Annotated in this window: 203 protein-coding genes, 3 tRNA genes, 1 other RNA gene, 4 pseudogenes and 2 riboswitches (2 of these 213 cut by a window edge); of the genes and pseudogenes, 120 read left to right on the top strand and 91 right to left on the bottom strand. The window is 64.5% G+C overall.

Features of this window, described 5'->3' with window-relative positions:
* The 3 genes in view from corA to FDW81_RS00250 are tightly spaced (at most 49 nt apart) and all read right to left on the bottom strand, a layout consistent with a single transcriptional unit that may run on beyond the window.
* A protein-coding gene (gene corA / locus FDW81_RS00240) for a magnesium/cobalt transporter CorA (protein ID WP_138131934.1) crosses the window boundary here: on the bottom strand, window positions 1–458 show its 5' portion. 538 nt of this gene lie to the left of the window's left edge; 458 of the gene's 996 nt are visible here — the first part of the coding sequence; it begins with the start codon at window positions 456–458; its stop codon lies off the left edge, out of view.
* Between the two features lie 49 nt (window positions 459–507).
* Complete coding sequence (locus tag FDW81_RS00245; protein ID WP_138131936.1) at window positions 508–933, bottom strand: DUF1761 domain-containing protein; 426 nt, start codon at window positions 931–933, stop codon at window positions 508–510.
* A 30-nt stretch (window positions 934–963) separates the two neighbouring features.
* A complete protein-coding gene (locus tag FDW81_RS00250) occupies window positions 964–1,443 on the bottom strand; it encodes an Lrp/AsnC family transcriptional regulator (protein WP_138131938.1) in 480 nt (159 codons plus the stop codon).
* 170 nt (window positions 1,444–1,613) lie between these two features.
* Between FDW81_RS00250 and FDW81_RS00255 the strand changes: the two genes are divergently transcribed.
* Complete coding sequence (locus FDW81_RS00255; protein ID WP_138131940.1) at window positions 1,614–2,870, top strand: MFS transporter; 1,257 nt, start codon at window positions 1,614–1,616, stop codon at window positions 2,868–2,870.
* A 15-nt stretch (window positions 2,871–2,885) separates the two neighbouring features.
* Here FDW81_RS00255 and FDW81_RS00260 read toward each other — a convergent pair whose 3' ends face one another.
* Entirely contained in the window at window positions 2,886–3,389 is a 504-nt protein-coding gene (locus FDW81_RS00260; protein ID WP_138131942.1) for an Lrp/AsnC family transcriptional regulator, read from the bottom strand.
* A gap of 150 nt (window positions 3,390–3,539) precedes the next feature.
* A complete protein-coding gene (locus FDW81_RS00265) occupies window positions 3,540–4,781 on the bottom strand; it encodes an MFS transporter (protein ID WP_138131944.1) in 1,242 nt (413 codons plus the stop codon).
* 137 nt (window positions 4,782–4,918) lie between these two features.
* Here FDW81_RS00265 and FDW81_RS00270 point away from each other — a divergent pair.
* A pseudogene (locus FDW81_RS00270) lies at window positions 4,919–5,706 on the top strand (LysR substrate-binding domain-containing protein).
* Between the two features lie 43 nt (window positions 5,707–5,749).
* Window positions 5,750–6,697 (top strand): N-acetylglucosamine kinase, encoded by a 948-nt coding sequence (locus tag FDW81_RS00275; protein ID WP_138131946.1) that lies wholly within the window; start codon window positions 5,750–5,752, stop codon window positions 6,695–6,697.
* A gap of 15 nt (window positions 6,698–6,712) precedes the next feature.
* On the opposite strand, the gene FDW81_RS00280 is transcribed toward FDW81_RS00275, so the two are convergent.
* A complete protein-coding gene (locus tag FDW81_RS00280) occupies window positions 6,713–7,729 on the bottom strand; it encodes a pirin family protein (protein WP_138131948.1) in 1,017 nt (338 codons plus the stop codon).
* Window positions 7,730–7,979: 250 nt separating this feature from the next.
* Between FDW81_RS00280 and FDW81_RS00285 the strand changes: the two genes are divergently transcribed.
* From FDW81_RS00285 to FDW81_RS00310, 6 genes are all read left to right on the top strand, one after another.
* The gene (locus FDW81_RS00285; protein ID WP_138131950.1) at window positions 7,980–9,077 is read left to right on the top strand and encodes an ABC transporter ATP-binding protein; all 1,098 of its coding nucleotides are present in this window, start codon (window positions 7,980–7,982) and stop codon (window positions 9,075–9,077) included.
* On the top strand, window positions 9,077–9,808 hold the full coding sequence (locus FDW81_RS00290) for an ABC transporter permease (protein ID WP_138131952.1): 732 nt from the start codon (window positions 9,077–9,079) through the stop codon (window positions 9,806–9,808). The genes FDW81_RS00285 and FDW81_RS00290 overlap by 1 nt, the downstream gene beginning before the upstream one ends.
* Window positions 9,805–10,548: an ABC transporter permease gene (locus tag FDW81_RS00295; protein WP_138131954.1), complete on the top strand. Its 744-nt coding sequence runs from the start codon at window positions 9,805–9,807 to the stop codon at window positions 10,546–10,548. Before FDW81_RS00290 ends, FDW81_RS00295 begins: the two co-directional genes overlap by 4 nt.
* The gene (locus FDW81_RS00300; protein ID WP_138131956.1) at window positions 10,545–11,507 is read left to right on the top strand and encodes an ABC transporter substrate-binding protein; all 963 of its coding nucleotides are present in this window, start codon (window positions 10,545–10,547) and stop codon (window positions 11,505–11,507) included. Before FDW81_RS00295 ends, FDW81_RS00300 begins: the two co-directional genes overlap by 4 nt.
* 140 nt (window positions 11,508–11,647) lie before the next feature.
* A complete protein-coding gene (locus FDW81_RS00305; RefSeq protein ID WP_138131958.1) occupies window positions 11,648–12,868 on the top strand; it encodes a pyridoxal phosphate-dependent aminotransferase in 1,221 nt (406 codons plus the stop codon).
* Window positions 12,869–12,920: 52 nt separating this feature from the next.
* Window positions 12,921–13,775, top strand: coding sequence for a polyphosphate kinase 2 family protein (locus FDW81_RS00310; RefSeq protein WP_138131960.1), 855 nt, complete (start codon window positions 12,921–12,923; stop codon window positions 13,773–13,775).
* 6 nt (window positions 13,776–13,781) lie between these two features.
* On the opposite strand, the gene FDW81_RS00315 is transcribed toward FDW81_RS00310, so the two are convergent.
* Together FDW81_RS00315 and xseA are read right to left on the bottom strand one after the other, a co-directional pair.
* Window positions 13,782–14,000: an exodeoxyribonuclease VII small subunit gene (locus FDW81_RS00315; protein ID WP_138131962.1), complete on the bottom strand. Its 219-nt coding sequence runs from the start codon at window positions 13,998–14,000 to the stop codon at window positions 13,782–13,784.
* A complete protein-coding gene (gene xseA, locus FDW81_RS00320) occupies window positions 13,997–15,328 on the bottom strand; it encodes an exodeoxyribonuclease VII large subunit (protein ID WP_138131964.1) in 1,332 nt (443 codons plus the stop codon). The genes FDW81_RS00315 and xseA overlap by 4 nt, the downstream gene beginning before the upstream one ends.
* A gap of 219 nt (window positions 15,329–15,547) precedes the next feature.
* Between xseA and FDW81_RS00325 the strand changes: the two genes are divergently transcribed.
* On the top strand, window positions 15,548–16,399 hold the full coding sequence (locus tag FDW81_RS00325) for a hypothetical protein (RefSeq protein WP_138131966.1): 852 nt from the start codon (window positions 15,548–15,550) through the stop codon (window positions 16,397–16,399).
* 9 nt (window positions 16,400–16,408) lie between these two features.
* The gene (locus tag FDW81_RS00330) at window positions 16,409–17,488 is read left to right on the top strand and encodes a 4-hydroxy-3-methylbut-2-enyl diphosphate reductase (RefSeq protein ID WP_138131968.1); all 1,080 of its coding nucleotides are present in this window, start codon (window positions 16,409–16,411) and stop codon (window positions 17,486–17,488) included.
* 99 nt (window positions 17,489–17,587) lie between these two features.
* Here the strand turns inward: FDW81_RS00330 and FDW81_RS00335 are convergent, their stop codons facing one another.
* Entirely contained in the window at window positions 17,588–18,778 is a 1,191-nt protein-coding gene (locus FDW81_RS00335; protein ID WP_138131970.1) for a DNA recombination protein RmuC, read from the bottom strand.
* Between the two features lie 101 nt (window positions 18,779–18,879).
* Between FDW81_RS00335 and ychF the strand changes: the two genes are divergently transcribed.
* The 6 genes from ychF to FDW81_RS00365 all read left to right on the top strand — a co-directional run bounded on the left by ychF (window position 18,880) and on the right by FDW81_RS00365 (window position 27,494).
* A complete protein-coding gene (ychF, locus tag FDW81_RS00340) occupies window positions 18,880–19,965 on the top strand; it encodes a redox-regulated ATPase YchF (protein WP_138131972.1) in 1,086 nt (361 codons plus the stop codon).
* Between the two features lie 97 nt (window positions 19,966–20,062).
* Window positions 20,063–21,826, top strand: a complete 1,764-nt coding sequence (locus FDW81_RS00345; protein ID WP_138131974.1) for an ABC transporter family substrate-binding protein — start codon at window positions 20,063–20,065, stop codon at window positions 21,824–21,826.
* Window positions 21,827–22,105: 279 nt separating this feature from the next.
* Window positions 22,106–23,776: an ABC transporter substrate-binding protein gene (locus FDW81_RS00350; protein ID WP_138131976.1), complete on the top strand. Its 1,671-nt coding sequence runs from the start codon at window positions 22,106–22,108 to the stop codon at window positions 23,774–23,776.
* Window positions 23,777–23,906: 130 nt separating this feature from the next.
* Window positions 23,907–24,836 (top strand): ABC transporter permease, encoded by a 930-nt coding sequence (locus FDW81_RS00355; protein ID WP_138131978.1) that lies wholly within the window; start codon window positions 23,907–23,909, stop codon window positions 24,834–24,836.
* Window positions 24,826–25,776 carry an ABC transporter permease gene (locus tag FDW81_RS00360; RefSeq protein WP_138131980.1) on the top strand — a complete coding sequence of 317 codons (951 nt, stop codon included), beginning with the start codon at window positions 24,826–24,828 and terminating at the stop codon, window positions 25,774–25,776. The genes FDW81_RS00355 and FDW81_RS00360 overlap by 11 nt, the downstream gene beginning before the upstream one ends.
* A gap of 11 nt (window positions 25,777–25,787) precedes the next feature.
* Complete coding sequence (locus FDW81_RS00365; protein ID WP_138131982.1) at window positions 25,788–27,494, top strand: ABC transporter ATP-binding protein; 1,707 nt, start codon at window positions 25,788–25,790, stop codon at window positions 27,492–27,494.
* 47 nt (window positions 27,495–27,541) lie between these two features.
* Here FDW81_RS00365 and FDW81_RS00370 read toward each other — a convergent pair whose 3' ends face one another.
* Complete coding sequence (locus tag FDW81_RS00370; RefSeq protein WP_138131984.1) at window positions 27,542–28,498, bottom strand: SGNH/GDSL hydrolase family protein; 957 nt, start codon at window positions 28,496–28,498, stop codon at window positions 27,542–27,544.
* Window positions 28,499–28,743: 245 nt separating this feature from the next.
* On the opposite strand from FDW81_RS00370, the gene typA reads away from it, so the two are divergent.
* The gene (gene typA / locus FDW81_RS00375; RefSeq protein WP_138131986.1) at window positions 28,744–30,672 is read left to right on the top strand and encodes a translational GTPase TypA; all 1,929 of its coding nucleotides are present in this window, start codon (window positions 28,744–28,746) and stop codon (window positions 30,670–30,672) included.
* A 155-nt stretch (window positions 30,673–30,827) separates the two neighbouring features.
* On the opposite strand, the gene FDW81_RS00380 is transcribed toward typA, so the two are convergent.
* Window positions 30,828–31,067, bottom strand: coding sequence for a hypothetical protein (locus FDW81_RS00380; protein ID WP_138131988.1), 240 nt, complete (start codon window positions 31,065–31,067; stop codon window positions 30,828–30,830).
* 137 nt (window positions 31,068–31,204) lie between these two features.
* Between FDW81_RS00380 and fdxA the strand changes: the two genes are divergently transcribed.
* The 3 genes from fdxA (at window position 31,205) to FDW81_RS00395 (ending at window position 34,208) form a co-directional block, all read left to right on the top strand.
* On the top strand, window positions 31,205–31,531 hold the full coding sequence (gene fdxA, locus FDW81_RS00385) for a ferredoxin (protein ID WP_013601705.1): 327 nt from the start codon (window positions 31,205–31,207) through the stop codon (window positions 31,529–31,531).
* Between the two features lie 14 nt (window positions 31,532–31,545).
* Window positions 31,546–32,694: a succinyldiaminopimelate transaminase gene (dapC, locus tag FDW81_RS00390; RefSeq protein ID WP_138131990.1), complete on the top strand. Its 1,149-nt coding sequence runs from the start codon at window positions 31,546–31,548 to the stop codon at window positions 32,692–32,694.
* Between the two features lie 227 nt (window positions 32,695–32,921).
* Window positions 32,922–34,208 carry a citrate synthase gene (locus FDW81_RS00395; RefSeq protein WP_138131992.1) on the top strand — a complete coding sequence of 429 codons (1,287 nt, stop codon included), beginning with the start codon at window positions 32,922–32,924 and terminating at the stop codon, window positions 34,206–34,208.
* 98 nt (window positions 34,209–34,306) lie between these two features.
* On the opposite strand, the gene galE is transcribed toward FDW81_RS00395, so the two are convergent.
* Window positions 34,307–35,320, bottom strand: coding sequence for a UDP-glucose 4-epimerase GalE (galE, locus tag FDW81_RS00400; RefSeq protein ID WP_138131994.1), 1,014 nt, complete (start codon window positions 35,318–35,320; stop codon window positions 34,307–34,309).
* A gap of 120 nt (window positions 35,321–35,440) precedes the next feature.
* Between galE and FDW81_RS00405 the strand changes: the two genes are divergently transcribed.
* Window positions 35,441–36,046, top strand: a complete 606-nt coding sequence (locus FDW81_RS00405) for a TetR/AcrR family transcriptional regulator (protein WP_138131996.1) — start codon at window positions 35,441–35,443, stop codon at window positions 36,044–36,046.
* A 97-nt stretch (window positions 36,047–36,143) separates the two neighbouring features.
* Window positions 36,144–36,755 (top strand): hypothetical protein, encoded by a 612-nt coding sequence (locus tag FDW81_RS00410; RefSeq protein WP_138131998.1) that lies wholly within the window; start codon window positions 36,144–36,146, stop codon window positions 36,753–36,755.
* Between the two features lie 33 nt (window positions 36,756–36,788).
* Here the strand turns inward: FDW81_RS00410 and FDW81_RS00415 are convergent, their stop codons facing one another.
* The gene (locus tag FDW81_RS00415; protein ID WP_138132000.1) at window positions 36,789–37,646 is read right to left on the bottom strand and encodes a hypothetical protein; all 858 of its coding nucleotides are present in this window, start codon (window positions 37,644–37,646) and stop codon (window positions 36,789–36,791) included.
* Window positions 37,647–37,653: 7 nt separating this feature from the next.
* Window positions 37,654–38,676, bottom strand: a complete 1,023-nt coding sequence (gene dapD / locus FDW81_RS00420) for a 2,3,4,5-tetrahydropyridine-2,6-dicarboxylate N-succinyltransferase (protein ID WP_138132002.1) — start codon at window positions 38,674–38,676, stop codon at window positions 37,654–37,656.
* Between the two features lie 50 nt (window positions 38,677–38,726).
* Here dapD and dapE point away from each other — a divergent pair, with 50 nt between their 5' ends.
* Complete coding sequence (gene dapE / locus FDW81_RS00425; RefSeq protein WP_138132004.1) at window positions 38,727–39,863, top strand: succinyl-diaminopimelate desuccinylase; 1,137 nt, start codon at window positions 38,727–38,729, stop codon at window positions 39,861–39,863.
* 91 nt (window positions 39,864–39,954) lie between these two features.
* On the opposite strand, the gene FDW81_RS00430 is transcribed toward dapE, so the two are convergent.
* The 4 genes from FDW81_RS00430 to FDW81_RS00445 form a co-directional block, all read right to left on the bottom strand.
* The gene (locus FDW81_RS00430; protein WP_138132006.1) at window positions 39,955–40,794 is read right to left on the bottom strand and encodes an amino acid ABC transporter permease; all 840 of its coding nucleotides are present in this window, start codon (window positions 40,792–40,794) and stop codon (window positions 39,955–39,957) included.
* A complete protein-coding gene (locus tag FDW81_RS00435) occupies window positions 40,791–41,441 on the bottom strand; it encodes an amino acid ABC transporter permease (RefSeq protein ID WP_013601695.1) in 651 nt (216 codons plus the stop codon). Before FDW81_RS00435 ends, FDW81_RS00430 begins: the two co-directional genes overlap by 4 nt.
* An 85-nt stretch (window positions 41,442–41,526) precedes the next feature.
* Window positions 41,527–42,414 (bottom strand): glutamate ABC transporter substrate-binding protein, encoded by an 888-nt coding sequence (locus tag FDW81_RS00440; RefSeq protein WP_138132008.1) that lies wholly within the window; start codon window positions 42,412–42,414, stop codon window positions 41,527–41,529.
* A 69-nt stretch (window positions 42,415–42,483) separates the two neighbouring features.
* On the bottom strand, window positions 42,484–43,239 hold the full coding sequence (locus tag FDW81_RS00445) for an amino acid ABC transporter ATP-binding protein (RefSeq protein ID WP_138132010.1): 756 nt from the start codon (window positions 43,237–43,239) through the stop codon (window positions 42,484–42,486).
* A gap of 105 nt (window positions 43,240–43,344) precedes the next feature.
* On the opposite strand from FDW81_RS00445, the gene FDW81_RS00450 reads away from it, so the two are divergent.
* The 4 genes from FDW81_RS00450 to FDW81_RS00465 all read left to right on the top strand — a co-directional run bounded on the left by FDW81_RS00450 (window position 43,345) and on the right by FDW81_RS00465 (window position 46,238).
* The gene (locus FDW81_RS00450; RefSeq protein WP_138132012.1) at window positions 43,345–44,127 is read left to right on the top strand and encodes a TIGR00730 family Rossman fold protein; all 783 of its coding nucleotides are present in this window, start codon (window positions 43,345–43,347) and stop codon (window positions 44,125–44,127) included.
* Window positions 44,128–44,175: 48 nt separating this feature from the next.
* On the top strand, window positions 44,176–44,577 hold the full coding sequence (locus FDW81_RS00455) for a DivIVA domain-containing protein (RefSeq protein ID WP_138132014.1): 402 nt from the start codon (window positions 44,176–44,178) through the stop codon (window positions 44,575–44,577).
* Window positions 44,574–45,839 (top strand): hypothetical protein, encoded by a 1,266-nt coding sequence (locus FDW81_RS00460; RefSeq protein ID WP_370278625.1) that lies wholly within the window; start codon window positions 44,574–44,576, stop codon window positions 45,837–45,839. Before FDW81_RS00455 ends, FDW81_RS00460 begins: the two co-directional genes overlap by 4 nt.
* A gap of 231 nt (window positions 45,840–46,070) precedes the next feature.
* Window positions 46,071–46,238: a DUF3117 domain-containing protein gene (locus tag FDW81_RS00465; protein WP_009357720.1), complete on the top strand. Its 168-nt coding sequence runs from the start codon at window positions 46,071–46,073 to the stop codon at window positions 46,236–46,238.
* A gap of 51 nt (window positions 46,239–46,289) precedes the next feature.
* Here the strand turns inward: FDW81_RS00465 and FDW81_RS00470 are convergent, their stop codons facing one another.
* Window positions 46,290–46,922 (bottom strand): O-methyltransferase, encoded by a 633-nt coding sequence (locus FDW81_RS00470; protein WP_138132016.1) that lies wholly within the window; start codon window positions 46,920–46,922, stop codon window positions 46,290–46,292.
* Window positions 46,923–47,148: 226 nt separating this feature from the next.
* Here FDW81_RS00470 and sigE point away from each other — a divergent pair, with 226 nt between their 5' ends.
* From sigE to FDW81_RS00485, 3 genes are all read left to right on the top strand, one after another.
* On the top strand, window positions 47,149–47,763 hold the full coding sequence (gene sigE / locus FDW81_RS00475; protein WP_138132018.1) for an RNA polymerase sigma factor SigE: 615 nt from the start codon (window positions 47,149–47,151) through the stop codon (window positions 47,761–47,763).
* 88 nt (window positions 47,764–47,851) lie between these two features.
* Window positions 47,852–48,667: an anti-sigma factor gene (locus FDW81_RS00480; protein WP_138132020.1), complete on the top strand. Its 816-nt coding sequence runs from the start codon at window positions 47,852–47,854 to the stop codon at window positions 48,665–48,667.
* A 69-nt stretch (window positions 48,668–48,736) separates the two neighbouring features.
* Window positions 48,737–49,150, top strand: a complete 414-nt coding sequence (locus FDW81_RS00485; RefSeq protein WP_138132022.1) for a Sec-independent protein translocase TatB — start codon at window positions 48,737–48,739, stop codon at window positions 49,148–49,150.
* A gap of 47 nt (window positions 49,151–49,197) precedes the next feature.
* Here the strand turns inward: FDW81_RS00485 and FDW81_RS00490 are convergent, their stop codons facing one another.
* The 3 genes from FDW81_RS00490 to FDW81_RS00500 are packed head-to-tail and all read right to left on the bottom strand — an operon-like array spanning window position 49,198 to window position 52,308.
* The gene (locus tag FDW81_RS00490; RefSeq protein WP_138132024.1) at window positions 49,198–50,340 is read right to left on the bottom strand and encodes an Mrp/NBP35 family ATP-binding protein; all 1,143 of its coding nucleotides are present in this window, start codon (window positions 50,338–50,340) and stop codon (window positions 49,198–49,200) included.
* The gene (locus FDW81_RS00495) at window positions 50,340–51,041 is read right to left on the bottom strand and encodes a DUF1003 domain-containing protein (protein WP_138132026.1); all 702 of its coding nucleotides are present in this window, start codon (window positions 51,039–51,041) and stop codon (window positions 50,340–50,342) included. The genes FDW81_RS00490 and FDW81_RS00495 overlap by 1 nt, the downstream gene beginning before the upstream one ends.
* Window positions 51,022–52,308, bottom strand: coding sequence for a magnesium transporter MgtE N-terminal domain-containing protein (locus tag FDW81_RS00500; RefSeq protein WP_138132028.1), 1,287 nt, complete (start codon window positions 52,306–52,308; stop codon window positions 51,022–51,024). The genes FDW81_RS00495 and FDW81_RS00500 overlap by 20 nt, the downstream gene beginning before the upstream one ends.
* 77 nt (window positions 52,309–52,385) lie before the next feature.
* Between FDW81_RS00500 and FDW81_RS00505 the strand changes: the two genes are divergently transcribed.
* A complete protein-coding gene (locus tag FDW81_RS00505) occupies window positions 52,386–53,345 on the top strand; it encodes a general stress protein (RefSeq protein ID WP_138132030.1) in 960 nt (319 codons plus the stop codon).
* A gap of 132 nt (window positions 53,346–53,477) precedes the next feature.
* On the opposite strand, the gene FDW81_RS00510 is transcribed toward FDW81_RS00505, so the two are convergent.
* Complete coding sequence (locus FDW81_RS00510; protein ID WP_138132032.1) at window positions 53,478–55,064, bottom strand: aminopeptidase P family protein; 1,587 nt, start codon at window positions 55,062–55,064, stop codon at window positions 53,478–53,480.
* A 147-nt stretch (window positions 55,065–55,211) separates the two neighbouring features.
* Here FDW81_RS00510 and FDW81_RS00515 point away from each other — a divergent pair, with 147 nt between their 5' ends.
* A complete protein-coding gene (locus tag FDW81_RS00515; protein ID WP_138132034.1) occupies window positions 55,212–56,060 on the top strand; it encodes a PHP domain-containing protein in 849 nt (282 codons plus the stop codon).
* A 12-nt stretch (window positions 56,061–56,072) separates the two neighbouring features.
* On the opposite strand, the gene FDW81_RS00520 is transcribed toward FDW81_RS00515, so the two are convergent.
* From FDW81_RS00520 to thiE, 4 genes are all read right to left on the bottom strand, one after another.
* Window positions 56,073–56,945 (bottom strand): site-specific DNA-methyltransferase, encoded by an 873-nt coding sequence (locus FDW81_RS00520; RefSeq protein ID WP_138132036.1) that lies wholly within the window; start codon window positions 56,943–56,945, stop codon window positions 56,073–56,075.
* Window positions 56,946–56,953: 8 nt separating this feature from the next.
* Window positions 56,954–58,654, bottom strand: a complete 1,701-nt coding sequence (locus FDW81_RS00525) for a DEAD/DEAH box helicase (RefSeq protein ID WP_138132038.1) — start codon at window positions 58,652–58,654, stop codon at window positions 56,954–56,956.
* A gap of 302 nt (window positions 58,655–58,956) precedes the next feature.
* Entirely contained in the window at window positions 58,957–60,474 is a 1,518-nt protein-coding gene (locus FDW81_RS00530; protein WP_138132040.1) for an RNB domain-containing ribonuclease, read from the bottom strand.
* 75 nt (window positions 60,475–60,549) lie between these two features.
* Window positions 60,550–61,332: a thiamine phosphate synthase gene (gene thiE, locus FDW81_RS00535; protein ID WP_138132042.1), complete on the bottom strand. Its 783-nt coding sequence runs from the start codon at window positions 61,330–61,332 to the stop codon at window positions 60,550–60,552.
* A 27-nt stretch (window positions 61,333–61,359) separates the two neighbouring features.
* Window positions 61,360–61,478: riboswitch (TPP riboswitch) on the top strand.
* On the opposite strand from thiE, the gene FDW81_RS00540 reads away from it, so the two are divergent.
* From FDW81_RS00540 to FDW81_RS00550, 3 genes are all read left to right on the top strand, one after another.
* On the top strand, window positions 61,471–62,865 hold the full coding sequence (locus FDW81_RS00540) for an FAD-dependent oxidoreductase (protein ID WP_138132044.1): 1,395 nt from the start codon (window positions 61,471–61,473) through the stop codon (window positions 62,863–62,865). (Overlaps the previous riboswitch by 8 nt.)
* Window positions 62,862–63,098: a sulfur carrier protein ThiS gene (thiS, locus tag FDW81_RS00545; protein ID WP_138132046.1), complete on the top strand. Its 237-nt coding sequence runs from the start codon at window positions 62,862–62,864 to the stop codon at window positions 63,096–63,098. Before FDW81_RS00540 ends, thiS begins: the two co-directional genes overlap by 4 nt.
* A 5-nt stretch (window positions 63,099–63,103) precedes the next feature.
* Entirely contained in the window at window positions 63,104–63,919 is an 816-nt protein-coding gene (locus FDW81_RS00550; RefSeq protein WP_138132048.1) for a thiazole synthase, read from the top strand.
* Between the two features lie 118 nt (window positions 63,920–64,037).
* Here the strand turns inward: FDW81_RS00550 and FDW81_RS00555 are convergent, their stop codons facing one another.
* From FDW81_RS00555 to FDW81_RS00565, 3 genes are read right to left on the bottom strand one after another with little or no spacing between them, the layout of a single operon-like run.
* Window positions 64,038–64,340, bottom strand: coding sequence for a hypothetical protein (locus FDW81_RS00555; protein WP_138132050.1), 303 nt, complete (start codon window positions 64,338–64,340; stop codon window positions 64,038–64,040).
* Window positions 64,341–64,367: 27 nt separating this feature from the next.
* The gene (locus FDW81_RS00560; protein ID WP_138132052.1) at window positions 64,368–64,592 is read right to left on the bottom strand and encodes a DUF3107 domain-containing protein; all 225 of its coding nucleotides are present in this window, start codon (window positions 64,590–64,592) and stop codon (window positions 64,368–64,370) included.
* A gap of 49 nt (window positions 64,593–64,641) precedes the next feature.
* Entirely contained in the window at window positions 64,642–65,307 is a 666-nt protein-coding gene (locus tag FDW81_RS00565) for a TetR/AcrR family transcriptional regulator (protein ID WP_138132054.1), read from the bottom strand.
* Between the two features lie 84 nt (window positions 65,308–65,391).
* Between FDW81_RS00565 and moeB the strand changes: the two genes are divergently transcribed.
* A complete protein-coding gene (gene moeB / locus FDW81_RS00570) occupies window positions 65,392–66,591 on the top strand; it encodes a molybdopterin-synthase adenylyltransferase MoeB (protein WP_138132056.1) in 1,200 nt (399 codons plus the stop codon).
* Window positions 66,592–66,800: 209 nt separating this feature from the next.
* Here moeB and FDW81_RS00575 read toward each other — a convergent pair whose 3' ends face one another.
* On the bottom strand, window positions 66,801–68,117 hold the full coding sequence (locus tag FDW81_RS00575; protein ID WP_138132058.1) for a glutamyl-tRNA reductase: 1,317 nt from the start codon (window positions 68,115–68,117) through the stop codon (window positions 66,801–66,803).
* Window positions 68,118–68,275: 158 nt separating this feature from the next.
* Between FDW81_RS00575 and hemE the strand changes: the two genes are divergently transcribed.
* The 10 genes from hemE (at window position 68,276) to hemL (ending at window position 79,490) form a co-directional block, all read left to right on the top strand.
* Complete coding sequence (hemE, locus tag FDW81_RS00580) at window positions 68,276–69,370, top strand: uroporphyrinogen decarboxylase (RefSeq protein ID WP_138132060.1); 1,095 nt, start codon at window positions 68,276–68,278, stop codon at window positions 69,368–69,370.
* A 4-nt stretch (window positions 69,371–69,374) separates the two neighbouring features.
* Complete coding sequence (gene hemG / locus FDW81_RS00585; protein ID WP_138132062.1) at window positions 69,375–70,835, top strand: protoporphyrinogen oxidase; 1,461 nt, start codon at window positions 69,375–69,377, stop codon at window positions 70,833–70,835.
* A gap of 112 nt (window positions 70,836–70,947) precedes the next feature.
* The gene (locus FDW81_RS00590) at window positions 70,948–71,907 is read left to right on the top strand and encodes a hypothetical protein (RefSeq protein WP_138132064.1); all 960 of its coding nucleotides are present in this window, start codon (window positions 70,948–70,950) and stop codon (window positions 71,905–71,907) included.
* A 125-nt stretch (window positions 71,908–72,032) separates the two neighbouring features.
* Complete coding sequence (gene hemQ, locus FDW81_RS00595; protein ID WP_138132066.1) at window positions 72,033–72,734, top strand: hydrogen peroxide-dependent heme synthase; 702 nt, start codon at window positions 72,033–72,035, stop codon at window positions 72,732–72,734.
* Window positions 72,731–74,008: a ferrochelatase gene (locus FDW81_RS00600; RefSeq protein WP_138132068.1), complete on the top strand. Its 1,278-nt coding sequence runs from the start codon at window positions 72,731–72,733 to the stop codon at window positions 74,006–74,008. Before hemQ ends, FDW81_RS00600 begins: the two co-directional genes overlap by 4 nt.
* Entirely contained in the window at window positions 74,005–75,003 is a 999-nt protein-coding gene (gene hemC / locus FDW81_RS00605; protein ID WP_138132070.1) for a hydroxymethylbilane synthase, read from the top strand. The genes FDW81_RS00600 and hemC overlap by 4 nt, the downstream gene beginning before the upstream one ends.
* A gap of 60 nt (window positions 75,004–75,063) precedes the next feature.
* Window positions 75,064–76,011 carry a uroporphyrinogen-III synthase gene (locus tag FDW81_RS00610; protein WP_138132072.1) on the top strand — a complete coding sequence of 316 codons (948 nt, stop codon included), beginning with the start codon at window positions 75,064–75,066 and terminating at the stop codon, window positions 76,009–76,011.
* A 64-nt stretch (window positions 76,012–76,075) separates the two neighbouring features.
* Window positions 76,076–77,059: a porphobilinogen synthase gene (gene hemB, locus FDW81_RS00615; RefSeq protein WP_138132074.1), complete on the top strand. Its 984-nt coding sequence runs from the start codon at window positions 76,076–76,078 to the stop codon at window positions 77,057–77,059.
* Entirely contained in the window at window positions 77,056–78,141 is a 1,086-nt protein-coding gene (locus FDW81_RS00620) for an LLM class flavin-dependent oxidoreductase (RefSeq protein WP_138132076.1), read from the top strand. Before hemB ends, FDW81_RS00620 begins: the two co-directional genes overlap by 4 nt.
* Before the next feature lie 17 nt (window positions 78,142–78,158).
* Window positions 78,159–79,490, top strand: coding sequence for a glutamate-1-semialdehyde 2,1-aminomutase (hemL, locus tag FDW81_RS00625; protein ID WP_138132078.1), 1,332 nt, complete (start codon window positions 78,159–78,161; stop codon window positions 79,488–79,490).
* 139 nt (window positions 79,491–79,629) lie between these two features.
* Here hemL and FDW81_RS00630 read toward each other — a convergent pair whose 3' ends face one another.
* The 4 genes from FDW81_RS00630 to FDW81_RS00645 form a co-directional block, all read right to left on the bottom strand.
* The gene (locus FDW81_RS00630; protein WP_138132080.1) at window positions 79,630–80,367 is read right to left on the bottom strand and encodes an amino acid ABC transporter ATP-binding protein; all 738 of its coding nucleotides are present in this window, start codon (window positions 80,365–80,367) and stop codon (window positions 79,630–79,632) included.
* Entirely contained in the window at window positions 80,364–81,128 is a 765-nt protein-coding gene (locus tag FDW81_RS00635; RefSeq protein WP_138132082.1) for an amino acid ABC transporter permease, read from the bottom strand. The genes FDW81_RS00630 and FDW81_RS00635 overlap by 4 nt, the downstream gene beginning before the upstream one ends.
* A 16-nt stretch (window positions 81,129–81,144) precedes the next feature.
* Window positions 81,145–82,080, bottom strand: coding sequence for an ABC transporter substrate-binding protein (locus FDW81_RS00640; protein WP_138132084.1), 936 nt, complete (start codon window positions 82,078–82,080; stop codon window positions 81,145–81,147).
* Window positions 82,081–82,405: 325 nt separating this feature from the next.
* Window positions 82,406–83,116 carry a 3'-5' exonuclease gene (locus FDW81_RS00645; protein WP_138132086.1) on the bottom strand — a complete coding sequence of 237 codons (711 nt, stop codon included), beginning with the start codon at window positions 83,114–83,116 and terminating at the stop codon, window positions 82,406–82,408.
* Between the two features lie 63 nt (window positions 83,117–83,179).
* Between FDW81_RS00645 and FDW81_RS00650 the strand changes: the two genes are divergently transcribed.
* From FDW81_RS00650 to FDW81_RS00660, 3 genes are read left to right on the top strand one after another with little or no spacing between them, the layout of a single operon-like run.
* Entirely contained in the window at window positions 83,180–83,596 is a 417-nt protein-coding gene (locus FDW81_RS00650) for an MGMT family protein (RefSeq protein WP_138132088.1), read from the top strand.
* On the top strand, window positions 83,593–86,970 hold the full coding sequence (locus FDW81_RS00655; protein WP_240719800.1) for an ATP-dependent DNA helicase: 3,378 nt from the start codon (window positions 83,593–83,595) through the stop codon (window positions 86,968–86,970). The genes FDW81_RS00650 and FDW81_RS00655 overlap by 4 nt, the downstream gene beginning before the upstream one ends.
* Window positions 86,967–90,644, top strand: a complete 3,678-nt coding sequence (locus FDW81_RS00660; RefSeq protein WP_138132090.1) for an ATP-dependent DNA helicase — start codon at window positions 86,967–86,969, stop codon at window positions 90,642–90,644. The genes FDW81_RS00655 and FDW81_RS00660 overlap by 4 nt, the downstream gene beginning before the upstream one ends.
* 23 nt (window positions 90,645–90,667) lie before the next feature.
* Here FDW81_RS00660 and FDW81_RS00665 read toward each other — a convergent pair whose 3' ends face one another.
* Window positions 90,668–92,017, bottom strand: a complete 1,350-nt coding sequence (locus FDW81_RS00665) for a macrolide 2'-phosphotransferase (protein ID WP_138132092.1) — start codon at window positions 92,015–92,017, stop codon at window positions 90,668–90,670.
* Window positions 92,018–92,158: 141 nt separating this feature from the next.
* On the opposite strand from FDW81_RS00665, the gene nudC reads away from it, so the two are divergent.
* The 3 genes from nudC (at window position 92,159) to FDW81_RS00680 (ending at window position 96,004) form a co-directional block, all read left to right on the top strand.
* On the top strand, window positions 92,159–93,181 hold the full coding sequence (gene nudC, locus FDW81_RS00670) for an NAD(+) diphosphatase (RefSeq protein WP_138132094.1): 1,023 nt from the start codon (window positions 92,159–92,161) through the stop codon (window positions 93,179–93,181).
* Window positions 93,182–93,263: 82 nt separating this feature from the next.
* Window positions 93,264–95,399, top strand: coding sequence for an ATP-dependent DNA helicase UvrD2 (locus tag FDW81_RS00675; RefSeq protein WP_138132096.1), 2,136 nt, complete (start codon window positions 93,264–93,266; stop codon window positions 95,397–95,399).
* Window positions 95,400–95,449: 50 nt separating this feature from the next.
* Window positions 95,450–96,004: a M48 family metallopeptidase gene (locus FDW81_RS00680; RefSeq protein WP_370278631.1), complete on the top strand. Its 555-nt coding sequence runs from the start codon at window positions 95,450–95,452 to the stop codon at window positions 96,002–96,004.
* 39 nt (window positions 96,005–96,043) lie between these two features.
* On the opposite strand, the gene FDW81_RS00685 is transcribed toward FDW81_RS00680, so the two are convergent.
* A complete protein-coding gene (locus FDW81_RS00685; protein WP_138132098.1) occupies window positions 96,044–97,513 on the bottom strand; it encodes a zinc-dependent metalloprotease in 1,470 nt (489 codons plus the stop codon).
* Window positions 97,514–97,656: 143 nt separating this feature from the next.
* On the opposite strand from FDW81_RS00685, the gene FDW81_RS00690 reads away from it, so the two are divergent.
* From FDW81_RS00690 to FDW81_RS00710, 5 genes are all read left to right on the top strand, one after another.
* On the top strand, window positions 97,657–98,859 hold the full coding sequence (locus tag FDW81_RS00690) for a PDZ domain-containing protein (protein ID WP_240719802.1): 1,203 nt from the start codon (window positions 97,657–97,659) through the stop codon (window positions 98,857–98,859).
* 168 nt (window positions 98,860–99,027) lie between these two features.
* The gene (locus FDW81_RS00695) at window positions 99,028–102,009 is read left to right on the top strand and encodes a UPF0182 family protein (RefSeq protein WP_171027072.1); all 2,982 of its coding nucleotides are present in this window, start codon (window positions 99,028–99,030) and stop codon (window positions 102,007–102,009) included.
* Window positions 102,010–102,133: 124 nt separating this feature from the next.
* Window positions 102,134–102,207, top strand: a tRNA-Met gene (locus FDW81_RS00700).
* A gap of 157 nt (window positions 102,208–102,364) precedes the next feature.
* Window positions 102,365–102,438: transfer RNA gene (locus FDW81_RS00705), tRNA-Met, on the top strand.
* A 142-nt stretch (window positions 102,439–102,580) separates the two neighbouring features.
* Entirely contained in the window at window positions 102,581–103,513 is a 933-nt protein-coding gene (locus FDW81_RS00710) for a cytochrome b/b6 domain-containing protein (protein ID WP_138132102.1), read from the top strand.
* A 6-nt stretch (window positions 103,514–103,519) separates the two neighbouring features.
* Here the strand turns inward: FDW81_RS00710 and FDW81_RS00715 are convergent, their stop codons facing one another.
* From FDW81_RS00715 to FDW81_RS00725, 3 genes are all read right to left on the bottom strand, one after another.
* Complete coding sequence (locus FDW81_RS00715; protein WP_138132104.1) at window positions 103,520–104,947, bottom strand: deoxyribodipyrimidine photo-lyase; 1,428 nt, start codon at window positions 104,945–104,947, stop codon at window positions 103,520–103,522.
* A 71-nt stretch (window positions 104,948–105,018) separates the two neighbouring features.
* The gene (locus FDW81_RS00720) at window positions 105,019–105,810 is read right to left on the bottom strand and encodes a PspA/IM30 family protein (RefSeq protein ID WP_138132106.1); all 792 of its coding nucleotides are present in this window, start codon (window positions 105,808–105,810) and stop codon (window positions 105,019–105,021) included.
* Between the two features lie 105 nt (window positions 105,811–105,915).
* Window positions 105,916–107,955, bottom strand: a complete 2,040-nt coding sequence (locus tag FDW81_RS00725; RefSeq protein ID WP_138132108.1) for a TPM domain-containing protein — start codon at window positions 107,953–107,955, stop codon at window positions 105,916–105,918.
* Window positions 107,956–108,268: 313 nt separating this feature from the next.
* Between FDW81_RS00725 and FDW81_RS00730 the strand changes: the two genes are divergently transcribed.
* The 4 genes from FDW81_RS00730 to FDW81_RS00745 all read left to right on the top strand — a co-directional run bounded on the left by FDW81_RS00730 (window position 108,269) and on the right by FDW81_RS00745 (window position 112,729).
* Window positions 108,269–109,915 carry a S1C family serine protease gene (locus FDW81_RS00730; RefSeq protein ID WP_138132110.1) on the top strand — a complete coding sequence of 549 codons (1,647 nt, stop codon included), beginning with the start codon at window positions 108,269–108,271 and terminating at the stop codon, window positions 109,913–109,915.
* A 262-nt stretch (window positions 109,916–110,177) separates the two neighbouring features.
* Window positions 110,178–110,978 (top strand): electron transfer flavoprotein subunit beta/FixA family protein, encoded by an 801-nt coding sequence (locus FDW81_RS00735; RefSeq protein ID WP_138132359.1) that lies wholly within the window; start codon window positions 110,178–110,180, stop codon window positions 110,976–110,978.
* Window positions 110,979–110,992: 14 nt separating this feature from the next.
* Window positions 110,993–111,946, top strand: a complete 954-nt coding sequence (locus tag FDW81_RS00740; RefSeq protein WP_138132112.1) for an electron transfer flavoprotein subunit alpha/FixB family protein — start codon at window positions 110,993–110,995, stop codon at window positions 111,944–111,946.
* A gap of 3 nt (window positions 111,947–111,949) precedes the next feature.
* The gene (locus FDW81_RS00745) at window positions 111,950–112,729 is read left to right on the top strand and encodes a PIG-L deacetylase family protein (protein ID WP_138132114.1); all 780 of its coding nucleotides are present in this window, start codon (window positions 111,950–111,952) and stop codon (window positions 112,727–112,729) included.
* Between the two features lie 81 nt (window positions 112,730–112,810).
* Here FDW81_RS00745 and FDW81_RS00750 read toward each other — a convergent pair whose 3' ends face one another.
* The 4 genes from FDW81_RS00750 to FDW81_RS00765 form a co-directional block, all read right to left on the bottom strand.
* The gene (locus FDW81_RS00750) at window positions 112,811–113,689 is read right to left on the bottom strand and encodes an anti-sigma factor domain-containing protein (RefSeq protein WP_138132116.1); all 879 of its coding nucleotides are present in this window, start codon (window positions 113,687–113,689) and stop codon (window positions 112,811–112,813) included.
* Window position 113,690: 1 nt separating this feature from the next.
* Window positions 113,691–114,299: an ECF RNA polymerase sigma factor SigK gene (sigK, locus tag FDW81_RS00755; RefSeq protein ID WP_138132118.1), complete on the bottom strand. Its 609-nt coding sequence runs from the start codon at window positions 114,297–114,299 to the stop codon at window positions 113,691–113,693.
* A gap of 243 nt (window positions 114,300–114,542) precedes the next feature.
* A complete protein-coding gene (locus FDW81_RS00760) occupies window positions 114,543–115,010 on the bottom strand; it encodes a tRNA (cytidine(34)-2'-O)-methyltransferase (RefSeq protein WP_138132120.1) in 468 nt (155 codons plus the stop codon).
* Window positions 115,011–115,045: 35 nt separating this feature from the next.
* Window positions 115,046–115,993, bottom strand: coding sequence for a J domain-containing protein (locus tag FDW81_RS00765; RefSeq protein WP_138132122.1), 948 nt, complete (start codon window positions 115,991–115,993; stop codon window positions 115,046–115,048).
* A gap of 316 nt (window positions 115,994–116,309) precedes the next feature.
* On the opposite strand from FDW81_RS00765, the gene FDW81_RS00770 reads away from it, so the two are divergent.
* Window positions 116,310–117,539, top strand: coding sequence for a cysteine desulfurase family protein (locus FDW81_RS00770; protein ID WP_138132124.1), 1,230 nt, complete (start codon window positions 116,310–116,312; stop codon window positions 117,537–117,539).
* Between the two features lie 131 nt (window positions 117,540–117,670).
* Window positions 117,671–118,801 carry a tRNA 2-thiouridine(34) synthase MnmA gene (gene mnmA, locus FDW81_RS00775; protein WP_138132126.1) on the top strand — a complete coding sequence of 377 codons (1,131 nt, stop codon included), beginning with the start codon at window positions 117,671–117,673 and terminating at the stop codon, window positions 118,799–118,801.
* Window positions 118,802–119,049: 248 nt separating this feature from the next.
* Here the strand turns inward: mnmA and FDW81_RS18265 are convergent.
* Window positions 119,050–119,295, bottom strand: a pseudogene (locus FDW81_RS18265) (ATP-binding cassette domain-containing protein); the annotation flags it as partial.
* Window positions 119,296–119,315: 20 nt separating this feature from the next.
* Here FDW81_RS18265 and FDW81_RS18270 point away from each other — a divergent pair.
* From FDW81_RS18270 to FDW81_RS00795, 3 genes and pseudogenes are all read left to right on the top strand, one after another.
* A pseudogene (locus FDW81_RS18270) lies at window positions 119,316–120,654 on the top strand (dipeptide ABC transporter ATP-binding protein); the annotation flags it as partial.
* An 88-nt stretch (window positions 120,655–120,742) separates the two neighbouring features.
* The gene (locus FDW81_RS00790; protein WP_138132128.1) at window positions 120,743–121,150 is read left to right on the top strand and encodes a chorismate mutase; all 408 of its coding nucleotides are present in this window, start codon (window positions 120,743–120,745) and stop codon (window positions 121,148–121,150) included.
* 2 nt (window positions 121,151–121,152) lie between these two features.
* The gene (locus FDW81_RS00795) at window positions 121,153–122,217 is read left to right on the top strand and encodes a hypothetical protein (protein WP_171027073.1); all 1,065 of its coding nucleotides are present in this window, start codon (window positions 121,153–121,155) and stop codon (window positions 122,215–122,217) included.
* A 30-nt stretch (window positions 122,218–122,247) separates the two neighbouring features.
* Here the strand turns inward: FDW81_RS00795 and FDW81_RS00800 are convergent, their stop codons facing one another.
* From FDW81_RS00800 to FDW81_RS00825, 6 genes are all read right to left on the bottom strand, one after another.
* Window positions 122,248–122,961 carry a DUF4166 domain-containing protein gene (locus FDW81_RS00800; RefSeq protein WP_138132130.1) on the bottom strand — a complete coding sequence of 238 codons (714 nt, stop codon included), beginning with the start codon at window positions 122,959–122,961 and terminating at the stop codon, window positions 122,248–122,250.
* Window positions 122,962–123,005: 44 nt separating this feature from the next.
* Window positions 123,006–124,298, bottom strand: coding sequence for a DUF58 domain-containing protein (locus tag FDW81_RS00805; protein ID WP_138132133.1), 1,293 nt, complete (start codon window positions 124,296–124,298; stop codon window positions 123,006–123,008).
* The gene (locus FDW81_RS00810) at window positions 124,298–125,293 is read right to left on the bottom strand and encodes a MoxR family ATPase (protein WP_138132135.1); all 996 of its coding nucleotides are present in this window, start codon (window positions 125,291–125,293) and stop codon (window positions 124,298–124,300) included. Before FDW81_RS00810 ends, FDW81_RS00805 begins: the two co-directional genes overlap by 1 nt.
* Complete coding sequence (locus FDW81_RS00815) at window positions 125,290–126,414, bottom strand: DUF4350 domain-containing protein (RefSeq protein WP_138132137.1); 1,125 nt, start codon at window positions 126,412–126,414, stop codon at window positions 125,290–125,292. Before FDW81_RS00815 ends, FDW81_RS00810 begins: the two co-directional genes overlap by 4 nt.
* Before the next feature lie 74 nt (window positions 126,415–126,488).
* Window positions 126,489–127,181: a DUF4129 domain-containing protein gene (locus FDW81_RS00820; RefSeq protein WP_138132139.1), complete on the bottom strand. Its 693-nt coding sequence runs from the start codon at window positions 127,179–127,181 to the stop codon at window positions 126,489–126,491.
* Window positions 127,171–128,223, bottom strand: a complete 1,053-nt coding sequence (locus FDW81_RS00825) for a hypothetical protein (RefSeq protein ID WP_138132141.1) — start codon at window positions 128,221–128,223, stop codon at window positions 127,171–127,173. The genes FDW81_RS00820 and FDW81_RS00825 overlap by 11 nt, the downstream gene beginning before the upstream one ends.
* 582 nt (window positions 128,224–128,805) lie before the next feature.
* On the opposite strand from FDW81_RS00825, the gene mtrA reads away from it, so the two are divergent.
* From mtrA to secA, 7 genes are all read left to right on the top strand, one after another.
* Window positions 128,806–129,480 (top strand): MtrAB system response regulator MtrA, encoded by a 675-nt coding sequence (mtrA, locus tag FDW81_RS00830; RefSeq protein ID WP_138132144.1) that lies wholly within the window; start codon window positions 128,806–128,808, stop codon window positions 129,478–129,480.
* 133 nt (window positions 129,481–129,613) lie between these two features.
* The gene (gene mtrB, locus FDW81_RS00835; protein WP_370278649.1) at window positions 129,614–131,392 is read left to right on the top strand and encodes an MtrAB system histidine kinase MtrB; all 1,779 of its coding nucleotides are present in this window, start codon (window positions 129,614–129,616) and stop codon (window positions 131,390–131,392) included.
* Window positions 131,392–133,125, top strand: coding sequence for an LpqB family beta-propeller domain-containing protein (locus FDW81_RS00840; protein ID WP_138132150.1), 1,734 nt, complete (start codon window positions 131,392–131,394; stop codon window positions 133,123–133,125). The genes mtrB and FDW81_RS00840 overlap by 1 nt, the downstream gene beginning before the upstream one ends.
* 123 nt (window positions 133,126–133,248) lie before the next feature.
* Complete coding sequence (locus tag FDW81_RS00845) at window positions 133,249–134,094, top strand: ComF family protein (RefSeq protein ID WP_240719804.1); 846 nt, start codon at window positions 133,249–133,251, stop codon at window positions 134,092–134,094.
* Window positions 134,095–134,310: 216 nt separating this feature from the next.
* Window positions 134,311–135,036 carry a ribosome hibernation-promoting factor, HPF/YfiA family gene (gene hpf, locus FDW81_RS00850; protein ID WP_138132153.1) on the top strand — a complete coding sequence of 242 codons (726 nt, stop codon included), beginning with the start codon at window positions 134,311–134,313 and terminating at the stop codon, window positions 135,034–135,036.
* Between the two features lie 32 nt (window positions 135,037–135,068).
* Window positions 135,069–136,340 (top strand): winged helix-turn-helix domain-containing protein, encoded by a 1,272-nt coding sequence (locus tag FDW81_RS00855; RefSeq protein WP_138132156.1) that lies wholly within the window; start codon window positions 135,069–135,071, stop codon window positions 136,338–136,340.
* Window positions 136,341–136,382: 42 nt separating this feature from the next.
* The gene (secA, locus tag FDW81_RS00860; RefSeq protein WP_138132159.1) at window positions 136,383–139,121 is read left to right on the top strand and encodes a preprotein translocase subunit SecA; all 2,739 of its coding nucleotides are present in this window, start codon (window positions 136,383–136,385) and stop codon (window positions 139,119–139,121) included.
* A 122-nt stretch (window positions 139,122–139,243) separates the two neighbouring features.
* Here the strand turns inward: secA and FDW81_RS18660 are convergent, their stop codons facing one another.
* Window positions 139,244–139,600, bottom strand: coding sequence for an Rv3235 family protein (locus FDW81_RS18660; RefSeq protein WP_240719806.1), 357 nt, complete (start codon window positions 139,598–139,600; stop codon window positions 139,244–139,246).
* A 283-nt stretch (window positions 139,601–139,883) separates the two neighbouring features.
* Window positions 139,884–140,309 (bottom strand): LysM peptidoglycan-binding domain-containing protein, encoded by a 426-nt coding sequence (locus tag FDW81_RS18275; RefSeq protein WP_240719808.1) that lies wholly within the window; start codon window positions 140,307–140,309, stop codon window positions 139,884–139,886.
* A 675-nt stretch (window positions 140,310–140,984) separates the two neighbouring features.
* Here FDW81_RS18275 and FDW81_RS00875 point away from each other — a divergent pair.
* Complete coding sequence (locus tag FDW81_RS00875) at window positions 140,985–141,554, top strand: hypothetical protein (RefSeq protein WP_138132162.1); 570 nt, start codon at window positions 140,985–140,987, stop codon at window positions 141,552–141,554.
* Window positions 141,555–141,610: 56 nt separating this feature from the next.
* On the opposite strand, the gene FDW81_RS00880 is transcribed toward FDW81_RS00875, so the two are convergent.
* The gene (locus tag FDW81_RS00880; protein ID WP_138132165.1) at window positions 141,611–141,826 is read right to left on the bottom strand and encodes a helix-turn-helix domain-containing protein; all 216 of its coding nucleotides are present in this window, start codon (window positions 141,824–141,826) and stop codon (window positions 141,611–141,613) included.
* A 155-nt stretch (window positions 141,827–141,981) separates the two neighbouring features.
* On the opposite strand from FDW81_RS00880, the gene FDW81_RS00885 reads away from it, so the two are divergent.
* The 4 genes from FDW81_RS00885 to FDW81_RS00900 are packed head-to-tail and all read left to right on the top strand — an operon-like array spanning window position 141,982 to window position 150,333.
* Window positions 141,982–142,623: a hypothetical protein gene (locus FDW81_RS00885; protein WP_138132168.1), complete on the top strand. Its 642-nt coding sequence runs from the start codon at window positions 141,982–141,984 to the stop codon at window positions 142,621–142,623.
* Window positions 142,620–143,927: a P-loop NTPase gene (locus FDW81_RS00890; RefSeq protein ID WP_138132171.1), complete on the top strand. Its 1,308-nt coding sequence runs from the start codon at window positions 142,620–142,622 to the stop codon at window positions 143,925–143,927. Before FDW81_RS00885 ends, FDW81_RS00890 begins: the two co-directional genes overlap by 4 nt.
* Window positions 143,928–143,984: 57 nt before the next feature.
* Window positions 143,985–148,838: an NAD-glutamate dehydrogenase gene (locus tag FDW81_RS00895; protein WP_138132174.1), complete on the top strand. Its 4,854-nt coding sequence runs from the start codon at window positions 143,985–143,987 to the stop codon at window positions 148,836–148,838.
* A gap of 28 nt (window positions 148,839–148,866) precedes the next feature.
* A complete protein-coding gene (locus FDW81_RS00900; RefSeq protein WP_138132177.1) occupies window positions 148,867–150,333 on the top strand; it encodes a sensor histidine kinase in 1,467 nt (488 codons plus the stop codon).
* Between the two features lie 169 nt (window positions 150,334–150,502).
* Here the strand turns inward: FDW81_RS00900 and FDW81_RS00905 are convergent, their stop codons facing one another.
* Window positions 150,503–150,751 (bottom strand): WhiB family transcriptional regulator, encoded by a 249-nt coding sequence (locus FDW81_RS00905; protein WP_003804966.1) that lies wholly within the window; start codon window positions 150,749–150,751, stop codon window positions 150,503–150,505.
* Between the two features lie 324 nt (window positions 150,752–151,075).
* Between FDW81_RS00905 and FDW81_RS00910 the strand changes: the two genes are divergently transcribed.
* Window positions 151,076–151,471 (top strand): hypothetical protein, encoded by a 396-nt coding sequence (locus FDW81_RS00910; RefSeq protein ID WP_171027065.1) that lies wholly within the window; start codon window positions 151,076–151,078, stop codon window positions 151,469–151,471.
* A gap of 22 nt (window positions 151,472–151,493) precedes the next feature.
* Here FDW81_RS00910 and FDW81_RS18280 read toward each other — a convergent pair whose 3' ends face one another.
* Both FDW81_RS18280 and FDW81_RS00915 read right to left on the bottom strand, forming a co-directional pair.
* Window positions 151,494–152,846, bottom strand: coding sequence for a hypothetical protein (locus FDW81_RS18280; RefSeq protein ID WP_240719810.1), 1,353 nt, complete (start codon window positions 152,844–152,846; stop codon window positions 151,494–151,496).
* Complete coding sequence (locus FDW81_RS00915; RefSeq protein WP_240719812.1) at window positions 152,846–155,491, bottom strand: FHA domain-containing protein; 2,646 nt, start codon at window positions 155,489–155,491, stop codon at window positions 152,846–152,848. The genes FDW81_RS18280 and FDW81_RS00915 overlap by 1 nt, the downstream gene beginning before the upstream one ends.
* A 177-nt stretch (window positions 155,492–155,668) precedes the next feature.
* Between FDW81_RS00915 and glf the strand changes: the two genes are divergently transcribed.
* The 5 genes from glf (at window position 155,669) to FDW81_RS00940 (ending at window position 162,597) form a co-directional block, all read left to right on the top strand.
* The gene (gene glf / locus FDW81_RS00920; protein WP_138132180.1) at window positions 155,669–156,856 is read left to right on the top strand and encodes a UDP-galactopyranose mutase; all 1,188 of its coding nucleotides are present in this window, start codon (window positions 155,669–155,671) and stop codon (window positions 156,854–156,856) included.
* On the top strand, window positions 156,853–158,877 hold the full coding sequence (locus FDW81_RS00925; protein WP_138132183.1) for a glycosyltransferase: 2,025 nt from the start codon (window positions 156,853–156,855) through the stop codon (window positions 158,875–158,877). The genes glf and FDW81_RS00925 overlap by 4 nt, the downstream gene beginning before the upstream one ends.
* Window positions 158,874–159,755 carry an ABC transporter permease gene (locus tag FDW81_RS00930; RefSeq protein ID WP_138132365.1) on the top strand — a complete coding sequence of 294 codons (882 nt, stop codon included), beginning with the start codon at window positions 158,874–158,876 and terminating at the stop codon, window positions 159,753–159,755. The genes FDW81_RS00925 and FDW81_RS00930 overlap by 4 nt, the downstream gene beginning before the upstream one ends.
* On the top strand, window positions 159,756–160,481 hold the full coding sequence (locus tag FDW81_RS00935) for an ABC transporter ATP-binding protein (RefSeq protein ID WP_138132186.1): 726 nt from the start codon (window positions 159,756–159,758) through the stop codon (window positions 160,479–160,481). It abuts the gene before it with no gap.
* 112 nt (window positions 160,482–160,593) lie between these two features.
* On the top strand, window positions 160,594–162,597 hold the full coding sequence (locus FDW81_RS00940; protein ID WP_138132189.1) for a DUF6541 family protein: 2,004 nt from the start codon (window positions 160,594–160,596) through the stop codon (window positions 162,595–162,597).
* Window positions 162,598–162,617: 20 nt separating this feature from the next.
* Here FDW81_RS00940 and FDW81_RS00945 read toward each other — a convergent pair whose 3' ends face one another.
* The 4 genes from FDW81_RS00945 to FDW81_RS00960 form a co-directional block, all read right to left on the bottom strand.
* Complete coding sequence (locus tag FDW81_RS00945; RefSeq protein WP_240719814.1) at window positions 162,618–163,673, bottom strand: polysaccharide biosynthesis protein; 1,056 nt, start codon at window positions 163,671–163,673, stop codon at window positions 162,618–162,620.
* 379 nt (window positions 163,674–164,052) lie between these two features.
* Entirely contained in the window at window positions 164,053–165,111 is a 1,059-nt protein-coding gene (locus tag FDW81_RS00950) for a glycosyltransferase (protein ID WP_240719816.1), read from the bottom strand.
* Entirely contained in the window at window positions 165,108–165,851 is a 744-nt protein-coding gene (locus FDW81_RS00955) for a glycosyltransferase (protein ID WP_138132194.1), read from the bottom strand. Before FDW81_RS00955 ends, FDW81_RS00950 begins: the two co-directional genes overlap by 4 nt.
* Window positions 165,848–166,819 carry a glycosyltransferase gene (locus FDW81_RS00960; protein WP_240719818.1) on the bottom strand — a complete coding sequence of 324 codons (972 nt, stop codon included), beginning with the start codon at window positions 166,817–166,819 and terminating at the stop codon, window positions 165,848–165,850. The genes FDW81_RS00955 and FDW81_RS00960 overlap by 4 nt, the downstream gene beginning before the upstream one ends.
* A gap of 193 nt (window positions 166,820–167,012) precedes the next feature.
* On the opposite strand from FDW81_RS00960, the gene FDW81_RS00965 reads away from it, so the two are divergent.
* Entirely contained in the window at window positions 167,013–167,894 is an 882-nt protein-coding gene (locus FDW81_RS00965; protein WP_138132196.1) for a glycosyltransferase, read from the top strand.
* A 58-nt stretch (window positions 167,895–167,952) separates the two neighbouring features.
* On the opposite strand, the gene FDW81_RS00970 is transcribed toward FDW81_RS00965, so the two are convergent.
* The 4 genes from FDW81_RS00970 to rfbB are packed head-to-tail and all read right to left on the bottom strand — an operon-like array spanning window position 167,953 to window position 171,514.
* Window positions 167,953–168,351 carry a DUF2304 domain-containing protein gene (locus FDW81_RS00970; protein WP_138132198.1) on the bottom strand — a complete coding sequence of 133 codons (399 nt, stop codon included), beginning with the start codon at window positions 168,349–168,351 and terminating at the stop codon, window positions 167,953–167,955.
* 8 nt (window positions 168,352–168,359) lie between these two features.
* Complete coding sequence (locus tag FDW81_RS00975) at window positions 168,360–169,091, bottom strand: glycosyltransferase family 2 protein (protein ID WP_138132200.1); 732 nt, start codon at window positions 169,089–169,091, stop codon at window positions 168,360–168,362.
* Window positions 169,088–170,512 (bottom strand): bifunctional dTDP-4-dehydrorhamnose 3,5-epimerase family protein/NAD(P)-dependent oxidoreductase, encoded by a 1,425-nt coding sequence (locus FDW81_RS00980; RefSeq protein ID WP_138132202.1) that lies wholly within the window; start codon window positions 170,510–170,512, stop codon window positions 169,088–169,090. The genes FDW81_RS00975 and FDW81_RS00980 overlap by 4 nt, the downstream gene beginning before the upstream one ends.
* 3 nt (window positions 170,513–170,515) lie before the next feature.
* Window positions 170,516–171,514 carry a dTDP-glucose 4,6-dehydratase gene (gene rfbB / locus FDW81_RS00985; protein WP_138132204.1) on the bottom strand — a complete coding sequence of 333 codons (999 nt, stop codon included), beginning with the start codon at window positions 171,512–171,514 and terminating at the stop codon, window positions 170,516–170,518.
* A 55-nt stretch (window positions 171,515–171,569) separates the two neighbouring features.
* On the opposite strand from rfbB, the gene rfbA reads away from it, so the two are divergent.
* Window positions 171,570–172,442 carry a glucose-1-phosphate thymidylyltransferase RfbA gene (rfbA, locus tag FDW81_RS00990; protein WP_138132206.1) on the top strand — a complete coding sequence of 291 codons (873 nt, stop codon included), beginning with the start codon at window positions 171,570–171,572 and terminating at the stop codon, window positions 172,440–172,442.
* Window positions 172,443–172,513: 71 nt separating this feature from the next.
* Here the strand turns inward: rfbA and FDW81_RS00995 are convergent, their stop codons facing one another.
* On the bottom strand, window positions 172,514–174,910 hold the full coding sequence (locus tag FDW81_RS00995; protein ID WP_240719820.1) for a lysozyme: 2,397 nt from the start codon (window positions 174,908–174,910) through the stop codon (window positions 172,514–172,516).
* Window positions 174,911–175,580: 670 nt separating this feature from the next.
* Here FDW81_RS00995 and FDW81_RS01000 point away from each other — a divergent pair.
* From FDW81_RS01000 to FDW81_RS01045, 11 genes are all read left to right on the top strand, one after another.
* On the top strand, window positions 175,581–176,804 hold the full coding sequence (locus tag FDW81_RS01000; protein WP_138132210.1) for a CpaF family protein: 1,224 nt from the start codon (window positions 175,581–175,583) through the stop codon (window positions 176,802–176,804).
* Window positions 176,801–177,658, top strand: a complete 858-nt coding sequence (locus tag FDW81_RS01005) for a type II secretion system F family protein (RefSeq protein ID WP_138132212.1) — start codon at window positions 176,801–176,803, stop codon at window positions 177,656–177,658. The genes FDW81_RS01000 and FDW81_RS01005 overlap by 4 nt, the downstream gene beginning before the upstream one ends.
* A complete protein-coding gene (locus tag FDW81_RS01010; RefSeq protein ID WP_138132214.1) occupies window positions 177,655–178,533 on the top strand; it encodes a type II secretion system F family protein in 879 nt (292 codons plus the stop codon). Before FDW81_RS01005 ends, FDW81_RS01010 begins: the two co-directional genes overlap by 4 nt.
* Window positions 178,534–178,543: 10 nt before the next feature.
* A complete protein-coding gene (locus FDW81_RS01015) occupies window positions 178,544–179,968 on the top strand; it encodes a recombinase family protein (protein ID WP_138132216.1) in 1,425 nt (474 codons plus the stop codon).
* Window positions 179,969–180,792: 824 nt separating this feature from the next.
* Window positions 180,793–181,872, top strand: a complete 1,080-nt coding sequence (locus FDW81_RS01020; RefSeq protein ID WP_138132218.1) for a recombinase RecA — start codon at window positions 180,793–180,795, stop codon at window positions 181,870–181,872.
* A complete protein-coding gene (locus FDW81_RS18035) occupies window positions 181,869–182,045 on the top strand; it encodes a hypothetical protein (RefSeq protein WP_171027066.1) in 177 nt (58 codons plus the stop codon). The genes FDW81_RS01020 and FDW81_RS18035 overlap by 4 nt, the downstream gene beginning before the upstream one ends.
* A gap of 329 nt (window positions 182,046–182,374) precedes the next feature.
* Window positions 182,375–182,578, top strand: coding sequence for a hypothetical protein (locus tag FDW81_RS01025; RefSeq protein WP_138132220.1), 204 nt, complete (start codon window positions 182,375–182,377; stop codon window positions 182,576–182,578).
* A gap of 2 nt (window positions 182,579–182,580) precedes the next feature.
* Window positions 182,581–182,817, top strand: a complete 237-nt coding sequence (locus tag FDW81_RS01030) for a hypothetical protein (RefSeq protein ID WP_138132222.1) — start codon at window positions 182,581–182,583, stop codon at window positions 182,815–182,817.
* A gap of 217 nt (window positions 182,818–183,034) precedes the next feature.
* The gene (locus FDW81_RS01035) at window positions 183,035–183,268 is read left to right on the top strand and encodes a hypothetical protein (RefSeq protein ID WP_138132224.1); all 234 of its coding nucleotides are present in this window, start codon (window positions 183,035–183,037) and stop codon (window positions 183,266–183,268) included.
* Between the two features lie 11 nt (window positions 183,269–183,279).
* The gene (locus tag FDW81_RS01040; RefSeq protein WP_138132226.1) at window positions 183,280–184,128 is read left to right on the top strand and encodes a hypothetical protein; all 849 of its coding nucleotides are present in this window, start codon (window positions 183,280–183,282) and stop codon (window positions 184,126–184,128) included.
* Window positions 184,129–185,266: 1,138 nt separating this feature from the next.
* Window positions 185,267–186,982, top strand: coding sequence for a glycosyl hydrolase family 28-related protein (locus tag FDW81_RS01045; protein WP_171027067.1), 1,716 nt, complete (start codon window positions 185,267–185,269; stop codon window positions 186,980–186,982).
* Window positions 186,983–187,030: 48 nt separating this feature from the next.
* Here the strand turns inward: FDW81_RS01045 and FDW81_RS01050 are convergent, their stop codons facing one another.
* The 3 genes from FDW81_RS01050 to FDW81_RS01060 form a co-directional block, all read right to left on the bottom strand.
* Window positions 187,031–187,210, bottom strand: coding sequence for a hypothetical protein (locus FDW81_RS01050; RefSeq protein WP_138132230.1), 180 nt, complete (start codon window positions 187,208–187,210; stop codon window positions 187,031–187,033).
* Window positions 187,211–187,797: 587 nt separating this feature from the next.
* Entirely contained in the window at window positions 187,798–188,034 is a 237-nt protein-coding gene (locus FDW81_RS01055) for a hypothetical protein (protein WP_138132232.1), read from the bottom strand.
* Window positions 188,035–188,114: 80 nt separating this feature from the next.
* Complete coding sequence (locus tag FDW81_RS01060; protein ID WP_138132234.1) at window positions 188,115–188,297, bottom strand: hypothetical protein; 183 nt, start codon at window positions 188,295–188,297, stop codon at window positions 188,115–188,117.
* A 271-nt stretch (window positions 188,298–188,568) separates the two neighbouring features.
* Here FDW81_RS01060 and FDW81_RS01065 point away from each other — a divergent pair, with 271 nt between their 5' ends.
* From FDW81_RS01065 to FDW81_RS01115, 11 genes are all read left to right on the top strand, one after another.
* Window positions 188,569–188,754, top strand: coding sequence for a hypothetical protein (locus FDW81_RS01065; RefSeq protein ID WP_370278651.1), 186 nt, complete (start codon window positions 188,569–188,571; stop codon window positions 188,752–188,754).
* Window positions 188,755–188,796: 42 nt separating this feature from the next.
* A complete protein-coding gene (locus tag FDW81_RS01070) occupies window positions 188,797–189,174 on the top strand; it encodes a TadE/TadG family type IV pilus assembly protein (protein ID WP_255467057.1) in 378 nt (125 codons plus the stop codon).
* Window positions 189,155–189,664, top strand: a complete 510-nt coding sequence (locus tag FDW81_RS01075; RefSeq protein ID WP_138132238.1) for a hypothetical protein — start codon at window positions 189,155–189,157, stop codon at window positions 189,662–189,664. Before FDW81_RS01070 ends, FDW81_RS01075 begins: the two co-directional genes overlap by 20 nt.
* The gene (locus FDW81_RS01080; RefSeq protein WP_240719822.1) at window positions 189,661–190,107 is read left to right on the top strand and encodes a pilus assembly protein TadG-related protein; all 447 of its coding nucleotides are present in this window, start codon (window positions 189,661–189,663) and stop codon (window positions 190,105–190,107) included. The genes FDW81_RS01075 and FDW81_RS01080 overlap by 4 nt, the downstream gene beginning before the upstream one ends.
* A 59-nt stretch (window positions 190,108–190,166) precedes the next feature.
* Window positions 190,167–191,282, top strand: coding sequence for a peptide chain release factor 2 (prfB, locus tag FDW81_RS01085; RefSeq protein ID WP_138132240.1), 1,116 nt, complete (start codon window positions 190,167–190,169; stop codon window positions 191,280–191,282).
* A 183-nt stretch (window positions 191,283–191,465) separates the two neighbouring features.
* Complete coding sequence (gene ftsE, locus FDW81_RS01090; protein WP_138132242.1) at window positions 191,466–192,248, top strand: cell division ATP-binding protein FtsE; 783 nt, start codon at window positions 191,466–191,468, stop codon at window positions 192,246–192,248.
* On the top strand, window positions 192,245–193,159 hold the full coding sequence (ftsX, locus tag FDW81_RS01095; protein WP_138132244.1) for a permease-like cell division protein FtsX: 915 nt from the start codon (window positions 192,245–192,247) through the stop codon (window positions 193,157–193,159). Before ftsE ends, ftsX begins: the two co-directional genes overlap by 4 nt.
* 26 nt (window positions 193,160–193,185) lie before the next feature.
* Window positions 193,186–194,634 (top strand): M23 family metallopeptidase, encoded by a 1,449-nt coding sequence (locus FDW81_RS01100; protein ID WP_138132246.1) that lies wholly within the window; start codon window positions 193,186–193,188, stop codon window positions 194,632–194,634.
* Between the two features lie 102 nt (window positions 194,635–194,736).
* On the top strand, window positions 194,737–195,210 hold the full coding sequence (gene smpB, locus FDW81_RS01105; RefSeq protein ID WP_138132248.1) for an SsrA-binding protein SmpB: 474 nt from the start codon (window positions 194,737–194,739) through the stop codon (window positions 195,208–195,210).
* Window positions 195,211–195,287: 77 nt separating this feature from the next.
* Window positions 195,288–195,656, top strand: a transfer-messenger RNA (tmRNA) gene (gene ssrA, locus FDW81_RS01110).
* 199 nt (window positions 195,657–195,855) lie between these two features.
* A complete protein-coding gene (locus tag FDW81_RS01115) occupies window positions 195,856–196,839 on the top strand; it encodes a S1C family serine protease (protein WP_240719824.1) in 984 nt (327 codons plus the stop codon).
* A 25-nt stretch (window positions 196,840–196,864) separates the two neighbouring features.
* Here FDW81_RS01115 and FDW81_RS01120 read toward each other — a convergent pair whose 3' ends face one another.
* The 10 genes from FDW81_RS01120 to FDW81_RS01165 form a co-directional block, all read right to left on the bottom strand.
* Window positions 196,865–197,242 carry a hypothetical protein gene (locus FDW81_RS01120; protein WP_138132250.1) on the bottom strand — a complete coding sequence of 126 codons (378 nt, stop codon included), beginning with the start codon at window positions 197,240–197,242 and terminating at the stop codon, window positions 196,865–196,867.
* Between the two features lie 31 nt (window positions 197,243–197,273).
* The gene (locus tag FDW81_RS01125; RefSeq protein ID WP_138132252.1) at window positions 197,274–197,681 is read right to left on the bottom strand and encodes a CrcB family protein; all 408 of its coding nucleotides are present in this window, start codon (window positions 197,679–197,681) and stop codon (window positions 197,274–197,276) included.
* The gene (locus tag FDW81_RS01130) at window positions 197,678–198,097 is read right to left on the bottom strand and encodes a CrcB family protein (protein ID WP_138132371.1); all 420 of its coding nucleotides are present in this window, start codon (window positions 198,095–198,097) and stop codon (window positions 197,678–197,680) included. Before FDW81_RS01130 ends, FDW81_RS01125 begins: the two co-directional genes overlap by 4 nt.
* Window positions 198,094–198,831: a metal-dependent transcriptional regulator gene (locus FDW81_RS01135; protein WP_138132254.1), complete on the bottom strand. Its 738-nt coding sequence runs from the start codon at window positions 198,829–198,831 to the stop codon at window positions 198,094–198,096. The genes FDW81_RS01130 and FDW81_RS01135 overlap by 4 nt, the downstream gene beginning before the upstream one ends.
* A gap of 49 nt (window positions 198,832–198,880) precedes the next feature.
* Entirely contained in the window at window positions 198,881–199,639 is a 759-nt protein-coding gene (locus tag FDW81_RS01140; RefSeq protein WP_138132256.1) for a class I SAM-dependent methyltransferase, read from the bottom strand.
* 86 nt (window positions 199,640–199,725) lie between these two features.
* The gene (locus FDW81_RS01145) at window positions 199,726–201,135 is read right to left on the bottom strand and encodes an aminotransferase class V-fold PLP-dependent enzyme (RefSeq protein ID WP_138132258.1); all 1,410 of its coding nucleotides are present in this window, start codon (window positions 201,133–201,135) and stop codon (window positions 199,726–199,728) included.
* A gap of 35 nt (window positions 201,136–201,170) precedes the next feature.
* Window positions 201,171–201,284: riboswitch (SAM riboswitch) on the bottom strand.
* 161 nt (window positions 201,285–201,445) lie between these two features.
* On the bottom strand, window positions 201,446–202,258 hold the full coding sequence (hisN, locus tag FDW81_RS01150; protein ID WP_138132259.1) for a histidinol-phosphatase: 813 nt from the start codon (window positions 202,256–202,258) through the stop codon (window positions 201,446–201,448).
* Window positions 202,259–202,304: 46 nt separating this feature from the next.
* Complete coding sequence (locus tag FDW81_RS01155; RefSeq protein WP_138132261.1) at window positions 202,305–203,420, bottom strand: ribosome small subunit-dependent GTPase A; 1,116 nt, start codon at window positions 203,418–203,420, stop codon at window positions 202,305–202,307.
* Window positions 203,404–204,792: a 3-phosphoshikimate 1-carboxyvinyltransferase gene (gene aroA, locus FDW81_RS01160; protein ID WP_138132263.1), complete on the bottom strand. Its 1,389-nt coding sequence runs from the start codon at window positions 204,790–204,792 to the stop codon at window positions 203,404–203,406. Before aroA ends, FDW81_RS01155 begins: the two co-directional genes overlap by 17 nt.
* Window positions 204,793–204,798: 6 nt before the next feature.
* Window positions 204,799–205,347, bottom strand: a complete 549-nt coding sequence (locus tag FDW81_RS01165) for a DoxX family protein (RefSeq protein ID WP_138132265.1) — start codon at window positions 205,345–205,347, stop codon at window positions 204,799–204,801.
* Between the two features lie 324 nt (window positions 205,348–205,671).
* Between FDW81_RS01165 and FDW81_RS01170 the strand changes: the two genes are divergently transcribed.
* On the top strand, window positions 205,672–206,466 hold the full coding sequence (locus tag FDW81_RS01170) for a sigma-70 family RNA polymerase sigma factor (protein ID WP_138132267.1): 795 nt from the start codon (window positions 205,672–205,674) through the stop codon (window positions 206,464–206,466).
* On the top strand, window positions 206,463–206,723 hold the full coding sequence (gene rsrA, locus FDW81_RS01175) for a mycothiol system anti-sigma-R factor (RefSeq protein ID WP_138132269.1): 261 nt from the start codon (window positions 206,463–206,465) through the stop codon (window positions 206,721–206,723). The genes FDW81_RS01170 and rsrA overlap by 4 nt, the downstream gene beginning before the upstream one ends.
* 107 nt (window positions 206,724–206,830) lie before the next feature.
* On the opposite strand, the gene FDW81_RS18665 is transcribed toward rsrA, so the two are convergent.
* The 5 genes from FDW81_RS18665 to FDW81_RS01195 form a co-directional block, all read right to left on the bottom strand.
* On the bottom strand, window positions 206,831–206,905 hold the full coding sequence (locus tag FDW81_RS18665; RefSeq protein ID WP_369299106.1) for a 50S ribosomal protein bL37: 75 nt from the start codon (window positions 206,903–206,905) through the stop codon (window positions 206,831–206,833).
* A 124-nt stretch (window positions 206,906–207,029) separates the two neighbouring features.
* Window positions 207,030–207,641, bottom strand: coding sequence for a PadR family transcriptional regulator (locus FDW81_RS01180; RefSeq protein WP_138132270.1), 612 nt, complete (start codon window positions 207,639–207,641; stop codon window positions 207,030–207,032).
* Window positions 207,641–208,468 carry a DUF4097 family beta strand repeat-containing protein gene (locus FDW81_RS01185; RefSeq protein ID WP_138132272.1) on the bottom strand — a complete coding sequence of 276 codons (828 nt, stop codon included), beginning with the start codon at window positions 208,466–208,468 and terminating at the stop codon, window positions 207,641–207,643. Before FDW81_RS01185 ends, FDW81_RS01180 begins: the two co-directional genes overlap by 1 nt.
* Window positions 208,469–208,553: 85 nt before the next feature.
* Window positions 208,554–209,153 carry a GDSL-type esterase/lipase family protein gene (locus FDW81_RS01190; RefSeq protein ID WP_138132274.1) on the bottom strand — a complete coding sequence of 200 codons (600 nt, stop codon included), beginning with the start codon at window positions 209,151–209,153 and terminating at the stop codon, window positions 208,554–208,556.
* 224 nt (window positions 209,154–209,377) lie between these two features.
* Window positions 209,378–213,190 carry a multifunctional oxoglutarate decarboxylase/oxoglutarate dehydrogenase thiamine pyrophosphate-binding subunit/dihydrolipoyllysine-residue succinyltransferase subunit gene (locus FDW81_RS01195; RefSeq protein ID WP_138132276.1) on the bottom strand — a complete coding sequence of 1,271 codons (3,813 nt, stop codon included), beginning with the start codon at window positions 213,188–213,190 and terminating at the stop codon, window positions 209,378–209,380.
* A 553-nt stretch (window positions 213,191–213,743) separates the two neighbouring features.
* Here FDW81_RS01195 and FDW81_RS01200 point away from each other — a divergent pair.
* From FDW81_RS01200 to FDW81_RS01215, 4 genes and pseudogenes are all read left to right on the top strand, one after another.
* Window positions 213,744–215,096 carry a hemolysin family protein gene (locus FDW81_RS01200; RefSeq protein WP_138132278.1) on the top strand — a complete coding sequence of 451 codons (1,353 nt, stop codon included), beginning with the start codon at window positions 213,744–213,746 and terminating at the stop codon, window positions 215,094–215,096.
* Window positions 215,093–216,163: a hemolysin family protein gene (locus FDW81_RS01205; protein WP_138132280.1), complete on the top strand. Its 1,071-nt coding sequence runs from the start codon at window positions 215,093–215,095 to the stop codon at window positions 216,161–216,163. The genes FDW81_RS01200 and FDW81_RS01205 overlap by 4 nt, the downstream gene beginning before the upstream one ends.
* A 138-nt stretch (window positions 216,164–216,301) precedes the next feature.
* Window positions 216,302–216,586, top strand: a pseudogene (locus FDW81_RS01210) (ABC transporter ATP-binding protein); the annotation flags it as partial.
* Window positions 216,586–217,464 carry a metal ABC transporter permease gene (locus FDW81_RS01215; protein ID WP_138132282.1) on the top strand — a complete coding sequence of 293 codons (879 nt, stop codon included), beginning with the start codon at window positions 216,586–216,588 and terminating at the stop codon, window positions 217,462–217,464. The pseudogene FDW81_RS01210 and the gene FDW81_RS01215, both read left to right, overlap by 1 nt.
* Here the strand turns inward: FDW81_RS01215 and FDW81_RS01220 are convergent.
* Window positions 217,461–217,925 carry a Fur family transcriptional regulator gene (locus tag FDW81_RS01220; protein WP_138132284.1) on the bottom strand — a complete coding sequence of 155 codons (465 nt, stop codon included), beginning with the start codon at window positions 217,923–217,925 and terminating at the stop codon, window positions 217,461–217,463. The genes FDW81_RS01215 and FDW81_RS01220 overlap by 4 nt on opposite strands.
* Window positions 217,926–218,018: 93 nt before the next feature.
* Between FDW81_RS01220 and FDW81_RS01225 the strand changes: the two genes are divergently transcribed.
* On the top strand, window positions 218,019–218,675 hold the full coding sequence (locus FDW81_RS01225; RefSeq protein ID WP_138132286.1) for an MBL fold metallo-hydrolase: 657 nt from the start codon (window positions 218,019–218,021) through the stop codon (window positions 218,673–218,675).
* Here the strand turns inward: FDW81_RS01225 and FDW81_RS01230 are convergent.
* Complete coding sequence (locus FDW81_RS01230; protein ID WP_138132288.1) at window positions 218,672–219,775, bottom strand: PLP-dependent cysteine synthase family protein; 1,104 nt, start codon at window positions 219,773–219,775, stop codon at window positions 218,672–218,674. The two genes, FDW81_RS01225 and FDW81_RS01230, sit on opposite strands and share 4 nt — an antisense overlap.
* A gap of 76 nt (window positions 219,776–219,851) precedes the next feature.
* Here FDW81_RS01230 and FDW81_RS01235 point away from each other — a divergent pair, with 76 nt between their 5' ends.
* Genes FDW81_RS01235 through FDW81_RS01245 form a run of 3 tightly spaced genes read left to right on the top strand, consistent with a single transcriptional unit; the run spans window position 219,852 to window position 222,360 of the window.
* Window positions 219,852–220,748: a sulfurtransferase gene (locus tag FDW81_RS01235; protein WP_138132290.1), complete on the top strand. Its 897-nt coding sequence runs from the start codon at window positions 219,852–219,854 to the stop codon at window positions 220,746–220,748.
* Window positions 220,745–221,935 carry an NAD(P)-dependent alcohol dehydrogenase gene (locus FDW81_RS01240; protein ID WP_138132292.1) on the top strand — a complete coding sequence of 397 codons (1,191 nt, stop codon included), beginning with the start codon at window positions 220,745–220,747 and terminating at the stop codon, window positions 221,933–221,935. The genes FDW81_RS01235 and FDW81_RS01240 overlap by 4 nt, the downstream gene beginning before the upstream one ends.
* Window positions 221,932–222,360: an HIT family protein gene (locus FDW81_RS01245; RefSeq protein WP_138132294.1), complete on the top strand. Its 429-nt coding sequence runs from the start codon at window positions 221,932–221,934 to the stop codon at window positions 222,358–222,360. The genes FDW81_RS01240 and FDW81_RS01245 overlap by 4 nt, the downstream gene beginning before the upstream one ends.
* 49 nt (window positions 222,361–222,409) lie before the next feature.
* Here the strand turns inward: FDW81_RS01245 and hrpA are convergent, their stop codons facing one another.
* Both hrpA and FDW81_RS18040 read right to left on the bottom strand, forming a co-directional pair.
* Window positions 222,410–226,381 (bottom strand): ATP-dependent RNA helicase HrpA, encoded by a 3,972-nt coding sequence (hrpA, locus tag FDW81_RS01250; protein WP_138132296.1) that lies wholly within the window; start codon window positions 226,379–226,381, stop codon window positions 222,410–222,412.
* Window positions 226,382–226,459: 78 nt separating this feature from the next.
* Window positions 226,460–226,627, bottom strand: a complete 168-nt coding sequence (locus tag FDW81_RS18040; RefSeq protein WP_171027068.1) for a hypothetical protein — start codon at window positions 226,625–226,627, stop codon at window positions 226,460–226,462.
* 81 nt (window positions 226,628–226,708) lie between these two features.
* Between FDW81_RS18040 and FDW81_RS01255 the strand changes: the two genes are divergently transcribed.
* Window positions 226,709–227,677, top strand: a complete 969-nt coding sequence (locus FDW81_RS01255) for a GlxA family transcriptional regulator (RefSeq protein WP_138132298.1) — start codon at window positions 226,709–226,711, stop codon at window positions 227,675–227,677.
* A gap of 30 nt (window positions 227,678–227,707) precedes the next feature.
* On the opposite strand, the gene FDW81_RS01260 is transcribed toward FDW81_RS01255, so the two are convergent.
* The 3 genes from FDW81_RS01260 to FDW81_RS01270 all read right to left on the bottom strand — a co-directional run.
* Entirely contained in the window at window positions 227,708–228,019 is a 312-nt protein-coding gene (locus FDW81_RS01260; protein ID WP_138132300.1) for a protealysin inhibitor emfourin, read from the bottom strand.
* Between the two features lie 60 nt (window positions 228,020–228,079).
* Window positions 228,080–229,132 (bottom strand): M4 family metallopeptidase, encoded by a 1,053-nt coding sequence (locus FDW81_RS01265; protein ID WP_138132302.1) that lies wholly within the window; start codon window positions 229,130–229,132, stop codon window positions 228,080–228,082.
* Window positions 229,133–229,365: 233 nt separating this feature from the next.
* Window positions 229,366–229,400: transfer RNA gene (locus tag FDW81_RS01270), tRNA-Arg, on the bottom strand; it runs 41 nt beyond the window's last position.

Genomic DNA, 229,400 nt, shown 5'->3' on the forward strand with positions numbered 1-229,400 from the left:
TCGTCCACCACGCGGTCCAACAGGGCGTACAGAACAGCTTCCGGCCCATGGCGGAGGAGGTCGGGCCGTGCTTCCAGGCGCCGGCGTACCCGTGCCACTCCGGCCATTTCGGCGTGGCGCACCGTGACCACATAGTTCTTGCCGGTGAAGACGTGGAGCTCACCAAATTCCACGCTCTCAGAGTCATCGAGGTACCGGGCGGGCCGAAGGACGGTAAACAGGCTATCTTCGTAGCGCTCCAGCTTGGGGCGCTGGTGGGCCGAGATGGCATCTTCCACGGCGAGTTCGTGCAGGCCGAATTCGCTGGCCACCGCAGCCATCTCCTCGGCAGTAGGCCGATACAGGCCGATCCAGGCCATCCCTCCATGGTGCGCCAGCGTCTCGAAGGTCTGCTCCAGGCTCTCCGGCTCAACGTGGCGTACACCGTTCACGTAGACGGCGTTGTCGATGATGGTCATGGGCAGGCCAGCCCCTTCACAGGGGCTGCTGCAGTCAGGATCGGCGGCATCAGGACATCGCTCCGATGATTACGCCGGAAACCGTCATGGCCACCAGGTCGTGCCCGGAATCGATCAGCGTCACCGCAGCGGGACGGCCGGCAAAGCCGTTGTGGATCACGTGGCCGCCTGCCCGGAACACCAGCCCCAGCACCAGGGCGAACGAACCGCCCGCCAGAGCGCTGCCCAGGCCGAGCCTGGCGATCAGGACGGCCAGCAGGATGGCGGTCAGTGCCGCAGCCGCCATCATGGGCAGCCAGAGGCCCGCGCCGCCGCTGATGTTCTTGAGGTCTTCTTCCGTCTTGCCGATGGCAGCCATCCACCGGTTTCCCAGCACTGGCGGCATGTACCAGACAAAGCCGATGGCCAGGCTGGCGACGAAGGCCAGCAGCACGCCGGGCCAGTTGATTTGCGAAACGTATGAGAGCCAATCCATTCAGAAATCCTAGCCGCCCAGGCAGGAACGTCAGGCCTGCGAAGCCTTGGCGAGGCCGCTGATCAAGGGCTCGGTGCGGTACGGGATGTGAGTGTGCAGGGCGAGAACAGTTTCCGTCCGGATCACACCTTTGATCCTCAGGACCTGCCGCAGCGAGGCCTGGAGGTTGTGGGTGTCCGTCGCCACCACCCGGCACCAGACATCCCCTCGCCCGGAAATCTCGTGGACTTCCAGGACCTGGGGGATGAGCCGCAGGGCGGCCACCACGCCGTCCAGTTCCCGGTGCGAGACCTCTATGGTCACGAAGGCCACCACATCATAGCCCACCGCTTCAAGATCCACTTCGCGGCCGCCTGGACGCAGCACTCCTGCGCGCAGGAGGCGCCGGATCCGGGCCTGTGCGGTATTCCGGGCGACGCCGAGCGATTCGCTGAGTTCGCCGACCTGGATGCGGGGATCCCTGATCAACGCCAGCAGGATATTGAGGTCCGTGGTATCCAGACTGCCCATATAGTCACTCCCGGTCTTAAAAAGCGGCGTCTTTTGATGATCCTGCGCAATTCTTGCACGCATTTCCGCGCAATAGGACAGCGGTCAAGCATTCTGGTGCCATCGGATTTCCACTCCGCGCCGGGCTCCCACAAGGACCACCCGCCGCGGTAGAACCAAAGGCGGCAAGAGTGACGGTTTTCAGCGAACTCCGGATGTGCCCTGCCCCGGCTGCAGGTCGGGCCGGCTGGGACGCATCCACCACTGCCCGGCTCGTGTTGGCAGGCGCGGTCATTTTCGTGCTGCTGGTCGGTGCCAACCTGGCAACGCCGCTGTACCCCCTGTTGCAGGCAGAGCTTGGCCTGTCCTCCCTTGGCGTGACTACAGCCTTCGCCAGCTACGTACTGTCACTGGTGGCCACGCTCATGCTTGCCGGGCACTGGTCGGACCATATCGGCCGCAGGGCGGCTCTTATCCTCGCTGTGGTGACCGGGCTGGGAGGCGGGTGGCTCTTTGCCGGTGCGCAGACACTCGCTGCATTATGCGTCGGGCGGGCATTGCAGGGGGCGGCCGTTGCCCTTGCAACAGGTGCCAGCGCCGCTGCCTTGCGCGAGCTCCTGCCGTCCCGCCCGGAGTGGGCGTCCCGGTTCACACTGCTGGCATCATCCGGGGGAGTTGCAGCCGGGCCGGCGATTGGCGGCCTGCTCTCGCTTCTCCCCGGCCCCACCACGGCACCGTACTACATCCATTCACTGGTCCTGGCCGCCCTCCTGGTACCGCTGTACCTGCTGCGTGCACGCCCGGCGATCAACCCACCTGCACCCTCCAGGCCGCTGCAGGCCCTGGCGCCGCGCCGTCCTTCCGTCTCACGCGAGGCGAGGGGCGCCTTCTGGCTCGCTGCCGCCGTCGGCTTCCTCAGCTTTGCCGTCTTTGGCTTCTGCCTTTCCCTGGCTCCCGGGTACTTCGCGCAGGTCCTGGATACGGAGTCCCGCCCGCTGGTGGGGCTGCTCGCCGGGCTTACCCTGGGCTCGTCCGCCTTGAGCCAGCTGCTGACCCTCCGGAGCCGCCGCTACGTGGTTCCCGCCGGACTGGGGGTGCTGGGAGTGTCCGTCCTGCTTTTGGGGGCAGCCGGGCAGTGGCAGAGCCCGGTGCTGCTGGTGGCGGCCGCCGTTGCCGCCGGCCTGGGGCAGGGCATTGCCTTCCGCACTGTCTTCAATGAGGTGGCCGCGAGGGTTGAAGCGGCCCGGCACGCCCAGATCGTCAGCACCGTCTACGTCATCACGTACCTCGGCAGCGCCGTGCCGGTCCTCGGCCTCGGCTGGGCGGCAGGCACCTTCGGCCTGGCCGCTTCGGTCACCGGTTTTGCGGTGCTGTGCGGCAGCGCGGCGCTGGTCCTCGCAGCCCTGACACTGGTGCACGCTCCCAGGGGGCGCCGCGACGCGGCGTAGCCCCCGCCGGGAGTATTAATCCGGCAACGGGCCGTGGTTGCCCTGGATGTGCTCGAACACGAGTGTGGTTTCGGTATGACCCACCACAGGGTCCGTTGCCAGGTTGTCCAGCACCCAGTCGCGCAGGTCCTCCGTGGTGGCGACGGCGATATGCAGCAAATAGTCCACCGAGCCCGAGGTGTGGAACGTCGACAGCACTGCGGGCAGGTGCGGTACCCGGGACGTGAAACGGTCGATCTGGTCGCGGTCGTGCGCGCGCAGGCGCACGGCTACCAGTGCCTGAACCGACCGGCCGATCGCGGAGAGGTTGAGCTTTGCCTCGTAACCCTTCACGATTCCCCGTTCGGACAGTGCGCGGGTCCGCATCAGGGCGGTGGACGGGGCAATTCCCACCAGTTCAGCGAGCTGCTTGTTGGAGATCCTTGCATCAGCTACCAGGGCTTCCAGCAGCCGCTCGTCGATCGCATCAAGTGGTTCCAGGTGCGCTCCCGGCCTGGCATTCCTGGCATTCGTGCTCACTGCAGCTCCTCAACTAATCATGGGTTTTCATCCTAGCCCCGCCCCGCGTGGCTTCCACGCCCGGAAATGCAGTTCCGTCGAAGATCTGCCGTGCTGCTTCTGCAGCTAGGACAGTTAATTCGCGGTCAGCCCTTTCGCGCGCCTGGCAGCTTATGGGCCGGCGTGTTCCTTTCGGGGATGGACGACGGCGACAGCTGCGGCGGTGAGGCAGGCAAGGACCATGACTGCCGCGGCCAGCGCGTTCCAGCCGAGTGACTGGAATGCCAGGCCGCCGGCCCAGCCGATGATGCTGGAGCCCAGGTAGTAGGCCAGATTGTAGAGGGAGGCGGCCTGGGCGCGGCCGGTGCTTGCCAAAGCACCCGTCCAGCCGGCCCCGATGCTGTGCGCGGCGAAGAAGCCGCCGGTGAAGAGGGCGAGCCCGGCCAGTATGAGGGCGAGCGACTGCGTCAGGGTGAGGGCCAGGCCCGCCGTCGAGACGGCCAGCCCGGCGAGCAGGATGCTGCGCCGGCCAAAGCGCAGGGTGAGCCCTGCGGACCAGCGCGAGGTGACAGTACCGGACAGGTACGCCAGGAAGATCAGGCTGATCAGCGTCCCCGGAAGGATAAACGGTTCAGCGGACAGCCGGAACCCCAGATAGTTGTAGACGGCCACAAATCCGCCCATCATCAGGAAGGCATGGCCGTAAAGGACCAGCAGCCGGACGTTCTGCAGGTGGCCGCCGAGGGTTCGGAAGGCACCCCGCAGGCCGGCTGCCGGGGCGGCAACGAAGCCCCGTGCCCGCGGCACAAGGAGCAGGAAGGCGACGGCGGCCACGGTGGCAAGGAGGGAGACAGCCAGTGCGGCCGCACGCCAGCCCCAGAGCTCCCCCGCCGGCCCGGCCACCAACCGCCCGGCAAGGCCTCCGAGCGTCGTTCCTCCAACGTAGCTTCCCGCAGCCAGGGCAGCATGGGCCTTGGTGACCTCCTCGTTCAGGTAGGCAATGGCGATGGCCGGAATGCCGCCCAGCGCCATGCCCTCGAGCAGCCGAAGGGCAAGGAGCATGCCGAAGCTGGTGGACAGCGGAACCAGCAGGCCCAGGAGTGTTGCCACGGATATGCCCCAGGCCATCGCCCTGACCCTCCCTATCCGGTCCGCCAGGAAGGACCAGGGGATAACGGTCGCCGCCAGGCCCACGGTGGCCAGGGAAATCGTGAGGGCCGCCTCGGCCGCAGTGACGTGCAGGTCCGAGGCCAGCATCGGCAGTACTGCCTGCGTGGAGTACAGCTGGGCAAAGGTTGCGACGCCGGCAAAGGAAAGTGCCGCGAGGACCCTGGCATACGCCGTGGAACCCCTGGCATGGCCGTCCCAGCCCGGGGACTGGCCCACACCGGCGGGACTGGCGTTGTGCTGCATCCGGCAAGCGTAGCTCCCGGCCAATAAATGCTTCCAATGCATGCTTCGTGCCACACTGATAGCAAATCCGGATGATTCTCCTGAGTTGTTGATGCTATCCGGGCCGTGCCGCGGGAAAGATCGAAAGGGGGAGGTCCATGGACGGGGACCAGAAACAGCTGGTGCAGCTTCTGCCGCTCCTCCCGGTGCTTGCCGAGCTGGGACGGACTGAGCACGTCACGGAAACCGCGGGCTCCTCGGAGTACCCCAGTCCACGGTGAGCCGCGCCCTGGCGCGTGCCAGCGCCGTCGTCGGTACGGAGCTCCTGGTCAGGGACGGCAGGGGAGTGCGCCTCACGCCGGCGGCCCGGACCCTCCTGCCATACGTTGAGCAGGCCCTGGCGGAGTTCCAGGCCGGGCTGGACCTGGTGCGCAACGAGTCCGCGGTGGTCCGGGGCAAAAATCTCGGTGTCCTTCCAGCACACCTTCGGCGAGGCAACCCTGCCGCTGCTGATCAGTGCCTTCCGCGGCCGGCACCCGGGCGCCAGCTCGCCGACATCAGGACCGAGCCCTTCGTGGCGCTCGGTCCAGGGTATGGGCTGAGGTCCCTGACCGATGCGCTGTTCCGGGAAGCAGGCTACCGGCCCCGGATCGCCTTCGAAAGCCAGGATTCGCACACCGTCCGAGGCCTTGTCTCCGCGGGCCTGGGCGTCAGTGTCCTGCCCCCTGGCGGAAACGCCCCGGGCCGGACTGCCGGCCCCGAAACCGGGGACCTGGGACTGGTTGAAATTCCCCTTGACTCGCCCCTGGCCTTCCGCGAGGTGGGCTTGTCCTGGCGCCGCCGCAAGCCCGGCTCGGAACCGGTGCCCGTCCGGCTGTTCCGGGAGATGGTAGTGACGGAAGGACCGGAGCTCCTCGCCGGGCTGGTCAGGCAGCGGTCCCTGTAAGCGGAAGACGCCTTGCGCCAGCCGGCACCATTACCCTTGTGACGTGACCAACCCTGAGAATCGCTCATCACGCCCGTCCGCTCTTCAGGCTCCCGCCTCCAGCCCGCCCCGCGGCGTGATCATTGGCCTGGACATCGGCGGGACAAAGACCCATGGGGTCCGCTTTGAGGACGGGGTTCCGGTGGCGGACCAGTCGGCGGGCAGTTCAAATGTCCAGAACGTGACGCGTGACGAGGCGGCCCGCAATCTCGCCGACCTCTTCGCACGCATCGGCGGCGGCCAGGTTGCCCAGGTCTACGCCGGGTCCGGCGGCATTGACACCGAGGACGACGCGGCCGCCCTGGCGTCCCTGATCCAGCCGCACGTCCCCGGCGCGCGGGTCACCGTGGTCCATGACTCCCGCCTGCTCCTGGCTGCGGGACATGCCAGCAGTGGTGTTGCGGTGATCGCCGGCACCGGTTCGGCGGCCTGGGGCAGGAACGCCGACGGCGGCGAAGCCCGGGCGGGAGGTTGGGGCTACCTTCTCGGCGACGAGGGAAGCGGCTACTGGCTGGGCCGGGAGGCGGTCCGGCACAGCCTGCGGAGGATGAACCAGGGCCAGCCGGCAGACGAACTCACTACGGCCCTTCTGCAATCCTGCGGGGTGGACGATCCCAACCGGCTTATTGCGCTGTTCCATTCGCCTGCCACCGGCCGGCGCTTCTGGGCGCAGCAGGCCAGGCAGGTGGTGGAGGCGGCCGCCGCCGGCCACCCCGAAAGCCAGGCGCTCCTGGAGCAGGCCGGGGCGGATCTCGCCGCCATGGCCCTGCAGGTGCTCCGCCAGTTGGGCCTCACCGGACCGGTGATCCTTGGCGGTGGCCTGGGCATGAACGTGGCGCCGCTGCAGGATTCGTTCCGCCGCCACCTGGTGGCCGGGGGAGCAGAGGATATCCGGGTGCTGGACCAGGAACCGGTGTTTGGCGTACTGCAGCTGGTAACCGAGCAGGCCTGACGGGGGTTCAGTCCCCTACACGGCCCGTTTCCGGGGGGTGAGTCGTACGGCCGGGAGCGGGGGAGCGGGGATGCGTCCCGCTTCCGGTCCCGCGTCGGGCCCATGGCCGGGTACCCGTCCGTAGCGTGCTCCTGCCTCCTCCGTGTCCTGCAGGAGCGCCTGGGCTTCCCAGTCACTCCGTGCCTGTTCCATCTCCTCGTGGGTACGGCCAACGAAGTTCCACCACATCAGCAGCTCCTCGCGGAAAGGCTCGCCGCCGATCAGGAGGAAACGGGTGCCGGGAAGTGCCTGCAGCTGCAGCTCCGTCCTTCCGGCACCCAGGTAGCCCAGCGGGCCGGGCGGAATGTCCTGGCCGTCCACCGCCAGGCCGCCGTCGAGCACCAGGATGCCGTGCTCGAAAGCCGGGTTGAGCGGCAACACCCCGGGCCCGCTGCAGGAAACGTCAGCCCCCACGATCGGTGAGTACATGGTTGCCGGCGAGGCAGCGCCGGCAAGTTCACCCACCATGACCGTGGCGGTGAAGCCCTGGCCGCTGACCTGCGGCAGTTCGCAATGCTGCTCGAAGGCAGGCTTCCGGTGCCGTTCGCTGTCCGGAAGGGCCACCCAGAGCTGCAGCCCGCGCTGCACCGGGAGCACTTCTCCGGCAGGCGGCAGTACCGCGAACTCCGAGTGGGAAACGCCGTGCCCCGCCGTCATGATGTTCAGTTCGCCCGGCCGGACCACCACGTCGCTGCCAACGCTGTCGCGGTGCCGAATTCGTCCCGCCAGGGGCCAAGTCACCGTCTGGAGGCCAATATGGGGGTGCGGGAGCACAGACATCGCCGTCCGGTCAGGGCCGAAGCTGTCCAGGAAACACCATGCCCCGATGGTGGGAAGGCCGCGCTGCGGCAGGGTCCGCTGAACATTCATGGCACGGACCCCGCCCAGCGGTACTTCCCGTTCCGGCCACAACTGCAGGCAGGGGCCGGAACCGCCGTCCGCTCCTGCCGGCGGGCAGACTTCCTGCTGGGGGGCAATTTCCAAGTTGGTCACATCTACACTTTAGGCCGGTCCGCGCCAGCCGCCACCGCCCCCCGCAATGTCAGCCGCACAGGTTGGAAAGGGGACGTCCCATCCGGTCCGCTCGCGGCTCCGAACGGTTACAGAAGGGATTCCTTTTCCCCTAAATGGCGGCACTGCAGGTGTTGCCAGGCCCGGATTGGGTTACCGTAACTATCAGCGTGCTGATGACAATGTCGCGGTGCTCACAGAAGCCGACGAGCAGAACAGGTAAGTCCGCACCATGGACCAGGCGATGATCGAGTTCCAGAGCGTTACCAAGCAGTACCAGGGCGGGCAGCCGGCCGTGGACAACCTCTCCATGTCCATCGGCAAGGGCACAATCACCGTTCTCGTCGGACCGTCCGGCTGTGGCAAGACAACCTCCCTGCGCATGATCAACAGGATGGTGGAACCGACCACCGGCACCATCACTGTTGGCGGCAAGGACGTCACATCTGTGCCTGCCGCCGAGCTCCGCCGTTCCATGGGTTACGTCATGCAGTCCGCCGGGCTGCTGCCGCACCGTTCCGTGCTGGACAACATCGCCACCGTGCCCCGCCTGAACGGGGTATCGAAAAGTGACGCGCGCCGCCGGGCCGAGGAGCTTTTGGACGTCGTGGGCCTGGCCAGGTCACTCGGCAGGCGCTACCCCTCCCAGCTTTCCGGCGGCCAGCAGCAGCGGGTTGGTGTTGCCCGGGCGCTCGCCGCTGACCCTCCGGTCCTGCTCATGGACGAACCGTTCAGCGCCGTGGACCCCGTGGTCCGCGACGAACTCCAGCAGGAACTGCTGCGGCTCCAGAAGGACCTGGCAAAAACCATCGTTTTCGTCACCCATGACATTGATGAGGCCACCGTGCTGGGAGACAAGGTGGCAGTCTTCGCCGTGGGCGGCAAGCTGGCCCAGTACGCCACGCCGGAGGAAATCCTTCGGGCCCCGGCCAATGATTTCGTCGCCTCCTTCGTGGGGCGGGACCGGGGCTTCCGCCACCTGGGCTTCAGCCCGTCCGACGGCGTCGCCATCCATCAGGTGCCGACCATCGTGCGAGGCCGCGACGGCGCTGACACGTATTCCACCGCTGGAGGCTGGCAGCTGGTGGTGGATGAGGAGATGCGCCCGCTGGGCTGGGTCGCCCCCGGAACCGGTGCCGGCCTGATCCCGGGCGGATCGCTTTTCCGCACCGGGGAGAGCCTGCGCCGGGCGCTGGACGCTGCACTCTCCTCGCCGTCCGGCCTGGGTGTGGCGGTGGACGGCGACGGCAGGGTGCAGGGTGTCATCCGGGGCGGTGAAGTACTGGCCCTCATTGAAGAGGCACGCCAGGTCCGGCAGGCTGCACTCTGATGGAGTGGTTCATCGCCAACAGCGGCATGGTCCTGGAACGTGCCGGCCAGCACCTGCTGCTGGCCGGCATTCCCATGGTCCTTGGGCTGGTTATCTCCATCCCGCTGGCTCAGCTGGCGCGGCAAAACCGGGCCCTCCGGTCCGTGGTGCTCACAGCCTCCTCGCTCCTGTACACCATCCCTTCGCTGGCGCTGTTCATCATTTTGCCCACCATCCTGGGCACCAGGATCCTCGATCCGCTCAACGTGGTGGTTGCCCTGACCATCTACGCGGTGGCACTGCTGGTCCGTGCCGCCCTGGACGCCTTCGACTCTGTCAACGAGGACGTAAGCCAGGCCGCCGTCGCCATGGGCTTCAAACCCTTGGCGCGCTTCCTGCGGGTGGACCTGCCGCTGTCCCTGCCGGTCCTGTTCGCAGGACTCAGGGTGGTCTCGGTGAGCAACATTTCGCTGGTCAGCGTGGCAGCGCTGCTGGGAATCGGAAACCTCGGGATGCTTTTCACTTCGGGGCTGCAGCGGGCCTTCGTCACCGAAGTGGTGGTGGGGATCATCGCCGTCCTGGTCCTGGCACTGCTCATGGATGCCCTGCTGGTCCTGCTGGAGCGGCTCTTCACCCCCTGGGAGCGGGCAGGCAAGCCGGGAAACCGGCAACAGGATGCGGGCACCGCAGGAGAGGCAGTTGACGCGGCCCGGCGCCTGTCAGCAGCGAAAACCGGAGGCGGAAACCCATGAGCGTTTTCTCCGACACCTTCGCATGGCTGGCCGACCCGGAGCACTGGACCGGCAGTGCCGGCGTACCCGCCCGGCTGGCGGAGCACCTCCAGTACACCGGCCTGGTCATGGTGATTGCCGCCGCCATCGCTGTCCCTGTTGGCCTCTGTGTTGGCCACACCGGCCGGGGAAAGGTGGCGGTGGTGGCGCTCGCGGGGGCGCTGCGGGCCCTGCCCACGCTTGGCCTGCTCACGCTCTTCGTCCTGCTCGCCGGCATCGGACTGATGCCCCCCATCTGGGCCCTGGTCATCCTCACCGTCCCGCCGCTCCTGGCCGGCACCTACGCGGGTATTTCAAGCGTGGACCGGAATGTGGTGGATGCCGCCCGTGCCATGGGCATGACGGAACTCCAGGTCCTGTTCCGGGCAGAACTCCCCAACGCGCTCACCGTGATGTTCGGCGGCTTCCGGACGGGGGTGCTGCAGGTCATTGCCACGGTTTCCGTGGTGGCCTACATCAACCTCGGCGGGCTGGGCCGGTACCTCTTCGACGGGCTGGTCCTCAGTGACTTCCCGCAGATGCTGGGGGGCTCCCTGCTCATCGCGGCGCTGGCCATCGCCGTCGACCTCTTCCTGTCCCTGTTCCAGAGGCTGTTCCTGGCAACCGGGGCCCCGGCCCAGTCCCGCCGCAGCCAGGAGGCTGCGGTTAATCTCACAGACCCCGTGCTCACGGAGACTGTTGTACAAGGAGGTAAACCATGAAAGAAAACCGTCCCTATCGTTTGTGCAGGCGGGCCTTCAGCGGACTGGCCGCAGGCCTGGGCATGGCTGTGGCCCTCTCAGCCTGCGGCGGGCCGTCCGATCCGCTGAGCAATGCTCCGGCAACGACGGGAGGGGCATCGGGAGAAGCAACGTCGCTGGTGGTCGGGTCGGCCGACTTCCCGGAAAGCCAGATCGTCGCTGAGCTGTACGCGGGCGCATTGAACGCTGCCGGCGTCACTGCAACCACCAAGCCGAACATCGGTTCCCGCGAGGTGTACTTTAAGGCTGTCCAGGACGGATCAGTGGATGTGGTTCCGGACTACACCGGCAACCTGCTGCTGCACGTGGACAAGGAAGCCACGGAGGAGTCGGCTGAGGACATCGCAAAGGCGCTTCCGGACAAGCTGCCGAACGGTCTCGCGGTGCTGGAAGCATCCAAGGCTGAAAACAAGGACGCCATGGTGGTCACCAAGGCCACGGCCGAGAAGTACCAGCTTAAGTCCATCGAAGACCTGGCGAAGGTTTGCAGCGAGATCGTGGTGGGTGCGCCGGCCACCTTTGCCGAGCGTGCCTATGGGCTCCCCGGCCTGAAGGAGAACTACAACTGCGAGCCGAAGAAACTCGAGCCGTTCAGCGACGGCGGCGGGCCGGTGACGCTCAAGGCGCTCCTGGAGGACCAGGTGCAGGTGGCGGACATCTACACCACCACGCCGTCCATCGCGGACAACGACCTTGTGGTGCTGGAGGATCCGAAGAACAACTTCATTGCCCAGCAGGTCATCCCGCTGTACAACGAAGCCAAGATGACGGATAAGGCGAAAGAAGCGCTCAACTCCGTGTCCCGCGCGCTGACGACGGAGGACCTGATCAACCTCAACCGCGCCGTCAGCGGCAGCCAGAAACAGGGTGCCAAGGAAGCGGCGGATACCTGGCTCAAGGAAAAGGGCATCGTCAAGTAGCCGCTGCCTGACCCTTTCAGCAGTACGACGGCGGCTGCCGGACTTTCCGAAGTCCGGCAGCCGCCGTCGTCCGTCCCGGGCGAACGCCATGTGTCCCATGTCTCAACGGCCGCCCATCCTTCCTGTGGCATATTTGATGGATGGCACAATTCAGGCAGTCCACGAAACTCAACAACGTCCTTTACGACATTCGTGGACCGATCCTTCAGGCCGCCCAGCAGATGGAAGCCGAAGGCCACCGCATCCTCAAGCTGAACATTGGCAACCCCGCCCCGTTTGGCTTCGAAGCGCCGGACGCCATCCTGGTGGACATGATCCGCCACCTGCCCCATGCCCAGGGCTACAGCGACTCGCGCGGCATTTTTTCCGCGCGCACGGCGGTCTCGCAGTACTACCAGACCCGCGGTATCCAGAACATCCACGTGGACGACATCTACCTGGGCAACGGCGTGAGTGAACTCATCACCATGTCCCTGATGGCTTTGCTGGACGACGGCGACGAGGTCCTGATCCCCACCCCTGACTACCCGCTGTGGACCGCCTCCGTGGCGCTGGCCAGCGGCAGGCCGGTGCACTACCTCTGCAACGAGGAGACCGGCTGGCAGCCGGACCTGGAGGACATGGAAGCCAAGATCACGCCCCGCACCAAGGGCATCGTGGTCATCAATCCGAACAACCCCACCGGCGCGGTTTATCCGGAAGAGACGCTGCGGAAGATCGTTGCCCTTGCCGAAAAGCACGGCCTGGTGGTCTTCGCCGACGAAATCTACGAAAAGATCCTCTACGAAGACGCCGTTCATGTGAACATGGCGAAACTGACTGGCGACGACGTCCTGTGCCTTACCTTCAGCGGTTTGTCCAAGGCCTACCGCGTGTGCGGCTACCGGGCCGGGTGGATGGCCATTTCCGGTCCCAAGAAGGATGCCGCGGACTACCTGGAAGGCATCAGCCTCCTGGCCAACATGCGGCTCTGCGCGAATGTCCCGGCCCAGCACGCCATCCAGACGGCACTCGGCGGATACCAGAGCATCAACGACCTGATCCTGCCGGGCGGCCGGCTGCTGGAGCAGCGCAACAAGGCCTACGAAATGCTCAACGCGATCCCGGGCGTAAGCACGCAGCAGGCCCGGGGCGCCCTCTACCTCTTTCCGAAGCTCGACCCCGAGGTTTACCACATCCGGGATGACGAGAAGTTCGTCCTGGATCTGCTCAAGGAGCAAAAGATCCTGGTATCCCACGGCAGGGCGTTCAACTGGGTCCGCCCGGACCACTTCCGCATGGTGACCCTGCCCAACGTCAAGGACATCGAAGAGGCCGTGGGACGGATGGGGGACTTCCTCAGCAGGTACCAGGGGAACTAGCCTGTGCTCACGGGCGCTTTGGGTCCGTGGAACTTCGCGGAAAGGATCCCCCATGGCCGGCGCCGTTGGCTTCGATCAGCACCCTTCTGAGACTCTGCGGGCGGGAGAGGGTTTCTCCCTGGCCGGCGTCGATCCTGATTCGACGCCCGGCTACAGCGGCACCAAGGAGGACGGCCAGGCCCTGCTGACGGAAATGGATGACGAACTTGCGGAGCTGCAGGAAAAGCTGTTTGCCGAGTCGCGGTTTGGCGGGCGCAAGCGGATCCTGCTGATCCTGCAGGCCATGGACACCGCCGGCAAGGGCGGAATTGTCCACCACGTGATGGCAGCCATGAACCCCCAGGGCGTCCAGTTCAAAGCATTCAAGGCGCCCACCGATGAGGAGAAGTCCTACGATTTCCTCTGGCGGATCGAAAAGGAAGTGCCTGCCGCCGGCATGGTGGGGGTGTTCGACCGTTCCCACTACGAGGACGTCCTGATCCACCGTGTCCACCGCTGGGTCAGCCCGGAGGAGATCAAGCGGCGGTACGTGGCCATCAATGAGTTCGAGGCGCGGCTCAGCGGGTCCGGAACCACAGTAGTAAAGGTAATGCTCCACATCAGCGGCAAGGAACAGAAGGAGCGGCTGCTGGCCCGGCTGGACAACCCGGCCAAGCACTGGAAGTACAGCCGTGGGGACCTGGACGAGCGCGCTTTCTGGGAGGACTACATGAGCGCCTACCAGGCGGCCATCGATGAGACCAACACCCCGCATGCACCATGGCACATCATCCCGGCGAATAAGAAATGGTATGCCAGGATCGCCGTCCAGCAGCTGCTGCTGAGCGCCATGGAGGGTTTGGACCTCCAATGGCCCAAAGCTGAGTTCGACGTTGCCCTGGAACGGGAGCTGGTGGCGCGGTCCTGATGCGGTTTACAGCGGCTGGTCGCGGGCGGCCGCCAGCCGTTTCCTTGCGCCTTCCAGCCACTCCTCGCACCGCGCGGCCAAAGCCTCGCCCCGTTCCCATAGCGCCAGGGATTCCTCGAGGCTGGCGCCGCCGGCCTCAAGTTTCCCCACCACAGCGATGAGCTGTTCGCGGGCCTCCTCGTAGCTGAGGGCCTGAATGTCGTTGCCTGGCTTTTGGTCAGTCACTGGGTTCTCCCGTTTCCGTGCTGTTCGAGTGTTCCGGTGGACGTGGCGCCGAAGCGGCCCTCCGCGACCCGGACGGACAGAGGCGCGCCTGCGGGGGCTTCAGCAGGCCGGCGCACCACCGCGTGGCCTTGCGCGGCGGCTTGTTGCGCCTGCTGTCCGGCGAGTTCGACGACGGCGTACCCCCGGTCCAGAGTTTTCTGCGGCGACAGCGCCCGCACCTGGGCCTTCAGGTGCTCCAGTTGGTCGGCGGCGCGGACCACGGAGGAACTCACCGCAGCCGAGGACCTTCTCAGCAGGCGCTCGATCTCCTCTGCACGGATGGTCACGAGTCCCTCGGGCGCTGCCAGCACCGGCCGGGAATGCAGGGAGGCGAGGCGGTCCGATTCCCTGTCCACCAGCCGCTCCATGCACCGCCGCAGCTGGACCCGTGCCTGCCGGACACCTGCAAGTTCCTCGGATACCTCGGGGACAATCCGTTTGGCGGCGTCGGTGGGGGTAGAAGCCCGCAGGTCCGCAACGTCGTCCAACAGTGGCCTGTCCGCCTCATGGCCGATGGCACTGACCACCGGCGTGGCGGCCGCCGCCACGGCACGGATCAGTTCCTCGCTGTTGAACGGCAGGAGGTCCTCGAGTGCACCGCCACCGCGGGCGATGACGATGACATCCACCTCGGGCAGGGCGTCCAGGTCCCGCAGGGCGCGGACCACCTGGGCGACGGCCGTGTTCCCCTGGACGGCTACCTCCCTGATCTCAAACTCAACGGCCGGCCAGCGCAAGGCGGCATTGCGCAGGATGTCCTTTTTGGCGTCCGAGTCCCGCCCGGTGATGAGCCCGATTCGGTGCGGCAGCAGGGGCAGGGGCTTCTTGCGGGAGTCAGCAAAGAGGCCTTCGGCTGAAAGGGCCTGGCGCAGCCGCTCGATCCGGGCTAGGAGGTCCCCCAGGCCCACCGGCCGAATGTCCCTTACCAGCATGTTCAACCGGCCCGTCTTGATCCAGAACTCGGGCTTCAGCAGTGCAACCACGCGGGATCCGCGTTCCAGCGGAAGATTCTGGCGCTCCAGGACCTTGGTCCATACCGACGCGGGCAGCGATACCTCGGCGTCGATGTCGCGCAGCGTCAGGTAGGCGTTGCTGCCGCGCCGGTTCATCTCGATGACCTGGCCTTCGACCCATGCGGACGGAGTGCGGTCGATATGCGCCTTCAGCTTTTGCGAGAGCAGCTGGAGCGGCCACGGATTGTCCGGACTGGTTTCGGCGGCGGTGGCCGGAAGCGTGGTGGGGGCGGTAAATTGCTGGCCGGGGACCGGGAGGGACGCCTGTTCAGACATGCAAACGCCCTTGCGGGGCTGGGGCTGCGGGCATGGTGTCCTTCGTCCGTTGTTCTGCTGTTCTTGCGCGGGTGTCCACTGCGGGGGTCTGCCATACAGCTGTCTGCTGCCGCACGGTCATTCAACCTTATCCATAAGCGGTAGCACGGGGGACTGACAGAACCCGCCGGACGGCCTGCCTAGGATGGGTTGACGCCCTCAACCCCCGAAGGATCCGCTGTGCGAACTTTTGTCTCCGCTGCCGCCACTGTACTGGCAGTCCTGCTGGCCGCCGTGGCCGTTCCAGCCATATGGCTGGACCGCAACATTGCCCAGGAGCAGGGCTTCGTGAAACTGGCAGGACCGCTTGGAGCCAACCCGGAGTTCCAGCAGCAACTTGCCACGGCAGCAGTGGGAACGATCGATACCAGCGCCGTTCCGGGGTTCCTCAACGGCCTGGTCCAGCCGGTGCTTGAGGACGCAGCAGCCTCGTTGACCACCCTGCCGGGGTATCCGGCCGCCTGGGAGGAGGCGCTGCGGAGGAGCCACCGCCTCAGCTTCGCCACCCAGGGAACGGACGACGGTGGAGCGGCCTCCGCTTCGTCCGTCACCCTTGACGTTGCTCCTTTGGTGGCGCTGGGCGCCGAAGAGATTTCCCGGGCCACCAGGCTCCCGCTGGACCCGCCGCACCAGACACTGATCAACGTGGGCCAGCCTGAGCACAAGGAATGGACCGAACGCCTCGCCACCTACGCTCCCGCCGGCTACCTGTTGGCCGGGGGATCCGCCGTCGCGATGCTTCTTGCCCTCGTCGCGGCCCGGCGCCGCTTTGCAGTCCTTGCCGGCGCGGGAGTCGGGGCACTGCTGCTCGCGGCCACCTGGACGCTCGGGGCCGGGATTGCCTCCGCTGCGGCGGTGTCCGCGGACAGCGGAAATGAGGTTGCCAACATGTTCAGGGATGAGTTTGTGGCTGCCTCGGGGGCGGATTTCCAGGCCTGGACAGTGGCAGCGGCGGTGACCGGTGGAGCGCTGCTCGTGCTTGGCCTTGTGCCCGGCTTCACCACGCGAAAGCGGGCACGGGCAACCCGGTAGCATGGAGTAATGACCCCCTCAGCTGTTGCCCTTTCGATGCCAACCGTCCCGCGTAGGCGCCGCTCACCTGAGGAAGTAGCTGCCGCGGCCCCGGTCACCGGAACCAAGAAGGTGCTGCTCGCTGCTCCCCGCGGTTACTGTGCCGGCGTTGACCGCGCCGTTATCGCTGTCGAGAAGGCCCTGGAACATTACGGTCCTCCCGTGTACGTGCGGAAGCAGATCGTGCACAACGTCCACGTCGTCAGTTCCCTGGAGGAAAAGGGTGCCATTTTCGTGGAGGAAACAGATGAAGTGCCGGAAGGGGCCCTCGTCATCTTCTCCGCCCATGGCGTATCCCCGGCCGTGGTCCAGTCCGCGGAGGACCGGGGCCTGCGGACCATCGATGCCACCTGTCCCCTGGTGACCAAGGTGCACAAGGAGGCTGTCCGCTTTGCCAAAGACGATTTCGACATCCTCCTGATTGGCCACGATGGCCACGAGGAAGTCGAGGGCACCGCCGGTGAAGCGCCGGAACACATCCAGATCATCAACGGCCCGCACGAAGTGGACAAGGTCACGGTCCGGGACCCGGAAAAGGTCATCTGGCTCTCGCAGACCACCCTCAGCGTTGACGAAACCATGGAGACGGTCAGGCTGCTCAAGGAGCGGTTCCCCACGCTCCAGGACCCGCCCAGCGACGATATCTGCTACGCCACCACTAACCGGCAGGTAGCGATCAAGAAGATTTCACCGCAGGCAGACCTGGTGATCGTGGTGGGCTCGGCCAACTCCTCGAACTCCGTCCGTCTCGTGGAGGTTGCTCTCGAATACGGGGCCAAGGCCTCCTACCGGGTGGACTTCGCGAACGAGGTTGACGAGGCCTGGTTCGAGGGCGTGGCCACCGTCGGCGTGACGTCCGGGGCGTCCGTGCCGGAAGTTTTGGTGCAGGACGTGCTTCGCCTGCTGGCTGATTACGGCTACGGCACCGTCGAGGAAGTCGTGACAGCCGAGGAGGACCTTCTGTTCTCGCTGCCCAAGGAACTCCGCGCCACCCTGAAGCAGGCCGGCGATGTCAGTCGGGCCCTGGGCGGGCGCCGGGCACGCAACTGACCCTTCGCACGCAACTTACTCTTCGCGTCCGCGGATGATTCTACGAGAGTCGGCCTGGCAGTTCGCCAGGCCCACTCTTGGTTCTACCCCGCCCCCTGTTCAGGCGGCTTGGTCGTCGCTTTGCAGTTCCGGCGCGGCCAGTGCCCGCGGGGTGACCTCGACTACCGGCGGCGCGGAAAGCCCGGACTCCTCAAGGGAGTTCAGTTTCCGGGCAGTGGGTAGGACGCGGGCTTCCAGGGTTCCCACCATGGCGTTGTAGCGGTCCACCGATGACTTCAGTGACGCTCCCAGCTTGCTGACATTGTCGCCCAGGGTGCCCATCCGGTCGTACAACTGCCGTGCAAGCTCGAACAGCTCGCGGGCGCTGTCCGTCAGCACATCCTGCCGCCAGGTAAAGGCCACCGATTTCAGCACGGCCAGCAGCGTGCTGGGGGAGGCCAGCACCACGTTCTTTGAGAGGGCATGATCCAGGAGCCCCGCGTCGGCTGTGAGCGCGGCAGCCAAAATGGATTCGGCGGGGATGAAACAAATCACCAGCTCCGGGGAGTTGCCCGGGATGTCCCAGTATTTCTTGTTGCCCAGCGAATCCACGTGGGCACGCAGTGCCTTGGCGTGGGCCGTCAGCAAGGCCTGCTGGTTGCGGCGTTCCTGTCCCGCACCCAGTTCCTGCGCCTCCAGGTAGGAGGAGAGGGGTACTTTGGCGTCCACCACCAGTTGTTTTTCGCCGGGCAGTTGGACCACCAGGTCGGGCCGCACGCTTGAGTCGCCCCCGGCGCTGTGCACCTGCTCGATGAAATCGACGTGCCGAAGCATTCCGGATGCTTCCACGACCCGCCGCAGTTGGACTTCCCCCCACTGGCCGCGTGCGCTGTTGGAACGAAGGGCAGACTCCAAGGCGTGGGTGGAACGGATCAGCTGTTCATCCGAGAGCCGGGCTTCCTGGAGTTGCTGTGCCAGCTGGCCATACTGTTCCATCCGGTCGCGCTCCAGCAGCGCCACCTGCTGCTGTACCGCCGTGAGTTTCTCCGCCACTGGCGCCAGTGCGCGCAGCACGCTGCCGTCCTGCGTCCGTGCCTCGCCCAGTTCCCGGTTCTGTGCAGCCAAAAGCCGCCGCTCGGCGTCGGCCGCGGCAAACTGGGCGCTGACCTCCGAAAGCCGCGACGATACGGCGTCGAAATCCTCTTCCAGTCCCCGGGCGTTTTTCCGCAGCACGAAGAACACCGCTCCGGCGCCCGCAAAGGCACCCAGCAGCAGCATGAACAAAGCAAGAACCAACGCGAAAGCATCCATGCCCTCACTGTCGCACGGGGCTGTGACATTTCCCCGAAGCGACATTTCCGCCAGGAAGCCCCGCAGCCCTGAAGCCCGCGCTGCGGGTAGAATCAATGCTCGTGGCTCTTACTATTGGCATCGTCGGACTGCCCAACGTCGGCAAATCAACCCTCTTCAACGCACTTACCCGCAACCAGGTCCTGGCCGCGAACTATCCGTTCGCCACCATCGAACCGAACGTCGGCGTCGTGAACCTGCCCGACCCCCGGCTCCAGAAACTCGCGGAGATCTTCGGTTCCCAGCGGGTACTGCCCGCAGCCGTCTCGTTCGTGGACATTGCCGGCATCGTCAAGGGAGCATCCGAAGGGGAGGGGTTGGGCAACCAGTTCCTCGCCAACATCCGCGAGGCGGAAGCCATCGCAGAAGTGGTGCGCGTGTTTGACGATCCGGACGTCATCCACGTCGACGGCAAGGTGGATCCCCGCTCCGACATGGAGACCATCAACACCGAACTGATCCTCGCCGATCTGCAGACCATCGAGAAGGCCATTCCCCGGATCGAAAAAGAGGTCAAGATCAAGAAGCGCGAGGCCGCCGAACTCGCCGCGATCAAGGCAGCGCAGGCAGTGCTGGAGCGCGGGGACACCATCTACTCCTCCATTAAAAGCGACAAGCTGGAGATGGAACACCTCAAGGAACTCAGCCTCCTGACCGCCAAGCCCTTTATTTATGTGTTCAACGTCGACGAAGGAATCCTGGGGAGCCCCGAAAAGCAGGAAGAACTGCGCGCGATGGTGGCGCCGGCCGACTGCATCTTCCTGGACGCCAAGCTCGAAGCCGACCTCGTTGAACTCGATGAGGAAGAAGCCCGCGAGATGCTGGAGATGAACGGCCAGGACGAATCCGGGCTTGACCAGCTGGCCCGCGTCGGCTTCCATACCCTGGGACTGCAGACCTACCTGACGGCCGGTCCCAAGGAAACACGCGCGTGGACCATTCGCCGGGGAGACACCGCACCGCAGGCGGCCGGCGTCATCCACACGGACTTCCAGCGCGGCTTCATCAAGGCCGAGGTGGTGGCGTTTGACGACCTGATCGCGGCTGGATCCATGGCGGAGGCCAAGTCCCGCGGTAAGGTCAGGATCGAGGGCAAGGAATACGTCATGGCCGACGGCGACGTCGTGGAGTTCCGCTTCAACGTCTGATCAGGCCGCTTACCCGCCGGACGCCTTATGCTGAATAGCAGGGCGTGATCCTGCGATGCCAGGAGCCCCTCCCGCAGAAGGAAAACAAGGAGGCGGCATGCCGGTCAGGCGTCTGATGCAGTACATCACCGCGGCCGTGGCCGCTGCCATGGTCCTCTCAGGCTGCTCGGGCAGCGGCGGCGCCGCCCCGGTGGTGATGGGGGAGGCCAAGCGGGGCGGCAGCGTAACGGTTGCGGAGGTCAACGCCTTTTCGTCCTTCAACCCGTACAGCGCCGGCGGCAATACCGACATCAATTCGAAGATCGGCTACATCACGCATTCGGGCTTTTACTACCTGGATGACGGCGCGAGGGTGGTCCGGAACGAAAAGTTCGGCCGGTACGAGAAGGTATCGGACCAGCCGCTTAAGGTGAGGTACGCGGTCAACGAGGGCGTCAAGTGGTCCGACGGCGAAGCTATCGATGCCGGGGACCTCCTCCTGAGCTGGGCGGCCGGTTCAGGGTACTTCGACGACGCCGACCCCACGGCCGGAACGGGAACAAAGTACTTTTCGGTTGCCTCTGACACCCGCGGCCTCGCGGGCACCGTCTTGCCTGAGATCGGCGGAGACGGCCGCTCCATCACCTTGGAATACGCCACACCCTACGCTGACTGGGAAGTCGCTTTCGATGTCGGACTCCCTGCCCACGTCATTGCGGCGAAAAGCGGCCTGAATGACGAAGAGGACCTGGTTGACCTGATCCGGGACTCGCCGCGCGGCAATGTGGAAGAGCCGGCGCTTAATGCGCCGCTCAAGCGGGTCAGCGATTTCTGGAATTCCGGGTTCGATTCCACCGGGCTCCCCGTTGATCCTGCGATGTACCTTTCCAGCGGCCCGTACATCGTGAGGGACATAGTTCCGGAAGTCTCCATGAAGCTCGTCCGGAACCGCGACTACGTCTGGGGACAGGAACCCTGGCTTGATGAAATCAACGTGCGTTTCACCGGCTCCGTGCCTGCGGCAGTCGATGGGCTCCGAAATGGGCAAGTTGACATCATTGCGCCGCAGCCTGCCGCGGGCACAGAAGAACTCTTCGCCGGGCTGGCTGACCAGGGCACCACCATTGAACGTTACAGCCAGTCCGGCTACGACCATCTGGACCTCCAGTTCTCCGGGCCTTTCGCCGACAAGGACGTGCGCGAGGCGTTCCTCAAAGCCGTTCCCCGCCAGGCCATCGTCGACGCCGTAGTGGGGGATCTCCTGCCCGATGCGAAACCCCTCGATTCGCACGTTTTCCTCCCCGCCCAGCCCAAGTACAACGACACCATCAAAAACAATGGCTCCTCGGATTACGCAGAGGTGGACATCGCTGCGGCCAAGGCCCTGCTGGACCGTGCAACCCCCACTGTCCGGATCTTGTATAACCGTGACAACCCCAACCGCGCCACGGCATTTTCCTTGATTCGGGATTCCGCCGCGCTGGCTGGTTTCCAGGTGGTCGACGCGGGGCTGGGGAGCGCTGACTGGGCCGGCGCCCTCGGTGGCGAAGGATACGACGCCGCCCTGCTGGGTTGGATCGGCACGGCGGCTGGAGTCAGCCGCATTCCCCAGATTTTCCGTACCGCGGCAGGCAGCAACTTCAATGGCTTCTCCGACGGTGACGCGGACAAAGCGATGGAACAGTTGGCGGGCACAATGGACCTGGCCAAGCAGGATGAGCTCCTCTCGGACATTGACAAACAGATCTGGGAGAGCGCCTATGGGCTCCCGCTCTACCAGACCATTGGGACCACCGCCTTCAGCGCCCGCGTGACGGGCGTTAAAACCAGTTCAGGGCCCTTGGGCGTGTGGTGGAACGTCTGGGAGTGGCGCCTGGCATAACCCGCGTCAGGCCTGCGCTTATGGGAGAGGCAGCTTTTCAGTTGTCGAAACTCGCCGTCGCGGCTACCGGCGAGTAGCATGTGACTTGCACAACTTCTGTTGACCGACTAAGCGTTCAGGTCAAGCCGGTCACGGTTTGGCAACGGAGTACCAGTATCTGGACTTCATGCGGTTAGGCTACTCAAATATGTAGGTTGCGTCACAGCACAACGGTTGCGTCGCGCCTGTGGGGAAGCACAAGATTCCCCTCGTTATCTCCCACAACTCATAGGAGGCGGAATGCGTTTTACGCGCACTTCCAAAGCATTGGGCATCATGGCAATCGCCGCACTTGCTCTCACCGGCTGCGGCGCTGGAGGCGGCAGCACTGACGGAGCCAGCGGCGCCGCCGGCGATCCCAGCAAGATCATCACTGCCTACAGCAACGAACCACAGAACCCGCTGCTGCCGGCAAACACCAACGAAGTCTACGGCGGCCGCGTGGTCGAGCTCCTGTTCGAAGGCCTCACCAGCTACAGCCCCAGCGGGGAGTCGGTCAACGCGCTGGCGGAGTCCATTGAGTCGCCGGACGGACAGAACTACACCATCAAGGTCAAGAGCGGCACCAAGTTTACCAACGGCGAGGAAGTCACCGCCAAGAGCTTCGTTGACGCTTGGAACTTCGCCGCACTGAGCAACAACGCGCAGGCCAACAGCAGCTTCTTCGAATCCATCGAGGGCTACGACGCCGTAAGCGCCACCAAGAAGGAAGGCGAGACCGAGGTCCCCGCCCCCACCGCGCAGACCCTGTCCGGCCTGGTGCTTAAGGACGACACCACCATTGAAGTCAAGCTGGCCCAGCCGGAAGCCGACTGGCCGCTGCGCCTTGGCTACACCGCCTTCATGCCGCTTCCGTCGGAGGCTATCGCCGACCCCAAGGCCTACGGCGAGAACCCGGTAGGCAACGGCCCCTACAAGATGGCCAAGGAAGGCGCCTGGCAGCACGACAGCCAGATCGAGCTCGTCAAGAACGAGGACTACTCCGGTCCCCGCGAAGCCAAGAATGGCGGGGTGACCTTCAAGTTCTACACCGACCCGGCTCCCGCCTACACGGACATCCAGGCCAACAACCTGGACGTGACGGACGTACTTCCCACCAACGCCCTCAAGACGTACACCACGGACTTCCCGGAGAACCACCTGAACAAGCCGTACGCCGGCAACTCCACCCTGAACATCCCCGGCTACCTGCCGGAGTTCCAGGGCGAGGCCGGCAAGCTGCGCCGCCAGGCCATTTCCATGGCCATCAACCGCGATGAGATCACCAAGGTCATCTTCAGCGGCACCCGCATCCCTGCCAAGGACTTCACCTCCCCGGCAGTGGACGGCTACAACGAGAACGTTGAGGGCTCTGAGGTCCTGAAGTTCGACGCAGCCAAGGCCAAGGAAACCTGGGAGAAGGCCAACGAGATCAGCCCGTGGCCCGCGGACAAGACCCTGCAGCTCGGCTACAACACCGATGGTGGCAACAAGGAATGGATCGACGCCGTCGCCAACAACCTGAAGAACAACCTCGGAATCCAGGTTGAAGGCCAGCCCTTCGCCAAGTTTGCTGAACTGCTGGACCTGCGCAAGTCCAAGACCCTCCCCGGCTTTGCCCGGGCAGGCTGGCAGGCCGACTACCCGTCGCTCTACAACTTCCTTGGCCCGCTCCTGAGGACCGGTGCCAGCGCCAACTACGAGGGCTACTCAAACCCTGAGTTCGACAAGCTCCTCGACGAGGGCCTGGGTTCGAAATCCACGGACGATGCCAACGCAAAGTTTACTGAGGCGCAGGAAATCCTGTTCCAGGACCTGCCCAACCTCCCGCTGTGGTACTCCGCACGCCAGGTTGTGTGGAGCCAGAACGTCACCAACGTGGACAGCGGCTGGAACGGTGTCATCCAGTACTACAACATCACCGCAAAGTAGTTCTCCGACCGTTCAACCAAGCGGCTAGTGTGGGGGTCCGGTGCCAGCCGGGCCCCCATCGCCTTGATACCGGCAGGAAGCTGTCCCAAATGAAATTCCCCCTTTCCTCACCAGCTCCGGAGGGTGCGCTGTGATCCGGTTCATTCTTCGGCGCCTGCTCCAAGTCATACCCGTTTTCCTGGGCACCACGCTGCTGGTGTACTTCATGGTGTTTGCCCTTCCAGGAGACCCCATCAGGGCGCTCTTCGGAGACCGCCCGCCCAGCGAAGCCGTCATCGCTGCCCTTCGCCGGCAGTACAACCTGGACCAGCCGTTCTGGGTCCAGTACGGACTGTTCCTCAAAAACCTCTTCACCTTCAACCTGGGCGTCGACTTCACCGGCCAGCCCATCGCCGCCACCCTCGGCAGGGTCTTCCCCGTCACCGTGATGCTGGCACTCGAAGCCCTGGTCATCCAGGCAGTCTTCGGCATCGGCTTTGGCCTCATCGCGGGCCTGCGCAAGGGCAGGATTTTCGACTCGACGGTGCTGCTGGCCTCGCTCGTGGTCATCGCAATCCCCATCTTTGTGCTCGGCTTTGTCCTGCAGCTTGTCTTTGGGGTGTACCTCGGTTGGGCCAAGCCCACGGTGGGCACGGATGTCAGCTGGGGCACTCTGCTGCTGCCGGCCTTCGCGCTGGCCCTGGTGTCCTTCGCCTATGTGCTGCGCCTTACCCGTGCCTCCGTCATCGAGAACTCCACTGCGGACTATGTCCGGACCGCCACCGCCAAGGGCCTGTCCCGGCCCCGCGTGGTCATGGCCCACATCCTCCGCAACTCCATGATTCCAGTGGTGACCTACCTCGGCGCCAGCCTGGGCGGGTTGATGGGCGGTGCCATCGTGACCGAGGGCATCTTCAATGTCCCCGGTGTTGGGCAAAAGCTCTACCAGGCGATTCTTCGCAGCGAGGGCCCCACCGTCGTCGCCATCGTCAGCGTCCTGGTGCTGGTCTTTGTTGTCGCCAACCTGCTGGTGGATTTGCTGTACGCCTGGCTTGATCCGAGGATTCGCTATGAAAAGTAACCAAGACACCACCCACTTCGTTGCCCCCATCGAGGAGACCCCTCTGCTGGCAACGGATGCCGTCAAGATGGACCAGGCGCCCCTGAGCTTGTGGGCGGACGCCTGGAAGAAGCTCCGCCGTCGTCCGCTGTTCATCGTCTCCGCAGTGATGATCCTGGTCATCCTGGTCGTGGCGTTCTTCCCGGGACTGTTCACGCAGACCGCGCCCAACGACAACTGCCAGCTGGCGAATTCGGACGGCGCCCCGTCGCCCGGACACCCGTTTGGTTTCACGTTCCAGGGCTGCGACGTGTACGCGCGCGTCATTTATGGCACGCAGGCCTCCGTCATGGTTGGCGTCTTCGCCGTCATCGGCGTACTCCTCGTCGGTGTGACCCTCGGTGCGCTTGCCGGTTTTTACGGCGGATGGATCGACGCCGTCATTGCCCGCCTCGGCGATATCTTCTTCGCGCTGCCGCTGGTGCTCGGTGCCCTGGTGGTCACCCAGTTGCCGTTTTTCAGGGAAAACAGGAGCGTGTGGACGGTGATCATGATCATTGTCCTGCTTGCGTGGCCGCAGATGGCCAGGCTGACCCGCGGTGCGGTGATCGAGGTCCGCAATGCCGACTTCATCACGGCCGCCCGTTCACTCGGCGTATCACGGATCCAGACTCTGCTGCGCCACGTTCTGCCGAACGCCCTCGCGCCCATCATCGTGCTGGCCACCATGGAACTGGGCGTGTTCATTGTGCTGGAGGCAACGCTGTCCTTCCTGGGCATCGGCCTGCCGGGCAGCATCATGTCCTGGGGCAACGACATTTCTGCAGCGCAGTCATCCATCCGCACCAACCCCGCAGTGCTGCTCTACCCGGCTGCCGCCCTGTCCATCACCGTCCTGAGCTTCATCATGCTGGGCGACGCCCTGCGCGACGCCCTGGATCCGAAGAGCCGCCAGCGATGAAGGAGGCACAGATGACAACGTCCGACGTCAGAATCAACGAAGCCGGAACAGAGGCCAACCGGCCCCTCCTGGAAATCCGGGATTTGGCCATCACGTTCAACACCAGCAACGGTGAGATGAACGCTGTACGGAACGCCCACTTGACCATCATGCCCGGCGAAACCGTGGCGATCGTGGGCGAGTCCGGGTCCGGCAAGTCCACCACTGCCCTGGCCGCCATCGGCCTGCTGCCCTCCAACGGCCGCGTCTCCGGCGGGCAGATCCTGCTCGAAGGCGAGGACATTTCGCATGCGCCGGAGAAGCGCATGATCGAGCTGCGGGGAAACACCATCGGCATGGTGCCGCAGGACCCGATGTCCAACCTCAACCCCGTGTGGAAGATCGGCTACCAGGTCAAAGAGACGCTGAGGGCCAATGGCCGGCCGGGTGGCCCCGACGACATCGCGAAGGTACTGTCCGAAGCGGGACTTCCTGATGCGCACCGCAGGGCTAAGCAGTACCCGCACGAGTTCTCCGGCGGCATGCGCCAGCGGGCCCTCATTGCGATCGGTCTGTCCTGCCAGCCGAGACTCCTGATCGCGGACGAGCCAACGTCAGCACTTGACGTCACCGTGCAGCGGCAGATCCTGGACCACCTAGAAGGCATGACCTCCGAGCTGGGCACGGCAGTCCTCCTGATCACGCACGACCTTGGCCTGGCAGCCGAGCGCGCCGACAAGGTAGTGGTCATGTACCGCGGCCAGGTGGTGGAGTCCGGGCCCTCCCTGGAGCTGCTGCAGAACCCCCAGCACCCGTACACCAAGAGGCTCGTGGAGTCCGCCCCGTCATTGGCAAGCCGGCGGATCCAGGTAGCCAAGGAACAGGGCGTTGAAGCAACGGACCTCCTGGCTCCTGCGTCCGAGGAGGCGGCGGCGGACAATGTCCTGCAGATCCAGGACCTCCGCAAGGTGTACAAGCTCCGCCAGGGCTTTGGGAAGTCATCTGATTTTGCCGCAGTTGATGGCGTGAGTTTCGACGTCAAGCGTGGGACCACGACGGCGATCGTGGGGGAGTCGGGCTCCGGCAAGTCCACGGTGGCGAAGATGGTGCTCCAGCTTGAGAAGCCGACGGAGGGCAGGATCCTTTTCGACGGCGTCGATACTTCAGTCCTGAAGCCGGCTGAGCTCTTCAAGTTCCGCCGCCGGGTGCAGCCGATCTTCCAGGACCCGTACGGTTCCCTGGACCCGATGTACAACATCTTCCGGACCATCGAGGAGCCCCTGCGGACGCACAAGGTGGGGAACAAAGCAAGCCGGGAAAAGAAGGTACGCGAGCTGCTGGACCAGGTGGCTCTGCCGCAATCGACCATGCAGCGGTACCCGAATGAGCTGTCCGGCGGGCAGCGGCAGCGAGTAGCAATTGCCCGTGCCCTCGCGTTGGATCCCGAAGTCATTATCTGTGACGAAGCAGTTTCCGCCCTGGATGTTCTGGTCCAGGCGCAGGTGCTCAACCTGCTCGCAGACCTGCAGTCCAACCTTGGGCTGACCTATCTCTTCATCACGCACGACCTCGCGGTGGTGCGTCAGATCGCGGACCACGTCTGCGTGATGGAGAAGGGCCGCCTGGTCGAGACAGGGACTACGGACGAGGTCTTTGAATCACCGCAGCAGGACTACACCAAGGCGCTGCTGAACGCCATTCCTGGTGCAAAGCTTATGCTGCCGCCGCAAGTGGCTTAGGAAAAACGATGATGGGCTGAAGCCGCTGCTCCTTGGGAGCAGCGGCTTCAGCCCATCGTTTTGACGTCCCCGGTGCGGGCCGCCGAGGTGCCGGTGGCTGCCTTGAGGTCCCGGATCTGGAGCTCCCGCAGCCGGCGCTCCAAAAGAACGCCCAGTGTCTTGCGTCCCTCGCTGTCCATGTGGACGGTATCGGCCAGCCGGTGGGTCAACTTGTACCTGGTCAGCCAATCCCCGACGCTGGCAAAGGGAATGCCCTGCTTCCCGGCAATGGCAGCCAACAGGCTGTCCACCTGGCTGCGGCGGCCTCCGCCGTTGTTTGCTCCCCGGCCAAGAGTACCAACCATCACGATTTGCGTGCTGGGATAGCGGTCTTTCAACGCTTTGAGCAGACGGTTTGCATTGGCGGTGATGTGGGCGTCTGTTGCTCCCCGGGATGCGTCATTTCCGCCTCCCTGGACCACCACCAGTCCCGGTGTCCCGACGGGCAGCAGCCAGTCCCCGCGTTCCAGGGCATCGATATAGTTGCCCATCCTGCCGTTGGCGGCGGTGAATCCGGTGCCGCCGTAACCGCAAAAATGGACGTTGTAGCCGAGGGCGCCGAGTGCAAGCCTGGGCCATCCGTCATCCGGTTCGGACTGCGAGTCGCCGATCAGGACGGCGGTTTTGCTGACATTTGCAACCACCACCTCGTCCCGGCCAAAAACAGGGTTCCGGTAGATGTCGCCAGGGAGCAGGGTGGGACGTTCAAGGACGTTAGCCAGATCAAACCCGGATGGGGCGGCCGCCGCTCGGGCCGCAGCCGACGGGGTCACGAGTACGCTGGGCGGCCGGCCTCCAGGGGCGGGAGCGGAGCCCGCAGATTGGGCAGGCGAAGCTGGCAGCACATGCTGCCGGGGCTGGCCGGGGGCAGCAAGGAGAACGCCGGCGGTGATTCCCAGCACCAGGATGCGCACCAGTGTCCTGGACAGGGCGGATCTGCCGTCTCCGGGATTCTGTCTGCTCATCAAGAGCAATCATGGGGCATCGGCAAGGGTTAATCCAGTAACTGTAGGGCAAGCTGGGAAACCGCGTGCCTGACTCGGGGCGCTGCCGGGCGCTGGCTTGGTTTTTCCCCCTTTTAGGTCATTAAATGCCACTGCCGGTAGACTGGGGTGAGGAGCCCTGTGCAAGGGACTAATCTGTCGTGCGTTCCAGTTGGAAATGTCGCGATACAACAGCTGACTTTCACCACTGAATCGAGCCATTACGCATGTCTGAAACCACCACCAACACCGCGGTAGCCACTGCATCGCGCAGTGACCTGCGCAACGTCGCGATTGTGGCCCACGTTGACCACGGCAAAACCACCCTGGTTGATGCCATGCTCAAGCAGACCAATTCCTTTGCCGAGCACAACCACCTCGAAGACCGTGTGATGGACTCCGGTGACCTTGAGCGTGAAAAGGGCATCACCATCCTGGCCAAGAACACCACCGTGGCCTACAACGGTCCTTCCTCCAACGGCGAGACCATCACCATTAACGTGATTGACACCCCCGGCCACGCCGACTTCGGCGGCGAGGTGGAGCGCGGCCTGTCCATGGTTGACGGCGTTGTGCTGCTCGTGGACTCGTCCGAGGGCCCTCTCCCGCAGACCCGATTCGTGCTCCGCAAGGCACTGGCGGCGCACCTCCCGGTTATTCTCCTGGTCAACAAGACCGACCGCCCCGACGCCCGCATCGACGAAGTCGTCCACGAGTCCATGGACCTGCTCCTGGGCCTGGCTTCCGACCTCGCCGACGAGGTGCCGGACCTGGACCTGGACAAGGTCCTCGAAGTGCCCGTGGTATACGCCGCGGCCAAGGTTGGCCGTGCCTCCCTGGAGCAGCCCGCCAACGGCTCCGCCCCGGACAACGAGGACCTTGAGCCGCTGTTCAAGGCCATCATCGAGCACATCCCGGCACCTACCTACAACCCGGAGGGGGTGCTGCAGGCGCACGTCACCAACCTGGACGCCTCCCCGTTCCTGGGCCGCCTCGCTCTGCTCCGCATCTACAACGGCACTCTCCGCAAGGGCCAGCAGGTTGCCTGGGCCCGCCAAAACGGTGAGCTCAAGACCGTGAAGATCACCGAACTCCTGGCCACCAAGGCACTGGAGCGCGTTCCGGCCGAGTCCGCAGGCCCCGGTGAGATTGTCGCCGTCGCCGGCATCGAGGACATCACCATCGGTGAAACCCTCACCGACGTCGAGAACCCCCAGCCGCTGCCGCTCATCACCGTTGACGACCCCGCGATCTCCATGACCATCGGTATCAACACCTCCCCGCTGGCCGGCAAGGTCAAGGGTGCCAAGGTCACCGCCCGCCAGGTGAAGGACCGCCTGGACAAGGAACTGATCGGTAACGTCTCCATCAAGGTGCTTCCTACCGAGCGTCCCGACGCCTGGGAAGTCCAGGGCCGCGGCGAGCTCGCCCTGGCCATCCTCGTTGAGCAGATGCGCCGCGAAGGTTTCGAACTGACCGTTGGCAAGCCGCAGGTTGTCACCAAGACCATCGACGGCAAGATCCACGAGCCGATGGAGCACATGACCATCGACGTACCCGAAGAGTACCTCGGTGCCGTCACCCAGCTGATGGCCGCACGCAAGGGCCGCATGACCAACATGGCCAACCACGGCACCGGCTGGTGCCGGATGGAGTTCATCGTTCCGGCCCGTGGCCTGATCGGTTTCCGCACCAAGTTCCTCACGGACACCCGCGGCGCCGGCATCGCTGCTTCCATTTCCGAGGGCTACGAGCCGTGGGCTGGTCCCATCGAGTACCGTACCAACGGCTCCATGGTTGCGGACCGCGCCGGCGTGGTGACCCCGTTCGCCATGATCAACCTGCAGGAACGCGGTTCCTTCTTCGTCAAGCCCACCTCCGAGGTGTACGAGGGCATGATCGTTGGCGAGAACTCCCGCGCAGACGACATGGACGTCAACATCACCAAGGAGAAGAAGCTCACCAACATGCGTGCCGCTTCCTCGGACACCTTCGAAAACCTGACGCCGCCGCGCGATCTCACCCTCGAAGAGTCCCTGGAATTCGCCCGCGAGGACGAGTGTGTTGAGGTGACCCCGGAGGCCATCCGCATCCGCAAGGTCATCCTGGACACCAATGAGCGTGCCAAGGCCAACCGCGCCCGCGCCAAGGCCTAGAGTTTTTGTCCAGATAAGCTGGCTTTAGGGCACGTGAGCCCTGCATGGCTGGACAAAAAATTTGATTGAAGAGCCGGAACGGCTGGCGGAACTTCCCGCCGTCGTTCCGGCTTTTTCTCTCCGGAGCTGAGCCGAGCCGCGCAGCGGGAGGGGCCCTAAGCGCGCGGGCGGCGGCGTTTGGGGGCAGGGGGCACAGCTTTGGCGGCCACCACGTCCGCAAGCTGGATAACGACGTCGGCCTGCCGGGTGCGGATGGTGCAGGCACTGGCGTCGCAGGAGACCATGTGGCCCAGGGCGTCAGTCAGGCCGTCGGGGATCCGGTACCGCACCACCACCCGCGTTCCGGCCGCCGCCGCCAACAGGAATCCGGCAGGGGAGGGGGCAGGCTGACTCACCAGTTCATACTAGGCGCCCCGGCTAGGTTCGCGGGAACGGGCTGGGAGATAATAGGCTCAGATGTCAAGAGTCCGGCCGCAGCTGCCGGATGCAAGAACCGGCGGCCAGCCGGACCCAACGTGGAGAGGCCAGGGACGTGACGTACGTAATCGCGCAGCCGTGTGTAGATGTCAAGGACAAGGCATGTATTGAGGAATGCCCGGTCGACTGCATCTACGAGGGTGAGCGTTCGCTGTACATCCATCCGGACGAGTGCGTGGACTGCGGTGCCTGTGAGCCAGTGTGCCCTGTTGAAGCCATTTACTACGAGGACGACACTCCTGAAGAGTGGGCGGACTACTACAAGGCAAACGTGGAGTTCTTCGATGATCTCGGCTCACCCGGAGGAGCTGCCAAGATTGGCAACACCGGCAAGGACCACCCGATGATCGCCGCGCTGCCGCCGCAGAACCAAGACCACTGACGCGGGCAGACAACGTGACCGCAGCAGCGAAAACGTTTGGCCTGGATCTGCCGGATTATCCTTGGGAGGCTATGGCCCCCTACTTGGCGAAGGCCTCGGACCACCCCGGCGGAGCCGTCAACCTGTCCATTGGCACCCCGGTTGACCCCACCCCTGACCTGATCCAGGACGCGCTGAAGGCTGCAGCCGATGCCCCCGGATACCCTACCGTCCATGGCACTCCAGCACTCCGTGAAGCCATCGCGTGCTGGTTTGAACGGCGTCGCGGAGTTGGCGGACTCGATCCACGCAACATCATGCCTACCGTTGGCTCCAAGGAACTGGTGGCGTGGCTGCCGCTCCTGCTGGGGCTGAAGCCGGGAGACGTCGTCGTACGTCCCAAAGTGGCTTACCCCACATACGACATCGGGGCCACGCTCGCCGGCGCCACCTCGGTGGCCACGGACAACCTGGACGAACTCGACGACGAGACCCGCTCGCGTGTACGCCTCATCTGGGTCAATTCCCCCGGAAACCCCGCCGGCAGCGTCCGCGACGCCGGCTCGCTGAGGGTGCTGGTGGAACAGGCCCGCGGCCTCGGCGCCGTGGTTGCCTCGGATGAGTGCTACGCGGAACTTGGCTGGGGAACGTGGGACGTCCAGCGCGGGGGCCAGGCTGTTCCCTCCATCCTGGACCCAAGAGTGGCAGGCGGATCCCATCAGGGACTCCTCGCCGTCTACTCGCTGAGCAAGCAGTCCAACCTGGCGGGCTACCGGGCCGCGTTCGTGGCCGGTGACCCGGATCTGATGCCCAACCTGGTCAACAGCCGCAAGCACGCCGGCATGATCGTCCCCTACCCGGTGCAGGAAGCCATGCGTGTTGCACTCGGCGACGACACCCACGTAGAAGCACAGAAGGACCTGTACCGGGGCCGCCGGGAACGGCTGGTTCCCGCCCTGCAGGCGTTCGGCCTGGAAATCAAGGATTCCGATGCCGGGCTGTATCTGTGGTCCACGGCGGGGGAGAGCACGTGGGATACCGTTGCCCGGCTCGCGGAGCGCGGCATCGTCGTCGGTCCCGGGGTGTTCTATGGCGAAGCCGGCAACGGCTACGTGCGGGTTGCCCTCACAGGCTCCGACGAGCGCATCGGCGCCGCCGTGTCCCGACTGGCTACCGTCCCGTAACAATGGTGTGACTCGCGCCACAATGGCGCTGTTTTAGGGCCCACGCGGACGTCTTGGATTAGTGGCACCCGCCAAGGAGCGGTACTTTTTAAGTGACTATCAATGGTGGCTTTCTACAAGAAGGCAGCCCGGGTGTTGGAACCTGTGTTCTCAGGGTCAGTGCGCGGCTCACCTGATGTTGGATCAAGCTTTCGACAGAGGCCCAGAAGCCTCATGAAGGGGACTCCATGACTGAGACCAACAACGCGGCTACCCTGCTTCACGCAGGAGGCGAGCTCAAGCTCCCGCGCATCCAGGTTATTGAAGGGAACGAAGGCTACGACGTTTCCAAGCTGCTGAAGCAGACGGGTGCAGTCACCTTTGACCCCGGCTTCATGAACACCGCAGCCACCACCTCAGCCATCACCTACATCGATGGCGATGCGGGCATCCTGCGCTACCGCGGATACCCCATCGAGCAGCTGGCACAGCACTCCAGCTTCCTTGAGGTCTCCTACCTGCTGATCTACGGCAACTTGCCCACGCCTGCTGAACTTGACGAGTTCGACCAGAAGATCCGGCGACACACCCTGCTGCACGAGGAGCTGAAGGGCTTCTTCGGCGGCTTCCCCCGCGACGCGCACCCCATGCCCGTCCTCTCCTCGGCCGTTTCGGCGCTGTCCACCTTCTACCAGGACTCGCTGGACCCGTTCAACGCGGAGCAGGTGGAAGTTTCCACCATCCGCCTGATGGCAAAGCTTCCCGTCATCGCCGCGTACGCGCACAAGAAGTCCATCGGCCAGCCCATGCTGTACCCGGACAACTCCCACAACCTCGTGGAGAACTTCCTGCGCCTCAGCTTCGGCCTGCCGGCCGAGCAGTACGAGGTTGACCCGGTCGTCGCCAAGGCACTTGACCTGCTCCTCATCCTGCACGCGGACCACGAGCAGAACTGCTCCACCTCCACAGTGCGTCTGGTGGGCTCGTCCAACGCAAACCTGTTCGCCTCCGTCTCTGCCGGCATCAACGCCCTCTTCGGCCCTGCCCACGGCGGCGCCAACGAAGCCGTGCTCAAGATGCTCCGCCAGATTCAGGCCGAGGGCCTCAAGCCCGAGGACTACATGGAGAAGGTCAAGAACAAGGAAGACGGCGTCCGGCTCATGGGCTTCGGGCACCGCGTCTACAAGAACTATGATCCGCGCGCCAAGATCGTCAAGGCGACAGCGCACGAGATCCTCAGCAAGCTCGGCGGCAATGACGAGCTGCTGGATATCGCCCTTCGCCTGGAAGAGAAGGCGCTCAGCGATGACTACTTCATCCAGCGCAAGCTGTACCCGAATGTGGACTTCTACACCGGCCTGATCTACAAGGCCATGGGCTTCCCGGAGAAGATGTTCACCGTCCTCTTCGCCATCGGGCGACTGCCGGGCTGGATTGCCCAGTGGCGCGAGATGATCAACGATCCCAACACCAAGATCGGCCGCCCCCGCCAGCTCTACATCGGCGAGCCGGAGCGCGACTACCCCGTCCGCTGACGCCGGGACCTGGTCCTAAAGCAATCATGACGACGACGGCCGCCTACCTTTCCAGGTGGGCGGCCGTTGCGTTGGCTGGGCGATTTAACTCGTAGTAATCAGGAGTTGTAGCCGTTGGGGTTGTTCTTCTGCCACCGCCAGTGGTCCTCGCACATCTCGTCGACGGTCTTGGTGGTGGCCCAGCTGAGGTCGGCCAGGGCGGACGTTGCGTCGGCCCAGAAAGCGGGGAGATCCCCGGCGCGCCGGCCGGTGATTTCGTAGGGGATGGGCTTGCCCACTGCCTTCTCGAACGAGCGCAGCACCTCCAGGACGGAAGAGCCCTTGCCCGAGCCGAGGTTCCAACGGAAGACGCCGGTCCGGTCCGCCACGTGGTTTAACGCGGCCACGTGCCCTTCTGCGAGGTCGACGACGTGGATGTAGTCGCGCAGGCAGGTGCCGTCGGGGGTGTCGTAGTCGCCGCCGAACACCATCAGCTTCTCGCGGCGGCCCACTGCCACCTGGGCGATGAAGGGCACGAGGTTGTTGGGGATGCCCTGCGGGTCCTCGCCGATCCGGCCGGACGGGTGTGCACCTACCGGGTTGAAGTAGCGCAACAGGGCTATATGCCACCGGCTGTCGGCTGAACCAAGATCAGCAAGGATGTCTTCAATCTGTTCCTTGGTGCGGCCATAGGGGTTGTTGGCCCCGATCTCCATCTTCTCCACATAGGGGATGGGGTTGTGTTCGCCATAAACGGTGGCAGAGGAGCTGAAGACGATGGAACGGATGTCATGCCGGTCCATGACGCGGATGAGGTTCAGGGTCCCCACCAGGTTGTTGTAGTAGTACTTGAGCGGTTCGCGGACGGATTCGCCAACAGCCTTAAGGCCGGCAAAGTGGATGACTGCATCAATCGCCGCGCCGGCAAAGACCTTCTCGACGGCGGCCTCGTCCACCAGGTCGCAATGGTGGAATTCGGCAGCCTTGCCGCTGAGTTCAGCAACCCGCCGCAGCGACTCCTCACTGGAGTTGACCAGGTTGTCGATGACCACCACGTCATGGCCGGCTTCCTGCAGGGAAAGAACAGTGTGGGAACCAATGTAGCCGGTGCCCCCGGTGACCAGAATTTTCATGCCTCAACGCTATCCCACCAACACCTGCCGCCGCCCCCGCGTTCCGGATGCCGGGCAGCGGCCGTGTGCAGCACGGCATGCCGGACCACTCGGAAGAACACATCCGTGCTAAATAAAAGGGTGCCCAAAATTGTAGATGCCACGACCCGGCGGCAGGACGTCGTTGAAGCGGTCCTCAGAATCATCGCGGTTGACGGGCTTGAACGGGCCTCCCTCCGGGAAGTAGCGGACGAAGCGGGACTGGCCGTCGGCTCTGTACGGCACTACTTTTCCGGCAGCGAAGAGCTGCTCTCGTATTCATTTGGCGCCGTGGTGGACCGCATCGTCGGCCGCCTGGCAGCGTCGCTGCCGGACGTGCAGGCCGAGGCAGCCGGAACTCCCGGGCAGCGTTCCGCGGTGTTAACCCTGCTGTGCGGGCTGCTGCCCCTGGACGAACCGCGGGCGGTTGAGGCCTGCGCGTGGCTGGCGTTCAGGAATGCCGCAAGGGTACGGCAATTCCTTGCTGTTGAGGCAGGCCGCAGCCACCGGGAGGTGGCCGCGGTCATGGGACAGGTGGTCAGCGCTCTCTCGGCTGAAGACGCGACCCGGGAAAGCCTGGTGGTGGAAGCGGAACGGCTCCTGGCCACCGTGGACGGCTTGTGCATGCACGCAATGCTGCAGCCGCAGTGGATGACACGCGGCATGTGCCTCGACGTCCTGGAGCGGCACCTCAACAGCATCCGCTGAGTGCCGTTAACGTGGGCAACGCCGGGGCATAGACTGATAGGCGGGGCGCCTGCCCGATCACCGGGCACCGGCACAGCACGCCACGGAAGGACGTCGGATGCATCAGACAAGCGGTACCAGGTGGCAAATCACCACGGACACGTCCGGACCCATGATGATCGCCCTTTTCGTCCGGGATACTGCAGGGCTCGACGGCGCCGGGCACCCGGCACTGTCGCACGCAGCACCGAAGGTCCGCCGCGTTGACCATACACACCTGACCGCGGACGTTGGTGGCCTGAGCGCCCTGAAGACCGAGTGGGAGGCGTGGTGGGACCAGCTCCTCAAGGCCCATCCCCAGACTTCCCCCGAACTGTCCCCGCCCGACTTCGGGGCTTTCGGCAATTCGCCGGCACTGCAAAGGGTGCTGCAGGCGCACTTCGGTGCTGCCCTCACCTGGGCGCGGGAGCGCCGGAGCGAATATGCCGAGCTGGAAGCGGAGCGTGCCGCCAGCGGTGCTGACCAGCTGCTCGAGGACATGGTGGATGACAGGCTGATGGAAGTGGGGCGCGATTCCCGTGACTTCAAGCTGACCATCATTGAGCTGCCGCTGAACGAGCTCCGGGCATGGTATCTGGAGCCTGACAAAATCATCATGAGCAACCAGCTGATGGGTGAACCCGAGCTCTTCCGCAGTTACGTGCAGCCTGTGGTGGAGATCCTGGTCTAGCAGCCGCCCCGCACTCCGGTCAGCGGGAGACCTTCAGCTGCCGGAGTTTCCCGTAGCGACCGTAATCCGGACCTGGCCGTCCGGGGCTGCGGATTCCTGCCAGCCGTCACGGGATGTACGGGTCCAGCTTCGGCCTGCCACCTCGACCTGCGTGACGTCGAAGCCCTTGGCATTGGCAACCGCCCACTGGGCCACGGACCAGGCCTCGCTGCCGGTGGCCTCGACCACTAGCGTTTCACCCTCCACCGCCATCTCCAGCGCCCCGTAGGCCTGCCCCAGTTCCGCGGACAGCGCGGCGGTGTCCCCGCCCGTGCCGGCGGCACGAAGGGTGCACTGAACGGCTTCGGGAGTCTGACCGGACAGGCCGGAGGCGAAGGTACGGCCCATTTCCTCGTGCTGGGCGTAGGCGGTGGGGTAGGCGGAGCGCTGGACCCGCTGCGCGGCGTCCGTTATCTCCAGGGATTCATAGCCCGGTATTTTCACGAGAGCGTCGTAGAAGGCGTTGGCGGCGTAGTAGGGATCCATGATCTGTGCCTCGGTTCCCCAGCCCTGCGAGGGACGCTGCTGGAACAGTCCGCGCGAGTCCGGGCCGGCCTGGTCCCCGTGGTCTATGTTCCGCAGCTTCGACTCCTGCATGGCAGTGGCGATCGCGATGCTTGCGGCACGTGGCGGAAGGCCGCGCTGAACCGCAACAGCGGTGATCAATGATGCGTACACGGCCTGGTCCGGTGCCAGTTCCGCGGTCTGCTGGTCGATGACTGCCCTGCAGCGTTCCGAAACCAGGGTTTCGGAACGCTGCAGGAAAAACACGGCGGAGTAGATCCCGCCGGCCACCAGTGCAAGCGTGAGCACCAGGACTGCAAGGCGGCGCAGGGCGCGTCTTCGTGCCACAGGTGGGTCAGTTGGCGTGCAGCGCGTCGTTCAGTTCCACTGTCTGGCCCTGGCGGGGGAGGACCTCCACCGCGCCGGTGGTGGAGTTGCGGCGGAAGAGCAGGTTGGGAACGCCGGAGAGCTCGGCTGCCTTGACGATCTTGGTGGTGTCCTCGCCCACCTCGTCCTTCGGGCCCGGTACACGTACCCGGGTTCCGGCGGTGACGTACAGGCCGGCCTCCACCACGGAGTCATCGCCGATGCTGATGCCGACGCCGGAGTTCGCCCCCAACAGGACCCGTTCGCCGATGGTGATCTTTTCCTTGCCGCCGCCGGACAGGGTGCCCATGATGGATGCGCCGCCGCCGACGTCGCTGCCGTTGCCCGTCACCACGCCTGCCGAAATACGGCCTTCAACCATGGAGGTGCCCAGCGTTCCAGCGTTGAAGTTGACGAAGCCCTCGTGCATCACCGTGGTGCCCTCGGCCAGGTGCGCACCCAGGCGCACGCGGTCGGCGTCGGCGATCCTGACACCGGAAGGCACTACGTAGTCCACCATGCGGGGGAACTTGTCGATGCCGTAGACGGTGACGGCGCCGCGGCGGCGCAGCCGTGCGCGGGTCAGTTCGAAGCCTTCCACCGCCGCCGGGCCGAAGTTGGTCCAGACAACGTTGGGCAGCTTAGCGAAAATTCCGTCCAGGTTGATGGTGTTGGGCTGGACCAGCCGGTGTGAGAGCAGGTGCAGGCGCAGGTATGCATCGGCGGTGTCAGCCGGGGCTTCATCGAGGTTAATCTGGACAAAAACCACTTTCTGCTCCGTGCCGCGGTCCTCGTCAGCTCCGTTGTCGGCGATCCTGGTGAGGGACTCGTCAGCATTTTCCACGGAACGCAGGTCGCCGGCGGCAGCACCGAGGGCCGGAGCGGGGAACCAGACATCCAGGACGGTGGCGTCAGCGGTGGTGATGGTGGCTACGCCGAAGCCGTAGGCGGAACGTTCGCCACTGGTTGCGTTCGAGGTTTCGGGCATGGCGGAAGAAGCAGTTTCAGTCATTCCCCCAGTCTATCGACGGGCAGCGACAGCCTCCGAACTAGACTGGCTTCGTGACTGCCGAAACCAGCCCGGGATCTTCCCTCCTTGCCCTTGACCTCCGCCAGGATGTTGCGCTCCTTACCGCGGCCATCATGGACATCAACAGTGTGTCCGGCAACGAGACAGAACTCGCCAACGCCGTCGAGGTGGCCCTGCGAAACACTCCGGAGCTGCACATTGTGCGGGACGGCGATTCGATCATCGCCCGCACGGAGCTGGGCCTCCCCGAACGCGTCATCCTGGCCGGGCACTTGGACACAGTACCCCTGCCATTGACTGAAGGTGCCCGGGGGACAGTGCCCTCCACCTGGGAATCCGGTGTGCCGGGGGAGGGAATCCTGTATGGCCGCGGGGCCACGGACATGAAAGGCGGCGTGGCGGTGCAGCTGGCGCTTGCCGCCACCCTGTTCGACGACGGCGCCTCGCCGAAGCGTGACGTCACCTTCGTCTTCTATGACCATGAGGAAGTGGAAGCGGTGAAGAGTGGCCTGGGGCGCCTGGTCCGCGACCACGGTCATCTGCTCCATGGCGATTTCGCTATCCTGCTGGAGCCCACCGACGGTACCGTGGAGGGCGGGTGCAACGGTACCAGCCGGTTCGAGGTCACCACGGTGGGGGAGGCGGCACACTCCGCCCGTGCATGGATGGGCAGCAATGCCATCCACGCGGCGGCTCCCGTCCTGGCCAGGCTGGCGGCCTATGAGCCTCGCGCAGTCACCGTAGACGGGCTGCAATACCGCGAGAGCCTGAATGCTGTGAAGATCAATGGCGGCACTGCCGGCAACGTGATTCCGGACAGGTGCGTAGTGGAGATCAACTACCGCTTCGCCCCGGACAAAACCCCCGACCAGGCGGAAGCGGTGGTGCGGGAGCTCCTCGATGGCTTCGACGTCGTGCGTACGGATGCTGCCGCGGGGGCACGGCCAGGTCTGCAGCACCCTGCGGCAGCTTCCTTCGTTGCCGCCGTGGGAGCGGAGCCGAAGCCCAAATACGGCTGGACCGACGTCGCACGTTTCAGTGAGCTGGGAATCCCGGCGGTGAACTTCGGGCCGGGCGATGCCCTGCTGGCCCACAAGGACAACGAGCATGTGCATGCCGACGCGATCCGCAACTGCCTGCGGGCCCTCAAGGAATGGCTCGCTGCCTGAACTTAAGGCAGCCCGAATGTTAAAGAGGATGGCCTGGACCAGTTCATCAGAAGGTCCGGGCCATCCTCTTCATCAAACAACCTGCAGGGGGTTAGGGAACTGGGGCATTGGCCTTTTCCGGTTCAGCCTTGGCCACACCACCGGCAGCCTTCCTGGATCCGCGGCGCTCAATCCAGACAGCGATCCTCGAAACGAGGATGTTGATGGCGATGTAGATCGCCGCCGCAACAAAGAAGATGGGGAACAGGAACTGGGTGCCCAGGAAGTCCGCCATCACCTGGACCGCACGCAGCAACTCGCCGTATGCCACGATGTAGCCGAGGGAGGTGTCCTTCAGGAGGACCACCATCTGGGCCACCAGGGAGGGCATCATGCGGCGGATGGCCTGCGGCAGCTCGATGAGCATCCGGGACTTGAAGCTTGTCAGGCCAATGGCCAGCCCGGCTTCCCGCTGCCCCCGTGGCAGCGACTGGATACCGGCCCGGATAATTTCCGCGAACACTGCCGAGTTGTAGAGCACCAGGCCCGTGACAACGGCAATGAAGGGTGACGTGCCGAAACCCAGCAGGATGAACAGCATCATCAGGACCACTGGCATGCCGCGCAGGAACTCCAGGACCACCCGGATGGGAATGCGGATAACCGCTGCGTCCGAGATGCGCAGCAGGCAAAGCACCAGTCCCAGCGGGAAGGCAATCACTGCGGCGATGGCAGCGGCGCTCAGGGTTGCGCCCAGGCCGTTGCCCAGGAGGGTCCAAACATCTGCCCGGGTGAAGATCTGCCAGCGGCGGCCTTCGAAAATTCCCTGCTGGGCGAGAGTCATGACGATCCAGGCCAGCAGGCCCAGGATCAGCAGGGACCCCACGATCGAGCCGATCAGGGAAATCCGGCGGGCTTTGGGACCCGGAACATCGTAAAGGACGGAGCTCATCGGGCGATCGCCACCTTTCGTTCCACCGTGCTGGCCAGGATGCCCAGCGGAACTGTGAGGAGCAGATAGAAGAATGCTGTGCCCAGCAGCACGGCGATGACGGCGTCACCGTTGGCGTTGGCCAGCTGCCGGCCGTAGCCGAACAGTTCCAGGACAAAGAAGGCGCCGGCAACGGAGGAGTTCTTCACCAGGGCGATCAGGATGTTGATCAGCGGCGGGACCACCGTCCTCAGTGCCTGCGGCAGGATTATGAGGTTCAGGACCTGCCCGAAGTTCATGCCGATGCTGCGGGCGGCCTCAGCCTGTCCCACCGGGACGCTGTTGACACCTGAACGGACGGCTTCGGCGATGAACGCTGCGGTGTAGGTGCTGAGGGCAATGATGGCGGCGACTTCGAACTGCTCGAATTTCACGCCCAGCCGGGGAAGGACGATGGCCGCGAAGAAGAAGGCGATGGTGAGCGGAGTGTTCCGGAGGACCTCCACGTAGACCATGCTGAAGCCGCGGAGTGCTGCCACGGGGGAAACCCTGGCTGCCGCGAGCAGGGTGCCGAGTACGAGCGCTATGACCCCCGAAACGGCGGATAGGAAAAGTGTGCGGAGAAAACCTTCCCAGTACAGGGGGAGGTTTTCAAGAATGACGTCCATAGGATCCTTCGGCTGTGGGCGTGGACGGGAGCGGAGACGGCGGTTGCCGGGGCAGCGGAGCAGCCCCGGCAACCACTGGAGTTACTTAGTAACGGTCAATCTCGGGCAGCTCGGGCGCAGTCTTGATGACTGAGCCTGCGGTTGCTTCCCAGGCCTCCTTGTAGGAGCCGTCCTCCTCGAATGCCTCCAGCTGGTCATTGATCCAGTTGCGGAACTCCGTGTCGCCCTTCTTCAGGCCGATGCCGTACGGCTCCTTGGTGAAGGTCTCGTCCGAGGCGAGCTTGAAGGCGTCCGGCTCCTTGTCCACGAAGCCTGCGAGGATCACGTTGTCCGTGGTGACAGCTTCAACCTGCTTGTTGCGCAGCGGCTCGAGGCAGGCAGAGTAGGTGGCTGCAGGGACAAGCTCGGCGCCGTACTGGTCCACGATGGTGGCGGCGGGGGTGGAACCGGTGACGGAGCAGACCTTCTTGCCCTTGACGTCTTCGGGGGTCTTGATGGTGTCGTTGTCCTTGTTCACCATCAGGGCCTGGCCGGCTTCGTAGTACGGGCCGGCAAAGTCGACGACCTGCTTGCGCTTGTCATTGATGGTGTAGGTGGCAATGACCAGATCCACCTTGCCCTGCTCGATAAAGGGTTCGCGGTTGGCGGAAACTGTTTCGGACCATTCGATCTTGTCCGCGGGGATGCCGAGCTTCGCGGCAATCAGCTTGCCGATTTCGACGTCGAAACCAACAGGCTTGCCGTCCAGGCCCACCTGGCCGAACAGCGGCTGGTCAAACTTGGTGCCGATCTTGATGGTGCCGGCCGAGGACAGCTTCTCCATGGTGGTACCGGCGGCGAACGTGGGCTTCTCCTCGACAGTGGGATCGCTGGTGGTTCCGGCGCCACCTCCGCCGCAGGCGCTCAGGGAGAGGGCGAGGGCGGCGGTAGCCGCCACGAAGAATGACTTCCGCCGGGTCATAAATGCCTTCATGACATTCCTTTCATTGGTGGCCGTGGATCACGGCCTGGGTGCGAACTGGAGTGTGATCGTTCGGGTAAATCAGTGGGTGAGGAGCTTGGAGAGGAAGTCCTTGGCCCGGTCGCTCTTCGGGTTGGTGAAGAATTCCTCCGGGGTGGCGTCCTCGACGATCTGGCCGTCGGCCATGAAGACGACGCGGTCGGCGGCCTTGCGGGCAAAGCCCATCTCGTGCGTGACCACGATCATGGTCATGCCCTCCTTGGCCAGCTGGACCATGACATCCAGGACCTCGTTGATCATTTCCGGATCAAGCGCGGACGTGGGCTCGTCGAACAGCATAACTTTTGGCTTCATTGCCAGGGCCCGTGCAATTGCAACGCGCTGCTGCTGCCCGCCGGACAGCTGTGCCGGCAGTTTGGGGGCCTGGTGGCCCACGCCGACCCGCTCCAGCAGTGCCATGGCGTCCTTGTCCGCGGTCGCCTTGGGTACACCCTTGACCTTGATGGGGCCGAGGGTGACGTTTTCCAGGATGGTTTTGTGCGCGAAGAGGTTGAAGGACTGGAACACCATTCCGACGTCGGCGCGCAGCTGGGCGAGTTCCTTGCCTTCTTCCGGAAGCACCTTCCCGTCGATGCTGATGGTTCCGCCCTCGATGGTCTCCAGGCGGTTGATGGCGCGGCAGAGGGTGGACTTACCGGAGCCGGAGGGCCCGATGACCACGACAACCTCGCCCTTGCGGACCTGCAGGTTGATGTCCTTCAAAACATGCAGCTGGCCGTAGTGCTTGTTTACGCCGTTCAGGGAGACGAGGGTATCGCCGGGCACATGAGTAGTCATAAGAAAGAATCTAGCGAACAACAGGCTCCTTATGATGCGAATCACCCCAACTTCCTGCGGATCGTGATTCAAGAGATACCTGCTGCGGGAGGTTAGCCTTGGTGAATGAGCATCAATGCAGATTCGGCCAGGAACATCCAGCCACGCCGTAAGGGGCCCCTCGAACTCCGCCGCAAACAGGCCGCGGTGGAGATGTCTGACCAGCATCTGCTCGACACCAAGGGTCCGGGACAGTTCGTCCACACCGATCCCTGGCGGGTCCTGCGCATCCAGAGTGAATTCGTGGAAGGCTTCGGCGCGTTGGCTGACATCGGCAAGGCCGTCAGCGTCTTCGGTTCAGCGCGCACCAAGCCGGGCAGTCCGTACTACGAGATGGGCGTGGAAGTGGGGCGGAAACTGGCGGAAGCCGGTGTCGCCGTCATCACCGGGGGCGGGCCCGGGTCCATGGAAGCTGCCAACCGCGGCACCGTTGAAGGCAACGGCGTCTCCGTTGGCCTGGGCATCGAACTGCCCTTTGAGCAGGGCCTTAACCAGTGGGTGGACCTGGGCATCAACTTCCGGTACTTCTTTGCCCGCAAAACCATGTTCGTCAAGTACGCACAGGGCTTCATCGTCCTTCCCGGCGGCCTGGGCACCCTGGACGAGCTGTTTGAAGCAATGGTGCTGGTGCAGACCCGGAAGGTGACATCGTTCCCCATAGTGCTTCTCGGCGTCGATTTCTGGGGTCCCATGATCGACTGGATCAGGGGCACCCTGGTGGCCGAAGGCATGGTCTCGGAGAAGGACCTGGACCTGATCCAGGTGGTTGACGATCCCGCCGAGGCAGTGGACCGCGTCCTGCACGTGCCCCCGGCTCCCTCCCTCAACGGCGAGCAACGGCCTGAGTAGCCGGGCGTCGGAACCGGCCCCGGCTGCCGGTTCTGGCACGATGGAACCGTGAGCTTTTTTCTGGTTTTCCTGGCCATCCTGCTGCTCGGAGGTGTCTTCTGGATCAGCCTCGGGCTGCGGTCCGGCAGGGCAGGCGGCCGTCAGTTGCCCGGCCTGGTGGACGGCGGTTTGGAGCAGCCGCCCGCCAACCTGCCGCCTGTCCTGCTGCCGGCCCGGGCCGCACCGGAGGATGTGGACCGCGTACGTTTCTCCCTGGGGCTTCGCGGCTACCGGATGGACCAGGTGGACCAGGTGCTGGACGAGTTGCGGGACCAGCTTGCCGCCAAGCAGGAGGAACTGGAATCCAAGCAAAAGGAAATCGACGCGCTGCGGGCAGCGCTGCCGGAAGCCGGAAACCCCGGGGGCGCCGAACCTGACGGGACGTCGGCGCAGGAAAAGGACGTGCCGTGAGCACGGTGGCGCGCCGAAAAGCCGGGCTGGTTCCGTCCCTGCAGGACTGGGCCGTGCAGGTGCCGGCCGCCGTGCGGCGCTGGCCGTGGTGGCTCCAGGTCACGGCAATCTACCTCGGAGCCCGGCTGGTCAGTGCCTGCATCTTCATGGCCGCGGCCCTCCACCAGGGCCCCAACCCTTGGTTTCCGGCGAAGCCCGATTACTGGAACTTCATCAACATCTGGGACGCCCGCTGGTACGGCCAGGTCATCGCCAACGGCTATCCCTCAGTCCTGCCTACTGACCCTGCAGGCAGCGTGCAGGAAAACACGTGGGCGTTCTATCCCTTGTATCCGGCTTTGGCCAAAGGTCTCAGCGGGCTGACAGGCCTGTCTCCTGCAGCATCCCTGACAATGATCGCCATGCTGGCCGGCTGGGCCGCCGCGCTGGTGGTCTATGTCCTGTTCCGCCACAAGGCCTCCCACCCTCCGGCGCTCTGGGGCGTGGCTTTCTTCGCGAATTTCCCTGTCGCAGCAGTCCTGCAGGTGCCCTATGCAGAGTCGCTGTCGCTGCTGCTGCTGGCGGCAGCATTGCTGTTGGTGCTGCGGAGGCAGTACTGGTGGGCCATGCCGGTGGTGGTGCTTTTGTGCCTGTCCCGTCCCGTGGGGGTGCCCTTCGCTGCCATGCTCGGGCTGATCTTCCTGCACCATGTGTGGGAGCGGGTCGGGTCCGGCAAAGCCGGCAGGCTGCCACTCAACGGGACCCACTCGACCGGCGACCTCGTGGCACTTGCTGCCCTGACCGCCGTCGGGGGCGCAATGGCGCTTGCCTGGCCGGCGACGGCGTGGGCGGCAACAGGTGATATCCAGGCCTACACCAAGACGGAGACCGCATGGCGGGGCCACGACCTGGTGCCGTTCAAGCCCTGGTTCGACACCGGCGTCGACCTCTTCGGTCCGGTCCTGGGCGTGCTGGCTCCCTTCGTTTTCGTGGCGCTTTTCGGCGCCATGCTGTTCCTGCCGCCCGTGCGGCAGGTCGGCGTCGAACTCCGCCTGTGGTGCGCCTGCTACATGGGCTACCTCGTGGTGTTCCTGCATCCGCAAACCAGTACGTTCCGCATGCTGCTGCCGTTGTTTCCGTTGGCGCTGGGAGCGGCCCTTTTGTCCCGGTCGAGGGCCTACCGGGGGACGGTGGTGCTGATGTTCGTGCTGCTGCAGATCGTTTGGATTGTGTGGTTGTGGGCATGGGCGCAATTGCCCGGCGGCGGCGATTATCCGCCCTGACCTTCCGAACTTCGGCGCAGGTCAGTACTGAATTACCAAGACGATGGAAATGTCCATCGATTAGCTACGTACGGGTAATTCCGCGATAATGATAAGTAAGCAAGGACAAAAAGCATTCAGAATACGCTCAGCCTTGGCGGTGTACATCCACCCCGTCATAGCGGCTTGATCGATGCGGACACAGCCCGCCCGGGCTGATCAGTCCTGGGACAAAATGGAGGGGAATTCCTCATGGCGGCTATGAAACCACGCACCGGCGACGGCCCAATGGAAGTCACCAAGGAGGGCCGCAGCCTGATCATGCGTGTCCCGCTCGAAGGCGGCGGGCGCCTGGTGGTCGAGCTGAACGCTGCTGAGGCAGCGAACCTCAAGGAATGCCTCGTCGGCGTTACCGAATGAATGTGCGGGCAGGGTCCGCAGCCACCAGGCTGCGGACCCTGCCCTTTTCGGCTATTTCTTGACTGCCACCAGCAGCCCGTCACCGGTGGGAAGCATGGCAGAGGCCAGCCTCTCGTCGTCGCGGATCGCCTTACCCACCTGGCGCAGGACTACGGTAGTGGCTTCCCGCCCGGCAGGATTGGAAACCTTGTCCTTGTCCAGGGCGTCGTTGATGATCAGCAGTCCGGCCGGCTTGAGGAGCCGGATGGCCTGCTCCACGTAGCCGGGAAGCCCGGGCTTGTCGGCGTCGAGGAACACGAGGTCGTAGGCGGCGTCTGTAAGCCGTGGCAGGACGTCACCCGCCCTGCCGGAAATGGTGCGGGTGCGGTTGGCGGGGCTTCCTGCCTCAGCGAATGCCTCGCGGGCGGCCTTCAGGTGCTCGACGTCCACATCGATGGTGGTAAGGACGGATTGGCGGCCCAGGCCCCGGAGCAGGCACACACCTGACACTCCGGCTCCCGTCCCGACTTCGACGGCGGTCTGGGCCTTGGACGAGGCCGCCAACACAGTGAGGACCGCTCCGACCCCCGGCCCTACCGGGGTAACTCCCAGTTCGAAGGACCGCTCCCGGGCCCGCAACATGACCTCATCCTCAGCGGGCAGATCTTCTGCATAGGACCAGCTGGTGGACTTGTCGGCACTCATGGGATTCGCTTTCTGGGCGGCAGGGGGATGTCCTGTACAGCCTACTGTGTCCGGCGGCAGCAACGGCGGAGCCGGGCGGTTGCGCCGAGGGCTGAACTTTCGCGCAGTCAGGAAATTCCCAGACAAGTTTGAAATGATTATTATCCGCTCATCCGTAAGGTGACCGGCGCCGAATAATAGATGTCAACAGTATCCGGGCGTTAGCATTCCACGAGGGGAGTGGACGATGTCATCATCAGTTGTGGCACCTGTCCCTGCAGCAAACCATCCTGAGAGTGATTGGGTTCGTCCCACCTGGGAAGAAGTGGTCACCAATCACTCCGCGAAAGTCTACCGTCTTGCCTACCGCCTGACCGGAAACAAGTACGACGCCGAGGACCTCACCCAGGAGGTGTTCGTCCGCGTCTTCCGCTCTCTGGAAAACTTCAAGCCCGGAACCATCGACGGTTGGCTGCACCGCATCACCACCAACCTTTTCCTGGACCAGGCGCGGCGCAGGACCCGCATCCGCTTCGATGCCCTTGCCGAGGACGCCGAGTCCCGTCTCCCGGGCCGCGAGCCGGGGCCGGAGCAGAGCTTCGAGCTGAACAACCTCGATGTTGATGTGCAGGCGGCCCTGGAGGAACTCCCGCCGGACTTCCGCGCCGCCGTGGTCCTGTGCGACCTTGAAGGCCTCTCCTATGACGAGGTAGCGGAGGCGCTCGGGGTGAAGCTCGGGACCGTCCGGTCAAGGATCCACCGCGGACGCACCATGCTGCGTGAGAAGCTGGCCCACCGCGACCCACGTCCGCAGCAGACCCGACGCAAACTGTCCATGCCGCGCATCGCCGGCGTCCTCTGAACGGCGCATGAGGTCCCGGTTTCCGTTCGGGCGCAGGCATGAGCGCACGCGCAGCCATCTTCAGTCCTGCCACGAATGTTCTTCAGCGATGCGGCGGGAACGCCAGTACCTGGAGCGTCTCCGTGATGCCCCCATCCCGCCCGCCAGCGATGACCTGACGGCCCGGCTGCTGGCCCGCACGCAGGAGCTGGCAGCCAGGCCAGCGGTTGCCCCCCATAGTCCGAATGCTCCCCGGAGGGCTGTCCGCTTCCTGGCGATTACGGCGGGAAGCAGTGTGGCAGCAGCAGCTGTGCTGGCTGCGGGTGCCTTCGCAGCCGCAGGAGATGCTCTGCCCGGTGCTGCCGCCGCGAATGCGGCCGCCCTGTCGCAGGTTTCGTCCCAGACCCCAGCCGACGGCCGGCTCTTGAGCGGGGAACAGCTCAACCGGCTGCGGTCAGAGGGCTGGGCCTGCCCGGAACTGGAAGCAATGGGATTCCGCCTTGAATCAGCAAGAGCCACGGTGCGCGACGGCGGGCCCGCCGTGGAGATAAGGCTCACCGACGGCAGGCATTACGCCACAGTGGTTGAACAGCGTGTCCCCGGGCAGGGCGATGCCGCGCAGGGTAGTGCGGCTGACGTCAGCGTTGGGCAGGGCGCAGCCAGCCAGGACAGCCCCCTGCACGTGTGGCGGTCCTCGCCCTGGTCTGCAACCTACCGGACGCCGGGCCGCACCTTCAGCTATGAATCGGACCTGCCGGCTGAGCAGGCCGACGACGCCGTTCCCATCCTTCACCGGCTGGGGACGCTGGCCGAGGAGGGCGTGGCGGCTGGAGTGCCGGCTGCCCAAAGGGAAGCAGCCGAAGAGTCACTGGGAACCCGCCTGCAGCGGGGGGTCAACCGCATCGTTGCCTTTTTCACCGCGTAGGACGAGCAGTTTCGGCAGCCCCCGGGCGGGAATCGTCACTGGCAGCCCGGAGAGGGTAATCTTCCTAAAGTGTTTGGAATCAACGGCCCGGAGTTCTTCCTTTTGCTGATCATTGGCGTTCTGGTGATCGGTCCCCAAAGGCTGCCCGAATACACCCAGAAGCTGGCGAACCTGGTCAAGGAAGTACGCCGCATGGCTTCCGGTGCCCGCGAGCAGATCAAGGAAGAAGTGGGCATCGACATCGACGATGTCGACTGGAAGAAGTACGATCCCCGCCAGTACGATCCGCGGCGCATTATCAAAGAGGCACTGCTCGACGACGAGTCGAAGCCAGTCAGCGCAGGCGCTCCGGCCGCGGTTGCCGCCGTTTCGGGAGCCGCCGCCGCTGGCGCCGCAGGGATCGCTGCCGCCCAACGGCCGGCACGGGTAGTCCAGTCATTGCCTGCGGGCGAGGCCGCTCCGTTCGACACTGAAGCCACCTAGCCCAGACACCCCGCGCAGGCTTTGCCGCCTGCTGAAGAAGCGTAGCCTCAGCGCGGCTGCAGCCCCAGTTTCATCCCCGCAAGACCGCGCGGGGTCGCCGCCAGTCGCCCGGCAATGGCTGACAATGCCTGCGCCGCCGGTGTTCCGGCCTGGCCCAGGACTATCGGCACGCCGGTGTCGCCGCCTTCGCGCAGCTGTATGTCGAGCGGAATCTGTCCCAGCAGGGGCACCTCTGCCCCCACCGTCGCCGTCAGCCGCTCAGCGAGTACAGTCCCGCCGCCGCTTCCGAACAATTCCATCCTGCCGCCGTCGGGCATTTCAAGGTAGGACATGTTCTCGATGACGCCTGCCACTTTCTGGCCTGTCTGGGTGGCGATCGCGCCTGCCCGCTCGGCCACGTCCGCGGCGGCTGCCTGCGGTGTGGTGACCACGAGGATTTCGGCCTTGGGCAGGAGCTGGGCTACTGAAATCGCGATGTCCCCTGTGCCCGGCGGCAGGTCCAGGAAGAGGGCGTCCAGGTCGCCAAAGTAGACGTCCGTGAGGAACTGTTCAAGGGCACGGTGCAGCATGGGTCCGCGCCAGGCCACGGGCTGGTTGCCGCTGACGAACATTCCGATGGAAATTACTTTGACGCCGTAGGCAACCGGGGGAAGTATCATGTCGTCCACGCGGGTGGGCGGCTGGGTGATGCCCATCAGCGCAGGCACTGAGAAGCCGTATACGTCGGCGTCCACAATGCCAACCCGAAGGCCCTGGGCAGCCAGCGCGCAGGCAAGGTTGACGGTCACCGAGGACTTTCCCACTCCGCCCTTGCCGCTGGCCACCGCGTAAACCCTGGTGAGGGAATCGGGCTGGTTGAAGGGGATGCCGCGCTGGCCCCCGGCGCCGCGGAGCAGTTCCTTGAGCGCGTCCCGCTGTTCCTGCGTCATCACCTTCAGTTCAACGTCGACGGCGGCGACGCCCGGCACTGCCAGCAGTGCCTTGGTGGCGTCGGCGGTTATTGTGTCCCTCAGGGGGCAGCCGGCGATGGTGAGCAGGACCACCAGGCTTACACGGCCGTCGTCGGCCATGCTGACGGACTCCACCATGCCCAGCTCCGTGATGGGGCGGCGGAGTTCGGGGTCGATGACGGTGGCCAGGGCAGCATTGACTGCCTCGGCCAGCGCAGGGCTGGCGGTGGGTTCGTTCATTAGAAGTCCTGGTTGGAATGGCCGGGTTTGATCCGGGGGATTTGCTGCGTGCGGGGACTGCGCTGCCGGTCGCGCTGCTCGCGGAGCTTTTCCCGTACTTTGTCCTTGGGGGACTCGTGCTGCCCATGCCCGTCTGGCTCGTGGGCGCGGAGCTCCTCCTGGGCTTCCAGCATGTCTTCCAGGAGCGAGCGCAGCTCGGCGCGGACGTAGTCCCGGGTGGCAACCTCGCGCAGCGCGATCCTCAGCGAGGCGAGCTCCCGGGTGAGGTATTCGGTATCGGACAGGTTGCGTTCAGCACGCTGGCGGTCCTGCTGCAACGAGACCCGGTCACGGTCGTCCTGCCGGTTCTGCGCGAGCAGCAGCAGCGGGGCCGCGTAGGAGGCCTGCAGGGACAGCATCAGGGTCAGCAGGGTGAACCCGAGGTCCTTGGAATCGAACTGCCATTCCAGCGGCGCCCAGGTGTTCCAGGCCAGCCAGAAGATACAGAACACCGTCATATACAGCAGGAACTGCGGGGTGCCCATGAATCGGGCAAAACCCTCGGTGGCGTGCCCGAATGCGTCCGGATCGGGGGACAGCTTCGGCAGGATCCGCTGGCGCCCGCTCAGGGGTGTGTCAAGGCTGCCTTTCTGCGCCGCCTTCCCGCCCTTGCGCTGCTGGGGGTTCTTCGGTGCGCTGCTGTCAGCCAATGCGGCCACCAAGCCTTCTTATCGGGGCTTCGCCATCGTGGGCGCGCCAATCATCCGGCAACAGATGATCCAGGACGTCATCAACAGTCACCGCCCCCACAAGCCGGCCGGCGTCATTGACCACGGGGAGGGAATTCAAGTTGTAGGTGGCAAGGGTCCTCGCCACTTCGCTGATATGCGCCTGGTCGGACAGGGGCTCCAGGTTCTTGTCCACCAGGTTTCCCAGCGACTCGAACGGTGGGAACCGGAGCAGCTGCTGAATATGGACCACGCCCAGGAACCTGCCAGTGGGCGTCTCCAGCGGCGGCCTGGCGATGAAGATTGAGGAAGCCAGTGCGGGTGAAAGCTCCTCCCGGCGCACATGTGCCAGTGCTTCGGCCACAGTGGCTTCCGGGGGCAGGATGACCGGGACAGGGGTCATGAGCCCGCCTGCAGTGTCCTCGTCGTACTCCAGAAGGCGCCGGACGTCCTCTGCACCCTCCGGCTCCATCAGCTGCAGGAGCTCCTCGGCCTGGGCGGAGGGGAGCTCTCCCAAAAGGTCAGCAGCGTCATCGGGATCCATCTCCTCCAGGACGTCCGCCGCGCGCTGGACGTCCAGGGCGGAAAGAATCTCCACCTGGTCGTCCTCCGGGAGCTCCTGGAGGACGTCGGCCAGGCGCTCATCCTGCAGCTCGCTTGCCACCTCGAAGCGGCGTTTGTCGCTCATCTCCTGCAGCGCTTCGGCGAAGTCCGCGGGCTTGAGGTCCTCGTGGTTGGCTACGAACTGGGTGGCTGCCTGGGGTTCGGTACGCGGACCCTGCAGGGCGTCGGCCCAGTCGATGATCAGGGTTTCGTTGTTGCGGCGCAGCCGGCTCAGCGGGGATACGGAATGGCCACGCCGGACAAAGAGCTTGCTGACGAACCAGTCGCCGGAACGGGTCTGGTCCATCGCGATGTCTTCGATGGTGGCATCGCCGCTGCCGTCCCGCAGTGTGACGCGGCGGTCGAACATTTCGGCGACCACCAGTGTTTCGGCCCCACGCTGTTCGAACCGGCGGAGATTGACCAGGCCGGTGCAGATGATCTGGGTCTGGTCGATAGAGGTAATCCGGGTCATGGGCACGAACACCCGCTTTTTGCCGGGAACTTCGACGACGATGCCCACCACATGCGGCGGGCCCTGGGTCCCCCGGGACAACACAACTACGTCGCGCAGGCGGCCCAGCCGGTCGCCCAGCGGGTCGAAGACATCGAGGCCCAAGAGGCGGGCGACGAAGACGCGCGTAGGTGTTGTGCTCACTCCTACAGGCTACCGAGTCTGCTCTCTTTTAGCTGAATTTACAGGCAGCATCCATACTCATGGGCAAGAATGGGAGTATGGCAAACATTTTTGGTGCTCCCAAGGCCGGCGGGCCCGGTGGAATGGACGAGGCCCGTGCCGTTCCCACCGGCGATACCGTCGGTTCCTACACCTCCTACCTGGATGCCCAGAAAGCGGTGGACTACCTCGCGGACCAGCAGTTCCCGGTCCACATGGTCTCCATTGTGGGCAACGAACTGAAGATGGTGGAGCGGGTCACGGGGCGCCTCAGCTATCCGCGGGTGGCGCTGTCCGGAGCGTTGAGCGGCATGTGGTTCGGCCTGTTCGTGGGCGTCATGCTGTCCTTCTTTGCGCCGTCGCCGGGGTACTTCTCCATTCTTACGTCCGTGCTGATGGGCGCGGCGTTCTTCATGCTGTTCGGCATCGTCACCTATGCGATGCAGCGGGGCAAGCGGGACTTCACCTCCACGAGCCAGGTGGTGGCCACCAGTTACGACGTCGTGGTGTCGCCGGAAGCAGCCCACGAAGCCCGGCGGCTCCTTCAGCAGTTGCCGATGACCCGGTCCGATGCAGCCACCGGCAGCGGTGCCTACACGCAGCGGGACTATCATAACCAGCCATACCAGCAGGGCCAGGGGCCGGCCCGTCCGTCCGGATGGAATGATCCCTACGGCCAGCAGTCCGGTTCTTCCGTGCAGGAAAACCTCGGCCAGGGAAATAACCCGGTCCAGGGCGCACCCCTCAGCCAGCACGATGTCCCGCAGCAGCCCGCGGCGCCGGTCCGCTCCGTCCGGTACCCGGACCTGCCGGACGGCCGGCCCCAATACGGGATCCGCCTTCCGCAGGGTCCTGCTGCCGAGGCCGGCGGGCCGCAGGGCGGGCAGGGCCAGCACATGACTCAGGACCAGCAGGCAGCGCAGGACCAGTACCGCGGGCATGAGGAGCATGCAGAAGGCCACCGCGGGGACGGCGAGCACGGGTCTGACCAGCAGCGCCCGGGCGAGGGCCGGCAGTAGCCGGCAGCAGGCCACCGGGAATAAAGAAGAAGCGGGGCGGCCGGATTGCTCCGGCCGCCCCGCTTCTTCTTCCCTCGCAGAAAGCCCGCTCCGTGTATTCGCGGATGGCGCGAAGCGGTGCAGGACGACAGGCTAGGCGTCTTTGGCTGCCTCGGCTTCCCGGTAGATCCCGCCCATCCAGTCCTCTACGTCGCCGGGCGTGCGGGGCAGGCCCGCGCTGAGGTTGACGGGGCCGTCGGCGGTCATCAGGACGTCGTCTTCAATCCTGACTCCGATCCCGCGGTATTCCTCCGGGATGGCCAGATCCTCGTCCTTGAAGTAAAGGCCGGGTTCGATGGTGAACACCATGCCTTCGGTCAGGACGCCGTCCAGGTAGAGCTCGCGCCTGGCCTGGGCGCAGTCATGGACGTCCAGGCCCAGGTGGTGGCTGGTGCCGTGCGGCATCCACCGGCGGTGCTGCTGGCCCTCGGGACTGATGGCTTCTTCAACCGGTACCGGCAGGAGACCCCATTCGGCGAGCCGTTCAGCCAGTACCGTGGTGGCCGCGGTGTGTACGTCGCGGAACTTGGCACCGGGCCGGGCGGCGGCGAATCCGGCGTCGGCGGCGTCCAGTACTGCTTCATAAACCTTTCGCTGGATGTCGCTGAACGCGCCACTGGCGGGAAGGGTGCGGGTGACGTCGGCTGTGTACAGCGAATCCACTTCCACCCCGGCGTCCAGCAGGAGGAGCTCGCCGGCATGGATCCTTCCGGTGTTGCGGGTCCAGTGCAGCACCGTGGCGTTGTTGCCCGAGGCGGCGATGGTGTCGTAGCCGAGCTCGTTCCCCACTTCACGCGCCTTGGCGAAGAAGGCACCTTCCACCACCCGCTCGCCCCGTGCGTGCGTGAGGGCGCGGGGCAGGACCTTCACGACCTCCTCGAAGCCTTCAACAGTAGCCGCTACCGCGAGCTTCATCTGCTCGATCTCCCAGCTGTCCTTGAGCAGCCGGAGCTCGGAGAGGGCTTCGCTCAGCTTCTCGTCCAGGGCATCGAGGACGCCCAAGTCCAGGTTCTCGGGGTCCCTGGCGGTGTTGTAGCGTGCGGTGTCCACCAGTGCATCGATGTTTTCGTCCACCTTGCGGACCAGCCGGATGGACATACCGCCGATTTCCGGGGCACCCACATCCTTGGTGATGGCCGTCTCCAGCTGGTCGATGTGGGCTGTGGCCAAGCCAAGGCGTGCCTGGAACTCGGCAAGCGTGGGCTGGGCGCCGATCCAGAATTCACCGGAGCGTGCATCGGCGTAAAACTGTTCAGTATCCCTGCCGGCCAAGGGCCGGAAGTAGAGCGTGGCCCGGTGGTGGCCGCCGTCGTCGCCCCTTCCTTCCGCAACCGGCTCCATTACCAGCACCGCGTCCGGCTCGTGGTCAAGGCCCAGCCCGGTAAGGTGCGCGAACCCGGAGTGCGGGCGGAAACGGTAGTCGCAGTCGTTGGAGCGGACCTTGAGCGGCCCCGCGGGGATTACCAAGCGTTCACCTTTGAACTGGCCGGAAATCGCCTTGCGCCGGTTTGCGGCGTAATCGGCCACGGCGTCGCGGGCCGGGAGTTCCTGGCGGGAGGGCGCCCAGTTGCTGGCCATGAAAGCCTTGAAGGCGTCGGAACTGGGCCGCTGCGAGCGGTTGTTGACGCGCTCGTCCAGGGGCTGGGGAGCAGAGTTTTGGGTGTTTTCGGCATCGTTCACGGCACCATCGTCTCACCACGTCCGCGGCGGCGCGAACACGCGAACAGGTGGATCAGCAGCGGTGCCGCTTGCCCCGGGCTCAGGGTAGGTACCTCGGGCGCGGCAGGGCATACGCAGGGTGAACGGAAGGTCAACTAGTCTGGACAGGTGAGGATCGACCTGCATGCCCACTCCAATGTTTCCGACGGCACTGAGAAGCCCGCAGACGTCATGGCTTCCGCTGCCCGCGCCGGCCTGGACGTGGTGGCCCTGACCGACCACGACTCCACCGCGGGCTGGGCTGAAGCATCTGCCGCCGCTGTTGAACAGGGGGTGGCGCTGGTGCCGGGAATGGAGGTTTCCTGCCGCACGGAGGAGGGCATCAGCGTACACCTGCTGAGCTACCTCCACGATCCAAACCATCCCGGGCTCCTGGAGGAGATCACCAAGGCCAAGGACGCCCGCCAGACCCGTGCCGAGCGGATGGTCACCCTGCTGGCGGAGGACTACCCCCTGACGTGGGACGACGTCATCCATCATGTGGCTCCCGGCGCTACGCTGGGGAGGCCCCACATTGCCGACGCCCTGGTGGCCGCGGGTGTGGTGGAGGACCGCTCCGAAGCCTTCGCCTCCATCCTCACTTCACGGTCGCGCTACTTCATCCAGCACTACGCACCCGCTCCGGCCACCGCCGTCGAACTGGTCCGTGCTGCCGGTGGGGTGCCGGTCTTTGCCCATCCCGTGGCCTCCTCGCGGGGTCGCATTGTGGGGGAGCGCGTTTACCAGGAAATGATCGACGCCGGCCTGGCGGGGTTGGAGATCGACCACCGGGACAACCCCGAGGAGGGGAGGGCGTTCCTGCGGCGGCTCGCGGCCAGGCACGACCTGCTCGTCACCGGATCCTCGGACTACCACGGGACCGGCAAGCTCAACCTGCTGGGGGAGAACATCACTGCGCCCGAGGTGCTGGCGCGGATTGAGGAGATGGGGACCGGGACCCCCGTCGTCCGCCCTTGACCCCGCCCCTGGCTAGCTCGGCGGGAAGGACGTGAACCGGGCGTGGGCACCGAGCCGCTGGGCCATGATGTCGATGGCGGGCCGGTTCTGGTCCACGCATACGAACCGTCGGCCCATCTTGGCGGCCACGGCACCGAGGGTTCCGGAACCTGCAAAGAAATCCAGGCACCAGTCGCCGGGCCGGCTTGAGGCCGCCACTACCCGCCGCACCAGGCCCTCCGGCTTTTGCGTGGGATAGCCGGTCTTCTCCTTGCCGGTGGGGGAGACTATGGTGTGCCACCAGACGTCCGTGGGCAGCTTGCCCAGCTCCCGCTTGGCCGGGGTGACCAGGCCTGGCGCCATGTACGGCTCGCGGTCCACCTCGGCACTGTCGAAGTGGTACTTGGTGGGGTTCTTGACGTACACCAAAATGTTGTCGTGCTTGGTGGGCCAGCGGTTCTTGGCCCGGGCCCCGTAGTCGTAGGCCCAGATGATCTCGTTCAGGAAGCACTCGCGGCCGAAGATTGCATCCAGCATCACCTTGGCATAGTGCACCTCACGGTAGTCGAGGTGCAGGTACAAGGTGCCGTTGTCCGCCAGGAGCCGCCACGCCTCCACTAGCCGCGGCTCAAGGAAGGACCAGTAGTCGCTGAACGCATCGTCATAGCGGTGAAGGGCTCCTTTGATCGTGTCGTAGGAGCGTCCCTTGAACCCGACGCGGTCCCCGGTGCCGTCCGCGTTCACCACCATGGTGGTTTGCTGGCGCCGCTGGGCCCGGCCCGTGTTGAACGGAGGATCCACGTAGATCAGTGTGAAGGCGCCGTCCGGCAGCGAAGGGAGGAAATCCGCGTTGTCCGCGTGTACCACCAGGCTGCTGCCGTCCGGCGCCCAGACGGTGTCAGTCATTGAGCGGGTTAAGCCTCGGTGCCTGACTGTGCCGTACCGTCCGCACCTGCAACCACTTCCCCGTTGCGGCGGCGCGTGCGGGTGCGCGTGCGGCGGGTACGTGAGGGCGTCTCGCTGTCTGCGGCGGGGGCATCACCGGCTGCTGCTGCCGCGGGTGCTGCGGCAGAGTCGGAAGTACGACGGCGGCGCTCACCTGAGCGGGCAGCGGAGTCACCGCTGCGGCCGCCTTCGTGCTTGCGGTCCCGTCCGGCACGTTCGCGGCCATCACGCTCGCGTCCACCGCGCTCCCCGGAGCGGCCTGCGTCACGTCCGCCGCGGCTGTTCTTCTTGCCGGTTTCGCCCAGGTCCTCCAGCATTTCGGCGTCAACGCCCGCCAGCGTGCGCTTGTCACGGGGTAGGCGGCCCTTGGTGCCTTCGGGAATGTCCAGGTCCGAGTACAGGTGCGGCGATGAGGAGTACGTTTCCACCGGCTCGGGGACGTTGAGGCCGAGTGCCTTGTTGATCAGCGCCCAGCGGGGTACATCGTCCCAGTCCACGAAGGTGACGGCGGTGCCCTTGTTGCCGGCGCGGCCCGTGCGGCCCACGCGGTGCAGGTAGATCTTCTCGTCTTCAACGCACTGGTAGTTGATGACGTGGGTGACGTCCTCGACGTCGATGCCGCGGGCGGCGACGTCCGTTGCCACGAGCACATCGACCTTGTTGTTGCGGAAAGCCCGCAGTGCCTGCTCGCGGGCACCCTGGCCCAGGTCGCCGTGGATGGCGGCGGCAGCGAAGCCGCGGTCCACCAGTTCCTCGGCAACCTTGGCTGCGGTGCGCTTGGTCTTGGTGAAGATGATGGTGCGTCCGCGTCCCCTTGACTGGAGGATGCGGGCCACCACCTCGATCTTGTCCATGCTGTGCGCACGGTAGATCAGCTGGCGGATGTCGCGCTTGGTCAGGCCTTCATCTTCCGGATCGGCCGCGCGGATATGGGTGGGCTGCGTCATGTAGCGGCGCGCCATGGCGATGACTGGGCCGGGCATGGTAGCGGAGAACAGCAGCGTCTGCCGGACCGCGGGGGTGGCAGCGATCAGGGTTTCGACGTCGGGCAGGAAGCCGAGGTCCAGCATTTCGTCGGCCTCGTCCAGGATGACGATCTTGACGTTCTTCAGGCTCAGGTGCTTCTGCTTGTAGAGGTCGATGAGTCGCCCGGGGGTTCCCACCACTACCTCCACGCCCTTCTTCAGTGCCTCTACCTGGGGCTCGTAAGCGCGTCCGCCGTAGATGGTGGCGATGCGGGCGTTCCGTTTGCGGGAGGCGGTCTGCAGGTCGTTGGCCACCTGCACCGCGAGTTCCCGGGTGGGCACGATAACCAGGGCCTGCGGCGCGCCGGGGACTGCCAGTTTTTCGTAGCCGGGGTCGTCCTGGCCCACCACGCGCTGGAGCGCGGGGATGCCGAAGCCCAGGGTCTTGCCGGTGCCTGTTTTGGCCTGGCCGATGATGTCGTGCCCGGAGAGGGCCACCGGCAGGGTCATGGCCTGGATGGGGAACGGGTGCGTGATTCCGGCGTCGGCCAGGGACTCCACGATGTCTGCGCGCACGTTGTAGTCCGCGAAGGATTTCTCCGCGATCTCGTGGGGCTTCTCATCCGAAATGATGGTTTCTTCCGGCTCAAGGGTCTCGGTGCCGGTCTCGTCGGTCAGAAGCTGGTGGGTGTGCAATTCACTCACGGGGGAGTTTCCTTATTCATTTGGGCCAGGGCGCTGCCTGCTCAACGGAGCGGCTGGGCAGCCGTTCCGGAGCACGCTCGGGCGCGCAAGCAATTCCAGTGGAAGCCGATCGCGGGCTATCTAAATGCTGGCACTGGTGACCAGCGGGTGGTACTCAAGATCGCGTAGGGGCGGGCTTGTTGGTTTCAAATAAGGGAAATCAACGACCGGGCATCCATATCTACCCCTTCAGTCTAGCCGTAAGCGCACGGAATCCCGGCTTTTCCCCGGTGCACGCCGGCAGGCGGAGCAGCCGCCGCGGCTCACTCCGGGGGCAAAACCAGTTCGAAATGGACCTTCCGGGTTGGGATGTCCGAGGAGATGAGGCGGACGCGGACCCTGGTTCCGGCTTCGAGTTCACCAGCGCAACGGGCGGTCACGGCAGGTTCTGCAATCTGGATAATCCCGGAGCCACCGTTGCCGTTGCTGTTTCCATTGCCATTCCGGCCGTTGCCGTTCTTGCCGTTGCCACCGTTGCCGTTCTCTTTTTGCGGCTTTGACCCCGAGATCACCAGGGCATCAAACTCCTGCCCGATGTGGTTGACCAGCAGCGCCGCCTCCACCGTGTCCAGGGCGAGCCGCTCCATGCGGGATGCCAACTGGTCAGAGCCGGCCATGATCTCGGGAAGCGACGGAAGCGCATCGCGGACCCAGCCAGGTACCTCTCCTCCGTTGCTCAGTGCCTCGCAGGTCACCAGTACAAAGCGGTCCACGAGGCGGCGCAGCGGGGCGGTGGTGTGGGCATAAGCGGCGCCGATCGCGGACTGCACGGCATCTTCCGGGACAGTTCCGTCAAAAGCGGTGTAGGCGGCCCCACGGAAAAGCATCCCCGCCGAGTGCAGGATCGCGAGCTGGCGCGGATCGGTGGGGTCAAGGCTGCGCAGGTACTCGCCATAGCTGACCTCACCGTCCCATGGCCTGCCCAGCACCTCCGTCTGCAGCCGGAAGTGGTTCAGGGAACGTTCGTCGGGAGCAGGCATCGTGCGCAGGATCCCCACCTTTCCGGCCAGCATGAGCTGGGCGGCGGCCATCCCGGTCATCAGCGAGATCTGGGCGTTCCAGTCCTCCACCGGCAGCTGCGGGGCAGCGGCGATCCGGTAGCCGCCGTCGGGAAGCTGGACGATCTCCTGGTCCGGCATGTTGAGGCTGGCGCCGTCCCGCGCCCGCTCCAGCTCCACGCGCTTGAGACCCACCTCCTTGAGGAGGAGCAGCACGGCGGACGCGTTGCCGGAGTCCAGCTCCGCCTGCGCACCCTTGTAGCTCATTTTGGCGCGGCTGCGCATCCGGGCGCGCTTTACATCGACGACGGTGACCTCGGCGCCGTCGTCCAGCCTGAAGTCCCACACGAACGCTGAACAGTCCTGCCCCGGCAGGAGGCTTCCGGCGCCTTCGCTGATAACCTCCGGATGCAGGGGGATCCGGCCGTCCGGGGTGTAGAAGGTCTGGCCGCGGCGCCGCGTTTCCGCGTCCAGGGGCCCGCCGGGTGAAACAAAGGCCGGAACATCGGCGATGGCATACAGCACCCGGTAGCCGCTGCCGTCCCGTTCGATGAAGAGCGCCTGGTCCAGGTCGGTGGAGGAGGCGGGATCGATGGTGATGAACTCCACCGCCGTCAGGTCGTAGGCCGGCAGCTGCAGTGCCGACACCGCGGCCTCGGCGTCCCGTACGGCGTCCGCAGGGTATTCGCCCGGCAGCTCAAGCTCTGTCCGAAGCGCACCCAACGCCTCCTCGAGGGCATTCGTGTGCTCGTGGACGTTGGGAGCCAGCCGATGATGTGACACGAAAATCAGACTAGCCCGAATTGTCCGGATAGTGCATGGACCCGGGCCGGGCAGGTGGCCAGTTCCAGCTGGACACTATGCGTGGGCGGCGTCCAGCACCGCGCGGAGGGAACCGGCCGCGGCTGCGGGATCGTCCGCTTCCGTGATTGCCCGCACCACCACTATCCGGGAGGCCCCGGCCTCCACCACCTGTTCCACGTTGCCGTGGTCAATCCCGCCGATGGCGAACCAGGGGACACCGCAGCCGTGCTGTCCTTCGCGGCCTGTTGCCCGCCCAGCAGCTGTGCCGGCAGCTTCGACCCCTGCAGCCGCTGCGGCGGCGTACTTTACGAGGTCAAGCCCGACGGCGGCCCTGCCGGGTTTGGTGGGCGTTGCCCAGAGCGGTCCCACGCAGAAGTAGTCCAGTGCTGCCGTTCCGGCAGCAGCGGCCAGTGCGGCGTCCACCTGCTCCGGACCGTGGCTGGAGAGGCCGATGGCGGCATTGCCGTTGAGCAGCGTCCGGGCTGCCTGCAGGGGCAGGTCCTTCTGGCCAATATGGAACACCGGTGCTCCGGACAACACTGCGATGTCCGCCCGGTCGTTCACCGCCCACAGCCGTCCGTGGCGCAGGGCGGCTTCCTTGAGTACGGCCAGCAGCTCCAGTTCTTCGGCTGCCTCAATGGATTTGTCCCGGAGCTGAATGATGTCAACGCCGCCCTCGAAGGCAGCATCCACGAACTGTTCGAAGTCGCCCCGGTCCCGTCGTGCGTCAGTGCAGAGATAGAGGCGGGCCGCGTGCAGGCTGGAGCTGCCTTCCGCGCTGACAAAGGCGTCGGTGCCGGGGACTGCGGAAGCGGCAGGGGAGTGGGACACATTCATGGGAGCCAGCCTAGTTCCTTTAGACTTGCCTCGTACTGCGGGAGCCGCGGCGGCTGTCATAAAGCGCCAGGCTGAGAGGGCGTCAGAGCCGACCGCTCGACCTGATCCGGCTAATACCGGCGTAGGGAAGGAACAGTCATGACGAGCCACAACCTTAACCAAACCGGTTCCCCAGACCGCCCGGCCCCCGGCTGCACCATTACCGCCGATGTGGCAATAATCGGCGGGGGAGTCATAGGACACAGCATCGCCTGGGAGGCGAAGAGATCCGGCCGGTCGGTGGTGGTCATTGATGATGCTCCGGGCTCGGGTGCCAGCTGGGCTGCAGCAGGGATGCTTGCCCCCGTCAGCGAGCTCCATTACCAGGAGGAGGACCTCCTGGAACTCATGATGGACGCCTCCGCCCGCTGGCCCCGCTTCGCCGCCGACCTCGCCGGTGCTGCCGGCGCCGACCCTGGATACCTTCCGACGCCGACCCTCGCCGTGGGTGCCGACGCCGCAGACAGACAGGCGCTGCTGGACCTGCGCGCCGTCCAGCAGGCCAACGGGCTCACGGTTGAACCCCTCACCATCCGCGAGGCGCGGCGGCGTGAAGCACTGCTGAGCCCGGCCATTGCCTGCGCCCTGGATACCCCGGGGGACCACCAGGTAAATCCCCGGCTGCTGCTGCAGTGCCTTCGCCGTGTTCTCAGCGGGGACTCCGGCGCAACCGGAAGCGGCGCACCCTTCACGGCCGGCGCCGTCGACGGCTATGCCGTGCCGGACAGGGCGGCGGGCCTGCTGTGGCAGGACGGAGCCGTTGCCGGGGTGCACCTGGAGGGCGGGGGGACCGTCCTGGCCCGGGAGACTGTGGTGGCCAACGGACTGCAGGCAGGCGCACTGGCCGGACTGCCTGACGGCCTGCACCTGCCGCTGCGGCCGGTGCACGGGGATATCCTGCGGCTGACGGTGCCCGCGCACCTCCGGCCCCTGGTGACAGCCACGGTCCGAGGGTTGGTCCGAGGCGTTCCGGTCTACATCGTTCCGCGGCAGGACGGCACCGTGGTCATCGGGGCCACCCAGCGGGAGGACGCGCTGGGGCAGGACAGCGGTTCCTCGGCTGGCGCAGTGTCGGCAGGCGGTGTGTACCAGCTTCTCCGGGATGCGCAGGTCCTGGTGCCTGCCGTCGCTGAACTCGAACTGATGGAATGCACGGCCCGCGCGCGGCCCGGCACACCGGACAATGCGCCGCTGCTGGGGAGGGTACCGGCCGGCGGGAGTGCTGGAGGGCGACAGCCTGGGCGGGGCCGGCAAGGCCCTGCAGAACCCCCTAACGTGGAAGGGCTCATCATCGCCACGGGGTTCTTCCGTCACGGCGTCCTGCTCGCCCCCGCCGCGGCCGCGATCTGCCGGGGTCTTCTGGACGGCACGGAGGACCAGCGCTGGGCCGCCTTCAACCCGGCCCGGTTTTCCGGCGGCGCCGCCCGGACTCACCCGCATGCCGCAGGAGCCCTTGCCGGCGCTGCAGGAATGAATACCAAGGAGACAGCATGAACATCACGTTGAATGGAACCGGGCATACCGTGGCTTCGGGCGCCTCAATCACCACTCTGGTCAGCGAGGTGACCGGGCACAGCCTGGCCGCCGACGGCCAGGCCACGGACGGCCGCAAGCTTGGCGTGGCTGTGGCCCACAACGCCCAGGTGGTGCCCCGAAGCCAGTGGTCCGCCACAGCGCTCGCCGAGGGCGACGAGGTCGAACTAGTCACTGCAGTACAGGGAGGCTGACCACCATGACCGACACCCGCGCCATTACCGCCGGCAACCTGCCGGACCTTCAGGACCCGCTCGTGATCGACGGCGTCCACCTGCCGTCGAGGCTCATCATGGGCACCGGCGGAGCCCCCAGCCTGGACGGCCTGGGCGCCGCGCTCCTGGCCTCCGGCACGTCCCTCACCACGGTGGCCATGCGGCGCTATTCGCCCAGCGAGACCGGCTCGCTGTTCCAGCTGCTCGTGGACCACGGCATCCGGGTGCTGCCCAACACCGCGGGGTGCTTCACGGCCCGGGACGCTGTCCTCACCGCCGAACTCGCCCGTGAGGCCCTTGAAACCGACTGGGTGAAGCTGGAGGTCATCGCCGACGAACACACCCTCCTGCCGGACGCTGTTGAGCTCGTGGACGCCACCGAGCAGCTGGTCAACCGGGGATTCAAAGTCTTCGCGTACACCAACGACGACCCCGTCCTGGCGCTCCGGCTCGAGAACCTTGGAGCAACGGCCGTGATGCCTCTTGGAGCTCCCATCGGTACCGGCCTGGGTATCCTTAACCCGCACAACATCGAGCTCATCGTGTCCCGCGCATCCGTTCCGGTGGTGCTGGACGCGGGCATCGGCACGGCCTCCGACGCCGCCCTCGCCATGGAACTGGGATGCGATGCCGTGCTGCTGGCCACCGCGGTGACCCGGGCGCAAAACCCGGCCATGATGGGGGAGGCCTTCAAGCATGCGGTTATCGCCGGCAGGCTGGCCAGGGCCGCCGGCAGGATACCCCGCCGCGAACATGCGTTGGCGTCCTCAGCCATGGAAGGCCGGGCCGAATTCCTCTGACGTCCGGGTTTTCCCTGGATTCCTTAGAGCAGTGGCCGCCGCCCCGGCTGGGGCCGGCGGCCACTGCTTTATTCCTACGTTGCCCGCGTCCTAATGGTCGCCGGTCCTTCCCGGAACCCTATCCGCGGAGGATTGCCGTGAGACGTTCGGTATCCCGGCGTGCACGGGTGCGGCCGAGATAGACGGCAGCGGCTGTTGCCGCCGCAGCTCCCACGACGATGGGCAGGACCCAGGGAACCCAGGTCAGCCCTGGCAGGTAGCCGAAACCGGCGGCCATCAAGATGATCCAGGTCAGTACCGCCGTCACCACGGCAATTCCGGCGGGCAGGCCTGCCCCGTACTTGGCGTGGCGCTTGTCGTTTGCCCAGACAATGAAGCCCGCGGCGGCGGCAGCCAGTACAACGATGGTCAGCGACAGCATGGGTCTCCTTTGGGCTGCTGGCAGGGGCTAGAACTGGCCGAACCCTACGCGCCGGACTTCCTCGGCGCCGATTTCCACATAGCCAAGTGCATTGCCGGGAACAATGATCAGGCGTCCCTTGTCATCCTTCAGGCGCAGCTCGCTGCCTTCGTTGATGGCTTCTCCCACAACCTTGGCCACCGACTCAGCATCCTGGGCTGACTCGAGCACAATCTCGCGGCCAACATTCTGCACGCCGATCTTAATTTCCACAGGGGCCTCCCAGCCAGTCAAAATTCGTTGATGATGTCTTATTTGTAGCCTAGGACTCTTTGGGGAAGCGAGAGATTCCGCGCCAAGCTAAACGGTAGATCAGGTCGCTGGCCACATCGAGGTCCAGGTTGCCGTCCGTTTCAAGCCAGTACCTGGCACTGACCTGCGCCATCCCGGCCAACCCGCGCCCCAGGAGCTGCGCCTCAAGATGGGGAAGCTTTGTGTCCTCCGCGATGACCCTGGCAATGGCGTCGGCGAACGTCCTGTTGAAGGTCTCCAGCCGTGAACTGACATCTGGATCATTGATGAGGTCGGATTCGAAAACCAGCCGGTGGGCCTGGTCATCGTTGGCAATGAACTGGAAGTAGGCACGCATGACGGCCTGGACGCGCTGTTTGTTGTCCGTAGTGGAATTCAGGGCGCCCAGCATGAGCTCGGTCAGGGACGCGAGGTGGCTTTCCAGCAGGGCCAGGTACAGCTCCCGCTTGGACGGGAAGTGCTGGTAGAGGACCGGTTTGCTGACGTGCGCCGTCTCGGCGATCTCGTCCATGGCTGCACCGTGGTAGCCGTTGGCCACGAAGACCTCCTGGGCCGCAGTGAGGAGCTGGGCCCGCCGCTCGTCACGCGGGAGCCGGGCGGACCGTTGGCCTGCCGGACGCGAGGGAGGTTGCGGTTCGGTGGCGGACGGGCGTTCAGCCCGTGCTTCATGGACCACAGTTGTCCTTCTTTCCGTTGCAGTTACCTCCACTTTACTGCGGGGTAATATGACCCGGCGGTATTCCGGGGCATACATTGAAGTATGGCTTCGACATTCACCGCAAATGTTTCAACTGTTGCCCTGGATCCGCTGGTGGAACCGGCAGCTGACCTTACTCCCGAAGAGGTGGAGCGCTACTCACGGCACCTCATCATTCCCGAAATCGGCGCCCTGGGACAGCGGCGGCTCAAGAATGCGAAAGTGCTCGTCATCGGGGCGGGCGGGCTAGGGTCGCCGGCGCTCCTGTACCTGGCCGCCGCGGGAGTGGGAACGCTGGGAATCGTCGACGACGACGCCGTGGACCTCACCAACCTGCAGCGTCAAATTATCCACGGCGTGGCGGATGTGGGCCGGCCCAAAATCGAATCGGCACGCGACGCCATCGCAGAGCTGAATCCGCTGGTTGATGTCCGGCTGCACAACGTCCGGCTGGATGCATCCAACGCACTGGAGCTGTTTGCGGAGTACGACCTCATCCTTGACGGCGCGGACAATTTCGCCACCCGCTACCTGGTCAACGATGCTGCCGCCATCCTGGGGAAGCCCTACGTCTGGGGATCGATCTTCCGTTTTGACGGGCAGGTCAGCGTGTTCTGGGAGAAGCACGGACCCACGTACCGGGACCTGTACCCGGAAGCACCCCCTGCAGGTTCCGTTCCTTCCTGCGGCGAGGGCGGCGTCTTCGGGATGCTGTGCGCTGCGGTGGGATCGCTGATGGTGACGGAGGCAGTCAAGCTGATTACCGGCGTCGGACGTTCCCTGCTGGGCCGCGTGGCGCTGTTCGACGCCCTGGGCGGCAGCTGGCGGGAGATCCGCGTCTCCAAGGACCCGGCCGCGGAGCCGATTACCGAACTGACGGACTACGAAGCTTTCTGCGGAATGGCACCGGCGGAACAGGCGGACATTGAGCACACGGTCACGGCAACCCAGCTGGCCACCATGCTCGCGTCCCGCGAGGCCGGCCTTAAGGACTTCGAGCTGGTCGACGTGCGTGAAGCCGGTGAGTACGACATCGTCCGGATCGACGGGGCGAAGCTTATCCCGCAAGGACGGATCCTGGCGGGGGAGGCGTGGAGTGAACTTCCCCAGGACCGGGACATCGTGTTCCACTGCAAGGCCGGCACCCGCTCGGCCAACGTGCTCGCGGCGGCGCGGAAGGCCGGCTACCAGCGCGTCAGCCATCTCGACGGCGGCATCCTCGCCTGGGTGCGCGAGGTGGAACCCGAAAAGCCTGTCTACTGACCCCCACTGCGACGCTCTCTCACTTAACGAGGGCTTGTAAGCGACGCTCTCTCACTTGACGGGCCCGTTCAAGGAACGCTCTATCACTGCTTTCGTGGGAGTGATGAAGCGTTGCCGGAAAAGCCGCGGGGAGTGATGCGCATCAGGTGATAGAGGGTTGCCGGGAGGGGCGCATCAGGTGAGAGAGCGTTGCCCGGGTGCTGCGGTGGTCAGGCGGTTTCGCGGCCGCGGTGGTCCACCGGGCACTCTGCCTGCGGGGATGCGGCTCCGGGCTGCTCCACCTTGATGCCGTACAGAGCTTCCAAAGCGGCCACATAATCGTCCTGCTGACCGTTGGCGGCAAGCTCCCGGGCACGCACGGTGGGCACGTGGAGAAGCTGCTTCACCATGCGGCGGAGTGCGAACTCGACTTCCTCCGCGGCCGCGGTGCAGCCGTGGCGGGCCCTGACTTTTTCCATCTCTGAGTCAAGGACGTTCATGGTGTGCCGGCGCAGCGCGACAATGGCTGAATCCACGGAACGGGCCTCGCGCTCCTGCTCGAAGGCCTTGGCGGCGCCGCTGACGATGCCGCTTGCCTGGGCCAGCGACTCGGCCTGCTCCTGTGGCGCCGCGAGGCGGACCGACTCAAGGGTCAGCAGTTCAACGCCGTCGAGTTCACCGACGCCCGGATCGAAGTCATGGGTGAGCGCAAGGTCGATGGCAATCAGCGGCTGCGGGGAGTTGGCGCGGACATCGGCCAGTTCATCGGCCTCCACCCTGGTGTCTGAACCGCTGCAGCCGATCATCACGTCTGCCGCTGCCACTGCCGGCCGAAGTGATTCCGCATCCAGGGCAGTGCCTCCGCGGGTGGCAACGAATCCTTCGGCCCGGCCGGAGGAAGAGAAAACCGAGATGTCAGTGCAGCCGCGCTCGCGCAGCAGCGCCATGGTGGCCCCGGCGTAGGCACCGGTCCCGAAGACCACCACCTTCTTGCTGGACCAGTCCGGATTCTCGGAAAGATCCGTAGCCAGGTCCAGGGCGACGGAAACGATGGAAAGGCCGCGTGAACCGAGGGCGGTCTGGGCGCCCACATCTTTGGCGGTCTTCGACGCGGCCTGGAACAGCCGGACCAGGCCGGAGCTTGCCGTACCTTCGTGCTGGGCGGTAATGAGTGCGCGGCGCACCTGGCCGGCGATCTCGCGTTCCCCGACGACGGCGGAGTCAAGGCCGGCGCTGACGGCAAAGAGGTGCTGGCTGACTTCCGGGCCGGTGCGGGTGCTGAACGAACGGGAGACGAGGGGCTCGCTGAGCCCGCTGGCTTCGCTGATCTCTGCGACAAGCGCTGCCCGGGCAGCCTCGACATCGTCCGCGTGCGAAGCTTCGCCGTAAATTTCGTAGCGGTTGCAGGTGGCAAGGACCACCGCACCCGTGACCGCCGGCGATCCGGAGAGAGCGGATGCAGCGATCCCCGAGGAACCGTTGCTCAACTGAGCAACGGTCTCAAGATCGATGTCGGCGTGTGTAGCCACCAATGAAAAAAGAACCACAGCAGCACAATCATAGCTTTTTCGTTACTCGGTAGAACAACTCCCCGGTCCTGCGGGCATAGGCACCGCCTGTGATTCCTGCCACGGCGCGCACGCAGGGGTCGGGGATGACACTTTGTCGTTATCTTTTGGGGCCGTTTTTCGGCACAATCAAAAGCATGACTTCCAGCCCTGCCACGTCCGCTGCCGGCGCCCTCGCTGCAGACCACCCGCTCATGGATGGCCGCACTGCAGATTCCCCGCTGATCACGGCCTACCGCGGAGGCAAGCCTTCCCGCCGCCCTGTCTGGTTCATGCGGCAGGCAGGGCGGTCCCTGCCGGAGTACCTTAAGGTGCGCGAAGGCGTTGCCATGCTGGACTCCTGCCTGCGTCCGGAGCTGGCCTCGGAAATCACGCTCCAGCCCGTCCGCCGCCACGGCGTTGACGCCGGCATCTTCTTCTCCGACATCGTCATTCCGTTGAAGCTGGCGGGCGTCGGCGTAGATATTGTGCCGGGAGTTGGACCCGTCCTGGACACGCCTGTCCGCACGGCCGCGGACGTAGCTGCACTGCCGCAGCTGACCTGGGAATCGCTGGAACCCATCCGCGAAGCTGTACGCCTCACTGTGGCCGAACTCGGCAAAACCCCTTTGATTGGCTTTGCCGGTGCCCCCTTCACCCTGGCGGCCTACATGGTGGAGGGCCAGCCCTCCCGCGACCACCTGGGCCCGCGCACCATGATGCACGCCGACCCGGAAACCTGGACAGCCCTGGCCAACTGGGCCGCCGATGCCTCCGGGATGTTCCTGCAGGCACAGCTTGAGGCCGGCGCCTCCGCTGCCCAGCTCTTCGACTCCTGGGCCGGTTCCCTGGGCCTGGCGGACTACACCAAATACGTGGCCCCGGCGTCCACGCGCGCCCTGGATCACGTACGGCATCTCGGCGCGCCGCTGATCCACTTCGGCACCGGCACGTCCGAGCTCCTTGTGGCCATGCGCGACGTGGGGGTGGATGTGGTTGGCGTCGACTACCGGCTTCCGCTTGATGAGGCAAACCGCCGCCTGAGCGGCACGGTGCCGCTGCAGGGCAACATCGATCCCGCCCTGCTGCCCGCGCCCTGGGAAATCCTGGAAGCACACGTGCGCGACGTCCTTACCGCAGGTGCCGCGGCTCCGGGGCATGTGGTGAACCTCGGCCACGGTGTTCCCCCGGAGACGGACCCCGCGGTCCTGACCCGCGTGGTGGAGCTCATCCACTCCATCGCCCCGGAGTAGGCCGGTGGGCAGCCAGACGGCAAAAGCCGGAACCGCCCTGGTGCTGGGCGGGGGGATATCAGGCCTGCTGTCAGCACGGGAACTTGCTGCCGCCGGACACACGGTCACCGTCCTTGAAGCCGGACGGGAATGGGGCGGCTGCGTGGGAAGCCACACTGTGGCCGGGCTGACCCTCGACAGTGGCGCAGAATCATTCGCTACCCGGTCTGATGCAGTGGAGAAGCTCGCAGCCGAACTTGGCCTCGCCGACAGGATCGTTCCGCCGCGGCCCGGGGGAGCCTGGGTGCAGTTGCCGGACGGCCCGCGCGAACTGCCTAGGACCGGCGTCCTGGGTATCCCGGCAAATCCCTGGGACCCAGAAGTCCGCCGCACCCTCGGGCTTGTGGGTTCCCTCCGGGCGTCCCTGGACAGGCTCCTGCCCGCTTCGGTGGGCACAGCTGCGGACATCATCAGCGTCTCAGCCCTTGTCAGGGCCCGGATGGGCGCCCGGGTCCTGGAGCGGCTGGTGGCTCCGGTGGTGGGCGGCGTCCACTCCGCAGATCCCGGACTGCTCGACGTCGACATGGTGGCGCCCGGGCTGCGGGACGGGCTGCGGCGCCACGGCTCCCTGGCCGCCGCTGTCTCTGCCCAGCGGCGTGCATCCGGCGGACCGCCGGTCCGCAGCGGCGCCGATCCCGTGCCCGCCGGTCCTGCCAAGGCAGGCTCCGCCGTCGCCGGACTGGAAGGCGGGATGCATACCCTCGTCACTGCGCTCGTCGCCGACCTTCGCGGGCGGGGGGTGACGCTCCTTCCCGCTGCACCCGCCATCTCTGTTGCCCGTACCCAGGAGGGGTGGCGTGTCAGCTCAGCCGGAGAGACGTTCGACGCCGGCCGGCTGGTGGTGGCAGTGGACGGTCCGGCCGCCGTCGGACTGCTTGAGGAGGCGATACCCGCCTTGAAGGGAAAACGCCCCACGCCGGGTCCGGACGTCAAGCTCGTCACGCTGGTACTGGACAAGCCCGAACTGGATCGGCGGCCCCGCGGCACAGGCATCCTGGTGGCACCGCAGGTTCCCGGTATCGAAGCAAAGGCACTGACCCATGCCACCGGCAAATGGGATTGGCTGGCAGCGGCGGCCGGACCTGGGCGGCATGTTGTCCGGCTGTCCTATGGGCGGATAGACGGGGCGGGAGAGCAGCCCGGCGGCCCGGAGACGGATGAAGAATTGCTGGCCGCGTCCCTCCGGGACGCGCAGGCCCTGCTGACGGTCCCCATATCGCGGGAGGACGTGCTGGACTGGGACGTTGTCCGGTGGCGGGGCTCCCTGCCATTTGCCGCCGTGGGGCACAAGTCCCGCGTGGCCGGCATTCGAAAGTCCTGCGCGGCGGCTGGCAACCTGACCGTGGTGGGAGGCTGGGTGGCGGGCAACGGGCTGGCAGCCGTGGTGTCGGACACCCGGGAACAGATCAGAGAGCTCGTCAGCTGAGAGTTTCCGCTGGTCAACGGCGGAATAGCTCACACATGCCCTGCCGGCCTGCAGCCCCACCGGGGAGTGCCGGCTTTCATTTCGGCCGGCGGTCTGGTTAGGGTCGATGACTATGGCTAAACACAGGTCCGAACTTTCCATGTCCCGGACCGGTATCCATGGGGGAGTCCGCCGCGGCACTGCAGCTGCGGCGGTCGGAGCGGTACTGGTCCTTGCAGCAGGCGTCCCGGCGTCCCAGGGTGACGAGGGGAAACCCACTGTCAGCGGCAACTCCGCCTCCGCGAGGCAGGACGCCCCCGGCCAGAAGCGGGACAGCAAGGAAGCAAAGGACAAGGCTGCCAAGCCTTCCCGGAAGACGGCCGCCCCTTCTCCTGTTCCAGAACAGACGCCACCGGCTACAGCCCTCTCAGTTCCGACGGCGCTGCTCCCGGCGGTCAAAGCTTCGTCCTCCACCGCGGCTCCCGCGACCAGCCCCGCCGCATCAACACCGTCCGGGCCCGCGCTCCCGGTACCGGCGCCGTCGGAGACGCTGGTACCCACCGCTCCTGCAGCCAACGTTCCCCTGCCTTCCGTCACCCTTGGGGCCCAACAATCCCCGTCCGGGCGTACTGCCACTGCCGCCCCCGCCGCGGAATCACCGGCGGAGGGCACGCCTGCAGTTGGGGCCTCGGTGCCGTCAAGTGCACCCCGTGTGCAGTCCTCCGCTGGAACCGGGACCAGCCCAGCAGAGGCCGGGCAGTCCACTGCGGGCCAATCCAGCACTGGCCACGAGACCACGGGAACAGCAGCTGTTCCGGGAACTGCTGCCGGTCAATCGAATGCGGACGGACAGAAAGTTGCCCCGTCTGAGCTGCCGGCGCCGGCGGCCGGAACGCCGTCTTCCACCACTCCAAAGCGACAGACCGGACACACTCCGCGTGCGGCAGGCATCCCGCGGAGCAGCGGGCAAAACGTTGCATCTTTCTCAAGCGCACAGGCCGGGCTGCACAGCGGAACGATCGGGCTCGGCGTGGGGCTGGTGGGCGTAGCTGCCGCCGCAGGCGCGGCCTACCTCCGCATCCGGAAACCCTAGTCTGGCTGCCGCGGGGGACCGGAAGCCGGGGATGTGGACGGGCGCGCTGTGACGTTTACCACTTCTACCGATTGTAGAAGTGGTAAGTTTCGACTTGACGGGTACTAAGGGGCAAACTTGTAACCATGAGCCACACTTCTGCCGAATCTGTCACTAAAACCGAAGAACGAGCCGAGCAGTTTTTCACCCTCTGGACGGTATTCAAGCGCTCCGATACCCTGATCCGCAGTGCCGATGCCGCCACTGATTTCGAGGCCCTGCTGGAACGGCTTGCCCAGTCCGGCGTGACGCACCGCGGCAGCTACGACGTCTCCGCCATGCGGGCCGATGCAGACGTAATGGTGTGGCTCCATGGGCCCAAGCCGGAAGCCCTGCAGCAGGCAATCCGCGATATCCGCCGCAGCACCCTTTTTGCCGGGACTGAAATCGTCTGGTCAGCCATGGGCGTGCACCGCGAGGCCGAGTTCGCCAAGAACCACACCCCCGCCTATTCCCGCGGTGTCGCGCCGGCGGAATGGCTGTGTGTCTACCCGTTCGTCCGCTCCTATGAGTGGTACATCCTGCCGGAGGAAGAACGGGGCGCAATGCTTCGTGAGCATGGCCTCCTGGGCCGGGAGTTCCCGCAGGTCATTTCCAACACGGTTTCTTCCTTCGCGTTGGGCGACTGGGAATGGATCCTGGGCCTTGAGGCGCCCGAGCTCGTGGACCTCGTGGACCTGATGCGCCACCTGCGCAACACCGAGGCCCGCAACCACGTCCGTGAGGAAGTCCCCTTCTACACCGGACGCCGGATCTCCGCTGCAGAGGTAGCCGAGGTGCTCGCATGAGCCAGCCAGGACAGCAGGTCGCGGTCAGCATGGCCGTGAACCCCGTGACCGAAGCCGGACGGATGGCTCCCAAGAAGTACGACGCCGTCCTTCTCGCCTCCTTCGGCGGGCCGGAAGGCCAGGAGGACGTCATCCCGTTCCTCCGGAACGTCACCCGCGGCCGGGGCATCCCGGACGAGCGGCTTGAAGAGGTATCGCACCACTACCGGGCCAATGGCGGCATCAGCCCCATCAACCAGCAGAACCGCGAGCTCAAGGCCGCCCTGGAGGCCGAGCTCGCCGCCCGGGGCATCAACCTGCCGGTGCTCTGGGGCAACCGCAACTGGGCTCCCTACATTCCGCAGACCCTGCAGGATGCATACGACGCCGGCCACCGCCGCCTGCTGATGCTTACCACGAGTGCCTACTCGTGTTACTCCAGCTGCCGCCAGTACCGCGAGGACGTCGGCATGGCCCTGACGGAAACCGGACTCGACGGCCGGCTCGAAGTGGACAAGGTGCGCCAGTACTTCGACCACCCCGGCTTCGTGGAGCCCTTCATCGAGGGTACTGCTGCGGGCCTGGCGGAAGTGCAGGCGAAGCTGGCCGCCGCAGGCACCCCCGATGCACCGGTCCAGGTCCTGTTCGCCACGCACTCCATCCCCACCCGGGATGCGGAAGCAGCAGGCCGTTCCGATGGCGAACCCCGGGAATTCGAAGAGGGCTCGGCCTACGTTGCCCAGCACCTGGCCGCCGCTGCGGCCGTCATGCAGAGGGTGGAAGAGGAATCAGGCATGACTGCCCCTTGGTCCCTGGTGTACCAGTCGAGGTCCGGTGCACCGCACGTGCCGTGGCTCGAACCGGACATCAATGATGCCATCGAGGAACTGGCCGGCAACGGCGTCGGAGGCATTGTCATCGTGCCGCTGGGCTTCGTCAGTGACCACATGGAAGTTGTCTGGGACCTGGACACCGAGGCTCTGGAAACCTGCGCCAACCTTGGACTCGCCGCCACCCGGGTCCCCACACCCGGCACCCACCGCACATTCGTGAACGGCCTGGTGGACCTGATCTCGGAACGTACCGTGGCCAACAACATCGGTGACCGCCCGGCCGTAACCGCTCTCGGCCCTTGGTACGACGTCTGCCGGCCGGGCTGCTGCGCGAACTTCCGCGGTGAAAAGCCAACCATCGCCGGGGCTGACACCACCGTGGGAACCGGCCACGACCCCTACCCCGGTGAAGAAGCCGGGGCCGGGCAGCCTGCGCCTGCTGCGGGAGCGCCGCAGCAGTGACGGTCCGCATCGGTACCCGGGCCAGCAAGCTCGCGCTCACCCAGACGCAGCAGACCGCGGACCAGCTGGCCGCCGTCGGAGGCTTTCCGGTGGAGCTCGTGCACATCAAAAGCGATGGCGACGTCCTCACCGGCTCCCTGTCCCAGATGGGCGGTACCGGCGTCTTCGTTGCCGCCCTGCGTGACGCGCTCCTGCGGAATGAATGCGATGTTGCGATCCACTCGCTCAAGGACCTGCCCACCGGGTTGGCGGTGGGGCTCAGCCTGGCGGCCACCCCGCGGCGGGTGGACGTCCGTGATGTCCTGTGCGCCCGCGATGGACTGAAGCTGGCAGAACTGCCACGCAACGCAAAGGTGGGCACCGGATCGCCCCGGCGGGCAGCCCAGCTTCGCAGCGCCCGGCCGGACCTGGACATCGTGGATATCCGCGGCAACGTGGACACGCGGCTGGGCCGGGTACCGGGGCTGCCCGGCAACCCAACCACCGAGGTGGTTACGGGCAAGTCCTGCGACCTGGATGCCGTGGTGCTTGCCGCCGCAGGCCTGGAGCGGATCAACAGGCTGGACGCCGTCACTGAGTTCCTGGACACGGACATTATGCTGCCCGCCGCGGGACAGGGGTCGCTCGCCATTGAGTGCCGCACTGCCGACGCCCCGCCAAGGGCAGGATCGGCCGAAGGTTCACGGGAAGTCCTTGCACAGGCCCTCGCCGCCCTTGACGACCCCGACACCCGGCTGGCGGTCACCGCCGAACGTGCCCTCCTGGCAAGGCTTGAAGCCGGCTGCGCAGCTCCCGTGGGGGCCTACGCCTACCGGAAAGGCAGCCTGCTGCATCTTGAAGCGGTGGTATGTGCCGTTGATGGCACAGCGTCGGTACGGGACAAGCGCGCCACCGACGGACTGACGGAAGTGGGTGCCACGCTGCTGGGCATCGAACTGGCCGAGGTGCTCCTCGCCGCCGGCGCTGCCGATATCGCGGACCTGCAGGCTTCCTGATTCCGCCGATGCCAATCCCTACCCCGCCAGCCCGGCCTTCCGGTACAGGGCGCCAGTAGAATGCAGGGCCAGGTTCCGTCGCCGCGGCAGCCGTTGGCCGGTGCCCGCGTACTGGTCACGCGCAGCCCGGAACGCTCGCTGGAACTGGTTGCCGCGCTGGGCAGTGCGGGTGCCGAGGTCCTGCTGCTGCCCCTGATCGACTTCGAGCGCGCCCCGGACCAGCACTCGCTCGACCTCGCCTGCGACGCCCTCGGTGCGGGGGCCTTCGACTGGCTGGTGGCCAGCAGCGCCACCACGGTCCACGTGCTTGCAGACAAGGCCGCCGAACGGGGACTGACGCTGCCCCGGTGGATTCCGAAGGCTACCCGCATCGCAGCCGTAGGGGCGGCAACGCGCCGGCAGTTGGAGGACCGCGGGTTGGCGGTGGCGTTGACCCCCGGGGAGGACCAGTCCGCTGAAGGCCTGCTTGCTGCCTGGCCTGACGGAGCCGGCACGGTCCTCCTGCCCCAGGCGGACATTGCGTCCCCGCGCCTTGCGGAGGGACTGGAAGCTGCAGGCAGCAGCGTTACTGTCGTGACCGCCTACCGGACCGTCGACTACCCGGCGGCAGCGGAGCGCAGGCTGGCCATCCCGGCGGAGGACGGGGGAGAAGGGGTGCACCCGCCGTCGTACTCATTGCTGACCCCTGCAGCCGCCGCTGCGGAACTGGCAGCGGGGCGGATCGATGCAGTGATCGCCGCCTCGCCGAGTGCCGCACGGCGCATCCACGGACTTTCCCCGCTGCACGGCTGCCGCTTCGTGGCCATCGGACGGTCGACGGCGTACCAGGCTTCCGTCCTCGGCATTCCCGTGGCTGCCATCGCGGCCGAGCCTTCCACGGAAGGGCTTGTTGCCGCCGCTGCAGCGGCACTCGTCCCGGAAGCGGTGGCAGGCCTCGAACCTTCAGCGGGGGCCGCGCCAAGACCCCTGGTGAAACCGTTGCCGCGGCCGGGGCCCCTTCCGCCCTGACCAGGAGCGCAGCTCCCGCCACCGCTTCAGCCGAACTTCCCGACACCAACGCGAAGGACAGACCATGACTTTTCCCAGCCACCGCCCCCGCCGCCTGCGCACCACGCCGGCCATGCGCCGGCTGACCGCCGAAACCCGCCTGGCGCCGGCGGAACTCATTCTTCCGGCGTTCATCCGCGAAGGCCTGCAGGAACCAAATCCCATCACGTCCATGCCGGGCGTTGTCCAGCACACCACCGACACGCTGAAGCGGGCGGCGGCGGAAGCTGTGGAGCTGGGACTGGGTGGCATCATGCTGTTCGGCATCCCGGAAAGCCGGGATCCCGAGGGATCGGCGTCTCTGGATCCGGAGGGCGTCCTGAACAAGGCCCTCCGGGACGTCCGCGCCGAAGTGGGTGATGACCTGGTGATCATGAGCGACGTGTGCCTGGACGAATTCACCGACCACGGCCACTGCGGAGTGCTCGACGCCGACGGCTACGTGGACAATGACCGCACCGTGGAGATCTATGCACAGATGGCGGTAGCCCAGGCAGACGCCGGCGCCCACATGCTGGGGCCCTCCGGAATGATGGACGGGCAGGTGGCCGCCATCCGTTCCGCCCTCGACCAGGCGGGCCACGCCAACACCTCCGTCATCGCTTATGCAGCCAAGTATGCGTCCGCTTTCTACGGACCGTTCCGCGAAGCCGTCGATTCCCAGTTGAGGGGGGACCGGCGGACATACCAGATGGATGCCGGCAACCGTACTGAAGCCCTTCGCGAGGTGGAACTGGACCTGGCCGAGGGGGCAGACGTCGTGATGGTGAAGCCTGCCATGAGCTACCTGGACATCCTGGCGGACGTCGCCGCGATGAGTCCCGTCCCGGTGGCCGCCTACCAGATTTCGGGCGAGTACGCGATGATCGAAGCCGCTGCAGCCAACGGCTGGATCGACCGGTGCGCCGCCATCACCGAGTCCGTCCTCGGCATCCGGCGCGCAGGCGCCAACATGGTGCTGACCTACTGGGCGGCGGAGCTTGCCGGCTGGCTGAAGGAGTCCCGATGACTGAAGTCCCTTCCGGGCCCACCGAGCCGGTGGGACCGGGCCGTTTTTTGCTGGGCCTGAACACCTTCGGCGACGTCGGCGAAAACCCGGACGGCAGCCCGCAGGCGCATGCCCAGGTGTTGCGCCAGCTGCTGGAACAGGCGGAACTGGCGGACGCCGTCGGACTCCATGCCTTTGGCGTGGGGGAGCACCACCGCAAGGACTACGCAGTATCTGCCCCGGAAGTTTTCCTGGCGGCCGCCGCTGCCCGCACCACCCGGATCCGGCTCGGTTCCGCCGTGACCGTCCTCAGCTCCGACGATCCCATCCGGGTGTTTCAGCGCTTCTCCACCGTTGACGCCATTTCCAACGGCCGGGCCGAAGTGATGCTGGGACGCGGGTCGTTCATCGAATCCTTTCCCCTGTTCGGCTTCGAGCTGGCGGACTACGAGGTCCTGTTCGAGGAGAAACTCGAGCTGTTTGACAAGGTACGCGCGCAGAAGCCGGTGCACTGGGAAGGCCGGACCCGGCCCGCCCTTGCCGGCCTGAGCGTCTACCCGCCCCTGGAACACCACCTGCTGCCCACGTGGATCGGCGTAGGCGGTACACCCGAATCCGTGCTGCGCTGTGCGCAGTACGGCTACCCAATCATCTTCGCGATCATTGGCGGCCAGCCACGCGCCTTCCGCCCGCTGGTGGACCTGTACCGCGAAGCCATGTCCAAGTACGGCCATCCGATGCAGCAGGTGGCCACCCATTCGCCCGGGCATGTGGCAGATACCGACGAGCAGGCCCGGGAGGAACTCTTCCCGCACTGGCTGAAGCTGCGCAACAAGCTGGGAGCCGAACGGGGTTGGGGACCCGCCGGACGCGGCGAGTTTGAAGCACTCTGCGCTCCCGAAGGTGCGCTGTACGTAGGATCGCCGGAGACCGTGGCCCAAAAAATCGTCCAACTCAAGCAGAACCTGGGTGTGGACCGCTTCGACCTCAAATACAGCAATGGCCCTTTGCCGCACTCCGCCATGATGCGCTCCATCGAGCTGATGGGTACTGCTGTGGCTCCCCGCGTCGCTGATCTGCTCGGCAACCGGCAGGCCGGGTAACTGAGAGAATAGGAACCATGACTTCCAGCACCCCTCGCAACGAGGAACTTTTCGACCGCGCCCGCCAGCTTATGCCGGGCGGGGTCAACTCGCCGGTCCGGGCTTTTGGGTCCGTGGGCGGAACACCCCGCTTCATGGTCTCGGCCAAGGGCCCGTACCTCACGGATGCCGACGGCAAGGAGTACGTGGACCTGGTGTGCTCCTGGGGTCCGGCGCTGCTCGGCCACGCACATCCCGCCGTGCTCGAGGCCGTCCATTCCGCCGTTGACCGGGGCCTGTCCTTTGGTGCTTCGACCCCGGATGAGGCCAACCTGGCTGAAATCGTGAAGGAGCGGGTACCAGCCGTGGAACGCCTCCGCATGGTGTCCACCGGCACCGAAGCCACCATGACGGCGGTCCGGCTTGCCCGGGGCTTCACAGGACGCAACCTCATCATCAAGTTCGCCGGCTGCTACCACGGCCACCTCGACGGGCTGCTGGCGTCAGCCGGATCAGGCGTCGCCACGCTGGCCCTGCCCGGTTCTGCCGGCGTTACCGAAGCCACGGCAGCCGAGACCCTGGTGCTGCCCTACAACGACCTCACCGCCGTCAAGGAAGCCTTCGCCGCCCACGGTCCCAACATTGCGGCCGTGATCACCGAGGCCGCCCCGGCAAACATGGGCGTCGTCACCCCCGCAGAAGGCTTCAACCTTGGCCTGTCCCGCATTACACGCGAACATGGCGCCCTGCTCATCGTGGATGAGGTCCTCACCGGCTTCCGCACCGGCTACTCGGGGTACTGGGGACTTACCGGCGGGGCGCCGGACGCCGCCGAGCCCTGGACCCCTGACCTGCTCACCTTCGGCAAGGTCATTGGAGGTGGAATGCCGACGGCGGCCCTCGGCGGGCGTGCCGACGTCATGGACTGCCTCGCCCCCACCGGACCGGTGTACCAGGCCGGAACCCTGTCCGGAAATCCCGTGGCCATGGCGGCCGGCGTCGCCACCCTGACCCACGCCACCCGCGACGTGTACTCCTACATCGACGTCCGGTCGCTGGAACTCTCCTCCGCCCTGTCCACCGCCCTGGATGCCGCCGGGGTGGACCATTCCATCCAGTTCGCCGGCAACCTGTTTTCGGTGGCGTTCGGAACCGCTGCCCATGGGGTGCACAACTACGCGGACGCCCTTGCCCAGGAAAGTTTCCGCTACGCGCCGTTCTTCCACTCGATGCTCGAAGCGGGCGTCTACCTGCCGCCGTCAGTGTACGAGGCCTGGTTCCTCTCCGCGGCCCATGACGACGCCGCCATGAACCGGATCTACGACGCGCTGCCGGCTGCCGCGAAGGCTGCGGCTGCGGCGCAAGGCTAGTCCGGCCGTCGGTCCCCACCCACACCCTGGCCTCGCAAGCCCGGCCAGGGAACCCTGCGGGCGCGGGCCCATCCCGGCATAGACAAAAGAATCCCCGGTTGCAGTGCAACCGGGGATTTCTTTATGCCCATGTGCGGGGCTAGAGGACGTCCGAGAGGAAGCCCCTGAGCCGTTCCGTCCGGGGGGCGGTGAAGATCTGCTCCGGAGGCCCGGACTCCACCACCACGCCGGCATCCATAAACGTCACGTTGTCCGAGACGTTGCGGGAGAAGCCCATTTCGTGGGTTACCACCACCATGGTCATGCCGCCCTTGGCGAGGTCGGTCATCAGCGCCAGGACGCCCTTGACGAGCTCAGGGTCCAGGGCCGAGGTGGCCTCATCAAAGAACATGACCTCCGGCTTCATGGCCAGTGCACGGGCGATGGCCACACGCTGCTGCTGCCCGCCGGAAAGGTTTGCCGGGCGCGAGTCGGCCTTGTGCTTGAGGCCCACCAGGTCCAGCTGCTGCAGGGCTTCGGCACGGGCCTGCTCCCTGGGCAGCTTCCGCAGTTTCCGCAGAGCCAGCGAGACGTTTTCCTCCACAGTCTTGTGCGGGAACAGGTTGAACTGCTGGAACACCATGCCGATCCGCTGCCGGAGTTCGTCAGGGTTGTCCTTCAGGACCGAGCGGCCATCCAGGAGGATGTCGCCCTGGTCCGGCTCGATCAGCCGGTTCATGACCCGCAGCAGGGTGGACTTGCCGGAGCCGGACGGACCGATGACAGACGCCGTCGTGCCCTTCTCCACGTGCAGGTCAATGCCGCGGAGAACGTGGTTGTGGCCGAAGGAAAGGTGCAGGTTTTTGCCGGTCAGGGTTCCGGAAGCGAATTCCGTCATGCCTGTGCCCCCTTGCCGATAGGTGCTGCCAGCTCATCCGGTTCCTTCTTCTCCGGCTTGCCGGTACGCAGCCGGTGGTCGATGAAGTTCACGAAGTGCGTGAGCGGGACGGTCAGGATCAGGTACAGCACGCCCGCGGCCACCAGCGGGGACAGGTTGCCCGTGTTGGCCATGGCGTCGTTGCCGATCCGGAAGATCTCCCGGTCCGAGGCAGCGAGCCCGAGCATAAACACCAGCGAGGAGTCCTTCAGCAGCGAGATGAACTGGTTCACCAGGGCGGGCAGGACCCGCCGAATGCCCTGGGGCACCACCACCAGGCGCATGGAACTGCCGTAGCTGAACCCCAGCGCCCGGGACGCCTCCAGCTGCCCCTTCTCCACGCTCTGGATACCGGAGCGGAAGATTTCACCGATGTAGGCGGCCGCGATCAGCGTCAGGGCCAGGATGCCCAGGGGGTACGGGTTCCGCGAACCGGTTATTTCACGCGCTATCGGGCTCAAGCCGATACCGATCACCAGGATCACCAAAATGGCGGGCAGGCCACGGAAGATATCGGTGTAGATGCGCGCCACCCACCGTGCACCCGCATTGCGGGATATTCCCATCATGGCCAGCCCGAGCCCCAGCAGCGCTCCGAAGACGCCGGAAGCAACGGCAAGTATGAGGGTGTTGGGCAAGCCCACCATCAGCAGGGCGGGGATGACTTTGGCCATTTCCTCCCAGTTGAAGAAGGTGTCAGCCAGCTGGTCCAAAAGATCCATGAACGTCCCGGCTCAATCAGCTCTGGGGAACCGTGGCGGCCTTGCTGCCCGGCTTCCAGTCAGAGGGCATCTCCCGGTCCGGGTACCATTCCTTGGTCAGCTTGGACCAGGTCCCGTCTTCGATCACGGCATCCAGGCCGGAGTTCAGGGCGTCGATCAGCGGCTGGTTGTCCTTGGCCACGGCGTACGCGGTGAAGTTCTCAGTGTTGACCTTGGACTCGACGATGGCGGTACCGTCGCCTTCCTTGACCTGGCCCTCGGCCTGCTGGGACGGGGCCACCCAGGCGTCAACCTGGCCGTTGCGCACGTTGGCGTAAACAGTGGCGTAGTCCGGGAAGCGGATCGGTTCCATGTTCAGGGTGTTGGTGACGTAGTCGTCCTGGACGGTGCCCTGGACCACGCCAACGCGGAGGTCCTCGGTGAGATCGTCAAAGCCCTTGATGTCACTGTCGGTCCTGGCCACGACAGCCATGAAGCCGAAGTCGTAGCCGTTGGTGAAGCCGACGTTCTGGCGCCGGGCCTCGGTGGTGGAGATGGAGGAGGATCCGACGTCGAACTGCTTGGTCTGAACCTGGGAAAGGAGGGCCGAGAAGTCCGTGGCAACAAATTCGACCTCGAGGCCGAGCTTGCCGGCGATGGCGCGCAGCAGTTCATTGTCATAGCCGGTGAACTTGCCAGAGGGGTCAATGAAGATGTTCGGCGGGGCGTCCGAAAGGGTGCCTACCTCGAGCCTGCCCTCAGTGTTGAGGCCGAGCTTGGTCTTGTCGATCTGGTCGATCGGGGTGACGTTGTCAGTGGTGTACTTGTCCAGCGTCTGCTGGTCGCTGCCTGCGAGGGCATCAGTGGGGGAGCCGCTGGGCTGCGAGGATCCTGAGCCGCAGGCCGCCAGGGAAACGGCGAGGGCAAGTGCAACGGGAGCGGTAGTCAGCCACTTCATCGCTTTGATTTTCATCAGGTTGTCACTTTCATCGAGTCATAAGTCAACCGGGCCGCAAGGCTGCGCTGGTGGCGCCTGGCACCTGCCCGGCGCTGTTCAAGCGCGGCAGGACAGGGGTGACCGCAAAACTTTATTGTCTCACTTCAGGCGAAGCAGGTTGTTGCTCGAATGAACAACGCCAACAGTGCACGTCCTTCGAACGCTCTTCGGCGATCACCCTCTTGCGGCTCTAGGTTGGATGACCATAGCCCCTTGCCAGCGAAGTGATGCCCCTAACCTCGTTGCTGCTTCGTGAACTCTTCTTACTGTGACTTGCCTCCCAAACGAAGTTCCGGGGAAGCTAAAACCCTTCCGCCCCCGCATCCTGCGGCGGAAGTACCGGCCAGTCGCCTTCAATGACCGCGGCCGGCTTGGTCTTGCGGAGGTAACCCTGAAAATCCGCCGCCTGGCTCACCGCCCAGTCCACCTGCAGCTGATGAAGCTGGCTGGCCGGCATCATGAGCTTCGGGAACTTTCCGGCCATTGCATCCAGGACGCGCAGGGTGGCCAGGGCATCCGCAGCCGACGTATGTGCGTTGTCCAGGATCACCCCATATTCCTCACAGAGTGCTGTCAGAGTCCGCTTTCCTTTGCGGTAGCGGTCCACCTGCTTGTTCATGATGTACGGATCCAGGACAGGGAACCGGGAGAGCTGACGGACGCCGTAACGGGCCGATTCTGCAGCAAGGACAGTGAAGTCGTAGCTGGCGTTGAAGGCAATCACTGGAATGCCGTCGTCGAAAAGGCCCTGCAGGACCGCCGCGACCTCCCTTGTGACCTCATGTGCCGGTCTTCCTTCCCGCCTGGCCTGCTCCGTGGTGATGCCATGCACATCGCTGGCTTCTGTGGGAATCTCCACACCGGGATCGGCCAGCCACTCATGCTCCCTGATGACATCGCCCTTGTGGTCCACAACAGTCACAGAAGCTGTGACGATACGCGCAGCCCGGGAATTCCGGCCCGTAGTTTCCAGGTCGAAGGCGGCGCGGGGGAGGGTGTTCCAGGTGCTCATGCTTCAACGCTAAAGGGCAGCACCGACAATTCCGGGGAGCGCCACTGCGGCTACATTGGATCAATGCGGATGGACTACGTGCAGGCGGTGCTGGCCATTGTCAGAATGGTTCCCGCCGGATCCGCTGTGTCATACGGGGACGTCGCTGAGTTGCTGGGTTCAGGCGGTTCCCGGCAGGTCGGGGCAGTGATGAGCCATTACGGGAGCGGTGTTCCCTGGTGGCGGATCCTCAGGGCGAGCGGGCATGCGCCTGAGGGACATGACGATGAAGCTCTCCGGCACTACCTTGCCGAAGGAACACCCCTTCGGGGAGCCTACGGGGACCACGAACGGACAGGTAAAGGGCACTGGCGCGTTGATCTTTCGACCGCCCGGTGGGCACCAACAGAGGCGGACCTGGACCGGATCGACCACGTTGCCGGGACGCTGGAGCGGCGGCTGCACGGATTGTCAGTGGCCGATGATGGAATATCCCTGTGACAGTAACAATGCCCTTCACCGGCCCTCGTGACGAATCTTGGGACGGCCCCTTGGCAGTCCCGGACATTGGCGGCTGCACAGCCGCTGGTGCAGGAGAAGGTCCTGCAGCCCCTCCTGCCGGGTATTCCGCCGGGCTTCGCTTGCTGCCGCCGCGCCAGGTGCATGCCGTACAGCCACAGCTTTCGCCTGACCAGCAGTCCGCGGTTGACGTCACCCAAGGGAGCGGCCCGGTGCTGCTGCCTGGAGCTCCCGGCACGGGGAAGAGCACCGTCCTCGTGGAGGCAGCGGTCCAACGGGTGGTACGGGACGGAGTGGATCCAGAAAGGGTGCTTATCCTGGCCCCGAGCCGGCTGGCAGCGGACGCCCTGCGTGACCGTTTTACGGCCAGGCTGGACAGGAGCCTGAGCACCACGCCGGCACGGACCTGGGCGTCCTACGCCTTTGACCTGATCCGGCGCGCCAAGGCGGAAGGCATCCTTCCCCTGGCCCGGCCCCCGCGGCTCCTCTCGGGTCCTGAGCAGGACCTCATCATCAGGGAACTCCTCGAGGGGCACCGCCTCCCCGGTTTGGAGCTGCCTTGGCCCGCCGATCTTGAACGAGCACTGGAAACGAGGGGCTTCCGGCAGGAAGTCCGCCAACTGATTGACCGCATCATCGAATCAGGCCGCACCCCGGACGACCTGGTGCGGCTGGGCCGGGAATGCGGCCGGCCTGACTGGATTGCTGCTGCTGCCCTTTACGCGGAGTACCGGGATGTCCTGGACCTGCGGATGCCAGAGGCTTTTGATCCTGCCGGAATCATCACAGCCGCCCGCCAGATCTTCCAGGAGGCTCCCGCTTTCCTGGCCGCGGAACGGGACCGGCTGCAGGTAATCCTGGTGGACGACATCCAGGAAGCGAACCCGGCGATTTTTGAACTGCTTGCTGACATCGCGGCCGGAAAGGACTGCTACGTGGCTTTTTCCCCGGACACTGTTGTCCAGGGCTTCCGCGGGGCAAGGCCCGATCTGGTGGCTGAGTTGCCCCAGTTGCTGTCGCCGCAGTCCCCTGTCCTGGAACGCCCGCTGCAGTACGCCCACCGGCACGCTCCGGCGGTTGCCCGGGCCTGGCTCGGAGTTGCCGGCCGCATATCACAGCGTGCCGGAGGGCAGCTGGCCAGGCGGCTGGAGCAGCTTCCCTCCGAACAGCTTCCGGGCGGACAGGTCCACAACGGCCGGCCGCAGGGGGCAGTTGAGGCACACCTGGTTCCTTCCGCTGTGCACGAATTGCGGTACGTTGCCCAGCGCATCCTGGACCAGCACATCAACCACGGCCGGGACCTGGCGGACCTCGCCGTCGTTGTGCGCAACGGGGCCCAGGTGAGCGAGTTTCAGCGCTACCTTTCGGGGCAGGGAATCGCAGTCCGGGTACCTGTAGCCGAATCCGCCGTCCGGGATGAGGTGGCGGTCAGGCCGCTGCTTGACGCCTTCGCCATCGCTTTGGATCCGGACCTGCTGACTCCTGAGGCCGCGGTATCGCTTTTGACCTCCCGGATCGGCGGAGCCACCTCAATCGAGCTCCGACGACTCCGGCAATCACTCCGGAAGGAAGAAATCCTGGGCGGCGGCGGCCGGACCAGTGACGCGCTGTTGGTGGAAGCGCTGCTGGAACCCGGCGCCCTTTCCACCCTCGGAATCGAGGGCAGGGCGGCGCGCCGGGCGGCGAGGATGCTCCGGGCCGGCAGTCTCGCTGCTGCCGAACCTGGCGCGAACGCTGAATCGGTCCTCTGGGCACTCTGGCAGTCCACCGGACTGGCAGGCGCCTGGACCGAAACGGCGCTTTCCGGCGGTCCGCACGGCGCGCGGGCGGACCGTGACCTGGACGCCATGATGGCACTCTTCCACACGGCCGAGCGCTACGTGGACCAAATGCCCGGTGCCGGACCCGAGCAGTTCCTCGAATATCTCCTGAACCAGGAGCTTCCAATGGATACCCTTGCGGCCCGGGCACAGGTGGATGACGCCGTGGAGCTTCTGACTCCCGCCAGCGCAGCCGGCCGGGAGTGGCCGGTGGTAATCGTGGCAGGGCTGCAGGAAGGTGTCTGGCCCAATACGAGGCTGCGTGGCGAACTCCTGGGAAGCACCCTGTACAGCGATGCTGTGGAGCACGGAGCGGAGTATGCCCTGCAGCGTGATCCGCTGAGCAGGCTGCGCGATATCCGTTACGACGAACTCCGCAGCTTTTCCACCGCAGTGTCCAGGGCGCAGGAAGTGCTTGTATGCACTGCGGTTTCGTCCGAGGACGACCAGCCCTCCTCCTTCCTCGACTACGTTGCACCGCTGGAGCCGGGACAGGAAGCCAGGGCCTTCACCGCCGTGGAGCGGCCCATGACCCTGCGGTCCCTTGTTGCCGAGCTTCGACAGCACGCGCAGCTGGATGGAAGGGACGCGGCGCAGGCCGGGGAAGCTGCCAGGGTCCTGGCATTCCTGGCAGCGGCTGAGCCGCCCGTTCCGGGGGCCCATCCGCAGAGCTGGTGGGGGCTGCTGCCCCTGACCACAGAGGCAGCAGTGGTCCCGCCGGGTGGGACCGTGTTCGTCTCGCCGTCGAAGGTGGAAACCGTACAGAAGTCTCCACTGGACTGGTTTATCCAGGCCGCCGGAGGCGAAGCAGCAACGGACTTCGCCCGAAGCCTTGGAACCCTGGTGCACGCCATCGCCCAGGAGATGCCTGACGCTTCCGGAGCCGAGTACGTGGAGGAACTGGTCCGGCGCTGGCCGGCGCTGGGAATGAAGGACAACTGGGAGGGCCGGTTGGATTTCCAGCGCGCGGAGTCCATGGTGCGCAAGCTGGCCCAGTACGTACTGCTCATGCGGAGCGAGGGCCGAAGTCTGCTCGGCGTGGAGCAGGACTTCGAAGTGGCACTGGGAAAGGTTCCGGTTGATGATGCTGCCGAGCGGGAAGCGGTGCTGCGGGGCCAGGTGGACCGCCTGGAAATCGACCGCGAAGGAAGGCTGGTCATCGTGGACCTGAAGACAGGGAAGCGCCAGCCAGGCAAGGGGGAACTGTCACGGCATCCGCAACTGGGCGCGTATCAGGCGGCGGTGCTGGCCGGGGGCTTCACGGACGGTCAGGGCAGCCCCGTTGACCCGCGTCCCGGCGGAGCTGTACTGGCCCAGCTCGGAACCGGGGCCAAGAACCCCGCAATACAGCAGCAGGACCCGATCGACCCGCAGGAGAACTGGGCCATGGACATGGTGACCGAAGCTGCCGCCGTGATGGCAGGCAGCTTGTTTGAAGCGCGGCATGACCCCGCGAAAGGCAGCCACGGGGGCCACGGCTGCCGGCTGCCCGAGGTGTGCCCATTGTGCGTTCGCGGAAGGCAGGTGACCGAATGAGGCAGGACGTGCTGAATCCGGAGGATGCCTTCACCGGAAAGTCCGGTTCCCCGGCGCGCCCTTCCGCGGAAGTCTCAGCCGCTGCCGGCCCTGCTGTTGGGCTCTCTTCCGGCCAGACCTTGTCCGCTCCGGGCAGGGCTGGGGCGGATGCCCTCCCGAAGCCGCGGTTCAGCCCGGAGGAGCTTTCTGTCCTCCTTGGTGAGAAGAATGTGCCTACCCGGGAGCAGTCGGACATTATTTCGTCCCCGTTGACGCCGCGGCTGGTCATTGCAGGGGCAGGGTCCGGCAAGACGGCCACCATGGCTGACCGCGTGGTCTGGCTCGTGGCCAACGGCTGGGTCAGGCCGGAAGAAGTGCTGGGTGTGACCTTTACCAGGAAGGCTGCCGGCGAACTGGCCTCCCGGATCCGGGCAAAGCTGGCTGCCCTCCAGCATCTGGCTGCCAGGGAAGGGCGGGGGCCGGACAGCGGGCACAACCTGTTCCCGGAGGGACTTGTCAGCGGTGACGCCCTGGAACCGAAAGTGTCCACCTACCACTCGTTCGCAAGCGGCATCGTGTCTGACTACGGGCTGCGCCTTGGAGTGGAGCGGGATGTAGTCCTGCTCGGCGGCGCCCAAGCCTGGCAGCTGGCCACCGAGGTTGTTGAGGCGTATGACGGCGAGTACGGGCACTTCCGTGCAGCCAAGTCCACGCTGGTCAAGGCGGTCATCCAGCTTGCCGGAGAATGCGCTGAGCACCTTCAGGAACCTGAGGACGTCGAAGCCTGGTTGATGGCGAGGCTTTCCGACTTTGAGTCCCTCCCTTACCTTGCAGCCAAGAAGAAGAATCCTCCACAGGCGGCGGCCGAGCTCGCGGGAATGCTCAGGACCAGGGCCAGTGTGGCTGACATGGTCGGCCGGTACGCAGCCGCCAAGCGGGCACGTGGTGCCTTGGATTTTGGTGACCTCGTGGCCCTTGCCGCGCGTGTGGCGCAGGACGTTCCTTTGGCTGCCCAGATGGAGCGGCAGCGCTACAAGGTGGTACTGCTGGACGAATTCCAGGACACCTCCCACGCCCAGCTGGTCCTGTTTTCGCGGCTCTTCGGCGGCGGCCATGCCGTGACGGCAGTGGGTGACCCCAATCAGTCGATCTACGGTTTCCGTGGCGCATCGGCAGGCCAGCTCTTCCATTTCGTGCGTGAGTTCCCTGTGTGGAACGGGACATCAGGGAACGGGACAGCAGACGCTTCAACAGCCGGGGACGGCAGGGAAAGGGGCGCTGGAAGCTGGTCCCCTGCGCCCACGTCATACCTCACGACTGCATGGCGGAACGGCCGGTCCATCCTGGCCGCTGCCAATGTGATGTCCCAATCGCTCGCGCGGGCAGCGGCCCAGCGCGGACCGGCCGGCGGGGGAGAGCAGGCAGTACCTGATGTGCCACCACTGCAGCCGAGCCCCCATGCCGTGGCGGGATCGGTGGTGCTGGGGCGGTTCAACAGCGATGCTGAGGAAGCAGCCGCGCTCGCGGACGACGTCCTGAAGTACCGGGTGACGGACTTCGACCTGAAGCCCGACGGTTCACCTGTTCCGCCGGCAATTGCCGTCCTTTGCAGGCGGCGGGCGCAGATGGAGCCTCTTCGGCGCCAACTGGAGGCCCGCGGGATTGCCTACGAGATCGTCGGGCTCGGGGGACTTCTTGATACACCGGAGATCGTTGACCTTGTGGCAACCCTCCGGGTCCTCGCCGATCCTGGGCGTTCAGACGCCCTGATGCGCCTTCTGGCGGGAGCGCGCTGGCGCATAGGCCCGGCCGACCTCATGGCACTGCGTGACTGGTCCAGCCAGCTGGCACGGCTGCGCGGCCAGGCGGCACCGGATGACAGCGAGCCTTCCGATACAAAGCCGGCCGTGCTGGAAGGTGACCTCACTGACGGCGCCAGCCTGGTGGAGGCGTTGGACTGGCTGCCGCGGGAAGACTGGATCTCCTCCCACGGCAGGTCCCTGACGCCCATGGCGCGGGGACGGATGCTCCGGCTCGCGGCGGAGCTGCGCCAACTGCGGGGCTACCTGGGCGACGACCTCACCACGCTGCTCGGCGAGGTGGAGCGGGCCATGCTGCTCGACATCGAAGTCGCTGCCAGGCCCGGTATCAGCATCCATCAGGCACGGCGCAACCTCGATGCTTTCCAGGACGCGGCCGCCGGGTTCCTGCGGACGTCCCAGCGCGTGGACATCCTTGCCTTCCTGTCATGGCTCGAAGCCGCGGCTGCCGAAGAGAACGGGCTGGAAGCGCCACCGAGCGACGTCAACCGTGAAGCGGTGCAGCTCCTCACCGTCCATGCCTCCAAGGGCCTGGAGTGGGATGTGGTTTTTGTACCCGGGCTGAATGCCAAGGACTTTCCCAGTGACCGTGATTCCCGCTGGAGCAGCGGGGCCGCCGCCTTGCCCTGGCCGCTGCGGGGTGACCGGGCGGACCTGCCCCAGTGGGACCTCGACCAGCCTGACCAGAAAGGCTGGCTGGATGCGGAAAAGGATTTCAAGGCCGCGGTCCAGGCGCATGCGGAGTCAGAGGAACGGCGGCTGGCCTACGTTGCCTACACCAGGGCCAAGCACGTGCTGTGGGCCTCGAGTGCTGCCTGGGTGGGATCCAGGGCAGGGCGGGCGGAAATGTCCCCGTTCCTGGCTGAGCTGGAGCCGCTGGCAACGGAGGCCAGTGAAGGCTCAAGGGCATCCGCGGTTATTCATCGGTTGTCCGTGGAGGAGTCCTCGCTGCCTGAGACAAGCCCGCTGACACTGGATGTGGAGGCGGCGGGATGGCCCTACGACCCCTTGGACGGGCCAGTGAATTCCCGCACGGGGGAGCGCCTCCGTCTGGCCGGTGGCCGTCGCGTTGCCATGGAATTGGCGGCTGCGCGGGTACTCCAGGCCCTGGAGGCTGACGGACAGGAGCCGACTGCGGCCCTAAACGACGCCGGAGCTGCCGGGGGAGCGAGGCCTGTCCCGAACCCCGGGCTCCCGGGGCCGGCCGCCGGCTGGGCGCGGGAAGCAGCGCTGCTGCTGGAACGTCGGGCCAGGAGGGCGGCAGCGCAGGACGTCCACCTTCCCACCCACATCTCCGCTTCCACCCTGGTGGACCTGGACGAGAACGCATCGGCGGTGCTGGCCCGGCTCCGCAGGCCGGTGCCGCGGGAACCCGGCATGTCTGCCCGAAAGGGAACGGCCTTCCACGCATGGGTGGAAGAGTACTTTGGGAAAGCCGGCATGCTTGACCTCGATGAGGCGCCGGGCTCGGATGACCACCTCGATGCGGCATACGACCTGGACGCCATGGTGGCCACCTTCCGTTCATCCCCCTGGGCCCACCGCTCGCCTGCCTTTGTCGAGGTGCCCGTGGAGACACGGGTGGGAGACGTCGTGGTCCGCGGAAGGATTGACGCCGTTTTCCAGGACGCCGATGGCCGCTGGGACCTGGTGGACTGGAAGACTGGAAGGCGTCCTTCCGGCGCCCGGCTCAAAACCCGTGCGGTGCAGCTTGCCGTGTACCGCCTGGCGTGGTCACGGCTGAAGGGCGTGCCGCTGGAAGAGGTTCGGGCGGCCTTTTTCTACGTTGCTGACAACGACGTCGTGCGGCCCCACGATTTGGGCACTGCCGCTGAACTGGAGGAAATCGTGGCGGCCGCCCTCACGCAGCCCTAGACCGCTACTTCATGCTGACCCGGTCAGGACTTCTTCAAGTCAACGATCGTCAGGGCGGCAGTGGAGGTATCATCCGCACCTCCGAGGGCGCCGGCAACGTCGGTCTGCATGCCGGAGTTCATGCCACCGGGGTTGCTGCCGGCTTCCCCGCTCTTCCCGTCGCTGCCGTCGCGCCCTGTCCCGGCATCCGGCGCGGGCGCCACCTGGCCGGCACCCGCCGGAGGCGGGGCCGCGGGAATTGGAGTCACCGGGATCGGTGTCACGTGTACGGCAGGCTGGGCCGGGACGGGAAGGACAGTCACGGCCGGCACCGAAGCCGGCAGTCCGTCGTCGGCCGCCCGCATGCCGGGGACACTGTCCGGCAGGGCGGTTGCGGGAACGGGCGGCGCCGCGTCAGGCATATCAGCTGCGGGAGCAGCCGCCGTGGCGGGCAGGGGTTCCACGCTGATCGGCTGCCCGCCGTGCTCCTCGATGTCGCTGGCCAGGGTAGTCAGCATCTCTTCGGCTTCGGCAACCATGGAGGCATCACCGGCAGCTATTCCCTTCACGAGGTACTGTGCCAGGGCAAACTCAGCTGACAGTGCCGCCCGCCGCAGAAGGTGCTTGTCGGGAGTATCGCGACGGCCGGTGGTGTAGGCGGCCACGACGGCGTCCACGAAGTCCTGCTCGTTCGAAGCGACAAGCCAGGCGAAATCGTCCGCAGGGTCGCCGATCCTGAGGTCGGTCCAGCCCGTCACCGCAGTGACCCGGTGGCCCTCCACCATGAGGTTGTCCTCGTGCAGGTCCCCGTGCACCACACAGGGGTTGAAGCGCCACAAGGAGACATCCTCCAGCGCATGTTCCCACCGAAGCAGCAGTGCGGGAGGGATTTTCCCGGTGGTGGCTGCCTGGTCGAGTTCATTCAGCCTGCGCTGCCGGAATTCGTTCGGGGTGTAGCTGGGCAGGTCGGCGTTGCTGACCAGTTCCCGGGGCAGGTCATGGATCGCTGCCAGTGCGACGCCGATTTCCCGGGCCAGCGCGGCCGGACCCGCGGTGAGTTCTTCCACGCTGCGGGTGCTGCCGGCCAGGTGCGAGTACACGAACGTGCTCAAGGTCCCCAGCCGCACGCTGCCGGCTACCGTGGGCATGAGGAAGGGCAGTTCCGCGCGGATGGCCGGGGAGAAAGCCCGCAGCACCAGGTATTCCGTTTCCAGCCGGGCGCTGGCCTCGGCATGCCGCGGGGACCTCACCCGCCAGCGCTTGCCCTCCGAGTCCAGGAGCAGTGCGGAGTCGAAGTCCGCGGGGTCGTCCGGGGCAGAGCTAACGGCCGTTGGGGTCAGTCCGGGGACTGCCGCGGTTGCAACGGCTGCCAGTTCAATCGGTTTTCTTCTCACGATTCCACGGTAGATTGCCTGCCGTCCCAGAAGCCGGTCCGGCGGCGGCGAGTCTCCAGATACCTGCAAATAGGGGAGACGATGCCCACAGGGGCCGCGATGAAAATATCAATTGTCAGCCCCAGTCAGTACGGTGGATCTATGAGCCACGCGGAGTCTGTTTCACCCGTCCAGCAGGGGCAGCCGGCAACGCTGCCCGCCAACCACCTCATGGACACCCTGCTTCCTGTCAGGCCGGCGCTGCTGGACCGTGCATCGGCTGAGCGCGCGGCCCCGGGATTCGTGGACGACCTCCTGGCCCAACCAGGAACGCAGGCGGTTGTCCTGTGCGGGCGGCAGGGCCTGGTGCAGGGCGAAGGCCTTTTCGTCACGGGTGCAAGGCAACTGCTGGACAGCCTCACTGCAGGCGGCTGTGCCCCGGAATTGATCATTTACCTGGGATCCGCCCTTTCGGATTCAGACTTTGCGGCAGGAACGGGCCTGCTGCTTTTTGTCCTGCCTGAGCCGGCTGCACCCGGGACAGCGGGCGTGCCGTCGGACGCGCGCTGGGCTAGTTTCCGTGATGTGGCTGCAGGGCTGACTGAAACCCATACCGCGCTGTTTGTTGAAGCCAGCGCCATCGCCAACTGGCATGCCGGGCACACACACTGTCCGCGCTGCGGAACGCCTACGAAGGTGGAGTCCGGCGGCTGGGTTCGGCGGTGCCCGGCAGACTCGTCGGAACACTTCCCCAGGACGGATCCCGCCATCATTGTTACGGTGGTGGGTCCGGACGACAGGCTGCTGCTGGGCGGTGGCGGGCCGGTGGATGCCCGGAACTATTCCCTGCTGGCGGGCTTTGTGGAACCCGGCGAGTCGCTTGAGCAGGCAGTGGTCCGCGAAATTTACGAGGAGGTGGGAGTGCGGGTCACCGCCTGCCAGTACCTCGGCTCGCAGTCCTGGCCTTTCCCTGCCTCCCTTATGCTTGGATTTACCGCCGTCACCGAAGACGCCGAGGCAAGGCCCGACGGCGTTGAGGTCACCAGGGCGCGCTGGTTCAGCCGGGAGGAACTCCAGGATGCTGTGCTCAGCGGTGAGATCACCATCTCCAGCCGGCTCTCCATTGCCCGCTCTTTGATAGAGCACTGGTACGGCGGACGGATCCAGGACCGCACCGGCGCCTGAGACCAGCACGAATCCACCAGACCTCCAGCATGCGGTAGTCGAGACAACCAGCATGCGGTAGTCGAGACCAAGAGCAGCAGAAGTGACTACAGAGCATTTAGACGCGGCACCCTCCCTGGAGGACCGCATCCTCGGGGGATTGGACGCGGAGCAGCGGGAAGTCGCCAGCACGCTGAACGGCCCGTTGTGTGTCCTGGCAGGTGCGGGAACGGGCAAGACCCGCGCCATCACGCACCGCATCGCTTACGGTGTCCACTCCGGCGTCTACAGCCCGCAGCGGCTGCTCGCCGTGACCTTTACGGCCCGTGCCGCCGCCGAGATGCGCAGCCGGCTCCGGGACCTCGGCGCAGGGAACGTGCAGGCACGGACCTTCCACGCAGCCGCCCTGCGCCAGCTCCAGTTCTTCTGGCCGCAGGCGGTGGGCGGAACCCTGCCTCAACTTTTGGACCATAAGGCGCAGATGCTGGCCGAGGCTGCACGCCGGCTCCGGCTCAGCACCGACAGGGCCTCCATTCGGGACCTCGCCTCTGAAATCGAGTGGGCCAAGGTGTCCATGCTGACACCGGCCAACTATCTCGAAAATGCCCAGGAGAGGGGAACCCCCGGGGGATTCGACCTCACTGCCGTTGCGCGCGTCTTCCAGTCCTACGAGGACGTGAAGACGGACCGCAACGTCATCGACTTCGAGGACGTCCTGCTGATCACTGTGGGCATCCTGCAGGAGGACGAGAAGGTGGCCGCCACGGTCCGCGAACAGTACCGGCACTTTGTGGTTGACGAGTACCAGGACGTTTCCCCGCTGCAGCAGCGGCTCCTGGAGCTCTGGCTCGGGGGCAGGGACGAACTCTGCGTCGTCGGCGATGCCAGCCAGACCATCTACTCCTTCACCGGGGCTTCCCCAAAGCACCTGCTGGACTTCAAGGCCCGCTACCCGCAGGCCAACGTCGTCAAGCTGGTCCGGGACTACCGTTCCACGCCCCAGGTGGTGAAACTCGCCAACGACCTGCTCGCCAACCGCCGCAGCGGCGGCCCGGCGGCCGACGCCGCGTGGGCGGCTCCGCTCCAGCTCGTGGCCCAGCGGCCCGCAGGGCCCGCACCGCAGTTCACGGAATGCGCAGACGATGAAGCGGAAGCCGCCACCGTTGCGCAGAAAATCAAGGCGCTGCTCGAGGCCGGCACCGCCGCCAGCGAGGTGGCTGTGCTGTTCCGCACGAACGGACAGTCCGAGGCGTACGAACAGGCCCTGGCTGCCGCCGGGATTGGGTACCAGCTGCGGGGAGGAGAGCGCTTCTTCGCCCGCAAGGAGGTCCGGGACGCCATTCTGCAGCTGCGCGCGGCAACCCGGGCGGTTGCAGAAACGGATGGCCCAGAACCCCTCGGCCAGCTGGTCAGGGACATTGTTTCCTCGCTCGGCTACACGGACTCGCCACCCCACAGCGGCGGCGCCCTCCGGGAACGGTGGGAGTCATTGGCAGCGCTGGTGGCACTTGCCGATGAACTGGTCCAGTCCCGCGGCCCGCAGTTTGGCCTTGCCGACTTCGTGAACGAGCTCCAGGAACGTTCGCTTGCCCAGCATGCCCCAACGGTGCAGGGCGTGACGCTTGCTTCCCTGCACGCGGCGAAGGGCCTGGAGTGGGACGCGGTGTTCCTGGTGGGCCTCAGCGAAGGACTGATGCCAATCTCCTTTGCTGATTCACCCGAATCCGTGGATGAGGAACGCCGGCTTCTGTATGTCGGAATCACCCGTGCGCGTGAGTACCTGCACCTCTCGTGGTCCACCGCCAGAACGCCGGGCGGCCGGGCCAACCGGAAACCCTCAAGGTTCCTTGACGGGCTTCGCCCCGACTCGGTGGCGGCCTCAGGCGTCAGGGGAAAGGTAACGGTGTCCCGCCGGAAGGCTGCCGCTCCTGCCGTGTGCAGGGTCTGCGGGAGCATGCTCGCCACGGGCGCCGAACGCAAGGTGGGGCGCTGCAACTCCTGTCCGCCCAGCTATGAGGAACAGACCTTCGATGCGCTTCGGAACTGGCGCCGGGATGTTGCCCTTTCCGCGGAGGTGCCGGCCTTCGTGGTGTTCACCGATGCAACCCTGACCGCCATCGCCGAGGCGCGGCCCGCCTCCCTCGAAGAGCTCGCGTCGCTGGCGGGGGTAGGACCGTCAAAACTGGAACGCTACGGGGAAGACGTTCTGCGGGTCCTCTCGGAAAGCACCGCCCTGTGATGCCCGGCCACGCGGACAGGACCAGAGGGACGCAGCCAGGACGAGCTCCAATGACCACTGACGACGGAGCGCCCGTGGTGGTGCGGCGTTCCGCCCGGCGCACCCGCACTGTGGCAGCCTTCTGGGAAAACGGTACGGCGGTAGTTGCCATCCCCGCCCGGTTTACGGCCGCCCAGGAGGCCGAATGGGTGCACAAAATGGTCGCCAAGCTGCAGCGCCAGGGGGAACGGCGGGCCGCTGGGGGCAGGAGGCGCCCGGCCTCCGACGACGCCCTCGCCGAACACGCCGCGCACTTATCGGCACGGTACCTCGGGGGACGCGCCGTGCCGACCTCCGTCCGCTGGGTCAGCAACCAGAACTCGCGGTGGGGGTCAGCCACCCCCGCCGAAGGGACCATCCGGCTGTCGGACAAGCTCCGCCCGATGCCCCAATGGGTGATCGACTACGTCCTGCTGCATGAGCTGGCCCACCTGCTGGTTGCCGCGCACAACGCGTCCTTTTGGAAGCTGCTCGACGCGTACCCGGAAATGGAGCGGGCCAAGGCGTTCCTGGAAGGCGTTTCGTTTGCCACGGGGCGCGGCCTGCCCGGCACTGATGCCGACTAAAGCAAAGCAGGCAACATTGCCGGGCGCCGGCGCCGCGTCTTAACCCTTCGGCTGGCCCGCCTGACCTTCGTCCGGCAGCCCATCGCCGCCGTCGTCCTTGCCGGTACCGTCCTCAGCCTGGCCCCCGGCGCCGCTTTCCCCTTCCGCGCCTGCAGCCGGAGCAGCGTCGAAGCCGCCGCTGAGCAGTTTCTGCAGGGCGTCATCCACTTCGCTGTCACTTGCCTCGGCCAGTTTGCGCCGTCCGCTGAAGCCCTCGGGATCGTCCAGATCCTGGGCAGTAGGCAGCAGGTCCGGGTGCTGCCAGATGGCGTCCCGGCCGTCGATGCCGCGTTCTTCCTTAAGGGTGGCCCACAGAGTCGCGGCATCACGCAGCCTGCGGGGCCTCAGCTCGAGGCCCACGAGGGAAGCAAAGGCGTGCTCGGCCGGCCCCCCCGTTGCGCGGCGGCGCCGTACGGTTTCCCGCAGCGCGCCCGCGGACGGCAGCACCTTCTCCGTGGCTGCTGCGGTGAGCTCATCCACCCATCCCTCCACCAGTGCCAGCGCCGTCTCCAGTTTTTCAAGGGCCTGTTCCTGCGCAGGGGTCCGCTGGGGCATGAACACACCCTGGGAAAGGGCCTCCTGGATGCCCTCCGGGTTGCTGGGATCGAGGTCCCGCGCAAGTTCCTCAATCCGGGAGGTGTCGATGTGGATTCCGCGGGCGTAAGCCTCAATGGCACCCAGGAGGTGGCCGCGAAGCCATGGAACCTGGACGAAGAGGCGGGCGTGGGCTGCTTCCCGCACGGCGAGGAAGAGACGGATGTCGTTCTCGGGAAGGGAGAGGCCTTCGCCGAAGGCGGCGACGTTGGCCGGCAGCAGGGCCATTTCAAGGTCCGCGAGGGGGACGCCGATGTCAGTGGAGCTGACAACGTCCGCGGAGAGGGCGCCGATGGCCTGCCCCAACTGCATGCCGAAAATGGCGCCGCCCATGTTCTGGAGCATGGAGGAGGCGCCGCCCATCATGGACTTCATTTCCTCGGGCATCTGCTCCGTCATGGCTGAGGAGAGGGCGTTGGCGATGCTGTTGGCCACCGGCTCCGTCAGCCTCTTCCAGGTGGGGAGCGTGGCCTCAACCCATTCCGCCCGGGACCAGGCGCGGCCGATCAGGCCAGTGGCGGGAAGGTCCGTGACGGGGTCCAGCCACAGCTCAGCAAGGCGAAGGGCCTCATCGACGTCGCGGGACTGCTGGGACGTCACTGAGGGGTCCGAGCCCGCGGCAGCAACACGGCGTGCATTGTCGTGCGCCAGTGTCCAGTTCACCGGGCCCTCGGACGGGGCGCTCATCATCGCCTGTACCTGGGAGAACATCTGTGCCAGCAGGTTGGGGTCATTGGGCAGGCCGGCAGCCTTGGCCAGCTCGGCGGGGTCGAAATTCTCCATTCCCCTGCCGCCCATCAGGTTCTGCAGCATCTCGGTCAACGGATCCTTGGGGGTGTCATCCCCGTTGGAAGGATTGAGTGGATTGGAGGTCATGATCCCGCCGATCGTCGGTGTGACTGTCAACCTTCACGGTACCGCGGCCACACCCGGCTGTCTGCCGCACGGCGTTACCGTTCGCTCTAGGCAAAGACCGGGGCAAGGGCGGTGATCCACCGGCACCGCGTAGTCTTGGTTGAGTGACTACAACCCGCGGCGGCCACCCTTCCGAGGACCACGCTCCTGAACTCTTCACACACCCCCTACCTGCGCAAACAGCGGAAGCAAGGGTCGACGGCGGTCCTGCCGGCGAAGAGGTCCCGCATGCTTCGGCTCCAGAGGCAGCAGAGCCCCGGGACAGGAAGGTGTCGGCAATGCTCCTTTCGGGCATGGCCGCGTTGGGGCTGGGGGTCGCCGTCGGTACACTCCCTGTCCCTTACGTCGTCGAGTCGCCTGGCCCCACCTACAACACCCTGGGGGAGAGCCGGGGGAGCCCCGTCATCAGCATCACGGGCCGGGAAACCTACCCGGCCAAAGGGAACCTGGACCTGACCACGGTCTACGTGGACGGCGGGCCCAACGGGCCGGTCAGCATCCTGGACGCCTTCTCCGCCTGGCTCGACCCGGCAAAGGCCGTCCATCCGGTGGAGCTGATCTATCCCAACGGCACCACCAAGGAAGAGGCTGAGGAGCAGAGCTCGGTGGCCATGACCACCAGCCAGGAAAATGCAGTGGCCTCCGCCCTCAACGAACTGGATATTCCCTTCGGCCAGCAGCTCCAGGCCGCGGACCTCCCGGAGGACTCGGCGTCGGCCGGGAAAATCGAAGCCGGGGACATCCTGAAAACCATCAACGGCAAAGACATCACCTCGTTGGCCGTCGTCCAGGATGAGCTGGCGGCAGGCAAAGGCGCACCCGTGTCTGTGATGGTGGAGCGTGGCGGAGAGCCGGTCACCGTGGACATCACTCCCAAGGACAACGGTGAGGGCCGGTTCATCCTTGGAGTGATGCTGAAGTACCTCTTCACCTTCCCGTTTGACGTCGAAATATCCCTGGAGAAGGTGGGGGGTCCCAGCGCCGGGCTGATGTTCTCCCTCGGCATCATTGACACCGTAACCCCGGGTGACCTGACCGGCGGCAAGCACATCGCCGGGACCGGCACCATCTCCCCGGACGGACTGGTCGGGCCCATCGGTGGAATTGAACAGAAATTGCAGGGGGCAAGGTCAGCGGGCGCCACTTTGTTCCTCGCGCCGGCCGCAAACTGCGGGGAAGTGGTGGGGCGCATCCCTGACGGCCTGCAGGTGGTCAAGGTGGAGAACCTGGCCGGGGCGCGCGACGCCGTTGAACGCGTTGCCGGCGGTCAGGACACGTCAGGCCTCCCAACGTGCTCAAGCAACTAGACTGGGCGCAACTAGATTCGACAGGAACTAAGCTTTACCGCCACTCGTGGCAAATAATGACGGACGAAACCAGCCGTTTGACCGGTGCCGGACGTCGCTCGCACACACGCTTCGAATAATCTGACGACCAGCTATGAGGTACCCAGTTTGTCCCGTCCCGCCAGCACCATGTCCACAGGCAGGCCCCCTTCACGACGCGGGGCGTTGACGCCCACCCTGATCGTTGTCGCCCTGGTGGTAGTGGGCTTCATCTTCTTTGCCAACGTCTGGACCGATGTCCTCTGGTACCGGCAGCTCGGATTCATCGAGGTCTTCCTCACCGAAAACCTCGCCCGGATCGGCATCTTTGCTGCCGGTTTCGCCGTCATGTTCCTGGCGGTCTTCTTCGCCATCCGCATCGCCTACAACACCAGGCCGGTATACGCCCCCGACTCCGAGATCCGGGACAACCTCAACCGGTACCAGGCCCAACTGGAACCCGTCCGCCGGGTTGTCATGATCGGCCTGCCCGTCCTCTTCGGCCTCTTCGCCGGCAGCGCGGCCGCGAGCCAGTGGCAGAAGGTCCTCCTGTTCTTCAACCAGGAGCCCTTCGGACAGCCTGACCCGGAATTCAACATGGACATCAGCTTCTACCTGATGACTCTGCCGTTCCTTGGTTTCATCACCGGATTCCTGATCAGCGTTGTGGTTATCGCCGGAATTGCGGGCATCCTCACGCACTACCTGTACGGCAGCATCCGCCTGATGGAACGCGGTGTTTTCACCAGCCGCGCCGCGCAGATCCATATCGCAGTCACCGGTGCTGCGTTCCTGGTGCTTCTGGGCATCAACTTCTGGCTGGACCGGTTCACAGCAGTACAGAGCAACAGCGGCCGCTGGGCCGGCGCACTCTATACGGATGTCAACGCCGTGATCCCCACCAAGGCCATCCTGGCGGTGGCGGCAGCGCTCGTTGCCATCCTGTTCGTCGTGGCTGCGGTGATCGGCAAATGGCGCCTGCCCGTCATCGGAACCGCGATGCTGGTCATCACCTCAATCCTGGCCGGCGGTGTCTACCCGTGGGTAATCCAGCAGTTCCAGGTCCGTCCCTCGGAAGAGACGCTGGAAAGGGAATTCATCCAGCGCAACATTGCGAACACGCGGGCGGCCTACGGCCTGGACAAGATCCAGGTGGACCGGTACGAGGCGACCAACACCGCCAGCACAGGAGCCCTGGCACCGGACGCCCAGACCACGGCAAACATCAGGTTGCTGGACCCGAACCTGATCTCGGATGCCTTCTCCCAGCTGGAACAGTACCGCCCGTACTACCAGTTCCCCGAGGCCCTCAACGTGGACCGCTACGAAGTGGACGGCAAAATTCAGGACACCGTGATCGCTGTCCGCGAGCTCAACCCGGCCAACGTCACCAGCAACCAGCAGGGCTGGCTGAACCAGCATGTCGTCTACACGCACGGCTACGGGGTGGTGGCGGCCAAGGGCAACAAGTTCACCGTGGACGGCAAGCCGGAATTCCTGCAGTCAGGCATCCCGTCAAACGGCGTCTTGGGCGACGATTCCACGTACGAGCCGCGGATCTACTTCGGGGAGTCCTCGCCGGACTACTCAATCGTTGGCGCGCCGGATGGCGCGGCGCCGCGTGAGCTGGACCGCCCGTCCGGGCGGGAAGGCGGGGAGACCCAGTACACCTTCAAGGGCAACGGCGGGCCCAACGTTGGCAGCTTCTTCAACAGGGTGCTTTACGCCATCAAGTTCCAGTCCTCGGACCTGTTGCTCTCCGACGGCGTGAACCCCGAGTCGCAGATCCTGTACGACCGCAACCCGCGGGATCGGGTTGAGAAGGTGGCCCCCTACCTGACGGTGGACGGCAACGCCTACCCGGCTGTGGTGGACGGCCGGGTCAAGTGGATCGTGGACGGCTACACCACCAGCCAGTACTACCCATACTCGCAGCAGGAACAGCTCTCGGATGCGACCGCGGACTCGCAGACCACATCCGGGCGTACTGTCGCGCTGCCCAACAGCACGGTCAACTACATCCGGAACTCCGTGAAGGCCACCGTCGATGCCTACGACGGTTCGGTAACGCTTTACGCGTGGGATGACCAGGACCCGCTGCTGAAGTCCTGGCAGAAGGTGTTCCCCACCTCGCTCAAGCCCTACTCCGAGATGTCCGGCGACGTCATGAGCCACGTCCGCTACCCGGAGGACCTGTTCAAGGTCCAGCGCCAGTTGCTGGGGGAATACCACGTAACGGATCCTTCCAGCTTCTACCAGACGAAGGATGTCTGGAGTGTCCCGAACGATCCCACCGTCGACTCGGAGAGCGGCGTCAAGCAGCCGCCGTTCTACATGTCCCTGCAGATGCCGGACCAGGACAAGCCGGCCTTCCAGCTGACGTCGTCGTTCATTCCGCAGATCGTCAATGGAAACGCACGCAACGTCCTGTACGGGTTCCTCGCGGCGGACTCCGATGCCGGCAACCAGGCCGGCGTCAAGGCCGAGAGCTATGGTAAATTGCGGCTGCTGCAGATTCCGCCGGAGATCCAGGTCCCCGGCCCCGGGCAGGCGCAAAACAAGTTCAACTCGGACCCCACCGTGTCCCAGGCCCTGAACCTGCTGCGCCAAGGTGCTTCCGACGTCCTGAACGGCAACCTGCTCACCCTTCCGGTGGGCGGCGGCATTCTCTACGTCCAGCCGGTTTACCTCAAATCCACGGGTGAAACGTCCTACCCCACCCTGCAGCGCGTCCTGGTGGCCTTTGGCGACAAGGTGGGCTTTGCCCCGACGCTCGATGAGGCCCTGAAGCAGCTCTTCGGCGGCGACTCCGGAGCCGCCGCGGGTGACTCGGACAACAACGGGCAGGCACCTGCCGATCCCGCCGCGCCCACAACACCGGCGGGCGCTGACGCCAAGGCTGAACTGAAGGCGGCGCTGGACGAAGCGAATGCCGCCATCCAGGCAGGTCAGGCAGCCCTTTCAGCCGGCGACTTTGCCGCCTACGGCGAGGCACAGGAGCGAATTTCGGCAGCACTCAAGCGGGCGACGGAGGCGGAGGCCAAGATTCCGGTTGCCGCACCGGAGGCCACCCCGGCTCCAGCAGCCACGGGCGTACCTGAGGCCAGCCCTTCGCCCTCACCCACCAGCTGATCACGACGACGGCACACGGCACCTGCTCCTTCCTTGGGGCAGGTGCCGTTTCCGCTTTCGAGACGGAGATCACGCCGCCCCGATTTGGCCTGGTGTTTACGTGCCGGTAAAGTAGTTCTTGCGACGCGGGGTGGAGCAGTTCGGTAGCTCGCTGGGCTCATAACCCAGAGGTCACAGGTTCAAATCCTGTCCCCGCAACTGATGGAAGTCCGGACACTGGAAACAGTGTCCGGACTTTTTTGGTTAGGACCGGGTATCGGGCAGTTGGTGCGGGTAACACTGGATCGGGATTCTTTAGGGCCGAAAACCAGGTGGAAAAACCGGCCGGCGAAATAGGGTAGTGTTGGTTGAGCGACGCGGGGTGGAGCAGTTCGGTAGCTCGCTGGGCTCATAACCCAGAGGTCACAGGTTCAAATCCTGTCCCCGCAACTATACGAAGACCCTGGTCGGCCAGCAGCCGGCCAGGGTCTTCCTTTTCCTTGAGTACGGGCAGTTCCTAGTATTCTCTTTCGCAGAGCCTCACACACCTCGTGAGCACTTGGCCAGTCATCCTCGAGAGGAATGTTGTTCGATGTCCACACCCACGAAGAAGCCCGGTACCGCGGCGGGCAAGCGGTCGCGACTTTACTGGGGGGTTCCTGCCGTCCTGGCAGGGCTGGTCCTCGTGGTGCTGGTCGCCAAGTGGCTGATGGGCCTGCCCGCCATGGCATCCTTCGTGGCGGACTATCCGGGCCACTCGGAGCTTCCGGACAACGCGCCTGTGGGTTTTCCTGCCTGGCTGGGCTGGCAGCACTTCCTGAACGCGTTCTTCCTGCTGCTGATTGTCCGCACCGGGTGGCAGGTGCGGACAACCACGCGGCCCAGCGGGCACTGGACCCGGAATAACAAGGGCATGATCAAGACGAAGAACGCGCCCACAAAGATCACCCTTGAGCTGTGGTTCCACCTGACGCTGGATGCCCTGTGGATCCTCAACGGACTGATTTTCGCAGTCCTGCTGTTTGCCACCGGGCAGTGGATGCGAATCGTTCCCACCAGTTGGGATGTCTTCCCCAACGCCCTCTCAGCAGCCCTGCAGTACGCATCCCTTGACTGGCCCACCGAGAACGGCTGGATCAACTACAACGCGCTCCAGCTGCTTTCCTACTTCGTGACGGTTTTCATCGCCGCGCCGCTGGCCTTCATCACCGGTTTGCGCATGTCCGGTGCATGGCCCAAGAAGGCGGCAGGGCTTAACAGGGCCTTCCCCATTGAATGGGCGCGCGCCGTCCACTTCCCGGTGATGATCTACTTCGTGGCTTTCACTGTGGTGCACGTATTCCTGGTGCTCGCCACGGGGGCCCTGCGCAACCTCAACCATATGTACGGCGCACGGGATGACGACGGCTGGTTCGGCTTCTGGGTCTTCCTGGCCTCTGTTGCTGTGATGGTGGCTGCCTGGTTCCTGGCCCGCCCGCTCTTCCTGCGCCCCATTGCTTCCTTGATGGGCAAGGTCACCCGCTAGCTCCAGCTAGCCGTCCTTGAGCTTCTGGTAAGCCGCCAGCGCGCGTTCCCGCGACCCGGCCAGTTCCACCAGGGGCCTGGGGTAGCCGTCCGTCTCTGCGGTCCACGGTTCGTGGATGTCCTTGCCTGATAGGCCTTTCAGTTCAGGTATGAAGGCGCGCAGGTAGCTGCCGTCGGCGTCGAACTTCCTGCTCTGCGTCACCGGGTTAAAGATCCGGTAGTACGGTGAGGCATCTGCGCCGGAACCTGCCACCCATTGCCAGTTCGCGGGGTTGTTGGCCCCATCCGCGTCCACCAGGGTGTCCCAGAACCATTCCTCCCCAACCCGCCAGTCGGTCAGGAGGTTCTTGACCAGGAAGGATGCTGCGGCCATCCGCACGCGGTTGTGCATCCACCCTGTCTGCCAGAGCTGGCGCATTCCGGCGTCCACCAACGGGTAGCCGGTCTTGCCTTGCTGCCAGGCGGCAAGTTCCTTGGCGCTCAGGGATCCCCACTGGAAGTTGTCGAAGGCGGAGCGGAAGTTGCGCGTGGCCAGGTCCGGGTTGTGGTATAGAAGGTGCCAGTTGAACTCGCGCCAGCCCAGCTCGGAACGGAAAGTTCCGACATCGGCCGGCACCTTCCGGGGAAACCGGCGGCGGATTTCCTGCCAGACCCGGAACGGGCTGACCTCACCGAAACGCAGGTGTGGTGACAGCCGGCTGGTTCCTTCGGTGCCCGGAGTGTTCCTGCCGGTGGCGTAATCCTCGATCGGGCCGTCCATGAAGTCTTCAAGCCGACGGAGCGCGCCTTCCTCGCCGGGTTCCCAGGTGGCGGCGAGCCCTCCGCTCCAGTCGGGGGAGGAGGGCAACAGCTTCCAGCTGCTGAGGGCGTCACTGGCCGGGAGGCCACGTTGTGGGGCTGCCGGTCGTGGCAGGGTGGAGGAGGTGTCCAGGGGCTTACGGATCTCACCGGACGCGAGGCAGGCCCGCCAGAACGGCGAGTAAACCTTGTACGGTCCTCCGGCGCCGGTGCGGATGGTCCAGGGCTCAAAAAGGAGGTTGGCCTGGAAGCTGGAGGCCTCGATTCCGTTCCCGAGGGCCCAGTTTTTTATGGCGGCGTCGACAGTGCGCTCCGGCAACCCGTACCGGCGGTTCCAGAAGAGGTGCCCGGCATCGGTTTCAGCCGCCAGTTCCGCGATCACCACGTCGGCTGGTCCGCGGCGCAGGAGCAGCCGTGAGCCCCTGGCCTCAAGCGAAGCGCCCAGTGCAGCCAGGGAGTGATGCAGCCACCACCTGGTGGCTCCTCCCAGCGGCCGGATTCCTTCGGACTCTTCATCAAGGATGTAGACGACGGTCAGCGGCAGGCCGAGGGCTGCGGCTTCGGCCAGTGCCGGGTTGTCGTCCAAGCGAAGATCGTCGCGGAGCCAGACCAGGGACGTCTTAGTGGGGGGAGCCATGCCTCCACGCTACACATCGGGAGAACGCGTGAGGGCCAGGACGTCCGGTCCTGGCCCTCACTTGTGTGTAGTTACAGCTTGTCGAAGTCGGCTTCTTCCACTGTGGACGCGGAGCCGAGAGTTTCGGATGCGCCAATAGCGGGCTTTGACGAATTACCTGACTTCAGCGCGGCCAGGCGGGCTTCGATTTCCACCTGCTCACCAAGGTCCTCCAACTGGTTGAACTGGGCGTCCAGGCTTGAGGCTGCCAGTTCCTGCTGGCCGCGGACCTTTGCTTCCTCGCGGCGGATCTTCTCCTCGAAACGTCCCACCTCGCTGGTGGGGTCCAGGATGTCGATGCTCTTGATGGCGTCATGGACCTGGGACTGCGCTGCTGCGGTCTTGGACCGGGCCACCAGTTCATTACGCTTGCTGGTCAGCTGGTTCAGCTTGTTCTTCATCTGGTCAAGGCCGGTCTTGAGCTTATCAACCACCTCGCGCTGGGAGTTGATGGCCGGTTCGGCGCCCTTGGCCTCGTTCTCAGCAGCCATCTGGCGCTGCAGGGCCACCTTGGCGAGGTTGTCGAATTTCTCGGCGTCCACCACGTCGCCGCTGGCGCGGAATTCATCGGCTTTACGGGAAGCAGCAAGTGCCTTGTTGCCCCAGTCGCGGGCGTTCTTCACGTCCTCGTTGTAGTCATCCTCAAGCATCCGGAGGTTGCCAATGGTCTGCGCGACGGCGGATTCAGCTTCGGCGATGTTGTTGGTGTAGTCCCGGACCATTTGGTCCAGCATCTTCTGGGGATCTTCAGCGTTGTCCAGCAAGGAGTTGATATTCGCCTTTGCCAGCTGCGCGATCCGGCCGAAAATGGACTGCTTAACCATGGTGTTACCCTTTCGTCCTGCTCTGTGGTGACCACTGAAATCAGTGAACAGTTGTGGTACTGCCGTGTGCCTGCCCGCCGAATTGAAGGACAGGGCCCTGGAAACCTAGAAGTCGCCGCCTCCGCCGGAGTCTCCACCCCAGCCGCCGAAATCGCCGCCGCCGAAGTCGCCGCCGCCCCAGCCGCCGCCGTCGCTGTGACCGCCGCCCCAGCCGGCATGTCCGCCGCCATTGAGAATCGAGTTGATGAGGATGCCGCCCAGGATGGCACCGCCCAACCCACCGCCGCCGCCTCCGCCGAACATGCCGCCGCGGCCGTAGCCCTGGTTTGCGTAGCCGCCGAAGTGGTCCACATCAGCCTGGGCCAACTGGGCTGCCTGTGCCGCGAGAGCGTGGGCCTGCTGGGCGTAGGTAAGTGCCGTCACGGGATCGGTGCGTGAGATGGACAGTGCGTAGTCCAGATTCCGCTGCGACTCTGCCAGCCGGGTACGCGCCTCGGTTCCCACGCCGCCTCGCCGGGCAGTGATGTAGTCGGAGGTGGCGCTGATCTGTGCCTGTGCGGACATGATGGTCTGCTGCAGCGATGCCTGTGCCCGGCGGGACTGTTCCTGTTGGTCCCTGATGCCGGTGAGGGCCTGGTCCAGCGACTGGTGTGCTGTTTCCACCCGCTGCAGAGTGGCGATGGGATCGATCTTTCCGCCCTGGATTTCCGACTTGACCTGGGCCAGGGCCGCTTCCACTCCTGCCACCGGCCCGGCAAGCTCCGGGTGGGCGCCCGACTGGATCATGGCCCGTGCCTGCGCAAGGTCCTGGGAGGTGTCCACGACCGCGGAGTCGAGGCGGGTGCGCGCCTCATCCAGGTTGGACGAGACTTTGGCGATCGCATCCAGGAGGACGTTGGTCTGATGGAGGCTCTCTTCGGCGGCCCGGACGGCCACCGCTGCCAGGCTGCCTTCGCCCTCGCTGAGCTTCTGCTGCGCGGTGGCGGTGGCGTTCTGCACGAAGGCCAGGCGCTCCTTGGCCTGCAGGATATTGTCCGAAACCTGCACCAGGGCGCTCTCGGCATACTTGGAGCGCAGGTTGGCGAGGGAGTCCTCAGCGCTGGTAATTTTTGCATCAGCCTCGCGGGCTCCGGTATTGACGGTTGCCAGTGCCTGCGGAGCGTTCTTCTCAAGTTCGCGCAGGGAGTCGAAATCGGCCTTCTGTTCCTGGAGGGAGGCCAGCGCGGCCTCGGACCGGCGGATGATCTCCCCGAACCAGGCCCGCTGCTGCTCTTCAGTGTCAGGAATGTGGTCGTCCAGCTGCTGCTGCAGCTTGAAGGACTCGCTCAGGTGGGCTTTGGCTTCATCCAGCGCCTTGGTGAAGTTTCCGACGGCGGAGTCGCCGTACTGTGCCTGGGCGAACATCAGTTCCTGCTCGCTGGACTTGATGGCGTCGTCCGCCTCGATCAGGAGTGAGCCGCTCTTACGGCGCAGTTCCTCGATGCTGAGCGAGGCCAGGGGATCCACCTGGCCCTCCTGCTGCCCAAAGCCGGCGGTAGGCTGCTGTCCGGCTGCCTTCCTGCGCTTGTTCCGGAGGTACAGGTAAGCACCCGCGCCACCAGCCGCCACGACACCGGCACCCACCAGGACTGCCGCCCCGGCACCGTCACCGGGAACGTTGCCGCTTCCGCCGCCCGCAGCATCACCGATGGCAGCTGCAGCGTTGATCGCCGCCTGCGCATAGTCCTCGTTGGCGAGTTGCGGACCAATGGCCTTGCTCTTGATGTTTTCGAGCTGGGCATTGGTGATCTTGCTGCCACCCTTGTTCAGGGTGTACTGGCGTGTTTCCGTGGCAATGGCAAAGACCAAGGCATTGGAACCCAGACCGGCCTTCTCGGCTACGGCATCCGTCCATGCTTCACGGTCTGCGGGGTTTTCAAACCTCTTGACCGTAACGACATGCAGCACGGTGGCATGCTCGGTTCCCAGCTTCTTGATGGCTTCCTGGACCTCGCCCTTTTGGGAGCCGAGGACGCCAGCGGAATCAACGATTTTGGTGGCCGGATCCAAGGTGACCGGAGGCTCCGCCCATGCCGCGCCAGCGGGCACCGCCAGCAGGCCGGTAAGGCCGATCACGGCGAGGATACGTATGAACTTTGACCGCATGTGCAAACCCTTCAGCACGCCTGACACCGATTCGGGACGAATCAGTCGTCTCAGAATCCAACAGCGCCCCCACGCTTGGTGTGAAGCCGCAGGTCGCTGTGGCAATCCATCTTGATTCTATGGTGCACCCCACAACCCGTCCATCGAGTGGAATATGCCAGAAGCGAAACGCTTTTAGGGGCCAAAACGAAGGTGGCAGCAGGGGGGCTTGATCAAGGCAGCGGCAGGTCTTCAGCAAGCTCTCAGCAAACATCCGAGCTTGTTCCAGCCGGGGAGTTCATAGTTAAAGCAGACAAGGATGAAAGGAAGTCCCATGAGCGAGAACCAGACGCCCCGGCCGGCTCCCCGGAACGGCGGCCATGAGCGGCAGGATCCCTGGGCGCAGCAGCAGGGTGCGCCGGAGGACGCCGCATCCGGGGCGCAGTGGCCGGACGCGGCCGATGACGGCAGCGGTGGGTACGGCCCGCGGCAGAATCCAACGGAGCGGCTGGATCAGCAGGGCGACAATCCGACGCAGGTACTTCCAGGGCCCCGCCCTGTTTACCCCCAGCGGCAGCCCTTCTACGGCCCGCAGCAAACCCCGGAGCAGCACAGGCCGGAACAGCAGGAGCCAGTCCAGCCTGGGCACGGCGGGTCCCACCCCAACCAACCCGGTTACGGCTATGCGGGCCAGGGTCATCAGGCGGGCTGGCAGGGCGGCCGGGACTACAACAACACGCCCGGCCTTGCCTACAACCCCAAGGACGCGCCCCGGCGGAAGGCAACGTTCGGCGTCGGCACCCTCGTGGCCAGCATCCTCGCCGCGGGATTGGTGGGAGGAAGCGTTGCCACGGTTGGGTCGGCCGAGCTCTTCGGAAATGCCGGTGCCGCCACCACTGCCCCCGGCACCAGCCAGCCCGGCACCGTGATCGTCAACAACCAGGACTCCGTCAACGAAATCACCGCAGCGGCAGTGAAGGCCTCGCCCAGTGTCGTGACCATCAGCGCGTCCACCGGCAATGCCGGCGGCACCGGCTCCGGCATCATCCTTGACGACCAGGGCCACATCCTGACGAATACCCACGTCGTCACCCTTGACGGGCAGACAGCCAACGCTGCGCTCCAGGTCCGTACCAGCGACGGCCGGGTCATCGGCGCCAAGCTCGTCGGCACTGACCCCTTGTCGGATCTCGCCGTCGTCAAGGTGGACAACGCCTCCGGACTCACCCCCGCCACCCTGGGTGACTCCGGGAAGCTCAACGTGGGGGATACGGCCATTGCGATCGGATCCCCCCTTGGCCTTACCGGCACCGTGACTGACGGTATTGTCTCAACGCTCAACAGGACCATCAGCGTGGCCTCTGCGGCAGCCCCCGAGGAGGGCGATAACGCCGAAGGCGACGACGAGGGCGGGTTCCAGTTCGCGCCTCCCGGCGGTGGACAAAGCCAGCAGGCCACGGGCCAGGGTGAGATTTCCATCAACGTGATCCAGACCGACGCAGCCATCAACCCTGGCAACTCAGGCGGAGCCCTGGTCAACAGCAACGGGGAGGTTATCGGCGTCAACGTGGCCATCGCCTCCGCGGGCTCCAGCGCGTCCTCCACGAGCGGGAACATCGGCGTCGGCTTCAGCATCCCCATCAACCACGCCAAGCGCGTGGCACAGGAAATCATTGATACCGGCAAGGCCTCCCACGGCCAGCTGGGCGTCAGCGTGAAGCCGAAGACAGCCTCCAGCTCGTCGTCGGAGTTCTCGGTAGGGGCGGATGTCGCCACGGTGGAACCCGAATCCGCAGCGGCCAAGGCCGGGATCAGGGTGGGCGACGTGATCACCAGGTTCAACGACCTCACCGTCGCTGAACCGGAGCAACTAACGGCGGCGGTCCGCGAACAGCCGGCCGGCTCCAAGGTGAAGATTACCGTCCTGCGCAATGGCCAGGAACAGACCCTTGACGTTACGTTGGGCGCAGCAGCCAGCTAGCGGTTCTCCCTCTCCAGCCCAGGGCAGGACGACGGCGGCGTCCCCGCAGAAGGCGGGAGCGTCGCCGTCGTTGCCTCCGGCAGGGCCTGCCGTGGAACTTCAAACCGGGCCCTGACACAGGCGTTAACGGAAGAGGGCACAGCGGGGCGTCTATGTGATTAGCTAGGACCTACCCGTATGCCGGGGCATTCCGCGGCCATGACCTCACCCGGCTGGCTGTCCACAAGCATGGAAGGCTGCTGTAAATACAGTGGAAGATACATTGAAGATCGTCGTCCTGGTCAAGCATGTACCGGACGCCCAGTTTGACCGCCACCTCAACGGTGAGGGCTACACCACTGACCGCAACGAGAGCATCCTGTCAGAGCTTGACGAGTACGCGCTCGAGGCCGCGCTGCAGCTGGCCGAAGCCCGCGGCGGAGCCAAGGCAGGCAACCAGGTCATCGCGCTGAGCATGGGCCCCTCGGGCGCCGTCAACGCCATCAAGAAGGCGCTTCAGATTGGTGCCACGGAGGGCGTTCACCTCACCGACGATGCCCTGGCCGGCTCGGACGCCGCTGCTACCTCCCTGGCGTTGGCAGCAGCGATCAGGCACCTGGGCAGCGACGCCCCCGTGGACCTGGTCATCACAGGCATGGCGTCAACGGACGGTGAAACGTCGCTGGTTCCGGCGCAGCTGGCGGAACGGCTGGGCCTGCCCCAGGTCACCTTCGCCTCGTCGCTGCAGGTGGAGGGCGGCCGGCTCACCGCGCGCCGGGACGCGGACCTGTCCTCGGAGACAGTTGAGGCGCCGCTGCCGGCTGTCGTGTCCGTGACGGACCAGATCAACGAGCCCAGGTACCCCAACTTCAAAGGCATTATCGCCGCCAAGCGCAAGAGCATCACCACACTCTCGCTCGCCGACATCGGCGTGCAGCCTGCCCAGGTGGGTTTCTCAGGCTCCTGGACCAGCATCCTGGCTGCAGAGGAACGTCCGCCGCGCACCGCCGGCACCATCATCACCGACGAAGGCGACGCCGGCATCAAGCTTGTCGACTTCCTGGCCGCCCAGAAGCTGCTCTGAGAGGGACCACAGACATGGCAAAAGTACTTGTATTCATTGACAACCCCGGCGATGCGCTCAAGAAGAGCAGCCTTGAGCTGCTCACCCTGGGCCGCTCACTCGGTGAGACCGTGGTAGCCCTGAACGGCAAGCTGCACGACGACGTCGCGGCCGCCTTTGCGGAGTACGGCGTCGGCACCGTGCTGCTCCCCTCGGCGGAGGACCTCGACGACTTCCTCGTCGCCCCCAAGGCGGCCTACGTTGCTGCCGCAGCTGAGCAGGCCGGGGCCGGAGTCGTCCTGCTGGACAATTCCCCCGAGGGCAAAGAGATCGCCGCCCGCGTGGGCATCCGCCTGAATGCCGGCGTCATCACCGACGTCGTGGCAGTGGATGCGAACGGTACCGCCCACAAAGCGGTCCTGGCCGGCTCGTACAACACGTCCTGCAAGGCCACTACTCCCGTAAGCGTGTTGACGTTGAAGGCCAACAACGTAACCCCCGAACCGGCTGCCGCGCCCACCTCACCGGAAACCGTGACGGTTGAGGTTCCCGCCGGCAGCACGGCCGCTGCCGCCCGGATCACCGCACGGGAGCAGAAGGTCGCCAGCGGCCGGCCGGATCTCACTGACGCCCGCATCGTGGTGGCCGGCGGACGCGGACTTGACGGAGACTTCACCCCGGTGGAGGAACTTGCCGACGCGCTGGGAGCAGCCGTGGGTGCTTCCCGTGCAGCCACGGACGCCGGGTGGATCAGCCACGATGCGCAGGTGGGACAGACCGGAAAGACTGTGTCGCCCCAGCTCTACATTTCCGCAGGCATCTCCGGCGCGATCCAGCAGAAGGCCGGCATGCAGACGGCAAAGGTGATTGTCGCAGTGAACAAAGACGCTGAATCGCCCGTTTTCGAGATCGCGGACTTCGGTATTGTGGGTGACCTTTTCGATGTGCTCCCACAGGCCACAGCCGAGATCAAGAAGCGGAAAGGCTGATTTTTGACTGCCCTTCCTGAGCAGCCACGGAGCCCGTTCAACCCGGACGTACACCGGGTTGGGCGGGTGCTCTGTTTTGCGGCACACCCCGATGACGTCGACTTCGCTGCAGCGGGCACCATCGCTGCCTGGACAGCCGCCGGTGTCGACGTCAGCTATTGCATCATGACCGATGGCGACGCCGGAGGCTTCGACCCGGCGCACCGGGCCAACATCATCGCCATGCGGGACGCCGAACAGCGTCGCGCAGCCGAGCTCGTCGGGGTCACCGATATCCACTACCTCCACCAGCGCGACGGGTACCTGGAACCTTCGCACGAGGTGATGCAGGGAGTCGTTAAGCTGATCCGCGAAATCCGGCCCGACGTCGTGCTTTCCATGCACCCGGAACGGAACTGGAATCGGATACAGAAGAGCCACCCGGACCATCTGGCGGTGGGGGAGGCGGTGACGCGGGCCGTATACCCCGCCCTGGAAAACCCCTTCGCCTACCCGGAACTTGCCGCGGCCGGGCTTGAGGCCTACAAGCTGCCCTGGCTGTGGCTCTACGCCGGGCCGGAGGAACGGGAAAACCACTTCGTGGATGTCTCCGCGCACGTGGAAGCCAAGCTGCGCGCCATTCATGTCCACGTCAGCCAGCACCCGGACGTGGAAGCCATGGAGAAAACGGTCCGCCAGGGCATGCGGATCAACGCCGCCAGGGCCGGCTTCCCCGAAGGCAGCAGTGCCGAAGCCTTCCACGTTGTGGCCGTCAACGGGCCGGGAACCATCGCAGGGTTCTAGCCTGTTCGTCAAAGCCAGAGCGCCCCGCCCCGGTCCTTGACGGACCGGAGCGGGGCGCCGTTGTATTCCTGTTGCTGCCGCCTACGCACCCAGGGGAGCGGCGGCGACGGTGGGCAGCGTGGGGGACTGGGACCCGCCCGCCGGCTCCACTGTTATGCCCAGGGCTGCTGCGGAGGAGATCCCCTGCACCACCGCCGGCTTTGACAGCGCTTCCGCATCCATCAGGCCCTGGGACACCGGTGCCGAACCATCCTTGGGGATCAGCCACATCTGGTACACCTTGCCGGCAGGGGGCGCGGGAACACCATTCATTTTGACGACGGCGGCATCCTCCGACGGGGAGACCAGGACCGTGGCGGTTCCGCCGCCGGCCACATCCACCGAGGCTTCCCGCACGTCGTCCGCGCGGACCACCTGGTTGAGCGGATCGTTCTGGTCGGCAAGGTAGGAGCCCACGCCCACTCCGCCCAGGGCGATGGCCGCCGCAGCGGCAATTCCGGCGAGCCAGCGGCGGGTGCTGCCGGGCCGGCGCCGTTCCTCCCTAAGCTGGCGTACCTGTGCGAGCTCATCCATGCCGGCCGGCTGCGCCGGTTGGGCGTGCCCCGGCGCTGCGTAACCCGGTGCAGGGACCGCGGCTGGAGGGGAAGCTGCGGCGTCCGGCCGGCGTTCCTGCTCGGGAAGTTGTGCGACGATGCGGCCAAAGAGGTCAGCCGGGGGCTCCTCCTCCACGCGGAAGGTCCGGGCAAGAGTCTCCCTTGCCTGGCGTACACGTTCATCGAAGGCGCTTCGTTCCGCTGCCTGCGCGGCTGAGATGTACTCCTCGATCGCCTTGCGCTCCTCTTCCGTCACTGCGTCCAGGGCGTAGAGCTCGGCCAGGTCAACAGCCCGGCCGGAAGCCAGGTCCATGGCGACCGTGTCGCCGAACGAGCGGCCGTTGCGGCCGTGGTTGTTTTCTGTCATCTCAACTCACCCCCAGACAGGTTTTCAGGCGGATCAATCCGTCGCGGATACGGGATTTTATGGTGGGCACTGCTGCATGCAGGCGTTCTGCAACCTCCCGGTATGTGAGGCCGCCGTAGTAGGCCAGGCGCACCGATTCCTGCTGCGTTTCGGTCAGTGTTGCCAAGCACCTGACCACGGCCTCGGCTTCGAGCCTGCTTCCCACTTCGTCGGCCACGGCATCGTGGTCGATGTCCTGGCTGCTCGCGCCGTACTTGGCTTCACGGTCAGTGGCGGACTGCGTTGACCGCACCCTGTCCACAGCCCGGCGGTGGGAAATGGTCATCAGCCAGGAGAGCGGACTGCCCGCCGACGGATCAAACTTCGCCGCGTTCTGCCACACCTGCAGGAAGACCTCCTGCGTGGTGTCTTCGCTCAACTCGGGATCGATCAGCACGCGGCGGGCCATGCCGAAAACGCGGCGGGATGTCAGCTGGTAGAACTCCGCAAAGGCTGCCTGGTCGCCCCTGCCTATGCCTTCCAGCAGGGCCGAAAGCCGCTGACCGAGCTCCGCCGGCGGGTCTGTCACCGCAGCCGGGGCCTCGGAATGTGGAGCGTTGGGGGTATCCATCACTACCAAGCATAAGTCGCCGGACCGGGAATCCTCAGCAGTGCCGCCGGGTCTGCTGCGGGAGGTCCTGGAACCTGACTCCAGTAATGTCACCTGCAGCTCCTCGAACACGGTGGAATGTTGTCAGGAGTTATTCGGTACTGCCGCCGGGGTGGATTGCCCTGACGTGAAAAAGAACGGCTCCCGGGTGTTCTGCGCCCGGCGCTGCGGGCGCCATCCGCATCCGTCCGCGGCTTTGTCGCCTTAGGTTCTGGCGCCGGCGAACCCTTGCTGGCGCCAAGCCTCGTAGACGGCAATTGAGGCTGCGTTGGCCAGGTTCAGTGAGCGCAGCGCGGGCAGCATGGGCAGCCGGACGGTGGCTGTCACGTGCACATCCGCCTTCAGGTCCGCGGGCAGGCCCACGGACTCCCTGCCGAACATCAGGACATCACCCGGCTGGTAGGAGATGTCCGTGTAGCTGGCCGTCCCGTCCGAGGTAAACGCGTACACCCGTTCCGGCTGCAGGTGCTGCCAGGCATCCTCGATGTTCCGGTGTACGGTGACGACGGCAAGGTCATGGTAGTCAAGGCCCGCGCGGCGGAGCTTGGCGTCTGAGAAGTCGAACCCGAGCGGTTCCACCAGATGCAGCTCTGCCCCGGTGATGGCGGCCAGCCGGATGGCATTGCCGGTATTGCCTGGAATTTCGGGTTCGTGGAAAAGGATGCGGAACACGTTCCCATCCTAGCTACCCTGCGGGCAGAGGGCTGTCAGTGCATCCCGCGCAGCAACCTGGCCAGCACCGGTACGTTCACGGTGTTGGGCGCCGGGCCGGAGGCAAGGAATTCCTTGAGGCCGCGCACCATTCCGGCAGCGTTGACGATCTGGACGGAGTCCAGCGCGCCTGCTGACCGGCGGTAGTTATCAATGACCGGCTCGTGCAGGTTGCCGCCAGGGCTAAGCACCACGGTCCAGCCCGTAACGTTCAACTCGGGGAAGATGTCCTGCATCGCCCTCACCAGGTGGGCAAGCTGCGGCGGCGCAACGGCGCGGCCGCCATGGTTGAGCGTCCTGCCGTCCCACGCATAGGCGCCCTTGGGCAGCAGCATCGAGCCGATCAGTGCCAGCCGGTAACCGGACAGGACGGCGTGGTCGATGTGGCTGTTGTCAGCCGGGGACTGGAGGCCGTTGATAAGCCTGGCGGCCGGAATTGTGGGCAGGACCTGCCGGGTCAGGAGCTGCACGGTGCGCATCTCCCGCTGGATGCGTGCCTCTGCACCGAAGATTCCGCGTTTGCGCGGCATGCCGTGGACCTGCTGGCTGGCGAGTGCCAGCGGGATCAGCGGAACCCCGGTGTCCGGGGCGTCATATGGCGGGAGGTAGACCGGGGGGTCACCGGCGGTGTTGCGGGCGTTGCCCGTCCTGTGCACGGTGGCCGAAGCACGGCTTCCGGCCGGCGGTGCGTCGAAATGCGGTTCAGTGTCCGACTCCCCGTTGCGGAAGGTGCCGGCGGCATAGGAACGGTCATATGCCTTCCTGCGCACGGGATCAATGAGCGTCTCGTAAGCCCGGGTCACCCGCCGGAATGCTGCTGCATCGCCGCCGTGATCGGGGTGGGCGGTGCGGGCAGCCCGGCGGTAGGCCACCTTGATTTCCTTTTCGGTGGCGGTGACTGCCACCCTAAGCACCTGGTAGTAGGAGCTGCTGCTCTCGGTCAAGACCCATCCTTTTCCTGGTTCGGCCAGTCTTCGCGGGCCGGCCAGCACAGTTTAACGGCCTGTCCTGACAACGATGCTCCGGCCCCTCCCGGTTCCCCCGGCGCGGGATACGCCGTGCGTGTCACGAGCGGCGGCCCAACTCTGCATCGTCGTCGTGCGCCAGGACCTCTGGTCTCGTGCCTGCGCGGCCGCACCGGGCCCTGACCGTGCCGCCCTCGCTGCGGCCCGCGCCGACGTGGCCCGCTTCCTCCCTGTGCTCCCGCCGTCGAACTGGCCGCCGGCCCCTTCGTGGAGGCTGGACAGCTAGAATTGGGGGGTGCCCGTTTACCTCGATCATGCAGCCACCACCCCGCTTTCAGCGGAAGCCCTGGCCGCGCTGACGCGTGAACTTGCCCGGACCGGCAACCCCTCATCCCTGCACGGTTCCGGCCGCCGGGCCCGCCGCAGCGTGGAAGATGCGCGGGAGACCGTCGCGGCCGCGGCAGGTGCCCATCCCTCCGAGGTCATTTTCACCTCGGGCGGCACCGAATCAGACAACCTGGCCGTCAAGGGACTGTATTGGTCCCGGGTGGGGGAGAACCCTGCCCGGCGCCGCATCCTCTGCTCCGCCGTCGAACACCATGCCGTGCTGGACACCGTGGAGTGGCTGGAGCGCCACGAGGGCGCGGAGGTTACTTGGCTTCCCGTCAATGCCGACGGCGTGCTGGACCTTGCCGCCCTCGAGGCGGAACTGTCCCGCAAGCCGGACACCATCGCCCTGGTCACCGTGATGTGGGCCAACAACGAAGTGGGCACCATCCAGCCCATCAGCAGGATTGTGGAACTGGCACACGCCGCCGGCGTCCCCGTGCATTCGGATGCGGTCCAGGCATTCGGTTCCCTCCCGGTGGATTTCACGGCCTCCGGGCTTGACGCCATGTCCATCTCCGGCCACAAGATCGGGGGACCGGTAGGGGTTGGCGCCCTCCTGCTGGGGCGGGCGGTGAAACTGACTCCCGTCCAGCACGGCGGAGGCCAGGAGCGGGACGTCCGGTCCGGCACGCTGGACACAGCCTCCATTGCGGCGTTCGCGGCGGCAGCCGAAAAAGTCACGGCAACCTTGGGAGCCGAGTCTGCACGGATTGCCCGGCTGCGCAACCGCCTTATTGACGGCGTCCATGAACTGATCCCGGAAGCTGTCCTCCGCGGTGCCCCCGGGAACGGCAGGCTCCCCGGCAACGCACACTTCACCTTTCCTGGCTGCGAAGGGGACTCACTGTTGTTCCTCCTCGACCTCGCAGGCGTGGAATCCTCCACAGGATCGGCCTGCACGGCAGGCGTGCCGCGGCCTTCCCACGTGCTGCTGGCCATGGGCCTGGACGAGGACACCGCACGCGGAGCGCAGCGGTTCACCCTGGGGCACGCCTCAGTGGAGGCCGACGTCGATGCGCTGCTGGCTGCGCTGCCGGACGCCTACGCACGGGCGCGGCAGGCGGGCATGGCCGGGCGCGAGTCGTCGATCCAGACTGCAGGCACCATCGCCAGGTACGCCCGGGGCGGCAGCTGACCGCCCGGTTGGGGCCGCGGCTTTACACGAGGCCGTAGAATAGATAGGCGAAGATCGTTTCCGGGAGAACAGACCGGGCGGTCCGTACTTTCCCGGCCACTGGGCCGAAGCCTCTCCAACAGAAAGCAACCATGCGAGTTCTAGCAGCCATGAGCGGCGGAGTCGACTCCGCCGTTGCCGCCGCCCGCGCCGTGGAGGCGGGACACGACGTCGTCGGCGTCCACCTGGCACTGTCACGCATGCCCGGCACGCTCCGCACCGGAAGCCGGGGCTGCTGCACCATCGAAGATTCCCGTGACGCCTGGCGTGCCTGCGACGTCCTGGGCATTCCCTACTACGTCTGGGATTTCTCCGAGCGGTTCAAGGAAGACGTCGTCCAGGACTTCATCGATGAGTACGCAGCCGGCCGCACGCCCAACCCCTGCATGCGCTGCAACGAGCGGATCAAGTTTGCGGCACTGCTGGAAAAGGCCATCGCCCTGGGCTTCGACGCAGTGTGCACCGGCCACTACGCAAAGGTGATCGAGGACGCCGACGGCAACCGCGAACTCCACCGGGCGGCCGACTGGGCCAAGGACCAAAGCTACGTCCTGGGCGTCCTTACCCACGAGCAGCTCAAGCACTCAATGTTCCCGCTGGCTGACACGCCCTCGAAGGCCGAGGTGCGTGCCGAGGCAGAACGCCGCGGACTTTCAGTGGCCAACAAGCCCGACAGCCATGACATCTGCTTCATCCCGGACGGCGACACCGCCGGCTGGCTGGCCGAAAAGATCGACATGGCCGCCGGCGACATCGTGGATGAAACCGGCAGGAAGGTGGGCGAGCATCCCGGTGCCAATGCCTTCACCGTCGGCCAGCGCCGCGGGCTGAAGCTTGGCACGCCGGCGGCTGACGGCAAGCCCAGGTTCGTGCTGGAGATCCGGCCGAAGGAGAACAAGGTGGTGGTGGGCCCGGAGGCGCTGCTGGCCATCGACGAAATCCGCGGCATCAAGGTGTCATGGGCAGGCCTGCCCATTGCCGAGGTGGGGATCGGCGAACAGTTCGAATGCCATGCCCAGGTCAGGGCCCATGGCGACCCTGTCCCAGCCACCGCCCGCGTGGAACCGGCGGCAGACAACGGCGGCAGCCAGCTGGTGGTCCGGCTCGCCACCCCGTTGCGGGGAGTGGCCCCGGGGCAGACCGTGGTTCTGTACCAGGGCAGCCGCGTGCTGGGCCAGGCGACCATCGACGCCGCCCGCTCGCTCCAGCGTGCCGAGCTCTGATCCGGCCCCAAGAACACTTTCCAAGCACCGCCCCGGTTCCGCCGGGGCGGTGCTTTTTTATCAATGCCATGTTGCACGCCGTTCCTTGCCGCCGATCCACAGGGGGCGTGCACGGCACCGAAGTAAATTTTGTGTCTCAACTCACAAAATGGCCCGCTCTGAGTGTTGACTCTCTGATTGAATCTAGGCATCAGCACCGCGCGCTTCCCGCCTGAGCACATGCACCCATCAGCGGTCGGCGGGCGCGCTACCACTGCACCGGAACTGCTGGCAGTTTCCGGCAGCAGGCCCAGGATGGTGGCGGTGACCGTCTTGCCGGAGACGGACTCCCCCACGATCGCCAGCACTTCCCCCTTCCTGACCTCAAAGGCTGACGTCCTTGACGGCATGCACTGGACCGCCGTCGGTGGCGAAGTCACCTGAAGGTGGGCGATGTCGAGGACCGGACCGCCGCCGTCGGACTCCTGGCCTTGTCCAAAGCCGGCTCCGGACAAAGGATCTGTGTTGACGGCGGCAGATCGCCGAAGGCATCCGTGCCCATGGCGGCAGCGGGGGAAAGCGTATTTCCGCCAGGGAAGCGAAGTCGCGGGCCGTCGAAGCCCTCCGGAAGGTAGGCATCCCCGATCCGGAACACCGGGTCAATAACTACCCCCACCAGTTCTCGGGGGGACAGAAGCAGCGGGTGGTCATCGCCGCAGCCCTGGCCCTGAACCCGGGCCTGATCGTCGCCGATGAACCCACCACCGCGCTGGACGTCACAGTCCAGGCGGAAATCCTCGAACTCCTGCGGGACCTGCGCAACAAGTACGGGACGTCGATTGTGCTGATTACGCACAACATGGGAGTGGTGCGGACCTGGCCGACCGCGTGGTGGTCATGTACCAGGGGGACGTGGTGGAGGAAGCGCCGGCCCGCACCCTTTTTGCGGAACCCCGGCAGGACTACACCCGCAAGCTGCTCGCCGCGGTTCCGCACCTGGGCCACCACTCGGCCTCGGAGGGACTGACCAGCCGGGCGCACCAGGATGAAGAGGTGCTGGTGGAGGCCAACAACCTGATTATCGAGTACCCCGGCAGGTTGGGAACGCCTGCCTTCAAGGCGGTGGACCGGGTCAGCTTCACCCTGTCCCGGGGTGAAGTGTTCGGGCTGGTGGGCGAATCCGGTTCCGGCAAGACCACCATCGGACGCGCCATCGCCGGCCTTAACCGGACCACGGGCGGCAGCCTCAAAGTGCTGGGATACGAAATGCTCAATCTGCGCGAGCGCACGTTCAAGCCGCTGCGGAAGGACATCGGCTTCGTGTTCCAGGATCCGGCAGCATCCTTCAACCCGCAGCTGAGCATCGGGGACTGCATCGCCGAACCCATGGTCATCCACACAAAGCCAAGCCCGGCGCAGGCGCGCAAACGCGTCGGTGAGCTGCTCGAATCAGTCCAGCTGCCGTCGTCGTACGCGGGACGGTACCCGCACGAACTCTCCGGGGGCCAGCGCCAGCGCGCCTCCCTGGCACGGGCCCTCAGCCTCAGTCCGCGCGGCTGCTCATAGCGGATGAGCCGACATCGGCATTGGACGTATCGGTGCAGGCCAAGGTCCTCGAATTGTTCAGGGACATCCAGCAGGAGTTCGGCTTCGGCTGCCTCTTCATCAGCCACGACCTCGCGGTGGTTGACACCCTGTCCTCCTGGGTGGGCGTGCTGTACAAGGGCAGGCTGGTGGAGCAGGGCATCGGCAATCAGGTGATGGGAAACCCGCGGCACGACTACACGCGGCGCCTGATCGCATCACTGCCCGTGCCCGACCCGCAGGAACAGTCGAGGCGGCGGGAGGAACACCGGGCTCTGCTGGGCATCTGACGGGCCAGGGCGTTAAGCGCCGGTGCCGGATGCCGGCACCGGCGCTTACCAACAAATCCATTCCTGTGCCTGCCCATAGACTTGAACCATGACGCAGCACAACCCTCACACTCCGGACTCCGACGACTACGACCCCTCCGCCAGCTCCCTGGCGGGCCAGGTGGACAAGTCGGTGATGGCTGAACTGCTGTCCATCCGCTCCAGCATCGACAACATCGACGCCACCCTGGTCTACCTCCTGGCCGAGCGTTTCAAGGCCACCCAGAAGGTGGGCTTCCTCAAGGCCGCGCACCGGCTGCCCGCGGGCGACCCCGGCCGCGAAGCCGCCCAAATTGCCAGGCTCCGGCGCCTCGCCGAGGATGCCCACCTCGACCCTGCCTTCGCGGAAAAATTCCTCAACTTCATCATCGGCGAAGTCATCAGGCATCATGAGGCCATCGCAGAGGACCACCAGTCGGGCCCGGGCCAGCACCCGCAGGCTTCTGCCCTCGCGTGAGCATGGCCGGGCAGCACGAACATGCTCGGGGCGCCGCCCTGCAGCCGGCTCCGCCGCGTGAAGTAACGGCAACAGCGCTCGGGCCCTGGCCGGGCGACGATCCGCTGGAAGCGGCGAAAATCATCCGGGGCGAACTGGGCAGCCCCCACCTGCCGTTCCTGGCGGAACTGCCGGACCGGGGCGTGGGTTCGGACGCGCTGGGCCGGACCGCCTGCCTCCTTGAGGAGCTGGCCGTGGACGTCCAGCCTTACGGCTGGCGCCTGGTTGACCGGCCCGGCAAGGATTTCCGCCGGGCAACCTCGGCGCTTGCCACGGACATCAATGTCCTGGCGGACGTAGCCGGAGCCGAAGAAAAACCGGCAGCTGACATCAAGGTGCAGCTCATGGGGCCGCTCAGCCTTGCTGCTGGCCTGCACCTGCACAGCGGGGAACGGGCCCTCATCGACTATGGGGCGCGCCGGGACCTGGCCGCATCACTGGCTGCCGGCGTGGGGCGTTACCTCAGCCGTGTGGCCGCCGCCGTTCCGGGTGCCCGCCTGGCAGTACAGATCGACGAGCCGGACATCGCCGCGGTGTTCGCCGGCACCATCCCCACGTCCAGCGGTTACCGCACACTGCGGGCCGTACCGGGTGCAGAAGCACGGGAAGCGTGGCGCGTGGTCCTGGAGGCCCTGCGGGCTGCGGGCGCCGCGGAAGTGGTGATAGCCGTGCCTGAAATCGAGGCACCCTTCGAGCAGATCCTGGGTGCGGGCGCCGACGGCGTTGCGGTCCCCCTGCAGGCCCTGACCACCCGGCAGTGGGAGCAGCTGGCCGGTGCGGTGGAAGCGGGCAAGCGCCTATGGATAGGTGCCCTGGACGCACGAGGGACTACGCTGCCCAAGGTGGTTGACTGCGTTGAGGCGGTATGGCGCCCCTGGCGGCAGCTGGGTCTTTCCCCAACGGCACTCAGTGCCGTGCGGGTTACGCCGTCGCTGGGGCTCTCCGGACACACCCCGGCTGAGGCCACGGCAGTCCTGGGCCGGCTCACCCAGGTGGCGGACGGGCTGAACCAGTTGGCGCTGGGGTAGCCGGCGCGGTCTTACCCGGGGTGACTGGAGTCAGACCCGGTTTTCCCAACGTTCCGGCTGTGCGTAGCGCGGCAGGAAGCTCCGGGCGGAGCTTCCGCCCGTGTAGGGGCGCAGCCTGTAGTTGAAGCTGCCGGCGTAGACCAGCACCAGGCCGACCTGCGGCTGGATGACCTTCACCTGGATGCGGTGCCTTCCCCCGGTGCCTTCCGCAGGGTCCCACCACTGTTCCGCGTAGGCTTTGGCGTCCAGGGCGGCGGGCAAGGGAATACGGAGCGGGCCAAGGAACAGCCGCGAGGCGTCCGAAACGCCGCGGAGCCGTCCCTCCGCAGTGACGCCCAGGTTCAGGTCCGTGACCAGCCGCCGGTACCTGCCCACGTAGTCCACCAGCCGTGGCCCTCCGTTCCGGCCAGTCACACTCGTGGTGTCCTGGAAGATTCGGGTGCGCCCGGGGAAGCGGATCTCCCGCCTGGCAGTGAGGCTTGACCGGCCAAACGGGTCCTGGTGGGCGTGGTTCTCGATACGGAAAGGAATGTTTTCGCCGTACTCGGGAAAGAACGCCTCCTCCCCGGTGGTGAGCCGCAGCAAAGGGCGCAGCCACTCCTGCCGGCAGCCGACGACGTCGAACGTCCCTTCGCCCACTCCGTAGCGGCCGGAACCCGGCACCAGGGAAAAGTAGTCCTGTAGTTCCGGCTGCAGCCGGGAGAAGTCAGCGCCAAGGGCCTGCTGGTAGATGGGAAGGTTCAAGGGAGCCTCCTCTTGGAGAAAAACGGGAACAAGATGCTGTGACCTCACAATGTACCGGCAGCCTTTAGCCTGATGTACATGTCAGCCAGCCGAGGGGGCAGTTGATGGGGTTCGGCGTCCACGACTTCAACGCCGTGCTGCCGTAGCTCGGTGCTGATCGCGGCCCGCTGCAGGAGTGCCCGTTCGGCTGCGGCGGCACGGAAAACACCAGCTGCAGTGTCCCGTTCCTGCAGCATGGCTCCAAGTTGCGGGTCCAGAACGGCGGCCACCACCACCACGTGCTGGCGGGCCAGCTGCGCGGCGACGGGAAGAAGGCCTTCCTCCGGCGCGCCGCCGTCAAGGGACGTCAGCAGCACCACCAGGGAGCGGTGCGCGGACAGGGCCCGGACCTGCGCCGGGACCGCCGGCCAGTCCATCTCAATGAGTTCGGCCTCGAGCGGGGCCATGGCCTGGACCAGCTGGCCCAGGAGGTTGCCCTTCCCGGCAGATCCCGCCCTCGCACGCGTGCGCCGGTCGAAGGCGAGGAAATCCACCCGGTCACCGCCCCGCTCAGCAAGGACGCCCAGCAGGAGCGCGGCTTCCATCCCCGTATCGAGGCGGGTTTCGTCGTCGATCCTTGCTGCCGAGGTCCGTGAGGTATCCAGGACCATGACCACCCGCCGGTCGCGTTCAGGCCGCCATGTCCGCACCACTACTGCCGAACGCCGGGCAGTGGCCCGCCAGTCGATGGACCGGACGTCGTCGCCCCTGACGTAGTCGCGCAGGGAATCGAACTCAGTGCCGGCGCCGCGGATCTGGACGGCCGCCTTGCCGTCGAGCTCGCGGAGCTTGCGCAACTTCGAGGGCAGGTGCCGGCGGGAATGAAACGGCGGGAGGACACGCAGCGAGCCGGGGCACGCCAGCGTCCGTTGGCGTGCCGCGAGCAGCAGGGGGCCAAAGGAGCGAAGGGTGACGTGCGGGGCCTTGAGGTCGCCCCGCCGCGCAGGCCGCAGCCGCACTGTCACCCGGCGGCTTTCTGCTGCCGGGACGCTTATTTTCTGGACTGCGTTCTGGGCGCCCGCCGAGGGCTGCCAGGCATCGCGGAGGATGCCCCGGAGTCGGCGGCTGCCGTCGTTTCCCACGGTGAGCACGGCATCGGCGGACGAGTGCAGGGTGACGTTTCCGGGCTCGGAGCGCGTGACGCGGACCTGGCGCAGCGAGGCTGCCAGCAGCAGGTCAAGCGCCGCCAGCCCCGCGAGTACTGCAGCCACCAGCAGCACCGTACCCCAGCCGGGCAGCAGCAGGACCGGCACCAGGCCCAGCAGTACCAGCAACACGTAACGGCCCGAGATGGCCATCAGCGTGGAACGGGCACGGAGGACAGGATGCTGCCCAGTACGTCATCCACCCGTACGCCGTCCATCTGCGCTTCCGGCTGCAGTGCCACCCGGTGCCGCAGGCAGGGGAGCGCCAGGGCTTTGACATCATCAGGCGTGACAAAACCGCGGCCGGACAGCCAGGCCCAGGACCTGGACGTGTTCAGCAGGGCTGTGGCACCACGGGGCGAAACGCCCAGCAGGAAGGAAGGGGCAGAACGCGTCGCGCGCACCAGGTCAACAATGTAGGCGATGATCTCCGGGTCCACCGCCACCGAAGCCACCGCCTGCCGCGCCCGTGCCAGCTCCGCGGCGCCTGCCACGGCCCGGACGCCGGCAGCTTCGAGGTCGCGTGGATCGAAGCCGGCAGCATGCCGCCGGATGACCTCCATCTCGTCCTGGCGCCCCGGCAGGGGCATGGTGAGCTTGAGCAGGAACCGGTCCAGCTGCGCCTCCGGCAGGGGATAGGTGCCTTCATACTCCACCGGGTTCTGCGTGGCAGCAACGAGGAACGGCGCGGGCAGCGGCCGGGACTCTCCGTCCACCGATACCTGCCGTTCCTCCATGGCCTCCAGCAGGGACGCCTGGGTCTTGGGCGGCGTCCGGTTGATCTCGTCCGCCAGCAGGATATTGGTGAAGACCGGCCCCTCCCGGAAGGTGAACTCCGAGGTGTGCGAGTCATAGACCAGCGAACCCGTCACGTCACCGGGCATCAGGTCAGGGGTGAACTGCACACGCTTCGTATCCAGGCTCAGCGCCGCCGACATTGCCCGCACCAGCAGCGTCTTGGCAACGCCCGGCACGCCCTCCAGCAGCACGTGCCCTTGGGAGAGCAGCGCAATCAGGAGCCCGGTAACTGTGGCGTCCTGCCCTACCACGGCCTTCGCCACCTCATGCCGCACGTCAAGAAGGGCCTGCCGGGCGGCATCATGATCCATGTGGTCCAGCACGCTGGGCCCGCTGCCTTGCTCGCTCATCGGCTTTTGACTTCTTTCTCTAGGTTGTCCAGCTCACGCGACCAGGCCACAAGCCTCGCCTCGGTGCCGGGTTGTTCATTGACAAGTTCCCGTATTCTGCCGACCGGCCGATGCAGGAAGCGGGCAACGGCGTCAATCACCGGGTCAGCAGTGGCAACTGGACCCAGCCGCAGGTGCCCCGAGAGCCGGACCAGGGTGCCGGCGCGGAGGTTGTCCCGGGCCTGGTCCAGGGCCCGGGAATCGTGATAGAGCCGGGCCCGCCCCTCTGCGGTCTCCACTGCCTTCACCACCACCGGCAAGGGCTCAAACACCAGCGGTCCAAGCCTCCTGCCGCGCCACGCCACGGCAGCCAGGGCAACCATCATGAGCCATGGCCCCAGGAAGCGCACCCAGTCCGGGGCGAGGTCATCAAGGGTCCCGGGGGAACCGGCAGTGTCCAGGTCCTCCAGGGTCGGGAGGTACCAGACGAGGTCCTTGGAGGAGCCGAGAATCCGGATGGCCAGCGCGGCATGGCCCAGGTCGTCCAGCCGGCCGTTGCCGAGGACAGAAGTGCTTCCCAGTACGGTCAGCCGCCCGTCAGCACTGACGGCCAGAAGGCCGGCGGCCGAACCGGCGGGCCGGTAGCAGGCCGTACCGCCCTCGTACAGGAAACCGGAGTCTCCGGAAACGCGCCCGGCGGCTTCGGCGTCCGGAAGGGAACATCCGGGATCCAGGGCGGGGGAGGCATCCGGCACCACCCCTGCCTGCCGGATATCGCTGTCCAGCGGGGCCAGCGTCTGGAGCCTGGGCGACACCAGCACCACCCGCTCCGCCGCAGCCATCAGCGACAGGAGCCGGGGCTCATCGAGGAAGCCGTTCCGGTCATACAGCAGGAGGGTGGGTGAGGGTGCCGACTGCAATGACTCCATGGCCGCCTCAAAATCCCCGACATCGTGCACAGCCACGCCATGCCTCCCGAGGACCTGCGTGACCGCCCGGGCACCCTCGCGGCCTGCGTTGTTGACGGACAACGGCACGGTGTCACCTTTCGGGGCGAACTGCGTCCACAGGGCCAGCGCCAAGGCGGCGGTCACGACGGCATAGAGGGCAGCATGGACGCGGTGCCGCCTGAGCCACTCCAACGGGTTCTTTCCGTGGCTGGGTTCCTGGTCTGGATGGCGGCCCGGCCGGGTTGCGGCGGGTGCAGGGACGCCCGTCACGGCAGTGCCGCCGGGTTAAAGTGGACCTCTCCCTGGTGTCCCTCTTCCTGCTGCCCCTGTTCCTGTTGGCCGCTGCTGCGCACCGGCTTGAGGGCCTCAAGGGCGGCGTCCAGGGCAGCCATCATGTCGTAGTCCCCAGGGCCTGCGGACCAGTTGCCGTAACGGACGGCATCAAAAGTCGCGGCGGCCCTGTGCAGCCGCTGCCCTTCCCCGCTGAACTGGATTGCAAGATCGCGGGCCACCTCATCCGCCGTCCGGCCAGGTTGCGGGTCCAGGATAGTGCGGCCTTCGGCGGAGCGGACCAGGGCACGGAAACGGTCGACGACGGCGTCCCCCCACTTGCCGGCCACGGCGGAAGCTTCCGCGCGCTGCCTGTAGTCGCCGGGAGTCAGCACGCTGTCGGGTTCGAATAGCTCTTGCGCCCGCCGCGCCTTCGGATTCAAACGCGGTTTGGCGATGATCACTGCTGCCGCTATGACCACGGCGATCACGATGCCAATGACAGGGCTTGGCAGTGTGCTTCCGGCCTCCGCCGGGCCATCCAGGGACTGGAGCCAGTCCGTGAAGTCTTCCCAGAGCGACTGAAGCCAGCTGGGGGCTGCTTCCCGGTACTCCGGCTTTGCAAGTTCCTCCACTGCCCAGCGCCGGGCTTCCTCTGCGCCGGGCAGCACCGGAGGTTCAGCGGCCACCCGGCCAGGCCCCTGCCGCCGGTCCGGTACCGGGATCCCAGCCAGGCTTGTGCATCACCTGGCTGCGGCCCGGAATGCCGTCCGGATCCGCTCCCGATTCCAGCAGGCGGAGCAGCGAAATGTCCAGCCCGTCCTTCCGCATCCGCAGGTCCATGTAGATCAGGGCCATGACGGAAGTCTGGAAGGCGTAGCCCAACGCGCCTGCAAGTGCCCCGAGGAGTGCGGTGATGATGCCTACCGCCACAGCGACGCCCACTGCCTGCTCATTGCCGCCGTGGGGGGAAACCACGCCGGCCAGCAGCGGGGGCAGCAGGCTGACGGGAATCATGACCACCTGGCTGACGATGCCCACCATGATGCCGACCACAACGGTAATCCCGAAGATCCGCCACCAGTTGGCCCTGGTCAGCTCCCAGGACCGGCGCAAGGCGTTCAGGGCTCCAAGTTCCTCGACGACGACGGCGGCGGGGGCCACGAGCAGTTTGATGTAGATCCAGATGTATAAGGCAACGCATCCCAGGAACAGTGGGATGAGCAGCAGGACGCCCGCCCCTTCCATGCCGGCGATCAGTGCGACCACCAACGCTGCAGGAACGGCGGCTGCCAGCAGGACCGCGGCCATCAGCAGGGCAGCCAGCCGGATCAGTGCCCCGGCCCTGGGACGTGCCAGGGCCCACATCTGCCGGAAACCCGTGGGCCGGTTGAGGATGGAACGCGCCACCGGCACCACCATGGCCCCCTGCAGCACCGACGCAAGGAACACGGTCAGCACAGTGACAAGCAGGATGGCCGCCACGAATCCGAAGCCGAGCGCGGAGAGGTCGGCGGGGCTGGCGCTGTCCGCCCAGGCTTCGATGGAACCCATGGAGGTTGCGGTAACGGCAGCCAGGACAGCGGTAAGAATCGCGGCCACGGACTGGACCAGCAGGGAAGCGCCGAGCATGGCCTTGGCGTTGCGCCTGATCGTTTGGAAGGAACCGTCCATGATCTCCCCGAACATCAGGGGGCGCAGGGGAACAATGCCGGGCTTCGGGGGTGCCACATAGCGTTGCTGGCCGAAGGGGGAGCCCTGGTTCGGATACGCGTAGGGGTAGCCGGGCTGCTGGTGGCCGGGTTGCTGGTGGCCGGAGTGCCGTGGGTCAGGATACGAAGTGCCGGGAGACTGGGGGCCGGGAGGGTATGCACCCGCATGCGGGGGATGCTGCGCAGCCGGGTTCTGGCTGCCGGGCTGGCCCCAGGACTGCTGTTGCCACGACGGCGGACCCCATGCCGGCGGACCCCAGGGCTGCTGGCCTTGGGGCTGCTGCGGTTCCGGCTGCTGCCACGGGCGCTGCTTAAAGGGCGGTTGCTGTGTGGGCGGGTGCTGTGACAGCGGCTCTTGCTCCCCAGGCGCCTGGCGCCGATCCTTTGCCGCCTGGCCGTCCGAATCCTCTTCTGACACCCTGTTCCTTCCCCCGTAGCGGTCCGCCCCTGGACGCGGCGCCCGTGCCGCACGCTGTGGTGGGGCGCCGGGAACGTGTGGCGTGGCTCCAGCCTATAGTTCCGGCGTCGGGCATCCTAGCGCCCCGCCATGCCGGAGGGCGCTGAACAGGACAAAGCCATCCGGATAAGGGAATATATAACTATGAAGGCACGCATTCTGGTGGTAGATGATGATGAAGCGCTGGCCGAAATGATTGGAATTGTTCTCCGCAATGACGGCTTCGAGCCGGTGTTTTGCGCCGATGGCGCCCAGGCGCTTGACGTATTCCGGTCATCGCGGCCGGACCTTGTGCTGCTGGACCTCATGCTTCCGGGCGTGGACGGCATCGAGGTCTGCCGGCAGATCCGTGGGGAGTCGGATGTGCCGATCGTCATGCTTACCGCCAAGGCGGACACGTCCGACGTCGTGCGCGGGCTTGAATCCGGCGCCGACGACTACGTGCCCAAGCCCTTCAAGCCGGCAGAGCTGGTGGCCCGGGTTCGTGCCCGGCTCCGGCCCGGCGAACAGAAGGCTCCCGAGACGCTGCGCATCGGCGACATCACCATTGATGTCGCCGGGCACACGGTAAGCCGGGGGAACGAGCGAATTTCCCTGACCCCGTTGGAGTTTGACCTCCTGGTTGCCCTGGCGCGCAAGCCATGGCAGGTATTCACCCGTGAGCTGTTGCTCGAGCAGGTCTGGGGCTACCGCCATGCCGCTGACACCCGCCTTGTGAACGTCCATGTCCAGCGACTCCGTTCCAAGATCGAGCAGGATCCGGAAGCTCCGGAAGTCGTATTGACGGTGCGTGGTGTCGGCTACAAAGCAGGGGCCTGATCCCGCGGCGAAAGACGGTGCACCCGGTCCGGGCGCGCCCAGTCCCGCGAGCCATCCGGCTGCCGGAGGTACTCCCGGCCCGCACGGCGGTCCGCCCCCTGCTCCGGAACATACTGACGCCGTCAGCCCAGGCCTGAGGCGCCTCGCGTTCCGTGCCCACCTCTGGCAGCGCCGCGCTTTGATCGTCAGCCTGCGCGTTGCACGGCTGGTGGCTACCGGCTTCCGTCGTTTCCTTCCTGCCCTCCGCTACATCGCGCGGTCCCTTCACCAGCGCTGGCGCCGTTCCCTGCAGTTCCGCACCGTCCTCACCACGCTCCTCCTCGCCGTCACCTCGTTCGCCGTGGTAGGCGCCTACCTGTCCAACCAGATCGCCAATAACCTTTTCCAGGAGCGGCTGACCCAGGCGGAGTCGGAGACCCGCTACAACGTCAAACAGGTCCAGGACACGTTCGACGGCGCCCAGGTCACCGATCAGTCCAGTGTGATCACCCTGGTCTATGACACCCTCAACGCCGTGGAGGGCCGCGGCTCGGTAATCCAGCGCCGGTATGTCTTCGAGGCCATGCCGGAACAGACCAAGCCGCGGAACCGGTGGGTGGAATCGCGGGCATCGGACCAGCTCACGGTCAGCGTCATTCCGCCTGAACTCCGCAAGGCGGTGCAGGAGTCCGGGAAGGACCAGTACTGGGCATCCACGGTCATTCCGGTGGGGACCGAGGACCGCCCGGGCATCGCGGTAGGCAACAAAGTGACCTTCAACGGCACCGTATATGAGCTGTACCTGATCTACGACCTCAACACCGCGCAGCAGACGCTGGATGAGATCCAAAGCGTGCTCTGGGCCGGCGGAGCAGTGCTGGTGCTGCTGATCGGCGCCGTCGCGTGGTACGTCACCCGGAACGTTGTCAGTCCGGTGAGCCACGCCGCGATGGTTTCGGAGAAGCTCGCCGCGGGCCAGTTGCAGGAGCGGATGGTGGTCCGGGGAGAGGACGAGGTGGCACGCCTGGGGGCTTCCTTCAACCACATGGCGGCGAGCCTCCAGGAACAGATCACCCAGCTGGCTACCCTCTCTCAGATGCAGCAGCGGTTTGTCTCCGACGTCTCGCATGAACTGCGGACACCCCTGACCACCGTCCGGATGGCAGCAGAGGTCCTCTATGAAGCCCGCGACGATTTTGACCCCATCAACAAGCGGTCAGCCGAGCTGCTCTACCACCAGGTGGAACGCTTCCAGTCGCTGCTGTCGGACCTGCTCGAAATCTCACGCTTCGACGCAGGCGTGGCGGTGCTGGACGCCGAGCCGGAGGACATCCTCCAGGTCATCGCCCATGTCATCGAGGGTGCGTCGCCCGTGGCGGAGCAATACGGTTCAAAGATCGTTCTGACCGCGCCGGAGGGCCCCATCATTGTGGATATGGATGCCCGCCGCATCGACAGGATCCTGCGGAACCTGATCCTGAACGCAGTTGAACACGGCGAAGGGAAACCGGTGAATATCACGGTGGCAGCCAGCCGGACCGCCGTGGGGGTGGCCGTCAGGGACCATGGCATTGGCATGGCGCCGGCTGAAGCGGCACGCGTCTTTGACAGATTTTGGCGGGCAGATCCTGCACGTGCCCGCACCACCGGCGGAAGCGGCCTTGGCCTGTCCATCGCCATGGAAGACACGAAGCTGCACAACGGATGGCTGCAGGCCTGGGGCAAGAAGGGCAGCGGCGCAAACTTCCGGCTGACGCTGCCGCTTCGGCAGGGGGAAGAGATCGACAAATCACCAGTGCAGCTGGAGCCGGAGGATATTGTCCTCCCGGGCGAGCCTGGCAACAGGAATATGCTGGTTCTGGGAACCGGTGCCGGAGCCCGCACTCCGACGCCTGCCCCGGCGCCCGTTCCTCCGCCGAGGGAGGGAACGTAATGGGCCATGCCGGCCGCCTGCGCCAGCAACGGGAAAAGGCCAGGCTCACTGCTTCCCTGTTGGTCCTTATGCTCGTCCTGGTGGCCGGCTGTGCCCGCATCCCAACCTCCGGGCCGGTTGGCAAGAGCAGCGAGGGCAGCGCGGGTAACCTCAGCGCGCCCGTGTTCCTGCCGGCCGCGCCCCAGCCTGGCGCCTCACCGGAAACCATCATCGACTACTTCTACCGGGCCGGCAGCGGCTACGAGGACGACTACGCTGTTGCGCGCCAGTACCTGACGCAGGCCTCTTCAGTTGCGTGGAAACCGGACCAGCGTGCCCTGGTGTACCGGGAGGCGCGGGTGGTGGCCACAGGGACCGAAAACGTCTACAACTATGAGCTCGATGTCGCGTATACGGTGGACGTCGACGGCATTGCCACCCAATCGCCCAAGGGAACCATCGAGAATATACCGGTGACCGTTACCCAGGTGGACGGGGAATGGCGCATTTCCGCCATTCCCAACGGCACCGCCATCGCCGAGGAAACGTTCAAGGTGATCTACGGGGCCTACCCGATCTACTTCTACGACCCCACCTTCACGTTTGCTGTCCCGGACGTCCGCTGGTTCATCAGGAACAAAACGGTCAAAGCAATGACCAGTGCGCTGCTGGCCGGACCCGCACCCTACCTTCGGGGCGCGGTGGCCAGTGCCTTCCCCTCCGGCATCAGGCTGGCGCGGGAGTCCGTTCCCGTCGTGTCCGGGGCGGCCCAGGTGGACCTGACGGCCAAAGAGTTGATGGAAACGTCCCCGGAAGACCGCCTGCGGATGCAGATGCAGTTGACGCTGACGTTCCGCAGCCAGCCCGACGTCGTCAACGTCGAACTCCGCGCCGACCAGGACCTGGTGCGGGTGGAGGACAACGGGGCCGTGCTTCCGCCGGTGCAGGACAAGAGCGTGCCGTCCCGCCAGATTGCCGTCAGCGGCAACGAGCTGGTGCGGTACGAAAACAACAGGGTTTCTCCGCTGCCGGACATGCAGCCCGTGTCCTCCCTCACTCCCAGGCTCCCGGCAGAATCCCCGGTGTCGCAGACTGCTGCCTTCCTCAATGACAGCCGCACCACGCTCTACAGCATCAGTCCGGGGCAGCCGGCCAGGGCGCTCACCACGCGGAGCGTCCTGAGCAGGCCCTCCTTTGGGCTCAACGAATGGGTGTGGTCTGCCGGGCCGGGAGCCGCGGGCGGCACCGAAGTAGTGGCGTTCCGCCCGGCAGGGATTGCCGAAGGCGCCTCCGTGCCCGCGGTTACCCTCTCGCCGGCCTGGCTGGCGAGACGGACGGTCAAGGAGTTCAGGATTTCCAGGGAGGGGGTCCGTGCGCTGGTCATATCGGAACAGAACGGGAATACGCGGGTGCAGGTGACCGGGATTATCAGGGCGGGTGATGGAACACCGCGCGAGCTGACGCCTCCCATCACCCTTGCAACCGACGGCAACCCCGACCAGGGCGCCTGGGTCAATGACACAACCATTGCAGTGATGAAGGGGGCGCCGGCATCGAATGTTACCCCTGAGCTGCTGTCACTTACCTCCGGGCAGCCACAGCAGCTGGCGCCATGGCCCGGTCTCGTGGCGCTGAGCGCGGGCAACGGGGCTGAAGAAATTTACGCCCAATCCGCAGAGGGCATTTTCCAGCGCCTGGGCAACGGGTGGTCACCCCAGATCAAGGGGCCTGTCGATCCTTCGTTTCCAGGCTGAGGTCCCTTGGGGACGGCAGGAATTCCCCATGCAGGACTTCAATCCTGGCCGGACTCCCGGCGGCTGTCCACATAGGGCAACTGCCCGCTGTGCAGCAGCCGCTGTGCAACAGAGTATAAAGGCGTGACCAGCAGGACTGCAGCCGGCGGCAAGCTCCGTCTTATGGCCGACCCCGACCTCAGCCCGCCCCTCCATTGGTCCGGCAGGCACCGGTCGGAACACGGCAGTCCGCTCCTGCGCTTCTCCGACCAGCTCGCGGCAGCGGCGGCGGACCTCCTTTGCCTCGCCGTCCCGGTTGACTGTGTGTGTTGCGGCGCGGAAGACCGGGCGCTCTGCATCACCTGCGACCGCCTTATCCGGCGCCTCACGGTTGCACCTTTCAGGGCAGAGAGCGGAGCCCCGGCACTGATGGATGTGGAGGGGAGAGTTCTTCTTCCGGCGGTGGCCGCCGGCGTCTACCGGGAAGAGCTCGCCCAGGCGCTGCTTTCCTTCAAGAGACACGGCCAGCATCAGCTGAAGAGAAGCCTGGGCCGGGCGCTTGCCGGGGCGGTCCGCGCAGCCGCCGAGGACTTTGATGGGATGTGTATTGTCCCTGTCCCCACCAGTACGAAGGCCTACCTGAACCGCGGCTTCAGCCCCGTCCATCTACTCCTGGCGGGAGCACGGCGCCACCTGCCGGGACTGGCCGTGGAGGACGTCCTTGCCAAGGCCGGCGGTTCAGCCCTGCAGTTGCCGGGCGGCCAGAAAGGCCTGGGCCGGGGCGCGCGGAGACAGCGTGTGCGCGGGTCCATGCGGGTGCACCGGCGAAGCCAAGGCAAGGTCGCCGGACGCCGCTGCATCATCGTCGACGACGTCCTGACCACCGGCGCCACGCTTGCCGAGGCAGCCCGCGTACTGGACAGGGCAGGAGCCCAGGTGGAGGGTGCCGTCGTCCTGGCGGCGACACGCCCGCCCGATGCCAAGGCCTGACCCAGCCGCATCCCTGCGGCCTGCGGAAGGCATCATGACTTAGAAAAAAATAAACCGGGAAAGGATGAATAACCGGTGCCTATGAACTAACGTCGGTGGTGGGTACCAAGAACAGAATGTACCTTTCGATGGCGGCTCGGAGAGGGGCTCGACTGTCAGGCAGATCGGCCCAGGGAAGCGCCGCCGTCGTGTCACCGAAGTCATTTGGAGGGCACCATGGAGTTTATGATCAGCGGACGAAATCTGACGGTTTCAGACCGGTTCCGCGAATACGCCGGGGAAAAAATTTCTAAGATCGAATCGCTTGGAGACAAGGTTCAGCGGGTCGATGCGAAAGTCTCCAAGGAGACCAATGCCCGGCAGACCGGCGATCAGCTGACCGTTGAGGTGACAGTACTGGGCCGGGGACCCGTGATCCGCGCCGAAGCAAGTGCCGCTGACAAGTTCGCCGCATTCGACCTTGCCTACAACAAACTGCTTGAACGGCTCCGGCGTGCCAAAGACCGCAAAAAGGTCCATCACGGACGGCACACCCCCAAAGCCGTCCGCGAAGCGACCGCCGCCCTCGAACCCGCAAGCGCACATGAACCGCTTTACATGGAGGCAAGCCACCGGAACGAGGCCGTGGCCGCCCCGGAAGAGAAGTCTCCCTACGATGTCGAGAATGACATCCCTGCCGGTAATTCCCCGGTCCTGATCCGGCGCAAGGTCTTTCCTGCCGCTTCCATCTCCCTTGACGACGCCGTGGACAACATGGAACTCGTGGGCCACGATTTCTACCTCTTCGTTGACAAAGCCACCAACACGCCATCGGTCGTGTACCGTCGCCGTGGCTGGACCTATGGAGTCATCACCCTTGACCACGAATGCGAACCAGGTGACACCGTGGTGGAGGAAAAGGTCATCGCATACCGTTCGGATGACGCCGCGGCAAACGCTTAAGGTGGTAAACACCTTCCACAGAGAGGACTGATGTGTCCGCGACGCTGAGCCTGGACCAGGCACGGCGGATCGCTTTGGCAGCGCAGGGACTCGACAAAGGACGGCCCACCGGCCCCGTGACATCACGGACGGTGGGCCGAACCTTTGCCCAAATCCAGCTCGTCCAGATCGATTCCGTTAATGTCGTCTCCCGAAGCCACCTCCTTCCCTTCTATTCGCGGCTGGGGAACTATGACCGGACCATCCTCCAGCGGATGACCGCAGTTCACCCGCGGCGCATGGTGGAGTACTGGGCCCATGAAGCGAGCTACATCAGGCCGGAACATTATCCGGATCTCCTTCTGTGGCAGAAAAGATCCTGGGTGGGAGCGTCCCGGATGGACCCCAGCCTTCGTGCTGCCATTGCCAGGCAAATACTGGATACCCTTGCACACTCCAGGCCCCTGACCGCAGCCGAACTGACGGCCAGAATGGGCCACGTGGAGGAGAAACAGACGGTGAACTGGGGTTGGAACTGGAACGCCGTAAAGAGGGTCCTGGAACACCTCTTCGAGGAGGGCATGGTCTCGGCGGCGTCGCGAACGGAGCAGTTCGAGCGCAGGTACACGCTGACAGCCAAAGTGCTGCCGCACATTCCTCCACAAGGAACAGCCGCCGCCGACCCTGCAGAAGCGATGCACCGCCTCGTCGATGCTGCTGCCCGGGCGCACGGCATAGGGACCGTACGGTGTTTCGCTGACTACTTCCGCACGCCTGCCACAGCCGCAGCGGCCGCCGTCGAGCATCTCCTGCAGCTGGGCAGGCTGGAACGGGTGACTGTCCGGGGCTGGAACCGTGAGGTCTTCCGGCACGTGGAGGCAAGGCTGCCCCGCCGTGCAACCGGTCGTGCCCTGCTGAGCCCATTCGATTCCCTGGTCTTCGAACGCCGGCGGCTCGAGGAATTGTTCGGCTTCCACTACCGTATTGAGATCTATACGCCGGAACACAAAAGGCGCTACGGGTACTACGTCCTCCCGTTCCTTCTCCGCGACCGGATCGTGGCGCGGGTAGACCTGAAGGCGGACCGCCAGGGCGGGAAACTCCTGGCCAGATCTGCCTACGCCGAACCCGGCGCGCCCGCGGACACCGCCGTCGAACTCGCCGCGGAGCTCCGGCTCATGGCCGGGTGGCTGGGGCTGCCCTCTGTGGAAGTCTTTCCCGTGGGTGACCTGGCCGGCAGCCTCGCCCAGGCTCTGCGGGGCGAAGGGCCTATCCGCTCTGAGGGAACAAACGGGCCCCCGGAGGGTGTCTCTCCCGTAGACTAAAAACGCCAGAATTCGGCGGTATAAGACTGGGAGCATCTTCACGTGGCATCACTTATCGAAAAACTTCTCCGCACGGGTGACAAAAAGACCCTTCGGCAACTGCGGAACTACGCCGATTCCATCAATGCCCTGGAAGACTCCTTCAAGACGTTCACGGATGCCGAACTCCGTGAGGAAACCGACCGGCTGCGCGAACGCCACCAGGACGGCGAACAGCTGGACGATCTGCTTCCGGAGGCCTTCGCCGCAGTCCGTGAAGCTTCCTCCCGCACCCTCGGGATGCGCCACTTCGACGTCCAGCTGATGGGCGGCGCAGCCCTGCATCTGGGCAACATCGCAGAAATGAAGACCGGTGAAGGCAAAACCCTGGTGGCGACCGCTCCCGCCTACCTGAACGCCCTGGTCGGCAAAGGTGTCCACGTCATCACAGTGAATGACTACCTCGCCGAATACCAGTCAGACCTGATGGGACGCGTCTACCGTTTCCTCGGCCTCACCAGCGGCTGCATCCTGGCCAACCAGGATCCTGCTGTCCGCCGCCGGCAGTACGCCGCTGACATCACCTACGGCACCAACAACGAGTTCGGCTTTGACTACCTCCGCGACAACATGGCGTGGGACAAAAACGAGCTGGTACAGCGCGGGCACCACTTTGCCATCGTTGACGAGGTGGACTCCATCCTCATTGATGAGGCCCGTACGCCGCTCATCATTTCCGGACCTGCACAGGGCGACACCAACCGCTGGTACAGCGAATTCGCCAAGGTGGTCCTGCGGCTCCAGCCTGAAAAGGACTACGAAGTCGACGAAAAGAAGCGCACTGTCGGCGTCCTCGAAAGCGGCATTGAAAAAGTGGAGGATTACCTTGGTATCCAAAACCTCTACGAGTCCGCCAACACGCCCCTCATCGGGTTCCTCAACAACGCCATCAAGGCCAAGGAACTCTTCAAGCGGGATAAGGACTACGTGATCCTTGACGGAGAAGTCCTGATTGTCGACGAGCACACCGGCCGCATCCTTGCCGGACGCCGGTACAACGAGGGCATGCACCAGGCGATCGAGGCCAAGGAAGGCGTCGAGATCAAGGCCGAGAACCAGACTTTGGCCACCGTCACGCTGCAGAACTACTTCCGCATGTACCGGAAACTCTCCGGCATGACCGGTACCGCCGAAACAGAGGCGGCCGAGTTCATGAGCACCTACAAGCTCGGCGTGGTGGCTATTCCCACCAACCGCGACATGCAGCGCATCGACCAGCCCGACCTGGTCTTCAAGAACGAGATGGTCAAATTCGACGCCGTCGTTCGGGATATTGCCGAACGGCACGAAAAGGGCCAGCCCGTCCTGGTGGGCACCACCAGCGTTGAGAAGAGTGAATACCTTTCCAAACTTCTCGCGAAGGAAGGCATCCGCCATGAGGTCCTGAACGCGAAGAACCATGCGCGCGAAGCCGCCATCGTAGCCCAGGCGGGCCGGAAGGGCGCTGTTACGGTAGCCACCAACATGGCCGGCCGCGGCACCGACATCATGCTCGGCGGCAACGCCGAGTTCACGGCGGTGGCCGAACTGGCCAAGCGGGGCCTGGATCCGGAGGAGAACGCCGAGGAATACGAGTCTGAGTGGCCGGCCGCGCTCGAAGCCGCGAAGCAGTCCGTCAAGGACGAGCATGAAGAAGTCCTGAACCTTGGCGGGCTCTACGTCCTGGGCACCGAACGGCACGAATCGCGCCGGATCGACAACCAGCTCCGCGGCCGTTCCGGCCGCCAGGGCGATCCGGGTGAGTCGCGCTTCTACCTCTCGCTGACCGACGACCTCATGCGCCTCTTCAACTCCGGTGCGGCGGAACGGCTCATGAACAGTTCCGTGCCCGACGACGTCGCGCTGGAATCGAAGCTCGTATCCCGGGCCATTGCTTCTGCACAGGGACAGGTCGAAGGCCGCAATGCCGAACAGCGAAAGAACGTCCTGAAATACGATGACGTCCTCAACCGCCAGCGTGAGGCGATCTACAGCGACCGGCGCCGGATCCTCGAAGGCGACGACCTGCACGAGAAAGTACAGTTCTTCGTCGAAGACACCGTCAGTGCCCTGATTGATGCCGCCACGGCGGAAGGCAACGGCGACGACTGGGACTTCAACCAGCTTTGGACCAACCTCAAGACGCTCTATCCTGTAAGCGTCACCCCGCAAGAAATTATCGAGGAAGCCGGCGGAAAGTCGCGGCTCACGGTTGAATTCCTCAAGGAGGAGCTGCTGTCCGATGCCCGGCTGGTCTACCAGGCGCGCGAAGAGGCCATAGGCTCCGAAAGCATGCGCGAGCTCGAACGCCGGGTAGTCCTCTCCGTCATCGGCCGCAAGTGGCAGGAACATCTCTATGAGATGGACTACCTTAAGGAAGGCATAGGCCTGCGGGCCATGGCGCAGCGTGACCCGCTGGTCGAGTACCAGCGTGAAGGATTTCTTCTGTTCCAGAGCATGATGGAAGCCATACGCGAGGAAAGCGTCGGATTCCTGTTCAACCTCGAAGTGGAAGTCACTCCCGCCCAGGACGTGGTGGTGGCAGACGCACAGGGCGGACACACCGAACACGTTGAACCGCAGGTCCGGGCTGCGGGGCTGGAAGCCCCGGAGAAGCCCGCCCAGCTGCAGTACACGGCGCCCAGCGAGGGCGGTGGAACGCAAACCAGGGTGGAGACCCGTTCTTCCGGCCGTTCCGGAAACCCCGCGAAGGCGGCAGCGCAGGATGCTGCAAAGCGTCCCGCAAAAAAGAAGCGCCGCTGACGCGTGTAAGGGATTGCACGTTGCGTCAGTGGCGAAGCTGAATGACAGGACCGGGGACAGTGTTCCCGGCCCTGTCATAACCCATCGTTTGTACCGCGGCAACCCACTTTTGGTGCATATCTTCAGCCGATGACGAGTTCGGTAATCCGCCAAACCTGTTTGCTCCGCTCGAGGCGGACGGCGACGGCGCGGGCGCGTAAGTCGTCCAGCACTACCGCACTGGCTTCGTAGACGCCGACGGAGACCTCGCATACACGGACCGAGCGGACCGTGGAGTTTCGATGGAGCCGGGCAAGCGCCGGGTTGCCGGTTCTGTTGAGCTGCCTCCTGATGAGGGCCGCACGGTGCTGAAGTGCTGCGAGGCAGCGGGGATCCAGCCGGCGCGCGAGCTGATGGACAGGCCGGATTCCTGCCAGCACTTCCATTGCTGCCTGCACGGTACTGCGGGCGATTGCGCGAACTTCCGCCAGATCGTCCACGGGGCGCAAAACTGCAGAAGGTTTGGGGTGAGAAGGAACCACCGGTGGAGCCTGTGGCTGCGGGGGCGGATGTCCTTGACTGCCCGGTACCTGAGCCGGTCTCTGAACAACATTATCGGGGACGGCGTTTTGCTGTAGGGTTTTTTGCTGCCCCGCCGTTTGCCGACCGGCCGTCTGCTGGACGGTTGTTTGCTGACCGGCATTTTGGATGCGTGCGGCGGGTATTGGTGTTACTGCTGTCATGAGCTTCCCCTGGTTGGCGGGCGGATGGGTCGGCCCGGCTCTATTTCTGGCCGGACAATGGTGCTTGAAGAATCTGTCCTGGGAGCAGCACATCGGGGTTTGGCCCTATGACTGCGCGGTTGGCCTCGAACCATCGTGGCCATTCAAGTGCTATGTCCACATCTGACGCGCCCTCTCCGAGGTAACGGGCGGCTATGTCCCACAAAGTGTCCCCGGCGTGGACAGCGACGCCTTCAGCAGTGACGCCGCCGGCAGCCATACCGCCAGCCCCGGGTGCATCCGCAGTGGCCCTGGCGGCAGGAGGCGCCAGGAATCCAGGGCTTACGGGAAGGGCGGCAGGGCGCCATCCGGGGGCGATTGCCTGCGGGGGAGGCGTCGTTTTTCCAAGCGGTGCCTCATCCGCAGGCGTCGTGTTTTCCGGGGTCTGCGGGACCTGGACAGGGACCTGGTGCGGAATTGTTTCCACTGGTTCTGACTGCGCAGGGCCACCGCTTTTTGCACTCCCGGTTCCATCAGCGGCCGTTGCGCCTCCTGGCGTCTCGGAGGTGCCGGATCTCCCTCCGGAGCCAGGACTGTGGGGAGCGGAAGAAGACTGCTGCTGCGTCGGTGCCCATTCCGGACCCGGTGCCGTTGCTGCTGTTGCATGGGCTACTGGAGCGGAGAGGAGTTGAACGGACAGTGCACCCAGCACCAACCGGTGCATGAACCCCGGAGAGAGCTTTCGGATCACTGCTGCTGCCCGCGTTCTGCCTCTCAGGCCCAGCAGGGCTGCAGCGGCAGCAAACGCGAAGGACGACGTCCACCACACCACGATTGACGCTCCTCCTAGGGCTGCCGCAGTTGCCAGAAGCTGCTCCGCCCCAAGCTCCTGGTGCCGGGCGGACGAGTCTTTCCATTGCTGCAGCAGACCCTGCCCTATGCACGCGAGCAGAAGGCCGGGCAACAACACAACCAGCGCTGTCGCCAGGTCAGCGGGTCTGGTAGTGGGAGAAGCCCTAGGCACTTTTACAACCGTTAGGAGCCGTTTGATGCGCTTTGATGTTCATTGACACAGTTTGCTCGCAGCCCGTGGGTTTTGTCCATACGTTGGAAAGCAATATTTCTTATTGACCCCTCAGCTGCGTAGCCCTACGCTGGCGCAATGCGCTGGGATGCACTCTTCAACGACATGGAAAGCCAGATCGCCGAGTCCGACCGGCTCGCCTTCGATGCGGAGATCAACGAACGAGCCAGGGCGGAGATGGTGGGCACCGGGTTCGCCGACCGGCTCCGCGGCGCCTTGGGCTGCCGTCTCTCGGTGCATCTCGCATGCGGCGACGTCGTTCACGGGGCGCTCAGCCATGCCGGTGCCGACGCATTGGTGCTAAATGAGGAGCAGCATCAAGTGCTGGTTCCGTATGCCTCAGCAGTACAGTACGCAGGCCTGGGGAGGCTGTCAGTTGCGGAAGCGTCACCGGTGCGCAGGGGACTGGGACTTGCACATGCATTGCGCGGTTTGGCGCGGGACCGGGCTGAGTTGACGGTGATGGTGGGGCACAGTGCGCCGGCGGCCCGGCTGGTGGGGGTCATCGACAGGGTGGGCAAGGATTACCTGGACTTGGCGGTCTTTACGCCGGGGGAGGCGCGCCGCAGCAACCAGGTCAGTCAGGTGTCTGCCATCCCCTTTACTGCCATAGCAGCTGTCAGGTCGCGTCGGACGGGAGAATTTTAGGGCTAATTCTGGAGGGGCCGCACATCATGCGGCTGCTGTCGAACCGGCTGCGACGGTCAAACCGACTTCGATTTTGATTCCTGGATCATTCTGCTGGCCTCGGCATAACGCTCCTGGATGTACTGCTCCAGCATCTTTTCCTCGACCCGCCACTGGCCCCTGCCGCCAACCTGGATAGCCTTCAATTCCCCGCTCCGAACCAGCGCATATGCGGCCGGCGAGTTGATCTGAAGCTGCTCGGCAACATCTGCGAGTGTAAGGAACCTGGGCATGCATCCATTTTGCCATTGAATGAGGCAATCTGCTGCTGTTATCCACAGATTGGTCCTGTTTGCGCCCCATGACTTTTGTTCCAGCGTTACGGCGGCAACAATGAGGGTGTCCGGGCGCGGCAAGCAGGGCGGCGCAGCGAGGGGGAGTAGGTCTCATGGTTCCTGATTCATCTGCCACTGCGGCACGGCTCAAGCGGCCATCCTGGAAAGATCCCCGGCTGCTGGCCGGAATCCTCCTGGTCCTGGTCGCCGTCGCGGGTGTGGTTCTCCTCGTCGCCAGTGCCGACCGGACCACCGAAGTCTTTGCGGCCCGGGACGGCATCGCCGTGGGGGAGAGGCTCACGCAGGACAACGTGGTGCGTGCCAAAGTGCGCCTGGGGGACAGCGAGAGCCAGTATATAACGGCCGAGTCAGGGCTGCCGGAAGGTGTCGTCGCAGTGCAGCGCATCGGTAAGGACCAGCTGGTACCCCGGGCCAGCCTTGGCTCCGTGGACGAGCTTGACCGGAAGCCCGTGGCGCTCGCTATTGATGAAGTCCTCCCTGAACAGGCGGTGGCCGGCGCCAGGGTGGACGTCTGGGTTGCCCAGCCCGACGAACGCAACGGCTTCAACGAACCCAAGCTGCTTTTGCCCGGAGCTGAGATCGCCGAGGTGAGCGAAGGTTCCACAACCTTGGGATCGTCAAAGACCACAGTCCTGATGGTGCTGGTGGAGGACGGCCAGATGCCCGGCTTGTTGGGAGCCCAGGCCAACGAAGCAAAAATTTCAGTGGTATGGAACCCTGGCGGCGGCAGATGAGTATTCCGGTCATTACCGTCGGCCAGAGCAGGGAGGACCTGGTCGGCGGGCTCGAACGCCTGCATGGACCCGTCACAGTCGTTAGGAGGTGCGCGGAACTTTCCGAACTTCTCGCAGCCTGCCAGAGTGGATTGGCGCGCGCAGCAGTAGTCGCGGAAGGCTCTGAGGGGCTGACGTCTTCACTGGTTGACAGGCTCTCTGCGGTGGGAGTGGCAATCATTGCCCTGACGGACAATCCAGATGAAGCCGCCAGGCTCAGGGCCATAGGGGTGGCTTCCGCACTGACAGGAGTCGAATCAGCCGCGCTGTCGCAGAGAATTGCAGAGGCCGTGGCCCAGCTTACGGGGGCCGGGCCAAATACTGCCTTCAGAAGTGGTCCGGCCGACCCCGGCGCTGCGCTGAGGACGGTTGAGGCTGAGCCGCCGGCTGGGCCGGAGGAACCCGGGCCGGGCAGGATTATTGCGGTGTGGGGGCCCGCCGGGGCACCGGGACGGACAACAGTTGCCGCCAACATGGCCGGCGAGTTGGCGGCGGAAGGAAAGGAAGTTCTCCTTGTCGACGCCGACAGTTACGGCGCCAGCATAGCCGCCGCACTTGGGCTTCTCGACGAGTCAGCCGGCCTGGCGCAGGCCTGCAGGCTCGCCGACCAGGGCCTGCTGGACAGGGAGGCACTGGAAAAGGTTGCGGTGCCGGTGGCGACCAGGTCCGGCACCTTCAGTGTACTCACGGGTATCACCCGGGCTGACCGCTGGACTGAGCTCCGGGCGCCGGCCCTCACGCTGGTCCTCGAGCGGGCCCGGCAGATTGCCGAAGTCGTGGTGATTGATGCGGGCTTTTGCCTGGAGGCGGACGAGGAGCTCAGTTTTGACACCATGGCCCCTCGGCGGAACGCGGCGACCCTGCGGTCCCTTGAGCTGGCCGACGCGGTCTATGCGGTTGGAGCGGCTGACCCGGTTGGAGTACCAAGGCTGGTGCGGGGTCTTGCCGAACTGGAAGCAGCTGTTCCCCAGGCTGCGCCAATTGTGGTGATGAACAGGGTGCGCGCTTCTTCCGTTGGCAGGGGTCCGGAACGCCAGTTAAGGGACGCATGGGAACGGTACGGTCCCGCGTCCGGGCTCGAAGCCTTTTTGCCTTTTGACCTGGCCGCGGCGGATGCTGCCCTGCTGGGAGGCTCGCTTTTGCTGGAAGCGGCGCCCGAGTCCTCCCTCCGGCATGCAATCCGACAGCTTGTATGTGCACCCGCACAGCAAAAGCGGAAATCCTCTGTCTTTTCTTCCACAGCAGGGCGCCGGGCGAAGGACTAGGCTCGCCATAAGAGCTGCAATGGTGCAGCACATATCTTCTGATGGAGGCGTTTGTTGATGTCGTCTGGATCCAGCGTGGAGGACCAGCCCCTTTCCATTGAAGGAGCCGAGGGGTTTATTGGGGACTACTACCAGCACCTCGCCGAAGAGGACGCGCGGGCATATCCCCGGGACGTGCTGGTAGCGCGGGCCGACCGTCATCGAGAGGTCGCCTTCGTCCGGCAGCGGGGCCAGGCAAAGATATCCATCGTCGACGAGGAAGACAGCAGCGTAGTCTTCGTCGTCACGGACGACATGCCTTTCCTGGTCGACTCCGTCAACGCCGAGTTGGTCCGGCAGCATGCCGCGATCAAGCTGGTGATCCACCCGCTTTTTGTGGCGACCCGAAACCGCGAAAGCGGGGAACTGGTCAGGGTCAACAGGGTTCCGGCGCACCTTGGCATTTCCAGCGGTGACACGGCCGCCATGCCAAACCTGTCCCACCTGATCGCCCAGGGCGACAACGCCTCGCACATGGAGTCGTGGATCGCCGTCGAGATCAACCGCGTCACGGAGGAAGCCACGGCCGCCCTCCTTGAGGGCCTCGACCGCGTCCTCAAGGACGTACGCGCCGCCGTCGAGGACTGGCCGAAGATGCGCCAGCGTGCACGGCAGATTGCTGAAAGCCTGGACCAGACGGCGAACCCGGCACAGATTGCGGAATTGCGGCAGGCGCAGGACCTCCTGAGGTGGCTTGATGACGGAAATTTCACGTTCCTTGGCTACAGGGAATACGACCTGGTCAACGTTGAGGGGGAAGATGTCCTGGAACTGCGTGAAGACAGCGGCCTGGGACTGCTGCGGGCCTCCGCCGACTCTCCGCACATCCAGCACCTGACGGACACCGGCCGAAAGAAGGCCCGGGAAAAGCGCGCCCTGGTCATTACCAAGGCCAATTCGCGTTCCACCGTCCACCGCTCTGCCTACCTGGACTACATCGGGGTCAAGAGCTTCGACGCCGCGGGCAACGTCAACGGCGAGCGCCGCTTCATAGGCCTTTTTGCCACCAGCGCCTACACCGGTTCTGTCCGGGACATCCCGATCGTGAGGGAAAAGGTCGACGCAGTGCTGCGCAGTGCCGGCTTCCCGCCGGATTCCCACTCGGGCAAGGATCTGCTGGGAATCCTGGAAACCTACCCGAGGGATGAACTTTTCCAGATCGAGGTTCCGGACCTTGCGGCCACGGCTCTCGGCATCCTGAAGCTGCAGGAACGGCGGCGCACGCGCCTCTTCCTGCGGCCCGACATCTATGGACGGTTCATGTCGGCCGTGGTCTACCTCCCCAGGGACAGGTACACCACCAACGTCCGGCTCCGCATCGAGCAGGAGCTCCGCGAGACGTTCCAGGCCGTTTCCATTGACTACGAAGCCCGTATGACGGAGTCCGCGCTTGCCCGTCTGTTCTTCCGCATCCGGCTGCCCAAGAACGCAGACTTTTCCCACGTCAATGTGGGAGAACTCGAAAAACGCCTCGTACGGGCCGCCCGCTCCTGGAGCGAAGGCATCGCAGAGGTCCTGCGCGAGGGACGGGACGTCGCCGAGGCCAAGGAGCTGGCTGCCATCTGGTCGGAGGCATTCCCCGCCAGCTACCGGGTGGACTATGAAGTGGAGGACGCCCTTGAAGACATTGCGCGCTTCGAGAAGTACGGCGCAGCCGCGGAACGGGCTGAGGGCGCGGCACAGGAACGGCCAGGCGTCCATGTTTACCTTCCCGAAGGGGCGGGAGCCACGCTCGAGGAAGACGCCCGGGTCAAGCTCTACATGCTGGAGCCCAAGAGCCTGAGCCAGATCCTGCCCTACTTCCATAACCTTGGGCTGGAGGTCCTGGACGAGCGGCCGTTCGAAATCGAAACGGCGGACCGCCGCGATTTCTTCCTCTACGATCTTGGCCTGAAGTACCCGGCGAAGGTTGATCCCCTGTCCACCGGGCAGTTGCTCGCCGATTCCTTTGGTGCAGCTGTTACGGGAGCAGCTGAATCCGACAGCTTCGACCGGCTGGTCCTGCAGGAGGGCCTGCATTGGCGGCAGATCACGATACTGCGGGCCTACGCGCGGTACATGCGCCAGATGGGAAACACCAACTCGTTTGGGTTCATGGCGGATACCCTGCTGGCCAATCCGAGAGTGACCAAGGGGCTCAGCGCACTCTTCGCTGCCAGGTTTGATCCTGCCCTCAGCGATGAAGAGCGGGCCGAGGGTCAGGCTTCAGTCCGCCGCGAGCTGGAGGCCGCCATTGAGAAGGTGGAAACGCTCGACGCCGACAGGATCCTGCGCACGTTCGTCAACCTGATCGAGGCGACGCTCCGGACCAACTACTACCAGAACAAACCGCACCTGAGCTTCAAACTAGATCCGTCGCAGATTGACGGCCTTCCTTTCCCGCGCCCCAGGTTCGAGATCTGGGTCTATGCGCCGCGTGTTGAGGGCGTCCACCTGCGTTTCGGCAAGGTGGCGCGGGGCGGGCTGCGCTGGTCCGACCGCCGCGAGGATTTCCGCACCGAGATCCTCGGGCTGGTGAAGGCTCAGACCGTGAAGAACGCGGTCATCGTGCCTACCGGCGCGAAGGGCGGCTTCTACGCGAAGCAGCTTCCGGACCCCACGGTTGACCGGGCCGCCTGGATGGCGGAGGGCGTCGAAAGCTACAAGACCTTCATCAGGGGCCTGCTGGACATCACCGACAACCTCCTCACGGAAGGCGACAGCGAAAGGCTGGTGCCGCCGTCGCACGTTGTGAGGCACGACGACGACGATTCCTACCTCGTGGTGGCAGCAGACAAGGGAACCGCGACATTCTCGGACATCGCCAACGGGCTGGCCGCTGAGTACGGTTTCTGGCTCGGAGACGCGTTCGCCTCCGGCGGGTCCGTCGGCTACGACCACAAGGCCATGGGCATCACCGCGCGCGGTGCCTGGGAGTCGGTCAAACGGCACTTCAGTGAACTTGACCTTGACACCCAGACCCAGCCGTTCACGGTGGTGGGTGTGGGGGACATGTCGGGCGACGTGTTTGGCAACGGCATGCTGCTGTCCCGACACATCCGTCTCCTCGCGGCCTTCGACCACCGCCACATCTTCCTGGACCCGAACCCGGACGAGGAAGTCTCCTTCGCGGAACGGCGGCGCTTGTTTGAACTGCCCAGGTCCTCCTGGGACGACTACAACAAGTCGCTGATCAGTGAAGGCGGGGGCGTCTTTCCGCGGCAGGCAAAGTCCATTCCGTTGTCAGCGCAGGTCCGCTCGGCCCTTGGCCTTCCTGCCGACACCACCGAAATCAGCCCCCCGGAGCTACTCCGCGCAATCCTCCTGGCTCCGGCCGACCTCCTCTACAACGGCGGCATCGGAACCTATGTGAAGGCGAGTACGGAGACCAACGCCTCTGTAGGGGACAAAGCCAACGATGCCATCCGTGTGGACGGACGGGACCTGCGGGTCAAGGTGGTGGGCGAAGGGGGAAACCTCGGAATGACGCAGCGCGGCCGTATTGAAGCGGCGCTGCAGGGCGTCATCCTCAACACGGACGCCATCGACAACTCTGCCGGCGTGGACTGCTCCGACCACGAGGTCAACATCAAGATTTTCGTGGACCGGATGGTGGCCGCCGGAAAGCTGTCTGCGGAGGAGCGGGCCGGCTTCCTGGCGTCCATGACTGATGAAGTGGCACGGCTGGTGCTCGAAGACAACATCGACCAGAACATCCTGCTGCTGAACGACCGCACCAAGGTGGCCGAGTGGAGCCCGAGCTACGAACGGCTGATGGACTGGCTCGAAAAGAAAGCCGACCTGAAGCGGGACCTCGAGGCACTTCCCACCACTGAAGCGCTGCGTGAGCGGCTGCAGCAGGGGCAGGGGCTGACGTCGCCGGAACTGTCGGTACTCGCCGCCTACGCAAAGATCGAACTGGCAACCGCGCTGCGGGAAAGCGACCTTGCCGATGACCCCTGGTTCAGGAAAACCCTGCGTGCCTACTTCCCGGCGCAGCTGCGTGAGCGCTTCGACGCTGAGCTGGACACCCACCCGCTGCGCCGCGAGATCATCGCCACGGTAGTGGCCAACGACATGATCAACCTCGGCGGCATCACCTTCGCCTTCCGGGTGATGGAGGAAACCTCGGCTTCCGAAGTGGCGGTGGCCAAAGCCTTCGTGGCGCTGAGGGAGGTCTACGAGCTGGACGTCATGGTCGCGGAGCTCAACAGCCTGCCGGCTTCCTTCCCCACGGAACACTGGAGTACGGTCCACCTGGACATCAGGCGGCTGCTTGACCGCGCAGTGCGTTGGCTCCTGGGCCAAGGCACGGTATCCCGTTCGATTGAAGAGGTGGTCGCGGAGTTCAAACCCGTTATGGATCCGATGCGCGGCCGGCTGCTCGACTACCTGCGCGGGGACGACCGGGAAAGGGTTGCGGGCTGGCTGGAGACGGCACGGGAGTGGGAGCTTCCGGAGGGGCTCGCGCTGCGGTGGGCGGAGCTCTTCGAAAGCTTCGTGCTGCTCGATATCGCCAAAATCTCCCACGTACGCCAGGATCCGGTGGAGGAAATCGCTGCGGTCTACTACACAGTCTTTAACCGGTTCCACGCTGACTCCCTCCTGGAACGCATCAGCAGCCTGCCCCGGCAGGACAGGTGGCAGGCGCTTGCCCGCGCGGCCCTGCGGGATGACCTTTACTCCACAGTCTCGGACATCACGACGGCGGTGCTGGACGCCACTTCGGCCGTTGACTCGCCCGAGTCCCGTCTGAAGGACTGGGAGGCACAGAACGCCGAACAGCTCAGCAGGGCCAAGAGCATGTTCGACGAGGTCAATTCGCTCGAGGCCGACGATATGGCGTCACTGTCGGTAGCATTGAGGCTCTTGAGGTCAATCGTCCGACGCTAGCCAATCCGGCGTCGCAAATGGAGGTGCAGTGGCAATCTTTACGGACCCCATCAGGGAACATGCTGATTTCGGGCCGGGCGATGCCGAATGGCTGCACCTCCTGGTGGGGGACTGGCAGATGGTGGCGGACCTGGCGTTCGCCGACCTTGCGCTGTGGTTCCCCCACCCCGACCTTGGCTATATAGCCCTGGCACACGTCCGCCCCTCCACCACGCACACCGTGTTCCACGGAGACTTCGTGGGGGAGGGCATCCGGTCAGACCTGCAGCCTTTGGTGGACAAGGCATGGAACAGCCGCTCCATCGAGCGCTCCAGTGAAACAAACTGGAGCAGCGACATGGCCCTGCGGGTGGAAGCCGTTCCCATGGTGCGCAATGGGCGGACCCTGGCCGTCGTCACCACGCACATGGATCTCTCGAGCTCGCGCATGCCGTCGCGGCTTGAGCTGACTTACCGCCAGTGCGCGTATGACCTGCTGCGCATGGGTACCTTGGGCTTGTGGCCCGATTTCGCCTCACCCACCGGTTCCCGCCGTGGGGCGCCGCGTGTGGGGGACGGGCTGATCAGGCTCGACGCCGAGGGTATGGTGCAGTATGCCAGCCCCAACGGCGTATCTGCCTTCCGGCGGTTGGGCGACGGGGAGGCGCTCGAAGGCCGCTCGCTGGCGGAGGTTACGGCCAGCCTGCTGAAGGACCGCCGCATGGTGGACGAAACCCTGCCCCTGGTGGTTACGGGCCGCATGCCCTGGCGGAGTGAGATTGAGTCGCGGGGAGTCAGCCTGTCCCTTCGCGCCATTCCGCTCCGGGATGAACAGCAGCGCTTCGGTGCCCTGGTCCTGTGCCGCGATGTGTCCGAGCTGCGCCGGCGTGAGATGGAGCTGGTCACCAAGGACGCGACTATCCGCGAAATCCACCACCGGGTCAAGAACAATTTGCAGACGGTTGCAGCGTTGCTGCGCATGCAGTCCCGCCGCATGGTCAGCGATGAAGCCAAACAGGGGCTGGAACAGGCCATGCGCCGGGTGGCCACCATTGCTTTGGTGCATGAGACCCTTTCCCAAGGCTTGACCCAGAGCGTGGATTTCGATGAGCTGATTGGACGCCAGTTCCGGCTGTCAGCGGAAGTTGCCTCGCCGTCACAGCAGGTCCGGACCGAACGCTCGGGAACCTTCGGGGAGTTGCCCAGCGACCTTGCTACCCCGCTGGCCCTGGTGATCAACGAACTGGTGACCAACGCCGTCGAGCACGGCCTTGAAGGTAGGGCCGGAACAGTGTGGCTTATCGCTGACCGGTCCGAAGGCGAGGACGGTGAGGAACTGACCGTTACCATAGCCGACGACGGCGTGGGACTTCCCGATACACCCCACGTTGAAGGACTTGGGCTCCAGATCGTACGGACTTTGGTGACCAGCGAACTGGGCGGGACAATCCAGTGGCAGCCCCGCGAGGGCGGCGGCACTGCCGTGCAGATCCGGCTCAGCCTCGCGGGCAAGTAGGGCGCTTACCTGGCGGGCCAGCTGGGGCCGTGTCCACAGCTTCGCCGCCTTGCGGTTGCGCTGCCCAGGCATCCGCTTCATTTGTGGGTGACCGTTAACAGCAACGGCCCCGGCTGCAACCAAGGAGGGTTGCGGCCGGGGCCGTTGCTGTTATTGCTTTTCGCTGAGGTCAGGAAGCGCGGCGGGCTCGGGCGGCGCGGCGCTTCAGTGCCCGGCGCTCGTCTTCGCTCATACCGCCCCAGACACCGGCGTCCTGGCCTGACTCAAGCGCCCACTGCAGGCAGGTATCCACCACGGGGCACCGGCGGCAGACGCTTTTCGCTTCCTCGATCTGCAGGAGGGCGGGCCCGGTGTTACCCACGGGAAAAAACAGTTCCGGGTCCTTATCGAGGCACGCTGCGCGGTTACGCCAATCCATGCTGATCAGTTGCTCCATTTCTGGGAAGAGCTCCTTGTGAAATTATTCACTAGTAGCTACAAAGGAAAAGGGCCCGGCAGGGCCCCCTTGGTCATCTGAATCAAGACTGTCATGTTAACGCTGTGTAAACAAGGGGTAATAACGCTTGATATCCCCGGAAAGCTGAGCGATACATCACACTGGCGCTGCTGGCCCTCACCTCTTTCCGACTATGTCCGGTAGGGTGCCAGTGTGTCAAGACCCCCGGTAAACCCAGCAGACCAAACGCCCCCCTCAGCAGACTCCGGCGAGGGCCCGAATCGGCCGGATGACGCTGGCTCTCGAGTGCGGCCGACGGCGCTGGTTATTGTGGCCCTGGTGGTTGCCGCCGAGGCCGCAGCCCTCCTGGCCGCAGCGGCCTGGTACGGCTACCAGCTGGTCAGTGGGAGTCCTGTCCTATCTTTTGGGGGAGCCGTTTTCACCCTCGTACTCCTGCTCGCCTTCGCGGGTTGGCTGTTCGCGGTGGCCGTCTTCCTCTATCGGGGCTACCGGTGGACCAGGGCCGCTGCACTTGTGGCGCAGCTGTTCGTTCTGACCATCGGATTTCCCACGCTGAGCGGCGGGCTGGTGGTGGCCGGGCTCGCAATGCTGCTCCCGGCAATCACCGCCATCGTGCTCCTTTTCCACAGCAAGGTCATCAGCTATGCCTCGCGCACCGGAGGTACGACGCCCGCACTTTGACCCTTCCGCCGGGAAAGCGAGTTCACTTTCTTCCGGCCCAGGCCACCTGGATCGAAGATGAACGTCCGCGGGCTATTAGGACACCCCTGCCAGCTGGCGCATTAGGCTCCACCTCGAAGCGGACGCCGAACAGGTCCCCTTCCATAGTGGAGCGAGGGCAGAGCAGCATTCCCGTCCCCGACGCCCGGGCTTCCATGACCAGCGGAACGCGCTGAAGCAGCAAGGGGCTGTAATTAGCGGTGACGACGGCAGTATGGCCCATTGCATGAACTTCGGCCAGGTCCCGCAGGGCGCCGGCCGGCAAAACGTCTGCGTCGTCCGCCAACAACACCGCTGACTTCGGCAGTCTCCCCGCCTTCGCACGCGCGAGCGTCCGTTTCCAGAAATCCTCCGGATCCATCCCGTCTTCCGGCCAAACCCAGCGGTCGGCACTGGGGTTCAGGAGCCGCAGGGCGTGCAGGACGTTGGTTTTCCCGGAGAAAGCTCCACCCAGAATGGCGAAGACGCCCCCGGCCGGGACCCGCAAGGAGACGATGTCAAGTTCGTCACCACCTACGCCGATAAGCATGTGCACCTTGTCGGCCTCGGTACCGGGCAGGTCCCTGTCCTCCGGGCCAATCAACAGGTCGGCAACGGATACCAGTGCCGGCAGAGGTTCCACGCGGAAAGGGTGAGTGCTGCAGGGTGCCCCGCCTTCCGGGCCAATGCCGTTGCTTCCCGAACTCTCCTGGCCCGCCTCGTAGACCTGGCAAACGGCTGCTGTACCACCGCTGATGGAACCGAAAGCTACCCCCCGCCCCTTGAGCGCTGCGGTGGAAGGCATCTTCGGCCACGCGATCCTGGTGTCCTCATTGGAGCCGGTGGGGAAGAATATCCGGTTGGGAAGCGATCCGCTGAACCTGGCGGTCACCAGCTCGCGCTCGCCGGAAAGAAGAACAGTTATTCCGGCCCGGCCCCCGTCCCGGATGAGATCCTGCACCAGGTCTTCGGCCCAGGCCAGTGGGCCGGACCGAAAGGCGGACACCCAGGATCCCCAGCCCGAGATGACCACGACCAAGGGAACGCCGGCGCACCCGGGTCCGCTCAGCCGGTTCACCAGTTCCTGGTTTAACCGCTCCAGCACGCGCACGGCCCGCCGCAGCTCGTGCAGCCCTACGAGGGCGCCTGTGCGGGCATGCCCTGCGGCTGCCGGAACGCTGCCGGCTGCATCAAGGAGATAAAAGTGGCATTCAGCCGGGTGGGCCGCCAATTCCTGCACTGCAAGTTCGAGGGCTTCCGTGGCGCCCGATGCTGGACCTCCCACCAGCGCCATGTGGCTGTCTTTTGCAATGTCCCACACCAAGGGCTTTACCTGCTGCCGCTCAGGTACATCCATCAGGCCCGCTCCACGGTCCAGTCCCCGGTCCCACCAGACGGTGTCTCCGCCGGAAGTTTGGTGGCTCCGCGCCGGACCGGTTTTTGTGGCAGGGGAGGGGCTACAGGTGGCCGGGGCGCGGCTCCGTTCTGCAGGGCCGACAGCTGGCGCACCATTTCAAGAAGGGGTGCTGCTGCCTGCGCGGGCGTTTGGTCGCGGGAGCCGGTACCTGCAGGGCAGCCGGTGCCCCCAGCTGTGAGGTAATCCGTGGTGAGCTCCACTTCAACGCCTTCGGGGGCGGATGCCGCAATCGCTCCCCCTGCGGAGGCTGCCTGAAATTCCTGCGGTGGCTCCATGCCGCGGACCATCAAGGCCCGGCCCGGTAGGCTCAGGCTGATCGCGGCGGCTGCAGGGGTGTGGATGATGTCCTGGGACTCAATGTCGGATTGGACCCGGAGGGCGATGCTGGTTGTGACATTCGCACGGATGTCTGCCGTTAGCGCGCCCTGCGGCCGCTGCGTGGCCATCACCAGGTGAAGGCCAAGCGACCGGCCGATGGACGCAATGCGCATCAGTTCACGAAGCACTTCGGGAGCATCATCTACGAGCATGCGGAACTCGTCGATGACCATGACCAATTGGGGGAGTGCGGCGTCCCGGGATGCTGGTGATGACCGGTATGCTGCGAGGTCCGGGACGCCGGCCGCAGCGAGGGTCTCCTCCCTGTACCGGATTTCAGCCCGAAGGGAGGCCAAAGTTCGTTCAAGTTCGTGGGCGGACAAGTCGGTAAGTACCCCGACGCAGTGCACCAGTCCTGCCAGTGGTCCGAGTCCTGAACCGCCCTTGAAGTCGACGAAGAGGAAGTTGACCCGGTCTGGCGGGTAACTGAGTGCCAGCGCCAGCGTCAGGCCCCGCAGGAGTTCGGACTTGCCAGAGCCCGTGGTACCCGCAACCAGCAGGTGCGGGCCATCGGCCTGAAGATCCAACATCTGGGGACCTGAAGGCCCAAGACCCAGCGGAACCGACAGGCTTCCGGTGCGGGAACCGGATGTCCAGCGGGCAGCAGTGGCGGCGTGGGACAACGGCAGCACGTCGTCCAGCCGGCAAAGAGCAGGGATGGAGGGCCCCGCCCGGTCCTGCAAGGAAGGGCAGGCGGCCAGCTGCCGACAGAACCTGCTGAACACGTCGTAGGGGGCCAGATCCGGCACGAAGGCAACCTCGCGGCCGGGTTCGCGCAGCACTGATTGCTGCTCAGCCAGTTCAACATCCACCGCTCCGGGAGGGCGGGCAGGTACGTCAAACTGCACAACGTGCCACCCCAGCGGCACCGCTGCCTCGAGCAGCTCGTCAGTGTCCGTAACTGGGGACGCCGTGAGCAGAACGACGCCATGCTGGCAGCTTTGCCCCAAGCCTTCCCGGAGCGCACCAAGGCAAGCGTCCCGGGTGGCTGCCAGAGTCATGCCGGGGAGGAAACGGGCAGGGAGGGGGAGACTCTCCGGGCGGCCACAAATAACGACCCGCGTGCTGCGCCCCCGGGGATAGGCAGCGAACTGCATGACAAGGGCCCTGGCCATCCCTTCTGTCACGACCCGCGGACCGCGGATAACGGTGTGGGTATGGGCGGGGTCGAGCAGCACGGGCATGTCCACGGCCGACGGCAAATCCGGCGGTACGCTCCAGCCCTCGACTTTTACATTGGCGGGCTGCGACGCCTGTCCAAGCCGAAGCCACACCCTGCCCTCAGCAGGAGCCGCGGGAGCGGCGGCCGGTCCATGAACTGCTGCCAGTACAAGTACCGCGAGTGAAGGGCCGGATTTTCGCCGCCTCGCGGCATCCTCCGCCGCCGCGGTTTTGATCCTGGCCCTGAATTCGTGGTGCGCGCGCCGACCGGCCGCCAGGGGGATGAGCACCGATACGGCTGAGCCCGCCGAGAAGGCAAGGAACATCCACATGCCTGTGACGACGGCGAGTCCCATGCCGATAACGAGGGGAAGGACTGCGGTGAGCAGGAGGACGCCGCGGTTGCCTGGTGCCGTGGGGCCGGCAACGGTGAGCGGCTCCTGGACCGAAGTCCCGGCGTCGGAAAGCGCCTTGTCCGGGGAGCCCAGGAAGACAAGCGACATTGCCGAATTTCCGCAACGGATGGCAGAGGCCGTAGTGATGATGGCGTGGCGGACCCTGCCGCCGTCGACATAGGTGCCGTTGGCGCTGCCCAGGTCGACAATCATGATGTCTTTGTCGGTAACCACCAGGCGCGCATGTTCGCGGGAGAGCTCAGGGTCAGGGATTACGATGCGGGTATTGTTCCTGCCGATCGTGTAGGTACCCCGGCGGAGGGAGACAAGGGTGCCCGCGCCCGCCCCGCTGTGGACGGCCAGGGCGACGGGGGCAACAGGCTCGGGCGCGGGACGTCGTCGTACCTTTCGACCAGCAGGCTCTGCACCGCCGTCCACCAGGACGGCGCCATTCACCAGTGGTGTTGTCCCCAGGGTCATCGAGCACAGGTCAACTCCGCCAACGAATACCGCACCCGTGCAGAATTTCCGCTCGAGTTCCGCCTGGATCCGTGCGCCGGAGGTGCCGGATGGTGCGGTGATGGACAGTTCAACGGGCGGCTCCGCCAGTGGTGACTGCGGGCCGCGGACAAGAGTGCAGTGGAGCGTCATAGGTAGGTTCCTTTGGTGCCTTTCACCCCACGCTAGCCAGAGATGTTCCGCTCCGGTCAGGCCGTTGTCCCGTATGTGGACAAAGCCGAATTCGACGGGGCCCGCAGTGCCTCGGGTAGGCTAGAGCAGCAGACAATGCGCACCATTGCGCTGCCCGCATTCAAACCAGGAGATTTTGTGACCGCTGACCTCGTCATCGTAGGGTCCGGCTTTTTTGGCCTGACAATCGCAGAACAGGCCGCCAGTGAGCTCGGCCTGAAGGTCGTCGTCCTCGACCGCCGCCACCATATTGGCGGGAACGCGTACAGCGAGAAGGAAGAGCAGACCGGGATCGAGGTGCACCGCTACGGCGCCCACCTGTTCCACACGTCAAATGAGCGCGTGTGGGAGTACGTTAACCGATTCACCACCTTCACCAACTACGTCCACAAGGTGTACGGCGTGCACAAGGGCGAGGTCTATTCCTTGCCGATCAACCTGGCGACAATCAACCAGTTCTTCCGCGCGAACATGACGCCTGGGCAGGCGCGCAAGCTCATCCAGGAGCAGGCCGGAGAGCTGGCGGGCACTGATCCGCAAAACCTCAATGACAAGGGCATCCAGCTGATCGGCCGCCCCCTGTACGAGGCGTTCATCAAGCATTACACCGGCAAGCAGTGGCAGACGGATCCTAAGGACCTGCCGGCCGGCATCATCTCCCGGCTCCCGGTCCGGTACAACTATGACAACCGGTACTTCAATGACAAGTACGAGGGCCTGCCGACCAACGGGTACACGGCCTGGATCGAAAAGATGGCGGAGCACCCGAACATCGAAGTGCGCCTGAACACGGACTTCTTTGACGAGTCGCACGAGTACAGCAAGAACAAGGTCGTTGGGAACATCCCGGTTGTCTACACGGGTGCGGTTGACCGGTACTTCGACTATGCCGAAGGTGACCTTTCCTGGCGCACCATCGACTTCGAGGAAGAAGTGCTCGATATGGAAGACTTCCAAGGGACGTCGGTTGTGAACTACAACGACGACGACGTTCCCTATACCCGCGTGATCGAACCGCGCCACTTCCACCCGGAGCGGGACTACCAGACGGAGAAGACCGTCATCATGCGTGAGTTCTCGCGCTTTGCCGAGAAGGGTGACGAGCCCTACTACCCGATCAACACTTCCGCGGACCGGGAGCGTCTCCTCAAGTACCGTGACCTCGCAGCGGCGGAGAAGGACGTCCTCTTCGGTGGGCGTCTCGGGACGTACAAGTACCTGGACATGCACATGGCCATCGGTTCTGCACTGAGCATGTTCGACAACAAGATCCGTCCGCACTTTGAGGCGGGCGCCGCGATCGAAAGCGGAGGAGTCGACGCATGAGCGTCTCAACCGACACAAAGAAGCGGGATACTGTCAACACTGCCTCCGGGGACAGGCAGGATGGGTGGCAAACCCTGCAACGGGTCATCCTGCCCGGTGCCAGCCAGATGGACACGGTGCCCCTCTACATGGACATGGGTACGGCAACGGGGATTCAGTTGCCGACGGTCGGGGACCGGGATGGAAACACGGCAAAGCCCCGGACCATCAGCAGCCCCACCAAGGAAGCGCACGTCGAGGACTTCCTGTCCCGCTACTCCACGTCCGTCAGGTCCGGCGAGCGTGTCTCGTTCGGCAGCTACTTCAACGCGTTCCCCGCCAGCTACTGGCGCCGCTGGACAACAGTGGACAAGGTACGCCTGCACGTCCGCACGCAGGGCGCCGGTTCCGTCATCGTTTACAAATCGAACGCCCGGGGCTCGCTGCAACGTGTTGATACCCGCCGCGTCGAGGGGATCGCAGAGAACTTCTTCGAGCTCACGCTGGCTCCTTTTGGCGACGGCGGCTGGTACTGGTTCGACCTCCTTGCCGGCACAGAGCCGCTCGTCATGCTGGACGCCGAATGGCAGGGGCCGGCTGTAGAAAGCAAACCTGGCTCTGTCACGCTTCAAATCACAACGCTGAACAAGACAGATTTTTGCCTGAACAATCTTCGCCTTCTTGCCGAGAGTGACGAAGCACTTGAGCATGTCCAGGAGGTGCTCATTGTCGATCAGGGGACCCAGAAGCTTCAAGACGCTGAGGGCTTTGAAGATGTCCGGAAGTCCCTCAACGGGAAACTTCGCATCATCAACCAATCCAACCTGGGTGGCTCGGGCGGTTTTGCGCGGGGAATGTTTGAGGCGGTAGAAAACGGGAGTGACTACGCCCTGCTGATGGACGATGACGTCGTGGTCGAGCCGGAAAGCATCATCCGGCTGTTGACGTTCGCTGACCGCTGCAAAACTCCGACGCTCGTGGGCGGGCACATGTTCGACCTCTACAACAGGACAGTCCTGCACACCTTCGGGGAAATTGTGAACCCCTACAGGTTCCAGCCTTCATTGCCCAGCGACGAGATGATCCTCGGCCACGACTTCATGTCCTCCAACCTGCGCCAGACATCCTGGCTGCACCGCCGCTGCGATGTTGACTACAACGGCTGGTGGATGTGCCTCATCCCGACTGAGGTTATTCGTGAGATCGGACTCTCGCTGCCCTTGTTCATCAAGTGGGACGATTCGGAATACGGACTACGTGCCAAGGCTGCCGGTTATCCCACTGTTTCCTTGCCAGGGTCGGCCGTGTGGCATGTCTCGTGGATCGACAAGGACGATCTGGTTGGCTGGCAGGCGTACTTCCATGCGCGGAACAGGGTAGTTGCTGCTCTGCTCCACAGCCCTTACGAGTTCGGCGGACGTGTCATTAAGGAATCGCAGTACGCCGATGTGAAGCATCTGGTGTCGATGCAGTATGCAACTGCACAAGGTCGACAGTGGGCGCTGGAGGATGTTTTGAAGGGCCCGGAAGCCCTACCCGACCTGCTGCCGGCCAAACTGCCCCAGATACGGGAGATGATGTCCGGGCACTCCGATGCCGTGTTCAAAGCGAATCCGGAGGACTTCCCCGCCGCGAAGATGGACAAGCCCCCGCGCCGCGGGCATGGGCCCTCCCAGCCGTCGAAAATTACACTGCTTCCCTGGGCGGCAAAGACCGTCGTCCGGCAGTTGGCAAGGCCGGTCAAGGAAACCAGCGCGCAGCGGCCGCAAACAACCATCGCCCATCAGGACAACCGCTGGTGGCGTATGTCGCAGTACGACAGCGCGGTAGTCTCCAATGCCGAAGGCACGGGAGCGTCCTGGTATAAGCGGGACCCCAAACAGTTGAGAAAGATGTTGGCTGACAGCGCCCGCCTGCACTCCGCGCTGCTTAAGGAATGGCCGGCACTAAGCAAGAAATACAAGGCAGCTGTCTCGGATCTCACGTCGATGGAATCGTGGAGGAAGACGTTCGAGCAACACACCCAGAACGAAGTAAAGTGAGCGCATCTTCGCCAGCGGAACTGACAAGTCCAGGGCATGGGGGAGGACTTCGCGATATCCGGCAGTCGCGGTTCCTCCTCAAGCTACTGGTACGGAAGGAACTTAAGGTCCGCTACCGGGGGTCGGTACTCGGCCTCTTGTGGTCCTACGTTAAACCCGGAGTGCAGTTCATAGTGTTCTATATTGCTCTGGGAGTGTTCCTCGGGCTTGAGCGGAGTCCGAGGAACCCCGAGGGGCTTCCCAACTACGCGGTCTACCTCTTCTCGGGCATCGTTCTGATCAACTTTTTTTCGGAGGCACTGGGAAACGCATCCCGTTCGATCGTCAATAACGGAAACCTGATTAAGAAGATCTACCTTCCCCGCGAGCTGTTTCCAGTCGCCTCTGTGTGGGTGTCGGCGGTTCACTTCTTTCCGCAGTTGGTAGTCCTCGTCGCTGGGTGCCTCCTCGCCGGCTGGCATCCGAACGTATTCCAACTGCTGGCGGCGGTGGCGGGTTTCGCTATCGTGGGTCTGCTGGCTACCGGGCTTGGCCTGCTCTTTGGTTCTGCCAATGTGTATTTCCGGGACTCCGAGAACCTTGTGGACATGCTTTTGATGGTTGCGACGTGGGCTTCACCTGTCATGTATGCGTGGTCAATGGTCGAGGAGAAACTGGGTGCCGCCTGGTTTGCCGTTTACCAGGCGAATCCCATCACCATCGGTGTTGAGCTTTTCCATTACGCGTTCTGGTTCCCCACGACAGACGGGACCACGGCGATGCCACCCAACCTCTTCACCCTCTGGACGCCGCTGGGTCTGGTCATCGCCCTGGCAGTTGTCATTTTGGGTCAATACACCTTCCGGCGGCTTGAGGGCCGCTTCGCCCAGGAGCTGTGAGTGGTCAACGCAATTGAAGTTTCAGACATCAGCAAGCAGTTTGTCCTCCGGCATACGCGGTCCATCAAGGAAGCAGTTGTTTGGCTGGCCAAGGGCCGGAAAGGCGACCTGTCGGAGAAGTTCCACGCCTTGAAGAACGTCTCTGTCGAGGTCAGGACGGGGGAGACGGTGGCGCTGCTGGGCCTGAACGGTTCCGGCAAGTCGACGTTGCTGAAGCACATCTCCGGAGTGATGCTGCCAGATTCCGGAACCGTCCGGACACGGGGAAGGGTGGCCGGCCTTATCGAGGTTGGAGCCGGCTTTCACCCAGACCTGTCAGGCCGGGACAACGTCTTCCTGAATGGCGCCATCTTGGGAATGACCGAGCAGCAGGTCAAGGATCGATTCGACGAGATTGTCGAATTCTCCGAGATCGGGCAATTCATCGACACTGAGGTCAAGTTCTATTCATCCGGCATGTACTTGCGGCTTGCGTTCTCCGTTGCCGTTCACACTGACCCGGAAGTCTTTTTGATCGATGAGATCCTCGCGGTGGGGGATGAGCCTTTCCAGCGCAAGTGCATCGACAAGATCCAGGAACTGGCCCGCGATGGTAAGACGCTCGTGGTCGTCAGCCACGACCTGGATCTTGTCTCCCGTATCTGTGACCGGGGAATCCTCCTGGAGCACGGTAACGTAACATTCGACGGGCCAATTCACGAGGCCGTCTCGATTTTGCGCGCCTGACTCTTCCCCTGGCGAACACAGGCGGTTCACGGTTGGTTATGGCTCTCAATGTCAAAGCTAGTGGCAGCCCCTGCCACGTCGGCCAGTGTGCCACTAAACTTTCGGAGGATTCTTGTCCTGGTTTGATGAAGCCCCACAGTTTGTCCTGGCAGCGGCTTTGCTGTTCGTCCCGGGTCTCGCTGTGGCCGTCGCAGCCAGGCTCAGGGGATTCCGCATCTTTGCGCTGGCGCCAGGTATCAGCGTGGCAATGGTGGCCATTTCAGCGATAGTCGCTCCGTTTGTCGGAATCCCCTGGACACTGCTGCCTGTTGTCGTCGCAACGGCAATCGTGGCCGGGTTCGCCTTTGCTGCTTCCGCTTTAGCGGGGAAGGGTGCGAAAGTCCGCCCTGACGCTGGTGGCAGCTCGCGGTGGCTCGTGGGTTCATCTTTGTTGGCCGTTATTCTTGCTGCCTTTTTGATTTCCCGCCGGCTTATGAGTGCTATTGGCCAGCCGGAATCTTTTTCGCAAACCTTCGACAATGTTTTCCATCTCAACGCGATCCGTTACATCCTCGACACGGGTTCCGGGTCGTCGCTCACGCTGAACGCTATGACAGGAGCGGCTTCCTACCCGGCAGCCTGGCACGACCTGGTTTCGCTGTTAATCATTGTTGGTGGAGGTGAAATACCGGCGTCTGTGAACGTCATCAACATTGTCGTGGCCGCTATTGTCTGGCCTCTTGGCTGCATCTACCTCGCGCAGACAGTCTGGGGCAGCCGCCCGGCTGTCCTCCTTTCAGCCGGTGTCCTGTCCGCGGCCTTCGGCGCTTTCCCCTTCTCGCTGCTTGATTTCGGCGTCCTGTACCCGAATTTCCTTGCCGTTGCACTCCTGCCGCTTGTCGTAGCCATCTCGCTGGAAGTGTTGGGCGTGTCCGCAACGCCGATTCATTCCAGGGTCATCGCGGCGCTTGTTCTGCTGGCCGTCCTCCCGGGCCTTGCTCTGGCCCACCCCAGTGCAGCCATGGCCTGGATTGCGATGATGGCACCCCCGGCCGCATATGTTTTCGCGCGACTTCTGGTGCGCACGCTGACGTCGCTGCGCGGACGGGCCCGCTTGCTTACTTCGGCGAGCTTGGTTGCGGTCGCGGTTGTCGCCGTCGTCGTTGTACGCACACTGTGGGACGCTGTCCGGCCACCGGCGGAGGCTGCGTTCTGGCCACCCGTCGAGAGCAGCGGCCAAGCTATCGGTGAAGTAATTGCCAGCTCGGCAATCGGGCGTCCGGTGGCATGGGGCGTCATGGCCCTGACTGTCATCGGGATCTTCGTGATCATCAGGTCCGGCAAGCAGCTGTGGTTGCTGGGTACCTATGCTGTGGTGGCCTTCCTCTTCGTCGTGGTCAGTTCCTTCCCAGCAGATGACTTCCGGGCCTACTGGACGGGTATCTGGTATAACGACCCACCGAGGCTTGCGGCGCTGTTGCCAATGGTTACGATTCCACTTGCCAGCCGTGGTGCCGTCTTCGTCTGGGAACTCCTGCTCCAGGGCGTGACGCGGGGCATGGAGGTTTGGCAGTTGAAGCGCTCAGGCGGAACGTTAAAAAACGGAGGCCGTGTACGGCTGGACCTTTATATCGCGGTTGCTGGGCTTGTTGTTGTCCTGGCCCTTGGGGTTGCCACTCAGCGGGGGAGCGTTCGCCAAGCCCAGGACGCCATGGCCAACTCCTACCGTCTATCCTCCGACTCGCCCCTGGTCTCCAGCGATGAACTGCAGCTGATCGACCGCCTTGCGGAAGAGGTGCCCCCTGACGCGGTCATGGTCGGGAACCCCTGGAACGGAAGTTCCCTGGCGTATGCCCTTGCGGACCGAAAACTCATCCAGCTGCATATTCTGAGCGCTGTTCCTGACGGGACTGCTGCACTTCTTAACGGGCCGACCCCCTCGAAAGACGATCCTGCGGTCTGTCCGGCTGTCGAGGAGCTGAATATCGATTACATTCTGGACTTTGGCCACCGTGAAGTGCATGGCAGGGACAGCGGTTACAAGGGACTGGATAACCTCATCGCTTCCGGCATGGCAACGCTTGAAGATTCGGAAGGCGAAGCGAAGCTTTACAAGCTGCAGCTTTGCGGTAGCTGACAGGGCCCCTGGCCAACAGTCTAAGGCCGCGGCGAGGATGGAGCTTGTTGCTCCAATTGTGACGTGCTCAGGCGCCGTAGCCCGGGGATCAGCAGGCCCAGGAAAAGTATTGCCTCGCTGATGGCCATTGCCAATGCGATTCCGTCAGCCCATCCACGTGTCGCAGCGAGGAACATCAGGGTTACTCCGGCGACGGCCGAGATGAGCGTCCACACGAGGATCAGCCGCTGGCGGCCTTGCGGAAGCAGGAGATTGCGGATAAACGGGGTACTTGCGGAGATAAAGAGAAAAGACAGTCCGTAGAATGCGCATGCCGCCTGGCTGGCCCTGTTGACGGATCCAAAGATTATGTCGGTGGCCAGCGGCCCCAGAGCAGCGAGAAAAACGGCTCCCATCAGGCCCAGCGCGAAGTGGGATGCGATGGCGGCGACGTGGCGCCTTGTTGGGCTGGCATCTTGCGCTTCGAGGGTCCAGCCTTGGAACGTGTTGCCCAAGGCCATAACTGAGAAGAGTCCGAAGCGGTAGACCGTATCAGCGGAACTGAATCCAGCCATGACGGTGCTGGATATGAATGCTTGGCCGATGGGGACCGGCGTTGCCGCATAAGTCGTGCCGGACAGGCTGATCGCTGCTGGCCCAAACTGCTGGCGCAGCTGTCGAAATGTGCCGTTCCAAGACGTGAATGTTCTGCCGCTTTCGGGCATCGCGATTTTTTGAAAAACCACGAGGCTGACCACAACAGCCGCAAGCAATATGACGCCATAAAGCCAGATCTTTGTGGTCAACAGGATGACGGGGACCGCAATAAGCGTGGCCGCCACCCGTGGAAGGGTGTCAAACATTGCAAGGAGTGCCGGCTTTCCGGCCCCTATGCAGTACCAGGCTGGAGAAAGTCCTGCTACTGCGGTTGTCAAAGACATGGACGCGGCATCCAGACGGTGCTCGGGGGCGGCCAGCTGCCAAGCCAGGGCAAAAACAAAGGGAAACACCACCGCTGACAGGACAAGCCGCGTTCTTAGGCTTTCCCTGTAGACCTCAGCCCTGTGCTGCGGGGCAGGGTTCTGGGCAATCCGCACGGGTCCGAGGGTGTTCCAGCCCCAAGCGATGACTGCTCCACCAAAGACGCCGATGGCCTGCCCGGATGCGATGCTGGACCAGCCTCCCTCCCCGGCGACACGCGCCACAATGGGCACGAGAAGGAACGGTGTTACCAGCGAGAGCAGGGGTAAGCCCGTAAAGCCCGCAAGCCTCAATAGCACTGCTTTCATTTTTGAAGCGTTTCCTTCTGTTGATACTGCCGGGATTCTGTGGCGCTACGCCCTCGGGCGTTCACCCGGGACACGGGCGCGCGCAGCAAGGTTCTGCCCGCGCCACGCCTTTGGTGATACCGGAACCAGCCGGGCGTGGAAGAGGTTACTCGGGCCCCAAGCGACGATTCCTGCAACGACAGGTGGACTACCGTGGATTGCCCGTCCCGCTGTGTCGCGGCCGTGGGGAAACAATGCCGAGGCTGATCTCCAGAGCCCGTATTGGGGATACGTTGTGGCGCCTCACTCCCTCCAGGAGGGACCTGATGAGCGCCATCGCCCGGGGCCGGGCATACAGGTGCAAGGCTTCCTCTAAATCAGGGCACATGGAGAGGTTCTTCGGTGCCTTACGCTCAAGCAAGGTCCTCGCCATGACGGTTCGCCAGCCAAGCCCGGTCTTGTAGATGATGCTGCAGATACTCCGCGGTGAGGTGCTTCCTTCATAGCGCTTCACAAAGCGAAGAGTGTTGCGGATAGAAGTGGGCAGGCTTTGCCGTGACTCACCCACGACGTTGCTGCTGTGCTGGATGTAATCCTGCAGCACGACGTCGCGAATGCTCATTCCCCCGCAGGCGAGTGCACAGAGCCCAATCCAGTGGTCGTGGTACTGCGACGGTGCGGCCAGTGACGGAAACGGCAGCGCCAAGTCCAGCACCTCACGCCGAAACATACACAGCGACCCTGTCACCTGGTTATTGGCAATGAGGTCGGCAGGACTGACGTCTCTCCTGTCGGTGAGGCTTCCCCTAGCAGGATCCTGGTTGGTCGCAGAAACATCTGCCGTTACGACCCGTGCCTGCCCGGTCACCAGGGCTGTGTTATCCAGGGCGGGGAGCAGGACTTCGAGTTTCTCGGGATACCAGTAGTCGTCCTGGTCACTGAGAGCAACCCAGCGGGCTGCCTCGGGGACCGCCTTGAGGGCCCGTTCGAAATTGTGGTGGAATCCGAGCCTGTTCTCGTAGCCGAGAACGCGGAACCGCTCATCGTCACCGCAGGCCCGCCGCACCATGTCCGCAACACGTTGGTAATCGCCATCCACCGAGATGAGGCAGACGAAATTGCGGTGGGTTTGGGCCTGGATGGAGCGGAGCTGGCGGGCGAACATGGGTTCGTCCGGCTTGTAGGCGGCCATTGCCACGGCGCCGAAGGAAGCGGCGAAACCATCCGGAGCGGATTGTTCCGGGGCGGATTGGGGTTGCGTCGTCATCGGGTGCCCAGCTTCCTGCCCAGTGCGACGAAGAAGGCACGAAGGAGCATGATTCTTGCACGGAGAATAACCGCGACGGGTCGGCGGGTTTTGGGTGTCGTGTTCTCGTCGTGCAGGCGCCGTGCAACGGTCGGTGCAGTTACGTGGACCATTTGTTGGTTAAGGTTGCCCACAAGTGCGATCCACTGGTCGTGGGTCTCTGTGAGGAATTCAGGGAACGGAAGTATCAGTTTCTTGGCTGCGGCCTTGAACGCCATGGTGCACCCGTAATAGGGCCGAATGCCGATCCATGTCGTGACCAGGTTGGCTACCCACCGCCTGCTGTCGGATTCCTTGAGCTGAACTTTGTGGTATTTGTTGGCCGGGCCGCCAAAAACAGTGAAGTTGCTTGCGACGAAGTCCTTGGTCTGCAGGGCATCCAGCAAGGTCTCAACACGGTTGGGCAGCCATACGTCGTCCTGGTCGGACAGCATAATGTAATCGCCCCTGCTGGCGGTTATTGCCCTTTCGAAACTGGCAACGTAACCCTTATTCTCCTTGTTTGGCAGGAGAACGATGCGCGGGTCCCCGAGGCGACGGACGACGTCGAGCGTGGAGTCCTTCGACGCATCGTCAACGACGATGAGTTCGTCCCCGGGAGCCAACTGGGCAAGGATTGAGCGAATCTGTTCGGCAACGTATTCCTGCCCGTTGTACGTTGCCATACAGACGGAAACCCGCACAGGGCCGTTCCCGCTCATGCGCTGATCTTCCGCTCGAATCCGGGATCGATCTTGCCGAGACGTCCAAGCCAGCCATCCCGGAAGCCGCGGGCAAATGCGCGGTACTGCCCCTTGCGGTTGGCTCCGTACAGCATCCTGAACACGTCGCTTTCCAATTGGAAGCGAAGTTTGCGGATCAGCCATACGGGGAATCGGGCACCGTACTGGCGCCAGAGGTGGATGTTGTTCCGGGTCATGTAATACACGCGAAAGGGGGGATGAGAATGCACGTGGCGCTTTCTACCCAGGATGGCGACATGCCAGCCGAAAAGCATCATTGGCTGGGCCCGGCCCAGCGCATGCGTCATATTGCAACCCTTCCCCACCAGGGTCGCCAGGCCAAGGGACCTGAGGCGAAGGTTGTATTCGGTGTCGACGCAGTCGATGAACAACCTCGCGTCGAGCATTCCGGCAGTCCTAAGCGTGGAAACGGGAATGACGGCTCCGGACTGGAGGGCGTCGAAGGCCTCGGGAAAACGGGCCCTTCGGGAGAGCAACGCAACGTTCCGGCCGTTGTGCGACTGGGCGCTGACAAGGCCGACTTCGATCCCGTCGGCACTGGCCTCCGCATAGGTTTCCAGTGCAGCTGCAATGTAGCCATCGTCAAGGGCAGAGTCCTGGTCGAGGGTTACCACGAAGTCTGGCGCCCAGGCACTCAGTGCTACGTCAATGCCCTCATTAAGTGCCGCAGCGATCCCGGCGTTTTCCCGCATTCGCACCACTGTGGATCCCATGGCTTCCAACTCCTGCAGCACGCTGCTGGTCTGCTCGACATCCGTGCCGTCGTCGACCACTACCGTATGAATGACCTGCCGGTTGAGTTGCTTGACCCTCTCGGGGAGGTCCTGGGGAGGGTGGAAGGCCGATATTACAGCCACCACACGCGGGTCACTCTGGTGCGTCACGTCGTATAGTTCCTTCTCGCTTACCCAAATAGACTGTTCCATTGCGTCAGGGAACTGTCAGACAGCAGGCTTCAGTCTATCGTCGGTATGGGAGGGCCTCCGATTTCTCCGGTCCCGCGCCTGCAAGCAGCTTGGGGTGGCCGGACAGGGCGAGACGGTAGCATTGATGGGGTGCTCATCTCCGGGCAGACAGATCCAACCCTGTGTATCTTCAAGAAAAGGACCTACCTGGCACATGGCCATTGATGTATTGCTTCCCTACTATGGGGACGTCGACCTGATGAAACTTGCGGCCCAGAGCGTCATGAGCCAGCAGTTCGAGGATTGGCGTCTCATCGTGGTCGACGACGGGTACCCCAGCCCGGAACCCCAGCGTTGGTTCGAGTCCATGTCGGACCCCCGTGTCACATACCAAAAGAACGAAGAAAACCTCGGCGCCAACGGCAACTACCGCAAGGCGTTGGAAATGGCCGAAGCGGACATCGTTGTCGTAATGGGCGCCGATGACATCATGCTGCCGAACTACCTCGATGTCGTCTCCAAGGCGTTCGAAGCCCACCCCGAAGCAAGCGTCGTCCAGCCGGGCGTGCAGGTTATCGATGAGAAGGGCCGTGCCAGCTCGCCGCTGGTGGATATCGTCAAGAAGGTATATGCTCCGTCGACCAAATCGACAGTGCTGCTGCAGGGTGAGGAGATGGCCACCAGCCTGGTTCGGGCCGACTGGGCGTACTTCCCGTCCCTGGCATGGCGCACGGAGGTGATCCGCCGCATCGGCTTCACTGAAGGCCTGCACGTAGTGCAGGACCTTGCTCTGCTGCTTGATATTGCTGCTGAAGGCGGCTCCATGGTGGTTGACCCTACGCTGTCGTTCCTCTACCGCCGGCACTCCGCCTCAGATTCCTCCGTCAAGGCCCTTGACGGCCGCCGGTTCGATGAAGAGCGCGCCTACTTCGAGGGACAGGCACGACGTTTCCGGGAACTCGGCTGGAACAGGACTGCCCGGGCTGCGGCCTTCCACATAACGTCGCGGTTGAATGCCGCCACACTGGTGGCCCGCTCCTTGATGATCGGAAAGACTGACTCGCTGCCAAGGCTGTTGAAGCACGTTGTTTCTTAGCCAAAAGCGTTAGAAATCAGGTGGCTGCCCCGGGATCCGAGACAGCCACCTGATTTCTTTAACGCGTCGGTTCGTCCGTCCCAGGCATGTCACCGCCTGCACGGCCACCCCGTGCCCGGTTCTCTTCAAGTTCGAGAACCTTTAGGCGGAGTATTCCGACTTCCTCCGCCAATACCCGGATTTCGTCTTCGGCCTGCGACTGCTCAAAGGACAGATGGAGGCAGACGGATACCAGCAGTACAAGGGCCATCGCGAACAGGAGGTTGGACGGCACTTTTACGCCCAATACTCCGCTTGACCAGAAGAGCAATTGAGGGAAGGCCGCCAGCACCAGGACGCCGATCCCGATGATGATCCAGATGACAGCGTACTTCTCCCGCAGGTGCCGGCGGCGCAACATCTCAAAGATGATGAGCAAAATGACCAGCACAAAGATGAAGCCAACAAGGGTGGCCATGGAAACTCCTAGTTGGATGACGGTTCGTTCTTCTTGCGGGTCAACGCGAAGAGGAGGGCAAATGCTGACCGGCCCAGGTAGATGGCGGCCTTGACCGGGTCATGGCTTGGAGTCCCGCCCTGCCGTTCACGCATTGAAACCCCCACTTGGCGCACAGTGCACCCGGAACGGATGGCTACCACGAGCGAATCAATGGTGTCACCGAGGTACTCGGCGGGGTAGTGGTCTACATACTGCCGGATAGCCTTGGCATTAGCTGCCCGGAACCCGGACGTGACGTCGGTGAGGCGGGTGCCCGCGATCCTGGATATCGTCCAGGCCAGAACGTTCATGGCCCACTTGCGCGGCCCGCGGACCGTGTAGGTTCCCTTGTCGGCAAAACGGGCACCAATGACGATGTCCGCTTCCTGCAGGCCATCGAGGACGGCTTTAATATCGCGGGGATCGTGCTGGCCATCGGAGTCCACCTGAATGACCCTGGTGTAGCCGTGCATCTTGGCGTACTTGAAACCGGTCCTCATTGCGCCGCCCACTCCCATATTGAAGGGGAGTTGGACCACCAGCGCGCCGGCATCGCGTGCAACCTGTGCCGTGTTGTCACGTGACCCGTCATCCACGACGAGGATGCTGCAGTCAGGGCCGAACTCGAACACTTCCCGGATTGTGTTGCCGATGGCTTCCGACTCATTCCAGGCCGGCATGATGACCAGGGTGCGCTGGTTTTGCTCTGCAGGAGTCATACGTTATCGGTTTCCGCCTTCAGGTAGGCGGTCAGCCTCTCATCGGCGTCAGCCGGGTGAAAGCCCGTCGACTGTGCCTTGGCCAGGTCCAGCGCACTGTTGTGTGGCCGTGGAGCTGCAGCCTTGTTCTTGAAGTATTCAGCGGTCGTAACCCCTGTGACGTCCGACCTTGAGGCGCCGGACAGCTCGTAAACGTCCGATGCTATGTCGGCCCAGCTCTTCACCGGTCCGCCGTTTGTGAAGTTGTAAGTGCCGTAGGGCGCTTCCGTGGTCAGCAGGTGGCTGATGAACGCCCCAATATCCTCGGTAAAAGTCAGACGTCCAGTCTGGTCATTGACAACAGCGGGCTTGATTCCCCTGGCTGCAAGGCTGGCCATGGTGCGGACAAAGTTGTTGCCTTCTCCGATGACCCAGCTGGTCCGAACGATGTAGTGACGCGGCACGACGCCCACGACAGCGTCACCGGCCGCTTTCGTTTGCCCGTAAACGCCAAGGGGTGACAGCGGCTCGTCTTCGTCATGGACGTCACGGGTCCCGTCGAAGACGTAGTCCGATGAGACGTGCACCAGGGTGAGGTCGTGTTCGACGGCGGTGCGAGCAAGGTTGGCCACGGCCGTTACGTTAATGGCCCAGGCCGCTGCCCTGCCCTCGGCGGATTCTGCAGCGTCGACGGCCGTGTACGCGGCGGCATTGACGATGGTCGAGTAGTTCTTCCAACGCCGGGTGTTGAACGCATCTGCACTGGCGAGGTCAAACTCACCGCGGCCAGCGAACTCAACCGTTGCAGCGCCGTCGTACTGTGCGCGCAGGGCCTTGCCAAGCTGCCCGTCAGCGCCGACGACCAGGATCTTTTTCGCCTGCATTGGAGCGACATCGGCCATCCGCGGGTGGGCCTTGTCCTTGTCGGAGAGTTCAGCCTGGGCCAGGGGGATCGGCCACTGGATTGCCGCGGTCTCGTCGGCCAGGTTCAGGAAGGTGTACTGTCCCTGGGCATCAGCCGACCAGTGGTCATTCACTAGGTAGGTGTAGGCCGTTCTGTCCTCCAGTGTCTGGAAAGCGTTGCCAACGCCCCGTGGAATGAAGATAGCCTGGCTCGGATCAAGCTCGGCAGTGAAGACAGTGCCAAATGACGGGCCTTCCCGCAGGTCAACCCAGGCTCCGAAGATACGGCCGGTCGCAACGGAGATGAACTTGTCCCAAGGCTCGGCGTGGATGCCACGGGTGGTCCCTGCCTTCTCGTTGTAGGAAATGTTGTTCTGGACCGGCCGGAAATCAGGCAGTCCAAGAGCGACCATTTTTTCCCGCTGCCAGTTTTCCTTGAACCAGCCCCGGTTGTCGCCGTGGACCGAAAGGTCATAAAGGACGACGCCGGGAATGGGAGTTTGGTGCCGGGCAAGCTTCTTTGAGAACTCCAGAGACATGGACTACTGGCCCTGTTCCTTGTACTTGGCTTCGGTGGCCGCTTTTTGCGGGCGCCACCACTGTTCGTTGTTCCGGTACCAGTCGATGGTGTCTTCGATGCCGGCGTCGAAGTTGGAGAACCGGGGTTCCCAGCCGAGCTCGTTGCGGAGTTTGGTGGAGTCGATGGCGTAGCGGAGGTCGTGGCCGGGACGGTCCACCACGTGGTCGTAGGCGTCTGGGGACTGGCCCATGTGCTTGAGGATCAGTTCGACGACTTCCTTGTTGTTCTTCTCACCGTCGGCGCCGATCAAATAGGTTTCCCCGATGGTTCCCTTGGCGATGATGGCCAGGACGGCGGAGGAATGGTCGTTGGCGTGGATCCAGTCACGGACGTTCTCGCCCTTGCCGTAGAGCTTGGGGCGGATTCCGTCGATCACGTTGGTGATCTGGCGGGGAATGAATTTCTCGACGTGCTGGTACGGGCCGTAGTTGTTCGAGCAGTTGCTGATGGTTGCCTGCAGCCCGAACGAGCGGACCCAGGCACGGACCAGCAGGTCCGAGCCGGCCTTGGTGGAGGAATACGGGCTGGAGGGGTTGTACGGGGTCTGCTCGGTGAACCGCTCCGGGTCGTCAAGTTCCAGGTCACCGTAGACCTCGTCCGTGGAGATGTGGTGGAAGCGCTTGTTGTGCTTCCGGGCCGCCTCGATCAGCGTGTAGGTGCCGATGATGTTGGTGTCCAGGAAGGGACGGGGATCATGCAGTGAATTGTCGTTGTGCGACTCGGCAGCGTAGTGGACCACGACGTCCGTGCCGGCGACGAGGCCGTCCACCACACCGGCGTCGGCAATGTCGCCCTCGACAAAGGTGAACCGGTCTTCGGGAAGGCCGCGCAGTGACTCAAGATTCCCGGCGTAGGTCAGCTTGTCCAGAACAGTGACGTGATGATCAGTATTTTCCAGTACATAGTGGACAAAGTTTGAGCCGATGAAGCCGGCTCCGCCGGTCACAAGAAGTCGCTGCATAATTCCCAAGGGTACCGGATTTGCCGCTGCTCTTAGCGAAGGGAAAGATGGGGGCATGCGCGGAATAATACTTGCCGGCGGAACCGGCTCAAGGCTTCATCCCATCACGTTGGGTGTCAGCAAGCAGTTGGTCCCGGTCTACGACAAGCCGATGATCTACTACCCATTGTCGACGCTGATACTTGCGGGGATCCGGGACATCCTGATTATTACCACGCCCCACGATGCTGAGCAGTTCGAGCGCCTCCTGGGGGATGGTTCGCGCTTTGGTGTCTCCATTACTTACAAACAGCAGCCCTCGCCGGATGGACTGGCTCAGGCATTCATACTCGGAGCCGACCACATCGGGGACGACAGTGTGGCCCTTGTACTGGGAGACAACATCTTCTACGGGCAGGGAATGGGGACGCAGCTGCGCCGCTTCAAGACCATAGACGGTGGCGCTGTCTTTGGGTACTGGGTCAAGGATCCGTCGGCGTACGGCGTGGTCGAGTTCGACGAGCAGGGCAAGGCCTTGTCGCTGGAAGAAAAGCCGGCGGCCCCGAAGAGCCATTACGCTGTTCCGGGGCTGTACTTCTACGACAACAACGTGGTGGACATCGCCAAGAACCTGAAGCCCTCAGCGCGCGGGGAGCTTGAAATCACGGACGTCAACCGTGTCTACCTGGACGCAGGAAAGCTGCAGGTTGAGATCCTGCCGCGGGGAACTGCCTGGCTGGACACGGGCACCTTTAGTGACTTGAACGATGCCTCGAACTTCATCCGGACCGTCGAAAACCGGCAGGGCTTGAAGATCGGGGCACCAGAAGAGATTTCGTGGCGTCTCGGGTTCCTGACGGATGACGAGTTGCGGGAACGTGCCGAGCCGCTGGTTAAGAGCGGCTATGGAGCTTACCTGCTGGAGTTGCTGGCTGAGAGCAGCAACTGACGCAGCGCAACAGCAGGAAAGGGGGTGGAGCCGAAGCTCCACCCCCTTTCCTGCTGTTACAGACTCCCTCTCTAATACGTGAGGGTCCGGCACCCCAACAACGTGTTGCCGGTGGTGAAAGGGGAGACCCCGATGCCGTAGGTGCACACCCTGTAAGTTCCCCGGACTGTGGTGTTGACGTTAACCGAGTATCCGTGGACCCCCGTGATGCCAAACGCCTTATTTACATCAGGGCGGTCAACTGTGGTTGAGAAGGCATATCCTGTGGTCTTGCCGTCGGGGCCGGTTACGTAGGCATGGACCGGGTTCGAAACGGTAGGCATGTCAGGATCGTAGGTCCATCCGGTTGCCTCCAGCGACGTGACGCCCGCCGTCGTCTTGATGGCAACCGAGTCCAGAACACCGGCAGGTGCACCGCTCTTGCCGGCATCCGCCGCGCGGCACCCGATCAGCGGGTTTCCTGAAGCCAGCGGGCTGGGCGCGATGGCATACGCGCAGGCCGTGTAGACGCCCGGGCTGGTGATGGGAATTGACGGAGCGAAACCGTGGTCACCCGTCACCCCCAGCACTTTATTGACGTCTGACCTGGGCTGGGATGCAGTGAACGCGTACCCTTTTGTGGATCCGTCAGGAGAAGTGACATACACGTGCACGTCAATGGATCGGGAAGTATCTGCCTTGTCCAAGGCCCAGCCGGTCACGGACAGCGAAACAGAGCTGCTCGTCTTATTGACCGCGACGCTGTCGAGACTTCCGGTGGGAGGTGTGACTGCTCCGACGTCAACGGTCCGGCAGGACAGCAACGGGTTTGGGGCGAGCGGACTGAGCGCTATGGCGTAAGCGCAGACCTTGTACTGACCGGGTGCCGTAATCGGTACCGCGGCGGCAAACCCGTGGTTTCCTGTCACTCCGAGTGCGCTGTTAACGTCGGCCCGGACTTGGGAAGCGGAAAACGGATAACCCTTGGTGGAGCCGTCCGGCGAGGTGACGTAGACGTGGACGGAGATGGACCGAGCTGAATCGCCGCGGTCCAGTGCCCACCCCCTCACCGAGAGTGCTGCCGTGGTGGATGTCTTGATGAGGGATGCATCATCGAAACTGCCGATCGGGGCGGCCGCGGGGGCGAAGTTAAGCTCCCTGCACCCAATCTCGGTGTTGCTGTACTGGCCGATCGCATAAACGCACAGCTTATAAGTACCGGGGGCTGTGATGGGGATGTCCCGCTGGTAACCGTGGTTGGCGCCCATGCCAAACGCCTGGTCGACGTCGGGCCTGGACAGATTCGCAGGGATGGCATAGCCGGTCCGGGTGCCGTCCGGCGCCGTCAAGTAGGCATGTGCTTCTGTTGCAGTAGCCGGATTTGCAGTGTCGATAGCCCAGCCGCGCAGCGAAAGCGTGACCTTATCTGCCGTGCGTACTTCCTTGGCGTCATCGATGCTGCCCATGGGCGCCTCCACGCCCTTTGCCTCCAGTGATTTGCAGCCCACCGCAGTATTGCTGAATGCACCGATGGCGTAGGCGCAGACCTGGTAGGTGCCGGATTTCTGGATCTGGATGCCCTGCTGGAAGCCATGTTGCCCGCTGACGCCCAGGGCAGCGTTCACGTCGGGGCGGGAGATGTTCGCGGGAAGGGCATAGCCGGTGCGGACTCCGTCCGGACCCGTGACGTACACGTGGGCCTGGGTTGATGAAGATGAGTTGGCAAAATCGACGGCCCAGCCACGTACGTTCAGTTGCGTTGTCGATTCATTTCGTTGGAGCGAGAGCTCGTCAAAGGAACCGGCGGGTGCCGCCCCCCCGGCAAAAGTCCGCAGGGAGGCGTAGTCGCCATTCCACACATTGGAGTCCCCCGCAAAGGGCCCCGTGCTGCTGTACTGCCAGATGCTGTAGGTACTCCAACTGGATGTAGGGACGGGACCGGCGTTGTTTGTGGGAGAACTTGGGTACGCGGCGACCCACAAGGGATAGTCTCCAAAACCGGAAGGATTGCCGAGGCACTGATTCCACCAACTCGTGTTGGTGTAGATAACAGGAAGGCGGCCGGTCATCGAACGCATGGTGTTACCGAAATCCCTGACCCAGGACTGGAGTTGGGCCGGCGACATGTTGTAGCACGTGTTGCCGAAGTAGAAGCCGTTGATGGTCCGGCCTTCGTACGGGTTGAATTCGAAGTCCAGTACCGGGGGCATGGTGTAGCCATCTGCGGACCATCCGCCCCCGTTCTGCACGAAGTATCGTGCCTGGTCTGCACCTGAGGACCAGTTGGGGATGGCAAAGTGGTAAGCGCCGCGAATCATCCCAACGTTACGTGAGCCCTGGTACTGCGAGCCGTAGTAGGGGTTCTTGTAGTAGTTCCCCTCGGTTGCCTTGATATAGGCGAAGCGGGCTCCCATGTTCCATTGCTGCTTCCAGTCCACGCTCGGCTGGTGGCCGCTGACATCCAGGCCCTGGATACCAAAGGTGGGCATCCAGGTGCCCTCGGAAGAAAGTGATTCAGTGCTGAGGCGCCGGAACGAATCGGAGGGTGCAGAGGCCGTGACGCGAGCGGATCGCTGACCCATTTCAGCGCCCCCTACACCCACGGCCTCCGCCATGGACTGCGAAGCTTTTGCAGTTGCCGGTGATGTGCCTGCCGTTACTTCGGGGGATGGAGCCGGAGCAGAAACCGCCGGCGAGGGCGATACAGCCTGCGACGTATGGCTTGCAGCAGGTGAAGTTGCCGGCGTAGGAGCTGGCTCGACGGCGGAAGCAACAGCTGCCAAACCAGGTCCGGCTAGTAGTGAAGTAGCCAGCAGGACTATCCCCAAGGACTTTAGTGCGGGGCGACGGGACTGAGACGGGTTCCGCTTCATTATTGGCTCCGGAGACAATGAGGCGCTCCCGGGAGCCCTCATCTGGGTTGCTGTCCCGGCTGCTTCCCCAGGAAACAGGCCGAACAGGAAATTTGAAACTTAACGCGCTCACCATAGCACCGTGTTGCTGGTGGAAACAGTGGTGTCAGTGGTGCATTTGTTGATCCTGTGACTATCCTGCGCTTATCCACAGCCAATCTTTTGACTTGTTGCGGTGTTGTACTCTCCCTAAGCTAAAGCCCATCGCACTGCCTCCGCCGGGGGCGGCAGTTGTATTGGGGAAACAATGGACGCGCTGGAAATTGTTGAGGACGAGGTCCGCGAACTGATCCGTCGTCGGGGGCTCGATCCGCTTAACCAAGCGGGAGAAGTGCGTCGGCTCGTCGAAGCAGCCGTCACGGACTACGACGAAAGGGCACTCTTGGGGCCGCTTCCCCCAATAGGCCCGCTGGATGCAGCACGAAGGTTCCTCTTTGACGCGGTTGCCGGGTTCGGAGTGCTCCAACCACTGCTTGACGACCCCTCTATTGAGGAAATTTGGCTGAACGCGCCCAACGAGATCTTCGTGGCCCGTAACGGCGAGTCCGAGCTGACCTCCCTCAGCCTCACCGAACAGCAGGTCCGGGACCTGGTCGAGCGAATGCTCAAGAGCTCCGGCCGTCGGCTGGACATGTCCTCCCCATTTGTGGATGCCGCCCTCCCTGATGGCTCGAGGCTCCATGTGGTCATCCCCGACGTGACCAGGAAGCACTGGGCAGTCAACATCAGGAAGTTCGTAGTGAAGGCCACCCGGCTGGAGCACCTGGTTGAGCTCGGGACACTGACCCCGCAGTCGGCCCGATTCCTTGGTGCCGCCGTCTCAAGCGGCCTGAACATCCTGGTCTCGGGCGCTACTCAAGCGGGCAAGACCACAATGCTCAACCGCCTGGCAGCCAGCATCGGAAGCCGGGAACGTGTGATCACGGTGGAGGAGATCTTCGAGCTCCAGTTCCCGTTGCGGGATGTGGTGGGCCTTCAATGCCGCCAACCGAACCTCGAGGGTGAGGGGGAGATTCCCCTGCGCCGGCTCGTGAAGGAAGCGCTCCGGATGCGGCCCGACCGTCTAGTGGTGGGGGAGGTCCGTGAGGCAGAGAGCCTGGACATGCTCATCGCCCTGAACAGCGGACTTCCCGGAATGTGCACCGTCCATGCCAACTCAGCCCATGACGCTGTAACCAAGATCTGCACGCTTCCCTTGCTCGCCGGCGAAAACATATCAAGCGCCTTCGTTGTCCCCACGGTCGCATCGTGCATCGATCTGGTGGTTCATTGCAGTCGGCAGTCGAGCGGACGCAGGGAAGTAACTGAAATTCTCTCACTGGGCCGCAGAGTCGAGAACGGCATTATTGAATCCTCACCGGTGTTCGCGATGGTGGACGGTGCCCTGCAGCCCCGGGCAAACTCGATGCCTGCCGCAGAGAAGTTCAACCGCGCAGGGTACGACGTCGCGTCGTTGCTGGATCCGCGATGACGTCGGCATTGCTGGGGGTAACGGCGGGGACAGGCCTGTTCCTGATCTGGTGGTCCTTCTGGGAGTCGCCTGAACAACGGCGCAGGGAACGCCGGGTCAGCCGCCTTGGCGATCTGCTGGCTGCAGCCGGCATTGAAAAGGTGTCGCCGGCCGGGTTACTCAGCACCTGTGTAGGACTAGGGCTTTTCGTTGCACTCGTCTTCTACGCCATCAGCCGATCCTGGCCAATCGCCGGCTGCTTTGCATTGTTCGCAGCCTGGCTCCCGATCAGCATCCTGCGCTGGCGTGCAAAGAAGAGAACCGCCCTGCTGCGGCAACTGTGGCCCGACGTCGTCGATCACCTCCGGTCCGCCATCCGGGCCGGACTGCCGCTGCCGGAGGCCCTCATCCAGCTGGGAGAGAAGGGCCCCGATGAGTTGCGGCACGTTTTCCGGGAGTTCGGAGCCGATTACCGCGCAGGTGGACAGTTTGACGCATCGCTCAACAAGCTCAAGCACCGGCTCGCCGATCCCGTCGCCGACCGCATAGTCGAAGCATTGCGCCTCACCAGGGAAGTGGGAGGATCTGACCTGGGGAAGCTCCTCGGCACCTTGGCTGAGTTCCTGCGCGAGAGCTCGCGCACCCGCAGCGAACTGGAAGCCAGGCAGTCCTGGACAGTCAACGCCGCGCGCCTTGCCGTCGCTGCACCCTGGATTGTCATGATCCTGCTGGCCACAAGACCGGAAGGGGTACAGGCATACAACACCCCGGCAGGCGCCGGCGTCCTTCTCGGCGGCCTGGTGGTGTCCCTCGTGTGCTACTCCATCATGCTGAGGATCGGGGCTCTTCCCCAGGACGAGCGGGTGCTCAGATGAACGCCGTATCACCTGCCGCAGTTGTCTGCGGACTGCTCCTGGGCATCGGGCTGTGGCTCGTCGTCTTCCGTTCCCCGTTCCTGAGGGCAACCACGTTCACGCAGCGCATCGAGCCGCAGCTGAAGTCCCAGAACCTTGAGTCAAGGCTGCTGTACTCCGGAGACCAGCATCTAACGCCGTTCGGCCCCCTGGGGCGGATAATCCGTCCTGTCTTCCGGGAGGGCATGGCCGCGCTGGGGCACCTCAACCCCTCGCCGGGAGCGACTACGCGCCGGCTGGCACAGGCAGGAATCAACAGATCCTCCATCGACTTTCGCGCAGAGCAACTCTTGTGGGCAGCCGGCGGCTTTGCACTCGCCCTCTGCTTCACCTTCCTTGCAGCGGCTGCTGGCAGGTTCAGTCCGCTGCTCGCTGCAGTGGCAATCCTGGGCAGTGCGGTTGGCGGGTTCATGCTGCGCGACTACTGGCTCGGCGTGCAGGTCCGGCGGCGTGAATCACGGATGATGGCCGAGTTCCCCAGCCTTGCTGAGCTCATGGCGCTCGCGGTCAGCGCAGGGGAAAGCGCCACCGGAGCGCTAGACAGGGTCTGCCGCAGTGCCAAGGGCGAATTGACCAGGGAGTTTTCGACCATCCTTGCCGAAACCAGGGCCGGCAAACCACTGGTTCAGGCCCTGCAGGAGTTTTCGGCGCGGACCGATCTTGCCCCGCTGGTCAGGTTCGTGGACGGCATTGTGGTGGCAGTTGAGCGCGGCACCCCGCTGGCCGACGTACTCCGTGCTCAAGCCCAGGACGTCCGGGATACGGCTAAACGCGAACTGATGGAAACCGCAGGAAAGAAAGAAATCGCGATGATGGTGCCACTAGTCAACTGTTAGTGTTTCTCTTATGAGCGGCACAGCAGTCTACATCCGGCAGTCAGAGGACAAGAGCGGGCAGGAAGCCGCGGTACAGCGTCAGGAGGCATCCTGCCGGAAATACGCCGAGGCCAAGGGGTGGGAAGCCCCGGAAATCTACGCTGACAACTCCGTCAGCGCCAGCACAGGCAAACGCCGCCCCGCGTTCGAGCAACTGGTAAGCGACATCGAGCGTGGCACCGTGACAAAGCTTGTTGTGTGGCACCTGGACAGGCTTACCAGGAACATGCGCGACCTTACCCGCGTCATTGAAGCAGGGCAGGAACACCGCGCCAACATCGCGTGCGTTCACGGCGTCTCCCTGGACCTAGGCGACCCCACGGGAGTGGCTGTGGCGCAGATCCTTACCGCTATTGCGTCTATGGAGGTCAAGCACAAGGGGAACCGTCAGAAGGCCGCTAACAGGCAGCGGGCCGAGGCTGGCAGGGCCTTTTGGAGCCGCCGCCCGTTCGGCTATGACCGTGACGAGAGCGGGTGTGTCTTCGCGGTGGAGGAAGAGGCCGCGCTTATACGTTCCGGCGCTGATCAGATCCTTTCCGGCGTCACCCTTGCCAGCGTTGCCAGGGAGTGGAACGCTGCCGGGTATCGCACAACGGACGTACGGAAGGACAAACAGACAGGGGAAGTCACTAAGGATGGTGGCCCTTGGGGAGTCACGCAGGTTCGCCGGCTGATGCTGAACCCCCGGTATGCGGGAAAGCGGATCTACAATGGCGAGGACATGGGCGCGGGGGAGTGGGGACCCGTGATCGATGTGGATACGCATAAGCGCTTGGAGGCTCTGTTGATGGATCCGCGGCGGCGCACAGCTCCCGATGACCTCAATGCCAAGTATCTGCTGTCGGGGATCGCTAAGTGCTTCAAATGCGGTAAGCCGCTCTATGCGGCGCCGTACAAGAACAAGGGCCGCTCCATCATGGTTTACCGGTGTTTGGGCGGCTACTGCTTGCAGCGCCGTATGGAGCCCGTAGATGAGCTGATTACTGATGTCATGGTGGAGAGGCTTTCGCGCCCGGATGCCTCAAGGCTGTTCGCTAATTCCGGCCAGATAGCCGAGCTGCGGGCGGCGGCCACAGATTTGCGGGCGAGGCGTGACGCGCTCGCCTCCTTGTTGGCTGATGGACTGTTATCGCCTACGGCTGTGAGGGAGCAGGCCGCGAAGATCAGCAAATCCTTGACAGCGATTGAAGCCGCAATCAGCGCTGCTGAGGGCATGAATCCCCTTGCGGCGGTAATCGGCTCCGAGAACGTTTCCGCAGCCTGGGACGCCCTGCCACTGGCAGATAAGAAGCAAAGCCTCCGGGCCTTGGTGGAGGTGACATTGCTGCCCGCTGGCAAAGGTGTCAGGTTCAGCCCGGAGCATGTGCGTATCGAATGGAAGCAGCTAGAGGGGTAACAATCGCGTGACGCCCCGTAACAATTGCCAGAACCGACAACTAAAGTTGTGATCTTTATCACATGCGCTTGCGGGTTGCCCTGTGGATTGCGGCCGAGTAGTCGTTACTTTTGGTTACCGAAAACCCGGCTTTTACTTGCCTAAACTGCCGCAAGCTGTCCGGGTGACGCGCGCCCCCCTATCCCTATCCACAAACCGCGCCAATTAACCAAATGGGCTCGCAGTCATGTTGACGGGGGGCAATTTGGCATGCGCGAAACGAGGCGGTACGGGGCAAGTCCCAACCCTCTAATCGGTAACACTTCCGCGCCGAAAGGCCCTGTGGATAGCTGATTCCCCGTGTCCCTGGTCCGTTGACCGGGGGCTGTTAATCGTCGGTTTTGTAGCTCATGATTTAAGTAGAAGCCAAGGACAACGAAGTAAAGCCGCTCACTCTTCCTAGGGAGTGGCGGCTTCAGGCTCAACCAATGTATCTGTGCACCTTCGCTCAAGGTGCTGCATGACTGTAAGGAGTCATTTTTGGTTCACGCTCATCTAGACCCGCGCTCATTCGGGCCAGACACTGAAACAGTACAGCCCTCGGCTAAGGCCCGTCAAGCCGCCGAGGAACGCGCCGCATACATCAAGCGCATAGTTGACGCAGCCCCTCCGCTAACAGCAGCTCAAACCGACCTCCTAGCCGGCATCTTCTCTCGCAATGCGGAACGAACCAATGCCACAGCCGGACTCTCAGTTTCGGACTGGGTGAAGTGGGAAAACAAGCGCTACTTAGAAGCGACCGAAGCCCCAGGCATTCACGGGACTTACGGCGACGAGGTGGCCGCATGACGGTACCGGACTACTTCGCTGCTGAATCCTTCGAGGAACACACTGTTCCTGTTCCTCTACCCCCTATGTCAGGAACGAGGAACACCGTTATCTACGGTGACGTAGCGGGCCTGCTATCCGGGGATCTTCCACCAGCACCCACACCATCGGTATTCCACCGCTCGGATGGCAAGTGCATCTTCTACACCGGGCAGTTCAATTTGCTATTCGGTGAAGCAGAGAGCGGAAAGACATTCGTTGTCATCGGAGCTATCGCACGGGCGCTCATCGCCGGCCAACGGGCAGTGTTCATCGACATGGACCACAACGGGGTTCAGGGCATTGTCACAAGGCTTCTAGAGTTCGGGGTTCCCCCGGAAATCCTCTCGGACCTGAATAGATTCCGCTACAAGGAACCAGAAGACAAGCTCGACCTGATGGCCACCGTAGCCGACCTAAAAGCCTGGAAGCCACACATTGTGGGAGTGGACAGTATCGGTGAACTGCTCCCAGCTCTAGGCCTCAACAGCAACAGCCCCGATGACTTCACTATCGCTCACACCTCAGTCCTCAAACCGCTGGCAATGGCGGGGGCATGCGTCGTAGCAATTGACCACGTAGCCAAGAACGCGGAGTCAAAGGCTCAAGGCCCAACAGGGACAGTAGCTAAGGCCCGTGCAGTCGGTGGAGTAATGCTCAGGGTCACGGTAAAGGACCAGTTCCGGCCAGGGCACGGCGGATCCTGCTACCTGAACATCAAGAAGGACCGCCACGGAGGACTAAGGGCGGAATCCGGAGGTAGTGACAAGGAACCACTAGCCGGAACGTTCAAGATGTTCGCTGACTCCAGCTTCACAGTGTTTGCCCCAGAAGAAGGCGAACGCACACCGCAGGCAGCCCCAGGAGTGGACATAGCCGAACTAAAGGCAATGGATCCGCCGCCCATCAGCGTAAGGGACGTGAAGGACCGTCTCGGCTGGGGAACCAACCGCGCACACATCGCCCTGAAGGTATTCCGCGATCAGTTCCTTGTTCCTGACACAGAGGGTCGGGGAACAGGAACAGGCCACTTTGAACTTGGAGAAACAGCAGCATGACGTACACCGAAGCCGAAAAATGGCAGCACAGGGCAGCTATCCGCCAAGGCATTATCTCCAAGCTTGAAAAGAAGCTAAGCCGGGCAGAAGCCGAAATAGCAGCCCTCAGAACATCTCTGGCAGCCTCTAATGCTCGCCTCGCCATGTATGACCAGCGAGAGATGGCCGCGTGAAGCTCACCAGGGCCGATCTAGAGAAGCTGTGTGACGCGCTCACCCAAAAGGCCCTTCACGAGCAACTGGAACGCCGTAAATGGCAGCAAAGGGCCTTAGAGGCCGAGACACGCCTAGCGATCTACGAGGGAGCCGCAGAGTGACCAGGAGCGCCGAGAGCTACGAGTCCGAAATCCGCTACTGGAAAGAGATGGCCGGCAGGCTCCACCAGCAGATACAAGCACTCAACAACACCCCGGAAACGCACACAGACCGCGGGATGCACCGCGACCCCACAGGCAACCGAGCAAGCGCACGAGTAGACAGACAACGCAGGAAGAGGAACTGACATGGCTTACGACCCATACAAAGAATCAGCTACAGATCAGTGGGACTTCATGGCCCAAGTCGCCATCTGGCGGGAACGAGCAATGCACCAAGCGGAACGCGCCGAACGGTGGAAGCGCATCGCCGAAAACGCCGCCAAAGTACCCGTCAAGGTCCAGGATCCGGGATCACTTGCCACCGTCCACCAGACGACAGAAGGGCACTAGCAATGGCGACAGACCCGTACGGCAGGGTATTCCTCGCCACGCCCGACCACCACGCCAGGAATCAGCGCGTGGCCGCAACCGTGGAAGCAGTCCCCGCGTTCCAAAAAAGGCCAGACGGCGGAATCGAACACGGCGCCGCTATCTTCTCCCGCCGCGGACTCATGGCCGTCCTCACCGACGAACAGGCAGTAGCACTCGCTGACGCCCTGCACGACGCAGTCGAATGGCGGCAAGCATGACAAACCGACCCCCATTCCAGTCCAAGCGAGAACACTACGCCCGCAACCTGAGCGAAGGCGCCGAACTAGTAGCCGGCCCAGCCTTCCTTACAGGCCCAAACGGACGCGAACCAGCCGTAGTAGTCAGGCGCGGGGCAAACGTCCGTTTCGTGATTCCCGCCAACGAAGCGCTCCGCCTCGCAACCGAAATAGCAGACGCACTCCAAGGAGACCAGGCATGACCCTCCAGGACGACTTCGCAGCAGCGATTGAACAGCTCGCCGCTGGCAAGCGAGAACAAGCCGCCGCAGCACTGGCAGCCAAAGACGCCGAACAGGCAAAGACCGACAGCGCAGCCGACTTCCTCCGGGGACAGTTCGAACTCCTGGACGCGGACGGGCAACCAGCCGAACCGCTGCCCGCGACGGAACCTGACCCTAACGACATTTTCAACATCCTCCCGAACTTCTAAGGAAACGCATTATGGCTATCGCTACTGAACCGCTCTACAACCGCTACCCGACCTCTGAACACACCCACCTGGACACCCTTGTCCGGACGTACCACGCCGCGGGCCTCACACCGCCCACCCTCGCAGTCGGGATCCGGGACCGCATCAACAGCGCACCCACCGTCCACCAGGTAGCCGCCGAACTCGCAGACCAGGCACTCACCACCACCAACCCGGACGAATGGTACGAGGAAGCCCTCGACCGGCTCCGCACCGCACAGGCAGCAGAAGCGCTCACCAAAGCGTTCAACACCAACTACCAGGACGCCGTACGCCGTCACGTACCGGCCTTGCAGGCCCAGGCAGCAGAAGACCTAACCCCCGTGTTCAACAAGCACGCTAAGGCCCTCACAGCCGCCGCTAAGAAGCTCCCCGCTACTAAGCCGCTGGACATGGCAGCGAACGTGGAAGCGGACACCGCAGCGGAATACAAGACCGCACGCACTGCACTGGCCATGCTTGGCACTATCGCCAGCATCTACACCGCCGCTGTACCAGGAGAAGTGCCTGTAGCGCTCAACAGGCTGCTCCCTGTCGTTCACCTGCCCGCAGCCGTGAAGGAACAGGTAGCACGCAGCATGGGCGAATCAGTGAAGGTACTCAACGAGTCCAGCCTCACCGGCACGCGCGCTATCCGTCAGCTCGCCGCCGATGCGAAGGAAGACATCGACCTTGCACTCATCAACGTGGCTCGCGGCCACTACGAAGGCGTGACCCTTGCAGTCGCAACACCCGACGAACTGCGGGAACGGCGCAGGACCGCAACCACAGCGCACCAGCGTGAACAGGTCGCTGAAGGCCCCCGCGTCTACGTCCGCTAACGGGGATCCGTGCCTCTCCACTCCGCTCAGAGGGGTGGGGAGGCAATCCGGGGTCCCGCCGGGTGTGCCCCCTCGGACATAGGCACAAGGATATCCCCCCGAGCTTCGATTTTCCGCAGCAACAGGAATCAAACCCCAGTTTTAGGCCCTTTAGGGGGCCTTTTTTGTACCTATTTTCAGGAGGCATCTTTGTCGTGAAGCAGTACAGGAATGACCGTACTTATGTGCGGCAGCGTGAGGCGCTAAAGCGTCAATATGAGCGCGAGAAATTGCCGTGCGCTGGATGTGGTGGCCCGTTTCTCTGGGAGTTCGAGAATAGGAAGCTTTACCCGGACTTTTGGAAAGACGCCCGGAGTTTTACCGCTGACCATATCGAATCGGTGAACACTGGCGGGCGTATGGCTCCCGGTGTAGCGGGGCTCCGGGGAATGCACCGGGGCTGTAACTCTGCCCGCGGCGACGGAACCAGGGAACGGAAGCGGAAACCACCGGAAGATAGGCCCCCGATACGCACTAGCCGGCAGTGGTAGCCCGTGTGGAAAAAAGCCCATGAGTGAACACTGCGCCAATGTCGAGGAAGGCGCTGAAACGGGCGCCGCGGAACTCCTCCCCACTCCATTGCTCATAACTGAATAGCAGTTTTTATAGCAGCCCGCTTTTGGCGGGTTTTTTTGTACCCAAAAACCGGAAGGACAAGCCGTTATGGCAGTCGGAATCGTGTTCGGAGACCCGAACGAAGACGAAGAAATCACCAGGGAAGTGACCACTATCGAAGACCAGGAGAACTAACTATGGCTTATACGTTTGAACCTTTGTTTGCGGCGGACCCGAGCAATCCGAGTATGGTTGCCGCTGACGCGAGTATCACCATTTTTGATCCCGCGGACCCGAACAAGGTGCAGGGTTCACCGGTTACCTCACGTCGTATGAGGGGTTGAAGGCTGCTGTTATTGCGGCTGAGCAGGCGGCGTCCTCGTCTGCTGCTTCCGCTTCTAGTGCGGCGGCTCTGGTTGGTGCTCCTGCTGATCCGGCTATCGCTGCGGCTGTTAGTGGTTCGAGCACCGAGACCAGGGCCGCCCTGGATGGTCGTTACGCGTCCCTTGACTCTCAGGGCCGGCAGCCTGTCCGTAAGGGCGAGTTGTTCGTTAGCGTCAAGGATTTCGGTGCTGTTGGTGATGGTGTAGCTGATGACACCACAGCATGCCAGGCAGCGATTAACTCTGCTGCGGGTCACGCTGTGCGGTTCCCTGCCGGCACCTTCAAGACGGCCCAACTGAATATCCCGAGCAACACGACGGTCATCCTTGACGGTGGGGCTGTGATCCAGCACAACAACACCGGGGCAGTTCTGCGGGCGAGCGGGGTGCAGTCAGCAATGAAGACCGCACTGACTGTCACGGCTGGTTCCGGCGCCTTCATCATCACTGCGCCAGGGCACGGGCTTGTGGCGGGGGACATGTTCCGCCTTGGGTCAAACAAAGTCTTCGACGCTTCTTCTACCGGCACTAAGTACGGGGAGCTGTGCATCGTGGATACGGTGAGCGGCGACAACATCACCGCCACCACTCCCATCGCAGGCGCAGGTTATGACCCGGCAGACGGGGCCTACGTTCAGAAGATCACGCCGGTAACCAACATCAACATCCTCGGACCAGGCACGATCCGGGGTATGAAATCCGCAGCTATGGGCCAGTACGGCATCGATGTCCTCATGGGCCGCAATATCCTCATATCAGGGGTGCGGACGGAGAATATCGACCGCCGGCACATCTACATCTCGGACAGCATCAACGTCTGGGTGGAGCACTGCGTGATCAAGTGGGCGGTGGACAACACTATGGCTTACGGGCTTTCATTCGCTAACGCGGTCCAGGACAGTGGGGCGCGGTTCAATGACCTGGATTACGTGCGCCATGCTTTCACCACGAACAACGAAAGCGCCTACCCCGGAATCCCTCGCCGGATCCTGTTCAGCAACAACACCGTGCGGAGCACATCAAAGGCCCTAGGCGGTTCGATGGCCGGTGGGGACGCTATCGACTCCCACACGGCTGCTGAAGACATTTGGATCGAACACAACAATGTCCTCAGCTCCAGCGGGCAGGGAATCAATGTGGAGTGCCGTACCGGGCGGATCATCGGGAACAAGATCAGGAACACTGCCTCTTACGGGATCAGTGTGCACAACGAATCCGATTTGCCGGGCCGCATTGCAGTCCTTGATAACGAGGTGCGCCGTGGCGGAAACACTGGCATCTATGTCAGGGCCGGCCTTCGTGGGACGACGGCAACGTATGAGTACATCAACGTGTCCAACAATGTGGTGGCTGACATCACGGGCAATGGTGTAGCGATCGGCGCCGCTTCCGCCACGACTTCCCCGCAGCTTGGCATCACCGCCACAGGTAACACCGCGATCAGGGCCAGCGGGAACTACGCGCTGTTCATTACTAACGCATCAGGCGTGACAGCGGCTAACAATAAGGGCGTCGGTGGGGCAACTGCGGTTTCCATCACCGATTCTGCCCCGGTGGTTGCTGGTGATGATCCGGGCTATTTGTTCCGCGGTATTGTTTCGGATGCTGTGACGGTCACGCCGGCCGCAAAGTATCTGGTGGTGGATACCGAGGGTGGGACTGCTACAGATAACCTGACCACGATCAGCGGCGGTTCAAAGGGGCAGGTTATCTCGGTTCGCACGCTCGCGAACGCCCGTGACGTGGCGGTACTGGGAACAGGGAATATTCGAATAGTTTCGGCTATCACCTTGGACGCTGCCAGGGACTCGATCACGCTGGGTTATGACGGGACTAACTGGATAGAACAAGCACGCGCCGACTTCCCCGCAGCGTAGGAAAACAGCCCCGGCTGGTCATTGCGACTGGCCGGGGCATTCTTGGCATTAGTGGTTGGGCTCGTTGGCCAGGGTGTCGATGTCGTAGGGGTCGTATTCGGCGTTGTCCCGGATAGTTTCCAACTCCCACTCCTCGGACGCTTCGGTTGGTGGAACTCGGACCGGATTGCGGTTGCCGTTTTCGTCGTACTCCGGGTAGGCCGCGGGTTTGTTCTCTGGTTCAGTCATGGCCTCATCATAGGGTCCTGTCTTACCCCCGCTTTACAGTCGTCCGTATGGTGAAGTTTGACCCGGAAGGGTTCGCAGCGATGATGGCACGGATAAACGCGGAAGATCGGGAAGCGGAGCGGCAAGCTGCTGTAGTGCGTTCCCCGTTCGAGGACTTGGAACCGGATTACGAGTACACGGCTGGCTTAGGTTCTCCCGCACTGAGGCCCCCCTTCGGTTAATTAGGGGGGCTCGTTGTAGCGGCACGGCACTAAAATTGCTGCACGGTCTCGTCATTACCCGCAATCCTCCAATGAAGGAGAGTCCAATGCGTAAGTCCATTGCATCCGCAGCCGTAGTTCTAGCAGCGCTCACGTCCGCGCCGGCCGCCCAAGCTGCAAGCGAAAGGCCCCGACCGCTGCCACCTACATCCCCGCCCGGGCTAGAACAGAGCGGCGTGGACCGGCCGGAGGAGTCCATCACTCCCAGGACGGGCAATCAGAACAGGTTCGATCACGGCAACAAGCCTGTCAGGTGATGCACCTTGCCTAGACGAAGAAACCCCCGTCAGTCATCACGGCTGGCGGGGGTTTTCCTTGTTTCGTGGCTTATACGGCGTCCATTGCCCTTACTTCTGCCCGCTTCTGTTCAAGCAGGTTGAGGCGGGCCAGTTGCTCATCCGGGCCGGCGTTCATAATCCTGTTGATACCTGCCATGTCTGATGCTGTGAAGCTGATGTTCAAGCCCTGGCGCTGGTGCGGCCAGGACGGCAGTTCGCGGAATGCCTGGCTGCGGCTGATACCGAAATGGCGTGCGACATCGGACATGGTGAAAGTGGTGCTCATTATGTGTCCCCCCAATGGGATTGTGTGGTGCAACAGGTAGAGACCAATCGAATCCCGTTGCTTGAATTATGGCAGGCCGGTTAGTTGATTACGCGCAGGCCCTCGGGGTGGAGTTGCTGGCGGTCACCGTTGGCGAACGTGACCCACACGCCGCCTTTGGTTACCCGCCAGACTTTCCCTACAGGCCCGTCAGTCTTGCCGTACATGCCGACGTACTGGACCCGCTTCCCCGCAAACGTTGCTTTGAGCTGATCTAGCGTCATCGGATGTCCCTAACCGTTGTCCCTGCCCTTCCCCTCGTGGGGAAGTAACCACAACGATGCACCATTGTGGTGCCACTTGTTTTTGGCGTGCTCCCGCTGACCGTGGTGTTCGCGGTTTTTCCGGGAATCGTAGCCATCAACTTCGGCCTTTAAGGGGCGCCATCGTGGATCCCTGCATAAGAGGCAGTTCAAAGACAAGGCAGTACAAAGAACCGAATCAGGAAAAGGACGGCACATGAAGATCTTGGCAAACCGGTACGGATCGCTGCTGATGATGCTCGGCACGGCATTATGCTCGAGCATGCGGAGCGCGGAGGACCATCATGAGCGGGGGGATGTGCCCGGCTGGGTGATGATCACCCTGATGTCCGCTGTCCTGGTGGCGGCGCTGCTGGCCCTTGCCGGGCCAGCGCTGGAAGCAATGTTCAACCAAGCGATGGACACGGTCGGAAGCTAGCCAGTGACAAGGTCCCTCTGCCGTCCAGGCGGACAAAACTGCTTGCCCGATCACCGTGAGCAGGGCTCGGCAGTGGTGGACTTTGTCCTGGTCGGCGGGCTCCTCACCATGTTCTTCCTGGCCATTATCCAGCTGACTTTGGTACTCCACGTTCGCAACACATTGATCGACGCGGCGGCGTCGGGCGCCCGTTACGGGACGCTGGCAGACCGGGGCGCGGGAGACGCTGCGGAGAGGACCCGTACCCTCATCGGTGCAGCGCTCAATCCGGGCTTTGCCGAAAACGTCAGCACCAGCGAGGTGAGCATTGAGGGATTCCGGACGCTGGAGGTGACCGTCCGGGCACCGATGCCCGTCATCGGGCTCATCGGTCCGCGGGAGATGCTGGAGGTGAAGGGGCATGCTGCCGTACAGCCGTAAGCGCGGGGCGGTATCCCTGAGGGCCAGGCTGGCGGAAGCCCTGTGCCTGGAACCGGTGGAAGCAAAGCAGGAAAGGGGGAACGAGCGGGGGAGTGCCGTGGTCGAGTTCACGTTCCTTGCCCTCCTGCTGATGGTTCCGCTGGTCTACTTTGTCATCACCGTGGGGCAGATCCAGGGTGGTTCGTTTGCTGTGGTGGGAGCCGCTGATCAGGCTGCGAAGGTCTACGTAGCCCAACCGGACGGAGCAACAGCCCAAGCAGCCGCCGAACAGGCGGTGTCCATTGCCCTTGCCGATTTCGGGCACCAGCCGCAAGAAGCAGGAATTTCAACAACCTGCAGCCCAGCTGACTGCCAGGCTCCTGGCACCGCCGTCACCGTCACCGTGAGCCTGTCCATCCCGCTGCCGTTCGTGCCGTTCAGCGATAATTTCACGCTGGCGGCCAGCGAGGTCGAGGCATCGTCGACGCAACTGGTGGGCCGGTTCCGATGACTTCCAGGAACGGCAAGGAAGAAGGCCAAATGCTGGTGATGATCGTCGGCTACGTCCTGTTGGCGCTGCTGGTGGCAACCGTGGTCATTGGCATTTCTTCCGTCTACCTTGATCACAAGCGCCTGCTCTCCCTAGCCGACGGCGCCTCCCTGGCAGCAGCCGACAGCTACACCCTTGGCGAGGTGGCAACCCAGGGCGGGATCCCTTCGGCAACCCTGAACCCCGTCCGCGTCAGGAATGTGGCAGCCGACTTCATTGCGAGGAGTCCCGCTTCTCGTCGGTTCGACGGACTCTCCGTCACAGGGGCAACAGGCAGTCCCGATGGCGCAACAGCTGTCGTCGTGCTGTCGGCAGCCGTCCATCCTCCCGTGGTGAATTTCCTGGTACCCGATGGCATCAGGATTGAGGCGACGTCGACCGCGCGCTCGCGCTTGACGCGCTGACTCGCGCTGCCGCCAGGCCAGCATGAGCCGTCCGCCGGATAGCGTAGGGTTAAACGACCATGGCCAATATTGATTTTTCCGCTGAAATCCGCGCCCTTCGCGCCACCTACGAGTCCATCGAGAGAGTCTCTGACGTAGACGCGCTGAAGGAAGACATCGCCGAACTGAGCGAGCGGGCGGGCGAGCCGGACCTGTGGGACGACCCCGCTGCGGCGCAAAAAATCACCTCCCGGCTTTCGCACCGCCAGTCCGAACTGGAGCGCCTCAACAGGCTTGCCGCACGGATTGACGACCTCGAAGTCCTGGTGGAGCTTGGACAGGATGAGGAAGACGCCGATTCCATGGGGGAGGCGGCAGCGGAACTGGAGTCCATCAAGAAGGCTTTGAAGGAACTCGAAGTCGTCACGCTGCTGTCCGGGGAGTACGACGAGCGCGAGGCCGTCGTCTCCATCCGTGCGGGAGCGGGCGGGGTCGACGCCGCCGACTTCGCCGAGATGCTGCTGCGCATGTACCTCCGCTGGGCAGAACGGCACGGTTACCCCACCACCGTCATGGACACCTCCTACGCCGAGGAAGCCGGACTGAAGTCGGCAACTTTCGAAGTGAAGGCACCCTATGCTTATGGAACGCTCAGTGTGGAGGCCGGAACCCACCGGCTCGTGAGGATCAGCCCCTTCGACAACCAGGGGCGGCGCCAGACCTCGTTCGCCGCGGTGGAGGTCATTCCGCTGATCGAACAGACGGATTCGATCGACATCCCGGACAACGAGATCAGGGTAGATGTCTTCCGCTCATCCGGCCCCGGCGGCCAGTCCGTTAACACCACCGACTCCGCAGTCCGGCTGACCCATATCCCTACGGGCACCGTAGTGTCCATGCAGAACGAGAAATCGCAGCTGCAGAACCGCGCCGCGGCCATGCGCGTGCTGCAGTCCCGTCTCCTGCTGCTGAAAAAGGAGCAGGAGGACGCAGAAAAGAAGGCGCTCGCCGGCGACGTCAAGGCATCCTGGGGTGACCAGATGCGCTCTTATGTCCTGAACCCGTACCAAATGGTTAAGGACCTCCGCACCGAGCACGAAGTGGGCAACACAGCTGCTGTGTTCGACGGCGAGATTGACGACTTCATCGATGCCGGCATCCGGTGGCGCACGGACAATCGCAACGCCGAAAAGTAGAGGAAACGGGTTCGCGAAGTCCCCGTTCCGGCGACACACCTGTAAACCCCCGCCGCATCACCGGGAATTCTGCGTATAGTCAGAGGGCCGGGGCCCTACTTTCCCCAACAGAAACCCGTGCACCGGCTGCAGAACTGGGCTGCATCAGACGGATCAGCCATGCCCTGCAGGGTACTGAGGGCCATGATCCGATTCGAAAATGTCACCAAGGTGTACGACCAGAAAGCCCGGCCTGCGCTGGACTCAGTCAACCTTGAGATTGACCGCGGCGAATTTGCCTTCCTGGTGGGTGCATCCGGCTCCGGCAAATCCACATTCCTGCGCCTGGTTCTCAAGGAGGACCGGGCAACGTCGGGCGCTGTTTATGTTGCCGGCCAGAACGTCGCCAAGATCTCCAGCTGGCGCGTCCCCCGTCTGAGGCGGGGCATCGGCGTCGTCTTCCAGGACTTCCGGCTCCTGCCCCAGAAAAACGTGTTCGCAAACGTAGCGTTCGCCATGCAGGTCATCGGCAAGAGCCGCAGCGTCATCAGGGACACGGTTCCCGAGGTGCTGAAGACCGTAGGGCTGGAGGGCAAAGAGCACCGCATGCCGCACGAACTTTCCGGCGGCGAGCAGCAGCGGGTGGCCATCGCCCGTGCAGTGGTCAACCGGCCCGGCATCCTCCTCGCCGACGAGCCCACCGGAAACCTGGACCCCACCACCTCCATGGGCATCATGGGGGTCCTGGACAAGATCAACCAGAACGGCACCACCGTGGTGATGGCAACGCACGATGACGACATCGTGAACGAAATGCGCAAGCGGGTAGTTGAGCTCAAAAACGGCGTCGTTATCCGCGACGAGGCCAGGGCCCTCTATACCTCCATCATTCCCGTCGTCGGACAGTCCCGCAGGCTCAAGGACGCGAGCGGGCGGGACGACGACACGGAAAACAGGCTGCCGGGCGAGGGCGAGGCCCAGCGATGAGGCTCGCATTCATCCTCAGTGAGATCGGCAGCGGCCTCCGCCGCAACCTTTCCATGGTGATCTCGGTCATTCTGGTCACCTTCGTTTCGCTGACCTTCGTGGGCGCAGCAGGAATGCTGCAGATGCAGATCAACCAGATGAAGGGGTACTGGTACGACAAAGTCCAGGTGGCCATCTTCCTCTGCAGTGAGGGGTCGACGGCGGCAGGTTGCGCGGGCGGGCCCGTCACCCCAGAGCAGCAGGAAAGTCTGAACGCACTGCTGGAATCCCCGGCAGTGTCCCAGTACATCAACGACTTTCAGTTCGAGTCCAAGGAAGAGGCCTATAAGCACTTCAAGGACCAGTTCTCGAATTCGCCCATTGTGGACTCAGTAACCCCTGACCAGCTGCCGGCATCTTTCAGGATCAATATGAAGGACCCGGAAAAGTACCAGATCATCAGCGAGACGTTCTCCTCCCAGCCGGGAGTGGAAACAGTGATTGACCAGCGACAGCTGCTTGAGCGCCTCTTCTCGGTGATGAACGGTGCGTCCCTGGTAGCCGTTGGTATCGCTGGCGTCATGATTGTCTGCGCCATCCTTCTGATCGCCACCACCATCCGGCTCTCTGCCTTCAGCCGCCGCCGGGAAACGGGGATCATGCGGCTGGTAGGCGCGTCGAAGACCGTGATCCAGCTGCCCTTTATCCTCGAGGGCGTAATCGCGGCTGTCATCGGCGCTGCCCTGGCTTCCGCCACACTGTGGGCGGTGGCGCATTTCTTCCTCGGTGAGTACATGTCGCAGCAGTACCCGGACACCGCCTTTATTTCCTCCGGGCAGACGTTGATCCTTGCCCCCGCTTTGATAATCCTTGGCGGATCCTTGGCCGGAATTTCGTCTCTCTTGACCTTGCGCAGATACCTTCACGTCTAGGTATGCAAACCAAACAAGGAATGCTTATGAACGTCACGGATCAAACCTCCCCCCGCCCCCGGCGCAATAGTGGCCGGAAGGCGCCGCAGCGCACCGGCATTATCAGCGGCGTACTCGCCATTGTCCTCGCCGCGGGGCTCGCATCCTCTACCCCGGCGGCTTTCGCTGACGAGCTTGAAGACAGGCAGAAAGCACTCGAGGCAGAGGCTGCGCGCGTCCAGCAGTCCCTGGAATTCGTCGATTCCCGCATCGCCAAAGCGGCCAGCGACCTGGTCATCTACCAGGGCCAACTGCCCGGTGCCCAGCAGGCGCTGCTCGAGGCGCAGGGCCGTGTTGCCGGCGCCGTCAAGGAAGTCGAGGCGCTTTCCGCCCGCGTGGACATGGCCCAGCAGAACAAGGCCAAGATCACGCAGCAGCTTGAAACAGACAAGCAGAAGATCGCCGACACGAAGAAACTGATTGGCCAAATAGCCACCCAGGCTTATAAGTCCGGCGGCGTTCCTTCAAACCTTTCGCTGTTCTTTGGCTCCAATAACGGCGGCAGCCTGACTGAAACCATGGACCTGGCGGACCAGGCGATGCGGAGCCAGAACGCAGCCATGGACAAGCTGCAGCAGCAGAGCGCCACCAACGTGAACTCCGAAGCCCGCCTGCAGGCGGTGGAGGCTGAAATCAAGGACCTGAAGGCCAAGGCTGATGCAGCGCTGGAGCGGGAAAAAGCGGCGCGCGACGAAGCCGCGTCAAAGAAGGAAGAAGTGGACCGGCTGATCGCCGACACTACCCGCCTTGATGCCGAACTGCAGGCTGCCAAGCCTGGCATCCAGTCACAGCTGGCGGGCGTCCAGGCCAGCCAGGATGCCGTGGCAGCTGAAATCCAGGAACGAGACCGGAGGCTCCGTGAGGCCTGGGAAGCGGAGCAGCGCAGGAAGGCAGAAGCGGCAGCGGCTGCCGCGGCCGCTGCGGCCGCCGCTGCAGCAGCGGCCAAGGGCCAGGCGCCACCGCCGCCCCCGCCCGTGCAATCTTTCATTCCGCCTGCGGGATCCCCGTCAGCTTTCGGTCTCCGGCACCCGTTCAATGGCGGTGTCCCGATCACCTCCGGCTTTGGCTGGCGCGCCACCCCGCCGGGTACCATCGACTTTTACGGGCAGGGCGGGTACATGCACACCGGCCTGGACTTTGGGGCAGCCTGCGGTACTCCTGTTTATGCGGCAGCAGCAGGAGAAGTCTTTGGCTCCGGCTGGAGCTCCGCGGACGGGGGCGGCTGGCGGGTGAAGATCTCGCACGGCCTGGTTGAGGGCAACACGCTGAACACGATCTACTACCACAACGCCAGCATCGTGGTGTCGAACGGCCAGCGGGTATCGCAGGGCCAGCTGATTGCCTATTCAGGCAACACCGGCAACTCCACTGGCTGCCACTCACACTTTGAAACCTGGCTGAACGGAACCGCCGTCGACCCCATGGGACTCCTGTAGCGGGCCGGGCTTCCGGCCCGGGCGGCGCCCTGCCGTAGACTGGGATGACTCCATGCCAGACCGGCCAGGAGGATATCCACCCGAGAAATGAGGAGCTTTCCCTTGCCTAAAGAAAGTGGCCGTAAAGTGGTGGCCACCAACCGCAAGGCCCGGCACGACTACCACGTGCTGGATACCTACGAGGCGGGAATCGCGCTCATGGGCACCGAAGTAAAGTCCCTGCGGGAGGGTCACGCCTCCATGGTGGACGGTTTCTGCACCTTCTACAATGACGAGTTGTGGATGGAGGCTATCCACATCCCCGAGTACAACCAGGGGAGCTGGACCAACCACGCCGCACGCCGCCGCCGCAAGCTCCTCCTGCACCGCGAAGAACTCATCAAGATCTCCCGCAAAGTACAGGAAGCCGGCTACACGATCGTTCCCCTCCAGCTGTACTTCGTGGACGGCAAAGCCAAGGTGGAGATTGCCGTCGCCCGGGGCAAGCGGGAGTACGACAAGCGGCAAACCCTGCGGGAGCAGCAGGACAACCGCGAGGCGCAGCGGGAAATGCGGGAACGCAACCGCCGTCGGTAGCTTGGAATGAAACGGGCTGGACGTGCGTTAGTATAAGTAGTCCGGAGGGGAAACCCGCCGGTTTGGTAACAAAATACGGGGATGATCGGTTTCGACGATGTTAGTCGCGACAGGTGAAGCGGGCCGAGGATGCAGAATTATCTCGTTAACGCTTTCTGCAAACCAATAAGTGCCGAATCTAAGCGCACTGACTTCGAACTCGCTGCCTAAGCAGTAGTTCAGTCCGTCAGCCCGGGGATGCTATCGCCCCGGTTCCTGGCGTCATTTAGATAGCCACTGCTGTTTACCCTCGTCATCGGGGTGAACGGGACTCTTAGATGACTGGGCCCGGATCAGCCAGCTGTTTGCAGCATGGCTGGGGCCGAGAAAATCCGACGCAAACTGCGCCCGGAGAAGCCCTGACAACACGACATCGGACGGGGGTTCAATTCCCCCCATCTCCACCAAAAAACACCCTGGTCTTCGGACCAGGGTGTTTTTGTTTGCCCGGATGCACTGAAGGATGCAATCCGTGCACGGCCGAGTCTCCGTTCACCCAAGGCGTACCGGTTGCGGGACTGGACCGCATCCCACCATCGTTTACTTCGGTAGGACCTGGCATGCCTGGGAGATGGCGCCAGGATAGGCACTACCAGGAGGTGCGCCGTGGACCACGCGCCGGAGCCGGCTTTCCAGGCTGACGACGTCGATGCGCTGGATGCGTATTCAAGGACAGTTATGCGGGTGGCTGCTGCCGTCACCCCGCATGTTGCTGCCATCGAAATGACAGCAAGGCGCAGCAACGGGCGATTCCGTATGGGGGCGGGATCCGCCGTGCTGTTCACCGAAGACGGCTACCTTCTGACCAACTCGCACGTGGTGGCGGGGACCAATCGGGGCCACGCTGTCTTCGCGGACGGCAGCCGCATGGAGCTCGAGCTGGTGGGAGCTGACCCCCTGTCAGACCTCGCCGTGGTCCACGGCAGGAGGCCTGGGGTTGCCCCCGCAGAGTTCGGCGCCGCCGAATCACTCCGCGTGGGACAGCTGGTGGTGGCGGTGGGAAATCCCCTGGGCCTGGCGGGATCTGTCACCGCGGGAGTGGTCAGTGGCCTGGGGCGCGCCATTCCCGTCTGGTCCGGAGGAAACCGGAGGGTGATCGAGGACGTGATCCAGACGGACGCCGCACTCAACCCGGGCAATTCCGGGGGAGCGCTGGCGGACACGCACAGCCGGATCGTCGGCATCAACACCGCGGTAGCCGGCGCAGGGCTCGGCCTCGCCATCCCCATCAACGCGACAACCCGGAGGATCATCTCCGCGCTGCTTGCGGACGGCCGCGTCAAACGCGCTTACCTGGGACTGGTAAGCACGCCCGCCAGGCTCAGCCCGAGTGGCGTCATCCGGACCGGGCAGAAGGAAGGCCTGCGCATCGTGGAGGTGCTGGCAGGTTCTCCGGCAGACCGGGCCGGACTGTTGGCCGGCGATGTCCTCCTGAAGGCCGGTGGAAGGCCCGTCAGCAACGCGGAGAGCCTGCAACGGCTCTTGTTTGCCGACGCGATCGGCCAGCCGCTCGATCTCGCGGTACTGCGGGAGGGCACGGAAATGCACCTGGTGGCAGTCCCGGACGAGATGACGACCAACGGCCCGTGAGTCCCTGGGCCGCCACAGGCGGGGCCTACTCCTGTGTGTCAGGCGCTGCAACATCCGCAATCCCCACAAAACGCGTGCCCACGCCGTCGAACTCGCTGCGCACGAAGCCCGGGCGCGCGGCAGGGACCTCCCGGGGTGAATGATGGCTGCACACCACGTAGGTGAAGTCCGGCCACCACTTCTTGGGCCTCGCCGCTTCCTCATACCCGCAGACGGCGCACTCCAGATGGACCCAGACGGGCCGCTTGCCCGTGCGGTTGGCACGGGACTGCACCAGCCAGGGCGGCGGGTTGTCCAGGATTTCACCCAGTTCCGCTTCGGTCATCCACTTTGGAAGACCGTGGCGCTGCGCCATCTCCAGGGGGACGTCAAGGGCAATGGCGGCGTCGCGTCTGCTAATCATCACCACCCACGATACGGCAGCCCGCCGACGGTCAAGCCGCCAGGGCTCTTCCGGCCGCCGCAGCAGCAAAACCAAGGACCAGGTTGCCGGCAATGTTCAACGCAGCTGCCCCAAAGCGCGCTTCGCTGAGAAGACGAACGGTGGCAGTGGTCCACGAGCTGAAGGTGGTGAGGCCGCCTGCCAGACCGGTCACCAGCCCCACCCGCCATTCGTCGCCCAGCCCCGGCCCGGCAGCGAGCCCGTACGCCAGCCCGATGATGAAGCACCCAGCCACGTTGACCAGCAGCGTGGCCCGAGGCCAGTGCAGCCTAGGGGGACTGCCGGAAAGGGCGTCATGGGCCGTCCGGCGGGAGCTGTGGTGCGCAAACCAGCTGTCGACGCCGAAACGGAGAAGCGCGCCGGCTACGCCGAAGATCCCCACCAGGACGGCGCCAATCAATGCCCGCTCCCGGAAGGCGGCCCCACAAGTTTCCCCAGCCGCCACCCCAGCCCGGCGGCCCCCAGGCCAAGGACCAGCGACAGCGCCAGGTAGGCAATCCACACCCCATGCTGCCCGGCCCTGGCCAGCTGATCCAGGGCGAAGATCACAGCGGAGAACGTGGTAAAGGAGCCCAGCAGGCCGGGACCCAGCCCCGCCCGCAGCCAGAACGCGGTCCTCGGCCGGGCCATCCAGGCGGTGGTCAGGGTGGCCAGGACAAAACTGCCCGCCACGTTGACCCAGAGCGTGGTCCAGGGAAACGAGCCAGGAAGCTCCGGAAAGGCAACTCCCAGGCCGTACCGCAGTTCGGTGCCGATCAAGCCGCCTGCGGCAACAGCCAGCCAGGCGCGGGCTTCCGGCGTACCCGAAGCGCTCAGCCCGCTCCCGCCTTGGGCAGGCCGGCGTCCGCCAGGACACAGCCGGGGTGGGGATGGTCGCTGTGCACCCACAGGGCTGACGTAACCTCATCAGCCAGGTCATAGTCTCGGGTCCGCCCCGCATTCCTGATCCGCACCACCAGTGCGCCACCGAACGGCCTGCGGCCCACCACCTCAACCTCGGCGTCAAGGTCTATCTCCTCCGCCGCCAGGTAGCGGAGCAGATCCGGATTGTCGTCACTGATCCGGGTGATCCGGCCCGTATGGCCCTCATCGAGTTCCCCCATGAGGTGCGCACGGGGCATCAGCACCTTGCCGTCCGGTGTGGGGATCGGATCGCCGTGGGGGTCCCGCCGGGGGTTTCCCAGCTTGGCGGCCACCCGCTCAATGAAGGTGTCCGAGACCGCGTGCTCCAGCAGTTCCGCTTCGTCGTGGACCTCGTCCCAGCTGTAGCCCAGCTGCTGCACGAGGTAGGTTTCGATCAGGCGGTGGCGCCGCACCATCGCCAGCGCGAGCCGGAGTCCGGCGTCCGTGAGCCTGATGGCGCTGTAGGGCTTGTGGTCGACCAGGCCCTGGTCCTTTAGCTTGCGGACCATTTCGGACACCGAGGAATTTGCTACGCCCAGGCGCTGGGCGAGCTGGGAGGACGTGATGGGCTTGTCCTGCCATTCCGTGAAAGAGTAGATGACCTTGACGTAGTCCTCAATCGAGGAGGAGGGCGCGCTGGTCTTCACAGGATCAAGCCTACCGGCTGTCCGCGGTCAGTCACGGGGCGGCCGGCGCTCATGCTTTCACCGCCCGCCATGCCAGCGTCAGGTACGGCAGCTGCAGTTTCTCGCCCGGAGCGTGGCCCAAGTGCTCATGCAGGTACCAGTTGAGGTTGGCCAGCACCTTGGCGCGGGTGGTTTCACTTGCCCGCAGGTAGTAGCTCCGGGACTTGGTCAGTTCCATTAGGTCATGGCTGGTGACAGTGTCCTGCCAGTGCATCACATGGCTTTCCAACCCTTCGAACTCAGGTCCCACGAGTGGCCGGAAACCGGGTTTGTAGACGTCCCCGGCGTGCATGATCCGGGAGAGCCGGTGCACCCAGGGGACGGAGGTGTCCAGCTGGTTCCAGACCAGGCCCAGCGCTCCCTGCGGGCGGAGGACCCGGGCCAGCTCTGTGCTTGCCCTGAGTGCATCGCACCAGTGCCATGCCTGGGCGACGGTGGCGACGTCGAACGCTGCCTCCGGGAGGCCTGATTCCTCTGCGGTTCCCATGACAGCCGTGGCAGCAGGGCAGCGCGCCTCCAACTGTCCGAGCATGTCGGCTGAAGGATCGATGGCCGTGACGGAGAGCCCCTGTGCCAGCAGCAGCTCCGTGAATTTGCCGGTGCCGGCACCAACATCTAGTGCGTGGTGGGCTCCCGGAGGCACCAGCCAGTGCGCGGATTCGGCGGGATAGCCCGGCCGCACCCTCTGATAGTGTTCGCCGCCGTCCTGAAAGCTACGGCCGAGCTCCTGCCGCCGCCCGTGATCCAGTTTGGGGCCACCCCGTACCACGTGAGGGCCTCCTTCATCCGGTGTCTTTGGTGTGCTCCGAATCTACCGCATCAGGCGCCGCTGTCCCGGGCAGGAAGGCCCGGGGCTCAGTCGTCGATGCAGGGGGCGGCGCCGGCAGTTCCCGGGGTATTGGGTGCCCAGTGCGGGTAGGTGCGGTTGTCGTTGGCGGGCACCCAGCGGCCTGAATCCACTACATAGTCCCAGCCCAGCCCCTTGCTGCGCAGTTCGCGGATACCCGTCAGCAGCCGCTGGGCGTCTTCCAGCCTGGATCCGACGCCGAAGCTGGCCCGCAGGGAACCGGAGGGAAGCCCCAGCCGCTTCAGCAGCGGGTGCGCGCAGAAGCGGCCGTCGCGGAGGCCCACCCCGTGCTCAGCGGAGAGGTAGGCCGCCACCAGGCCGGCGTCGTATCCCTCGACGGAAAAGTTCACCACGCCGATGGTGTCCGTGTCCGGGTCGGTGTCCTTGAAAATCTGGTGGACAGTGACGCCCTCGATGTCCTGCAGCCCATCCACCAGGAAAGAACGGATGGCTGCTTCGTGGGCGTGCCACCGGTCAAGGTCCAGTCCGGCCAGGACCTGCGTGGCGCGGGCCAGCGTAGCTGCACCGAGGACGTTGGGTGATCCGCCCTCGTGGCGGGCCGGGCCCGTTGCCCAGCTGACGCCGTCGAGCCTTGCTTCTTTCACGGCGCCCCCGCCCGCCAGGTGGGGTGTACCCGAGTCCAGCCAGTCCGCGCGTCCTACCAGCACGCCCGCACCAAACGGCGCATAGAGCTTGTGCCCGGAGAACGCGAGGTAGTCGACGCCATCGGCAGCGATGTCAACACGGCGGTGCGGCGCCAGCTGGGCGGCGTCAACCACGATCCGCGCGCCATGTTCGTGGGCAAGCGACGCCAGGGCCCTGATGGGAAGGATCTCGCCGGTGACGTTGGAGGCGCCCGTGACTGCAACAAGGCTCACACCGCCCTGTTCCAGCTCTGCCCTTACCGCAGCGATGGTTCCTGAGATCGTGTCGGCTGCCACGAGGCTGCGGTGCGGGATGCCCTGCCACGGCAGCAGGTTGGCGTGGTGTTCGATGTCGAGGTACAGGACATCGCCATCCGGCCGTCCATCCGTGGCGGGCAGGCAGCCGGCCAGGAGGTTCAGCGAGTCCGTGGTATTCCGGGTGAAGATGACTGAGTCGTCCGGGCGGCCGCCCACGAAGTCCCGGACGATGGCGCGGGCATTCTCGTATACGGACGTGCTGATCTGGGAGGCATAGCCTGCACCGCGGTGGACGCTGGCGTAGTAGGGCAGGATTTCGTTGAGGTACGCGGACACCACAGAGAGTGCCGGGGCGGACGCTCCGTAGTCGAGGTTGGCGTAGCGGATGTGGCCGCCGTGGATCAGCGGAGCCTGGATTTCAGCACCGGTGACTGCTGCCAAGGGCTGGACGGCGACAGCGTTGCGCTGATCGAAAATAACGTCGGCGGCGTTGGGGGAGACGGTGGCAGTTGTCACAGAGACCTCACTTCGAAAAAGGACTCCGCTCCGGGAATCCGCGCTTGCCGCATCCGTTCCGGACCGGCCTGGTCGTCACCCGGGGCACCCCACCGCGAATGGAGGGTTGCCGGCCAGCAAACCGGGGTTTAGCGCTGGCACTCGTGACCTGGTTAAGAGCCTAGGACATGGGCCGGGAAGGCTAAAAGCCGGCGGCAATGTTAAGGGCTTTGTTACGTCGGGTTGAAAAAGCCGTCTTTCGCCGAAGAAGACGACGGCGGGCGCCTCCTTGGGAAGGTGCCCGCCGTGGAATCTTCGAAAAAGGGAGGGATCAGAGCAGGTCATCCAGATCCGGGTTCAGGCGGCGCAGCACCTCTGAATGCAGGATGGAATTCGTGGCCAGGGCGTTGCCGCCGAACGGGCCGTCCTCGCCTTCAAGGGAGGTGAAGCGGCCGCCAGCTTCAACGACAATGGGCACCAGGGCGGCCATGTCGTACAGGTTCAGTTCCGGTTCGCAGGCGATGTCCACCGAACCCTCGGCCACCATGCAGTAGGACCAAAAATCACCGAAGGCACGGGTACGCCACACGTCCTCGGTGAGGCCCAGGAACTCATCAAGGTTCCCGCGCTCCTTCCAGCCGCCAAGGCTGGAGTAGGAAAGGGAAGCGTCGGACAAGCGGGACACATTGGATACCCGGAGGCGGGTGGCGGCCGCAAGGGAACGTCCCATGTAGGCGCCCATGCCCTTAGCTGCCCACCAGCGCTTGCCCAGCGCTGGAGCGCTGACCACGCCCACCACGGGCTCGCCCTCGTCCACAAGCGCGATCAGGGTGGCCCAAACGGGCACGCCCCGGACAAAGTTCTTGGTGCCGTCAATGGGGTCGATGATCCACCGGCGTGATCCGTGACCCGTGCTGCCGAACTCCTCGCCGAGGACGGCGTCACGTGGACGGGAACGGGAGAGCTGACCGCGGATGGCTTCTTCCGCTGCCTTGTCCGCATCGGTGACAGGCGTCAGGTCCGGCTTGGTCTCAACGTGGAGGTCCAGGGCCTTGAAGCGGCTCATGGTCTGGTCATCCACGGAATCGGCCAGGACATGAGCCAGGCGCAGGTCATCGTTATAGCTCGAGGCGGGTTGGATCATGCTTCCAAACTACCGTCTGCACGCGCTTCTGCCGGGAACCGGGCCGTCAGTTGATACTGCCCAGTTCCTTGGCGTCCTGGGCTTCCATCCGCGGATCAGCGCCGAGGAGCCGCCGCAGTGAGGCCAGCCGTGCTTCACCAGTGGGGCCTGCGCGGCCTGCGGCAACCCAGGCGTCCAGTCCGCAGTCCACGGCAGTGGCGGTGTGCTTGCAGCCCCGCTCGCAGTCGTCGGTGCCGGGGGCGAGGTCGGGGAAGGACCGCAGGATCCTGTCCGGATCGACGTGGGCCAGCCCAAAGGAGCGGATGCCGGGGGTGTCGATGATCCAGCTGCCGGGAGGTGCGTCCGCGAGGCGCAGCGCGAGCGCAGAAGAGGAGGTATGCCGGCCCCGGCCGGTCACGGCGTTCACCCCGCCGGTGGCGCGTTCAGCTCCGGTCAGCGCATTCACCATGGTTGACTTGCCGACGCCCGAATGGCCCAGCATGACGGTGACTTTCCCGTCGAGGTGAGTCCGCAGTTCGGCGACTGCGGTGCTGTCGAGGCGTGCGGACAGGCCGTCGTCGGAGCGGGCGTCGATGCCGGACGCCCGGGTATCCGCGGTGCGGCTGATGATCACCGGGAAGTCAAGGTGCGTGTAGTTGGAGAGCAGCTCCGCGGGATCCTTGACGTCCGCCTTGGTGACCAGCAGGATGGGGTCGATTCCGGCGTCGTAGGCGGCCACCAGCGCCCGGTCGATGAAGCCGGTGCGCGGTTCAGGGTTGGCCGCGGCTACCACGATGACCAGTTGGTCGGCATTGGCGACCACGGCCCGTTCAACCGGATCTGTGTCGTCAGCGCTGCGGCGCAGGAGCGTCTTGCGGTCCTGGATCTTCACCAGGCGCGCCAAGGTGTGCGGGTCGCCTGAAACGTCTCCCACGAGCGAGACGAAATCCCCGGCAACCACCGGGTTCCTTCGGAGTTCCCGTGCCCTGGCGGCGACGACCATCCGCTCGTTTCCCGAATCCTCACCGACCACCGCGGTGTACCGGCCCCGGTCCACGGTGATGATGCGGCCCGTGACGGCGTCATCGTGGCTGGGACGGTCCTTGGTGCGGGGCCGGGACCCCTTCTTGTTGGGGCGGACGCGCACATCCGATTCGTCCCAGGAGTCAGTCCTGCGAGGCACTGCCGGAACCTTCCGCCCCCGCCCCCGCCGGGCTGTTCTGGCTGAGCATGTCCTCCCACAACCGGGGAAAGTCGGGCATGGTCTTCGCCGTGGTGGCAATGTCCTCCACCTGGACGCCTTCAACGGCCAGGCCGAGGATCGCACCGGCCGTGGCCATGCGGTGGTCGGCGTAGCTGTGGACGACGCCGCCGTGCAGCCTGGCAGGGCGGACCACCAGGCCATCGGTCGTTTCCTCGGCGTCGCCGCCAAGGCGGTTAATCTCCGTGACCAGGGCAGCAAGCCGGTCCGTCTCGTGCCCGCGCAGGTGGGCGATACCGCTCAGCCGCGAGGGACCTGTGGCCAGTGCGCATAACGCGGCAACGGTAGGGGCAAGCTCGCTGGTGTCGGCGAAGTCTCCGCCCTGGATGGCAGGGCCCCCGGTAACCGTCAGGACGCCGTCGCGCAGTGTGACGTCGGCTCCCATCCTGGCAAGGATGCTGCGCCACAGGTCGCCCACCTGCTGGGTTTCCTCAGGCCAGTTGGGAATGCGCACTGTTCCGCCGGACGCCAGTGCCGCAGCGAGGAACGGACCGGCGTTCGAGAGGTCCTGCTCGATCCGCTGGTCAAACGCGCGAATCGGGCCGGGGCTTACAACCCAGTGGTTGGGGACGGAATCATCAACCGCCACACCGGCGCCGCGCAGGACCGCCACGGTCATGTTGATGTGGTCGAGGCTGGGTACCGGCTTGCCGACGTGTTCCAGATGCAGCCCCTCGGTGAACCTCGCCCCTACCAGGAGCAGTGCAGACACGAACTGGGACGACGCACTGGCGTCAATCACCAGGTGCCCGCCCCGCACTTCGCCGGTACCTTCCACGATGAACGGCAACGACGACGGCGCGCTGCCATCTTCGGCCGCAACGGAGACTCCCAGCGACTTCAGGGCCTCGATGATGGTCCCCATCGGCCGCTTCCGGGCGTGGGGATCGCCGTCGAACACGCTCGCGCCCTTGCGCAGCGCCGCCAGCGGCGGAACGAACCGCATCACTGTCCCGGCGAGTCCGCAGTCGATCGCGGTGTTGGACGCGGCAGTATCCGCGGCCAGCGGGATGACCTCCAGATCGGGCCCGAAAGCACCGTCCCCGGGTACCTCCCTGATGGTGGCACCAAGCTCCCGGAGCGCCTGGATCATCAGCGCCGAGTCCCGGGAGTGCAAGGGTGCGCGCAGCCGGGATGGGCCGTCAGCCAGGGCGGCAAGGACCAGGTAGCGGTTGGTCAGCGACTTCGAACCTGGCACCGTAACGGTGGCGTTGACGGGCCGGGACGCGAACGGCGCAGGCCAGTGGGGGACAGTGCTTCCGGATTCGTCCCGGAGGTGGGCTGGTGCGGTCATTCGCTGCTAGGCCCCCGTGGCCTGCTCCACGGCGCGGCGCACGGCCTTGTCCGCCTTGTGGAGCTTTTTGTTGGTGTTCTTCCTGACGTCGGCGGCGAGGTGGGTGGCGCCCCTGCGTGCATCGGCTGCGAGGTGTTCCGCACGCCACGCCATGCCCGGTTTGCCGGCAGTGTCCACCGAGGCCAGCAGTGCGCCGCCGCTCAGGGACAGGTTCTTGAGGAGCTGGTTCCGCCGGTTTGCACGGCCCTCCTTGTTGCTGATGTCTGCGCTGCGCCATTCCACGAAGGTATTGAGCAGGGAAATGACGGTGAGCAGCGTGGCTGACAGCCTGGAGAACTTGCCCAGTCCGAAAAGAACGCCGGCGCCCACCTGCGTTCCGCCGATGACACGGGCCAGGGTTTTCTCGTCTGACTTGAATGGCAGCGATGCGGCCGCCTTGCGCAGCAGCGGCGAGAGTTGCTGGGCGGTGTCGTCGGCGTTCTTGAGCTTGTCCACGCCGGCAAGAACAAAACTTGAGGCCAGCATGGGGCGGGCGAGCGTGCGGGTCAAGGACATGAATTTCCTCCTGGATGGACGAACCGCGTCTGATGCGGCGGAGTCCGTTCTAGTCTTGCACTTTTGGGGAATATTTGCCGAAGGCATCCGGTTATGGATGTCGGATTCCGGAATGGCCGGACGGCAGGGAAATTATGGGTCGAACCGCGAATACAAAAGCAAAAGCGGGGACGCATCAGCAGACATACAGAGCGGAGTGGGCCCTTGGCGCGGGTATTGGACGGACTTGAAGCAGCAGGCCCGGTGGCATTGGGAACAAGGGGGCCGGTATCTCCTGGCTATGACTCGCCGCGGCCGCGGGGCCTCACAGTAGACTTGAAGGCAATGAGCACCCTGGACCCGGCCGTCTCGGCCATGTATGAGGCTTCCCGCGATGAAGCAACCGACAGTGCCGAAGCAACGGACAGTACCGCCATCTCCGGCCAGGAGGCCGTGGATTCGGCCGCTGCTCCGGCGTCCGGCCCCGCAGAGGAAACTGGCGGGGAATTGGTGGATGTTTCCACTGAATCGGTGGAAGAGCGCCGTCTGAGGTTCGAACGGGATGCCATGCAGTATGTCGACCAGCTGTACTCGGCGGCGATGCGGATGGCAAGGAATCCCTCGGATGCCGAGGACCTCGTCCAGGAGGCCTACACCAAGGCCTTCTCTGCGTTCCATCAGTACAAGCCCGGGACCAACCTCAAGGCCTGGCTGTACCGCATCCTGACCAATACGTACATCAACCTGTACCGAAAGCGTCAGCGCGAGCCGCTGCAGTCCAACTCGGACACCATCGAGGACTGGCAGTTGGCCAGGGCCGAGTCACACACGTCCAGCGGACTCCGCTCCGCTGAGGCCGAGGCGTTGGACCACCTTCCGGACTCCGACGTCAAAAGGGCACTCCAGGACATACCCGAGGAATTCCGCTTAGCGGTCTACTTCGCGGATGTTGAGGGATTTGCCTACAAGGAAATCTCAGACATCATGAACACGCCCATCGGCACAGTGATGTCCCGGCTCCACCGCGGCCGGAGAATGTTGCGGGACATGCTGGGGGAATACGCCGCCGAGCGCGGTTTCAAAACGGCCGTCGATTCACCGGAGGCGGCAGGAAGCACACAACAGGAGAGCAGGAAATGAGCGACTGCCAGGGATTGGGCGATTGCGATGACACCCGGATGCAACGCATTTACGAGTACCTCGACGGCGCCTTGACCCGCGAGGACATCACGGAGATCAAGAACCACCTTGATGACTGCCCCGAATGCACGGAGCAGTACGACCTTGAGTGCGTGATCCGCAACCTGGTTAAACGCTCCTGCACTGAGGCTGCTCCGGAGAACCTGAAGAACGCCATTCTTGACCGGATCCATTCGATCCGCCCGGTTGAGGCCTAGGCCGGGCAGCACCAGCCGGCCGCAGCTGAGTATGACAATAAAGAAGGACCCCGGAAGCCTTGTGGCTTTCGGGGTCCTTCCTTTGAACCGTAGTCCCTGGCATTTGCCTAGGTGTTGGGGCGCTTCCCGTGGTTCGCGCCGCCACGCTTACGGTCACGACGCTTGCGTGCACGCTTGCTCATAGCTGGCCTCCTTACTGTTGGTACTCAAAAGAGCTGCCCTCAAGTCTCCCACATCAAATGGCGGCCCGCGAACCAGGAACAGCCGCATGACCTGCGCCTGGACGCGGGAGAGGCAAGCGCGGCCCTAGGATCTGAGGGAATTGCGGATGGAGATGCCAGCTTGCTCCAGCACCGTCTGGATTGTCTCCAAAGCAAGGGGACTGAGCGGCTCCTTGCCGGCGTGCAGCCTTAGTTCAGCCCTAAGATTGTCCCGGAACGACTGGAGCATCATTTCGGCTTCCTTGAGGGAGCGCTGGCTTTGTGCGGGCAACCGGCCGGAAACCGTCAGGTCCGTGGACCTGGCTGTGGCTCTCGCCGCCTCTGCAGTGGCTGCAAGGTCTGCCCGCAGTCCCCTCATATTGCTGCGGATATCCTCCCGCAGGTTGTCCGCCAGGCGCCGGACGGAAGCCGAAATCTCGTTCTCAACGCCTGCCAGTTCATCACGGCGCCGGTTGAGCTCTGCAAGCCCTGTTGCAGTGATGTAGTAGTTGGTGCGGCGGCCGGCGGATTGTGTGGCCACCAGCCCTTCCTCCTCGAGTTTCCCGAGCCGGGGATAGATGGTTCCGGCGCTGGGGGAGTAGGTGCCGCCGAACCGCTCCTTGAGCGCCTTAATGAGTTCGTAGCCGTGTTTCGGCCCGGACTCCAGCAGCGCCAGCAGGTACAGGCGAAGCGCTCCGTGGGCGAAAACCGGTGCCATCAGGATCCTGCTTCTGCGTTTCCTGCCACCGCCCTGTGGAAGATGGAGGTCTTGCCGGAAACCGAGTTGGTCCGGACGAGCATAAGCTGCCCGTCGGGGCCTGCAATGGTCTCCACCTTCCCGTTGACCACGGCATACCGCTGATCCCCGATGACAACAGCCCCACTGGCCGATTTAGCAACGATGTCGACGCCAACGTCATGGGGCAGCCTGATGGTGAGGTCACCGGAGATGGAATTCGCCCCGAAATCCTGGGTGAAACCCAGGAGGTCGAAGCTCATATCCCCGCTGACCGTGTTGGCCCTGATGTTGCTCAGATGGCCGGATGCCGTGACTTCGCCCGAAACGCTCTTGGCGGTCAGGACCCCGGTATGGTTCCGGGCAGAGACTTCCCCGCTCACCGTGTTGATTTGGAGTTCACCAGCCGTGCTGTCCGCCATGACCGATCCGGAGACGGTGTTCAGATGAATGTTGCCGGTGACGCCGGAAACGAGTCCGTCACCACTGACCGTTCCGGCCTCCACAGCCATGGAGGCCGGAACGGCGAGACTGATAACCGCCGTGTTTTCGCTGTTGTGGTTGACCGTACCCATCAGGTTCTTGAACCAGCCCTGCGGCCCGTGCAGCTGATGGCGGATCTCAAGCCTTCCCCCGCTCAGGGACACGGCTACGGGGTCGCCGTGGACATCCGATATTTCTATCCGGACAACAGGCTCCTGGTGCGTGAAGATGTCGAACCGGCCCTGCACCATGCCCAGCTTAAGGTGCGTCACGCCGTCGACGTCGATGGTCCGGGGGCTGCTGACGGCCCACTCCTGGTCGGACATGGAATCCTCCAAAGGCGATATATCGTGTTGGTTCTCCCAAGCTACTCGCGCTGTAAGGGGAGGTCAAGATATATCGCGATAGGGGCTACTCGGGGACATCCATGCCCAGCCATTGGAACCAGCCGCGGTGGAGCACCAGCCATGCCATGAGGCCGTAGCCGGCCTGCCCCGGTGTGCCCCCGTTGGCTACCAGGTCCTGGCGCCACTGTTCGTGGTGCAGCAACGGGGAGAAAGTATCTACGTAAAGGTGTTTGCGACGGGTGGTGACATCGGCGAACGCCGTGTTCAGTTCATCCAGGCGCCGGTTTTGGGCGGGGTCGAGCGTGGGCGGCGGACCCACGACGAAGACTTCGATGCGGTTCTGGGAGGCAGAGTCCAGGATATTGGCCAGGTTCAGCCGGCTGCGGGCGGTAGAGAGCCCGAACTCGACGTCCCGTCCGGAGAGGCCGATAACCAGCCGGTTTTCGGCCTGGTCACTAAAGCGCCGGCCGGCCTCGTCCAGCCATCGCGCGGCCAGGCCCTCCGTACCTTCCTGCGGGCAGGCAAGGGCATAGCTTTCCAGGGACATGCTGTCCCGGGGGGTGCGGGCCAGGACGCGTCCCAGCCAGCCGAGGGCCCGGGGATCGCCCAGTCCGGCCAGCAGTTCATCTCCTACGGCTGCAATCCGCAGCTTCCTGTCTTCCACACGTTCCTCTTTACGTCGATGCCTTGCCGCCGCCCCTGGTTCCAGCTGCTGCCACGGGGCGGCGCTGTGCGTTCACTGTGATCTGTCCTGTCAACGCTGCCGGCTGACACTGCCGACACCGTTATTGGCTGGCACTGCCAGCCAATTCGGGCTGTGCATTCCATTAAACAGAACTGCCCGGCCGGAGTCTGGGATTTCGACATCCGGCCGGGCAGCCTTAGCACTTACTTGCGGGCAAACGCCTGCTTCAGGAGGACGTCCTGCTCAGCAGCATGCCGCTTCATGGACCCGGCAGCGGTGGAAGCCGACGCCGGGCGGGAAACCAGCCGGATCCGGCGGTCCAGGGCGTCCGGCAGGTTCAGGCCAATGAACGGCCACGGACCCTGGTTCGCGGGCTCGTCCTGTGCCCAGACAACCTCGGCGTTCGGGTACTTTGCCAGTTCCCCCGCGATCTCCTCGTGCGGCAGCGGGTAGAGCTGCTCCACGCGGATGATTGCGGTGGTCTTGTCACCCGTTTTCTGCCGCGTGGACAGGAGGTCGTAGTACAGGCGGCCGGAGACCAGCAGGACCCGCTCGACGGCGTTCGCATCCAGCTGCTCGTGCTCGCCAATGACTGGGCGGAACGAGCCGCTGGTGAAGTCCTCTACGGACGATGCCGCCGCCTTGAGGCGGAGCAGCTGCTTCGGCGTGAAGATAATGAGCGGCTTCCGCGGCCGGCTGTATGCCTGGCGACGCAGCAGGTGGAAATGCGACGCGGCGGTGGTGGGGTTGGCCACGATCATGTTCTCTTCGGCACACAGCTGCAGGAACCGCTCGATCCTTGCGGAGGAGTGGTCAGGGCCCTGGCCTTCATAGCCGTGGGGCAGCATCAGAACCAGCGAGGAACGCTGGCCCCACTTCTGCTCTGCGGAGGAGATGAACTCATCGATGATGGTCTGGGCACCGTTGACGAAGTCGCCGAACTGGGCTTCCCACAGCACCAGCGCGTCCGGCCGCTCCACGGAGTAGCCGTACTCGAAGCCCATGGCCGCGTATTCGGAGAGCAGGGAGTCGTAGATCCACAGCTTCGCCTGGTCATCGGAGAGGTTGCCCAGCGGCAGCCATTCCTGCCCGTTGGCGCGGTCGTGGAACACGGCGTGGCGCTGCACGAACGTGCCGCGGCGGGAGTCCTGCCCGGCGAGACGTACTGGTACGCCCTCCATAATGAGCGAGCCGAAGGCCGCGATCTCGCCGAAGCCCCAATCAATGCCGCCTTCACGGGACATCTGCTCACGCTTCTCCAGCAGCTGCTTGAGCTTGGCATGCACGGTGAAGCCCTCAGGAATCTCCACGTGGGCCTTGCCGATCCGGGCCAGGGTCTCTGCGGAGATGGCCGTGGAAACGGGAACGTTGTTGCCGGAGTCCGACTGCTGCGCCATGGGCCGTTCGATGTTCGACACGGCGGCGGTGTCAGCCGTGACGATCGGAATCGGGGAGGTCTGGGCGGCGTGGGTTTCGGCGAAGACGCGTTCCAGGCGCTCCTGGTAGTCGCGGAGCAGCTGCTCGGCTTCTTCCTCGGTGATGTCGCCGCGGCCGATGAGTGACTCGGTGTACAGCTTGCGGACCGAGCGCTTGGCCTCGATGAGGTTGTACATCAGCGGCTGGGTCATCGAGGGGTCGTCGCCCTCGTTGTGCCCACGGCGGCGGTAGCAGACCATGTCGATGACAACGTCCTTGTGGAACCGCTGGCGGAACTCGTAGGCGAGCTGGCCAATGCGGACCACAGCCTCGGGATCGTCGCCGTTCACGTGGAACACCGGCGCCTGGATCATTTTGGCAACGTCCGTGGAGTAGGTGGACGAGCGGGAGGACGAGGGGGCCGTGGTGAAGCCAACCTGGTTGTTGACCACGATGTGAATGGTGCCACCCGTGCGGTAGCCGCGCAGCTGTGACAGGTTGAGCGTTTCGGCGACGACGCCCTGGCCGGCAAATGCTGCGTCGCCGTGGACCACGATGGGCAGGACCGGGAAGGATTCGCCCTGGTCCAGCCGGTCCTGCTTGGCCCGGACGATGCCCTCAAGCACGGGGTCCACGGCCTCGAGGTGGGAGGGGTTGGCGGCGAGGTAGACCTTCGTTTCCTTGCCGGTGTCCGAGGTGAAGGTTCCCTCGGTTCCCAGGTGGTACTTGACGTCACCGGAACCCTGCACGGAGCGGGGGTCCTGGGTTCCTTCGAACTCCCGGAAGACCTGTGCGTAGGTCTTGCCTGCGATATTGGTGAGCACATTGAGGCGGCCGCGGTGTGCCATGCCGATGGCAACCTCGTCCAGGCCGTCGTCGGCGGCGTCGGACATGATGGCATCGAGCAGCGGAATCAGGGATTCGCCGCCCTCCAGCGAGAAGCGCTTCTGGCCCACGAACTTGGTCTGCAGGAACGTTTCGAATGCCTCGGCGGCGTTCAGCTTGGACACGATCCGCAGCTGCTCTTCGCGGCTGGGCTTCGAGTAGGGGTGTTCCAGCTGGTCCTGGAACCACTTGCGCTCGGCCGGCTCCTGGATGTGCATGTACTCGATGCCGGTGGTGCGGCAGTAGGCGTCGCGAAGGACTCCCAGGATGTCGCGGAACTTCAGCATGGGCTTGCCGCCGAAGCCGCCCGTGGGCCATTCGCGGTCCAGGTCCCACAGGGTCAGGCCATAGGTGAGGACGTCCAGGTCCGGGTGCTTGCGCTGCACGTACTCCAGCGGGTCGGTGTCCGCCATGAGGTGTCCGCGGACACGGTAGGAGTGGATCAGCTGCTGGATCCGGGCCACCTTGTTGATCTCGTCAGCCGGGTCCACCTGCTTGTCTGCGCTCCAGCGGACAGGCTCGTAGGGAATCCGCAGCGCTTCGAAGATCTCGTCGTAGAAGTTCTGCGCACCCAGCAGCAGCGAGTGCACGAGCTTCAGGAACTCACCGCTGCCGGCGCCCTGGATCACACGGTGGTCGTAGGTGGAGGTCAGGGTGAGGACCTTGCTGATCGCGTTTTGGGCGATGATCTTCTCGCTGGCACCTTGGAATTCCGCCGGGTAGTCAAGCGCGCCCACGCCGATGATGGCGGCCTGGCCCTTGGACAGGCGCGGCACCGAGTGGACGGTACCGATGCCGCCGGGGTTTGTCAGGGACACGGTGGTGCCCTGGTGGTCCTCGGCCGTCAGCTTGCCGTTGCGGGCGCGCTTGATGAGGTCCTCATAGGTGTGCCAGAACTCAGAGAAGTTGAGGGTTTCGGCCTTCTTGATGTTCGGCACCATCAGCAGGCGCGTGCCGTCCGGCTTGGGCATGTCGATGGCGATGCCGAAGTTGACGTGCGCGGGCTGGACTGCGACGGGCTTGCCGTCCACTTCGTCGTAGTACACGTTCATTGACGGGAACTGCGAAAGGGCCCGGATGACGGCGTAGCCGATGAGGTGGGTGAAGGAGACCTTGCCGCCGCGGGCGCGGGCCAGGTTCGAGTTGATGACCACCCGGTTGTCGATCAGCAGCTTGGCCGGGATGGCACGGACGCTGGTGGCGGTGGGCACCTCGAGACTGGTGACCATGTTGGTGGCGATCGCCTTGGCCGGTCCCCGGAGGACGGAGACAACATCCTCTTCAGGAGCGGTGGGGGCCTTGACGTTCTTGGGCAGCTGCGCAGGGATGGGCTGGGATCCCGTCTCCGCTCCGGTCTTCTTTCCGCCGTCGCGGGCCACGGTGGCGGGAGCCTTCTTTGCCGGCGCGGGCGCCGGGGCCGCGGCCGGGGCGGCGGGCGGTGCCGGGGGAGCAGCCGGAGCCGGGGCCGGCGACGGTGCCGGTGCGGCGGGAGCTGCATTCACGATGGGCATTTCCCTGGTGGGAGGATGGGCTGCGGCACGGGCCGAATTTCCGTTGGAAGAAGAACTGTTGCCCGACTCGAACGATTCAAACAGCGGCCACCATTTGGCATCCACGGCGTTCTTGTCCTGCTGGTACTGCTCGTACAGTTCGTCAACGAGCCACTCGTTTCCGCCAAATTCCTCTGGTAGACGGTGGCTAGGCTGCTCTGGCACTTGAAATACGCCTCTTCCATGAGTTTGATTTCTCTCCGGCCCCACGGTGCTTCAGCACTCAGTTCGAACCGATCTCTGCGTCCTCTGAACCCAGACCTTTGCAAGTCTAGTGAGCATCTTGTGTTAACTGCCAATAAGGGTGACCCAAATCATGAAGTGACGCGGAAGGTGTGAAATATGGCGGCCGGACACATCGAAAACTCGCGTTTTTCCTGTCCGGTTTGCCTGCTTCCGTTGGCATCCGGGGGCCGCGTCCGGGCCCCGCGGTCGGGAACAGGTGCTCCTGTAGACTGAAACCCTTATGGACAGTAAATCTAGGTGCCGGCCTGGGGGCTGTCAGCGGGGCATGAAGAGCAGCTCCGCGCAGCACACCCAAAGAGCCGGCAAACCCCGACCACGAGCCCATCACCCGCTGGCAGCACAGCCGGCCGTAGCCCCCAAGGAAAGAGCGTCGGCATCTGCCGACCATCCTCCGCCGGGAAGATCCTCCAGTCTCACCGCTGTTTTCCTCCGCGCCGCTTTTCCGGCATCCGCCGTTCAGGCGGGATGCTGAATGGAATGGCTTCTCCTCGCAGCAGGACTGCTGCTCATCGCCGGCACCGGCTTCTTCGTCGCCGTCGAGTTCTCCCTCATCGCCCTGGACCAGCCAACGGTGCAGCGGGCCATCGACGACGGCGATACGGGCGCCGTTCCCCTTCTGAAGTGCCTGAAGTCGCTGTCCACACAGCTTTCCAGCTGCCAGCTGGGCATTACGCTGACCACCCTCCTGACCGGTTATGTCATGGAACCCTCGGTGGGCCGGCTCATGGAAGCCCCGCTTGCCGCCGTCGGACTTCCTGACGTTGCCGTGGCCTCCATCTCGCTGGTCCTGGCCATGGTGATCGCTACCCTCCTGTCGATGCTCCTGGGTGAACTCGTGCCCAAGAACATGGCCATTGCCCTGTCCTTCCCGGTGGGCCGGGCCCTGGCGCGGCCCCAGCTGATGTTCACCGCAGTCTTCAAGCCGGCCATCATCGTCCTCAACGGCTTCTCCAACAAGGTCCTGCACGTTTTCGGGCTGGAAGCCAAAGAGGAAATCTCCGGGGCGCGCACGCCTGCCGAGCTTGCCTCGCTGGTGCGCCGTTCCGCAGCGATGGGAACGCTGGACGCCGGTACGGCCAACTTCGTTGCCCGCACCCTTAACTTTTCCACCAGGACAGCTGCGGACGTGATGACGCCCCGCATCAGGGTGGAAACGATCGACGCTGACCAGCCTGTTGCCGACGTGCTCGACGCCGCCCGCAGAACAGGCTATTCCCGGTTCCCTGTCATCGGTGATTCCCCCGATGACATCCGGGGGCTGGTCCACGTCAAGAAGGCGGTGGCCGTCCCGTGGGACCGCCGGCAGAACCTGGAAGCCGGCGCCATCATGACGGAAGTGCTCAGGGTCCCCGAGACCATCCACCTCGATGCCCTGCTGGCGGAGCTCCGGGAGGGGAACCTCCAGCTGGCCGTCGTCCTTGACGAATACGGCGGAACTGCAGGCATCGCCACCCTCGAGGACTTGGTGGAGGAAATCGTGGGGGAGGTATCGGATGAGCACGACAAGGTTCGCCCGGGGTTGCTGCAGAGCGCTTCCGGTGACTGGTATTTCCCTGGACTGCTCCGCCCCGATGAGCTGTCCGAGCAGATCCCACGGCTTACCGTCCCCGACGAGGCGGCTTACGAAACAGTGGGCGGATACGTCATGAGCAAGCTGGGGCGTATTGCCGTCGTAGGTGACACCGTCCCCGTGGGCGGCGGCACGCTGAGCGTCACCAGGATGGACGGCCGCCGCATCGACCGGATCTGTTTCCGCCCCGAGGCTGATTCCGGGCGCGACGACGTCGAGGGCGCCATGGAGCACGACGACGGGACAAGACGATGAGCGACTGGGCAGGAATCTTCTGGCTGGCGGTCCTGCTGCTCGGCAACGCCTTTTTTGTTGGGGCTGAGTTCGCTGTCATGTCTGCCCGGCGCAGCCAGATCGAGCCGCTGGCTGAGGCAGGCTCCAAACGGGCCCAGACCACCCTCCGTGCCATGGAGAACGTGTCGCTCATGTTGGCGTGTGCGCAGCTCGGCATTACCGTCTGTTCTCTGCTGATCCTGCTGGTGGCCGAACCGGCTATCCATCACCTGCTGGCCGTCCCGCTGGAGACGCTGGGCCTGCCGATGGAGATCGCCGATGTGGCGGCTTTCGCCGTGGCCCTGATGCTGGTGACCTTCCTCCACGTGACTTTTGGCGAGATGGTGCCCAAGAACATCTCGGTCTCCGTGGCGGACAAGGCAGCGCTCCTGCTGGCGCCGCCGTTGATGTTCGTTGCCCGGCTGGTCCATCCCGTCATTTCGGTGCTGAACTGGTCTGCCAACCACATCCTCAAGCTCCTCCGCATTGAGCCCAAGGACGAGGTGAATTCATCCTTCACCCTGGAGGAGGTCCAGTCCATAGTCCAGGAGTCCACGCGCCACGGCCTGGTGGATGACGACGCCGGGCTCATCACCGGCGCGCTGGAGTTCTCCGAGTACACGGCGGCGGACATCATGGTTCCGCTCGACAAACTGGTCATGCTGAAATCGGCCACTACCCCGGTGGAGTTCGAGAAGGCGGTGAGCCGGACAGGATTTTCCCGGTTCCCCATGCTCGACGACGAGGACATGCTGTACGGCTACCTCCACGTCAAGGACGTGCTTTCGATCCCGGAGCAGGCTTACGGACGGCCCATCGCCGAAAGCCGCATCCGGTCCCTCGCGAACCTGGCGCTGGGCGACGAGATTGAAAAGGCGATGTCCGTCATGCAGCGCACAGGTTCCCACCTGGCGCGGGTGATTGGTCCGGACGGCAACACCCAGGGGGTCCTGTTCCTGGAAGACGTCATCGAGCAGTTGGTGGGTGAGATCCGGGACGCCACGCAGGCTACCGGCATCCGCCGGCTCGGACAGCCGAACGGGGGATAGCGGGCCGGTGCCCTTCCCGGTGACGGGAAGGGCACCGGCTTCTTCTGTTTTAATAGTAATCATTCCCATTTAGAGGTAAAGCAATGGCCGTCCACGCCCAGGCCTACCAGGTCCCTCGCACGCATGGGGGTGTCCGGAGCGCTCATTAACAAGCAGTGCCACGGGAAGAACAGCGCCGTGGTGTTCGTGACGCACGAGATCAACCCCATCATCGGCTATGTGGACCGCGTGCTTTACCTTGCCGGAGGACGCTTCAAGGTAGGCACTTCCGAGGAAGTCATGACCACGGAGGTACTGTCAGAGCTCTACGGCAGCCACGTGGAAGTCATCCATGCCAACGGCCGGATCGTGGTGGTGGGCCTGCCCGATGCCACCACCCACCACCCTGCAGAAACGCATGCCCTGGCGGGAGAGCCTGCCTGATGGACGCGGACGGTATCCTCGAGGCCATCTTCAGCATCGAAAATTATGGGGAGCTGCTGGTCCTGGTCCAGAACTCCATCTGGGCAGGCGCCGTGCTGGGCCTCCTGGGCGGTCTGGTGGGGACCTTCGTCATGAAGCGGGACCTGGCCTTCGCGGTCCACGGCATTTCCGAACTCTCTTTTGCCGGCGCCGCCTTCGCACTGCTGATTGGCGCGGACATCGTTTTCGGGTCGCTGATCGGGTCCGTTGCCGCCGCACTGCTTCTTGGCTTGATGGGTGTGCGGGCCAGGGACAAGAACTCCATCATTGGCGTGATCATGCCCTTTGGCCTGGGGCTGGGCATTTTGTTCCTGTCCCTTTACGAGGGACGTGCGGCGAACAAATTCGGCCTGCTGACCGGGCAGATTGTTTCCGTGGACGTTGTCCAGCTGCAGGCTCTCGCCGGGACGGTAGTAGTGGTGATGGTTGCCCTGGTCGCCATCTGGCGTCCGCTCAATTTCGCCAGCGTTGATCCGGAGCTGGCCGAGGCCCGGGGTGTTCCCGTGCGGACGCTTGCCATCGTGTTCATGGTCCTGCTCGGGATCAGCGTGGCACTCTCCATCCAGGTGGTGGGAGCCCTCCTGGTGCTCGCCCTGCTGATCACCCCGGCGGCAGCAGCACTGCGCGTGACGTCATCCCCGGCCGCAGTAGTGGCCCTGAGTGTCGCGTTCGCGCTGACGGCCACGGTGGGAGGCATCCTGCTGGCACTGGGCGGCCGCATCGCCATCAGCCCCTACGTCACAACACTGTCGTTCCTGATCTACCTGGTGTGCAGGGTCATGGGCTCGGTCCGGAAGGGCCGCGGCATCAATGGGCGGGTGGCAGCAGGAACGGCCTAAACGCCGCCGGCAGCCTTTCGTGCCGTGCAGTCCGGGCACAGCCCGAAAATTTCCACGGTGTGCGCCACCTCCGTGTAGCCGTGTTCCGCTGCTGTGCGCGCCGCCCAGGTTTCCACAGCGGGCGCTTCAACCTCCACTGCCTTTCCGCAGTTCCGGCACAGCAGGTGGTGGTGGTGCACCGTGACGGCGCAGCGGCGGTAGACGGCCTCGCCGTCGCCGCTACGCAGGACATCCACCAGCCCTTCGTCAGCGAGCGACTGGAGGATCCGGTAGGCGGTGGCCAGGGACACCGGGGCGCCCTGGTTCTGCAGGATCCGGTACAGCTCCTGGGTGCTGACGAAATCGTCCAGTTCATCCAGTGCTGCGCTGACGGCCCGGCGCTGCTTCGTGACGCGCTGTTCCCTGCCGCCGCCGGTTACCGGGGACGGGGTGGTGGAATCAGCCTTGGCGCCGAAGGGCATGGGTGGACTCGCTTCCTCAGATGGTGGCAAAGATACAGATTACCAGCCGAGGCTTCGTGGACATGGTCCGGAGGCGGACCCTAGGCTGGCGCTATGAAGCTGACCAAATACACCCACGCCTGCATCCGCCTCGAAAAGGACGGCCGGGTCCTGGTCCTTGATCCTGGCAACTTCTCCGAATCGGAGGAGGCCCTGCGCGGTGCTGAAAGCGTACTGGTCACGCATGAGCACGCCGACCACATCGACGTCCCGGTGGTGGTCCAGGCGCTGGAGGAAAACACGGACCTGGCGGTTTATGCGCCGGCAGGCGTGGCCGCCCAGCTGCAGGAAAAGCTAGACGGGGCCGGTGCGAGGATCCACTCAGTGAACCCGGGCTCGCACTTCGAGGCTGCAGGCTTCACTGTCCGCAGCTTCGGCGGCCAGCACGCCCTGATCCATCCGCAGATTCCGGTGGTGGCGAACATCGGCTACCTTATCGACGACAACGTCTACCACCCGGGGGACTCATTCGTGGTTCCTGACGGCATCAGCGTGAGCACCCTGCTGGTTCCCCTCCACGCACCGTGGAGCAAGTCCGCGGAAGTGGTGGACTTCGTGATCGGCGTCCGGGCTCCGCGGGCCTTCCAGATCCATGACGGGCTGCTTAACGACAATGGCCTGAAAATTGTGGAAGGCCATGTCCAGAGAATCGGGGCCAAGTACGGCACGCAGTACAGCCACCTGTCTCCCCGGGAGTCGGTAGAAGTCTAAACGGGGCCGGGTTCCCAGCGGCCCGTATCGAAGAACGCCGCGATGAGCGCTTCGTAGGGCTCCGGGGCCAGCCCCTGGGCACCCAGCCACTCCTGGTTGTAGTAGCTGCCGGCATAGCGTTCTCCGCCGTCGCACATCAGGGAAACCACACTGCCCTTGCGGCCGCCGGCAACCATTTCCGCAACCAGCTGCCACACGCCCCACAGGTTGGTGCCGGTGGAAGGCCCTGCATGGAGCCCGGCCAGGCGGTGAAGGTGCCGCATTGCGGCCACGGACGCTGCGTCGGGGACCTGGAGCATACGGTCAATCACGGAGGGCACGAAACTGGGCTCCATCCGCGGCCTGCCGATGCCCTCGATTCGGGAGGGTAGGCCCGCCGGAGCTTCGGAGTCTGCCAGCCAGCCGGGGTAGAACGCCGAATTTTCCGGATCCACCACCAGCAGCTGGGTCGGGTGGCTGTGGTAGCGGAGATACCGGCCGATCGTTGCGCTGGTTCCGCCGGTCCCGGCACCCACCACGATCCAGTCCGGGACACGGTACTCCTCCAGTTCCAGCTGGCCAAAAATGGATTCGGCAATGTTGTTGTTTCCGCGCCAGTCGGTTGCGCGCTCGGCATACGTGAACTGGTCCATGTAATGGCCCTTGCAGGTGGCGGCAACCTCCTGGGCCCTGGCATAAACGTCCGACGCGTGCTCCACGAGCAGGCAGGACCCGCCGAACTGTTCGATCAGGGCGATCTTCTCTGGGCTGGTAGTTCGGGCCATCACTGCAATGAACGGCAGGCCAAGGAGCTGGGCGAAGTACGCCTCTGACACCGCCGTACTCCCGCTCGAGGCCTCAACGATCGTGGTGTCCTCCCGGATCCAGCCGTTCACCAGCCCGAAGAGGAACAGCGAGCGGGCCAGCCGGTGCTTCAGGCTGCCTGAGCGATGGGTCGACTCGTCCTTGAGGTAAAGGTGCACGCCCCAGTGTTCCGGAAGCGGGACTGAGTAGAGGTGCGTGTCGGCGGAGCGGTTGTTTTCGGCCCTGATCCTGCGGATTGCCTGGTCTGCCCATTCCCGGTTCCCGTTGAACCGGCCTGGGCTGCGCTCGATCTTCACCGCACCAGCCTACCCGCGGTCCGAAGGGCTGCGGTTAGAGTGGAGCCGTTGGCCATACCACCGCTGAAGGAGTGCAATGAATCCCCTCATCGACGTGGCTGCGCTGCAGGCCCGTCTGGCGGAAAACCGCCGCACTGTACTGCTTGACGTGCGCTGGGCCCTGGGGGACCCGCACGGCTACCGGCACTACCTGCAGGGGCATCTCCCTGGAGCCGTTTTCGTGGACCTCGCCACGGAGCTTGCCGCTCCGGCACTGCCGGCCCGGGGCAGGCACCCCCTTCCGGCACTTGGCGACTTCGAGGAGAGCGCGAGGCGCTGGGGCATCAACGACGGCGACGCCGTGGTTGCTTACGATGACAGCGGCAACATGGCAGCAGCCCGTGCGTGGTGGATGCTGCGGAATGCCGGCGTGGAAGACGTATACCTGCTCGACGGCGGCCTGGCCGCCTGGCGCGCGGCGGGCCTTCCGGTCGAGTCCGGATCAGTTGTCCCGGAAGCGGGGAACGTGCGCCTTGCGGAGGGCAACATGCCCATGGTCGACGCCGATGCTGCCGCCGCCTGGCCGGAGAAGGGCCTCCTGCTGGACGCGCGGGCGGGGGAAAGGTACCGGGGTGAGGTTGAGCCTGTGGACCCGCGGGCCGGCCACATTCCAGGCGCAGTGAGTGCGCCGACGTCGGACAACCTGGACGGCAGCGGACTGTTCCTGCAGCCGGACATGCTGCGGCGGCGCTTCGAGTCGCTGGGCGTTGGGGAGGGGGTGCCGGTGGCCGTCTACTGCGGGTCCGGCGTAACAGCGGCACATGGGGTGGCAGCACTTGAGCTTGCCGGTTTCCGTGCTGCACTGTATCCGGGCTCGTTTTCGGAGTGGTCCAACAACCCGCAGCTGCCCGTTGCGACGGGTGAAGAACCAGGCCTGCCGGGCGGCCTGCCGGGTGGAAACAGTGTTGCGGGCGAGGGTAGCGTCGCACTATGACGCCAGGACGCCCCGTACCCCCGCCCCTTGCCCGACCTTTCGCCCCGGCAGGGACTGCCGCTGAAGCAACTGCCGCTGAACAGCTTCCTGCCGGATCTTCCGCTTCCGGCGGCATCCTTGCTGCCGCCTACGGCGCCACCTCACCTGCGAGCGGACTGGTGCCGTTGACCCTTGCCCGGCGCACTCCCCAGGCTGACGACATCGAAATTTCCATTGAGTTCTGCGGACTGTGCCATTCGGACGTGCACGCCACGCGCGGCGAGTGGGGTGGCCGGGCCTGGCCGCTGGTGCCCGGCCACGAAATCGTGGGGACCGTCAGCCGCCTCGGCTCCGCCGTGATGGACTTCAGGGTAGGGGACCGGGTGGGCGTGGGCTGCATCGTGGATTCATGCCGGGAATGCGACAGCTGCCAGGACGGCCTGGAGCAGTACTGCGAAAGAGGCATGACCGGCACCTACGGCGCGCAGGACCGCCGAAACGGCGGCGTGATTACCCAGGGCGGCTACTCGTCCTCGGTTGTGGTGGACCGCCGCTACGTTCTTCGCGTGCCGGACGCCCTGGACCCGGCCGCCGTCGCGCCGCTGCTTTGCGCAGGCGTCACCACGTACTCGCCGCTGCGCCACTTCGGGGTCGGCGAAGGCGACGTGGTGGGCGTCGTGGGACTCGGCGGACTGGGACATATGGCGGTCAAACTGGCCAAGGCAATGGGAGCTGCAGTGGTGGTTTTCACCACGTCCGCGTCCAAAGTAGCGGCCGGCCTGGAGCTGGGCGCTGACGAGGTAGTCCTGTCCACGGACGAAGAGGCAATGGCAGCGGCGAACCGGACCATTGACGTCATCATCGACACCGTTGCCGCCCCGCACGACCTCAACCCCCTGTTCCGGACCTTGCGGGTTGACGGTGCACTCTTCCAGCTGGGCCTTCCGTCGGAGGACATGCCGCCGGTGAACCCCGCTGCCCTTATCAGGCGCCGGATCGCCTACGCGGGCTCGCTGATCGGCGGCATTAACGAGACGCAGGAGATGCTGGACTTCTGCGCGGAGCAGGGCGTAATTGCGGACATCGAAATGGTTGACGCCGACCAGCTCAATGATGCCTACGACCGTATGGTTGCAGGAGATGTGAAATACCGGTTCGTGCTGGACACCAGCACCCTGCAGGCACCCGCCAAGGAGGCAGACGCATGAGCACGCTCTTCACCAGGATCCTGAACGGCGAGATTCCCGGCCGCTTTGTCTGGCGCGAACCGGACGTCTCCGCGTTCCTCACCACCGGTCCGCTCGCCGACGGCCACACCCTGGTGGTTCCCACCGAGGAAGTGGACCGCTGGACCGACGCTTCGCCGGAAACGCTGGCGAAAGTCATGGAAGTGGCCCGGCGGATTGGTGCCGTGCAGGTGGACATCTATGACGCGCCACGCGCCGGGCTGATTGTGGCCGGATATGAGATCAACCACCTCCACGTGCACGTCTGGCCCTCCAGGAGCATGGCGGACTTCAACTTCGCCTCCGCAGACCAGAACCCGGACCCGAAGGTTCTGGATGCCAATGCCGAGAAGCTCCGCCAGGGCCTGCGTGCTGCGGGGTACGGTCAGTTCGTTCCGGAAGGTTGAGCGCCCCGGCTGTCCCCGCGAACAGCGGGACAGCCAGGCGCCTGTTCCGCTAAACCGGCGCCAGGGCCTTGTTCAGCACGGCCCGGATCCGCTTCTCGGACACCGAATACGCCGTGCCGAGTTCGACGGCGAAAAGACTCACCCGAAGCTCCTCCAGCATCCAGCGCACCTGGGTCAATTCGGGGCCTGCCTTGCGCCCGGGCAGCAGGGCCGACACTGCGTCGTCATAGTCGTCCTCCAGCCGCTGCACCACGGCCATGTTCAGGGCGTCGCGCTGGACGTTGCCCGGTAACCGCTCCAGCCGTTTCTCAATCGCCGCCAGGTACCGGGGCAGCTGGCTGAGCTGGGCGTAGCCCGTCCGGGCCACAAAACCCGGGTAGACCAGTTGCCCGAGCTGGCTTTTGATGTCATTAAGGGCGCTGATAAGGGCGAGGCTGGTGGTCCCCTTGAGCTGCTTTTCAATCCGCCGCGTGCTTGCCAGGATCCGCTCCACCACCGCCGTCACGCTGAACACGGTATCGATCAGTTCGGCCCGGACCACCTCATACAGACGGTCGAAGGATTCACGGTCCCACGGCAGGTCCGCAGGCGTGAGCTTGTCGATGGCAGCCAGGGCGCAATCGGCAATCAAGGCGGATACGGAGCCGTGCGGGTTCTGGCTGAAAGTGAGTTTCTCGGTATTGCTCAGGTGCTCCAGTACGTAGCGGTCAGGAGCCGGCACACGCAGGGCCAGCAGGCGGATCACCCCACCCCGCATTGCTTCCAGCTGCTCTGCCTGGGTCTGGAAAACCCGGAGGGAGACCGACTTTCCCTGGTCCAACAGCGCTGGATATCCGGTGACAGTATGGCCCTTGACCATGCTGCTGACCTGCCGCGGAAGGGTGCCGAAGTTCCACTCGGTCAGCCCGTCCTGCTCCCTGAAGCCGGTAATGGCTGCGGCGTTTGGCACACTGGCGGACTGGCGGCCAGTGGAGGATCCGCCGTCGTCCGTTCCCGCCGGCGCCTGGGAGGCCTTTTTGCCGTTGCCGGAAACCGGCGCGGTGGATGCGGGCGTGGCTCCCAGGGACTCTGCGATAGCGCGCCGGGTTGCCGGTGCCAGCTCCTCCTGGAGTGCGGCAAGGTCCTTGCCTTCAGCCAGGACCTTGCCCTTGCTGTCCACTACCTTGAAACTCACCCGCAGGTGCGGGGGTACGGCATCCCAGTTCCAGGAACCGGGCGGGATGATGTGCCCGCGGATGCGGCGGAGAGCCAGCTCGAGGGACGGCTCCAGCTCGTCGGTTGCGGGGTCGAAGTCTGCTTCCAGCACGGCTACTGCCTGCCGTGCAACATCAGGGGCAGGGACGAAGTTCTTCCGGACCTGTTTGGGCAGTGACTTGATCAGCGCGGTCACCAGTTCCACGCGCTGCCCCGGAATCAGCCAGCGGAAGGCCTTGTCATCCAGCTGATTGAGGAACAGGACCGGCACTTCCGCGGTTACGCCGTCGGACGGATCGGGCGGTGAACCGGGGGCCACCGGATGGAACTCGTAGGTCAGCGGGAGTTCGAAGCCCTTGTGCAGCCAGGTTTTGGGGTAGGCGGATTCGTCCAGGCCGTCCGCGTCGTCGTTGAGGAGGAACGATTTGTCGTAGTCCAGAAGGTCCGGATTCTTCTGCCGGGCGTCCTTCCACCACTTGTCGAAATGCCTTTCGCTGACGACGTCCGGTCCAATCCGCGCGTCGTAGAACTCGAACAGCGTCTCGTCGTCCACCAGCAGGTCGCGGCGGCGCATCCTGGCTTCCAGTTCCTCCACCTCGTTCAGGAGGGCGCGGTTGCGGTGGAAGAACTTGTGGTGCGTTTTCCAGTCACCCTCCACCAGGGCATGCCTGATGAAGAGTTCCCTGGCAACCACCGGGTCCACCCTGCCGTAGTTGATCCTGCGCTGCGCGATGATGGGCACGCCGTAGAGAGTGACCTTCTCGTACGCCATCACGGCGCCCTGCCGGGTGGACCAGTGCGGCTCGCTGTAGCTGCGCTTGACGAGGTGAGGCGCCACCTGCTCGGCCCAGATCGGATCGAACTTTGCCGCCACCCTGGCCCACAACCTGCTGGTTTCCACCAGTTCGGCGGCCATGACAAATGTGGGCGACTTCCTGAACAGGGCTGACCCGGGGAAGATCGCGAAACGGCTGCCGCGGGCACCTGCGTACTCGCGCTTACGTTCGTCCAGGATGCCGATGTGGCTCAGGAGCCCGGACAAAAGGCTGATGTGGATGCCATCGTGGTTGCCCACGGGGTCGGCAAGGCGCTTGCTGTCCAGGCTGATTCCCAAGGGCCTGGCCAGCTGCCGCAGCTGGGCGAAAAGGTCCTGCCATTCCCGCACCCGCAGGTAGTTGATGAAGTCGGCGCGGCACAGCCGGCGGAAGGCCGACGACGACAGCTCCTGCTGTTTTTCCTGCAGGTAGTTCCAGAGGTTAAGGAAGCCGGTAAAATCCGAATTCTCGTCCTTGAACCGGTTGTGCTTTTCCGCCGCGGGCTGCTGCTTGTCAGTCGGGCGTTCGCGGGGGTCCTGGATGGTGAGGGCTGCCGCGAGGATCATCACCTCACGGACGCAGCCCCGCTTGCCGGCCTCTACGATCATCCTGCCCAGGCGCGGGTCCACGGGAAGCTGGGCGAGTTTTTGTCCGACGGCGGTGAGCCCGCCGCCGACTCGTCCGTTGCCTTCGCCGTTTTGGGCCTTGGGGGCAGCCAGGGCGCCGAGTTCGCGGAGCAGCGTCACGCCGTCGTTGATGGCCCGCGTTTCCGGCGGCTCCACGAACGGGAAGCTTTCCACGTCCTTGGGGCCGCGGGCAACACCCATCGCGGTCATCTGCAGGATGACCGCAGCGAGGTTGGTCCGCAGGATTTCCGGGTCGGTAAACCGGGGCCGGGACTCGAAGTCCTCCTCTGAGTAGAGGCGGATGGCGATGCCGTCGGACACACGGCCGCAGCGCCCGGACCGTTGGTTGGCCGACGCGTGGGAAACCCGCTCGATGGGCAGGCGCTGGACCTTGGTACGGTGCGAATACCGCGAGATACGGGCGGTACCGGTGTCAATGACGTACTTGATTCCCGGTACCGTGAGCGACGTTTCGGCCACGTTGGTGGCGAGCACGATCCGCCGCTTGTTGCCCGGGTGGAATACTTTGTGCTGTTCCTGGAGGCTGAGGCGCGCGAACAGGGGGAGCACTTCCGTGCCGGCCAACCTGCGGTTGGCCTGGATGCGGGCCTGCAGCGCATCCGCTGCATCACGGATCTCGCGCTCGCCGGAAAAGAAGACCAGGATGTCGCCGGGAGCCTCATTGGCAAGTTCGTCGACGGCGTCGCACACCGCGTCCAGGGGGTCACGGTCCTCCTCGAGCTCGTCGTCCGAGGGGTCCTCGTCGTCCTCCCGGGGTTGAGTCAGCGGCCGGTAGCGGATTTCCACCGGATAGGTACGCCCGGAAACTTCGATGATGGGCGCAGGGTTTTCCGGTGTGCCGAAGTGGTTGGCGAAGCGCTCGGGATCGATGGTTGCCGAGGTGATGATGACCTTCAGGTCCGGGCGCTGGGGCAGGATTCGCTTCAGGTAACCGAGGATGAAGTCGATGTTGAGGCTGCGTTCGTGGGCCTCGTCGATGATGATGGCGTTGTACTTGCGGAGCAGCTTGTCGCGCTGGATCTCGGCCAGAAGGATGCCGTCCGTCATGAGCTTCACCTTGGTGACTTTGCTGACCTCGCCCGTGAAGCGGACCTGGAAACCGACCTCCTGGCCGATGTCCACGCCCAGTTCCTCGGCGATGCGCTCTGCCACCGTGCGCGCTGCAAGCCTTCGCGGCTGGGTATGCCCGATCAGGCCGTCTTCACCCAGGCCCAGTTCAAGGCACATTTTGGGGATCTGGGTGGTCTTACCGGAGCCGGTCTCGCCGGCGATGATGGTGACCTGGTTCGCCGCGATGGCTGCCATCAGGTCTTCGCGGCGCTCGGAAACCGGCAGCTCGGCGGGGTAGGAGATGTGAAGTGTCATGTCTGCTGACAGTCTACTGCGGGAGCCCGGGCTTCCCGCTTCGACCTTCAGCAGTGTTCATTCTCTTTTGGTCCCGGGCTAGAAGATACGGAGCGTGTAGTTGGTGCTTGGAAGGTCCAGGGCGGACCAGGCCTCGTGCGACTCGACGGGCGGGGTGTGCCCGCGGCCGTCGCTCAGGAGCGCCGAAACAGTGGCCGCGAAAACAAGGAGGAGCAGGACAATGAGGATGGTTGTGAGGATTTCCATGCCTCAATGCTTCTCCTGCTGCCCGACAAGAAAAAGTGGCAGAAATGCCCAAAAAGCTCAAATTCCTGCCACAATGGAAGCATGCTGAAGTCAGTGGCGGTGATCGTGGTTCCAAACTTCTCGATCTTCGAGTTCGGTACTGCGTGCGAGGTGTTCGGCATCGATCGGTCCGGCCGGGGGAGCGGCGTCCCGGCCTTTGACTTCCGGGTCTGCACGCCTTCACCCGGAAACGTCCGGCTGAAGTCGGGTCTGTCCATGAACGTCAGCCTGGGGCTTGAAGCAACAGAGGATGCAGACCTGGTGATCATGGCTCCGTACGGCCATGATGACGAGTTGCCGGAGACCGTCCTTGACGCTCTGCGCGCCGCCGATGCCAGGGGCGCCTGGGTGATGTCGATCTGTTCCGGCGTTTTTGCTTTGGCCCGGGCCGGGTTGCTGGACGGCCGGCGCTGCACCACGCATTGGCACTACTCGGGGCAGCTGGCTGCCGAGTACCCGGGTGTGCAGGTGGATGAGAACGTCCTCTACGTGCAGGACGGCAACATCATTTCTTCCGCCGGCACCGCGGCAGGCATTGACGCGTGCCTCCACCTGGTGCGGGTGGAGCTGGGCGCGCATGTTGCTGCCGCCATCGCCAGGGACATGGTGGTTCCGCCCCACCGTGACGGCGGCCAGGCACAGTTTATTGACCGGCCCATGCCCACCTGTGGTTCCGCCCCGATGGAGGAACTGCTGCGCTGGATGGTCAAGAACCTGGACCGTGAGCATTCGGTCAACGAACTGGCGGCCCGGGTGCACATGTCGCCCAGGACCTTTGCGAGAAGGTTCAGGTCAGAAACAGGTGCAACCCCCGCCGCCTGGCTTAACTCCCAGCGGGTACTCCGTGCCCAGGAACTCCTTGAATCCACCGACCTGAACATCGAAGAGATCGCGAGGGAGTCCGGCTTTGGGCATCCTGTCCTGCTGAGGCACCATTTTGCGAAAGTCCTGGACACGAGCCCGCAGTCGTACCGCCGTGCCTTCCGCGGCCAGTTGGCTGAAGTGGTTTAGTCCTGGGCGCGGCCGTCCCGTGGCTGCGCGCTAGGAGCCGCCGGGCGGTGCTTTCTCCGCGGCTGCCCGGGTGCTGTCGACCAGAACCCGCCAGGGGCCGGTGACTGCCTGCTCCGGCAGTGCGGCGCGGTGCTCTCCGGCGCGGATGGAATACATGAACCGGTCCGGCTGGCTTTCCCTGAATTCCTGTGCGGCTGCCCTGGGTGTCCTCGGTACCGAGTCCCACGGACATGCTTCGATGATCGGCTGCCACCGGTCGAGGGCGCTGTCTGTCCGGGCCTCTACCGTCCACACCCGCGACAACCCCGCGATTCCGCCGCTCCGCTCAATACTGATCTTCATGGCCTGGTCCTTGGGCTTCCTCCACCGCCCGGCCACCTGGAGCAGGCGGCAAGGCGTCCGTTAGAGCTTGACCTTCACAGTTTCCCACGCCTGCAGGACGGCGTCATGCTCTGGCGACCCGGAACCGCAGAGCTCCACGGCGGAGGCAGCCGTGGCGCGGGCGAAAACCCTAAATGTGGCTGTGGCCGGCAGCGAGCCGCCCGTGAGGGTCTCATACCAAATACGCCCGGGAGAGTCCCAGGCGTTGCCGCCCAGGGACTCCGCGACCAAGTAAAAGGCGCGGTTCGGGATGCCGGAGTTGATGTGGACCCCGCCATTGTCAGCGCTGGTCTTCACGTACGTGTCCATGGAGTCCGGCTGGGGATCCTTACCCAGCACGTCGTCGTCGTACGCCGTTCCGGGTGCCTTCATGGAGCGCAAAGCGCTGCCCTCCACCTCGGGGGTGAAGAGTCCTTCGCCGATCAGCCAGCTCGCCTCGGCGGTGGACTGGTTCCTGACATATTGCTCCACGAGAGCACCAAAAACATCGGACATCGACTCGTTGAGCGCTCCGGCTTGGTTGCGGTACGCCAGCGCAGCGGAATACTGGGTGACGCCGTGCGCGAGTTCATGGCCAATCACGCTGAGGGATTTGGTGAACCGCCGGAATACCTCGCCGTCCCCGTCCCCGAAGACCATCTGCGTTCCGTCCCAAAACGCGTTGTCGTAGAGCTTACCGAAGTGCACCGTAGCGTTCAGCGGCAAGCCTCCACCGTCAATGGAGTTGCGTCCGAACACGTCCGCGTAGAGGCGGTGCGTGTGGCCAAGTCCTTCGTACGCCTCGTCAGCGGCGGGATCGCCCGTAGCAGCATCGCCTTCCTTGCGTACCAGCTTGCCAGGAAGGATTTCGGCGCCGCCGGCATCAAAGATGCTCCGGTTCGTTGGCCCGGGCTTGGCCTGGCGGACTCCGGCTGGAGGTTCCGGTGCTGGTTTAGACCGTGCGGAATGGAAAGACTCGACGTGGCCCAAAGCTTCCCTGGCTGCCCTGGCCGCCGAAGAAAACTCCGGTGCACCCTGTTTGGCAAGGCGCCTCAGCAGATATGGCGGAACTATGGAACAGAACGGAACGTGCATGGCGTACCCCCTCAACTTGGTGAATTCAGACTACGAGGGGGCACCGACAATCCTGCGCAGGCGCTCTTGACGCGCACAGAAGCGGCGCAGCCGAAAAATGAGGTTGGTTGCCGGGCTTGTTGCGGGAGGTGATGGGGGGTCCCGGGGTTGTTGCGGGAGGTGATGGAGGGTTACTGGGGAAAAGCGCCCAAATAAAGAGAAGCACCACGGTCAATGACCGTGGTGCTTCTCAATGGTGCCCTCGATAGGATTCGAACCTACGACCTTC

It is taken from the genome of Pseudarthrobacter sp. NamB4 (assembly GCF_005796185.1).
In the GTDB taxonomy this organism is placed as follows: Bacteria; Actinomycetota; Actinomycetes; order Actinomycetales; family Micrococcaceae; genus Arthrobacter.

Coding starts and splice junctions, on each gene's coding strand:
- FDW81_RS00875 (WP_138132162.1), top strand. CDS start 140,985: ATGCGCTGGGATGCACTCTTCAACGACATGGAAAGCCAGATCGCCGAG.
- FDW81_RS01255 (WP_138132298.1), top strand. CDS start 226,709: ATGCTGAAGTCAGTGGCGGTGATCGTGGTTCCAAACTTCTCGATCTTC.
- galE (WP_138131994.1), bottom strand. CDS start 35,320: ATGAAAATTCTGGTCACCGGGGGCACCGGCTACATTGGTTCCCACACT.
- hemB (WP_138132074.1), top strand. CDS start 76,076: ATGACTTTTCCCAGCCACCGCCCCCGCCGCCTGCGCACCACGCCGGCC.
- FDW81_RS00725 (WP_138132108.1), bottom strand. CDS start 107,955: ATGCGGTCAAAGTTCATACGTATCCTCGCCGTGATCGGCCTTACCGGC.
- dapD (WP_138132002.1), bottom strand. CDS start 38,676: ATGACTGAAACTGCTTCTTCCGCCATGCCCGAAACCTCGAACGCAACC.
- FDW81_RS00960 (WP_240719818.1), bottom strand. CDS start 166,819: ATGGAACAGTCTATTTGGGTAAGCGAGAAGGAACTATACGACGTGACG.
- FDW81_RS01120 (WP_138132250.1), bottom strand. CDS start 197,242: ATGATTAGCAGACGCGACGCCGCCATTGCCCTTGACGTCCCCCTGGAG.
- FDW81_RS00685 (WP_138132098.1), bottom strand. CDS start 97,513: ATGACCTCCAATCCACTCAATCCTTCCAACGGGGATGACACCCCCAAG.
- FDW81_RS00300 (WP_138131956.1), top strand. CDS start 10,545: ATGAAAGAAAACCGTCCCTATCGTTTGTGCAGGCGGGCCTTCAGCGGA.
- rfbA (WP_138132206.1), top strand. CDS start 171,570: ATGCGCGGAATAATACTTGCCGGCGGAACCGGCTCAAGGCTTCATCCC.
- FDW81_RS00970 (WP_138132198.1), bottom strand. CDS start 168,351: ATGGCCACCCTTGTTGGCTTCATCTTTGTGCTGGTCATTTTGCTCATC.
- FDW81_RS01025 (WP_138132220.1), top strand. CDS start 182,375: ATGGCTTACGACCCATACAAAGAATCAGCTACAGATCAGTGGGACTTC.
- FDW81_RS00310 (WP_138131960.1), top strand. CDS start 12,921: ATGGCCGGCGCCGTTGGCTTCGATCAGCACCCTTCTGAGACTCTGCGG.
- FDW81_RS01050 (WP_138132230.1), bottom strand. CDS start 187,210: ATGACTGAACCAGAGAACAAACCCGCGGCCTACCCGGAGTACGACGAA.
- FDW81_RS00955 (WP_138132194.1), bottom strand. CDS start 165,851: ATGAGCGGGAACGGCCCTGTGCGGGTTTCCGTCTGTATGGCAACGTAC.
- thiS (WP_138132046.1), top strand. CDS start 62,862: ATGAACATCACGTTGAATGGAACCGGGCATACCGTGGCTTCGGGCGCC.
- FDW81_RS00250 (WP_138131938.1), bottom strand. CDS start 1,443: ATGGGCAGTCTGGATACCACGGACCTCAATATCCTGCTGGCGTTGATC.
- FDW81_RS18280 (WP_240719810.1), bottom strand. CDS start 152,846: ATGGATGTACCTGAGCGGCAGCAGGTAAAGCCCTTGGTGTGGGACATT.
- FDW81_RS00435 (WP_013601695.1), bottom strand. CDS start 41,441: ATGGACGTCATTCTTGAAAACCTCCCCCTGTACTGGGAAGGTTTTCTC.
- FDW81_RS00365 (WP_138131982.1), top strand. CDS start 25,788: ATGACAACGTCCGACGTCAGAATCAACGAAGCCGGAACAGAGGCCAAC.
- FDW81_RS01200 (WP_138132278.1), top strand. CDS start 213,744: ATGGAATGGCTTCTCCTCGCAGCAGGACTGCTGCTCATCGCCGGCACC.
- FDW81_RS00610 (WP_138132072.1), top strand. CDS start 75,064: ATGCAGGGCCAGGTTCCGTCGCCGCGGCAGCCGTTGGCCGGTGCCCGC.
- FDW81_RS01010 (WP_138132214.1), top strand. CDS start 177,655: ATGAACGCCGTATCACCTGCCGCAGTTGTCTGCGGACTGCTCCTGGGC.
- FDW81_RS01205 (WP_138132280.1), top strand. CDS start 215,093: ATGAGCGACTGGGCAGGAATCTTCTGGCTGGCGGTCCTGCTGCTCGGC.
- FDW81_RS00440 (WP_138132008.1), bottom strand. CDS start 42,414: ATGAAGGCATTTATGACCCGGCGGAAGTCATTCTTCGTGGCGGCTACC.
- FDW81_RS00720 (WP_138132106.1), bottom strand. CDS start 105,810: ATGGTTAAGCAGTCCATTTTCGGCCGGATCGCGCAGCTGGCAAAGGCG.
- xseA (WP_138131964.1), bottom strand. CDS start 15,328: ATGTCTGAACAGGCGTCCCTCCCGGTCCCCGGCCAGCAATTTACCGCC.
- FDW81_RS00640 (WP_138132084.1), bottom strand. CDS start 82,080: ATGAAAATCAAAGCGATGAAGTGGCTGACTACCGCTCCCGTTGCACTT.
- mnmA (WP_138132126.1), top strand. CDS start 117,671: ATGCGAGTTCTAGCAGCCATGAGCGGCGGAGTCGACTCCGCCGTTGCC.
- FDW81_RS00450 (WP_138132012.1), top strand. CDS start 43,345: ATGAGCATCAATGCAGATTCGGCCAGGAACATCCAGCCACGCCGTAAG.
- FDW81_RS00445 (WP_138132010.1), bottom strand. CDS start 43,239: ATGACTACTCATGTGCCCGGCGATACCCTCGTCTCCCTGAACGGCGTA.
- FDW81_RS00890 (WP_138132171.1), top strand. CDS start 142,620: ATGAGTATTCCGGTCATTACCGTCGGCCAGAGCAGGGAGGACCTGGTC.
- FDW81_RS01075 (WP_138132238.1), top strand. CDS start 189,155: ATGCTGCCGTACAGCCGTAAGCGCGGGGCGGTATCCCTGAGGGCCAGG.
- FDW81_RS00555 (WP_138132050.1), bottom strand. CDS start 64,340: ATGCTGTCGCTGACCATCGTTGTACTGGCTGCCGCCGCCGCGGGCTTC.
- FDW81_RS00305 (WP_138131958.1), top strand. CDS start 11,648: ATGGCACAATTCAGGCAGTCCACGAAACTCAACAACGTCCTTTACGAC.
- FDW81_RS00695 (WP_171027072.1), top strand. CDS start 99,028: ATGTCCACAGGCAGGCCCCCTTCACGACGCGGGGCGTTGACGCCCACC.
- FDW81_RS00540 (WP_138132044.1), top strand. CDS start 61,471: ATGACGAGCCACAACCTTAACCAAACCGGTTCCCCAGACCGCCCGGCC.
- sigE (WP_138132018.1), top strand. CDS start 47,149: ATGTCATCATCAGTTGTGGCACCTGTCCCTGCAGCAAACCATCCTGAG.
- FDW81_RS00600 (WP_138132068.1), top strand. CDS start 72,731: ATGAGCCAGCCAGGACAGCAGGTCGCGGTCAGCATGGCCGTGAACCCC.
- FDW81_RS00790 (WP_138132128.1), top strand. CDS start 120,743: ATGACGCAGCACAACCCTCACACTCCGGACTCCGACGACTACGACCCC.
- FDW81_RS01020 (WP_138132218.1), top strand. CDS start 180,793: ATGACGGTACCGGACTACTTCGCTGCTGAATCCTTCGAGGAACACACT.
- FDW81_RS01080 (WP_240719822.1), top strand. CDS start 189,661: ATGACTTCCAGGAACGGCAAGGAAGAAGGCCAAATGCTGGTGATGATC.
- FDW81_RS00965 (WP_138132196.1), top strand. CDS start 167,013: ATGGCCATTGATGTATTGCTTCCCTACTATGGGGACGTCGACCTGATG.
- FDW81_RS01170 (WP_138132267.1), top strand. CDS start 205,672: ATGAGCACCCTGGACCCGGCCGTCTCGGCCATGTATGAGGCTTCCCGC.
- FDW81_RS00750 (WP_138132116.1), bottom strand. CDS start 113,689: ATGACAGAAAACAACCACGGCCGCAACGGCCGCTCGTTCGGCGACACG.
- FDW81_RS00840 (WP_138132150.1), top strand. CDS start 131,392: ATGGGCCATGCCGGCCGCCTGCGCCAGCAACGGGAAAAGGCCAGGCTC.
- FDW81_RS01260 (WP_138132300.1), bottom strand. CDS start 228,019: ATGAAGATCAGTATTGAGCGGAGCGGCGGAATCGCGGGGTTGTCGCGG.
- FDW81_RS01240 (WP_138132292.1), top strand. CDS start 220,745: ATGACGCCAGGACGCCCCGTACCCCCGCCCCTTGCCCGACCTTTCGCC.
- FDW81_RS00505 (WP_138132030.1), top strand. CDS start 52,386: ATGGCAAACATTTTTGGTGCTCCCAAGGCCGGCGGGCCCGGTGGAATG.
- FDW81_RS01235 (WP_138132290.1), top strand. CDS start 219,852: ATGAATCCCCTCATCGACGTGGCTGCGCTGCAGGCCCGTCTGGCGGAA.
- FDW81_RS00410 (WP_138131998.1), top strand. CDS start 36,144: ATGCATCAGACAAGCGGTACCAGGTGGCAAATCACCACGGACACGTCC.
- FDW81_RS01015 (WP_138132216.1), top strand. CDS start 178,544: ATGAGCGGCACAGCAGTCTACATCCGGCAGTCAGAGGACAAGAGCGGG.
- FDW81_RS18035 (WP_171027066.1), top strand. CDS start 181,869: ATGACGTACACCGAAGCCGAAAAATGGCAGCACAGGGCAGCTATCCGC.
- FDW81_RS01040 (WP_138132226.1), top strand. CDS start 183,280: ATGGCTATCGCTACTGAACCGCTCTACAACCGCTACCCGACCTCTGAA.
- FDW81_RS00620 (WP_138132076.1), top strand. CDS start 77,056: ATGACTGAAGTCCCTTCCGGGCCCACCGAGCCGGTGGGACCGGGCCGT.
- FDW81_RS00880 (WP_138132165.1), bottom strand. CDS start 141,826: ATGCCCAGGTTCCTTACACTCGCAGATGTTGCCGAGCAGCTTCAGATC.
- hemQ (WP_138132066.1), top strand. CDS start 72,033: ATGAGCCACACTTCTGCCGAATCTGTCACTAAAACCGAAGAACGAGCC.
- hrpA (WP_138132296.1), bottom strand. CDS start 226,381: ATGACACTTCACATCTCCTACCCCGCCGAGCTGCCGGTTTCCGAGCGC.
- ftsX (WP_138132244.1), top strand. CDS start 192,245: ATGAGGCTCGCATTCATCCTCAGTGAGATCGGCAGCGGCCTCCGCCGC.
- FDW81_RS00645 (WP_138132086.1), bottom strand. CDS start 83,116: ATGAGCACCTGGAACACCCTCCCCCGCGCCGCCTTCGACCTGGAAACT.
- FDW81_RS00290 (WP_138131952.1), top strand. CDS start 9,077: ATGGAGTGGTTCATCGCCAACAGCGGCATGGTCCTGGAACGTGCCGGC.
- hisN (WP_138132259.1), bottom strand. CDS start 202,258: ATGATCCAACCCGCCTCGAGCTATAACGATGACCTGCGCCTGGCTCAT.
- FDW81_RS00740 (WP_138132112.1), top strand. CDS start 110,993: ATGGCAAAAGTACTTGTATTCATTGACAACCCCGGCGATGCGCTCAAG.
- FDW81_RS00895 (WP_138132174.1), top strand. CDS start 143,985: ATGTCGTCTGGATCCAGCGTGGAGGACCAGCCCCTTTCCATTGAAGGA.
- FDW81_RS00520 (WP_138132036.1), bottom strand. CDS start 56,945: ATGACTGACACCGTCTGGGCGCCGGACGGCAGCAGCCTGGTGGTACAC.
- FDW81_RS00590 (WP_138132064.1), top strand. CDS start 70,948: ATGGCTAAACACAGGTCCGAACTTTCCATGTCCCGGACCGGTATCCAT.
- hemE (WP_138132060.1), top strand. CDS start 68,276: ATGACTTCCAGCCCTGCCACGTCCGCTGCCGGCGCCCTCGCTGCAGAC.
- FDW81_RS01100 (WP_138132246.1), top strand. CDS start 193,186: ATGAACGTCACGGATCAAACCTCCCCCCGCCCCCGGCGCAATAGTGGC.
- FDW81_RS00650 (WP_138132088.1), top strand. CDS start 83,180: ATGCGGATGGACTACGTGCAGGCGGTGCTGGCCATTGTCAGAATGGTT.
- FDW81_RS00710 (WP_138132102.1), top strand. CDS start 102,581: ATGTCCACACCCACGAAGAAGCCCGGTACCGCGGCGGGCAAGCGGTCG.
- FDW81_RS00680 (WP_370278631.1), top strand. CDS start 95,450: ATGACCACTGACGACGGAGCGCCCGTGGTGGTGCGGCGTTCCGCCCGG.
- FDW81_RS00490 (WP_138132024.1), bottom strand. CDS start 50,340: ATGAACGAACCCACCGCCAGCCCTGCGCTGGCCGAGGCAGTCAATGCT.
- FDW81_RS00810 (WP_138132135.1), bottom strand. CDS start 125,293: ATGAGCGAGCAAGGCAGCGGGCCCAGCGTGCTGGACCACATGGATCAT.
- FDW81_RS01030 (WP_138132222.1), top strand. CDS start 182,581: ATGGCGACAGACCCGTACGGCAGGGTATTCCTCGCCACGCCCGACCAC.
- hemL (WP_138132078.1), top strand. CDS start 78,159: ATGACTTCCAGCACCCCTCGCAACGAGGAACTTTTCGACCGCGCCCGC.
- hpf (WP_138132153.1), top strand. CDS start 134,311: ATGGAGTTTATGATCAGCGGACGAAATCTGACGGTTTCAGACCGGTTC.
- FDW81_RS00980 (WP_138132202.1), bottom strand. CDS start 170,512: ATGTCTCTGGAGTTCTCAAAGAAGCTTGCCCGGCACCAAACTCCCATT.
- FDW81_RS00370 (WP_138131984.1), bottom strand. CDS start 28,498: ATGAGCAGACAGAATCCCGGAGACGGCAGATCCGCCCTGTCCAGGACA.
- FDW81_RS00350 (WP_138131976.1), top strand. CDS start 22,106: ATGCGTTTTACGCGCACTTCCAAAGCATTGGGCATCATGGCAATCGCC.
- FDW81_RS00345 (WP_138131974.1), top strand. CDS start 20,063: ATGCCGGTCAGGCGTCTGATGCAGTACATCACCGCGGCCGTGGCCGCT.
- FDW81_RS01060 (WP_138132234.1), bottom strand. CDS start 188,297: ATGACGCTAGATCAGCTCAAAGCAACGTTTGCGGGGAAGCGGGTCCAG.
- rfbB (WP_138132204.1), bottom strand. CDS start 171,514: ATGCAGCGACTTCTTGTGACCGGCGGAGCCGGCTTCATCGGCTCAAAC.
- FDW81_RS01000 (WP_138132210.1), top strand. CDS start 175,581: ATGGACGCGCTGGAAATTGTTGAGGACGAGGTCCGCGAACTGATCCGT.
- FDW81_RS00805 (WP_138132133.1), bottom strand. CDS start 124,298: ATGGCCATCTCGGGCCGTTACGTGTTGCTGGTACTGCTGGGCCTGGTG.
- FDW81_RS00730 (WP_138132110.1), top strand. CDS start 108,269: ATGAGCGAGAACCAGACGCCCCGGCCGGCTCCCCGGAACGGCGGCCAT.
- FDW81_RS00430 (WP_138132006.1), bottom strand. CDS start 40,794: ATGAGCTCCGTCCTTTACGATGTTCCGGGTCCCAAAGCCCGCCGGATT.
- FDW81_RS00925 (WP_138132183.1), top strand. CDS start 156,853: ATGAGCGTCTCAACCGACACAAAGAAGCGGGATACTGTCAACACTGCC.
- prfB (WP_138132240.1), top strand. CDS start 190,167: ATGGCCAATATTGATTTTTCCGCTGAAATCCGCGCCCTTCGCGCCACC.
- FDW81_RS00795 (WP_171027073.1), top strand. CDS start 121,153: ATGGCCGGGCAGCACGAACATGCTCGGGGCGCCGCCCTGCAGCCGGCT.
- mtrA (WP_138132144.1), top strand. CDS start 128,806: ATGAAGGCACGCATTCTGGTGGTAGATGATGATGAAGCGCTGGCCGAA.
- FDW81_RS00395 (WP_138131992.1), top strand. CDS start 32,922: ATGACTGAGACCAACAACGCGGCTACCCTGCTTCACGCAGGAGGCGAG.
- FDW81_RS01165 (WP_138132265.1), bottom strand. CDS start 205,347: ATGTCCTTGACCCGCACGCTCGCCCGCCCCATGCTGGCCTCAAGTTTT.
- FDW81_RS01065 (WP_370278651.1), top strand. CDS start 188,569: ATGATGCTCGGCACGGCATTATGCTCGAGCATGCGGAGCGCGGAGGAC.
- FDW81_RS00265 (WP_138131944.1), bottom strand. CDS start 4,781: ATGCAGCACAACGCCAGTCCCGCCGGTGTGGGCCAGTCCCCGGGCTGG.
- FDW81_RS00550 (WP_138132048.1), top strand. CDS start 63,104: ATGACCGACACCCGCGCCATTACCGCCGGCAACCTGCCGGACCTTCAG.
- FDW81_RS01005 (WP_138132212.1), top strand. CDS start 176,801: ATGACGTCGGCATTGCTGGGGGTAACGGCGGGGACAGGCCTGTTCCTG.
- FDW81_RS00335 (WP_138131970.1), bottom strand. CDS start 18,778: ATGGATGCTTTCGCGTTGGTTCTTGCTTTGTTCATGCTGCTGCTGGGT.
- thiE (WP_138132042.1), bottom strand. CDS start 61,332: ATGAATGTGTCCCACTCCCCTGCCGCTTCCGCAGTCCCCGGCACCGAC.
- typA (WP_138131986.1), top strand. CDS start 28,744: ATGTCTGAAACCACCACCAACACCGCGGTAGCCACTGCATCGCGCAGT.
- ftsE (WP_138132242.1), top strand. CDS start 191,466: ATGATCCGATTCGAAAATGTCACCAAGGTGTACGACCAGAAAGCCCGG.
- sigK (WP_138132118.1), bottom strand. CDS start 114,299: ATGGATACCCCCAACGCTCCACATTCCGAGGCCCCGGCTGCGGTGACA.
- FDW81_RS01220 (WP_138132284.1), bottom strand. CDS start 217,925: ATGCCCTTCGGCGCCAAGGCTGATTCCACCACCCCGTCCCCGGTAACC.
- FDW81_RS01215 (WP_138132282.1), top strand. CDS start 216,586: ATGGACGCGGACGGTATCCTCGAGGCCATCTTCAGCATCGAAAATTAT.
- FDW81_RS01180 (WP_138132270.1), bottom strand. CDS start 207,641: ATGGCACCGGTTTTCGCCCACGGAGCGCTTCGCCTGTACCTGCTGGCG.
- FDW81_RS00660 (WP_138132090.1), top strand. CDS start 86,967: ATGAGGCAGGACGTGCTGAATCCGGAGGATGCCTTCACCGGAAAGTCC.
- FDW81_RS01035 (WP_138132224.1), top strand. CDS start 183,035: ATGACCCTCCAGGACGACTTCGCAGCAGCGATTGAACAGCTCGCCGCT.
- FDW81_RS00480 (WP_138132020.1), top strand. CDS start 47,852: ATGCGGCGGGAACGCCAGTACCTGGAGCGTCTCCGTGATGCCCCCATC.
- FDW81_RS01265 (WP_138132302.1), bottom strand. CDS start 229,132: ATGCACGTTCCGTTCTGTTCCATAGTTCCGCCATATCTGCTGAGGCGC.
- FDW81_RS00330 (WP_138131968.1), top strand. CDS start 16,409: ATGACCCCCTCAGCTGTTGCCCTTTCGATGCCAACCGTCCCGCGTAGG.
- FDW81_RS00995 (WP_240719820.1), bottom strand. CDS start 174,910: ATGCCCACCTTTGGTATCCAGGGCCTGGATGTCAGCGGCCACCAGCCG.
- FDW81_RS18040 (WP_171027068.1), bottom strand. CDS start 226,627: ATGGAAATCCTCACAACCATCCTCATTGTCCTGCTCCTCCTTGTTTTC.
- FDW81_RS00715 (WP_138132104.1), bottom strand. CDS start 104,947: ATGGCTCCCCCCACTAAGACGTCCCTGGTCTGGCTCCGCGACGATCTT.
- FDW81_RS00975 (WP_138132200.1), bottom strand. CDS start 169,091: ATGACTCCTGCAGAGCAAAACCAGCGCACCCTGGTCATCATGCCGGCC.
- FDW81_RS01185 (WP_138132272.1), bottom strand. CDS start 208,468: ATGTCCGACCAGGAGTGGGCCGTCAGCAGCCCCCGGACCATCGACGTC.
- rsrA (WP_138132269.1), top strand. CDS start 206,463: ATGAGCGACTGCCAGGGATTGGGCGATTGCGATGACACCCGGATGCAA.
- FDW81_RS00635 (WP_138132082.1), bottom strand. CDS start 81,128: ATGGATCTTTTGGACCAGCTGGCTGACACCTTCTTCAACTGGGAGGAA.
- aroA (WP_138132263.1), bottom strand. CDS start 204,792: ATGACCGCACCAGCCCACCTCCGGGACGAATCCGGAAGCACTGTCCCC.
- FDW81_RS00885 (WP_138132168.1), top strand. CDS start 141,982: ATGGTTCCTGATTCATCTGCCACTGCGGCACGGCTCAAGCGGCCATCC.
- FDW81_RS00360 (WP_138131980.1), top strand. CDS start 24,826: ATGAAAAGTAACCAAGACACCACCCACTTCGTTGCCCCCATCGAGGAG.
- FDW81_RS00915 (WP_240719812.1), bottom strand. CDS start 155,491: ATGACGCTCCACTGCACTCTTGTCCGCGGCCCGCAGTCACCACTGGCG.
- FDW81_RS00465 (WP_009357720.1), top strand. CDS start 46,071: ATGGCGGCTATGAAACCACGCACCGGCGACGGCCCAATGGAAGTCACC.
- FDW81_RS01225 (WP_138132286.1), top strand. CDS start 218,019: ATGAAGCTGACCAAATACACCCACGCCTGCATCCGCCTCGAAAAGGAC.
- FDW81_RS01055 (WP_138132232.1), bottom strand. CDS start 188,034: ATGAGCACCACTTTCACCATGTCCGATGTCGCACGCCATTTCGGTATC.
- FDW81_RS00245 (WP_138131936.1), bottom strand. CDS start 933: ATGGATTGGCTCTCATACGTTTCGCAAATCAACTGGCCCGGCGTGCTG.
- FDW81_RS00285 (WP_138131950.1), top strand. CDS start 7,980: ATGGACCAGGCGATGATCGAGTTCCAGAGCGTTACCAAGCAGTACCAG.
- FDW81_RS00950 (WP_240719816.1), bottom strand. CDS start 165,111: ATGACGACGCAACCCCAATCCGCCCCGGAACAATCCGCTCCGGATGGT.
- nudC (WP_138132094.1), top strand. CDS start 92,159: ATGAGCCACGCGGAGTCTGTTTCACCCGTCCAGCAGGGGCAGCCGGCA.
- moeB (WP_138132056.1), top strand. CDS start 65,392: ATGGCTTCGACATTCACCGCAAATGTTTCAACTGTTGCCCTGGATCCG.
- FDW81_RS00470 (WP_138132016.1), bottom strand. CDS start 46,922: ATGAGTGCCGACAAGTCCACCAGCTGGTCCTATGCAGAAGATCTGCCC.
- FDW81_RS00295 (WP_138131954.1), top strand. CDS start 9,805: ATGAGCGTTTTCTCCGACACCTTCGCATGGCTGGCCGACCCGGAGCAC.
- FDW81_RS00905 (WP_003804966.1), bottom strand. CDS start 150,751: ATGGATTGGCGTAACCGCGCAGCGTGCCTCGATAAGGACCCGGAACTG.
- FDW81_RS00630 (WP_138132080.1), bottom strand. CDS start 80,367: ATGACGGAATTCGCTTCCGGAACCCTGACCGGCAAAAACCTGCACCTT.
- FDW81_RS01245 (WP_138132294.1), top strand. CDS start 221,932: ATGAGCACGCTCTTCACCAGGATCCTGAACGGCGAGATTCCCGGCCGC.